Raw genomic sequence first — 228,451 nt, forward strand, 5'->3', positions numbered from 1 at the left:
GACGATCGCGGGGGCTGCGGGGGCCTCAGGTGCGGGCGCGTCCAGCGGAGCGGCGGCTTCCTGCACCGGCGCCGGATCGGCCGGGGTGTTGAGCTCGGGGTTGTCCAGCGTGACGGCCGGGGCGGGCTTCGGGGTGTTCACCACGTTGCGCGGGGTTGAGCTGGACAGGCCGGTGCCGCAGACGGGCCAGGCGCCACGGCCCTGGCGGGCCAGGACGCGCTCGGCGACGGCGATCTGCTGGTCCTTGCTGGCCATGTTCGCGGCCGGGGCGTACTCGCCACCGCCGTGGGCGCTCCAGGTGCCCGGCGAGAACTGCAGGCCGCCCTGGTAGCCGTTGCCGGTGTTGATGGCCCAGTTGCCGCCGGACTCGCAGCGCGCTACCTGGTCCCATTCGCCGTCGGTCGCCGCGCTCGCCTGAGCGGCGAGGGCGATGCTGCCACCGCCGAGAACAGCGCCGGTAAAGGCGATCTTCGCAACGCTGACGCTGGACGTGGTCGGTTTACGGTGGCGTCCACTCATAGAAAGCAGTCCTCTCGTCAACGCCTGCGAGGTCAGCTGTCGGGTTCGGGCTGGAGAGGTTGCCCGGCCTGCTAAGCAGGCTTCACCCCAAGGAGCCGAGGCTCCTGGTCCTGATTTCTTCGGTGGACCGGTTGGGTCCCCCGCCTCCATCCACGGTTTGTCGTCGGCCGCACTTGATGGATGGAGCTAGGCGTTTCAAGTGCGGGTGCCAAAGGGTCGCTCTGGCTTGAGAGACGACGGTATCGGGTCCGGTGGGTTCCGTCACTTCGGCGGATTTTGGGCGTTTCGGGCCAGGGCAAATTATGAGAGGACTTTAAAGCCGCTGGCTGTTTCGGCGTTTTCGCAGGTATTGACGCCGGTCAGCGGCACCACAGCCAGGTCGTTATCGATTCGTTATGTGAGGCATTTCACAATTAGCCGCCGGCGAAGGGGGGTAACACATCGACCGTCTGAGCTGTTGCGAGCGCGGTGTTCAGATCGCGCACGGCGACGCCATCGCGCAGAAACGAGCAGCGTGTCAGCACTTTTGCCACATCTGCCCCACGCGTACCAATGGAGTCCACCAGATCGCGGACGGTTACACCCTCAGGAAGCCGCAACGTTTCGGTCTCGATTCCGGTTGCGGCCTTCGCGGCGGCGAAATAGCGCACCGTCACCACCAATTCGGTCAACCTCAGCCGCCGATCGCACTCATCGGGCGGTCCGGCTGCACGAACCCCGGATCGTTGATGCCGTGCCCTGCCGGCTTGGCCCACATCGCCGCCCGCCAGGCGGCCTCCAGCGCATCGTCGTCGGCACCGCCCCGCAGCAACGCGCGCAGGTCCGTCTCCTGCTGGGAGAACAGACAGCTGCGGACCTGACCGTCGGCCGTGAGCCGCGTGCGGTCACACGTGCCGCAGAACGCGGCGGAGACCGACGCGATGACGCCGACGGTGCCGAGCACCGCGCCGTCGTCGTGGACCTGCCAGAGCTCGGCAGGTGCCGAACCCCGCGGCGCCGGGTCCGGGCGCAGAGTGAACTCGCCGCGCAGTGCCGCCAGAATCTGCTCGGCCTGCAGGACCGAACCGCGCTCCCAGTGGTGCCCGGCATCCAGCGGCATCTGCTCGATGATCCGCAGCTGGTATCCGTGCTCTAGACAGAAGCGCAACAGCGCGGGGGCGTCGTCCAGGCCCGTTTTCGGATCGAGCACCGCGTTGACCTTCACCGGGCTCAGCCCGGCGTCCTTCGCGGCAGCCAGGCCGTCGAGCACCTCGGGGAGGCGCCGGCGCCGGGTGATTGCCGCGAACCGGTCCGGGTCGAGGGTGTCCAGTGAGACGTTGACGCGATTGAGCCCGGCCTTCTTCAATGCGGCGGCGCGCTTGGCCAGTCCGATCCCGTTGGTCGTGACGGCGATCGCCGGACGCGGCTCCAGTGCGGCCGCCGCTGCGACCACGTCCTCCAGATGCGGAGACAGCAGCGGCTCGCCGCCGGTGAACCGCACGCCGGTGATGCCCAGACGGGTCACGGCCACCCGGATCAGCCGGGTGAGCTCTTCGAGAGTGAGTAGGTCGGCGCCGGGCAGCCAGTCCAGGCCTTCGGCCGGCATGCAGTAGGTACAGCGCAGGTTGCAGCGGTCGGTGAGCGACACCCGCAGGTCGGCGGCGACGCGGCCGTACGTATCGATCAGCGGCCCGGATTCCGGCGCTGAGCCGACGGGCCGTGCGACGGTGGGCAGACCGAGGGGTATGAGTGTCATTGCTGCCAGGCTGGTGCGGGGTGCGTCTGATCGACCGGCACGATCTGCTTGCCGAGCGGCAGCAGCGATACCGGGATCAGCTTGAGGTTGGCCAGGGCCAGCGGGATACCCACGATGGTCAGGGCCTGGGCGATGGCCGTGGCGATGTGGCCGAGCACCAGCCACCAACCGCACAGCACCAGCCAGATCACGTTGCCGACCAATGCACCCGGGCGCGGGCCGGGCTTGTCGACGACCGTCTGGCCGAACGGCCACAGCGCGTACACGCCGATGCGCGCCGCGGCGACGCCGAACGGGATGGTGACGATGAGAATGAAGCAGATCAGAGCGGCGAGGAAGTAACCGAGCGCCAGCCAGAAGCCGCCGAAAACCAGCCAAATGATGTTCAGGACCAGGCGCATGTCACCTCCTACAGGTAGAACCTTCAGTCTACTGAGTAATGGGGATGCTGCGATCTGAGGTGGCCGAGTAGAATCAACGTCAACGCGTCCTGCGTCGGTGGGGCGCTTTCGTTATGTAACCGCATGTTGAGAACGAGCAGGTGAGACCAGTGCCAAGCGGCCGGGTTAAGTGGTACGACACGGAGAAGGGCTTCGGCTTCCTCTCTCAGGAAGAGGGCGAGGACGTCTACGTCCGGTCTTCGGCGCTGCCCGACGGGGTCGAAGGTCTCAAGGCCGGTCAGCGTGTCGAGTTCGGCGTCGCCGCCGGGCGCCGCGGTCCGCAGGCGCTGAGCCTCAAGCTGATCGACCCGCCGCCGAGCCTGTCGCGCACGCGTCGCGAGGCGTCGGCTCCTGAGCACAAGCACACTCCCGACGAGCTGCACGGCATGGTGTCGGACATGATCACGCTCCTCGAGGATGCGGTGCAGTCCGAGCTGCGCCGGGGCCGCTACCCGGACAAGAAGACCGCCCGCAAGGTGTCCGAGGTGGTCAAGGCCGTCGCGCGCGAGCTCGACGCCTGATCCCTGCGCCGAACGTTGGCTTGTGTCCGCCGAATCGACCACTGATTTCTCGCACACAAGCCAACTTTGGGCGGGCAGACTGGGGACGTGTCCTACGTCAACCCAGGTACTGAATACACCCGCGACACCAACTACATCAGCACCCGGATAACGGCCGACGGCCGTGACGGTTACCCCGTCGAACCCGGCAGGTATCGGCTGATCGTCGCTCGGGCCTGCCCGTGGGCCAACCGCGCCATCATCGTTCGTCGGCTGCTGGGCCTGGAAGATGTGCTCTCCATTGGCTTTTGCGGTCCGACGCACGATCAGCGCAGCTGGACGTTCGACCTGGATCCCGGTGGTGTGGACCCGGTGCTGAAGATCCCGCGGCTGCAGGACGCGTACTTCAAGCGCGACCCGGACTACCCCAAGGGCATCACGGTGCCGGCGATCGTCGATGTGCCGACCGGCGCGGTGGCGACCAACGACTTCCCGCAGCTGACGCTGGACCTGTCGACCGAATGGACGGCGTATCACCGTCCCGGTGCGCCGCAGCTGTACCCGGAGCACTTACGCGCCGAGATCGACGAGGTGGCGCGTCGCGTCTATACCGAGGTCAACAACGGCGTCTACCGCTGTGGGTTCTCGGGCTCACAGGAGTCCTACGACGCCGCCTACGACCGGCTGTTCACCGCGCTGGATTGGCTGACCGAAAGGCTCAGTGGCCAACGGTATCTGGTGGGGGACACCATCACCGAGGCCGACGTACGGCTGTTCACCACGCTGGCCCGGTTCGATCCGGTCTATCACGGGCACTTCAAATGCAACCGGTCCAAGCTCACCGAGATGCCGGTGCTGTGGGCGTACGCCCGGGATTTGTTCCAGACGCCGGGCTTCGGCGACACCGTCGACTTCGTGCAGATCAAGCAGCACTACTACATCGTGCACGCGGACATCAATCCGACACGGATCGTGCCGAAAGGTCCCGAGCTGGCCGATTGGCTCACGCCGCACGGCCGGGAAGCGTTGGGCGGCAGGCCTTTCGGTGACGGCACGCCACCCGGCCCGGTCCGTGCGGGCGAACAGGTGCCGGTCTGTCACGGCGCCTGACCCCTACGCCGAGTGGCCACCTGTGACACGGAAATCGCGAAAACCCGTGCGACAAGTGGACATTCGGCGCTTACGGCCAGACGGTCCGCACCGACCATTCGGCGTGCGGCAGCGGGAACTCGTTACCGTCGGAATCCCTTGCCAGAGTGGGCAGCTGGACGGCGAGCCCGAGCAGCTTGCCGTGATGCGGGTCGACGGTCGGGATGGTCACGGCCAGCCGCTTGTCCGGCCGGAACTCGCTCACTGCCGAGCCGCCGTCCTCGTAGGCGAGCAGCAGCACCCACGGTGCGCGGGCGATGGCCTGCGGCACCGAGAGCTGAATGGGATGCCGCGCCGTCACGTGCAGCTCGCCTGTCGTCGCGGGGACGTCGCATGCCTTCAGGTGCACGTCGCAGTAGCGGTACGGCCCGACCCGGGCCAGCTGGCCGTCGGTGAAGGCGCTGATCTCGGGGAAGTCGGGGCCCTGGTGCCGCGTCATCCGCCAGACCAGGACACCGGTGGCCGTCGCAGACAGCACCGCGACGACTGCCAACAGTGCGAGAACTCGTTTCATATCCGTCCTTGGCGCGCCCCGGGCATTGCCGCGGGATCGGGCCGTGGTCCTTCCTGTTCGGCTAGTACGGGCCGGTTGCCGCCGAGGCCCGGGATCAATGAGCCTCCGTTGTAGCTCACCAGGGTCTGGGCCAGCCCAGGGATCAGCAGGGCGCTGATCGCGGTGAACCCGACCCAGAGGTCGGTATAGATCAGCACACCGATGGCGCCGCCGATCACCCAGGCCAACTGCAGAACGGACTCGGACCGGCCGAAGGCGGACGCCCGGGACTTTTCGGGCAGGTCGTGTTGCAGTGACGCGTCCAGAGATGCCTTGGAGATCGCCGTGGCCGCCGAGGTGATCAGTGCGGCCGCCGCGGCCACCATCAGATTGCCGGCCACCGCGGCGGCGATGGCGCATGCGGTGACGATGACGGTCGCGCGCACGACCACCTGCGCGGGATGCCCCAGCTTCAGCCGGGCGCTGGCGATATTGCCGGCGACGTTGCCGATGCCCGCGGCGGCGCCGATGAGCCCGAGAATCTTCAGCTGCTCCCACGCGCCCGCGTCGTGCGACTTGGCGACGAACGCCGGGTACAGGAAAAGGAATCCGACCAGCGCCTTGATGGTGCAGTTGCCCCACAATGACGTGATGATGTTGCGGCCCAACGGCTGCCGTGGAGACTGATCGTGATGCGGATGCCGGAGCTGCTCGGTCGGCGCGTGGTACGACAGCGTCGCCGGCACCTCGCCCTCGGTGACTTCGACCCATTTGGGGATGCGCATCGTCAGGACCGCACCCGCGACGGCCACGACGGCGACGACGTACAGCGCGCCCGGCAGGTGCATCAGACCGAAGGTGTACTCGAATGCGGCCGCGAGGCCACCGCCGAGCCCGGTGCCACCCAGCAACCCGAACATGGTGAGCCGGGAATTGACCCGGACCAGGTCGATGCTCGGCGGCAGCACACGTGGCGTCACCGCACTGCGCAGCACGCTGAACGACTTGGACAGCACCATCATGCCCAGCGCGCAGGGGTACAGCACCCAGGGCGGATAGCTACCGGTGGCGCCGTCGTAGTTTCCGATCAGCACCAGTGCCAACACCACGCGCAGCGCGAACGACACCGCCAGGGCGACCCGGCGGCCGTGCTGCACCCGGTCCAGCGCCGGCCCGATCAGCGGGGCGATCACCGCGAACGGCGCGATGGTGATGAGTAGGTACAGGGCCACCTTGCTCTTGGACTCGCCGGATGCCGCCGCGAAGAACAAGGTGTTGGCCAGCGCGATGCCCATGGCCGCGTCCAGCGCGTTGTTCGCGACGACCGGCCAGGTCAGCGCCGTCAGGCCGGACTTGTCTGCGCCGTCGGCCGTGGCGGCGCGATGCACCAGCCCGTACACCTTGGTGCCCATCTCGCGACTGCGCTGGGCGGCGGCGCGGGTGACGGTGATCTTCTCGCCGCCCGCGGGGCCGCCGCGTCGGTCGTCGTGGTCGCGGCGCCGGTCGTCACGGCCGTCGTCGTAACCGGGTTCGTAGCCGTGCCCGTTGTGGTGATCGTCCTCGAGCGGCGGCAGCCACCGATTCTCGCTGTGCGCAGATGAGCCCCGGGGCGGCGGACGGCGTCGCGAATGATCGGGATCGCTCGGGTAGTTGGCCATGCCGGGATGCTCTTCGTCATGGCGGCGCGGTGGGCGCGGCGGGTAGTAGCGGGGATCTCCCGACCACCCGGCGTCCCGCGGTCCACTCATGAGCACGATTGTTCCCCATGCTGCCGACAGCGGCGCGCAGGCAGGCGGTGTGGCCTTGTCCTGGGTGGTCAGGCAGTATTGATCGCGATGGACACGCCCAATGACACCGAATCGGCAGCCGTGACGCCGGACGAGTCGACGCCGACGGAGGCACCGGTCGAGGTGCCGGCCGCTGAAGCCGCCGCGGAAACCGCGGAGGCCGTCGAAGTTCCCGCTGAGGCAGTGGAATCCGCCGATGTGCCGGAGACCGTCGACGAGCCGCAGCCGCAGGCCGCCGCCGACGAATCCCCGTCCGCCGAGGTTCCGGCTGTGGAGACCGACGATGCGCCGGAGGCCGAAGCAGCCCCCGAGCCGGTTGCCGAAGAGGCCGACCTACCGGACCTGACCCCGATCCTGATGGGCGCGGTCGATCAGGCCCGCGCCGCGATCATCGAATTCAGTGGCGACGGCGTCGTCGGCGACTACCTCGGCGCCAGCTTCGACGACCCGGCCTCGGTGACCCATCGTTTCCTCGCCTCGATGCCCGGCTACCACGGCTGGCAGTGGGCAGTGGTGCTGGCGACCTACCCGGGCGCCGACCACACCACCGTCAGCGAAGTGGTCCTGGTGCCGGGTCCGGATGCGCTGCTGGCCCCGCAATGGGTGCCGTGGAATGAGCGCGTGCAGCCGGGCGACCTGAGCCCCGGTGATCTGCTGTCTCCGCTGCCCAACGATCCGCGTCTGGTGCCGGGTTACCTGGCGTCCGGTGATCCTGAGCTCGACGAGGTCGCCGCTGAGATCGGATTCGGCCGCAAGCAGGTCCTCAGCGACTGGGGCCGGACGGATGCCGCGCAGCGCTGGCAGGACGGCGACTTCGGACCGAACGCCGCCATGGCGCGCGCTACCCGCCGAACCTGCCGTGGCTGTGGCTTCTTCGTGCCGCTGTCGGGGTCGCTCGGCTTGGTGTTCGGTGTCTGCGCCAACGAGTTGTCTGCGGACGGACGCGTGGTGTCGGCAGAGTACGGCTGTGGCGCCCATTCGGACACGCCGCCGCCGGAGCCCATCGGCTCACCGGCGTTCGAGCCGTTCGACGACGGCGTGCTCGACCTCGGTACTTAGTTCGAGGAGCCCTCGGCCGCGGCCTTGATCCGGCCGAGCGAGGTCTTCATGCCCTCGACCAGTTCCACTTCGAAGTTGGGCACACCACCCATGAAGCGGTTGATCAGCGTGCTGGAGATCGGTTTCACGGCTTCCGCGTGCCGGCTGACGGTGACCTTGGTACCGGTGCCGGAGGGCTCGAGGTCGTAGGTCCACTCGGTGTTGTTGGTGTTGACCCGGAACGACAGCTTCTGCTGCGGGTCGAGTGCGGTGATGGTCGCGGTCGTCGGCCAGAACAGCGCACCCCGCCGGTTGACGTTGACGGTCTTGGTGCCGACCTTGACGGCGCCGATCGCCTTCATGGTCCGACACTGCGGGCTCCACTTGGGCATGTTGCCGAGGTCGGAGATCAAAGCCCAGACCTTGGCCGCCGGCGCGTTGATGGTGATGTCTGCCTGCAGCAGAGGTGTTTCTCCAGCCATCGGACTCTCCCTTACGTTGGGTCAGCGCAGGCCGCGTTGGGCACCACGTGCGCCCCGACGGGCTGCGCTGCGTTGCCACAGAAATATAGATGTGCCGAGTACGCCGACACCGAGGCCCGCGACGGTCACCGGACGCCAGTCGTGCAGGGCCGCGACGGTGAAGGCCAAGACCACCGCGACCAGCCAGCCCACAGCGATCACCACGATCACCGGAACCGGGTCGAGGAGTCGGTCGGGGAGCGCCGGCGGCTGTGGTGCCGCCGGGTGTTCGTGCGCGGGCGTGGCCATCTCCTCTAACGCTAGTCGATCGATCGGTACGCTATCTGCTCGTGACGGACGCCGATGACCGCTTGGCCAATGACCTGTCGCTGGCCGTCGTGCGGCTGGCGCGACAGTTGCGGTTCCGTCGTCCCGATTCCCCGGTGTCCCTGACGCAGTTGTCGGCACTGGCGACCCTCGCCAAGGAGGGCCCGATGACGCCGGGCGCGCTGGCCACCCGCGAGCGGGTGCGGCCGCCGTCGATGACGCGGGTCATCGCGTCGCTGGTCGAACTGGGGCTGGTGGCACGCAGTTCGCATCCCGACGACCGGCGCCAGGTGCTGGTCGTGGTGTCCCCGGCCGGTGAGGAGCTTTTCGAAGCTGAGCGCCGGGCCGGCATGGAATGGCTGCAGGGACGGCTGGAGAAGCTGACGCAGCAGGACCGCGCGACGCTGCTCGCCGCGGCGGACCTGATGTTCGCGATCATCGACGAAGCCCAGTGAGCGCGGCGCCCGACATCGACGCGCTGGACGACGTCATCGTTGTCGATGTCGACGACCCCGCTGATCCGCGGCTCGACGATTTTCGCGACCTCAACAGCGTGGACCGCCGCCCTGACCTGCCGTCGGGCAAGGGCCTGGTGATCGCCGAAGGCGTGTTGGTGGCGCAGCGCATGCTGGCATCGCGGTTCAGCCCGCGGGGCTTCCTCGGCACCGATCGCCGGCTCCGAGAACTGTCCGACGACCTGGCCGGTTGCGGCGTGCCGTACTACCGCGCCAGCGCCGAGGTGATGGCCGAGGTGGTCGGCTTCCACCTCAACCGCGGCGTGCTGGCCGCGGCGCCACGTCCGGTCGAATTGTCGGTGCCCGAGGTGCTGCGGGGCGCCCGGACCGTCGCGGTGCTCGAGGGCGTCAACGACCACGAGAACCTGGGCTCGATCTTCCGCAACGCCGCCGGTCTGGGGGTCGACGCGGTGGTGTTCGGCGCCGGATGCGCCGACCCGCTGTACCGGCGCGCGGTCCGGGTGTCGATGGGCCATGCTCTGCTGGTGCCCTACGCCCGCGCGGAGTCCTGGCCAGGCGATCTGAAGTTGATGCAGGACAATGGCTTTCACTTGATCGCCATGACGCCGGGGGAGGGGTCCGTGCCGCTGGCCGAGGCCCTCGCGCCACTGGCCGAGCAGAAGGTCGGGGTGCTGGTCGGGGCGGAAGGTCCCGGGTTGACCGAACACACCATGCGGGCCTGCGAGGTGCGGGCGCGGATTCCGATGTCGCGGGGCACCGACTCGCTGAACGTCGCCACCGCCGCAGCCATGGCGTTCTACGAACGCACCCGATCGGCGGTCTAGATTGGCTCAGATGACCTTGCCGTCGCGCACGCCGTGGGGCACCGGACTGACGGTGTCGGCGTTCGTGGCTGCGGTGACGGCCGCCGCCATCATCGTCTTGTCCCTCGGGCTGTTGCGGGTGCATCCGCTGCTCGCGGTGGGGCTGAACGCGGTGGCGGTCGGCGGCCTGGCCCCGACGGTATGGAGCTGGCGCGTGCGCCCGGTATGGCGGTGGTTTGTCTGGGGCGCCGGGTTGGGTGTGGCGCTGGGCTGGGTCGCGACACTGGCCATCGCGCTGAGCAGCTAGCTCCGCCCGCCGTTGATCCTGTAACCACGGCGTGAAAGTGCGAGTAGCACCGGCCGTCAGGGCAGAGTCAACCCGAGAAACGCAGGGTCAGCGCTGGCCGTTGGCCCGCACGCCCAGCAGGACGTCTTCCCAGGCCGGAATCTCGGGCTTCTTCTTGCGCGGACGCGCCGCGGGAGCGGCCGGCTCGGGAGTCTCGGGGGTTTCGGCCGCGGCGGCCGGTTCCGGCACCGGGATGGGCTCGGGCACCGGCGGGGCGACGGGCGCCTCGGGCACCGGGGGAGCGACGGGAGGCGGCGTCATGACGACCACCTGGGCCGGCACGGGTTCCGGCGTGGGCTCCGGTTCCGGCACGAAGACGGGCATCGGAATCTCGGCGACCGATTCCTCGAAGTGCAGCTGCGGGAGCGGTGCTACCGATCGCAGGGCCGGGCGGGTGTAGTTCGGGTCGATGAGCTCGGTCGCGGCATCGTCGAATGCGGTGGTGGTGCCGCCGTGGGCGCCCGGGCTGAACCGGAAGTGCGCGATGTTGTCGGAGCGTCCGGCCTTCCATCCGAACTGCACGGTCCACCGGCTGTCCTCGTTGCGCCAGGCGTCCCACTTGGTGGCCTCGGGATCGAGGCCGCGGGCGATCAGGGCGCCGGTCACCGTCTCCAGCAGGGTCAGCACCGACGGACCGTCGGGCAGGATCGGGTGCGATGCGCTGGCGAGCTCGGCGGCGCGGGACCGCTCCAGCAGCACGGGGTGGGCGAAGCGCATGACGCGCTCCGGGGTCACGCCGGCGGCCGCGGCGAGCTGTTCGACGGAGGCGCCGGCCCGGATGCGGGACTGGATGTCACGGGGGCGCAGGGTGTTGGGCACCTCGACCTCGACCTCGATCTGCGTCTGGTTGCTGGTGGCCCGGTCGCCGCGGACGGCGGCCTTCAGGCGATTATCGACGCGAACCACGAATTTCTCTGCGGTGTCGGCGGTTTCGCAGATGATGCGCTTGCCGTCGGCGTCGAGTCCGACGACCTTGAGTTCCCTCATTGGTGACCTCCTAGGACGCGGCTTAACGGCCCACCCTACTGCGTTATCGACTCGTAACCGTGCTGACACACCGAGGCGCGCAGCTCTTGCTGAGCTGCGCGCCTCGGTTGCTGATTCAGATCATGCGGAGAGCTGCGCTACAGCCGTTCCACGACCCAGTCGACGCACGCCGTCAGGGCGCTGATGTCGTCGGGGTCGACGGCCGGGAACATGGCGACGCGCAGCTGGTTGCGGCCCAGCTTGCGGTACGGCTCGGTGTCGACAATTCCGTTGGCGCGCAACACCTTTGCCACCGCGGCGGCGTCCACATCGTCGTTGAAGTCGATGGTGCCGACGACCTGCGACCGCAGCGCCGGGTCCGCGACGAACGGCGTGGTGAACGGACGCGACTCGGCCCACGAGTACAGCCGCTGCGACGAATCGGCGGTGCGCTTCACGGCCCAGTCCAGGCCACCGTTGCCATTGAGCCAGTCCAGTTGCTCGGCGAGCAGGATCAGGGTCGCGATCGCCGGGGTGTTGTAGGTCTGGTTCTTGAGGCTGTTCTCCACCGCGATGGGCAGCGACAGGAAGTCGGGCACCCAGCGGTCGGTGGCGGCGATCTGCTCGACGCGCGCCAGCGCGGCGGGGCTCATCACGGCGATCCACAGGCCGCCGTCAGAGGCGAAGTTCTTCTGCGGCGCGAAGTAGTAGGCGTCGGTGTCGGCGATGTTTACCGGCAGTCCGCCGGCGGCCGAGGTGGCGTCGATGGCGACGAGCGCGTCACCGGCGGGACGCTGGATCGGCACCGCGACACCGGTGGAGGTCTCGTTGTGGGCCCAGGCCACGACGTCGACGTCCGGGTCCGACTGCACCGCGGGCGCGCTGCCGGCGTCGGCCTTGATGACGATCGGGTCGCCGACGAACGGGTTCTTGGCGACGCACGATGCGAACTTGCTGCTGAACTCGCCATAGGTGAGGTGCAGCGAGCGCTTGTCGATCAGGCCGAACGCGGCGGCGTCCCAGAACGCGGTCGAGCCGCCGTTGCCGAGGATGACCTCGTAGCCGTCGGGGGTGGAGAACAGTTGCTTGACGCCGTCGCGCACGCGGCCGACCAGGTTCTTGATCGGGGCCTGACGATGCGAGGTGCCGAACAGGTCGCCGGCGGCGGCCAGGGCGGTCAGCTGCTCGGGGCGAACCTTGGACGGGCCGCAGCCGAAGCGTCCGTCGGCGGGCTTGATGTCGGCGGGGATGGTGAGCTCAGCCATGGGTGTCAGCGTAGTTGCAGGTCGCCGCCTCGTTGTCGTGGGGGATCCGGCTGCTTATCCGACGGCTCTGCCGAATCGCGTGACCGGGATCACAATGTAGGTAGAGATGTGTGACGACGGGCACTAGTTTCTAGGTGATACCTGCGGTACCGTTCGACACAAGGCAGCCGAATGTAAAGCTCACAATGAAGCCCTGGGAGGCTCAAAATGGCTCGTACCCGCATGATCCGTCGCTGGCGTCGGAACATGGATGTCCTGGACGACCAGGGCTACGTCGAGAAGCTCGCCACGCTGTCCGAGGGGTCGGTGCGGCGCAACTTCAACCCGTACACGGACATCTCCTGGGACTCGCCGGAATTCGCTGTGGTGCCGAACGACCCGCGCTGGATCCTCCCGGACACCGACCCGCTCGGTGGTCACCCGTGGTACCAGGCTCAGTCGCACGAGCGTCAGATCGAGATCGGCATGTGGCGCCAGGCCAACGTCGCCAAGGTCGGTCTGCACTTCGAGAACATCCTGATCCGCGGCCTGATGGAGTACGCCTTCTGGGTCCCGAACGGGTCGCCCGAATTCCGGTACTGCACCCACGAGGCCATCGAAGAGGGCAACCACACCCTGATGTTCCAGGAGATGGTCAACCACATGGGGGTTGACGTCCCGGGCATGCCGAAGCTGCTCAAGTGGATTCAGCCAGTGATCCCGCTGGCCGCCGGCCCGGCGCCCATCCCGTTCTTCTTCGGTGTGCTTGCCGGCGAGGAGCCCATCGACCACACCCAGAAGAACATCCTGCGTGAGGGCAGCGAGCTGCACCCGATCATGGAGCGGGTCATGGCCATCCACGTGGCCGAGGAGGCCCGGCACATCTCGTTCGCCCACGAGTACCTGCACAAGCGCGTCCCGGAGCTGAGCCGCTGGAAGAAGTTCTGGCTGTCGCTGTTCGTGCCGCTGACCATGCGCATCCTCTGCTCGGCGATCATCGTGCCGCCGCGCGTCTTCTGGAAGACCTTCGACATCCCGAAGTCGGTGCGCGACGAGCTGTTCTTCGACGCTCCGGAGTCGCGCATGTTCCTGCGCAATATGTTCTCCGACGTCCGCATGCTGGCGTACGACACCGGTCTGATGAACCCGCTCGCCAAGCTCGTGTGGAAGCTCTGCAAGATCGACGGTCCGCCGAGCCGGTACCGCAGCGAGCCGCAGCGCCAGCACGTCGTGGTCGCTGCCTGAGCATTTAGGTAACTCATGCCGCACGTCATTACCCAGTCGTGCTGTAGCGATGGTTCATGCGTTTTCGCATGCCCGGTGAACTGTATTCATCCGTCCCCGGACGAGCCGGGTTTCGCTACCGCCGAAATGTTGTTCATCGATCCCGCCGCCTGCGTGGACTGTGGTGCCTGCATCACGGCCTGCCCGGTCGGCGCGATCCAGCCCGACACGAAGCTGACGGAAGCGCAGCTGCCGTTCATCGAGCTCAACGCGTCCTTCTATCCGAAGTACGAGGGCAAGCTGCCGCCGACGTCGAAGCTGGCGCCGGTGCCTGATGCCCCTGCGGTGGACCAGCGGCCGCACGGTCCGCTGCGGGTCGCGATCGTCGGCTCCGGGCCGGCCGCTATGTATGCCGCCGACGAGTTGTTGACCCAGAGCGGGGTCCGGGTCAACGTCTTCGAGAAGCTGCCGACGCCCTATGGGCTGGTGCGTGCCGGGGTCGCCCCCGACCACCAGAACACCAAGGGCGTGACCCGGCTGTTCGACCGGATCACCGAGCGTCGCGGGCTCGACTTCTACCTCAACGTCGAGGTGGGTCGGGACGTCACGCACGCCGAGCTGCTGGAGCACCACCACGCGGTGCTGTACGCGGTGGGTGCGCCCAACGACAAGCGTCTCGACATCGAGGGCATGGAGCTGCCGGGAACAGGAACCGCCACCGAGGTGGTGGCCTGGTACAACGGGCACCCCGAGTTCTCGCATCTGCCGGTCGATCTGGGCCACGAGCGGGCGGTGATCATCGGTAACGGCAACGTCGCGTTCGACGTGGCCCGCATCCTGACCGCCGATCCGGATGCGCTGGCGCGCACCGACATTTCCGACCATGCCCTGGCCGCACTGCGCGACTCGAAGGTGCGTGAGGTGGTCATCGTGGCGCGGCGTGGCCCGATCCACTCCGCGTTCACCCTGCCCGAGCTGATCGGCCTGACGACGACCTGCGACGTGGTGCTCGACGCCGCGGACCACGAGCTGGTCCGCCGGGACCTGGAAGCAGCGACGGACGCGCTGACGCGGCACAAGCTCGAGATCCTCGCCAAGCTGGCCGACAGCTCCGCGCCGGCGACCCGCCCGCGGATTCGGTTGGCCTACCAGCTGACCCCGGCCCGGGTGCTCGGCTCGGACAAGGTCACCGGCATCGAGTTCACCGTGACCGGCACCGACGAGGTCCGTCAGCTCGACGCCGGCCTGGTGCTGACGTCAATCGGCTACCACGGCAAGGCAATTCGTGGCCTGCCGTTCGACGACGCCGCCGGCGTGGTGCCCAATGACGAGGGTCGCGTCATCGATCCGGCCACCGGTGAGCCAGTCCGCGGCAGCTATGTGGCGGGCTGGATCAAGCGCGGCCCGACGGGCTTCATCGGCACCAACAAGTCGTGCGCGGCGCACACCGTCGACCGCCTGGTCGCCGATTACAACGCCAGCCGTCTCGGTGAGCCCACTGCGAGAAACGGTGCGCTGCAACAACTCATCCGCAACCGGCGGCCAGAAGTGGTCGACATGGCGGGGTGGCGGGCCATCAATGCGGCCGAGATCGCCCGCGGCGGGGCAGACCGCCCACGGGACAAGTTCATCGACGTGTCCGACATGCTGGCCGCTGCCGCCAGCGCACCGAAGCCGACGCTGCGTCAGCGTCTGCTCGGCGCCTTCAGCTGATTTCGGCGTGATCCGTAGCGCTCGGCGTTACGGATCACGCCCGAATCGCTAGCCCTGCTGGGCTGCCATCGCCTCGGCGATTTCCTCAGGGCTCACGACGCGCACGGTCTGCGCCAGCGACCAGTGGTGCCCGAACGGGTCTTCCACCTGGCTGTAGCGGTCACCCCAGAACATGTCGGTCGGGGCCATCAGTTCGGTGGCGCCGGCGTCGATGGCGCGCTGGTATGCCGCGTCGACATCGGGGACCTGCAGGTGGATGGTCACCGGAGTCCCGCCGAAGGCCTTCGGGGTCTGCGACTTGCCGCCACACATCTCGGGGAAGTCGTCGTTGAGGTAGACGTTCGCGCCGTTGATGGTCAGCGCGGCGTGCATGAGCTTGCCGTCGGGGCCAGGCACCCGGCCCAGCTCGGTGGCGCCAAAAGCCTTGACGTAGAAGTCGATTGCGGCGGCACCGTCGCCGACGACGAGGTGCGGGGCGAGGAAGGTCTGGGACTCGGTCATCGTGTTCTCCTCAGAGCGGTACTGCGTGGATTGGGGTCAATCGTTATGACCATCCCCAACGCTACTTCTCATCGGTGACAAAAAATTGAGCCCGAAATGTCAGCTGTGCTTGATGCTGTCCCAGCCCGCCACGGAGTTCGCGCTGCGCGGCTGCGGGCCGACGTAGATGGCCGCCGGGCGGACCAGCTTGCCGAGCCGCTTCTGCTCCAGGATGTGGGCGCACCAGCCCGCGGTGCGGCCGCAGGTGAACATGGCGGGCATCATCGCGCTGGGCACCTGGGCGAAGTCCAGGATCACCGCGGCCCAGAACTCGACGTTGGTCTCGATGGCCCGGTCGGGGCGGCGCTCGCGCAGCTCGGCGAGGGCGGCCTGCTCGAGTGCGGCAGCCACTTCGTAGCGCGGGGCGTCCAGGCGCTTGGCGGTGGCGCGCAGCACGCGGGCGCGCGGGTCCTCGGCGCGGTACACGCGGTGCCCGAAGCCCATCAGTTTCTCTTTGCGGTCCAGGATGCCCTTGACGACGGCACGGGCGTCGCCGGTGCGCTCGGTCTCCTCGATCATCGGCAGCACCCGGGCCGGGGCGCCGCCGTGCAGCGGGCCGCTCATGGCGCCGATGGCGCCGGACAGCGACGCGGGCACGTCGGCTCCGGTGGACGCGATGACGCGCGCGGTGAAGGTGGACGCGTTCATGCCGTGCTCGGCGGCGCTCACCCAGTAGGCGTCGATGGCCTCGATGTGCCGCGGGTCCGGCTCACCCTGCCAGCGGGTCATGAAACGTGCTGTCACAGTGGAGCATTCGTCGACGACGTGCTGCGGTACGGCGGGCTTGTAGATTCCGCGGGCCGACTGCGCGACGAACGACAGCGCGGTCACCGAGGTCTGCGCCAACTGGTCGCGGGCAGTGTCGTCGTCGATGTCGAGCAGCGGCTGGAAACCCCACATCGGGGCCAGCGTCGGCAGCGCGGCCTGGACGTCGACGCGGACGTCGCCCGAGTGCACGTGCAGCGGGAAGGGTTCGGCGGCCGGCAGGCCCCGGCCGAACTCGCCGTCCACCAGCAGGGCCCAGACGTCACCGAAGGTGACGCGGTGGCTCACCAGATCTTCGATGTCGACGCCGCGGTAGCGCAGCGCGCCGCCGTCCTTGTCCGGTTCGGCGATCTCTGTCGTGAAAGCGACGACGCCTTCCAGCCCGGCGACGAAGTTCTCAGGGATCTGCGGCGTCGACACTGACGTGGTTCCGGTCATGCCGAAATTGTTCCACTAGTCGATGGGCGTGGGGCTACCGGCCGGTAACTAACGGTCAGACCACGGAGAAACCGGCAGGCAGAGCACCGCGTCCCGTGAGCGCCGTCAGTAGTGCTGCGGCCTGGCCGGTCAACGCGGCGATGTGTGCCGCCAGCACCGTTGCGGCCTCCAGTGCCTGCTCGGGCGGGGCGAAGTCGATTCCGGTGGCGCGCGCGATGTCCAGGCTGTGCACCGTCAATTCGAATACCCGGGTCGGCAGGTAGTTGCTCAGCTGGATGCCCAGACCGCCGATCACGGCGATCAGTGGATCGCCGGCGCCGTCGAGATCGGTGAACACCTGGTGCAGTAGTTCGGTGACCTTGGCCGAGGGGTCCGCGCCCAGAACGCGCCCGGCCTCGCGGCCGCGCTCGACGATGTCGGGGCTGCCCGCGGCATAGCCGCGCAGCAGCGCGTAGTAGTGCGCCGGCCCGGTCACATCCTCCCGCTCAGCCGGGATCCGCAGGTAGCTGCTGACGGTGATCAACGACCGTGAGGTGTGCCCGACCAACGACCTCAGATCCCAGTCGCCGAGACCGGGGCCGTCCCAGGAAGTTGCCGGGATCAATGCCACCAGGTCCGCGAAAGCTGTTGCCGCCGAGACGAACACCGAGTAGTCGGGTGGTGTGATGGACGCCATGTCCGCATTGTGTCACCGCATGGGCGTAGCGTCGCCGTCCATGACATCCGATCATGTGGAACAGTCGGCTGATCGTCTGGCGCGCATGCGGGCCGAGTACGGCTCGGCGGAGAAGGACGGCAGCGTCGACCTCGACGTCGATTGGCTGGACCGGGGCTGGCTGGCATTGTTCCGCGACTGGATGGCCGACGCGGTGCAGGCCGGGGTCTCCGAACCCAACGCCATGGTGCTCGGCACGGTCGATGGGCACGGGCATCCGGTCACCCGCTCGGTGCTGTGCAAATCCATCGAGGAGACGGGCATCTCCTTCTATACCAACTACGACTCCGACAAGGGTGACCAGCTGGCCGCCGTGCCCTACGCGTCGGCGACGTTCCCCTGGTACCTGCTGGGCCGTCAGATCCACATCCGCGGCGCGGTGACGAAGGTCGACGCCGAGCACACCGCCGAGTACTGGTCGAAGCGGCCGCGCGGTTCGCAGCTCGGGGCGTGGGCGTCGCGCCAGTCAAAATCGATTGCCTCGCGCACGGCGCTGCTGGAACAGTTGCGTGATGTGACCGAGCGATTCGCCGACGTACCCGAGGTGCCGGTGCCGCCGAACTGGGGCGGCTACCTGATCGCCCCGGAGGTGATCGAGTTCTGGCAGGGCCGGGAGAACCGGGTGCACAACAGGATTCGCGTCACCGGCGACCGTATCGAACGGCTCCAGCCCTGAAAGGTCTGATCGCCGACACCACCCCGCTGCGCAACCCGGACTATCGCCGGCTCTGGGGCTCCAGCGTCGTCACGGTGATCGGGGCCAACCTGACCATCTTCGCGGTGCCGGTGCAGCTGTACGCGCTGACGCAGAACTCGGCGTATGTCGGGCTGGCGGGTGTGTTCAGCGTCGTGCCGCTCATCGTGTTCGGCCTGTGGGGCGGAGCCTGGGCCGATGCGATGGACCGCCGGCTACTGCTGATCATCGCGTCGTGCGGGCTGGCTGTGGCGTCGGTCCTGCTGTGGGTGCAGGCCGCAGCCGGGTTCAACAACGTCTGGCTGGTGCTGTGCCTGCTGTCGGTGCAGCAGGCGTTCTACGCGATCAATTCGCCGACCCGCTCGGCCGCCATTCCGCGGATGCTGCCCGCCGATCAGCTGCCCGCCGCCAACTCGCTGAACATGACGGTGTTCCAGGCCGGTGCGATCATCGGCCCGCTGCTGGCCGGTGTGATGCTGCGGTGGGTGGACCTGTCGACGTTGTACTTCATCGACGCGCTCACCACGATCGCGCCGATCTGGGCCACCTTCCGGCTCTCGCCGATGCCGCCCGAGCATTCGGTCGACGACGACACCTCGCGCTGGGGCTTCGCGGCCGTGCTGGACGGCTTGCGGTACCTGTCGGGGAATCGCGTCGTGCTCATGTCGTTCGTCGTCGACCTCATCGCGATGATCCTGGGCATGCCGCGGGCGCTGTTCCCGCAGATGGCCCATGAGAACTTCGGCGGGCCGGTCGCAGGTGGGACGGCGATGGCCCTGTTGTCGGCGGCCATGGCGTTCGGCGCGGTGGCCGGCGGGGTGTTTTCCGGCTGGCTGCCGCGGGTACGCAGGCAGGGTTTGGCGGTCGTGGTGTCGATCGTGGTGTGGGGTGCGGCCATGGCCGGTTTCGGGCTGGCGGTCGGGCAGGCCACGGGCCGGCCCGACAGCTTCCTCTGGATCGCCCTGGTGCTGCTGGCCGTCGGCGGGGCCGCGGACATGGTCTCGGCGGTGTTCCGGAGCACGATCCTGCAAGAAGCGGCCTCTGACGAGCTGCGCGGCCGTTTGCAGGGTGTGTTCACCGTGGTGGTCGCGGGTGGCCCGCGGATCGCCGACGCGGTGCACGGTGCGGCGGCCGCGGTCGTGGGCACGACGGTGGCAGCGACGGGCGGCGGTGTCCTGGTGGTGGTCGGCGTCGTCGTATCGGTCCTGGTGGTACCCGCGTTCGTCCGGTATCGGGTGGCGCGCAGATGATGGTTGACAACGGGTATATGCGACCCCCACAAGGCACATAGTTCTCTTAACGACTACCGTCTAGTCCCGGACGTTTCTCCTGTCGACACCGCAAAAGGGGTTCTAGTGGCCGACACCTCCAGCACTGACGACGTCGCCAACCTTCGGTATCCCGGAGGCGAGGTCGACCTCAAGATCGTGCGCGCTACCGAGGGGTCTGACGGTATCGAGCTCGGCTCGCTGCTGGCCAAGACCGGTTACACCACCTACGACGGTGGCTTCGTCAATACCTCGGCGACCAAGAGCGCCATCACCTACATCGACGGTGACGCCGGCATCCTGCGCTACCGCGGGTACCCGATCGAGCAGCTCGCCGAAAAGTCGAACTTCATCGAGGTCAGCTACCTGCTGATCTACGGGGAACTGCCGACGGCCTCCGAGCTCGAGTCGTTCACCAACAAGATTCAGCGGCACACCCTGCTGCACGAGGACCTCAAGCGGTTCTTCGACGGCTTCCCGCGCAACGCGCACCCGATGCCGGTGCTGTCGTCGGCGGCCAACGCGCTGAGCGCCTACTACCAGGACTCGCTCGACCCGAAGGACCCCGAGCAGGTCGAGCTGTCGACCATCCGGCTGCTGGCCAAGCTGCCGACCATCGCGGCCTACGCGTACAAGAAGTCGGTCGGTCAGCCGTTCCTATACCCGGACAACTCGCTGAACCTGGTCGAGAACTTCCTGCGCATGACCTTCGGCCTGCCGGCCGAGCCCTACCAGGTCGACCCGGAGCTGGTCCGGGCCCTGGACATGCTGTTCATCCTGCATGCCGACCACGAGCAGAACTGTTCGACGTCGACGGTGCGGCTGGTCGGCTCGTCGCAGGCCAACTTGTTCACCTCGATCTCCGGTGGCATCAACGCGCTCTGGGGCCCGCTGCACGGCGGCGCCAACCAGGCGGTGCTGGAGATGCTCGAGAAGATCCGCACCGAGCACGGCGACGTCCGCGACTTCGTCAAGAAGGTGAAGAACCGCGAGGACGGCGTGAAGCTCATGGGCTTCGGTCACCGGGTCTACAAGAACTACGACCCGCGGGCGCGCATCGTCAAGGAGCAGGCCGACAAGATCCTCGGCAAGCTCGGCGGCGACGACGAGCTGCTGGACATCGCGAAGTCGCTGGAGGAGATCGCCCTCACCGACGACTTCTTCGTCGAGCGCAAGCTGTACCCGAACGTCGACTACTACACCGGCGTGATCTACCGGGCCATGGGCTTCCCGACCCGCATGTTCACCGTGCTGTTCGCCCTCGGCCGGCTGCCGGGCTGGATCGCGCACTGGCGTGAGATGAGTGCCGACCCGAGCACCAAGATCGGCCGCCCGCGCCAGATTTACACCGGCTACACCGAGCGGGACTACCCCGCCCACTAGAGCCTGACCACAGATACGGCCCCTCCCGCATTTCGCGCGAGGGGCCGTATCTGTCTTCCCGCGAGCGTGCGGGTCTGTACGGCAACACGCCGCGTTCCGCGTGCAGTCGGAGCACGCTTCGCGCGCGTCGAGCGGCCCCAAACCGCTCACTGTCGCCAATGTCACTCCGGGCCGATGTTGCCCAACCGATAGTTGTAGTTTCACAATGGTTGTGTGAATACAACTATCGACGCGCTCGACGGCCGGCGCAAGACGATCATCCTGATCTCCTGCTGCCTCAGTCTGCTGATCGTGTCGATGGACTCCACCATCGTCAACGTCGCCATTCCGTCGATCCGCGCCGACCTCGGCGCGAGCGCCACCCAGATGCAGTGGGTCGTCGACGTCTACACGCTGGTGCTGGCCTCGCTGCTGATGCTCTCGGGCGCCACCGGCGACCGCTTCGGCCGCCGGCGGGTGTTCCAGATCGGCCTGACGGTCTTCGCGTTCGGTTCGCTGTTGTGCAGCCTGGCGCCGACCGCCGACGCGCTGATCGGTGCTCGCCTGGTTCAGGGCATCGGTGGCTCGATGCTCAACCCTGTTGCGCTGTCGATCATTTCGCAGGTCTTCACCGGCAAGGTCGAGCGGGCGCGGGCGCTCGGTTTCTGGGGCGCGGTCGTCGGTATCTCGATGGCGCTGGGCCCGACGGTCGGCGGCCTGCTGATCCACGCCATCGGCTGGCGGTCGGTGTTCTGGATCAACCTGCCGATCTGTCTGGCTGCGATCGTGCTGACCGCTGTGTTCGTCCCGGAGAGCAAGTCGGGCACCATGCGCGACGTCGATCCGGTGGGGCAGGGGCTGGCGGTGCTGTTCCTGTTCGGCCTGGTCTTTACCCTCATCGAGGGGCCGGGTATGGGTTGGACCCAGCCCCGCACGCTGATCATCGCGGCGCTGGCGGCGGTCGCCCTCATCGCCTTCCTGCGCTACGAGCGGCGGCGCCACGACCCGTTCATCGATCTGCGCTTCTTCCGCAGCATCCCGTTCGCCGGGGCCACCGTCACCGCGGTGCTCGCGCTGACCGCCTGGGGTGCGTTCCTGTTCATGATGTCGTTCTACCTGCAGAACGAGCGGCACTACTCGGCCATGCACACCGGCATCATCTACCTGCCCATCGCCATTGGTGCCCTGGTGTTTTCACCGTTGTCGGGACGGATCGTCGGGCGCTACGGCGCACGCCCGTCGCTGATGGCCGCGGGCGTCTTGATGGCCTCGGCAGCGTTGATGTTGACGACGTTGACCGCGACGACGCCCATGTGGCGAGTGGTCGTCATTTTCGCGGTGTACGGCATAGGGTTCGCGATGATGAATGCGCCAGTGACCAACGCCGCGGTGAGCGGCATGCCGGTGGATCGCGCCGGTGCCGCGGCGGCTGTGACCTCCACCAGCCGGCAAGTGGGCGTGAGTATCGGTGTGGCACTGTGCGGTTCGATCGCCGGCTCGGCACTGGCCGGTAGCGGCGTCGACTTCGCGACGCAGGCCCGGCCGCTGTGGTGGATGTGCGTCGGGGTGGGTGTGGCGGTCACCGTGCTCGGCTTCATCTCGACCTCGCCGCGCGCGTTGCGCTCCGCCGAGCGACTGGCGCCGCTGATCGAGGGTTCCCGTGAGCCGGAGCCGGCCGGTGTCCACTGATCCATTGGCCGACGAGGTCTGGCAGGCCATGGCCGCCGTCGTGGTCGAGAACCGCGACAGCTGGAAACGCGCCGTGGTCGAGCAGACCGGATTGCCGTTCAGCCGCGCCCGGATTTTGCGCCGGCTGGAGGCCAAGTCGATGACGGCCAAGGAACTCGCCGCGGCGACCGGCATGGACGCACCCGCCACCACGGTTGCCATCAACGATCTCGAAGAACGCGGTTTGGTTGTGCGCCAACTGGATCCGGGCAATCGGCGGTGCAAACTGGTGTCGCTTACCGACGCCGGTGCGGCGGCGATGCGGGGCATCGACCAGATCGATGATCCAGCGCCGCCGGTGTTCAGCGCGCTGGACGCCGACGAGCTGGCCACGCTCCGCGATCTGTTGAGCCGCCTGCGCCGCCACTAGGGGTGCGGTTCCCGTCCACCCGCGATGGGTGCCCGACTACGGTGGTGTCCGTGGCAAACACCAAACCTGAGATCGAATTCCCGGACGGCCCGGCACCAGATTCGCTGGTGATCGAGGACCTCATCGTCGGCGACGGTGCCGAGGCGGTGCCCGGCGGCAACGTCACGGTGCACTACGTCGGCGTCGAGTACGACACCGGTGACGAGTTTGACAGCTCGTGGAACCGCGGCGAGACCATCGAGTTCCCCCTGCGCGGCCTGATCCAGGGCTGGCAGGACGGCATCCCCGGGATGCGCGTGGGCGGCCGGCGCAAGCTGACCATCCCGCCCGCACAGGCCTACGGCCCCGCCGGTGGTGGCCACCGGCTGTCCGGCAAGACGCTGATCTTCGTCATCGACCTCGTCGGCGCCCGCTGACCTGATCGACTTTCTGTCGGGCTTAGGGCCCGGCGGTTGTGGCGTGTCATGGCGGCAACCTGCCGTCTCCGCAGCCGTCGGGCCCGGGCACATTTACCGCACTTCTCAACGCGACTCGTACCTCGTCGCTTGATCGGCGTGCGGCCTAAGCTCGAACTTGTTTTTGAGGAGGGTTGCGTGCCGGACACTGCTGACGTCACCGAGCCGTCCAGCGTCGTCCGTCGGCTGGGGACTCGCCGCGGCGTGGTTGCGCTGGTGATCGTGGTGGCCGTCGTCGCGGCGGTCGGTTGGGCGGTATTCGGCACCTCAGATGAGCACCGGACCCCGAGTTCGATCGCGGCGTCCGCTGCGGCGCCGGCTCCGGCGCAGCCCGAGCTGACCTCGGCGCCCTTCGCCCTGACGCGCGACAGCAACACCATCACCCTGACGGGCAGCGTGGCCAGTACCCGGTCGAAGTCCGAACTGGCTGCCGCGGTGAAAGCGCAGTGGCTGAACGCGACCCTGAACGACAAGACGAATGTCGTGGACGGTGCCGGGACTCCCGACCTGTCGGCCATCGGCAACGTGCTCGCCACCGCCGATCAGATCCCGGATTTCGGATTGTCCATCGACGGCGCCACCATCACGTTGATGGGGACGGCGCCCAACCTCGACGTCGCCGGCGAAGTGCAGAGCGCCGCGGCCCTCGCGTTCCCCGGCGCGAAGCTGGCCAACAACATTCAGATTCCCGCACCGGGCGGGCCGGTGGCGCCACCCGTGCAGGCGCCCTCCTCGGCACCCGCTCCCGCGCCTGCGCCCGCCCCGGCCCCGACCGGCGGCTCCTGCGCGAAGGTGCAGGTGGACATCACCGAGATGCTGCGCACCCCGATCAGCTTCGTCACCGGCGGGTCGCAGATGACGTCGGAGTCCCGCAAGGTGCTGCAGCAGGTCGCGGACAAGATCAAGGGTTGCCCCAACGGCGCGGTGACCGTGGTCGGCTACACCGACAACGAAGGCAGCGACGCCGTCAACCTCAAACTGAGCGACACCCGCGCCAAAGCCGTTGCCGCCGCATTGGTTTCGAACGGAGTCCTGGCGTCGAAGGTGTCCGCCCGCGGCGCCGGGTCCGCCAACCCGATCGCCGACAACGGCAGCGCCGAAGGCCGGGCCAAGAACCGCCGGGTCGAGATCACCGTCGGCTGAACGACATTCGCCGTGCGGCGGTACCAGCCGTCGTCGCTCGTCAGTGTTCGCATGGCCGGCTAGAAAGGGCACCTCGCGGCGTTCTGCTGCTTGTCGTGCGCGGTGAAGTCGGTGAGTTCGCGCTTGCGCATGGCGTTGACGATGCGCTGCTGTTTGCGCGCGTGATACGCCAGCGGTGCGTACGTGACCCGTTCGGGCAGGGTTTTCAGGATCCTCCGATAGACCCGGAACGCGGCTTGGAGTTCGAGCTCCTCGGTGCGGCTCCACGAGACGTTGAGTATTTCCCGGATGTTCGCCGGGAGAGTCCCGATGAGAGTCAGCCGCAGGACTTCCGCCGGGATTGCGGCAGCGGTTTGTGCCAGCCGTTTGGTGGCCGGCCGCAGCGGTCGCGGTACCTGACGCGGAACTGTGAGCGGCGGATTCTTGCTGAGATTGTGCACGATGTTGTTCGCGACGTAGGTGTTCTCGAGGACCTCGTCGACCATCTTGTCGAAGTAGGGCCAGAATTCGGCACGGCTGCCGGGAATCTGGTTCTTGGGCACCTGGGTGATCCGAGCGAGCCGCAGCGTGTCCTGGTAGAGCTTGTCTTCCTCGGCTGCGGTGTACTTCCGACCCAGAATCAGCGGCGCGCTCCACACCGCGGCTGGGAATGCGGTGGCGATGACCCAGGCGTAGGCGCCCGGATGCAGTGCGCTGATGTGTTGACCATCCGGGGACGTCATCTGCAGCGGCTGGTGCATCGTGCGGAGCCAGTATCCGTGTTCGATGGCGGCTTTGCCGCCGAAAGTCCATTGCTGCACCGCATCGAATGATCGGACGGCGCGACCGAGGGGATCGGTGTCGTACACCGAGAATCTATCTACGACCGAGCCGATGACCGGGTGCATCGCCTGCAGTAGAAACGCCGCGCCATTGACCGGTAGGCCTGCCCATTGACCGATGACGGTGCCCATGTGGCCCAACGGGTCGACCAGATCCGGGACGGGTTGCACCCACTGCTCGGCCCGCGCGCCGGCCAAGTCGGCGTCGGCAAACAGGGGATCAGGTCCACTGCTACTTCCGAGTTCGGGTACTTCGGCCGTAGATTCCATCGCTGCCATTGCCTATAACCCTTCATTCTGTGGCAGATCGCGACGCGCGTGCGATCGCCAGCAAATTCTGATGCAGTGCGGCACCAGAAATCGAACTGAGGGTAGTGTGCACCTTGTCACCTTTCGAGTCAACAGACAGCGCGCCGACCTTGCCTTCATCGCCGACCGTCCGCCCGTATCGCGGGATCGCCGCATCGCAGCGCCGTGCTGAGCGGCGTGCGGCGTTTTTGGCGGCCGCCTATGAGTTGATGGTCGAGTCGGGGCCCGGCGCAGTGTCGAAACGCGCGGTCTGTGCGCGCGCGCAATTGAACGATCGGTATTTCTACGAGAGTTTCGCGAACAGTGACGCCTTGCTTCTCGAGCTCGTACGTGACCGCACTGAGAGCGGCATCGGCCAGGTCACGGCTGCGATGAGTGCGGCCGGGCCGGACGTCTCCACGCAACTGCGCGTCGCTGCCCGGGCCGCCGTGGATTTCGCCGTGACGGACCGGCTCAACGGCCCACTGCTGTTGGCCTCCTACTCACACGAAGTCCTGCAGCAGGCACGTCAATTGACCATTCACCGGCTGGCTGTCGTGACGACAAGCATGACCGCCGTGGCCAAAGGGCAGTCGGCGGACGATCTGTCCCATCCCGACCCCGCCCTGTACGTATTCGCCAGCGGCGCACTGGAACTCGTCGCAGCCTGGCTGCGAGGCGAGTTCCCTATTTCCAAAGAACAACTCGCCGAGCACGTCGCCTCCGCACTGGCCGCGGCAACGCGGTTGCAGTAGGGAATCTAGCGGTGCCCGGGCAGGCGAAGCAGGAGCCGCGTGCCGCCGAGGGGGCTGGTCTCCAATGTCGCGGTCCCGCCGTGCAATTCGGCCTGCTGGGCCACCAGGGCCAGGCCCAGCCCCGAGCCTGAATGCGACGCGGTGGAGCCTCGGCTGAACCGCCCGAACACCTTCAGCCGTTCGTCTTCGGGGATACCGCAGCCGTCGTCGTCGATGGCGATCTCGACCCCGGCCCGCGAACTGACCGCCGACAGCTGAACTTTCGACGCGCCGCCGTGCTTCACCGCGTTGGCGATCGCATTGTCCACCGAAAGCCGCAGTCCGGCTGGCAGTCCCACGATGATGATCGTCGGCGCGGGCACCAGCGACACCTCCAGATCGGGGTACACGCGCATGGCGTCGTGCGCGGCGCGGTCCAGCAGTTCGGTGATGTCCACGGGCACATGGTCATCGACGGTGGAGAGCTCGCCCTGCGCCAGCCGCTCCAGCGCCCACAGCGTGGTCTCGATGCGCGACTGGGTACGGACCACGTCGCTCAGCACTTCTTTGCGCTGCTCGTCCGGTAGATCGAGCATGGTCAGGATTTCGACGTTGGTGCGCATGGCCGTGAGCGGGGTACGCAACTCGTGCGCGGACACCGCGGCGAAGTCGCGGGCTGACGCCAGCGCGGCCTTGGTCCGGCCCTTCTCCTCCCACACGCGATCCACCAAACCCTTGACCGCGTCGGCGATGTCGACGGCTTCGGTGGCGCCGCGGACGTCGATGTCCGGCGCCTCGCCCTCAGGGTCGATGTCGCGGGTCTGCTGGGCCAGGCGTTTGAGCGGACGCACCGCGAACGCGGCCAGCGCCCATCCTGCCAGCGCGGCCGCGCCAATCGCGAACGCACACAAGGCGATTACCCGGCGGTGCAGGTTGTTGGTGTCGACGATCGTCGCGTCGTACGTGGCGCCGACCGCCACCAGCATCGGGTCCGGCATGTGAATCTGCACCGTCCGCACCCGATAGCGGATGCCCTTGACGTCGGTGTCGGCGTAGCCGACGGGTAGCTCGGGCAGCACGACGTTCGAGTTCGAGCTGACCTGGCCGTTCCGGCGTGCGGTGATGACGACGTTCTCGTCGTGCGGCGGCCGCGGAATCTCGTCCAGCCCGCGCGGCAGGAATGGGATCGCGAAACCGGCCGCCTCGTCGAGCCGCCGGTCCAGGCGCTCCTTGCGGTCGTTGGTGATGCCGATCCACACGATGGTGCCGACGATCCCGACCACGATGGCCGCGGCAATACCGGTGGCGAACGCGACGCGCGACTGCAGCGACGGGGTTCGGCGGAAGACCCGCGCCAGCACGTTCACGCCTCTACTGCCGTCTGTTCGTCGCGCGGGCGCTCATCACTGCTGCCTGAGTACGAACCCCACGCCGCGGACCGTGTGCAACAGTCGCGGCGCTCCGTTGGCCTCCAGCTTGCGGCGCAGGTAGCCGATGAACACGTCGACGACGTTGGTGTCGGCGGCGAAGTCGTATCCCCACACCAGCTCCAGCAGCTGGGCTCGGGACAGCACGGCGGTCTTGTGCTCGGCCAGCACGGCCAGCAGGTCGAACTCGCGCTTGGTCAGGTCGACGTCGGCGCCGTTGACGCGGGCCCGCCGGCCCGGGATGTCGACCTCGAGCGGCCCGACCGCGATGGTCTCGGACGAGAACGTCGCCGTTGCGCCCCGGCGGCGCAGCAGCGCCTTCACCCGCGCGACCAGCTCGGCCAGGACGAACGGCTTCACCAGGTAGTCGTCGGCGCCGGCTTCCAGCCCCGCGACCCGGTCGTCGACCGAGCTGCGGGCCGACAACACGCAGACCGGCACGTCGTTGTCCATGGCGCGCAGTGCGGTGACGACGCTGACGCCGTCCAGTACCGGCATGTTGATGTCGAGAATGATGGCGTCCGGCCGGAATTCGGTGGCGCTGCGCAAGGCCTCGGCACCGTCGACCGCGGTCGACACCTCGAATCCGGACAGCCGCAGTCCACGCTCCAATGAGGCCAGCACGTCCGGGTCGTCGTCGACTACGAGCAGACGGGGCGAGGCGCTTCCGCTATCCATGCGCCTCATCTTGCCCGATGGCCACCTCTTATTGACGGAGGCACGTCTGGCAGCCCCTATTCGGTGCTAGCATCCGGCGCTTATGGGGCCTGAGTCGCCGCGCGTCATCGTCCAACCCGATGACGGTGTGCAGCCGGTGCGGGAGTTCATCGCATCGGCGCAGAAATCGCTGCTGATCAAACAATTCACGTTCACCGAGCCGTCGCTCGTGGCGGCGGTGATCGAGCGGCACCAGGCGGGGGTCACGGTGCGCGTCATGCTGAACCCGGCCCGCTCCGGTGGGGACCGCGCCAATGACGAGACGTTCGAACAGTTCTCGGACGCCGGAGTGAACGTGCAGTGGTCCAATCCGTCGTTCTACGTGACGCACGAGAAGTCGATCGTGGTCGACGAGACGGCCGCGCTGGTGGCCACATTCAACTTGTGCGAGAAGTACTTCACGCTCACGCGTGACTACGGCTTCATCACCACCGATGCCGAGCATGTCGCGCAGATCGTCGAGGTGTTCGACGCCGACTGGTCCCACACCGATTGGGCGCCGTCGTCCTATCACGGGCTGTTGTGGAGCAACTCGAATTCGCGGTACCACATGGCGAAATTCATCGACACCGCCGAACATCACCTGCGCATCCAGCACCCCAAGTACGTCGACGCCGTCATCCTCGATCACATCGCGGCGGCGGTGGGCCGCGGCGTGAACGTCCATGTGCTGTGCGGCGGTAAGCACGGCATCAGTGAGTGGGACATCCTCGATACCTTCGCGTCGCTGCGGACCCTGCGCCGGTTCGGCGCCAAGGTGCGCAAGCAGAAGAACCTGCGGGTGCACGCCAAGCTGGTCATCGTCGACGACCGGGAGGCCCTGGTGGGGTCGATGAACATCGACCGCAGCGCCTTCGACCTGCGCCGTGAACTGGGTGTCATGGTCCATGACCCGGATGCGGTCGGGCAGCTTACCCAGGTGTTCGACGCCGACTGGGAGACCTCGCACCACTACGAGCCGCCGGATCCGCTCGACGCCTCGCAGCATCATGAGGACGACTTCCCGCACGACCCCGAGTTGGTCCATGAGTGAGCAGATCGACTCGACAGCACAACGGGTTTCGTTGTTCGAGTTGGTCCTGACGTTCAACCACATCGCGCTGGCGTCGTTCGGTGGCGGGCTGTCGGCCTGGTCCCGAGAGGTGCTGGTCGTGGAGAAGGGCTGGCTCAGGGATGCCGAGTTCCTTTCGGCCACAACGATGTGTCGCATCCTGCCCGGCGCCAATCAGGTCAACATGGCGGTGTTCGCCGGTACCAAGATGCGCGGCTTCCCGGGTGCCGCGGCCGCGGTATTCGGCTTGTGCGCCATGCCTTTGGTCATCGTGCTGGCGCTGTCGTTCGCCTACTTCCGGTTCAAGGAGGTGCCCGCCGTCAAGGGTGTCCTGCACGGCGCGTCGGCGGCCGCGGTGGCCCTGACCTTGACGATGGTGCTCAAGACCGGCCAGAAGTGCCTGACGGGCGTCGTGCCGGTCCTGTTGTTCGCCGGTGCCTTCGTGCTGAACGGCGTCTTGCGGTTTCCGTTGTTGGGGACGCTCGCGATTCTGGCTCCGCTCAGCCTGATCTGGGCGTGGCCGCGCGAGCGCGGCGGCGGGCCAGGGCCCCGTGAGCGTGCTGCAGCAGCATGAGGACCAGCGAGGAGCCGGAGGCGGATCGCGCATGAATTCTGCGGCCTTTTCCACATATTTCCAGCTGATCGGGCTGTTCGGCATGCTGTCGCTGCTGTCCATCGGCGGCGGCAACGTGGTGCTGCCGGAAATGCACATCAACGCCGTCAACGGCAGGCACTGGCTGACCAACAACCAGTTCGCCGACCTGTTCTCGATCTCCCAGACCGCGCCGGGGCCGAGCATCCTCATCGTGTCGATGGTCGGCTACGGCGCCGGCCTGAAAGTGGCCGGGATTCCCGGGGCGATCATCGGCGGCGTCATCGCGATGATCGCCATGGTGGTGCCCGCCGCGATGTTCGTCTACGTCATCACGTTGATCTGGCAGAAGGCCGAGCGCTCCAAACTCCGCCGCGCCGTCGAGAAGGGTTTCGCCCCGCTGACGGTCGGCCTGATCCTGGCGGCGTCGCTGGTCATGAGCCGTGCCGCCGACCATGACTGGCGGGCGTACACCGTCACGGCGGTGTGCACCGTGATCTTCATGCTCACCAAGCTCAACCCGCTGATCGTGGTGGCCGCGGCCGGCGTGGTGGGGTACCTGGGTTTCATCTGACCGGCGCCATCTGGGCTGGTCGCCCCGCCGCGCCGCGGGATTGTCGGTGGCACATGGGAGCATTGAAGTTGTTGTGTCAGATGTAGCCCCGCCCCTGCAGTCGGCTCCGGTGATCGCCCCGGTGCCGGGGCGGCAGCGTGCGTCGGCGGACCTGCTGCGCCTGTTGCCGTACCTCGGGCCGTATCGCGCTCGCTGGGCTGCCATGCTGCTCACCGCGTTCGCCGGGCTGGGTGTGACGGTGTCGATCCCGCTGGTGACCAAGGCGGTGATCGACGGCCCGGTGCGGCACCAGGACCAACAGGGTCTGTGGGTGCTCGGTTCCGCCGCGCTGGCGCTGGGGCTCGTCGAGGCGGTGCTGTGGTTCATCCGGCGCTGGCTCGGGGCCCGCGCGACCATGGGCGTCGAGGCCGACATCCGCAAGGAGCTCTACGCGCGGCTGCAGATTCTGCCGATGTCGTTCCATCGGCAGTGGCAGTCCGGGCAATTGCTGTCCCGCGTGATGAACGACCTTGGCACGATTCGCCAATTCCTCGGATTCGGCCTGCTGTTCTTGGTGCTCAACACGATTCAGATCATCGTGGTGACGGGCATCCTGCTGGCCATGTACTGGCCGCTGGGTGTGGTGGTGCTGGTGTCGGTGCTGCCGGTGACGGTGACGATCTTCAGGTTCGAGCGGCAGTTCAGCCGGCTGTCCCGGCAGGCACAGGACCAATCCGGCCATGTGGCAACGCATGTCGAGGAGTCGGCGCTGGGCCTGCGGGTGATCAAGTCGTTCGGCCGCGAGGACTACGTCTACGAGCGGTTCGACGAGCGGGCCACGGCCCTGTACGACGCCGAGGTCGGCAAGGTGGCGGTGTCGGCGCGGTTCTGGACGCTGCTCGAGGTCATCCCCAATCTCACGCTGATCGTGGTGCTGGGGTTCGGCGCGTACGCTGCCGGGCACGGCCTGGTGACCATGGGCACGCTGGTCGCGTTCATCACCATGATGCTGTCGCTGGTCTGGCCCATCTCGTCGCTGGGCTTTCTGCTGTCGATGATGCAGGAGTCGATGACCGCGGCCAATCGGGTCGCCGAGATCTTCGACGCGCCAGTGGATATCAGCGACGGACCGGTCGCCGCTGCGCCGCGCGGTGGGCACCTCGAATTGCGTGACGTCGGCTTCCGCTTCCCCGACGCGGCGCCCGACGACTGGGCGCTGCGCCACGTCTCGGTGACGGTGGAACCTGGCCAGACGCTGGCTCTCGTCGGCGCGACCGGATCAGGGAAATCAGTTCTGGCGGCGCTGTTCTCGCGGCTGTACGACGTCACCGAGGGCGCCATCCTGCTCGACGGCCGTGACATCCGCGAGCTGTCGCTGCCCGCCCTGCGTAGCGCCGTGGCCACGGCCTTCGAGGACCCGACGCTGTTCTCCATGTCCGTCGTCGAGAACCTCACCCTCGGCCGCGGTGCCGACGATCCCGCCACCGACGACGAGATTCACTCGGCCATCGACATCGCCGCCGCTCGCTTCGTCTACGACCTGCCGTTCGGCCTGGACACCCGCATCGGTGAGCAGGGCATGAGCCTGTCCGGCGGTCAGCGCCAACGTCTTTCGCTGGCCCGCGCCATCCTGGCCGCGCCGGCGTTGCTGGTGCTCGACGACACCCTCTCGGCCCTGGACATGCACACCGAAGCCGAGGTCACCGTCGCGCTGCGACGGGTGCTGACCTCGGTGACCGGCATCGTGGTGGCGCACCGGGCGTCGACCGTGCTGCTGGCCGACCGGGTGGCACTGCTGCAGAACGGCACCATCACCCGCATCGGCACCCACACCGAACTGTTGGCGCAGGCACCCGAGTACCGCTATCTGCTGTCGGCCGACGACGCGCTCGACGACGGCGCCGAATGCAGCTGCGACTGGGAGCAGGACGCCGAGCGCGAACGGCTCGAGCAGCTGTATCTCGAGCAGAGCGACGAAGCCGAAGAAGTGCGCAGGCGATGAGCACCGAGAGCTGGCGCGGCCAGACCGTCGAGGCGGCTCAGGACCTGCCCATCGACGAGAACGTGTCGCGGCGCCGCGAGGCCCGTGCCCTGCTGGGTTCGCTGCTGAAGCCGTACCGGGTTGCGGTCCTGCTCCTGGGTCTGGTCGTGGTGGTGGAAAACGCTGCGCGCCTGTCGGTTCCGCTGCTGGTGCAGCGCGGCATCGACCACGGCATCCCGCCGATCCTGCAGGGCGGCCCGGCCCGCGAACTGCTGCAGGTGGTGGCGGCCCTGTGCGTTGTGGTGGTGCTGCAGGCCAGTTTCCGGCTGTTCTTCCTGAATCGGTCGGGGCGCATCGGGCAGAAGGTGCTGCTGGAACTGCGCCGCCGGGTGTACCGGCAGTTCCAGCGCCTCGACGTGGCTTTCCATGACCGCTACACGTCGGGCCGCGTGGTGAGCCGGTCCACCAACGACATCGAAGCCATCCAGACCATGTTGTCGACGGGTTTCGACAGCCTCATCACTGCCGTGCTCACCTTGGGCGGCACCGCCGTGCTGCTGGTGACCCTGGACGTGCGGCTCGGACTGATGTGCCTGGGCGCCTTCCCGCTTCTGGTGTTGTTGGTCGCCTGGTTCCGCCGCGAGTCGTCCAGGACGTACCGCGTCGTCCGGGAACGGGCGGCGCTGGTGATCGTCCAGTTCGTCGAAACCATGACGGGCATCAAGGCCGTGCAGGCGTACCGGCGCGAGCCGCGAAACCAGGAGATCTTCGACGACGTCGTCGACGACTACCGCGTCATCAACGAACGCACCATGACTCTGCTCGCGGTGTTCATGCCCGGGGTCAAGCTGGTCGGCAACATCACCACCGGCCTGGTGCTGCTGTACGGCGGATACCTGGTGCTGCACGGCCGGATGACCATCGGCACGCTGACGGCCTTCCTGCTGTACCTGCGGATGTTCTTCGAACCGATGCAAGAGATTTCGCAGTTCTTCAACACATTCCAGTCCGCCGCCTCGGCGCTGGAGAAGCTGGCCGGGGTACTCGGTCAGCAGCCGGCGATCATGGATCCCGCCGACCCCGTCACCCTCACCGCGGTGAAGGGGGACATTGCTTTTCGTGGGGTCAGCTTCGGCTACACCACGGAGCGGCCGGTGCTGCCGGAATTGAATCTGACGGTGCCTGCTGGGCAGACCGTCGCCCTCGTCGGTGCCACCGGTGCGGGCAAGACGACGATCGCCAAACTCATCGCGCGCTTCTATGACCCGGTCACCGGCACGGTGACCCTCGACGACATCGATCTGCGCTCGATCGCCCAAGCCGAGCTGCGCCGGCATGTGGTGATGGTGACGCAGGAGAACTTCATGTTCGCCGGCAGCGTCGCCGACAACATCCGGTTCGGCCGCCCCGACGCCACCGACACGGAGATTCGTGCGGCGGCGGAAGCCGTTGGCGCCGAACGGTTCATCGACAACCTGCCCGACGGCTACAACACCGACGTCGCCAATCGGGGCGGAAGGCTGTCGGCGGGCCAACGCCAGTTGGTCGCGTTCGCCCGGGTGTTCCTCGCCGACCCCAAGGTGCTGATCCTGGACGAGGCGACGTCCTCGCTGGACATCCCCACCGAGCGCCTGGTGCAGCGCGCTCTCGCCACCGTGCTGGCCGGGCGCACCGCGCTGGTGATCGCCCACCGGCTCTCCACCGTGCAATCGGCGGACCGGGTGCTGGTCCTCGACGGCGGACGCATCGTGGAAGACGGTGCCCCCGACGATCTGGTCGCGCAGAACGGGCGGTACGCCGCGCTGCACCGCGCCTGGATCGACTCGCTGGCCTGACCGGTCAGGGGATCAGTCGCAACTGCCGCGCCTTCGACACCGCCTCGTGCCGGGTATGGGTGCCGAGTTTCGTTGCGGCATTGCGCAGGTAGCTCTTGACCGTCTCGGGCTTCAACGAGAGCCGCTGTGCCGCTTCGGTATTGGTGCAGCCCAGCGCGATCTGCGCCAGCACGTCAAGTTCCCGTGGACTCAGTGGACTGGCCGGCGCCGGTCCACCGGCCAGGGCCTCGGCCAGCCGGTCCGCGAGATGACCCAGGTGCGCCGGCGCGACGTGCTCGCCACCGGCCGCCAGCCGACGCAGCTCGGCGTGCACCTCACGGATGTGTTCGGCGTTGACCACGGTGTCGGTGGACGGGGCCTGTTGCAGCCGCAGCCGCCGGTCCACCTCGTCGCGGATGGCCAGTTCGTCCGCCAGCCGCTGGGCCGACGTCATCATCAGGTCGATGGCCCGTCCGCCGAACGGTGCGGCGGAGCGGTACGCGCCGTAGAGCACGGCCCGGGTCTGGCCGTCGACGACGACGGGCACCGACAGGATCGACCGGATGCCCTCGGACAGCACCGGCATGTCGTAGTCGTGGGTGATCGACGGCGCGCGCCGGTAGTCGGCCACCGCCAGCGGCTGGCCAGACACCATGCTGGCCCCGCCGAGACCGAGCGTCGACCGCACCACCAGGCCCCGCAACCGGCCGGTCCGGGTGCCGTAGAACTCGGTGAGCAGCAGCGCGTCGTCGTGCACCTCGCCGCCGAACATCACCGGCACCGCGCCCTCGGTCCCGATCCGTCGCAGCTCAGCGCGCACGGCATCGGTGTCGCGCGGACGCAGCAGAGTCGGGCCGGTGGTCACGGTCAGTACCCTCTTTCGGGGGTAGCGGGCGGGTACGTGTGACGTAGATCCTACGTTCATGGCGACAGACGCTGGAATCACGACCAACACCGAGCAATATCGCGCCGCGCGGGACCGTCTCGTGGCATCGATCGGTGACTACGCGCAGGCCGTCGACACCTTTACCTGGCCGCGGCTGACCGGCACGTTCAACTGGGCCACCGATTGGTTCGACGTCATCGCCCGCAGTCCGGAGCGCGCCGCTCAGGTGGCGCTGTGGATCACCGAAGAGAGCGGGGACGAGCAGCGGTACACCTTCGCCGAGATGGCCGACCGGTCCGACCAGGTGGCGACGTGGCTGCGATCGCTCGGCGTGGGCAAGGGCGACCGGGTCATCGTGATGCTGGGCAACCAGGTCGAGCTCTGGGAGTCGATGCTGGCGGTGGCGAAGCTCGGTGCGGTGGTGATGCCGACGACCGGCGCGCTGGGCCCGGCCGATCTGGCCGACCGGATCACTCGCGGCGGGGCGAGCTTCGTGGTGGCGGGCGTCGCGGACACCGACAAGTTCGCGTCGGTCGACGGGCAGTACACCGGGATCGTCGTCGGCGGCTCGGCGCCGGGCTGGCACCGCTACGCCGATGCGTATCAAGTGGTTTCGGCGGGTCCGTTCGCTGCCGTCACCGAGGTGGACGATCCACTGCTGGTGTATTTCACCTCGGGTACCACCAGCAAGCCCAAACTTGTTGAACACTCGCAGATTTCGTATCCGGTCGGCCATCTGTCGACGATGGCCTGGATCGGGGTGACACCGGGCGATGTGCACCTGGCGATCAGCTCGCCGGGCTGGGCCAAGCACGCCTGGAGTTGTGTGTTCGCGCCGTGGATCGCCGAGGCGACGATCTTCGTCTACAACTACGGCCGCTTCGACGCCGCCGCACTCATGGGGCAGTTGCGTCGCGCCGGCGTCAACACCTTCTGTGCGCCGCCGACGGTGTGGCGGATGCTGATCCAAGCCGATCTCGGCGCCAAACCCGAAGGGCTGCGGGAGATTCTGGGTGCCGGTGAGCCACTGAACCCCGATGTCATCGCGAAGGTGCAGGACGCCTGGGGCCTGACGATCCGCGACGGCTTCGGGCAGACCGAGACCACCCTGCTGGTGGGCAACACCCCGGGGCAACCCGTCAAGGCTGGGTCTATGGGGCGGCCGATGCCGGGTGTGCCGGTGCGGCTGGTCGACCCGGTGACCGGCGAGCCGGCCGACGAGGGCGAGCTCTGTCTGGAGCTGAGCGCCCACCCGCTGAACTTGATGACGGGCTATCTCGGTGACCCGCAACGGAATGCGGCCGTCATGGCGGGCGGTTACTACCACACCGGTGACGTGGCGTCCCGCGACAGCGACGGCTACATCACCTATATCGGCCGCACCGACGACGTGTTCAAGTCGTCGGATTACAAGGTGTCGCCGTTCGAACTGGAGAGCGTGCTCATCGAGCATCCGGCGGTGGTGGAGGCCGCGGTGGTGCCCCAGCCCGATGACACCAGGCTCGCCGTGCCGAAGGCCTATGTCTGTCTGGCCGCGGGCTGGAGTGATGACGCGGAAACCGCAAGGTCCATCATGGAATTCGCCCGCGACCACCTGGCGCCGTACCTCAAGGTCCGCCGGGTGGAGTTCGGCGATCTTCCCAAGACGATTTCCGGGAAGATCCGACGCGTGGACCTGCGCAAGCGCGAAGATCAAGCGCATGCGGCCGGCACTCCGATCGCATCGGAATACCGCTACGAGGACCTGGTGAACTGATGCTGAGCTACGACGCGGGGCCGACCGACACCCCGATACTGGAAGAGACCATCGGGGCCAACTTCGAGCGCACCGCTGCCGCCTATCCGGACACCCTGGCTTTGGTCGACCGTGGACAAGGCCTGCGGTACACCTACGCCGAGTTGAATGCCGAAGTCGATCTGATCGCCCGCGGCTTGCTGGCTCGCGGCATCGAGAAGGGTGACCGGGTCGGCATCTGGTCACCGAACTGTGCGCAGTGGATCGTGACCCAGCTCGCGACGGCCAAGATCGGCGCCATTCTCGTCAACGTGAATCCGGCGTACCGGGTGCACGAACTGGCATACGTGCTCAACCAATCCGGGATGCGCATGCTGATCTCGGCGACGTCGTTCAAGACGTCCGACTACGCGGCGATGATCGAGGAGGTGCGTCCGCAGGTGCCCAGCCTGAGTGACGTTGTCTACCTGGACAGCGCCGACTGGGATGAGTTGCGTTCCGGCAGCCGCGCTGTCGGCGCCGATGCCTTGGCGGCGCGGCATGCCACGCTGTCCAACACCGATCCGATCAACATCCAATACACCTCAGGGACAACGGGATTCCCCAAGGGGGCGACGCTGTCGCACCGCAACATCCTGAACAATGGCTACTTCACCACGGAGGGCATCAACCTGCAGGCGGGGGAGCGGTTGTGCGTTCCGGTGCCGTTCTACCACTGCTTCGGCATGGTGATGGGCGTGCTCGGCTGCATGAGTCATGGTGCAGCCGTAGTGATTCCGGCCCCCGGTTTCGATCCCGCTGCCACCCTCAATGCCGTCGAAGCCGAGCAGTGCACGGGCGTCTACGGGGTGCCGACGATGTTCATCGCGATGCAGAACCACCCGTCGTTCACCGGGCGGGACCTGTCGAGCCTGCGCACCGGCATCATGGCCGGCTCGGTGTGCCCCGTCGAGGTGATGAAGCACTGCGTCGCCGACATGCACATGGCCGAGGTGGCCATCGCCTACGGCATGACCGAGACCTCGCCGGTGTCCTGCCAGACGCTCATCGACGACGACCTGGACCGCCGCACCGCGACAATCGGCCGGGCGCATCCCCACATCGAGGTGAAGGTCGTCAACCCGGAAACCGGTGAGACGGTGGAGCGCGGTGAACCTGGGGAGTTCTGCACCCGCGGTTACTCGGTGATGCTCGGGTACTGGAACAACGACGAAAAGACCAGGGAAGCCATCGATTCCGAGGGCTGGATGCACACCGGCGATCTCGCGGTGATGCGGGCGGACGGCTACTGCGCCATCGTCGGCCGGATCAAGGACATGGTGATCCGTGGTGGCGAGAACGTGTATCCGCGCGAGATCGAGGAATTCCTGTACACCCACCCGGACATCGAGGACGCCCAGGTGATCGGCGTACCCGACGCCCGCTACGGCGAAGAGATCTGCGCGTGGCTGCGGATGCGCCCGGGGGCCGAGCCGCTCGACGCCGCGGCAATCCGGGAATTCACAGCAGATCGACTGGCACACTTCAAGATTCCACGCTACGTGCACATCGTCGACGAGTTCCCGATGACGATCACCGGCAAGGTCCGCAAGGTCGACATGCGCGCCGAGAGCGTTCGCATCTTCGGCCTCGAGCAGCCCTAGCCTCGCCTCCCCTCGCGAGCAGACACAAAACTGTCGTATTTTCGGCGAAATTGACAGTTTTGCGTCTGCTCGCGGGAATGGCGACTCCGACTGAAGTTGACGGGCCCGTGCACCGGGGTTACCTTGGGTTGGTCAGCACCTCGCTAGGCGAGGCTCCTGAACGAACAGAAGCCACTGATCCGACGACGTCGAGAGACGCCCAGGGTCAGGACAGGTCTCCCCGGATTAAGGGGTTACCCAAAGTGGCTATCCGCTCGCGGATTACGTCGTTCAGTGCCGAAGCTCTGACGAGAGGGGTGTAAGTGGCGCCGAGTTTTATCGGGTTCTTGATGCCGAGTTCGGATGCTGCGTCCTCCCCTGCGTGTTGTCATGGATATGCGTGACACAACTGCCCCGACCGGGGCCTGGCAGCGAGGAGGTGAGGGGCGAATGAAACCTGGCGATGGTCCGAGTTCCAGTCCGGAGCGAAAACCCAACGTGAACAACTTCATTCAAGCTCTCCCGCAGCCCTGCCGACTCGTCATCGGGATGGTCGTCTGACAGACGGCGCCTGATTGATGCGCTCTGTTGGCCGTCGGGACTGACCCCGACAGGAGCCCTGTCATGACCGTATTTCGTATCACCTCAGTCCGTCGTATCGCCCGGATGGTGCACACCCGCACGCACCTGACTCCGCAGGAACGGCACAACCTTCAGATGTCGCAGACGCCGCTCGCGGTGATCTCGGCTTCCCTTGGGGCACACTCCGACTTCTGACCGTTCGGCCGCACGGTCCGCCCACCGATTTGGTGGGCGGACCCCTGCTGTGCCGCCATTCTCCCCGAGAGGAATCTCGCCATGGCTCTCTTCGCTCGCACGCCGCGACCCGCCGGTGGAACGCCTGTGACCCAACATGATTCACCCAGCACCGCAGTGCTCGATACCGCACACGTCGGCGATATCGTCGGCGCGCTCGGTACCATCCGCACCGACGAGACCACGACGGGTCGCAGCCGCTGGCAGCGGCTGAAGATGCTGCTGGTGGTGATGGGGCCCGGCCTCATCGTCATGGTCGGCGACAACGACGCCGGCGGTGTCGCCACCTACGCGCAGGCCGGCCAGAACTACGGCATGGCACTGATGTGGACACTGGCACTGCTGATCCCGGTGCTGTACGTCAACCAGGAGATGGTGGTCCGGCTCGGTGCAGTCGCCGGCGTGGGACACGCGCGGCTGATCTTCGCCCGGTTCGGCAAGTTCTGGGGTGCGTTCAGTGTCGGTGACCTGTTCATCGTGAACGCGCTGACGATCGTCACCGAATTCGTCGGTGTGTCACTGTCGTTGAACTACTTCGGGCTGCCCAAGTCGATCTCGGTGCCGCTCGCGGCGGTGCTGCTGTTCGCCGTGGTGGCCGGTGGATCGTTCCGCCGGTGGGAGCGTTTCATTTTCGCGCTGATCGCCATCAACATCGTGATCTTCCCGTTGGCGTTCATCGTGCACCCGTCGGCCGCGGACACCGCGCGTGGATTGGTCCCGTCGTTCCCCGGCGGCCTGAACTCGACGCTGTTGCTGCTGATCGTCGCGATCGTCGGCACCACCGTCGCGCCGTGGCAGCTGTTCTTCCAGCAGTCCAACATCGTCGACAAGCGGTTGACCCCCAAATGGATTCGCTACGAGCGGGTCGACCTGTGGATCGGCATCGTCGTGGTGATGGTGGGCGCGGTCGCGATCATGGCTGCCGCCGCGTTCGGGCTCGGTGGCACCGGCGCAGCCGGGAACTTCACCGACGCGGGCGACGTGGCAACGCAATTGGGCCAGCACGTGTCTCACACCGCGGGCGCGCTGTTCGCCATCCTGCTGCTCGACGCCTCGCTCATCGGGGCCAACGCCGTTGGACTGGCCACCACCTACGCACTCGGCGACACCTTGGGCAAGCGGCACTCGCTGCACTGGAAGGTCAGTGAGGCGCCCGCCTTCTACCTGGGCTACGCCGCGCTGCTCGCGGTGGCGGCGGCGGTGTCGTTCAGCCCGGATCACGTACTGGGTCTGCTGACTCAGGGCGTCCAGGCACTGGCCGGGGTGCTGCTGCCGTCGGCGACGGTGTTCCTGGTGCTGCTGTGCAACGACAAGGCCGTGCTGGGTCCGTGGGTCAACACGATGCGGCAGAACATCATGGCCGGCGTGATCGTCTGGGCGTTGGTGCTGCTGTCCTTGGCGCTGACGGCCGCGACGTTCTTCCCGAATCTGACTGCCGGACAACTTGAGTGGGGCTTCGGTGCCGGTGCGGCCGTCGGCGTGCTCGGTGGGGTGGCCATCGCCGGTGCGGGGCTGCGGTCGCGGCGCACGCAACGGAAGCAGGCCGCCGCGGCGGTCGCCGCCGAACTGGGTGGCCTGGACCCCGAGCAGGTGGAAGATCTGGACGAGCAGCCCGACGATCGCAAAGTCCGGAAGGCGCTGCGGAACCAGGAGCGGGACAGCTTCCGCACGCCCGCCCTGGACACCCTGGATCGGCCGGCCTGGTCGCCGCTGCGGGTGGCCGGCATGGTGGCACTGCGCGGCTACCTGCTGGTGGCGGTGGTGCTCGTCGGGGTGAAGGTCGCCGAGGCGATCAGCGGTTGACGCTGTCGAGGTGGGCTCGGTATCTGGGGAGCTGTGCCCACCTCGTTGCCCGCAGGTCAGAGCGAATCGCGTGCGGGACAGTGCGAGGTGTCGCCCTCGTTGCAGGTACAGAATTCTGAGTGCTGGCGCTCCGTTCCCAGGGCAGCAACCCCACCTGCCGCGTCACGTGCAGCCGAGACAATCGAGACAGCGCCGGCCACTGCGGTCAACAGCAACTCGATCTGGTTTGCCGACCGCAGGAAAACAACCAATTGATGCACTGTAAACAGTCGATTTACCATGCTGACCGTCCGATGAATTGCGTTGCTGTGCGTATCAAGATTCGTCCCCGAAGACTGTCGCACAGGACCGACGCGAGCGTCAATTCGGCAAACGGTGTGCCTCAGCTGGAGACGGCTGGTGCGGGATGTCGTTTCGCAACCTGCAGCAGGCTGTGCGACGTAGGCTGAGTACCCGGCTCTGGAGTCGGCGTGGCGACGACGAAAGGTGTTGGCACAGTGAAGGTGACAGTAATGGGGGCCAGCGGCCTCATCGGAACCCTACTGGTTGACCTCTTGACTCGGGAGGGCGAGGACGTGGTCGCGGCGTCACGGCGTTCCGGTGCCGACGTCTGCAGCGGCGCGGGCCTCGCCAAGGCGCTCGCGGGCGCCGACGCCCTGGTCGACGTCACCAACTCGCCGTCCTTCGAGGACAGCGAAGTGATGGATTTCTTCGTCGCATCGACCACCAATCTGGTGGCCGCGGCCCGGGCGGCCGGGGTGGGCCACTACGTCGCACTGTCGATCGTGGGAGTCGACGAGTTGCCGGACAGTGGCTACATGCGCGCCAAGGTCGCCCAGGAGCGGATCATCGCGTCGTCGGGCCTGCCGTACACGATCGTGCGGGCCACGCAGTTCCGCGAGTTCGCGCAGGCGATCGTCGAGTCGATGGTCGTCGAGGCCGCAACGGATGAGGGCGACGAGCATGATGTGCGGGTGCCGGATGCGCTGATCCAGCCGATCGCGGCCGACGAAGTGGCGGCCTTCCTCGCTGAGGTCGCGATAGAGCCACCGCGCAACCACGTGGTCAACATCGGTGGGCCCGAGAAGATCCCGTTCTCGCGGCTGGCTCGGGAAGTACTGGCCATCCATCACGACGATCAGCGGGTGGTGGTCGATCCGCAGGCGAAGTACTTCGGTACGACGCTGAAGAAGGACAGCCTGGTCACCGGGGATGGGGCGATGATCGCCTCGATTCCTTTCTGATCGGCGTCACGCCAGCAGCGGCGCCAATTGGGTTGCGTAGTCCTGCAATACCGGAATCTGGCGGTGCAGTAGCTGATCCTGTTCGGCCCGGCCGGACATCGCCACCGCGGCCACCAAGGTCGCGGTGGTGGACCGGACGGGTACCGCGACGCAGGCGAAGTCGGGTCGCAGCTCACCGGTCTGGGCCGCGTACCCACGCTCGCGGACCTCGGTGAGTTGTTCGGCCAGAGCCGATTTCGAAGTGATGGTGCGGTCGGTCAACGTCGCCGGCGCGGGTCCGAGCAGCGCGTCGGCATCGCGCTTCTCGGCGAGCAACAGCTTGCCGACCGCACTGGCATGCAGGTTCCGGTTCAGCACCGACTCGTCCGCCGGTGGCGGGTACTCGCCGTCGGCGTCGGCGAGGCGCACCGAGGTGTTGGTGAAGTAGAACAGGTGTACCCCGAAGCGCACCGACAGCCGCAGCTCGGCCAGTGTCTCGCGGGCCTTCGTGCACACGGCGGGGGAGACGGCGGCGTCGATCAGCAGGCCCATTCGCGGGCCCAGGGCGAACCCCGACAGGTCCGGTAGGCGCACGATATAGCCGTCGGCGACAAGGATATTCAGCAGCCGATAGGTGGTGGCGGACGGCATGGACAGGTGCTCGGCGATGTCCTTGGCGGTGACGCCGGTGCCGGCCAACGCGACCGCCTCGAGCACCTGCAGCGCGCTCTGTACGGCCTTGGGCTGACGGCCCGACAGCGCGCCGTCGGCGGGGCTCATCGGCGCACCTCCCACGGGTTGTAGTCGGCGAACACGTCGCCGGCGATGGTCTCGTCGAACACCCCGACCCGTTCGGCCAGATCGGGCACCCGACGGCGGCGCACCAGGAATGCCGCCAGACCCGCTGCCAGCAGAACGGAGTAGACCGCGGTGGCGATCCACACCGGCGACGCCACCGTCAGAGCGGCCCAGACGATGATGGCGATCATGGTGGCGGCGGTGGCCAGTCCGACGATCAGCGGGACGGTGGTGAGCTCGCCGATCCGGCGCAGAAATGCCGGAGTGGCAAGGCACACCAGCAGATACGCCACGATGTAGCCGTGCGCCGACACCGCCAGCAGCCCGACGAGGACGTCGCGGCTGGAGTCCGCGGCGAAAAGGTAGCCGACCGGCACCGCGACGATCACCGGCACCGCGACGCTGAGTGCGACGTGCGGCGTGCGGTACCGCCGGTGGGCATGGCCCATCGTCTCCGGCAGGAGGCCCTCGCGTCCCATCGCGAACAGCGTCCGCGACAACGCGGTGGTGGAACCGATCACGCATGCGATCCAGGACGCGGTGATGCCGATCTCCATGGCGACGGACAGCGCTCCGGCCAGGGTGTCGGCCGAGTCCGGCAGGGAGAGCACGATGGGTGTCGACCCGGTTCGGGTCTGGATGCTGCCGGTGGCCTGCAGGACGGCGGCGAAGGTGTACAGCGCACCGAGCGCCAGCGGCGTCCAGCGGATGGCGCGGGTCACGGTCACGAACGGGCGCTGGGCCTCGCGAGCTACGGTACTGGCGCTCTCGAACCCGACGTACGAGGTGATGGCGAGCAGGATGGCGAAGCCCAGGGCTGAATGCGGCGCATCGGCAACCGTTTTCGATGATGCGGCGCTGCCGGTGACTGCTCCGCCGAAGGCGATCATCAGGACTACGCCGGCCACCACGATGGCGAACAATTCGACGGCCAGCGAGATCCGCGCGGACAGTCTGATGCCCCGCACCATGAGGATCAGCGCGGCGCCGCCGACCAGTACGGTCAGGCCGGCGATGACGGGCTTGCCGGCCGGTACCCCCACCCGGCCCAGTAGCACCGCCATGTAACTGGCCGCGCCGAGCGCGCTGGCCATCGCCGCCGCTGCGTAGCCGATGACCAGCGACCAGCCGGCCGCGATGCCGGGCACCGGGCCGAGGCCCTTGACGGTGTAGCTGTACAGCCCGCTGACCGCGACCATCCGGGTGGAGAACTGGGTGATGCAGTAGCCGACCGCGGTCATCATGAGGGCGGTGAGGATGAACACCGCGATCGTGAGGTGCCCGGCCGCCGGTAGGACCAGCGCCGGCAGGGTGACCATCACCGCCGACGGGGCCACCGCCGACACCGACTGCCCGAGAACCTGGGTGAATGTCAGCTGTGCGCGCTGAAGCCCGGCGACCGGCGAGCGGCTCCGGATGGTGCGGGTGGGGCCCATTTGTCGGAAGGTAGCCGATCGCCGCCGACGCCGACAGCGTTGTCGGGTAAACATCCAAAATCTTCAAATGAGAATCTGCGCCGGGTCCAGCCCCGGGGGCGCCTACTCGTCGCCCCCAAATCGGCCCGAGCTGCGATTATCAACCGGCCCGAATGAGAATGGCGAAGCCATTTCAAATGAGAATCCGAGTAGCCGAAATACCCATTCGGAATTAGTGGTGACGCGCACCACATCGAGGCGTAAACATGATTTCCATGACAGCCACGCTCAGCGCCGATCTGGACCCGCGGACCGCCGATTTCCTTTCCCGTCCGCGGCAGATGTACGTCGACGGTCAGTGGGTCGAGTCGGTCTCCGGCCGGCGGTTCGACACCGTCGACCCCGCGACCGAGCAGGTCATCACGACGGTCCCGCACAGCGGCCCCGAGGACGTCGAGCGCGCGGTGCGGGCGGCCCGGCGAGCGTTCGAGGACGGCCCCTGGCCGACGATGACGCCGGCCGAACGCCAGCGGATGATCTGGCGGATCGCCGAGGGCATCCCCGCCCGGGCCGACCAGTTCGCGGAGCTGGAGAGCATCGACAACGGCAAGTCCGTCGCCGTCGCCAAAGCCGTCGACGTGACCTGGGCTGCGGAAATCTTCTACTACTACGCGGGCTGGGCCACCAAGATCGAGGGCCGCACCGTCCCGGTGTCGGTCCCGTGGGCTCCGGGCGGCAAGTTCCACGCGTTCACGCTGCGCGAGCCCGTCGGCGTCTGCGCCCAGATCACCCCGTGGAACTTCCCGCTGGTCATGGCCGCGTTCAAAGTCGCACCGGCCCTGGCCTGCGGGAACACCGTCATACTCAAGCCTGCTGAGCAGACCCCGCTGACCGCGCTGCTGCTTGCGGAGGTGATCGCCGAGGCCGGGGTCCCGGCCGGGGTGTTCAACCTGCTGACCGGCTTCGGTGACGTCGGAGCCGCCCTGTCCGCCCACAACGGCGTCGACAAGGTCGCCTTCACCGGATCGACCGAGGTCGGCAAGAAGATCGTCAACGCCGCCTCCGGCAACCTCAAGAAGGTCTCGCTGGAACTGGGTGGCAAGAGCCCGCAAGTGGTCTTCGCCGACGCCGATCTCGAGGCCGCGATTCCGGGCGTGGCCGGCGGATTCCTGTTCAACCACGGCCAGACCTGCACCGCGGGCACCCGGCTGCTGGTCGAGGACACCATCTTCGACGAGTTCACCCAGGGTGTCGCCGAGCACGCCGCCGGTCTGCGGATCGGGCCCGGCCTGGACCCCGCCAACGACATCGGGCCGCTGGTCTCGCGTGAGCAGCTCACCAAGGTCACCGGCTATCTCGACGACGGCATCGCGCAGGGTGCGCGCGCCCTGGCCGGCGGTGGCCGCCATGGCGACACCGGCTTCTACGTGCAGCCCACGCTGCTGGTCGACGTGAACCGTGACTTCAACGTCTACCAGGAAGAGATCTTCGGGCCGGTCGCCGTGGCCGTGCCGTTCAACCGCGACCGCGGGGTGCGGGAGGCGGCCAACGACACGCCCTACGGCCTGGCGGCCAGCGTGTGGACCCGCGACGTGTCGACCGCGCACCGGGTGGCGCAGCAGATCAAGGCCGGCACCGTGTGGGTCAACTGCCACAACGCGTTCGATACCGCCCTGCCATTCGGGGGATACAAACAGTCGGGCTGGGGTCGTGAACTCGGCGAGGGCGCCATCGCCGAATACACCCAGACGAAAGCCATCAACATCGCGCTGTGAATTCGCCGCTCAAATGAGAATTCGCCGAACCGGCAATTCTCATTTGAACTCACCGAAGCCTTACCGCACCGCAACCAATTCACATTCAATTCCAGCGAAGGTGCTGTCATGACAACTGACGCAGTTCTCGATGCCGGTCGAAGGACCGGCGCTCAGCCGAACCGATTGACGGGCCGGCTCGGTCCCGTGGCGATCGTGTTCATGGTCGTCGCCGCGGCCGCGCCGCTGACCGTCGTCGCCGGTACCTTCCCGATCGGTATCTCCGCCGGCAACGGGGCGGCCTACCCGGCGTCGTACGTGGTGTGCACCGCGGTCCTGCTGCTGTTCGCGGTCGGCTTCACCGCCATGGCCCGGCACATCACGGGCGCCGGCGCGTTCTATACCTACATCGCGCACGGCTTCGGCCGGCATGCCGGCCTCGGCGCCGCGTTCCTGGCGCTGCTGTCCTACACCGCCGTTCAGGTCGGTGTGTACGGCTACATCGGCGCGTCCATCAACGAGCTCATCACCGCCCACGGCGGGCCGTCGGTGCCCTGGTACCTCTATGCCCTGGTGATGATGGCGGTCACCGGGTTCCTCGGCTACCGGCACATCGAACTGTCGGGCAAGGTGCTGGGCGTCCTGCTGGTGTGCGAGGTCGGCATCGTCCTGGTGATCAACGCCGCCGTCATCGGACATGGCGGCGCCCAAGGACTTTCGGCGGCGGTGCTGCACCCCGACAACTTCTTCTCCGGCGCCCCGGGCATCGCGCTGATCTTCGCGCTGGCCGGCTACATCGGTTTCGAGGCCACCGCCGTGTTCCGCGACGAGGCTCGCGATCCGGTGCGCACCATCCCGCGGGCGACGTACGCCGCACTGCTGCTGATCGGTGGCTTCTACGCGCTGAGCAGTTGGGCGCTGGTCAGCGCCTGGGGTGACTCCGGTGCGGTGGACGAGGCGACGAAGAACCCCGCGACCATGCTCACCGAGACCGCGACCCACTACGTCGGCACAGTGGCCGGTGACCTGGTCCAGATCTTCTTGATCACCAGCCTTTTCGCGGCGCTGCTGTCCTTCCACAATGTGCTGGCCCGCTACATCTTCTCCCTCGGCAACACCCGGGCACTGCCCGAGCGGTGCGGCCGGTCGCACCCGCGTCACGACTCCCCGCACATCGCCTCGTTCGCCCAGACGCTCTCGGCGCTCGTGCTGGTCGTGGCGTCGGTCCTCGCCGGGCTGGAGCCGGTGACGCAGGTGTTCACCTGGTTCGTCGGCGCCGCCTCGGTGGGCATCGTGGTGCTGATGACGCTGACGTCCGCGGCCGTCGTCGTCTTCTTCCGCCGGACCCGCCTCGATACCCGGCCGTGGCACACCGTCATCGCGCCGAGCCTCGGATTTGTCGGGCTCGCGGCGCTGTCGGTGATGACCGCGGTGAACCTGCCGCTGCTGGTCGGCGGCTCCGGCACGATGGCCGCCATCCTCGGCGTCCTGCTGGTCGGCGCCTTCGTCGGCGGCATCGTGGTCGCGCTGATGCGGCCACGCGCTGGAGCTCAAGAGAACGAAAACCCTGATATCGCAAAGGAGATCGCACGATGACCGCCACCCTGGACAAGCCTGGCGCCCAGTCCGACACCACCACCCCCGACCACCCGCTCACTCCGCTGAGCGCCGACGAAATCCGCGAGGTACGTCGCATCGTCGGCGCACATGGCCTGCTCGGCGAGAGTGTCCGCTTCGTCTACGCCGCGCTGGAGGAACCTCACAAGGACGTGGTGCTGGCGTTCCGGCCCGGTGATCCGATCGAGCGACGAGCCCGAATCATGTTGCTGGACCGGGCAATCGGCAAGGGCACCGACGCGATCGTGTCGATCACCGACAACGCGGTGGTCTACGAGCACACCGTCGACCCCGTCACCGAAGGGCAGGTGCCGATCCTCGACGAGGAATTCGGCGACATCGAGGCGATGCTGCTGGACTGCGACGAGTGGGTCGCCGCGATCCGCAAGCGCGATCTGAACCCCGAGAAGGTGCGCGCAGTTCCGTTGTCGGCCGGCGCATTCGGCCATGCGGACGAGGTGGGCAAGCGCGTCGTGCGGGTGCTCGGTTTCTACCAGTACGACGACGCCGACCTGCCCTGGGGACATCCCATCGACGGGCTGCTGGCCACCATCGACGTGACGGCCAAGCACGTCTTGTCGGTCAACGATCACGATGACCTGCCGGTGCCGAGCGAGCGCTCCGAGTGGGACGCCGAGCCGCACGTGACGCCCACCCGCACCGATCTCAAGCCCATCGAGATCACCCAGCCCGAAGGCCCCAGCTTCACCGTCGACGGCAACAAGATCACCTGGGCCGACTGGTCTTTCCGGTTCGGCTTCGACATCCGCGAAGGCCTGACCCTGCACCAGCTGTCGATCAAGGACGGCGATAACGAGCGACCCCTGATCTACCGGGCGTCGGTCGCCGAGATGGTGGTGCCGTACGCCCACCCGTCACCGTCCCGCTACTGGATCAACTACTTCGACCAGGGCGAGTACATGTTCGGCCGCTACACCAATTCCCTTGAACTGGGCTGTGATTGCCTCGGCGAGATCAAGTACTTCGACGTCACCATCGCCGACGAGAACTGCGAACCCCGGGTGATCAAGAACGCGATCTGCCTGCACGAGGAGGACTACGGCGTGCTGTGGAAGCACGTCGACATCTTCAACGGCATGGCCGAGGTCCGCCGGCAGCGCCGCCTGGTCATCTCCTTCTTCCTGACCATCGGCAACTACGACTACGGCTTCTTCTGGTACCTGTACCTCGACGGCACCGTGCAGTTGGAGGTCAAGGCGACCGGCGTCGTGTTCGCCTCCGCCTACCGCGCGCCGGACCCGTTCGCCTCGGAACTCGCTCCCGGCCTGGGCGCCCCGTTCCATCAGCACCTGTTCTCGGCGCGCCTGGACATGTCCGTCGACGGGCACGCCAACACCGTCGAGGAGGTCGACGCCGTCGCCGCCCCGATGGGCCCGGATAACCCGTGGGGCAACGGATTCGTGCAGCAGAAGACCAAGCTGACCCACGAGCTGGAGGCCATGCGCCTGGCCGACAACCTCAAGGCCCGGGTCTGGCACATCACCAATCCCAACAAGCAGAACCGGTTGGGCCAGAATGTCGGCTACGCGCTCTATCCCGAGGGGCAGCCCACCCTGCTGGCCGACCCGTCGAGCTCGGTCGCCAAGCGCGCGGCATTCACCACCAAGCACCTGTGGGTGACGAAATACGATCCGGCGGAACGGTATCCGGCGGGCCACATCGTCAACCAGCACCCGGGCGGGGACGGGCTGCCGCGGTTCGTCGCGCAGGACCGAAACATCGAGAACGACGATGTCGTGCTGTGGCACACCTTCGGGTTGACGCACTTCCCGCGGCCCGAGGACTGGCCGATGATGCCGGTCGACTACGCGGGGTTCACCCTCAAGCCGGTCAGCTTCTTCGACCGCAACCCGGCGCTGAATGTGCCTGCGGGAAAGAAGAAGTCGCACTGCTGCAACGGCTGAGCGGAAGATAGGCCGCCGGGCCTGGTCACCCCCGAAGACCAGGCCCGGCTTTCCGCTGTCCGGGCGGGCTCAGCGGTTGGACAGCCCGGACAACCGCCACGCCAGCTGATTGCGCACGGCGGGGATCCGGCCGACCAGCCCGATCGCCAGGTTCCGGATGGGACGGACCGGCGCGGGCAGGGTGGCCAGCCGGGTCAGTCGGTCGGTGAGTGCCACCACTTGCTGGGCCAACGGGCGCCTGGCCGCGCTGTAGTCGTCGAGCACCGCATCGCGCCCCGTCGCCAAAACCGTTGCCAGGGACTCGCTCAACGCGATGGCGTCCTGAATGCCCAGATTCATGCCCTGGCCACCGGCGGGGCTGTGTACGTGCGCGGCGTCCCCGGCGAGCAGCACCCGCCCGGCGCGGTAACTGTCGGCGACCCGGTGGTGGACCCGGAACCGCGATCCCCATTCGACGTCGGTCACCGTCACCCGGCCCGGCCCGAAAGCGCGGGTGTCGAGCAGTTCCTGGACGAAGGCGGCGGACGGCTCTTCGGGCGCCGCGTCGACGGGCGCGACGATCCGGTAGGTGCCGCCGGGCAGGGGCGCGACGACCGTGAGTCCGGTGGCCGCCCAGAAGAGGATCACCTCGTCCGCGGTGACGTCGCCGGCCAGACGGACGTCGGCCAGGGCGAACGACTGCCCGTACTGCCCGCCGCTGAACCCGATCCCGGCCTGCTCCCGGACGACGCTGTGCATGCCGTCGGCGCCGATGAGATACCGCGCGCGGATCGTCTCGCCGTCATCGAACTGCGCGGTGACGCCGTGGGCGTCCTGGGTGACGCCGGTCAGGGTCTTGGGCCGGATGACCTTGCCGCCGAGTTCGGCCAGGCGGTCCAGCAGCACCCGCTCGGTGGTGCACTGCGGCACCATCAGGCTGTACGGATAGCGCGTCGGCAGCGCCCTGAAGTCGACCGGGATCAGGGTCTTGTGGCCATCGCGGATCGTGAACCGCGGCGCCTGAATACCCAGCTCAACCAGGCGTTCAGACACTTTCAACTCCTCGAGCACCTCCAGCGTGCGGGCATTGACCACTGCCGCACGCGAGGTGTTGGCGCCCTCCGCCAGACGGTCGACGACGACGGTGTCGACGTCGCGGGCCTGTAGTGCGGCGGCGAGGGCCAGTCCGGTAGGGCCGGCTCCGACGATCAGCACATCGGTGTCAGTCATCTGCGTCTCCTTCGACGTATGCCAACAGTTGTTGGCATAACCATGGTGGCGCGCCGCGATGCCAAAGTCAACAGTTGTTGGCATACACTTGTTGGCATGCGTAGATCGTCGGAAGAGACCAAGGCGGTGATCCTGGCCGCGGCCCGGGAGCGGTTCGCGACGACCGGCTATCAGGCGGCGACCATCAGGGCCATTGCCGCGGACGCGCACATCGATCCGTCGATGGTGATGCGGTACTTCGGCAACAAGGATCAATTGTTCGCCGCCGCAGCCGAATTCGACCTGCGGTTCCCCGACCTGTCGGACGTCCCGCGGGCTGAACTCGGCGCCGCGCTGGTGGCGCATTTCCTGGACCGCTGGACCCAGGACGACGGGCTGATCGTGCTGCTGCGCTCGTCGACCACGAATGCCGAAGCGGCGCACCGAATGCAGGCCATTTTCGCCGAGCAATTGGGGCCCGCGATCGCGCGGCTGAATCCCACCGACCCGGCACGGTGTGCCGGGTTGATCGCCACGCAGGTGCTCGGCATGGCGATGTGCCGGTTCGTCCTGAAGCTGCCGCCCATCGTCGCGATGAGCGACGGCGACCTCGTCCACTGGCTCGCGCCGACGCTGCAGCGCTACCTCGACGAGGCCTGATCAGCTGCCGGGGACGCCGATCCGCCGATACCGTTGCAGCCGAACCCCTAGCCGCTGCGCGGCGGGCACGGTGTGCAACGCGTGCAGCTCGGCGGCGATGGCGGCAGACATCCGTTCGGTGAACCCGACCGGATCGTCGGCGGCGTCGGGATTCTCGGGCACGATCACGTCGACGATCCCGGCCTTCAGCAGATCCAGGGACCGAACACCTTGGGCGGCAGCAAGTTCCGGGGCATGGTCGACGTCGCGGTAGACGATGGCGCTGGCGCCTTCCGGCGGCAACGGCGCCAGCCAGCCGTGCTGGGCAGCGAGCACCCGGTCCGCCGGGACCATGGCCAGCGCCGGCCCGCCGCTGCCCTGACCCAGCAGCACCGACACCGTCGGGGTGTCGAGCGTGACGAGTTCGGCGAGGCACAGCGCGATCTCACCGGCCAGCCCGTCCTCCTCGGCCTGCTGCGACAGCGCGGGTCCGGCGGTGTCGATCACCAGCACCAGCGGCAGCTGCAAGCCGGCGGCGAGCGCCATGCCGCGGCGCGCCTCCCGTAGCGCGCGCGGCCCGACCAGGCCGCCGATCACCCGGCGCTGACCGACCACCACCGCGGGCTGCCCGCCGAAGCGGGCCAGCGCCAGCAGCGTCGTCCCCGATTCGCCGCGCCCGGTCCCGGACAGCAGCACCCGGTCCGTCGCTCCATGCGCCAGCAGATAGTCCACGCCGGGCCGATCCGCGCGCCGCGACGCCTCCACCGAATCCCACGCCGGGTTGTCCGTGATTTGTGCACGATTTTCCGCGCTCGCCGCGGATTTTCGTGCACAAATCACCGGGTCCGGCGGGTCGGTGACCACCGTCAGCACCCGATCCACGACGCCGCGCAGCTTGTCCAGCGGCACCACGCTGTCGATCACGCCATGCGCGAACAGGTGCTCGGCGGTCTGCACACCCTCGGGGAACGGCTCGCCGTACAGGTGCTCGTACACGCGCGGCCCCAGGAACCCGATCAGGGCGCCCGGTTCGGCGGCGGTCAGGTGCCCGAGCGACCCCCAGGACGCGAACACCCCGCCGGTGGTCGGGTGGCGGAGATACACCAGGTAGGGCAGGTGCGCTTTCTTGTGCAGCTCGACGGCCGCGGCGATCTTCACCATCTGCAGGAACGCGACGGTGCCCTCCTGCATGCGCGTCCCGCCCGACGACGGCGACGCGATCAGCGGCAAGCCGAGTGCGGTCGCGCGCTGCACGGACGCGGTGATCCGCTCGGCCGCGGCCACTCCGATCGAGCCGGCCAGGAAGTCGAATTCGCAGGCCAGCACGGCCACGCGTCGACCGGAGACGGTGCCCTCACCGGTCAGGACGGACTCGTCGAGCCCGGTGCGCAGCGTCGCATCGGCCAGCTCGGCGCGGTACGCGTCGGTGACGGCCACCGTTAGCGGCGGTCCGTCCCAGCTGCGGAACGATCCGTCGTCGAGGATGGCGTCGAAGAACTGCCGTGCTCCGGTCCGGCTCACTCGGTCAGGCTAATCGGCTACCGCCCGGCCCCGGTCCACGCCTCGTCGTTTCGGACCCGGCGCCTGGCCTCGGCGGCCTGGTCCTTGACCCACACGTCTTCGAACCGCTGCCCCTCGGGTTCGCGGCGGAGGCGATTCAGCAGCCGGCTCAGCCACTTCGGCGGGGTGGCGGGCTCGTACTGCGGCAGTCCGCTGGCCAGCGAGTACAGCGTCTTCAGCACCACGAACACCCCGAACATCCGGGCGGGGGAGTTGCTCACCGCGGCGGCGAAGATGCCGAAGATCAGCGCGAGATGCACCACCCCGACCCGCCCGAAGCTCCGGTTGGCGGTCTGCTCGAGCAGACCGAACGACCAGCGGCGCAGGTACGGCACATCGACGAGGAAATCGATCACGATGATGACGAGCATCTGCGCGCAGCCGATGCCCGCGCTGCGCCAGTCCAGGCCCACCAGCTCGGCGTTTCCGTTGTGCGTGAGGATCAGCAGGATCACCGCGATGAAGACGCCGTGCGCCGCACAGAAGACCGCGTTGATGAAGAAGAACCCTTTGATGAAGGAACCGGGCTTTCCCTGGGGACCTTTCGACTGCGGCGCTTCGTACCGGAAATGGCCGCGGCGTGGGTTCCACCGCTGCTGCAGTACACCGCGCGCGTAGATGAACAGCAGACCGACGACGGTCTCGAACCAGTAGACGATCAGCGTCGTCGCCGCTGACCAGTCCTGCGAGAACCAGCCCACCGCCGGGATCGCGTTGGCCGCGATCAGCGTCAACGTGTGAGCGATGCGATTCGCCCGGGGCTGGTCGGGCGGGGTAGGCGGCACGGGGCAATCGTTGCACCTGAACACGTGCGTTACTCCGCAACACGGCTCGTGCCTCGCCGCTTGATCGTCGTACCGCCTAGGCTGGCCGAATGATCGGAGTGACCCGGGACGGCAATGTCCTGACCCTGGAAATGCAGCGCCCCGAGCGGCGCAACGCGCTGAACGCCGCACTTGTCGACGGCGTGCGCGAAGAAATCGAGAAGGCCTCGCCGGCCGATACCCGCGCGATCGTGCTCACCGGGCAGGGCACCGTGTTCAGCGCGGGCGCCGATCTGTCCGACGCCGAGGGCGTGGCCAGGGAGCTGCCGGACAAGGCGCTGGCCCTGAACCTGGCCATCGACGCCAGCCCGATCCCGGTCATCGCGGCGCTCAACGGCCCGGCCATCGGTGCCGGCGTCATCCTGGCCATGATCTGCGATCTGCGCGTGGCCGTCCCCGGCACCTACTTCCAATTCCCCATCGCCAAATATGGTCTGGCACTGGATAACTGGAGCATCCGCCGGCTGACGTCGCTGGTCGGACACGGCCGGGCCCGCGCCATGCTGATCGCCGCCGAGCGCCTCGACTTCGACACCGCGGTGCAGACCGGCATGATCAACCGCGTCGGCTCGCTGACTGACGCGCAGGCCTGGGCTGCCGAGATCGCCGGCCACGCGCCGCTGTCCGTGGCGCACTCCAAGCGTGTGCTCAACGACGACGGTGCCTACGACACCGTCCGCGGCGAGCACACCCGCATGTTCAACAAGGCCTGGGCCAGCCCGGATGTGATCGAGGCTCAGGTGGCCCGGTTCGAGAAGCGGGCACCGAGGTTCCAGGGCGCCTGATGCTGCGACGGGCACTGCGGCTGATGTGGGGAACGGCGGCGCTGGTAGCCGGTGGCTGGGTGGTGCGGGCGCTCAACGGCACGCCCGCCGCACTCGGTGCCGGCCCCGTGGATATCAACGCGGTGGCGGCCACCTCGCCCAATTATCACGACGGGGTGTTCGTCAACCTCGAACCGGCGTCGGACACGGAGCTGAGCCGGGAACAGCAGTACGCGCTGGTCCGTGATCTCCTCACGGCCGGTGCGACCCAGAAGCCCCCGGTGCCCATCCCGCTGGTGGTGCCCGACCCCGGGCTTCCCGCCGGGGACCTCGCGGTCACCTGGTTCGGGCACTCGTCGGCGCTGATCGAGATCGACGGCTACCGCGTGCTGGCCGATCCCGTGTGGAGCCGACGGTGCTCGCCGTCGCGGACCGTCGGCCCGCAGCGGCTCCACGAGGTGCCCGCGCCGCTGGAGGCGCTGCCGGCGGTCGACGCGGTGATCATCAGCCACGATCACTACGACCACCTCGACATCGACACCGTCACGCAACTGGCCGGCATGCAGCGGGCCAAGTTCTTCGTGCCGCTGGGCATCGGCGCACACCTGCGCTGGTGGGGCATCCCGGCTGAGCGCATCGTCGAACTGGACTGGAATCAGAGCGCCAAGCTCGGCGAGCTGACGCTGGTGTGCACGCCGGCCAGGCACTTCTCGGGCCGCTTCCTGACCCGCAACACCACCCTGTGGGCGTCGTGGGCGTTGATCGGCCCGCAGCACCGGGCGTTCTTCGGCGGCGACACCGGCTACACCAAGAGCTTCGGCGACATCGGCGCCGACTACGGGCCATTCGACCTGACCCTCATGCCCATCGGTGCGTACCACCCGGGCTGGCCGGATATCCACATGAACCCGGAGTTCGCGGTGCGCGCGCATCGCGACGTCACCGACAGCGGCCTGCTGGTGCCGATTCACTGGGCGACGTTCCGGCTGGCCCCGCACCCGTGGTCCGAGCCGGTCGAACGCATGATCGTCGCGGCGCGCGACGAATCGGTCGATGTGGCCGTACCCATGCCGGGGCAGCGGTTGGAGCCGGCACGGCTGCCGGGGCTGGATGAGTGGTGGCGGCCGTCTCAATAGCGATTTGTGCACGATTTTCCGCGCCGGTCGCGGATTTTCGTGCACAAATCACGACTTCGTGGGGGAATGAAGCGTGACTGTCGACGATCCGGAACGCAGCGTCACGACGGATCTCACCGGCCTGTCGGACGCTGACGTCGCACAGCGAGTCGCCGCCGGCCAGACCAACGACGTCCCGACGCGGGCGGCCCGCAGTGTCTCGGAGATCATCCGCGCCAACGTCTTCACCCGGATCAACGCGATCCTCGGGACGCTGTTCCTGATCGTGCTGGCGACGGGCTCGGTGATCAACGGGCTGTTCGGGCTGCTGATCGTCGCCAACAGCGCCATCGGCATCATCCAGGAGTTGCGGGCCAAACAGACCCTGGACCGACTGGCCATCGTCGGTCAGGCAAAACCGTTGGTGCGCAGGCAGTCCGGCACGCAGGAACGGCCGGCGGGCGAGGTGGTGCTCGACGACGTCATCGAACTCGGCCCCGGCGATCAGATCGTGGTCGACGGAATCGTGCTGGAAGCGGCCAACCTCGAGGTCGACGAGTCGCTGCTCACCGGTGAGGCCGACGCCATCGACAAGAACCCGGGTGACACCGTCATGTCGGGCAGCTTCGTTGTCGCCGGTAGCGGTTCCTACCGCGCCACCAAAGTCGGCCGTGCGGCTTACGCGGCCCAATTGGCAAACGAGGCAAGCAAATTCACCCTGGTCAAGTCCGAGCTGCGTAGTGGTATCAACACCATCCTGCGGTTCATCACCTACCTGCTGTGGCCCGCCGGCGCGCTGATCATCTACACCCAGCTGTTCACTGTCACCGGCGTCGGCTGGCGGGAGTCGGTGCTGCGGACCGTCGGCGCCCTGGTGCCGATGGTGCCCGAAGGCCTGGTGCTGATGACGTCGCTGGCATTCGCCGTCGGCGTGGTCCGGCTGGGCCGGCGCCAGTGCCTGGTGCAGGAACTGCCGGCCATCGAGGGCCTGGCCCGCGTCGACGTGGTGTGCGCCGACAAGACCGGGACGCTGACCGAAAACGGTATGCGCGTCAGTGATCTCAGCACATTCACGACGGACGACGCCGCGTCCGTGCTGGCCCAGATGGCTGCCGACGACGTCCGGCCCAACGCCAGCATGGCCGCGATCGCCGAGGCGTACAAACTGCCGCCGGGTTGGGCCCAGACCGCAAACGCGCCGTTCAAATCCGCGACCAAGTGGAGCGGGGTGTCCTACGGCGAGCACGGCAACTGGGTGCTCGGTGCGCCCGACGTCCTGCTCGCTGCCGGTTCGCCGGAAGCCGAACAGGCCGAACAGATTGGCGCACAAGGCCTGCGGGTGCTGCTGCTCGGTGCCTCGGACCGCCCCGTCGACGCACCCGATGCACCCGGCGAAGTGACCCCTGTGGCGCTGGTGACCCTGGAGCAGCGCGTCCGCCCCGATGCCGGTGCGACGTTGGAGTACTTTGCGCAGCAACATGTCTCGGTCAAGGTGATCTCGGGCGACAACGCGGTGTCGGTGGGCGCGGTGGCCGGTTCGCTCGGGTTGCACGGTGAGACGCTCGATGCCCGTCACCTCCCGGACGAACCCGAGCAGCTGGCCGAAACCGTCAGCGAATACACCACTTTCGGCCGCGTCCGGCCGGATCAGAAACGCGCCATGGTGCATGCCCTGCAGTCCCGTGGCCACACCGTCGCGATGACCGGCGACGGCGTCAACGACGTGCTGGCCCTCAAGGACGCCGACATCGGCGTCGCGATGGGGTCGGGCAGTTCGGCGACCCGCGCGGTCGCGCAGATCGTCTTGCTGGACAACAAGTTCGCCACCCTGCCGTATGTGGTGGGGGAGGGCCGCCGGGTGATCGGCAACATCGAGCGGGTCTCGAACCTGTTCCTGACCAAGACGGTCTACTCGGTGCTGCTGGCGGTCCTCGTGGGTCTGGCAGGCCTGTCCGCCAGGTTCTTCGGTACCGAGCCGGTGCTGTACCCGTTCCAGCCCATCCACGTCACCATCGCGGCCTGGTTCACCATCGGTATTCCGGCTTTCGTGCTGTCGCTGGCGCCGAACAATGAACGGGCGCACCACGGTTTCGTGCGCCGGGTGATGACGGCCGCACTGCCGTCGGGCCTGGTGGTCGGGGCCGCGACGTTCGCCTCGTACCTGCTGGCCTATCACGGGAAGTACGCGGATGTGGTCGAGCAGAACCAGGCGTCCACCGCCGCGCTGATCACACTGCTGGTGTCCGCGGTGTGGGTGCTGGCGGTGGTGGCCCGGCCGTATCAGTGGTGGCGCGTGGCGCTGGTCGCCGCGTCGGCGTTGGCGTACGTGGTGATTTTTTCGATTCCCTGGGCGCAGCAACAGTTCATGCTCGATCCGTCGAACCTGACGCTGACCTCGGCCGCGGTCGGAATAGGCCTGGTGGGCGCGGGCGCGATCGAGGTGCTGTGGTGGCTGCAGGGCCGCTGGCTGGGCGAGCCGCGTCGGTTGTGGCGAACCGACGAGCAATGAACAATGAGCACGTTCACTGGACAATCCGGCAATAGATAGGGTGAAACCATGGGATTTCTGGACAAGGTGAAGGACCTGGCGGCACAGAACGCCGACAAGGTCGAGGCAGCCATCGAGAAGGTCGGCGACATCGTCGACGAGAAGACCGAGGGCAAGTTCAAGGGCGTCGTCGACAGCGCCCAGGAGGCCGCGAAGAAGGCCGTTGCGGGCGAGCAGCCGGCGCAGGCCGCTGCCGAGCCGCCTGCCGAGGGGACCCAACAGCAGTAGTCATGGCAAAGCTCGCAAGTTCTATCGAAGTACCGCTGTCTCCCGACAAGGCCTGGGAGGCAGCGTCAGACCTGTCCCGGTACGACGACTGGCTGTCCATTCACCGGATGTGGCGCAGCGCGTTGCCCGAGACGTTGGGGAAGGGCACCCAGATCTCGTCCGTCGTCGAGGTCAAGGGCATGCTCAACCGGGTCGACTGGACCATCGTGCATTACAACCCGCCAGGGTCACTGACCCTCAACGGTGTCGGCAAGGGTGGTGTCCGGGTCAAGTTGATGGCCAAGATCACGCCGGCCGGCGACGGGTCGAACGTGGCGTTCGACATCCACCTCGGTGGCCCGGCATTGTTCGGGCCCATCGGCATGGTGGTGGCGGCTGCGCTGCGGTCCGATATCCACCGGTCGCTGGACAAGTTCAAGGAGCTGTTCGCGCCGGTTTAAAACCCGCCAACGTGAAGAAGGTGGCGAGAATCTTCGAAGTTCTCGCCACCTTTTTCACGTTCGAGGCGCCGCGATGAGTTTTCGGCGGGGTGGTGGTCTGTACTGATGACCACCCCGTTACCCATCTAGGGAGAAGCATCATGACCACCCGTACTGCAACCCCGCTCGGCGCTCCGGTCTGGATCGACCTGGCCACCTCGGATGCGGCTGGCGCCCAGGCGTTTTACCGCACGGTGATGGGTTGGGAATACGAAAACCCGGGGCCTGATTACGGCGGCTACATCAACGCCCGGCGCGACGGCCGGTACGTCGGCGGCATGATGGCGAGCGACCCGGCGTGGAACGCTCCCGACGCCTGGACGGTGTACCTGCACACCGCAGACATCCAGGCCACCATCGACGCCGCGGTCGCGGCCGGCGCCACCAACTGCATCCCGGCCATGGAGGTGCCCGAGAAGGGCTGGATGGCCATGCTCACCGACCCGACGGGCGCCTTCTTCGGCCTGTGGCAGCCGACCGGGCATCAGGGCTTCGAGGTGTACGAGGAAGCCGGCGCCCCCGCGTGGTTCCAGCTGACCACGACCGACTTCGCCAAGGCCACCGAGTTCTACACGATGGTGTTCGGCTGGCAGCTGCAGGTCGAGGCCGACAGCCCCGAATTCCGTTACAGCAACGCCATCTTCGATGGCGTGCCGCTGATAGGCGTGATGGACGGCTCGGTCATTCCCGGCCTCGTTGGTTCCACGTGGAACTGTTTCCTCGGCAGCGACGACGTCGACAAGACCATCGAACTCATCACCGCCAATGGCGGCTCCGTGCTGCGCGCCGCCGAGGACACCCCGTACGGGCGACTGGCCGCCGTCACCGACCCGACGGGCGCCGCATTCAACTTGGCGTCGATCCAGGGCTGACCGCCCAACCTGAGCTTGTGGTCGAACATTCCGCGGATTTTCGACCACAAGCTCAGCTTCGGTGCCGAGCATCCCTACGTTGGCTGCTGCCCGATCTCGGACCCGCGTACCGACTCCTGGCATTGGTCGCACGCCAGTTGGGCGTGGAACTCGTTCGCGCACCGCGTGTGGGTGACGATCACCGCCGGGCCTTCCGGTGTGGCGAACCAGCGCTGCGCCCAGTCGAGTGCGGTGACGATGACGGGGAGCACCGCCCGGCCCTTCTCGGTCAGCCGGTACCGGCCGTCGCTGACCGTCAATACGTCGTTGCCAACCAGGATTTGGAGCCGGTCGGCCAGCGATCCCGGTGGGGCACCGAGCTGGTCGGCGAAATCGGTGAACCGGGTGGTCCCCACGAACGCGGCCACCATCACCGCGAACGACCACCGATTGCCCAGGATGCTCATGGTCTGCGGGAACAGCTCGGCCTGTCCGCCCCGGTTGCCGTGGGAGCGCCGCCGGGTCGCCGACACCGGCATGGAGCGGGGCCACGACCCGCTCGGACCCCATTGCGCGACAAGGCTTTTCTCATCGGCGAGGCTTCCGCAGGCGCGGCAGGTCAGCTCTGGGGAGAAGGTCCGCCCGCACAGTCCGTGCCGCAAGGCGGGCAGATCGTGCTCGGGCACCCACCGTCGTTCCCAGTCCCAGATCGACACCAGCACGGGCCACAAGGACCGGCCGCGTCCCGTCAGCCGATACTCATATCGGGGTGGATTCAACTGGTATTCACCACGATTCAGCAGTTCGGCGTCGGTCATCATGCTGAGCCGCCGCGTGAGCACCGCATGGGAGATCGGCAGCCGGTCGGCGAACTCCGCATAGCGGGTGGCGCCGAGTAAGGCCTGCTGTGCGATCAACAGGGTCCATTCGTCGCCGAGCAGGCCGAGCATTCGGCCCACGGCATTGACATCCGGGCCGGGCCCCATCATTCGCGCCAGCGCCGCAGTTCCGAGCCGGCAGCCCAGGTCGAATGGGTGCCACTCGATACCCGTTCCGGCAGTTGGAGTTTGCACACCGGCCCGTCGGCCACCCGGGCCGCGTCGAAGACCAGGCAATAGGATTCATCGGCGTTCATGTCGGTGGTGATGGTGACCAGATAGCCGTCGTCCTCGCCGGTGCTGCCGACGCGTGGTGCCATGGCCGTCTCGCTGCCGAACACCCCGTCTTCGAAGGCGTATCGCTGTTCCGATCCGGTGTGCAGGTCGTGTCGGACCAGGCCGTCGAACAGGAACCAGCCGGGTTTTCCGGTCGCGGCGTAGGTGTAGCGGTAGTCGCGGCCGGCGTTGGCGGAGTTGATCATCCCGAATTCGGTGATGCTGTCGGACAGCTGCTCTTCGCGAGTTTGCCCGGTGACGAGGTTGAATCGCCAGCGGTGCAGTCGGGTCTGCATTCCGTCCAGGGACAGACCGCGAAAGATGTGCTGCCACTTGGGATCCATACCGTTTTCGGCGCCGTCGCTCGGTGCGGGCTCACCTTGGAAGAACCCGTCGAGCACAATCTCGTCACCGTCCTCGTAGGCATTGGTGAAGTGCAGGACATAGGTGCTGTCCGCTTCGAACCAGCGCACGTCGTCGGCGGTGCCGCGGCGGGGCAGGACCGCGAACCGCGACGGCAGATCCCGGTGCAGGCGCGGGATGTGCGCGTTGTGTTTGAGCAGCTCGGCATCCCAGAACAACGGAAAGTCGTTGAGGATCACGTAGTTTTCGGTGAATGCCATATCGTGGGGCAGCCGCGGCCCGGGCAGTTCGACATCGACGTAGTGCACCAGCGCGTTGTTCTCGTCGACAACCCCGTAGTGCAGGTACGGGGCCTGCTTGCCGTAGTTGAAGAACAGCAATTCGCCGGTGCGGTCATCGGACTTCGGGTGCGCGGACACCCCGAGGTCGGTGGGGAAGCCCCCACGCCAGTCCTCTTTGCCCAGGTTGTCGCCCGTGTAGGGGTCGATGCGGTACAGGTCGCCACACTGATAGAAACTGGTCAGCGCCACGCCGCGGTGCACCGTCACGTCGGTGCTCGAGGCATCCTTCATGAATGTCCTTGCGCCCCAACCATGTTTGCGCTGGGCCAGTTCGACCGGTTCGGCGATTCCCGGCCACAGCGGGCCACCCGCCTCGATCTCGGCGAGCAAACCGTCGGTCCGGACGAACCGGTTGCGGTAGAAGGCTTTTCCATCCCGGAAGCCGACGATGTGCAGCATGCCGTCGCCGTCGAACGGATGGTAGAACTTGAACGCCGGGTGCAGCGGGTTCTCGGTGTTGCGCAGGTACACCCCGTCCAGGTCGGCGGGAATCTCGCCGTCGACGGCGGGCAGATCGTCGGCGTCCCACTCCGTGGTCTGCGGGCGCCACGCGCCGGTCCGGTACGGGTGGTCGTCATCCTCAGGCAGCGTGGACAGGTACTTGGCGACGACGTCGGTGTTCATGAGACCTCCTGGGCGGACCCGATGACAAAGCTGACCGTGGTGGCGGTGCTGCCGCCGAAGTTCAAGGTGCCGAAGGTTTTTGCACCTTCGACCTGGTAGGCGCCGGCAGTGCCGCTGACTTGTTTGGCGGCGTCGAGCAGCATCCGGACGCCGGAGGCGCCAACCGGGTGTCCTCCGCCGATCAGGCCGCCGCTGGGATTGACCGGCAGGCGTCCGCCGATCTCGATCTCGCCGTTCTCGATGGCTTTCCATGATTCGCCGGGGCCGGTCAGGCCCAGGTGGTCGATCGCCAGATACTCACTGGGCGTGAAGCAGTCGTGCACCTCGACACCGTCGAGGTCGTCGACGCTGACCCGCGCCCGTTCGAATGCGTCGAGCGCGGCCCGGCGTACGTGCGGCAGGACGTACGGGTCATCGGCGGAGTGGGTGAGCTTCTGCTGCAACCCCAGGCCGACGGTGCGATGTCCCCAGCCGTCGATGCGGGCGATGGGCCGGGTCGTGGGGTGGTTGCGCCGGTAGGCGTCGTTCACCAGGACGACCGCGGTACCGCCGTCGGTCATCTGGCTGCAGTCCAACCGGCGGATGCGGCCCTCGACAGGGGGATTGGACCGCGGATCGACGGACCAGGACCGGGTTTGGGCGTTCGGGTTGGCCCGGGCGTTGGCGTAGTTCAGGGCGGAGATGGCGTCGAGGTGGATGTCATCGAGGCCGTAACGCCGGTCGTACTCGTCGGCCACGAGGCTGAACATGTGCGGCCACATGAACTGTGCGTCGGCACCCTCGTGGCCGGTCCACGCCGCGGCGCCGAGATGCTGCGCGGCGGTGTCCCCGGGCACCGTTTTCTCCAGTTCGACGCCGAGGACGAGCGCGCTGTCATAGGCGCCGGAGCGCAGATCGGCGATTGCCGCGAGGGTCGCCACGCTGCCGGATGCGCACGCCGCCTCATGCCGAGTGGCCGGGGTTTCCCAGAACCCCTCGTCGACGGTGGCCGGCATCGCGCCCAGGTGACCTTGTGCGGCGAACATCTCGCCGAAGGCGTTCGCGACGTGCACAACACCGATATCCGCGGCCGAAACCTTGGCCGCGGCCAAGGTTTCGCGGACCACCTCAGCGGTCAGGTCGGCGAAGTCCAGACCCTCCCGGTGCAGGTTGCGGGCGAAATCACTCTGGTAGCCGCCGAGGATCCACACGTCCATTCCGGCGACGTTACTACAACTAAGAGAGTGACTGAAGAAAAGTGTCCCGATTCGGGGTGCTCGGTGCTCCTACCGATATGAACATCCACTGGCGGCACCAGCGCCCCGCAACGACGACGTACGAGATCGTCGACCAGCTCCACGATCGTCACGCCGTCGGCGTCACCGCGGACCGCGTCGCGGCGACGGTGGCCGGCTGGCTCGCCGAACTGGATGTGCAGAGCCCGTTGACCGAGGAACTCGCCCACGCGACGCTGCGCGGCGACTGGCCCGCCACGCACACCATCTGCGATCAGCTGTCCATCGACTTGATGATCGCGGCCTGACCGGTCAGCAGCGTGTCGATGAGTTCGCGGTACGGACCGACCAGGTACGCGGTATCTCCCGCACAGAGCTGGGTGTCGCGCCGCGGCCTCCGGTGGGTGGTCCCGGCCCGGGTGATGGCGATGACCCGGATTTGCGTGGGTACCTCCGCCATCCGCATGCCGTCGAGTGCGCTGCCCGCGTCGACGTGGACGCCGCCAACGGTGAACGACTGCTGTCCCACCGTGAACGTGCCCAGCACCTGCAATCCCATCGCGGCGCCGACGAACCACGGCGCCGCCAGCTCGACCGTCGACCGGACATTGGCGAAGCCGAACCGCTGGGCCACTGCAGCCCCGAGCGTGCGGTCGTAGATCCGCAGCACCAGCGGGACGTCGGGCCGGTCGATTTCCGGCAGCACCCGGGGACTGAGCATTTCGCGCAGCACGATGCCGGTCTCGATGTTGACCATGTCGTCCTGGGTCAGCACCGCGACGGCGCGGGCCCGGTCGAGTCGGGCCAGCTCCAGCGTCTGTCGCAGGGTGGCGTCACCGAAGATCACCGGGACGTCCAATTGTGCGGCCTGCGCGAGGAACCGGTTGGATTCGTCGCGTTCGATGACGGCGACGTCGTGGCCGGCTGCGATCAGGTCGCTGACCACCCGGATGCCGAACGATCCGAGGCCCACCACGACGATGTGGTTGCGCAGATGCTGCACCCGCCGCCGCCCGGCCGAATTGCCGAGACGACGGGACAGCAATGCGTCGGCGACGAACGCGACCAAGATCGCGGTGGTGGTGACACCGGCGAGCATGAGCCCAATGCCCCATAGTCGCAACCAGGTTGGCTGATGCATGAAACTGAAGTCGCCGTAGCCGACCGTCGCGATGGTCTCGGTGGAGAAGTACAGCGCATCGATCCAGCTCATGCCTGCGGGGTTGTGATAGGCGAAACGCAGCAGGATCGTCGACCCGAGCAGCAGGGATGCCGACGTGCCGAGGGCCCACCAGAAGATGGGGTTGATGTCGTCGCGGATGACGCGCAGCGTGTCGATCAGGCGGCGCGGCCACGGGCGGTGTGTTCGGCTGGTCAAGGGACGCGGCACCGTGATGCCGGCGTCCGCCAGTTCGTCGGCGGTGCCGATCATGGCCGTCCAGTCGCCAGTGTGCACCTCGAAATCCCTACCGGGACAAGGTGTCACCTCGCCGGGCGACTCCGAGTTCTCGCCGCGGATGACGGCGATGGGCGCCAGATCGCCGAACATCTCCCGCAGCGTGGCATCGCGCTGGGCCTCGGTGCCGGAGATGACGTAATCCACGCCGGCCACCGAGATGGTGTGGGTGGTGCGGGCCAGGCAGGCCTCCACGACCGACGGCGCAGCCAGGTCGGCGACGTCCAGGACCGCGCCGGGGCCGTTGTCCTGGGCCACCGCGGCGCGCAGCACGCTGTTGGCCAGGCGGGTCACGACCCGGACGGTGGGATTGAGTTCCCGTGCCAGCAGGGCGATTTCGAGGTTGACGGCGTCGTCGTCACCGACGCAGACGATGGCGGCGGCGCTGGTGACGATGGCGGCCTTCAGGCCGGCGGGTTCGTGGATCGTCACCACCGTCGCGCCCGCCGCCTGCAGCCCCTCGGCGATGCGGTTGGCCAACGCGTCGGCGCCGCAGACGATGACGTGCCCCGGCATGCGATCAGTGGCCTGTCGGCGTCAGCGCGAAGTCGGCGAAGTCGAAGCCGGGCACCACGACACAGCTGACGAGAGTCGGCTCGTCGACTGCGCTGTTTCCCCGTCGCTCCGCTCGCCCGGGCCGGGCCAGGGCGCGCTGCCAGTGCCCGGGCGGCACCAGCGCCTGCGGCTGTTCACCCGCAGCCACGTCGGCGCCGAGCAGCACGGTGTCCGCGGTGTCCCGGTCGGCCCCGACCTCCAGCAGCAGCGGGCTGCCGCGGTGGTACAGCCACAGCTCGGCGCTGTGCACGGTGTGCCAGGCCGACTGCTGGCCCGGCATGAGCAGGAACAGGATCGCGGTCCCGGCGCTGCGCGGTCCCGTGTACTGCGCGGGCAGCGCGGACTGCGGAACGGTCAGGTCGCTGCGCCAGGTCTCGCGGTACCAGCCGCCTTCCGGATGCGGCGACAGGTCGAGCTGTCGCGCCCAATCGGGGAGATCCGTCATGGCAGTTGAGGCTACGGCGCAATGGCGGTGTCGGCAGGTCGATACGCTCATGCCATGGAACGGTTGCGGCCCGCCTGGATCGTGGCGCTGTGCGCGGCGGTGCTCTTGGTCAGCGCCTGGTTGCCGTGGCTGTCGAGCCCGGCGGGGCATGCGAACGCCATCGGCGGCAAGGTCGGGCACATCGCTGTTCCGCCACCGGGTTTCGGGGTCGGGCAGCTGATGGTGCTGCTGTCGTCGTGCCTGCTGGTGGCGGCCGCGATGGCCGCGCGCAAGGTGTCGCCGCGCGCCGCTTCCGTTGTGGCCCTCGTGCTTTCGGCCGGGCTGACGGCGCTCGGCGTCTGGTACCACGTGCTGTACGTGCACGGCCCGGTGGTCGCGGCGTACGGGCTGTATGTGGGTTTGGTGGCAGCCGCACTGGCCATCGTGCTGTCGGTGCTGGCTTCGGTCGTCGCCTGGCGTGCGTGATGGGATTCGTCGAGCCGGTCGTGCTGACGGGACGGCAGTGGGTCTCGCTGGAGCCGCTGACCGAGGATCACGTGCCGGAGATCTCCGAGGCCGCCGCCGATGGGGACCCGGGCCGCTTGTGGTTCACCTCCGCGCCGTCCCCGGCGACGGCCGAGCAGTGGGTACAGGCCCGGTTGGCGGCGCAGCGCCCCGATACCGGGCTGACGTTCGTCGTGCGCTCGCTCGACGGCCGGCTCATCGGGTCGTCCAGCTACCTGAATGTGGACGGTCCCAACCGGCGCCTGGAGATCGGCGCGACCTGGTACGTGGAGTCGGTTCGCCGGACCGGGGTGAACACCGAAACCAAGCTGCTGCTGCTCGGGCACGCTTTTGAAGCGCTCGACTGTATAGCAGTGGAGTTCAGAACCCACTTCTTCAACTCGGCGAGTCGCGCGGCAATTGAGCGGCTCGGAGCCAAGCTCGACGGGGTGCTGCGCTCGCATCAGTTGCTCAGTGACGGCTCCCGACGTGACTCCGTGGTGTACTCGATCCTCGACATCGAATGGCCCGCAGTGCGCAACAACCTGCAATTCCGCCTGAATAGGTAACGCCGCCCACCCCGGTGATCAGCATCTCTTGAGCAAAACTTGACAGTTTGCCAAGCGATGTTTTTGAATTCGTGTCTAATCGTGACCGAATTGTGATTTGATCCAAGCATCGGTTCGTTCGCTTGATCGGGGGGACGGATGTACGCAATGAGCTTCAAGTCGTATGCGGGTGCCATGCTCGCGGCCGCTTTGATCGCCGGTGTGGGGGTGGTGTCGGCCCCGCTGAGCAACGCCGACTCGGCGGTGTACGTCGGTCCCACCGGCTACGGCCAACCCGTCTCCAGCCCCGGCCGAACCATGGGTGCGGTCCAGGCCTCGAACTCCGGTTGGCCGGGTCAGTGCACCTGGGGTGCGCTGCAGATGGCCTACCAGAACGTGGGCTACTACCCGGACATCCACGGCAACGCCAGGCTCTGGGCGGATTCCGCACGCTCGCGTGGCTGGACGGTCGTCGACGAGCCGCAAGCCCGCTCCATCGCGGTGTATCCCGCCGAACTGCCGGGCGTCAGCGAGTACGGCCATGTGGCGTGGGTGAATTCGGTGTCCGGCCGGTGGATCAACATCACCGAGATGAACAACGAGTCGCACGGTGGGCCGTTCGCCTGGTGGACCCGCGACACCCAGCACGTCCCCGGGATGAGTTACATCCTGATTCCCTGATCGCTCAGGGGCGTGCCTCGAAGACGAGATTGAACGGTGTCTCGGTGGCCCGCCGGAATTGGGTGAATCCGCTCTGGTCGACGATGACGTCGCGCAACCTGGCCTCGCCGGCCTGCGCGCCGAGTGCCGGACCGTTGCGGGCGAGCGACACCGGCACACAGATCTGCGATGACGCGCCGTACATCATGCGGCCGACGGGATTCATGTTGTCCTGCACGTGATCATTGGCGAATGGCTCGACGATCATCGCCATGCCGTCGCTCTTGAGCGCGGCCCGGGTGTGCTGCATTGCACCGACCGGATCGCCCATGTCGTGCAGGCAATCGAAGAATGCGATCAGGTCGAAATCCTTGTCCGCATATCCCGTCGCGTCGGCGACCTCGAACAGTGCGTTCGTCACGCCGGCTTCCTCGGCGTGTTCGGCGGCGACGTGTATCGACTCGGGGTGGTAGTCGTAGCCGATGAACGTGGAGTTCGGGTAGGTCTGCGCCATCAGGATGGTGCTGACCCCGTGGCCGCAGCCGACGTCGGCCACCTTGCCCCCGGACTCGAGGCGTGCGACCGCGCCGTCGAGGGCCGGCAGCCAGGAGCTGACGAGTTCGGCGTTGTAGCCGGCGCGGAAGAACCGCTCGGTGCCGGCGAACAGGCACGGATGGTGCTCACCCCACTCGAGGCCGCCGCCCGATTTGAAGTTTTCGGTGGTGCGGTCGAGGACGTGGAACACCGCCTCGACGATGTTGTAGGCGCCGGGGATGTCGACCGGTCCGTTCGGGTCGGCCAGGCAGGCGGCTTGTTCCGGGCTCATCGACCACGTGGCGCTGTCCGAATCGAATTGGACGTAGCCGCCGGCTGCCTGGTTGGACAGCCACTCGCGGACGTAGCGCTCCACCGTGCCGGTTTTCTCGGCCAGCTGGGTGGAGGTGAGCGGCCCGGCCGCCAGGGCTTTGTACAGCCCGAGGCGGTCGCCGATGAGGACCAGGCTGGCGCTCATCGCGGCGCCCATGTCGCCGATCGCCATGCCGAGAAATTCGTTGAGTTTGGCTTCGTCCACGGTCATGTCTGACCCTCCGATATTTGGTTGTCAGCTTGACTGTACGGCCGCGGAAATTACTGAACAATGCGTAGATTTCCGACCGTTGATTGGGTGTTGGGGCAGTTCGGTGCGCCAGCGGCGTCCGCTTCGGATTCGGGGCATCTGCGACCGATCCGCGGCATCGGATGTTATTGATCAGGGGTGACTCACCAAATGTGGATCGTCGTCGGCATCCTGGCCGGGGCGGTCGGGCTGTTCGTGTGGGGCCGTCCGCGCGCCGACATCGTCGGCGTGCTCGTGGTGGTCGCGTTGATGAGCAGTGGAGTGCTCACCCCGACCGAGGCGCTGGCCGGCTTCGGCTCTCCGGTGGTGATTCTGTTGGCCGGGATATTCATCGTCAGTGCGGGACTGGTCAACACCGGGATCACGCAGCGACTGGGGGAATTCGTCGTCAAGGTTGGTGGCCGCAGTGAAGCCCGGCTGGTCGCGTTGGTCATGGTGCTTGCCGCCGGCATCGGTTCGGTCATGAATTCGGCGGCGATCGTCTCGATGCTCATTCCCGTGGTCCTCACGGTCACGGCCGCAACGGGTTTGAACCGCAAACGCATGCTGATGCCGTTGTGCGTGGCCGTCATGATCAGCGGCATGATGACGTCGATCGCGTCATCGCCGAACATCATCATCGAGAGCATCCTCAGTCAGCGCGGCATTGCGCCGCCGCTCGGCTTCTTCGGCTTCACGCCGTTCGGTGTCGTCACGCTCGTCGTGAGCGTCGTCTTCATGCTCGTCGTCGGCCGTAACCTGTTGAGCCGCAAAAGGACCGGTGATGCGGATGCCCAGGAGACTTCCACCTTCGACGTCATCGAGTCGTATGGTTTGAAAGCCCGCTGGCACTTGCTGCATGTTTCGGCTGACTCGTCATTGGTCGGACAATCGGTTGCAGCGCAACGACAACCGCTGCGCGACCGTTACGGCCTGGACCTTCTCGGCTTCGAGAAACACGGCCGTGGCGCTGCGCGGTACCTGTCGGCGCGGCCTGAAACCGTTTTCGAGGCAGGCGATCTGGTCTTCACTCTGGTCGACGAACAGCAGACCGCCGCGCTGTCCGCCGACCTTCGATGTCAGGTAACCGGTCCCCGCGCCGAAGATGAGCGCCGGGAAGTGCTGCAGGACGTCGGCGTGGCCGAGGTGATGCTCGCGCCCGAGTCGAAGTCCATCGGCACCACACTCGGCGACCTGGACCTCGCTGCCGCACACAATGTGACGGTACTGGCGGTCCGGCATCGCGGTCAGTGCATCACCGAGGACCTGCCCAGCCGCACCCTGGACTTCGGCGACGCGATGTTGGTGGGCGGCAATTGGGACGACATCGAGCGGCTCAGCGATACTCGGCGCAATTTCATCCTGTTGAACCTGCCCGCCGAGTACCAACAGCGGTTGGTGGCGCCGGGCCGGGCGCGCGCCGCGGTGGCCATTCTCATCGCGATGGTGGCGTGCATGGCTTTCGGCTGGCTTCCCGGGGCCGACGCGGCCCTGCTCGGGGCGCTGGCCATGGTCGGTGCGCGCTGCGTTCGCGTCGACAGCATCTACCGGCTGATCAGCTGGAACGCCCTGGTCCTGATCGCCGGGATGTTGCCGTTGGCCACGGCGCTGGCCAAGACGGGGACGACGACGCTCATCGCGCATCACCTGGTCGAGACGCTCGGCGCGCTGGGTCCGACCGGCATGCTCGCGGTGGTGTTCCTGGTGACGGCGGTGGTGGCGCTGTTCATCTCGAATTCGGCGACCGCCGTGCTCATCGCGCCGGTCGCCATCGAGGCGGCCCAGGCGTTGCATGTGTCGCCGCAGGGCTTCGCGATGACCGTCGCCATCGCGTGCTCCGCGGCGTTCGTCACGCCCGTGTCGTCGCCCACCAACATGCTGGTCATGGAGCCTGGCGGCTATCGGTTCTCCGACTACGCGAAGGTCGGCGTGCCGCTGCTGGCGCTGACCATGGTGATCACGGTGGTGATGGCCCGGCTGATCTACCTACCGGGCTAGCGCACTACGCCGAGCGTGGGGGCTGACGAGGCGACACGCCGAACAGGTTCTCGTAAAGCCGCACGCTCGACGAGAGGAAGAGTGCCCCCGGCAGTGTGATGTTTCATGACATCCGCATAGCGTGTCTCAAGACATCGGCATAGCCCGATCGACCAGTTTCAGCTGGTGTCGAAGGCTCGTCTGGTCATCACCGCGGTCCTCATCGAAGGCCGGTCCCAGTCCCAAGTCGCCCGCGACTACGGGGTCTCCCAAAGCTGGATCTCACGACTGATCGCCCGCTACACCCGCGAAGGTGAAGCCGCGTTCGAGCCACGCTCCCGACGACCCCACCACAGCCCAACACGGCTACCGCAGACCACCATCGACCTGATCATCGAGCTGCGCCACACCCTGGCCGGCAAGGGCCTCGACGCCGGCCCCCACACCATCGCCTGGCATCTGCAACACCACCACAACCTGACCGTGTCCGTCGCCTCGATTAGCCGCCACTGCCGCGCCGCCGGACTGGTCGAACCCAACCCCAACAAACGCCCCAAGTCCTCCTACATCCGCTTCCAAGCCGAACAACCCAACCAATGCTGGCAAGCCGACTTCACCCACTGGCGCCTGGCAGGTGGCACCGACACCGAAATCCTGTGCTGGATCGACGACTGCTCACGCCTAGCCCTATCGGTCACCGCCCACCGCCGCGTCACCGGCGCCATCGTCCTGGCCGAATTCCGCAAAACCGTTGCCCAACACGGCATCCCATACTCCACCCTCACCGACAACGGCATGGTCTTCACCACCCGCCTCTCCGGCGGCAAAGGCGGACGCAACGGACTGGAAACCGAACTGCACGACCTGAACGTCAAACAGATCAACTCGACCCCCAACCACCCCACCACCTGCGGGAAAGTCGAACGCTTCCACCAAACCCTCAAAAAATGGCTGACCAACCAACCCCGCGCCGCCACCACCGCCGAGCTACAAACCCAACTCGACACCTTCTGCGACGAATACAACCATCGCCGACCCCACCGCAGCCTGCCCCACCGCGCCACCCCAGCGGTCATCTACACCAGCCGACCCAAAGCCCAACCCGGCCAACGCCTCGACACCCACGACCGCGTCCGCACCGACCGCGTCGACCAAGCGGGAGCAGTCACCCTGCGCGTCAACGGACGCCTGCACCACATCGGCATCGGCCGCCACCACTACCGAACCCGCGTCCTGATCCTGGCCCACGACCACCACATCACCGTCATCAACGCCGCCACCGGAGAAGTCCTGCGCGACTTCACCCTCGACCCCACCAGGGACTACCAACCCACCGGCGCACCCAAAGGCCCCAAAACGAAAAAATCCCGGACCTAAAGTAGGTCCGGGACTATTCGTATGTCCTGCGACATCACAGAGTGCCCCCGGCAGGATTCGAACCTGCGACACCGGCTTTAGGAGAGCCGTGCTCTATCCCCTGAGCTACGGGGGCGGGGACGCCTCATGTTAGTTGGCGAGCTGTCGACCGGGTATTCGGGCTCGCGGTGAGGCAGTGTTCGTGATGCAAGTGAGGCCGGTGAGCTGGATGTGCCCGGCCACGGGTGGATCGTGTCCCGTGCCGGTGCTCGTCGTGGGGGCTAGCGGATTTGTTGGCTCGACTTTCGAGGTGGGCCCGGCGGTGGTCGGCGACCACGGCTGCTCTTCTCGCGCCGGCACCGGGAAGTCGGCGCATGCCGGTGTCCCGATTCGCGGTGTAATTAGCGCCCCTACCATTCGGTTTACGCGACTGTCGAATAGCTCTCCGCGCCGCTGATTTCTGGCTCCCCAATCGAGGTAAATGTCAAATCGCAGCAATTGTGGTAATGACGTTCTCTGGTTGTCTACACTTCCGTCCAAATGTGTGAATTTGACATGAACGCGTGCGATCCCGTCGATGTGGCGCGCCAGTTGGACGAGAGCGGTGTCGCTCAGGTAGCAAACGCCGTCCAATGGGATTGGGTGATCGATTCCCGGGCGGAAATCGATCGTTGGCTGGCCGCGCACGGCGAGAAGGACCATTTCGTCCTATCGCCACAGGATGGGCACCTTGAGTCGATTCATGCGTTCATGGCCAGCGATTCGGTTCGCACATTTCTCGACAATGTCGTGCGCCAGCGCTTCCCGGACCGGGCGCACGAATTGGCCGGTACCGCGGTGCGCATCGTGGCCGGCCCGCACGCCGACGGTGACGCGTGGTGGTTCCACTACGACGCCAGCGTCGTGACCATGGTGGTCCCGCTGTTCATTCCCGAAGCGGAGCCGGGCCGCTCGGGCGAGCTGGTGGGCTACTTCAACAAGCGGCCGTTCCGGCGGTCTGTGGCGATCAACATCCTCGAGAAGATCGTCCACCAGAGCGCCACGTTCCGGCAGCGGATCTTGCAGAGCCTCGGCCGTGCCGGTGGCCCGACCGTCGTCGACATGAATGTCGGTGACGTGTACCTGTTCTGGGGCTATCGGAGCCTGCATGCCAACATGCCGATCGCCTCAGGTCAGCGGCGCGTCACGTTGCTCATTCACTATGGGCAACCGCACGCGCCCAGCGGCACCTTGGCCGCGGCCAAACGCCTGCACTGGGCGCTGCGCGGCCGCTCCGACGCCGCGGACCAGCCGGCCGCGGCGAGGGCGTACTAACGGCAGGTGTTGGCGCTGACCCAGCGGCCGTTCCAGCCGACGCATCCCTGCACGGGCGGTGGCGGCGGGGGCGGCGGCATGTCCTCGGGCAGCGGTGCGTAGTAGGCCGGCGGCGGCGCGTAGGGCGCGACGGCGCCGAAGTCGGTGCATCCGCTGACCGTGATGCGTCGTCCGGCGCCGAAGCAGACGTCCGCACTCGCGGTACCGGCGGGGGCGACGGCGATCAATCCGGGCACGGCAGCTGCTGCCAACGCGGCAGCGACGAGGCGCATCATTCGCCGAGCAGCGGACGGTCGGGCTGCGCCAGGCCGCAGCGCTCGCGGAAATCGGTCATGGGCTGACGGATCGCCCGAAGTTCGTTGTGCGCCTGCGGGTTTGCGTCGAAGAAGGTGCGCACGTCGTTCGCGACCTCATCGCGGGGCTTGCCCTGCAGGCTGCCGTAGAAGTCGTTGACGTCCGGGTGCGTGAACAGGTAGGCGGAGGCGGCAGCGGCGACGCCCGATGCCACGCCGGCCAGGTCCGCGGGGGTGCAGTTGGGGGCCGTCGGGGCGGCCATCGCCTGACCCGAAGTCGGCAGGGCGACAGCCATGACGGCCATGACGGCTCCTGCGGCAGCCACGACCGCCCGCTGGGCGCCCGATTTGGTGAAGACCATTGCCGTATTCCTTTCCACAGTGCCAGGTTCGGCGTCGATCGGCGCCGGATATAGCCGGACTGTAGCAGGCGGATTGACCCGGCCGACATTTTCTGGGAGACCCGGTGTGCTCGCCGGCCCGGTGGTCGATCTCGCCGCTGCCGCAGTTGCCGGCGGACGCGACAACTGCGTTGTGTTGTGCGGTTTCCTGTTTCAGGAAGTTTGCGGAGAATGCTTGGCAACGTCGCGGCGTGATTGGCGTGCTTGGTTGACTATGGGTGATCTAGGGGTTGTCGTTGTTGATGTACGTCATCTACACCCTCGATCATCCATTCGGTCCGATAGGCGTTACATCGCAGCCGTTTTCGCACGCGGTCAAGGTGTTCGACATGGTCGACCGCGGCAGCTGAGCGCCCATCCGACGACCGCGGTGCGGCCAACGGTCTATTATCTGCGTATGAATGCAGGTAAGCAGATGCCGGCGCCGCTCGCCGATGATCAGGTGCGCCTGGTGGTCGAGGTATTCCGGATGCTCGCCGACCCGACCCGCGTCCATCTGCTGTGGGCGTTGAGTGCATCCGAGCTGTCGGTCAATGAACTGGCCGAGCGGGTCGGCAAGCCCGCACCGTCGGTATCGCAGCATCTGGCGAAGCTGCGGATGGCGCGGTTGGTGCAGACCCGTCGTGCCGGGACGACGATCTTCTACAGCCTGGAGAACGAGCACGTCCGCCAGCTGGTGGTGGATGCCGTGCACAACGCCGAACATGCCGGTCCCGGTGTGCCGGCCCATCATCGCCAGGATGCCGGCCTGCGGAGCCTCGAAAGGGGCCGACGATGAGTGGACATCAACACCACCACCATCACGACCATGGCCATCCGCATGACCACGGCGTCCGGGGTGTGGTCAAGGGCATCTTCGCGCCGCATTCCCACGATGCGGCGGACAGCCTGGACAGTGCGCTCGAATCGAGTGCGGCCGGTATCCGGGCCGTGAAGATCAGCCTGCTGGTGCTGGGCCTCACCACGGTCGTGCAGATCGCCATCGTGGTGTTGTCGGGGTCGGTGGCGCTGGCCGCCGACGCGATCCACAACTTCTCCGATGCGCTGACTGCGGTGCCATTGTGGATCGCATTTGCGTTGGGCGCCAAGGCTGCAACCCGCCGCTACACGTATGGGTTCGGCCGGGTCGAGGACCTCGCGGGGTTGTTCGTGGTCGGCATGATCGCGCTGTCGGCGATCATCGCCGGCTATGAGGCGGTGCAGCGGTTGATCCACCCGCAGGTCATCGATCACGTCGGCTGGGTTGCGCTGGCCGGGTTGGTCGGATTCCTCGGCAACGAAACGGTGGCGGTCTACCGCATCCGCGTGGGGCGTCAGATCGGTTCGGCGGCGTTGGTCGCCGACGGCGTGCACGCGCGCACGGACGGATTCACTTCTCTAGCGGTGCTGCTCGGCGCCGGCGGGGTGGCCCTCGGGTATCCGCTCGCGGACCCGATCGTCGGGCTGATCATCACCGTGGCGATCCTGGCCGTCCTGCGCACCGCGGTGCGAGATGTGTTCCGCCGCTTGCTCGATGGCGTCGACCCGGAGCTCGTCGACACGGCCGAGCGGTCCCTGGCTGCCGAACCGGGCGTGCGGTCGGTGCACAGTGTGCGCATGCGTTGGATGGGGCACCGCTTGCATGCCGACGTGGAGCTCGACCTCGATCCTGACCTGAGCCTGGCGCAGGCCCACCGGATCGCTCATGACGCCGAGCATCATCTGGTCCACGCCGTCCCCAAGCTCACCACAGCGCTGATCCACGCGTATCCGGCGCGCTAGAGGCGGATCGCGCCGAGCTGTTGCAGCTGGGCGAGGGTGTCGACGACACCCCAGACCTCGGCGATCTGTCCGTCGCTGAACCGGATGATGAACATTTCTTCGTACACAACGGGTTTCCCGGTCGGCGCCAGGCCGCGATACTCGCCGAGATGTGTTCCGGTCACTGTCTGCCGCGAGGCGATCTTGTCATGGTCGACGACCATGTCGTCGACCATGACGTGAATGTCGGGGAAGGCGCGAAGGAGCAGGGTCCAGATGCGTTTCATGGTGTCCGGCCCGGAGCCTGCCGACAGCGGTGAATGAACGACGGCGTCGGGATGGAAGACGTCGTCGATCGTGCTCACGATGTCGTCGACGTCCCCGCTGTTGCAACTGCAGTGGAATCGTTCGAAGGTCGCGACGTTGGTGCTTGTGGGTGTTGCGGACACGAAGTTCTCCTCGTCTGCGGTTTACCTCGACCGTCGCAATGACCGTTGGACGACGGCGTAGCCTGCATCGGCCGTGATGCGCCCCTCTGCGACCGCACCGAGCAAGCCGACCAGTCCCCACGATAGGAACGTGGCGTCCGGTTCGTCCATCTGCTCGTCGGCGAGTATGTCGGCCACCATCTGGCGCGCTCCGCGGATCACGACCGCGCTGCTCTTGGGACCGAGCAAGGTCCGGTAGACCTCGGGGTGGCTTTCGGCGAGGTTGAAAAGTGTCCGCACCGAATCACAGTTTCGCTCGGCTATCGCGGCCCGCAGATACTCGGTGCCGCTGACCAGGAGCAGGTCGTCTTTGCTGCGGTAGTGGGCATAGAACGTAGACCGCCCCACGTCGGCGCGATCGAGGACGTCCTGCACGGTCACCCGGTCGTACCCGCGTTCGATCATCAGCTCGATCAAGGCGCGGTGCAGGGTGGTGCGGGTACGTCGAACCCGGCGATCGTTTTCGGACACTTCACCTCCAGGTGTACCGAACGGAACGGATCTCGCAGATTCGATCCTGGTGGTCCAACACTTTTCATCTGATCATGAACTCATGTTCCGAATCGAACAAGATGCCCATGGCCTACTCATCACCAACCCGCGTGGCTACCGCGTGTTCGCGACCGTGTTCTTCGGAGGTCGACGTCGCCATGATGCGGAGGTGGCTGCCGCGAGTGGCGCCGCGATGGGTCATTGTGTTCTTGATATTGCCTGCGGCACAGGCGAATTGGTGGCGGTACTTGCTGACCGAGTGGGGCCGGGCGGCACGGTCCTCGGCGTGGACGCCGCGCCGGAGATGGTCGAGTACGCTCGCGCGAACTCACGCGGATCGAACTGCCGGTTCGAGTACGGCATCGCGCAATCGCTTGACCTGCCGGACCGTTCTTTCGATGTGGTCACGTGTACTTTCGCCATGCACCACATTCCGGAGAGTGACCGGGATGCAGCCATTGCCGAGATGCACCGGGTGCTGCGTCCGGGCGGTTCCCTGCTGCTGGCCGACCTGGCAAGTGTGGGCATGCGTGGTGTCGTGACCCGTTTGCTCAGTCGGCATATGGATCCCGCTGAGATTGATATTCGCCGCTACCGGCAAGCGTTGGTGGAAAATGGTTTCCAACAAGTCGAGACGGCATTGGTGCGGCCTGCGACTCGTATCCTCACGGCCGTCAAGCCCGCATGAGAACTCAGTTCTCCGCGGCGAACTCCAACAGCTGCGCCGTGCCACTGCCGGTATCGGCAATGGGCGGGAACGAGTGACCGCTATCCGGGTCGAGCGCGATGGTGTGCGCGCCAGGCTCCGGCGATCGGGAGTCCCAGCAGGCGTCTAGCCTGCGTCGCCCGCACGGTCCGCTAGCCCCAGTCGCAGGTGCTCGCTGTGGTAGACGGCTTCGTCGAGCAGTTGCGCGACGTGGTTGTCGTAGAGGCTGTAGACGATGCTGCGTCCGCTGCGGGTGCCGCTCACCAGTCCGAGATTGCGCAGCAGGCGTAGCTGGTGGGAGACGAGGGACTGCTCGAGGCCGATCGCATCGGCGAGGTCCGTGACGGAGCGGGCACCTTGGCGTAGCTCGGTGAGAATCATCAGCCGGCTGGGGGTGGCCAGTGCCTGCAGTGTCGTTGCCACCTGAGCTGCGGCGTCGGCGTCGAGACGCCCGGTCGGGCGATCACGCCCCTCGACACCGTGTCCCATCGTTGTAGTGTACTTGCGCATACACATGAAGACGTGTTCATTTGTTCTGATAACGTTGGCCGCATGCGTTTGCGAGGTGCGTCATGGCGACGGTGACCCAGGTCGTCCCGCCGGTGACGGCCGGTACGGCGCTGAACCGGTCACGCCGCGGGTGGTTCGATCTATCCGAGATGCGCTGGGCTGCAGCAGCTTTGGTGTTGTTCCTGGCTGGTCTGGTGACGCAGCTGACCGGCGGGCCGACGTGGGCATGGTGGGCGATGTACTTGGCCTGCTACGTCACCGGTGGCTGGGAGCCGGCGCTGGCCGGTCTGCGGGCCCTCCGCGAGAAGACCCTCGATGTGGACTTGCTGATGGTCGTCGCCGCGATCGGCGCGGCATCCATCGGCCAGGTCACCGACGGTGCGTTGTTGATCGTCATCTTCGCGACCTCCGGGGCGCTGGAAGCGCTGGCGACCGCACGTACCGAGGATTCGGTCCGCGGTCTGCTGAACTTGGCCCCCGACACCGCGACCCGACTGTCGGACGACGGCGAGCAGGTGGTCAAGGCCGCTGAGCTCGCGGTCGGTGACGTGGTGTTGGTGCGGCCGGGGGAGCGGATCCCCGCCGACGCCACGGTGGTCGACGGCGCCAGCGAGGTTGACCAAGCGACGATCACCGGTGAGCCACTGCCCGTGGACAAGAGCGTCGGCGACGAAGTCTTCGCCGGCACGCTCAACGGCATTGGGGCGCTGCGGATCCAGGTGGACCGACGGGCTGCCGACTCGGTGGTGGCGCGCATCGCGGCACTGGTGGACGAGGCGTCGCGGACCAAAGCGCGCACGCAGCTGTTCATCGAGAAGGTCGAGCAGCGGTACTCGATCGGCATGGTCGTCGTCACCCTCGCGGTGTTCGTGGTGCCACTGCTCGCGGGAGACACTGTGCGCGAGGCCCTGCTGCGGGCCATGACCTTCATGATCGTGGCGTCTCCGTGCGCAGTGGTGCTGGCCACGATGCCGCCGCTGTTGGCGGCCATCGCGAATGCCGGACGTCACGGCGTGCTGGTCAAGTCGGCAGTGGTGATGGAACAGCTCGGCGCCACCACCCGCGTGGCCTTCGACAAGACCGGAACGCTGACCCGCGGCGCCCCTGAACTCGCGGAAATTCATTTGCTGACAGGCGATTTCACTGAAGCTCAGGTGCTGATGTTGGCGGCGGCGGCCGAACATCCCAGCGAGCACCCACTCGGCGCGGCCATCGTTCGTGCGGCGAAGGCACGTCGTCTGGCCTTCCCGCGTGTCGCCGATTTCGTCGCCGAACCGGGCCGGGGCGTGCGGGCCACTGTCGACGGACACGCGGTCACCGTGTCCGCGCCGTCGACCGCAAGCGCCGGCGCGGTGGCGCAGGTGGAACAACGCGGCTGCACCGCGGTGATCGTCGGGGTCGATGGCCGGCCTGTCGCTGTACTCGGACTGACCGACCAAGTGCGCCCGGACGCCGAGGCTGCAGTCGCCGGCATTGCCGACCTCACCGAGCAGCATCCGGTGCTGCTCACTGGCGATAATGCTGCTGCAGCAAGGCAATTGGCCGGTCAGGTCGGCATCGTCGAGGTGCGGGCCGGCCTGCTGCCGCACGACAAGGTGGCCGCCGTCCGCGAGTTGCAAGCCGACGGGACGCGCCTCGTCATGGTCGGTGACGGCATCAATGACGCGCCCGCGCTGGCCGCTGCGCATGCCGGTATCGCGATCGGTGGTGCGGGATCGGACCTGACGTTGCAGACCGCGGACGCGGTGGTTATCGGTGATGACCTGCGCGCCATTCCCGCGGTGATCGCACTGTCCCGACGAGCCCGGCGTGTGGTGATGGCCAACCTGGCCATTGCCGCGACATTCATTGCCGTGCTGGTGGTTTGGGACCTGTTCGGCACGTTACCCCTGCCGTTGGGGGTGGCGGGCCACGAGGGGTCGACGGTCATCGTCGGGCTCAACGGCCTGCGGATGCTGCGCAATGGCGCCTGGCGGACTGCGGCAGCGTCAGCTTCGAATCATTCTTCGTAGGGGACGAACTCGTCCTTGCTGACACCGCAGACGGGGCACACCCAGTTGTCGGGGATGTCCTCGAACGCGGTGCCGGGGGCGATCCCGCTGTCAGGGTCGCCGTCGGCGGGGTCGTAGATCATGCCGCAGCGCACGCATATCCACAGCTGGGCGGTTTGGGTCTCGGTCATGTTTTTCCGTTCGGAGAAGTGGTGCGGTCAGGGCTCGACGTGCGCCGGGGCGAGGCTGAAGCGGTTGGCCCGGTAGAAGGTGCCGAAGTCGTTGAACCGGACACCGTTGTCGCGCAGTACTTTCTGGCAATCGTGCTTGATCGCCTCGCGCAGGTAGAACGGGTCGCGGACCAGGAAGTGGTGGATGGCATGAGTCTCGCCGAAGTTGAAGCAGAGGGCGTGGAAGGGCTTGAGCCACCTGGCCGTCCATACCTGGGTCTGCTGCATGACGTTGTGCTTCTCGACGTCGCCGTAGTAGTGCATGTTGGAGCTGACGAAGTGCAGGCAGAACGTGCGCACCGCGTTCGGTGCCAGCAGCGTGACGGCGACGAAGTTCAAGGCCGTCACCCAGCTGCCGGAAATGCTGGTGCCGGTGACGAATTCGAACAGGTGCAAGCCGATGAACAGGTGCCACAGCGTGTAGTGGATGATCCCCAGCGGGAAGTAGACCGCGAGTGTCTTGGCGGCGAGTTGGCGCGCCTCCTCGGCGGAACGGGCCTCGTGGTTGATGTAGGCGGTGACGATGGCCCGCTGCCGGAGCGGCTTGCTGTAGATGCCGAGCATCGAGTCGAACAGGCTGAGCAGCCGGTGGCTGCCCCAGCCTTCGCCGTTGGTGATGCCGCGTTCCTCGAGGTCGGAATCGGTGCCCGAGACCTCGTGGTGGTGCAGGTGCAGCGTCCGCCGGATCCAGGGATTGATGGTGCTCGGCCGGAAGAACCAGACCCCGAACATCATCACGTTGTGCACCGCGCGGTTCTGCCGGAAATACATCGAGTGGATGAGGTCGTGCTCCAGTTCGTGCAGCAATGACAGCCAGAACGCGGTGATCAGGATGGTCGCGTACCAGGGCAGGATGCCGGCCGCGTAGAGCGCGGCATCGACGACTACGCCGGCGATAGACATCAGGAAGATCGCCATCCCGACCCCGTCCTGGTGAGCGGTGAGGAACGGATGGCGCTCGCGCCAGCCGTTGCCGATGCGGATGAGCTCGCCCCGGATCTCGGCGATCCGGTCGCGGTCTTCTTCGGCGAGGTTGCGCTCGCCGGGTAGGCGGGTCGCGATGCGTGCCATGATCTCTCCATTCGAGTTAGAGAACGAATGTTCCGTAAGATATGGTTGCCGGTATGTCGAGGTCAATAGCTAGAATTGGATTCGTGACCGGTGACACAGAGAACAGACGCTCTCTATCCGTCGAGGCGGACTCCGGCAAGGGGCGGGATCGGCATGGGCGCCGGACACAGCAGGAACGCCGCGAGCACACGCGCCGTGCGCTGATGACGGCGGCGCTGGATCTGACGGCCAGCGGGTCGAGCTTCGACGCGCTTAGCCTGCGGCAACTGGCCAGCAAGGCAGGTGTCGCGCCGTCGGCGTTCTATCGCTACTTCCAGTCGCTCGATGACCTCGGCCTTGCGGTGATTCATGAGACGTTTCGCACGCTGCGCGAGATCATGGGCGAGATGGCCAATCTCGACATCGATTCGTCCGGCGGCGCCATCCACGTCGGTGTGCAGGCACTTCGTGGTGTGGTCTCGCGCGACCATGCGCACCTGGCGTTCCTGGCTCGCCAACGCGCGGCCGGCCATTCGGTACTCCGGCGTGAGATCCGGTCGGAGATCCGCTTGTACGCCAGCCAGTTGGCCACCTACATGGCCCGGTTCGAGCCCATTCGGTCGTGGAGCGTCGGTGATGTGGAGATGCTGTCGAGCATGTTGATGGCCACCATTCTCGCTGGTATCGATTCGATGCTCGAGGTCATCGCGCGCGGGCTCGACGAAGAGACCACGGCGCGCGACCTGGACGCGGCCACCGCGATGCTCGAGCGCCAAATTCGGTACCTATACGTCGGTGGTACCGCTTGGCGCAGCAGTTGATGGATTGTGGAACTGAAACCCTTTGACTACCAACAGGAGTGACATGACATTCTCACTGCAGCTCAGCGATGACGTCATCGAGGTGCGCGACTGGGTGCACCAATTCGCCGCAGACGTCGTACGCCCTGCCGCCGCGGAATGGGACGAGCGGGAACAGACTCCGTGGCCGATCATCCAGGAGGCGGCGAAAATCGGGCTGTACTCACCGGAGCTGTTCGCCACCCAGGCCGCCGAGCCGAGCGGGCTCGGCATGCTCACCGTGTTCGAGGAATTGTTCTGGGGTGACGCCGGCATCGCGCTGTCGATCATGGGTACGGGTCTGGCCGCCGCGGCCTTGGCAGGTAACGGGACTCCTGAACAGATAGGTCGCTGGCTGCCGGAAATGTTCGGCACGGCCGCGGATCCGAAGGTCGCGGCCTTCTGTTCATCTGAGCCCGACGCCGGCTCGGACGTCGGGTCCATCCGGGCCCGGGCCCGGTATGACGAGGCCACCCGTGAGTGGGTGCTCAATGGAACCAAGACCTGGGCCACCAACGGTGGCATCGCCAACGTGCACATCGTGGTCGTGTCGGTGTACCCGGAGCTCGGGTCGCGCGGCCAGGCCAGCTTCGTCATCGGACCGGACACCAAGGGCTTGACCCAGGGGCAGAAGTTCAAGAAGCACGGCATCCGGGCGTCGCATACCGCCGAGGTGGTGCTCGACAACGTGCGGCTGCCGGAGGACGCGATCCTCGGCGGCCGGGAGAAGTTTGAGGCCCGGGTGGCTCGGGTGAAGTCGGGTGCGTCGGCGGGCGGCCAGGCCGCGATGAAGACGTTCGAGCGGACACGTCCGACGGTCGGCGCGATGGCAGTCGGGGTGGCCCGGGCCGCCTACGAATATGCCCTCGAATATGCCTGCCAGCGTGAGCAATTCGGCAAGAAGATCGGTGAATTCCAGGCCGTCGCTTTCAAGCTGGCGGACATGAAGGCCCGCATCGACGCCGCCCGGCTGTTGGTGTGGCGGGCCGGCTGGATGGCGCGCAACAATGTGCCGTTCGAAAATGCCGAGGGCTCGATGGCGAAGCTGGTGGCCAGCGAAACCGCCGTGTACGTGACCGACGAGGCGATTCAGATTCTCGGCGGCAACGGGTACACCCGTGACTATCCGGTCGAGCGGATGCACCGAGATGCCAAGATCTTCACCATCTTCGAGGGCACCAGTGAGATTCAGCGGTTGGTCATCTCGCGGGCAGTGACGGGTCTGACGATCCGCTGAACTACGACTCGTCGATGCGGTGCTGGTACTCGGCGCGGGCTTTCGGGTCGAAGTCGAGGAAGGTGCTGTATGCGCCCAACTGCGTGTTGATGGCATCGCGCAGCCGGCGCCCGATGAGGGGCTGCGTGCGCAGGATCGGTCCGATGACCTTGGGCACGAACACATCCGCAGTTGGCCGTGCGACGGCATCCACGATCGCCTGAGCGACATCTTCGGGCTGCGCTGTCGGGATGAACTTCAGGCCGGCGGTCCCGGCGATGAGCTCGGTGTTGGTGAATGACGGCATGACGCAGGTGAATTGCACGCCCGTATCGGCATATTCGACGCGGGCGGTCTCGGTGAGCGCGATGACGGCGGCCTTGGTGCCGCAGTAGGTGAGGCCACCGGGCACCGGCGTCTTGCCGGCCGACGAGGCGATGTTGATGATGTGGCCCGAGCCGCGTTCCACCATGGCCGGCAGCGCCAGGTGCATGCCGTTGATGCAACCCATGACGTTGATCTCGACGGCGCGGCGGTGCCTGTCGGCGGACTGATCGAGGAACCGCCCGATCGGCATGATCCCGGCGTTGTTGATCAGAACGTCGAGCGGGGCGTCGGCCGTCGCCTCTTTGTGGAACGCCGCGAAGGACTCGTAGTCGGACACATCCACTGGGAAAGACTCGGTGCCGGGGCCCACGATGTCGGCGGCAGCTGCTGCCGACTCATTGTCCAGGTCGCCGATCACGATGGTGGCTCCGCGCTGGTACAACGCCCTGGCGGTGGCCAGACCGATGCCGCGGCCCGCGCCGGTGATCGCGATCCGTCGTCCACGTAGGGAAGTGGCGCTCATGGGTGATTCCTCTCGTCGTTCCGGTTCAAATGTAGGTCCACATATATTTCCTGCGCAAGAGGTCTTGACTGTCATATATAACGTAACTTACATTTCAAATGTCGCGTAGACGGTACGGAATCTGACGAAGGTGGTGAAGCGAGTGGTTGGTTCAACGGCGTACGAGCAGGAGACCGCGGTGGTCGACACGCTGCGCACGGTGTTCGCCACCGGTCGCACGCGCGACCTGTCGTGGCGGATCGAGCAGCTGCGCGGCATCGAGCGACTGTGTGAGGAACGTGAGCAGCAGATCGTCGATGCCCTCGCCGCCGACTTGGGCCGCTCGGCGTTCGAGGGTTGGCTGGCCGACATCGCCTCCACCAAGGCCGAGGCGGCCTACGCGCGTAAGCACCTCAAGAAGTGGATGCGCCGACGTCCCGTCGGTCTGCCGCTGAGCCAACTACCGGCCAAGGGCTGGGTGCAGTACGACCCGCTCGGCGTGGTGCTGGTCATCGGCCCGTGGAACTACCCCTTCTATCTGAGCGTCAGCCCGCTGGTCGCCGCTGTCGCCGCCGGCAACTGCGCCGTCGTCAAGCCCTCCGAACTTGCCCCAGCGACCTCTGCGCTCCTCGCACGACTCCTGCCGCAATACCTCGACCCGGACGCGATCAAGGTCGTCGAAGGGGACGGCGCGACGACGCAGGCGCTACTGGCTCAGGGTTTCGATCACGCTCTGTTCACCGGCGGCACCGAGGTGGGTAGGAAGATCATGGCCGGCGCGGCGCCGACGCTGACCCCCGTCACGCTGGAGTTGGGCGGCAAGAGTCCGGTCATCGTGACTGCGGACGCCGACATCGACGTCGCCGCCCGGCGCATCGCCTGGGTGAAACTGCTCAACTCGGGGCAGACCTGCATCGCGCCGGACTACGTACTGGCCGAGCGAGCCATCGCGGGCGAACTCGTGGCCAAGATCGCCGAAAACGTCGAACGATTCCGGTCGGCCGAGCCGAACACCTCGCAGCGAATCGTCAACGACCGTCAGTTCGATCGGCTCGCCAGGTTGATCGGCACGACGACCGGCACCGTGGTGATGGGCGGCGGCTCCGATCGATCGACGCTGCGCATGGAACCTACCGTCATTCTCGATCCGGCGGCGGACGATCCGGTCATGGCCGACGAGATCTTCGGCCCGATCCTGCCGGTGATTCGCATCGGCTCAGTCGACGCGGCAGTGCGATACGTCAACGCCAAGCCGAAACCCTTGGCGCTGTATGTGTTCACCGAGTCGACGGCGCAGGCGCGGCACATCATCGACGCGGTTCCGTCCGGCGGCGCTGTCGTCAACCACATCGCGATGCATGTGTTGGTGCCGCAGTTGCCGTTCGGTGGCGTGGGGGCCAGCGGCATGGGTGCGTACCACGGCCGGTGGGGATTCGAAGCGATGAGTCACCACCGCGCCGTGCTGGCCAAGCGCAGCAGTCCGGACCCGCAGATGTTCTACCCGCCATATGGGCGTCTGGCGAAGAAGCTCATGCGAAAGGTGTTCTGATGCGCCGCCTTTCGAGCCTGGATGCCCAGTTCCTGGCAGCAGAAACCCGCACGTTCGGCTCGCATTACAGCGGGCTGGCCGTTTTCGAAACCGGTGACAGTACGACCATCACCGCCGCAACGATGCGGAGTCGGGTGGCGGCCTGTATCGATCAGCTTCCGCCATTGCATTGGAAGGTGATGGAAGTTCCGCTCGGGCTTGATCATCCGGTCTTCATCGAGGCGGAGGTCAACCTGGACGATCACATCTTCGAGTCGACGCTGCCGGAGCAGGCCGACGACGAAATGCTGGGCCGGGCGGTGGCCGACATCTTGTCGACGCGCCTGGATCGAGACAAGCCGTTGTGGCGGCTGGACGTCATCCACGGCCTTCCCGATCGCACTGCTGTGGTGATCACGCTGCACCACGCGGCTGCCGACGGGATCGCGGCCAGCGAAGTCCTGGCCGCGATCCTCGACAACGCGGTGTCGCCGGAACTCGAAACGCGACGCCGATCGGAAGCTGCGCCAAACCCGTTGGGGCTGGCCGTCCGTGGACTGGCAGCGCTCCCCGTTCGTGGCGTTCGGGCGCTGCTGGCCGCCCCTCAGACCTTGGCGCACCTGGATCAGGTGCCGGCCATCCGTGCGCTGCCAGGAGTACACACCCTGGCGCAGACGGTGCGCCGCGACGGAGCTGCGAAGCCTCTCAACGCACCGCGAACTCGGTTCAACGTGAAACTTTCCGGCGCTCGGACCGTGGCATACGGGACGGTGTCGTTCGGTGAGATCAAGGCGCTGAAAGCGCATTTCGGGATCACCGTCAACGATGTGGTGATCGCCTTGTGCGCCGGTGCGCTGCGGCGCCGACTCACCGAGACCGGCGACCTGCCGACGGGGCCGCTGGTCGCCTACATTCCGGTATCGAAGCGGTCGCCCGATACGCAGGATCGCTTCGGCAACGCGATCAGTTCCATCATCGCGCCGGTGCCGGTACACCTGCCGAAACCTGTTGACCGACTGCGTTTTGCGCACGAAACGATGACGGCGGCGAAACAGCGCACCAGCGACGCGCCGGACACCCTGCTCAGCGACGTGAACGATCCGATTCCGGTACCGATCTTCGGGATCGCCGCGCGTGGCCTGATGGAACTGACCTCATCGCGATTCGCCCGGCCGCCGATCAACATGGTCATCTCCAACGTGCCCGGCTCGCCGTCCGCGATGACGTGCGAGGGGGCTCCGCTGGTGGCGACCTACCCGGGCAGCCTCGTGTTCGACGGCTTCGCCCTCAACATCACCGTGGTCAGCTACCAGGACGGTCTCGACATCGGAATCGTCGGTGATGCAACCGCTTTGCCGGATGCATGGGACCTGTTGGCGGATTTCCGCAGCGAATTGGACGAACTGTCTGCCTTGGTCGATTCAGAAAGGAGTGCGCACTGATGTCTGCGACGGACGTCGAACTGGTGGTGCGGCGGCGGGAGACAGCTGCCGATGGCGTGGTGACCCTGGACCTCGTCGAACCCGATGGCAACGAACTGCCCGCGTGGGAGCCCGGCGCCCACATCGACCTGCTGCTCGACGAGGGGCTGGTGCGTCAGTACTCGCTCTGCGGTGATCCGCGCGAGACCGGCACCTGGCGGGTCGGCGTCCTGCTCGACCCGAACAGCCGGGGCGGATCCCAGCATGTCCACGCGCACCTGCAGGAAGGCTCCGCTGTCCGGGTTCGCGGACCCCGCAACAATTTTCCGCTCGTAGCGGCGCCGAGGTACCTGTTCATCGCGGGTGGCATCGGTATCACGCCGATGAAGGCCATGGCCGAAAGCGCGGAGCGCGCGGGCCTCGATTGGTCCATGCTCTACCTCGGCCGCTCGCGGTCCTCGATGGCCTTTCAACAGGAACTGCAGGACACCTACGGTGACCGCGTCACGGTGTGGGCCGACGACGAGCGCGGTGGATTTTTTGACCTGGCCTCTGTGCTGGCGGAGCCGTCGGATGGCACGGTGATCTACAGTTGCGGGCCGGAGCCGCTGCTCGCGGCAGTCGAAAAGCATTGTGCGCATTGGCCGGACGGCAGCCTGCATGTCGAGCGGTTCACCGCCAAAGCGCCGGCCGCCGAAACCCTCGAGCAGGCGCTGGACACCTACCAGGTGATCTGCCAGCGCTCGGCCATCACCGTCGAGGTGTCGGACGGCGTTCCGATGCTGGAGGCGTTGGAAGACGCCGGCGTTCCCATCATGTCGTCCTGCGGTGAAGGCGTCTGCGGCACCTGCCGGGCCACCGTCCTGGAAGGCACTCCCGATCACCGCGACTCACTGCTCACTGACGCCGAACGCGCGTCCGGAGACGTCATCCTGCCCTGTGTTTCCCACTCCCTATCCGGAAAGTTGGTGCTTGACCTATGACCGTTCAATCCGACATCGACCTGGCCACAGTCGATCTCACCGACCTGTCGTACTTCCAGGACGGGCCGCCGCATGAGTTGTTCGCGCGCATGCGTAAGGCGGCGGGTCCGCATTGGAACGCGCTCACCGACGCCGACGAACCCGGTTTCTGGTCGTTCACGAAATACGCCGACATCCAGGCGATCAGCAGCAACTCCGAACTGTTCTCCTCAGCCCGGGGTGGGGTCTTCTTCACCGCCTCCATGGGCGCCGCACCGATCGAGGCGCTGCGCGAAGTGATCCTCGGGATGGACCCGCCGCGGCACACGCAGCAGCGCATGGTGGTGCAGGCGGTCTTCACCCCACGGATGATCCGGCAGATGGAAGCCGAAGTCCGTGCCACGGTGGCCCGGCTGATCGATGACGTAATCGAAAGAGGTACCTGCGACTTCGTCGAGGAGATCGCTGTCGAGCTGCCTCTCATCGTCATCGCCGACATGCTCGGCGTCGTGCAGGAAGACCGCCGGCAGCTGTTCGAGTGGACCAACATGCTGTCGCGTGCGGCGGCGACCGGTGATTCTCAGATGGGCATGGGCGCCCTGATCCAGATCGGTGGTTACCTGACGGCGCTGACCGCCGCGCGCAAGGAGAACCCCGGCACGGATTTGTTGTCGCGGATGCTGACCGCCGAGGTGGACGGCGAGCGCCTGTCCGAAGCCGAAATCACCTTTTTCTTCGCGATTCTGATGTTCGCGGGCAACGACACCACGCGCAACACCGCCTCGGGCGGCCTTCGTGCGCTCATCGAGAATCCGGCGGAGCGGCAGAAGCTGCTCGACGACCCGGAACTGATCCCCGGCGCCGTCGAGGAGATGCTGCGCTGGGTGTCGCCCGTGGTGTACTTCACCCGCACCGTCACTGCCGACACCGTCGTCGGCGGGCACGCGCTGAAAGAGGGTGAGCGCGTGTGCCTGTGGTACCCGGCCGGCTCCCGCGATCCGGAGAAGAACGAGGACCCCGAGACGTTCAACGTCTCGCGCGGCAAGGTGCCGCACATGGCGTTCGGCGGCGGCGGAGCGCACTTCTGCCTCGGTAATCAGTTGGCACGTCTGGAATTGCGGGTGTTGTTCGAGGAGCTCCTGCGCCGCATCCCGGACATGGAGATCACCGGCCCGGTGAACCGGCTGGTGTCGACATTCTCCAACGAATTGACCTCGATGCCGGTCACTTTCACGCCCGGCAGCAGGGAAGGCTGACGATGTTCCCAGGGACGCACGCACTGATGACGCCCGACAAGGCGGCCGTCATCATGGCTGAATCGGGGCGCATCGTCAGCTACCGCGAACTCGATGACAGCTCGCGCCAACTCGCCGTCGCATTGGCTGATCTCGGCCTCGTCAAGGGTGACGTCATTGCGATGCTCAGCGACAACGCCGCCGAGTGCTTCACCATCTACTGGGCGGCCCTGCGGTCTGGGCTGTACCTGACCGCGGTGAACTTCCATCTCACGGCCGACGAGGTCGCCTACATCGTCGACGACTGCGAAGCCAAGGTGCTGATCGCCGCCGGTGGCCTGGGCGAGTTGGCCGAGCAGGTGCGGGTCCTGGTGCCCGGCGTCGAACACGCCTACAGCTTCGGTGGCGATCTGACCGGATTCGGCTCGTACGCCGACCTTTTGGCGTGCGCCGGTGATCGAACTCTCGCCGACCAGCCGCGCGGCAGCGACATGCTGTACTCGTCGGGCACCACCGGGCGCCCGAAGGGGATCAAACCGCCGCTGCTGCCGATTCAGGTAGGCGAGCCGGGAGACCCGATCACCGGACTGCTGGGCACTGCGTTCGGTGTGACCGCTGATGATGTCTATCTGTCTCCCGCGCCGATCTACCACGCCGCACCGCTGCGGTGGTGCGGCGCGATCCAAGCGCACGGCGGCACCGTCGTGGTGCTGGAGAGGTTCAAGGCCGACCGCGCGCTGGCCGCGATTCAGCAGTACCGGGCGACCGCCATCCAGGTGGTGCCGACGATGTTCGTGCGGATGCTGCAAATGTCGGACGAGGAGCGCACGTCGTACGACCTGTCGAGTCTGCGCTTGGCAATCCACGCTGCCGCACCGTGTCCCCCCGATGTCAAGGAGGCGATGATCGCTTGGTGGGGAACGATTCTCGTCGAGTACTACTCGTCGACCGAAGCGTGCGGGTTCACCGTCATCAACTCGCACGAGTGGCTGGACAAGCGCGGATCCGTCGGCCGCAGCATGCTGGGACCGGTCCACATCTGCAGTGATGATGGCGCTGAATTACCTTTTGGCGAACCAGGATTGGTGTACTTCGAGCGTGACGTTCGTCCGTTCGAATATCACAACGACCCGGCCAAGACCAAGGAGGCCGAGCACCCGGCGCACGCCAATTGGACCACCGTCGGTGATATCGGCTACGTCGACGCGGACGGTTATCTCTTTCTGACAGACCGGAAGTCGTTCATGATCATTTCCGGTGGGGTCAACATTTATCCGCAGGAAGTGGAGGACGCACTCGCATTGCACCCTGCGGTGTTCGATGTGGCTGTCATCGGGGTACCGGATCCGGCCATGGGTCAACAAGTCAAGGCGGTGGTCCAGCTGCGCGAGGGGGTGGAGCCCAGCGACGAATTGGCCGAGCTGCTCATCGCGCACTCCCGGAGCAAGGTGGCGGCGTTCAAGACGCCCAAGACCGTCGACTTCGTCGAGAGCCTGCCACGTACGCCGACGGGAAAGCTGGTCAAGCGGACGCTGGTGCAGCGATACGCAGCCGCTCCGGCCGGCTGATGCGATGAGGCGAATCGTGAGCGTCGACGATTACTTCGACGCGGCGATCGAACTGCTTGTGACGGAGGGGCCGGGCAGCATCAAGGTCGGCTCGCTGTGTTCTTCGTTGGGCGTGACGACTGGGTCGTTTTATGGTTACTTCCGGGGGCTGGAAGATTTCGTCGAAGCGCTGCTGGCTGCCCGTTTGTCGACGCAGAACCGGCGACTGGCCGAACTGACCGCCAGTCGCGTGTCGTCCGCGATGCGGATGGCGCACCTGCGGGAAGTCGCACGGGATGTTCCGCACCACGCCGAGGCCGCGTTGCGGACATGGGCGGCAGGCAATCGGGCCGTGGCACGGCTGCAGCAGCGCCTCGACGAGGAGCGGGTTGCCACTCTCGTCGAATTCCTTCGCCCCATCGTGGTCTCGCCCGAAGTGGCGGCGCGGCTCGGGGACTTCGGGATGGTCTTCCTGATCGGGTGGCAACATCGTCACGCCGGCGCCTGCGGCCCGGAGTTCGACGTCATGTTCGACCACTTCGAGGCAGTCATACGCCAATACGCATGGGCTGGGTAGCTGCACGTCGGCCGCAAATGTAAGGATCATTACATCGAACCGGCGCAGAGCCGGGGACTTGTTGAACTCGCGGGAGGAATTGCCGTGCGCCTCTTGGTTACACGTGAGCAGTATTTCGACGCAGCCATGACGTTGTTGGCCACCGACGGCGTCGGCAAGCTGAAGATCGCCACGTTGTGTGGGGCCCTCAATGTCACGACCGGATCGTTCTACGGGTACTTCGGCAGTCTCGACGGATTCGTCGCCGAATTCCTCGCCTATTGGGAAGAGACCCAGACTGAGCGGTTGGGGCAGTTGGCTGGGGTCCCAGGAGATCTCGCCGCGCGAGTCCACCTGTTGAAGCGCCTGACCGCAGGGCTTCCCCATTCCGCGGAAGCCGCGATACGTGGCTGGGCCCATACCGACGCTCAGGTCGCAGCCGCCCAGAAGCGGGTGGACGACCGTCGCATCGACATCGTCACCAACCTCCTCGCACCCGCCGTCGGGTCGCGCCGGGAAGCAGCGACCCTGGCGATAATGGGTGTGACACTGCTGATCGGGATCCAGCAGTGGCGTTCACCGGTGACCACAAGGGATTTCAACCGCATCTTCAACGAATATGAAAAGGTGCTGTTCGCTCGGATGACCGGCGACGAGAGCATCGCGTAGCGGCCCGGTCGGTCGGCTCGCCTTCAGGCCAGCAGATACATCACCGACAGCACCCCGAGCAGTACGAGGCAGAAGAACTCGAATAGGCCACGCAACGCCCACGGCGCCGCGCGAAGCTCCATGAAATAGAGGCCGACCAGGCGTGCCTTGAAGATGGCCACCACGAAGATCGCCAGGCTCGCTGCCACGTGCGCGCCGCCGCTCGCTGTCTGACTCCCGATCACCCATTGGGCCAGTGTCAGCGCAACGAGAACCGCCCAGGCCAGCGACGCCTTGCTCAGTACCAGAGTCGCCATGATCAGTGCACCAGGAAGACGAGCGGAAAGATGATGAGCCACAACAGGTCCACCATGTGCCAAAAACACCCGCCGCCCTCGAAGACCGCAACCTGAGTTCGCGTGGTCTCGGTTCTGCGCGCGAACCGCCACAGCACCAGCAGCACGATCAGTCCGACGATCACGTGGACGAGGTGTAACCCGGTCAGCGCGAAGTAGTAGAGGAAGAACTCGTTGGTGTTCGGCGTGATACCTGCCGCGACCTTTGTGCGGTACTCGATGACCTTTACGATCACGAAACAGGAACCCACCAGTGCGCCCGCCAAAGTGAGGCGGGCGGCCAGGTGTCGAAACTGCGTACTTCGCATCGCCCTGACCGCCAATACGATCAACATGGAGCTGCAGAGCAGCACCAGTGTGTTGGCCACTCCAAGGGTCCGGTTCAGGGCCAGTTGAGACTCCGCGAACAGCGCCCGGTTGTGGCTGCGGCTGTTCAGATACGCGCCGAACAACATCGTGAAAAGCAGCATGTCGCCGAAGATCAAGACCCAAACCCCTTGTTCGCCAGGCACATGTTTGGCCGGTGGGCAGGGGTCCGCGGTCGGTTCGACCGGCCGAGGGCGCGTCGAGAGGCTGCCGTCAGGCAACTTCGGCACCTTCGAGCTCTCGGTCTTCGGCCTCCAGTCGCTGCAATGCCGCGCGGGTCAACGGCACCATGGCAAAGAGGTAGACGAAGAACATGACGAAGACAAGCCAGAAGGTGATCAAACCCTGCCAAGCGAATGGCCCACGGGTCATGAACGAGATCATCGTCGTCGAGATGAACGTCGCACACGTGAAGAATCCCACCCAGGCGATCCACGAAGGGAACAGCGGCTTTTGCCGCTTGTCGGTCAGCATGGCGAAACCGATTGCGCCCCATTGGATAGTGAAGATCATGAATGGCGGGTCGAAGATGAACCAGCCGAGGTCATACAACATCTGAATGTTCTCGTTGGATCGGACACCCGGGCGAAAGGCCGCGGTCATCCAGCAGATCGCCGGCCCGAGCAAGGTGATCATGGCGACCGCGCCGCTGATCGCCTGCAGCTGCGGCAGAACGCTCATGGAGTCTTTCTGCATGCGCTCCATGAGCTTGCACATGGCGATGGTCCAGGTGAGATAGAAGGGAATCGACAAGAACATCAACACCATGCCGATGCGGATGTTGACACTGTTGTCCCGGAAGTAGGTGCCGATCTGGTCAGCGGAGAGGTGGGCCGCCGGTGGCGGAAAGAACCCGCCGAATACCGCGAAGCCGAGCAAGCTGACGATGCAGAGAAGCAGGATCGAGTAGTTGCACAGGTGCAGAACGCGATAACTGGTACGACGTGCTGGGTTCATGGTGGCACTCCTTGTTGAGGTGGCAGAGGTCAGCGCTGTGTGGTCAGGGCATCGTGTAGCCGCCGCTGACCGAGATCAGCTGCCCGGTCACCTGTCGTGCGGCGAAAGGTGACGAGAACCATGCCACCGCGCGGCCGACGTCCTCGGCCGTCGTCAAGCGGCGCATCGGGGTGTCTTTGAGCATGAACTCGATCTGCTTGGGGTTGAAAACGTCGTCCTGCCCGACCGCCCACAGACTCGAGGCGCCGATGGCCTCGGGTCCGTCGGGCATGACGAGCCCGGGGCAGACGACATTCGAGCGGATCCCGTGCCGCCCGTGTTCACGTGCGGTGGTACGGGCCAACGCCACCATGGCGGCCTTTGACGCGCCATAAACGCCTTGCCGAATCTGTCCGAAAGCGGCATCGCTGGCGATGAAGACGATCGAGCCGCAGCCGGCGTCCCGCATCGGACCGATCGCAGCCTGGGTGGCGGCCAGCGCGCTGAAGAAGTTGATCTCCATCGTGCGTTGCCATTTCACGCGGTCGGTGTCGGTGGCCACGAAGCCGGGGACACTCCACCCCGCATTGTTGACCAGGACGTCCACGCCACCCCAGGCATCGACGGCGCGGCCGACGGCCGACTCGGCGCTACCGGGCACGGTGAGATCGGCTATGACCACTTCGACCTCCGCGGCGCCGAGCGCGAGCGCCTCGGCGCGAACGCGCTCGGCCTGCGCCGCGTCGATGTCGTTCAGCACGATCCGGGCGCCCTCTGCGGCGAAGACATGCACGATGCCCCGACCGATGTTGGAGGCCCCGCCAGTGATGACGACGCGGGCGTTCGCCAGTCCCAGGTCCACGACGATCCTTTCCGACCACGGCGTTCGCTCCGCGGATTTAATTTAGAATAGAAATTCGGATTAGATTTGTCTACTAGCAAATCTGGTCGATCGCCTACGCGCGGCGCACGAGGTCGACCTTGACGCTCCAACACTTTTGAATCTAGATTCAATAGTGAGTTCAATGGACCAGAGGGAGCAAGTCGTGGCAGGAGTGCAGGACAGGGTCATCGTCGTGACGGGCGCGGGAGGCGGGCTGGGGCGTTCGTATGCCCGATTCCTCGCTGCGCACGGCGCACTGGTCGTCGTCAACGACCTTGGGGGAGCGCGGGACGGTTCTGGCGCCGGGACTTCGATGGCCGACTCGGTTGTCGACGAGATTCGCACTGCGGGTGGGCGGGCCGTCGCGAACTATTCGTCGGTGGCCGATCCGGACGGAGCGGCCGAGATCATCCACACCGCCTTGTCGGAGTTCGGTGCTGTTCACGGCGTCATCAGCAATGCCGGCATTCTGCGCGACGGTGCCTTCCACAAGATGACGCAGGACAACTGGGACGCCGTCGTGCAGGTCCATCTCTACGGCGGCTACCACGTCATCCGGGCTGCCTGGCCGCACCTGCGCGAACAGAATTACGGACGTGTGGTGGTGGCGACGTCGACCAGCGGTCTGTACGGCAACTTTGGTCAGGCGAACTACGGGGCGGCCAAAGCCGGACTGGTCGGACTGATCAACACCCTGGCAATCGAGGGTCGAAAGTACGGCATCACCGCGAATGCCGTTGCGCCGCTGGCGGCCACCCGGATGACCGCCGACATCGGGTCCGCAGAATTGCTCGACAAGCTCGACCCGGAGCTCGTTGCCCCGGCGGTCGGGTACTTGGCATCTGCGGAAAACACCGACACTGGTTCGGTTTTCGTCGTCGGCGGTGGGCTCGTGCAGCGAGTGGCGCAGTTTCAAAATGCCGGTGTCAGTTTCACCTCGGCGCCGGACCTCGCGACGATCACGGACCGGTGGTCGGAGATCAACGATATGTCCGGGGCGACCCTCGGCAGCAATCCGGTGTGAGCGGCGGCTCGGTGGCAGACATGACACTGACGGAGTCCTACTGGCCGGCCGATCACAGTGTGCCACTTGTCGATTTCACCGTGAGTGCGCTACTGGCTGATCGTGCTGCGCAGTACCCGGACCGCGAAGCGCTCGTAGCCGTGCGGCACGGTACCGAGAATCTGGCCCGGCTGACCTATCGCGAATTGTTCGATGAGGCGTGCCGGGTGGCCACGGGTCTGCGACGTATCGCGCAGCCCGGCGACTACGTGGCCCTGTGGGCGCCCAACGTCCTGGAATGGACAACCATCCAATACGGTGCCGCGTTGGCCGGCGTGGTGCTCGTCGCACTCAATCCGGTCCTGCCGGCCGCTGACCTCGAGTACGCGTTACGCCATTGCGGCGCAGTCGTATTGCTGCACGCCGACACCAGTCGCGGCTACGCCATGGCGGAAGTCGCAGAGGAGGTGTGCGGCAGAATTTCGGGGCTGCGCCGAATATCGTTGTCGGACAGCGCCGTCTGGCGACCCGATGACATCGACCATGACGTCATCGCACGTGCCCCGGTTGATCCGGACCGCCCCGTCATGCTGCAGTACACATCGGGCACCACAGGGCGGCCGAAGGGCGTTGTGCTCACTCATCACGCGCTGGTGAATGTGGCGAAGTTGACGATGGAGGCTGCTGGAATCGGCACGGCCGCCGTATGTGTGAACCCGTTGCCGTTGTTTCATACCGCCGGATGCGTGATCGCGACGCTCGGGCCGCTGTGGATGGGTGGCACCGCGGTCGTCTGCGAACGATTCGTCGCGCATGCGGTCCTGGACACACTGCGCGCCGAGGAAGCCTCGGTGCTGTTCTACGTGCCGACCATACTGAGCGCGCTGCTGGCTGCGCAGGAGGCCAGTCGGCAACGACCGCCACCATTGCGTGTGATCATGGGCGGTGCCGCGATGGTATCCCCGCACTTGATCGACAGCGCCACAGCAGTTTTCGGTGCCGGCGTGTTCAATCTCTACGGGCAGACCGAGCTGGCCCCCGTGCTGACAATGACCCGGCCGACCGACACCCGGGACGAGCGGCTGTCCACGGTCGGTCGGCCGTTGCCTCAGGTCGACTGCAAGATTGTCGATCCGGAGACCGGAGGCACCGCACCCGTCGGCCAGATCGGGGAGATCTGCGCTCGGGGCTATCAGCAGTTCGTCGAGTATCTGCACGACCCCGATGCCACCGCGCATGCGCTCGACCCGGACAACTTTGTCCGCACCGGCGACCTCGGCACCATGGATTCGCGCGGGTTCGTGTCTGTCACGGGCCGTCTGAAGGAATTGATCATTCGCGGCGGCGAGAACATCGCTCCGGCGGAGATCGAACATGCCGTCGCTGCCCACGACGACGTGAGTGAGGCCGTCGCGGTGGGCGTCCCCGACGAGCGGCTCGGCGAGATCGTCGCCGTGGTGTGTCGGTTGACCAACCCCGCTCACATCGGTCTCCGAACCGATCTGGTCGATCATGCGCGCGAACGCCTGCCCGCATACAAACTGCCGGCCCGCTGGTTCGTCGTCGACACCTACCCGACCACGGCGACCGGCAAGGTGCAACGCCACGCGCTGACAGCGGCGATCAGGCGCGGTGAACTCCACGAACTATGAGCGATACCAAGGCGATAGCGGCCCGGCGCGACGAACTGCTCGCGCGCTTTCCCGTATGGCGTGAGCGCACACTGGATGGCTGGCTCGATGACTGCGCTGCCCGGTATGCCTCGCGCCCGTTTGTGCTGTCCGATGATGATTGCCTGACCTATGAGCACGTCGCCGTCGAATCGCGGCGGTTGGCGGCGGGTCTGATGGCACTCGGAGTGCGACCGGGCGACCGAGTTGGCCTGGTCATGGCCAACTATCCGGAATTCGTGACGGTGAAATTTGCGATCGCCCGGGTCGGGGCCATCGCGGTGCCGTTCAACTACCTGTACCGCCGCGACGAATTGGCCTTCGTGCTTGGGGATTCCGGGTGCCGGGTGTTGGTCACCATGACCGGTTTCGGGGAACTGGACTACCAATCGATGTTGGACGACATCGTTCCCGGCTGGGATCACGACGATTTTGCGGGTCGCGCCGATTCGTCCGACTCGCTCGCCGCGCTGCGTCATGTCGTCGTCCTCGAAACCGACCGTCCGCGCCGAGCGGGCGTGCGGTCGGTGGCGGACCTCGCCGAGCTGGGCGCGGACACGGCGGATCGTGTGCTCTCCCAGAGCGATCCGCGCGCACCTGGCGACATCCTCTACACCTCGGGAACGACGGGGTCGCCCAAGGGTGTGGTCACCTCACACGACGGTGTGCTGCGTACGGCATTCGCATCTGCGCTGACACGTGCATATGAGGATGGCCGGCGAATCCTGTTCTCGTTGCCGTGTTATCACATGTTCGGTTACGTCGAGGGTCTGCTATCGGTGATGTTCGTGGGTGGAGCCGCGGTCTTGCAGCCGAGGTTCAGTGCCGAAGGCTACTTCCGAGGCATTCAGCATCACCGCGCCACCGATATTCTCTGTGTGCCGACGATGGCAGTGGCCATGGTGGAGAGTCCGGCTCGGTCGAGCTTCGATCTCTCCTCGCTGTCTGCGATCCTGTGCGGTTCGGCGCCTGCGCCGATCTGGTTGTGGCAGCAGATCGAACGTGATTTCGGTGTGAGTGAGATCGTCACCGGCTACGGGATGACCGAATGCGGCGGTGCCATGACTCTCACGTTGCCTGAGGACGCACTGTCGTTGACCTCGGAGACGGTCGGTCGTCCGAAACTGGCCGGCGCCGCCGGTGTCGCGGGCGCCGACGCGTTGGTCACCTACCGGGTGGTGGACCCCACCACCGGTGCCGATGTCGAGGCCGGCGTCGAAGGGGAACTGTTGTCGAGCGGGCCGTCCACCATGCTCGGATACTGGAACCGTGCCGCCGAAACGTCGGCAGCGCTCCGCCTGGGCTGGTTGTGGTCGGGTGACCTCGGCTGCCGGCGCGCAGATGGCTACCTGCAGGTCACCGGCCGAAGTAAAGACATGTACAAGAGCGGCGGAGAATTGGTGATGCCCAAGGAGATTGAAGATCTCCTCGCTGGTCACCCCGACATCAGCCAGGTCTTCGCGATCGGATTGACCGACGATCGCTGGGGCGAGATCGGTTGTGTAGTTGTGGTTCCGGTACCGGGCGGAGTCATCACCGAGCAGGAGATCGTGGCGATCTGTCGCGCCAACCTCGCCCGTTTCAAAGTGCCGAAACGCGTGGTGTTCTACCGTACGGACCAGCTGCCGACGACCCTGACCGGCAAGGTGCAGAAATTCCGCCTCGTGCAGGAGTTGCGTTCCGGCGGTGCCGCGTTCACTGACTAGGCGACGGCGAACACGGTGACACCCGCTTCGGCCCGACTGGACAGCAGGTGTTGTGTGACAAGCAGATCCAGATGAGCGGCGACCTCGAGCACAGCCGTCATCTGATGCACGACGTCGAGTTCGTCGAGTGTGCGTTGGTGCCGGGTCCAGCGCATCTGCGTCGCAACGTCGAATGCTGTGGACGGGCCTGCGGCCACGAATTCGGCGACGCGCTCCAGCCGTTCGCGGTGATGATCGAGCAGTTCTTGAGCGCGATCGCCGGTGCGCCGGTCCGCTGGGCCGTGCGCCGGCAGCATCCGGGACTGCGGCAATTGGAGGAACAATCGCAGCGAGGACAGGTAGGACCGCAGGGGCAATGCCTCGGGCGCTCGTTCGAAAGCTATCGAGGGTGTGATCCGGGGCAGCAGATGGTCGCCGGTGAACACCATCTGGTGGTCGACGTCATCGAAGACCATGTGTCCGCGGGTGTGGCCCGGAGTGAACCGTGCGACGACCGACGCACCGCCACAGTCGATCACATCACCATCCATCAACCACCGGTCCGGCGGCGTGAACGCGATACCGCGTTCGTACGGTTCCCACGCCAGCTCTTCGACGGCACGTGCGAGGTGGGGTGCTCCGCTGGTCCTGAGCATCCCGACCTGCGTCGGATGAACGCCGGGCAGCGCCGAGAAGGCTTCGATGCTGTGCCGCTCTTCGTATCCCAGCATCAATTCCGCGTCGTAGGTGCCGCTCCACCGCAGGGCGAGCGAATAGTGGTCCCAATGTTGGTGGGTCACCAGGATTTGTCTGACGTCGGACGGCCCGGCATCGATCCGGCGGAGAGCATCGATCAATACGGCTTCGGAATGCGCGTAATCCCAACCGGGGTCGATGAGGGTGACACCGTCGCCACCGAGAATGAGGTACGCGTTGACCGACGTGAGGTCGGGCAGCGGCAACGGCAGCGGCACCCGGACCACGTGATCGGCGATCAATTCGTGCGGGGACCCGACACCTGAGGTACTTAGGGCAGGCATCTCGGCGTCCTCCGGGTGGTTTCATGGGCAACAAATTTAATTTAACACAGATTTGAAAATGGTGTTAGGCTGCGCGTCACGATGGAACGACGCATTGAGAACCTCGATTGCGCACGCAGTGTGCTGTTCGTGCCGGGCGATCGTCCCGACCGATTCACCAAAGCCGCCGCATGCGGGGCCGATCTCGTCGTGCTCGACCTCGAGGACGCGGTGGCGCCGGACGCGAAGAGTACTGCTCGTGACGCGGTGGATCGATGGCTCGGTACCGGACGGCAGGCCGTCGTCCGGATCAACGGGACCGGCACCCCGTGGTTTGACGACGACGTCGCCATGGCGGCGGCGCACCAGTGCGCCGTCATGTTGCCGAAAACCTCCAGCGCCGAACATGTCTCGACGGTCGCGCGCCTGCTGCCCAGCCGAATCCCGCTGATTGCTCTCATCGAGACGGCGTTGGGCGTCCTGGCGGCCGGGGAGATCTGTGCAGCCAATCGGATCGCCGCCGTGGCTTTCGGGAGTATCGATCTCAGCGCGGAACTCGGCATTCGTCCCGGCGATCGACAGGCACTGCTTCATGCGCGCAGCTCTGTCGTACTCGCGGCCGCTGCCGCGCGGCGGCCCGCACCATGGGACGGGGTGACCACTGCCGTGCACGACGACGAGGCGGTCCGCGCCGACGCGGCCCACGCCGGGCAATTGGGGTTCGGAGGCAAGCTCTGCATCCACCCCCGGCAGGTGGCGATCGTCAACGCTGAGTTCCAGCCCTCGTCGGCGGAACAGGCCTGGGCGCACCGCGTCCTGGACGCTGCGGCGGTCGGCGGAGGAGCGGCATGCGTCGTCGATGGCTGCATGGTCGACAAGCCCGTGATCGACAGGGCTGTCCGGCTCTTGGCGCGGGTCCGCAACGACGAACCGCTGCCGTCGGGCGGCCAATTGGAAGGAAAACTGCATTGACCGGGACTGACTCCACATTGACCGCCAATGCCGATGCCGCGCAACGGTTGTACGAGGCATTGCGCGGGGGCGACCGAGACACGCTCGCAGTTCTGTTGCATCCGGGGTTTGTCGGCCACACCACAGCGGGCCTGCCGCTGGACCTCGGTGGCGAGCACTCGGGGCCTGACGAGATGCAACGGGACTTCTGGTGGCGGATCGGGCGTCACTACGTGGCAGAGGCGCATCCCGATGAGATGCGCCGCCTGGATGACGGACGACTGTTTGTGCGGGGCCGGTACCGCGGCCATGGCCGCGCGTCGGGTAACCGGCTGGAGGCCGAGTTCGTTCACGTCCTGACGTTCGCCGCAGATGGCACGATCGTGCGGTTGGATCAGCTCACCGACAGCGCTTCCTGGATTGCCGCGTTGGAAGCGGCCGCCGAGCCATCGGTGATCGACTACGCCGTACGCGACGGCGTCGCGACAATGTGCCTCAACCGGCCCGAGGCGCGCAACGCCATCGACATGCGGATGGGTGAGGAGACCCTTCGGGTCGCCCAGCAGATCGCCGAAGATTCCGCCGTGCGGGCCGTGCTCATCTGCGGCAACGGACCTGCGCTGACCGTCGGTGGCGATATCGACTATTTCGTGAGCACACCCCCCGATCGATTCGGTTCGTTGTTCGCGCGCATGACCAGCCCGTTTCACGAAGCGTTCCGGATACTGAGCCGAATCGACGCGCCGATCGTGACCGCCGCACACGGCGCCGTCGCCGGCGGCGGCCTCGGTTACGTATATGCCGCCGATCTCGTCGTCGCCGCCGAAGGCACGAAGTTCGTGACCGGATTTGCCGACCTCGGCCTTTCCGGCGACGGCGGTGGCACGTGGCATCTACCGCGTCTGATCGGTGCGCGGCGAGCTGCCGAGGTGTACCTGCGCAACACCCCGATCACCGCGGCCGACGCATTGCGCTGGGGGATGGTCAATGCGGTGGTTCCCGCAGACGAACTACGCTCGCGCGCAACACAACTAGCTTCAGAGCTGGCGTCTGGACCCACGCGTGCCTTTGGGCGCATGCGGGCGTTGCTGCGTGAGACCTGGAGCCGTGACCTGTCCGAGCAGCTACTGGCAGAGACTGAGTCGATGCGAGTGTTGGGCGGAAGCGCCGATGCCGGCGACGCCATCACCGCGTTCGTCGCGAAGCGAAAGCCGCGCTTCACCGGCCGATGAGTTACTTGGCGCGTTTGTGACGCGGCGATACGTCCTCGTCGGCGCCGGGTTCGGCGATCGCGTTGCGGACGAATGTCGTCGCGTTGCGGACGACCGAGTCCACGGACCCGCGGCGGGGTGTCCACCATTCGGCCGCCCAGTTGAGCGATCCGATGATCAGGAGCTGTGCGACGGTCAGATCGAGGTCGTCGCGCAGCTGGCCCTCTGCATGGGCCGCTCTGAGGAGCTTGCGCCATATGGCGGAGTAGGTGGCTTCCTCCGCCAGCTGCCGGGCCCGCAGGTGCTCGGGGACCTGGCCGCTGTTGCGGATCGACGCGGTGGCGTAGTCGGACAGCTCGAGTTCGTGGCGCAGGTGTGTCTCGACGGCAACGAGAATCCGGTCTAACGGCGCAGTTTCGGAGGGCAGCTCGTCGAGGACCGTCTGCAGGTGCCGTGCCATGTCGGCGATGCCGCTCCACATCACCTCTTCGATCAGATCTTCGCGCGAGGGGAAGTAGTAATAGATCGCCGGCGCCTGAAGTTCCGCGTGCTCGGCAACGTCGGTGAGGCGCGTGCCCGCATAACCCTTGGTACTCAGTACGTGCGCTGCGGCATCGAGGATGCGCCGACGGGTGCGCGCTGACTTGGAGTCCGCGTCACTGCCGTCTTCGGACGCCAGAGCTTGGGCCGATTTTCTAGCCATCGTTCAACTATATGGGGAACGGCGGGCAAACGTTCCTCAGGGCACGCGGACGGTTGCTCCTGCCGGTGTCCAACGCCTGCCGGTGCCCCGAAGCGTCATTGACCAACTCCCAAGTTTGAATCTATATTCAAAAGTGAGAGAGGTACGGAGGTGATGTGCGTGAAGGTTTTTCGGAGCATCGAGGAATTCGCGGCAGCGGAGGGTACGTCGTTGGGTCCCACCGATTGGCTGACGATCGATCAGGAGCGCGTGAACAAGTTCGCCGATGCGACAGGCGATCATCAGTGGATTCACGTCGATCCGGAGCGGGCCGCGCAGGGACCATTCGGCACCGCGATCGCCCATGGTCTACTGACCCTGTCGCTGACGCCGGTGCTGGTTCACGATCTCTACACCGTTGAAGGTGTGCAGATGGCGGTGAACTACGGCTACAACAAGGTGCGCTTCGTCTCGCCGGTGCCGGTCGGTTCGAAGATCCGGGCTGCTGCCGTGGTCGGACCGGTGACCGTCGTGCCCGGCGGTGTCCAGGGGCAGCTGACGACGACCATCGAGATCGAAGGCTCTGACAAACCGGCGTGTGTCCTCGAATCCATTGCGCGGTACTACGCGTGACGAAGCCGGTGTTGCTCGAGGTATCCGGCAAGGTGGCCACCGTCACCTTGAACCGGCCCGAGCAGCGGAACGCCATCACCGTCGCCCTCGGGGCTGCGTTGGAAGACGCGTTGCACGAGGCCGCTGCCCTCGCTGACGTTGTCGTGGTGCGCGGCGCCGGCGGGAACTTCTGCGCAGGAGGGGATTTCCATGAGTTGGGACGTCTGCGCGCGCTCGGCCGCGCTGCGATGGCCGAGCTCTTCGACAACTTCCGGCGTGCCTGCGCGATCATCGAAACGCTGCCCGTACCGGTGATCTGCGCGGTCGAAGGTTTCGCGACCGCCGGAGGCTTCGAACTCATCCAGGCAGCCGACATCGTGCTCCTGCACGAAAATGCCGTGCTTGCCGACATCCACGCGAAGTTCGGTCAGATTCCGGGTGGCGGTGGCACGCAGCGACTGCCGCGACTGGTCGGCCGGCAACGAGCGCTCGCCCACATTCTCACCGCCGACAGCCTGACGGCCGCCCAAGCACTCGACTGGGGACTGGCGTACCGCGTGTTCGCGAGTGACGAATTCGACTCGGCCGTAACAGCCTTTGCCGAGCGGCTGGCGACCAGGGACCGCACTGCGCTCGCGCGCAGCAAGGCCCTGATCTACCAGGGGTTGCGGCAACCCCTCGATGAGGGGTTGGCATTGGAGCGCGAGGCGGTGCTGGACCACGTCGCGGTGACCGGAACAGGGGTAGGGCGTGGCTGAGCAATTGGTGCTTCTCGACGTCGCGGACGACGGCGTCGCGCGGTTGCGGCTGAACCGGCCCGAGGCTGCCAACGGCATGAATGTGCCTTTCCTGCAGGCGCTGCACGCCGTGATCATGCAATGCCACGGCAATCCCGCCATCCGCGCCGTCGTCATCACCGGCGAAGGCAAGAACTTCTGCGCCGGCGGCGACGTTCGAACATTCGCTTCCAAGGGTGAGGCGCTGCCGGATTACCTGCGCGAGGCCACCGCATGGCTGCAGCTGGCCGTCGATGCACTGCTCCAGCTGCAGGTACCGGTAATCGCCGGAGTACACGGATTCGCCGCGGGCGGTGGCGGATTCGGGCTGGTCTGCGCATCGGATTTCGTCATCGCCACCGAGTCCGCGAAGTTCATGTCGGGTGCGGTCCGTGTCGGGATGGCGCCCGACGCCGGTGTATCGGTGACCCTCACTCAACTTGTCGGGCTCCGCAAGGCCATGGAGATCGTGCTCACCAATCCGACACTGTCAGCACAGCAGGCCCTCGACATCGGCCTGCTCACCAAGGTCGTGCCCGACGACCAGCTCGGTGATGAATTGACTTCCTTTGCGGCACAATTCACCGAGATGGCGCCCAAGGCTGTGGGGGCGACCAAGCGGCTGATGTGGGGCGGCGTGGGCGCCGGCGTGGTGCAGCGACTGGGCGAGGAGGCTCGCACCGTGGCCGAGCTGTCCGGCACAGCCGACTCACGTGAAGGGCTGGCTGCCGTCATCGAGCGGCGGCCGCCTCGGTTCACCGGGAAATGACATGGACGACGTTGTAACGACCGCTGATCACGGGCACACCCGGGTCATCACGCTGAATCGGCCCGACCGGCGGAATGCGATCGACATACCACTGCGCGTGGCGCTGGCAGATCGACTCGAAGATGCCATGGCCGACAACAATATTCGGGCTGTGGTGCTGACGGGTGCGGGCGCGAGCTTCTGTGCCGGCGGTGACATTTCGACCATGCGGCGGATGCCGGAGGCCGAGAGCCGGCCGCGTGCCGAAGCCGCGGCACGGGTGGTGCGGGCCATCTGGACCGGTGGCACGCCGGTCGTCGCCGCGGTGGAAGGTGCCGCGTTCGGCGCCGGTGTCTCGCTGGCGCTGGCCTGCGACCGAGTGGTCGCCGCCGAGGACGCGGTGTTCTCGACAGCCTTCACAGGTGTCGGCCTGGCCGGCGACATGGGCATATTCGCATCACTGCCTGCGCGGGTCGGTCCGGCAAAGGCGCGGCAGCTGATGCTGTTGCCGCAGAAGCTGTCTGGTGCGGAAGCCTTTGAGCTCGGCCTCGTCGATGCGCTCGTGCCGTCGGGTTCGACGCTGACATCGGCACTTGCTGACGCCGAGCGGATCTCGGCACTCGCGCCGCTTGCGGTCCGCGAGATCAAAGGGGCATTGACCCGTTGGCCCGGTGCGCCGCTGGCGATGCTCGACCACGAGGTCGACGTGGCAGTTCGCCTGTTCGACACCGAGGACTTCGACGAAGGCGTCGCCGCTTTCCATGACCGTCGTCCGCCCCGATTCCGGGGCTGCTGAGGAGAAGCCATGACCACCGCTGTCGACTATTCACGGCTCATCGAGCCGACTCGCGTGCACGGCTCGCTGTACACCGACCCCGCCATCTTCGCCGAAGAGCTGGAGCGCATCTGGTACGGCGGCTGGGTGTTCGTCGGCCACGAGAGCGAAATCGCGCAGCCGAATGACTACGTGCGCAAGCAGATCGGCCCGCAGGACATCATCATGACCCGGAGCCGTGCCGGCGACGTCCACCTGCTGGTGAACCGCTGCGCCCACCGCGGCAACCTGGTGTGCGACGACGCGAGCGGCAACTCGGGATCGTTCCGTTGCCCGTATCACGGCTGGACGTACCGCAATGACGGTGCGCTGGTCGGCTACCCGTTCAAGAAGGGCTACGGCGACGAGAAGCTGGACCTGGGCCTCGGACGCCTGCCGAAAGTCGACAGCTACCACGGCTTCGTGTTCGGCAGTTTCAACCCCGACGTACCGCCGCTGCTAGAGCACCTCGGCGCCGCTGCCGGTGAGATGGACCGGCTGGCGCGCCTGTCGCCTGCAGGCCAGGTGCGGCTCGACGCCGGCTGGCTCAAGCACAAGACCCGCGCCAACTGGAAGCTGCTGGCGGAGAACGAGACCGACGGCTACCACCCGCAGTTCGTGCACGGCTCGATCTTCTCGGTGACCGGCAGCACCATCGGCCCGCTCTACAGCGACAAGTCCACCGCCGTCACACGTGCGCTCGGAAACGGGCACAGCGAGAACGACCTCCGGCCGGAATTCCGCAAGTTCGCCGAACCGATGCGATGGTTCGGCACGACGGCCGAACGGGTCCCTGACTACGTGGCCAGGATGCGAGCAGTTCACGGCGACGCGGCCGAGCAGATCCTCATCGAGGGTGGCCCGCACGTGATGGTGTTCCCGAACCTCTTCATCGCCGAGATTCAGGTGTTCAACATCCAGCCGTTGTCCGCCGGTGAGTGCATCCAATACTCGACCGCCGTTCAGCTGGAGGGGGCGCCAGAGCTCAACAAGCGCATGCTCTCGCAGTCCATCGGATCGGTTGGACCGGCCGGAATGCTGCTCGCAGACGACACCGAGATGTACGAGCGCAACCAGGCCGGCGTCGCGCAACTGCTGCCCGAATGGCTCGACATCCGCCGGGGCACCGTCCGGGAGCGCCAGGACGAGAACGGCTTTCAGATCGGTGGCGCCACGGATGAGACGGCCATGCGCGCCTTCTGGGCGCACTACAAGACGCTGATGGAGCCATGATGACGACGTCGACCGGAGTAGACCTGCGCGAGCTCGAGCAGTTCATCTACCGCGAGGCCCGCTTTGCGGACGAGCACGAATACGACGCGTGGGAGGCCTTGTGGACCGACGACGCGCTGTATTGGGTGCCTGCCGCGGGATCGCTTGCCGACCCGGAGCACCACGTGTCGGTCATCTACGACAACCGCCGTCGGATCTCGACGCGGTTGCAGCAGTTGCGCACCGGCAAGCGGTACGCGCAAGCGCCGGCATCGAACCTGCGCCGGATCATCTCCAACATCGAAATCCTGGAGGCGGAGGGTGACGAGTCGACCGTCGGCGCGAACTTCGTGCTCTACGAATCGAAGTCACGCGGCATCGAGACCTGGGCCGGCCGGGTCACCTACGTGCTGCGACGTGTCGACGGCGAGCTGAAGTTGGCCCGGAAAACGGTGCTGCTGGTGAATTACGACGAGGCGTTGCCGACTCTGGGATTCCTGATCTGATGGATGCCGGCGACGTCGTCCACAACGAGTTCGCCCAGGTCGCGGTGCGAGTCGACCGCGTCGGGAACAGTCCCCGGCTGTCGTTGACCGACCTCAAGACCGGGCGCGTGCGTTTCCTCGACGCACTTGAACTCGAGACCATCGTGTGGCTGCCGGACGGGCACATGCAGAAATTGCTCGACCCGTCCGCAGACCGATGGAAAGAAGGATGATCGACCTCAGCGCACACATTCGTCCAGGCGACACGGTCGTCTGGGGGCAGGCTTGTGCGGAGCCCCTGACCCTCACCGAGGCGCTGACGGCGCAGCGTGAGTCCCTCGGCGGCATAACGGCTTTCCTGGGTATCCAATTTGCCGGCACTGCGAAGCCCGAGCACGCCGATCACATCCGGTTCGTCAGCTATTGCGGGACCGGAGCGAACCGCGCGTTGGCGCAGGTGGGCGTGCTCGACATCTATCCGGGCCACTACTCGACGCTGCCTTGGCTGGTGTCACACGGACCGCTGCGAGCGGACGTGGTGCTCGTGCAGGTATCGCCGCCCGACGTGGACGGCAATCACAGCCTGGGCCTGGCGCATGACTATCTCACCGCCGCAATCGATGTCGCGCGAGTGGTGATCGCCGAGGTGAACGACCAGGTTCCTTTCGTCGCCGGCTCGCGCTATCTGACCGCCGCTGACATCGATGTGCTGGTGGAGAGCTCGCGGCCGCCGGTGGAGGCGCCGGCGGGTCGTGTGGACGCGACCACGATACGGATCGCCGAGCTGGCCGCCGGTTTGGTCGAGGACGGCGCGACCTTGCAGCTGGGCATCGGCGCCGTCCCCGAATTGATGTTGGGCGAACTGAAAGACAGGCGCGACCTGAGGTTTCATTCGGGGCAGCTCAGTGACGGCGCTGCCGGTCTCATCGAGGTCGGGGCGGCCGGCGGTGGGGTCGCGGCGTTTCTCATCGGTACCCGCCGCCTGTTCGAGTTCGCGCATTGCAATCCGGCGATCGCGTTGCGCCCGGCGTCCTACACCCATGACCCCGATGTGCTTGCGGCACAGGAAAAATTCGTGGCCGTCAACTCAGCGGTCGAGGTCGATGTGACCGGTCAGGTCAATGCCGAGATCGCCGGCGGGACGTACGTCGGTGCGGTCGGCGGCGCGGCAGACTTTCTGCGTGCTGCGGCGCGGTCATCGGGCGGACTGCCCATCGTCGCGCTACCCGCGAGCCGGATCGTCGCGGCGTTGTCCGGGCCGGTGTCGACAGCGCGGGCGGACGCCGGAATCTTCGTCACCGAATACGGCATCGCGGATCTACGCGGGCAGCCATTGGCGCAGCGGTGCCGCCGCATGATCGAGATCGCACATCCCGAACACCGAGAAGCCTTGTTGGAAGGAACATCATGAGACGCGCGGCGATCGTGAACCCACTGCGTACCCCGGTCGGCACGTTCGGCGGAGCGCTGCGTTCTGTGCCCGCCGAGCGGTTGGCGTCCACGATCCTGAAAGCCGTTGTGGAGACGTCGGGTATCGATCCGGCGCGGATCGACGACGTGGCAATGGCCCAGTCGTACGCCAATTCCGAAGCGCCGTGCATCGGCCGGTGGGCAGCACTGGATGCCGGTCTGCCGGTGGAATTGCCCGGTTTTCAGACCGACCGCCGGTGTGGCGGCGGATTGCAGGCAGTCGTCACCGCCGCGATGATGGTGCAGACCGGAGCTGCCGACGTCGTCCTCGCCGGCGGCGTCGAGAGCATGAGCAACATCGAGTACTACACCCAATCGACACGGTGGGGTTCGCGGTCGGGCAACGCCACGCTCTACGACCGCTTGGATCGGGGACGGGAACGCTCGCAGCCGGACTGGCGGTTCGGAGCGATCAGCGGAATGATCGAAACCGCCGAGAACCTCGCGACCGAGTACAGCATCTCTCGATCTGCCGCCGACGAGTTCGCCGCGCTTAGTCACCAACGGGCCGCTGCCGCATGGGAATCCGGACGGTTCGACGACGAGGTGGTGCCGGTCGAGGTGCCGCAGCGGAAGGGTGATCCGATCGTCTTCGCGAAAGACGAAGGCATCCGCCCTGATGCCACCGGCGATTCGTTGGCGAGACTTCGCCCGATCACGCCCGGGGGCACCGTGACTGCCGGCAACTCCAGCCAGCAGAACGATGCTGCCGCAGCGTGTCTGGTGGTCGCCGAGGACCGGCTCGACGAGCTTGGTCTGGAGCCGCTCGCCTTCCTGCGTGGCTGGGCCGCGGCTGGCTGTGAACCGCGGGTGATGGGTATCGGACCGGTGCCGGCGGTGGCAAAACTCTTTGCCCGCACCGGGTTGTCGTTCGACGACATGGATCTGGTCGAGCTGAACGAGGCGTTCGCCGTTCAGGTGCTGGCAGTGATGAAGGGCTGGGGATTCGACGATCTCGGCCGGCTCAACGTCAACGGCTCCGGCATCTCACTCGGACACCCCATCGGCGCGACCGGCGTGCGGATCCTGACGACGCTGTCGCACGAACTGCGCCGCCGCGGAGGCAAATACGCCCTGGAGGCGATGTGCATCGGCGGCGGGCAGGGTATGGCGGCGATCGTCGAGGCGCCATGACCGGAATCGTCTCGTACGCCACGTATCTGCCGGCGCACCGGTTGCGGGGCAGACGGGTCGTCGCATCGTTCGATGAGGACAGCACGACGCTGGGTGTCGCCGCCGCGCAGGCCGCTCTCAGCAACCGGCCCGCCGGCGCCCTGTATTTCTCGTCCACCACGCCCGCGTACGCGGACAAGGCGAACGCCACTGCCATCCACGCCGCGCTCGGCCTGTCGCCTGGCGAGTTTGCGGTCGACATGGTGGGGTCGGCGCGCAGCGCCGTCGCGGCATTCCGGGCTGCGTCCGCGTCAGGCGGTATGGCGGTGCTGTCCGATGTCCGGGTCGGGCGTGCTGGCTCCTCCGACGAGAAGGACGGCGCCGACGCCGCGGCGGCCTTCCTGTTCGGCGACACTGACACGATCGCCGACATCATCGGATATGCCGGCGCGACAGCAGAATTCCTCGACCGCTGGCGCGTACCCGGCGGCAAGGGCGCGCAGTGGGAGGAACGCTTCGGTTTCGAGGAGTATCTGCCGCTGATCGAAACGGTGCGCTCCCAGATCGGGATCGACCACCCGGATCACGTGGTCGTGGTGTCACCGAACATCGCGGTCCGGAAATGGGCTGCGCGTACGTTCACGACGTCGCCCGTAGGCCACGCAGGCGCGGCTGATCTGGGCATCGCACTGGCGAACGTGCTGGACGTCGCGCAACCCGACGAGACGATCCTGGTGATCTCGGCGGCGGACGGGGCCGACGCCATCGCCCTGCGCGTCACCGCGCAGGTCCGGCGTCAGGCGGTCTCTGTGGCCGAGCAGCTTGCGGCCGGTGCCGACGTCGACTACCTGACGTACCTGACGTGGCGCGGACTGCTCGAGCAGGAGCCGCCGCGGCGACCGGAACCCGACCGGGTCGCAGCGCCGCCGTCTGCTCGCGAGCGCGACTGGAAGTTCGGTTTCACCGCAAGCTGCTGCACGGCTTGCTCGTTCGTTCATCTACCGCCGGTGCGGGTCTGCAAGAGGTGCGGCGTCGTCGATCAGATGACGCGGCGGCCGCTGCGTGCGGAGGCCGGGACCGTCGCGACCTTCACGGTGGACCGGCTTGCCTACTCGCTTGCGCCGCCCGTCGTCGGCGCAGTCGTCGACTTCGACGGCGGCGGCCGCTACACCCTCGAGCTCGCAGACGGTGGAGCCGACCGCATCGCTGTCGGCTCACGCGTTGGATTGACGTTCCGCTGTCTGCACAGCGCGGGCGGTGTCCACAACTACTTCTGGAAGGCGAAACTCCTGTGAGTAGCAACGGCATCCGCGACAAGGTCGCTGTGGTGGGCATGGGATGCACCCGATTCGGCGAACGGTTCGGTGCGTCTGCCGAAGACCTCATCATCGAGGCGATCGATGAGTGCTTCACGGCCAACCCGAAGCTGGATCGGGCCGGCGTCGGCGCGTACTGGCTGGGCACGCTGGCCACCGGCCAGAGTGGGCTCACTGTCAGCAAGGCGCTGGCCTTGGACTACACCCCGGTGACGCGGGTCGAAAACTATTGCGCCAGTGGATCCGACTCCTTCCGCAACGCCTGCTTCGCCGTCGCGTCCGGTGCATACGACATGGTGGTGGCCGTGGGGGTCGAGAAGCTGAAAGACTCGGGCTATTCGGGACTGCTGCGGGGTGATCCGCCGGGCGACGGTACCGCTTCGGAGCTTTCGCTCACCGCGCCGGCGGCCTTCTCGTTGCTCGACCCGGCCTACTGCGCCCGCTACGGTGTCGACCCCGCCGCGATGCGCGATGCGATGACGCACGTGGCCTGGAAGAACCACCGCAACGGGGCGCGAAACCCGAAGGCGCAGTTCCGTTCAGAGGTCTCCAAGGAGAAGATCGCGAACGCGCCCATCGTCGCCGGACGGCTGGGTGTGTTCGACTGCTCGGGAGTGTCCGACGGCGCGGCGTGCGCCGTCATCGTTCCCGCGGAACGCGCAGCCGAGTACACCGACCAGCCCATGTACGTGAAAGGTGTTGCGCTGGCGGCCGGGCCGGGCCGGGGAGCGGTGGACCCCGGTTACGACTTCACCACCTTCCCCGAAGTCGTCCGCTCGGCACGCGACGTGTATGCGCAGGCCGGGATCGAGAACCCGCGTGCGGACATCTCTTTCGCCGAGGTGCATGACTGCTTCACTCCGACGGAGTTGGTGCTGATGGAGGATCTGGGGTTCGTCGACCGGGGCGATGCCTGGCGGGCCAGCCTCGCTGGTGAGTTCGATGCCGACGGGCGGTTGCCGGTCAATGTCGACGGCGGCCTCAAGTCGTTCGGTCATCCGGTCGGCGCCAGCGGGCTGCGCATGCTCTATGAATGCTGGCTGCAATTCCGTGGTGAGGCCGGCGATAGGCAACTGGCCGAGCCTCGAATGGCATTGACGCACAATCTCGGTGGGCGGCCGGGAGCGTGCGTATCGCTCGTCGCGGTAGTGGGTAACGAACTGGGCTGACACTGTCGCCGCGGCGGCAGCGTTGACCCCCATAGGTCATTATTTTATTATATATTCAAAATTGCTACGAAGTAGCTCAACGGAATGTGGATCAAAATGACGCTCACCAGCTTGGTTGCTGACACCGCCGACCATGCGATGCTTCGCGACACCGTCGCCAAGATCGCCGAAAAATATGGCGCGGAGTACTTCCTGGAACGTTCGCGCGCCGGTGGGAAGGTCGATGAACTCTGGGCGGACCTCGGCGCGGCCGGATTACTCGGGGTGCACCTGCCCGAGGAATACGGCGGTGGCGGCGCAGGCATGTCCGAGCTGGCCATCGTCATCGAAGAACTGGCCGCACATGGCATTCCGCTGCTCTTGACGGTCATCTCGCCCGCCATCTGCGGTTCGATTCTGGCCGCTCATGGCTCGCCCGAGATGAAGCAGCGCTGGCTGCCCGGCATCGCCGACGGCTCGTTGAAGATGGCGTTTGCGCTGACCGAACCGGATTCCGGGTCCAACAGTCACCAGGTGAAGACCACCGCCCGCCAGGACGGCGACGGATGGGTGGTGTCCGGCGGCAAGTACTTCATCTCCGCCGCCGACGAAGCGCACGCACTGCTCGTGGTGGCGCGGGACGGATCCGCTGCGGACAGTGGGCGGAACCCGCTGTCGCTCTTCGTGGTACCCACCGATGTGCCGGGAGTCACACTCCAATTGCTGGAGACGACGGTGACCTCTCCGGACCATCAGTTCACGGTGTTCTTCGACGACGTTCGGGTCGGGCCCGAAGCGTTGATCGGTACCGCCGGCAACGGGCTCAGGCAGGTGTTCGCCGGGCTCAACCCGGAGCGGATTCTGGCGTCGGCGCTCAGCGGGGGCATCGGCCGCTACGCGGTCGAGAAAGCCGTCGCCTATGCGAAAGACCGCGCGGTCTGGTCGGTTCCGATCGGGGCGCACCAGGGCATCTCGCACCCCATCGCCGATTGCCACATCCAGGTCGAGCTCGCCCGCCTGGCCACCCAACGCGCCGCCCAGATTTTCGACGACGGCGGGAACGCTGCTGCGGCGGCGAACATCGCCAAGTACGCCGCGGCCGAAGCGTCGCTGAAGGCGCTCGACCAGGCCATCCAAACCCACGGCGGCAATGGACTTTCCAAGGAATACGGACTGGCCGAACTATGGTTCGTGGCCCGGCTCATGCGCACCGCACCGGTGAGTCGCGAGATGGTGCTGAACTTCGTCGCCCAAACGATGCTCGAGCTGCCGGCTTCGTACTGAGGACCACACCTGTGAATACCAAACCCGATGATTTCGCCGACAACTACAGCCAGGCGTGGTCTGCTCCGAACAGCGATCTGCTGCGATCGATGTTCGCGTCCGACGGCGTGTACATCGATGGTGGAATGCAGAAGGAATATCGCGGATTCGAGCACATCGCCTGGTTCTACGGACACATGCTGCGATTTGCGCCGGACTCACGGATCGTGTTCTCCAATCCCATTTTTGCTGGCGGAACGTTCGCTCTCGAGTGGGTCTGGTCGGGAACTGCCAACGGTCAGCTCGCGCTCGGAAGCGAGACATACGCGGCGACCGGACGTGCATTCGCTGTGCCTGGCGCGTGCATCGGGCGGCTGAACGGTGAAGCTGCCGTGTCATATCACCGCGACTACTACGACGTGCTGGATCTGCTGCAGCAGATCGGTCTGAAAACCCATGTTGGACAAGGAGAATCATGCCCAGAGTGAACGACCGCGAGAATCATGCGGGGCGAACGATGAACGAGAATCGTTGGGACGCACTCGTCATCGGCGCCGGCGCGGGCGGGCTGTTCGCCGCGGCGCGGCTCTCGCACCTGGGCTACCGGACGTTGGTCGTCGAGCGGCTCGAGGTCGTCGGCGGGCGGGCATCGACGCGCGACATCGACGGGTTCAAGGTCAACAACGGCGCCATCGTCATCGAAACCGGCGGCCTCACCGAGGAGACGTTCCACGAGGTCGGCGCGAAATTCGACGTCCGCGCCGCGGAACCGCCGATTCTCTACCGCATCGGCGACAAAGACGTCGACGTCACCGGTGGTGGCTGGGGATTCCTGCTGTCCAAGCTGACGCGCCAGGGCGCGAAGCTGGTGAGTGGAATCGGCGCGGCCCGAAACGACTCGGGGTTGCCGGAAGACGAGCTTTCGACGGCCGACTGGGTGGCCAAGTACACCAAGAACGAGTCGGTGCACGGCATCTTCCGCAACATGTGCGGATCGGTCTTCGCGGTGGGTTCCGAGGAACTGCCGGCGCGGGTGTTTCTGACGTACTTCACGCGCAAGAGCGCATTCAAGAAGTTCGGCTTCTGCCCTGAGGGCACCATCGGCATCTGGCAGGCGCTCGCCGAGGTGGTGGAGAAGAACGGGGGAGCGGTCTGGCTCTCGTCGGAGGTGCAGCAGCTGCATCTGACGGACGGGCGGATCACCGGAGCCACCGTCGTCCGAGGCGGTGAAACCGTCGATATCTCTTGTGGTTTCGCGGTGAGTGATGTCGGTCCGTTCGCGACGGTCGAACTGGTCGGCAGCCAGAATCTGCCCGCCGACTACGTCGCGAAGGTCGATGCGGCAAACCGGCCGTGCTCGATGATCACCGTCAACTTCGCCAGCCGGCGAAAGCTGTTGAAGGCGCCGGGCATGCTGAGCTTCGCGAAGACCCGGCGGCTGTGCTACGTCGCGAATTTCACCGAGACGTGTCCCGAGATGGCGCCGGAGGGCTGGCACCTCTATGCGGGGACATCGGTGCCCAAACCCGCAGTCGGCGACTTCGACGAGAACGCGGAAACCGAACTGCTACTGGATGATCTGCGCGCGGAGATCGACGGCTTCACCGATGCCCGCATCCTGTCGATCGCGGTCACCCGAGACGGCTGGCCGCCGCAGCGCGCCGTCGCGGGCTTCGATCTACCGCACGACACCCCGATCGCGAACTTGTGGAATGTCGGAGATGCGGTGAAGGAATACGCCAACGGCGGGACGACGGCGTGTGCCGAGACCGCCAAGATCGTCGTCGACAAGATTCGGGCCGTGCATTCGCCGATGGCCTGATGCTGTTCCGGCCCTTCGTCATCCGAGGTTGACGAAGGGCCGGTCCGTCGGCAGCGTGGCCAGTCCTCAGGCGGTCAGTCCACCGCGGGCGACGAGTTGCGCTGCGATGACGTTGCGCTGGATTTCGTTGGTGCCCTCGCCGACGATCATCAGCGGCGCGTCGCGGAAGTAACGCTCGACGTCGTATTCGGTCGAGTAGCCGTAACCTCCGTGAATGCGGACGGCGTTGAGCGCCACCTCCATGGCGACCTCGGACGCGTAGTACTTGGCCATGCCGGCTTCCATGTCGCATCGTTCGCCGGCGTCGAACCGCTGCGCCGCATGCAGCACCAGCTGGCGGGCGGCCGTCAGCTTGGTGGCCATGTCGGCCAGATAGCCGCCGACAGCCTGGTGCTTCCAGATCGGGACGCCGAAACTCTCGCGCTGCTGGGCGTAGGCCAGCGCATCGTCGAAAGCGGCCTGACCGACGCCGAGCGCGCGGGACGCGACCTGAATCCGGCCTGTCTCAAGACCTTTCATCATCTGTGCGAACCCGTTCCCCTCCACTCCGCCGAGGACGGTGTCCAGCGGCGCGCGGAAGTCGTCGAAGGCCAACTCGCAACTCTCGACGCCCTTGTACCCAAGCTTGGGTAGATCGCGGGACACGATCAGTCCCGGACCGTGTTCGACCAACAGGATGCTGATGCCGCGGTGCCGGGGCGTGGCCGCCGGGTCGGTCTTGCACAACAGCGCGATGAGCTGGGACCGGCGGGCATTGCTGATCCAGGTCTTGGCCCCGTTGATGACATAGCCGTGCTCGTCGCGACGGGCGACAGTGGTCATCGCCTGCAGGTCGGAGCCGCCGCCGGGTTCGGTCAGCGCCATGGTTGCCCGGATCTCTCCGGTGGCCATCCGCGGGAGGTAGCGGCTCTTCTGGTCGTCCGTGCCGAAGTTCAGGATCAACTTGGAGACAACGGTGTGGCCACCCATGGCTCCCGCCAGGCTCATCCAGCCACGTGCCAATTGCTCGGTCACCCCGACATAGCACTGGGTGGACACCGGCGCATCGCCGTACGGCTCCGGGATCGCCAGACCGAAGATACCCATTTGCTTCATCTGGTCGATGAGCTTTTCCGGGTACTCATTGGCGTGTTCGAGATCGCGTGCGACGGGCCGCACCTCACGGTCGACCCAGTCCCGCACAGTCGCGACGACCTGCCGCTCTTCGGCTGACAACTCCACAGCTGGACTCCTATCTGAGAATCAGCAGGCCGCGATATCGCGGCCGATGATCTCCTTCATGATCTCGGTCGTTCCGCCGTAGATCGTTTGAATGCGAGTGTCGAGATAGGCTCGGGCCACTGGATATTCAGTCATGTAGCCGTACCCACCGTGCAGCTGCAGGCAGCGGTCGATCACGCGCTTTTGCAGCTCGCTGACGTACCACTTGCCCTTGGCCGCATCGATCGCGCTGAGCGTTCCGGCGTTGTATGCCAACACCGAACGATCGACGTAGGACTCCGCGATATCGATCTCCGTCGACATCTCGGCGAGCTCAAACCTGATGTGTTGCTTGTCCGTGAGCGGCTTGCCGAAGGCCTGGCGCTGCCGGCAGTAGTCGACAGTGCTGCTGAAGATGGCACGGGTCGTGGCGATCGCTTTGGCGCTGACGCCGAGACGTTCCCGTGGGAGATGACTCATCAGGTACGGCAAGCCCATTCCCGCTTCGCCCAGCAGGTTCGTCGCGGGTACCTCGGCGTCCCGGAAGTACAGCTCAGCGGTGTCCTGAGCGGGCAGCCCGATCTTGTCGAGCTTGCGTCCGCGTTCGAACCCCGGGGTGTCGCGCTCCACGACGAACAGACTGAATCCGCGCGAGCCCGCCTCGGGATCGGTTCGGGCAGCAACGACCACCAGGTCGGACATGATGCCGCTGGAGATGAATGTCTTCTGCCCGTTGAGGATCCAGGTGTCCCCTTCACGCCGGGCAGTGGTGCGAATGCCGCGTAGATCGCTGCCGGCGCCGGGTTCGGTCATGGCCAGCGCGCCGATGATCTCGCCGGCCGCGAACCCGGGCAGCCAGCGCTGCTTCTGTTCGTCGTTGGTCAGGTCGAGCAGATAGTGCAGAACCAGGTCATCCTGCAAGCTGACGGTCAGACCGAACGACAAGGCGTTGATCCGGGAGACCTCCTCGCACACCACCATCCGGTAGCGGTAGTCGGATTCGCCGGCGCCGCCGTACTGCTCGTCGATCTGCAGGGCGTAGATTCCCGCCTTGGCGGCGCGAGCGAATACGGCGCGATCGATCCAGCGGTCCCGATCCCAATCATGTTGATGGGGAACGACTTCACGCGCGAGAAACTCGCGCACCGTCTCGCGATACGCCGTGTGGTCCGCGGTGTAGAGCGTGCGCTCCATGGCCTATAGCCGCTCGATGATGGTGACGTTGGCCTGCCCGCCGCCTTCGCACATGGTCTGCAGCCCGTACCGACCGCCGGTGCGTTCCAGCTCGTGCAGCATCGAGGTCATGAGGCGGGCGCCGGTACAGCCGATCGGGTGACCGAGGGCGATGGCGCCGCCGTTGGGATTGACCTTGGCGGGGTCGGCGTTCAGTTCGGTGAGCCAGGCGAGGACGACCGGTGCGAACGCCTCGTTGATCTCGACGACATCGATGTCGTCGATGGACAGTCCGGCACGCTTCAAGGCGTGCTGGGTGGCCGGGATCGGGGCGGTCAGCATCATCACGGGATCGGCCCCGCGCACAGACATGTGGTGGATGCGGGCCCGCGGGGTGAGCCCGAACCGGTCCACCGCACTCTCGGAGGCGACGAGCAATGCGGCTGCGCCGTCCGAGAGCTGGCTCGCCGCTGCGGCGGTCACGACGCCGCCGTCCACCAGAGGCTTCAGGCCGGCCATCTTTTCCAGTGACGTGTCGGCTCGCGGCCCTTCGTCGACGCTGATTCCGGCGAGTTCGGTGATCTCCCGGGCAAAGCGCCCCTCCGTGATGGCGGCGAGGGCACGCTGGTGGCTGGTCAATGCGAACCGCTCATTGTCCTCGCGGGTCAGCTTCCAGTGGGCGGCAATCAGTTCCGCGCCACGGAACTGCGAGATCTCCTGATCTCCGTAGCGTGCCCGCCAGCCCTCGCAGCCGGTCCACGGGTCGGTGGCGCCGAACGCTTCGCCGGCGGCGAACGCGCTCAAGATGGGGTACTGGCTCATCTTCTGCACGCCACCCGCGACGATGAGGTCGCACGTGCCGCTCATAACCGCTTGTGCGGCAAAGTGAACCGCCTGCTGAGCCGAGCCGCACTGACGGTCGATTGTCACGCCGGGGACGGATTCGGGCAGGCCGGCCGCGAGGGCCGCGGTGCGGGCGATGTCACCGGCCTGCGAACCGATGTTGTCGAGGCACCCGAGGATCACGTCATCGATTGCTTCCGGGTCGATGTCGTGACGGTTCACCACGGTCTTGATCACATGCGCGGCCAAGTCGGCGGGGTGTGTGCCGGACAGCCCGCCGCCGCGCTTGCCGACGGCAGTGCGGGTGGCGTCAACAATGTAAGCCTCAGTCATAAAATCGAATTTAACATAGATTCGAAAATGCGGTCAATCAAAGACCCTGACCCATCGAGACGGTCTTGTTCAGACGAGTTCGGGCACTCGCAGATGAGCAATTGCCAGTTCGAACTCGCAGATATCGACCAGGTTGCCGCCCAGTTGCCCGAGCTTCTCGGTGCGCACCTCGCTGGCCTGCTCACGGTTGCGGTCGAGGGCCGCGGCGCTGTCGAACGTCACCGATGACACGGCGAGTCCGGATGGTTTGTCGAGCATGAGGCTGGCGCTGCAGAATCCCTCGAGTTGCTGCACTGCCGGCAGGACCAACGTCCGGTAGAAGTCCGTGGCGAGGTCCGCCTGATGCGGCTCGACGGTGAACCACGCAACCCGCAGGCAGGCGCCCTGCGGCGAGCGGTGGTCGCGGTGCAGTGCCGTGACCTCCCACTCGTTGATCTCCTTGCGGGTGCCGTGCATCAGCTCCGCTGCTCGTTCCCCGAGCGGTCGGGCGGCGTGTGCCGTCAAGTGCATCACCGCCTCGGACTCCCATGCGCTGGTGGCGATGCACCGGCCGAGGCGCCGATCCACCATCAGGGACATTCCTGCCGCCCCTAGCTCCTCGAGAGCTGGCAGCACGGTGTCGCGCATGTACGCAACACCGGTATCGATCGACGCCGGCTCGGCCTGAAACGTGGTTGAGCGTGCGTACACCAAGCGCTCCTCGGTTACGGCAGCGCCTGGTGGCACTGCTGGTTCTCCTGACAGCGTCCCCTGTCGACCCGGATGGTGTACGGACTTTGCCGGAATCCACAGGTTGCGTTAAGGAGCGAGGACCGCGGCGCCGAACCAATGGCAAAGCAGCAGTGCGACTTCCACGTCGATGCGGTCTTCCTCAATTGGTTTGCCACGACGCTCGATGGCGCGGTGGACGCGGTACTTCACCGAGTTGACGTGCAGGTGCAGCTCGTCGGCGCTGGATTTGAAGCTGGAGCTGTTGCGCAGAAACCCTCGGAGGGTCTCCCGTAGCCGCTCGTCACCGTCGGTATCCGTGGCCAGCGGGCCGAGGACCCGGGCGACCCAGGAGCGGGCGTTGTCCAGGCCCACCCGGTCATCTGATCCGACGCCACGAACAGGGGACGCTCCCGAGCTCCCAGAGTGGCAGACAGGTCGGTGACAAACCGCTCCATGGCGTCCAGTTCGTCGCCGTCGACCTGCTCGGCGCACCAGACGATGAGCGCGAGATGGCTGCGGTGCAGGGGGTACTGGATGAGGTCGGTCGTCTCATCGACATCGAGATCGCCGCCGTCGAGCACCTCACGTACCCGTAAAGCCCGTATCTGGTTCCGATTGGCCAGCCATCGATCGCGCTCGGCTTGATAGGCGGTCACCACCTGGTGCGACACCCGGTCGATGTAGGTGAACGAGCTGGCGGCGATCTCTTCGAAGACCCGCCACCCCAGTTCGGTCTCGAGCTGCGCGGCCCGGACTTCGTCGAGGATCAGTTTGAGGACGCCTTGGTGTCCGAGTCGATAGGCCCGGACCAATTCGTCCATATCGGTGCCGCGCTGTGCCAACCGGCGCGCGTGCTCCAGCGCAGCCGTGGGCGGCTCGATGCGATCGATGGGTATCCCGTGGCGGATGGCGGGGAAGAATGCTTCGAGATTGCCTTGCACCGCGTCGTACAGCAGCGCTGTCAGCTCGCCCTCACCGGCCATTTCCGATCGCTCCTGGACCAGCAACTCCTGAAGGGAGCGGGCAATGGCCGGCAGCTTGTCGCTCAACCGGTCCACGATCATCGCGGCGGTCTCGGCGGAGAGCACCCCGGTGTCGTGACTGCGAGCCATCGCTCGACTCTATGGCTTTAGGGGCGGGCTCACGCCCGCATTTGCTACTGGCTGCCGGCGTAGGCCAGGGTGCGCGCGCGGGCCGGCGCTGCGACGTGCGGCAATGCGACCGAGTGGACGGCGGCAGCAGCGGCGCTGCGACGGGCGTTGAACCACCGGACGCCGGCGGCGGCGGCGACCAGCAGCAGCGGCCACAGGCCGATGCCGAAAATGACGATGCCGTCGAAGATGAACTTGGCTTCGAGCATGGTTCTACTCCTGAGATTGGTGAAATGTATTTGGTCCGTTGATATTTGGCGGTTTCTCAACGGGAAGCTGATACCAGAACGGTACGGCTCGCGCGCACCGCGACCCAGGTACCGCCGAGACAATCTTTTGTCGATGAGGCCCCGAATCGTTGTCTCTGAGGAACAAAGGAGCATCAATTTTCCGCGGGTGGCCCCCATTCCGGCCCGCCGAGCCGGCAATTGAAAGTGAAGGCAGCAACCGAACCGAAGGCGTCTGACGTGTCCGAACCCGACGAAACGCAACGCGGCGTCGCGACCGGCATCGTCGCGGAGCTCGAAGCCGAAGGCTTCTACGGTGCAGAGCCTGTCGGGCGCGGCGGGTTCGGCGTGGTCTACCGGTGTCGCCAGCCGTCGCTGGACCGGGTCGTCGCGATCAAGGTCCTCAACACTGACTCAGAGGACGTCGACCTGGAGAGCTTCGAGCGCGAGCAACGGGCGATGGGACGGGCATCAGGTCACCCGAATATCGTGCCGGTGCTGCACAGCGGGCTGACGTTCACCGGGCGGCCGTTCATCGTCATGCCGTACCGCGGCCGCAACACACTGTCGGCATGGATCCGGCAGCACGGGCCGCTGGCCGTCGGGGAGGCGCTGACGGTCGGGGTGCGGCTGGCAGGGGCCCTCGAAACCGCACACCGCGCACCGGACGGGGTGACTCAGCCGCGGGGCAAGCTGGCGTGTGTGCGGAATGGCCGGGTCGGTGGCTCCTCGGCCCGCGCGGCGCGCATCCGGGTGGTGGGCAGGTCGGCGACAGACTGATGTGGTGGGCCGAGTTTCGTTCCCCGGGCCGACTCCCGTTCGATGAGCACACCGCGGGCAATGCGGTCGAGTGCACTCTGGACGTGAATGCGCTCGGGTGCGCCGTGGAATTCGTCTGATTGCGTGAGGGTTTCGGTGATCCAGCTCGAGATCACATTGCGAGCCGCACTCACCTCGGCAGAGCCGGCCGGCGTCAGCGTGTATTCGTTTCCGGAGCGCATGGCAAATCCGGTGGCGACCAACCGGTCGAAGGTCGGTTCCAGGACCTGCCGTGGCACGCGACGGTCGTCCGCGATGTCGAGCAGGTCCGCGGCCCCGGTCGCCGCCGCATACCGGTAGATCAGCATCAGCACCCACAATTGTGCGGTGCCCAGTCGGCTGTTCGAGGTGCGCGCAACCGCTTCCAGGTCAATGCCGTTGCTGTGCTGCAACAGCCGGCCGACAGCGACTTCCAGGAGTTTCTCCGGCGGCTCGGTGGTCGGCATGCCGAAACCCTCGCCCATGTCGGTGCTTCCGCTGGCGGCAGCGTCGCGCAGCGGCACCTGCTTGAGGAAGAGCGCCAGGACGAAGCCGACGACCGCGACCGGCGCCGCCAACAGAAACACCTGACTCAGGGAATCGGCATAGGCGGTGATGATCGGTGCGGCGGTCTCGTGCGGAAGGCTGTGCAGCACTTTCGGATCGGGTGGTGCGCCAGCTGGGATGCGGGCACTCAGGAAGTTCGCGAACATCGAGCCGAAAATCGCGGCGCCGAAGGAACTTCCGATGGTGCGGAAGAAGGTGACGCCGGAGGTGGCGACGCCGAGATCGGCGAAGTCGACGGTGTTCTGTACCACCAGAATCAGCACCTGCATGCTCAGCCCGATGCCGGTGCCGAGGATCAGCAGGAACAGTGATTGGGTCAAAGTCGAGGTGTCGGCGTCCATCCGGGACAGCAGCAGGAATCCCAGTGCCATGATCGCGGTGCCGGCGATCGGGAAGATCCGGTACTTGCCGGTGCGGCCGACGATCGCGCCGCTGCCCAGTGAGGTGACGAGTAGACCGGCCACCATCGGGAGGGTGCGTAGTCCCGACGCGGTGGCTGAGACGCCGTCGACGAACTGCATGTAGGTCGGCAGGAACGTCAGCGCACCCAGCATCGCGAACCCGACGACGAACGAGAGCACACAGCACACCGTGAAGACGGGGTTGGCGAACAAGCGCATCGGCAGAATCGGCTCGGGCGCACGACGTTCCACCATGACGAAGCCGACGAGTGCCAACACCGAGGCAACGAACAACCCGATGATCGTCGCCGAACCCCACGCGTAGGTGGTGCCGCCCCAGCTGGTCGCCAACGTCAGGCCCGCGGCGCCGAGCCCGACCAGGACGATGCCGGCATAGTCGACGACGGCCCGGCCGGCACGGGCCATTTCCGGAATGGCCACCGCCGCGATGGCGATGACCACCATCGCCACCGGCACGTTGATCCAGAACGCCCACCGCCAGCCCAGGTGGTCGGTGAAGAGCCCGCCGAGCAACGGCCCGACGACGGTGGTGACGCCGAAGACCGCGCCCAAAGCGCCTTGATACTTGCCTCTTTCGCGCAGCGGGATGACCTCGCCGATCACGGCGACGGCCGTCACGGTGATGGCGCCACCGCCCAGGCCCTGCAGCGCCCGCGAGGCGACCAGCATCCCCATCGACTCCGAGAGTCCGCACAGGACCGACCCGGCCAGGAACAGCAGGATCGCGACCTGGAAGACCTTCTTCCGGCCGAAGATGTCGCCGAGCTTGCCGACCACCGCGGTCACGATCGTCGAGGCGAGCAGGTAACTCGTGACGACCCAGGACTGGTGGCCGGCGCCGCCCAGATCCGCGACGACCGTCGGCAGCGCGGTCGCGACGATGGTCTGGTCGAGCGCGGCCAGCAGCATGCCGAGGACGACAGCGAGGAAGACGAAGTTGCGTTGTCGGATGCTTGAGGGCACCTGGTCTGTCACGTCAGAACCGGCCTCAGGTCTGGGCCGGAGTACTCGCCAACGCTTCGGTGATGGCCTCGCAGAACGCCGGTAAATCGGCGGGCGAACGGCTGGTGATGAGATTGCCGTCGATACACACTGTTTGATCGACCACCGTGGCACCGGCGTTACGAAGGTCGGTACGGATGCTCGGATAGCTGGTCAGTCTGCGGCCGCGAACGACGTCTGCTTCGACCAGCGTCCACGGGCCGTGGCAGATCGCGGCGACGGGCTTGCCAGAGCGGACGAAGTCGCCGACGAACGCCACCGCGGTGCCGTCGAGCCGCAGCTTGTCGGGGTTCACCGTGCCGCCCGGCAGGATCAGTGCGTCGAACGCGTCGACCCGCACTTCCGATACTGTGCGGTCGACCGCAATGTTGCCTGCCGGTTCGAGGTCGTGATTGCGGGCCTGGATTTCGCCGGCGGTGACCGACAGCACTTCGACGCAACCACCGGCCTCCTCGACCGCGGCGCGCGGTTGCTCGAGTTCGGCTCTCTCGACACCGTCAGCGGCGAGGATGGCGATCCGTCGGCAGCGTAGTTCTTTGAGCACGTGGGTTGGCTACCCGTGTCGGCTACTCCGGAAACACGCGCGTCACCGGCGGTGGCTTGTCGACGATCGCGGGCAAGACGAAGGTCTCGAGATACCGCTTCGCCACCGTTGGATCACTGCTTCCAGGCACCACGTCCAAGAGCAGGCTCAGCGCTGTCGAGATGATGAACTGCGCCAGATCGTGTGGGTGCAGGCCGGCTCGGAACTGCGTTGTCGTGGTGTCGGCTAGCATCCCTTCGACCATCGACTGGACCGTCTGGGTCAGCGATCCGTCGTTGGCGATCAGCGCGACGACCGTGCCATCGGGAGTCTGGGCAGCGATGGTTCTGAGCAGTGGGTCGCGTACCAGTTGGGTCGCGACGATGACCAGGCTGTCGACCAACAGGTCGACCGGCGTCGCGTCGGCCGCCATCTGTTGCAGCATCGCCAGCATGTGCCGCTCGGTGGTGCGCTGCACCAAGGCGGCGATCAGCTCCTTGCGGTTGGCGAACTGCCGATAGACCGCGCTCCTTGAATAGCCGGCTTCGGCCGCGATGACCTCCATGGTGAAGGTGGCGCTGCCGCCCTCGACGAAGTACTGCTCCGCAGCGTCGAGCAGCACCTGTCGGGCCTGCTCGGTGTTGTTGCCGCCACCGACAGGCCGCCCTCGGGGCCTGCGCTGCGGTGCTGACACTCGATGGTCCTGCCGGGGTGGGCCAATGGGATCACCAGTATGCCGCAGCCCGCAGCGCTGACCAGCGGCCCGGATCATTAATGAAACATCAGAACAAATTTGTTCATTTTTCCTCGATGGGCCGGGACGCGGGCTAGCGTGCGGTTGATGACGAGGTTGTCCAGATCTGTGTGGGTACTGCTGGCATCGGGAGTTATGGCGCTCTGGTTACCGATCGCGCCGGCGTGGGCCGACGACGCTTCCGGCCCCCACCACGGCGGGAGTAATGCGTCATCACAGACCGCGTCGTCGCAAATCGGGAAGGCGAAGCCATCGACTGATGCGCACGCGCGCAAGTCTGCCGACCACCCTCCGCGCAATAAGAAGGCCACGGAATCCGGCAAGCCCGACAAGGCCAAATCCGAGAAGCGCGAGACGGCCGAACCCACGAACCCGGAGAAGGTGGCTCGGGCGCGCTCGGTTCGGCCGAAGCCGCCGGCCCCGCTCGCGAAGCTTCTGCACGACGTGCCGGCCACGCAGTCGCAGGCGCCGATGGTCGCCGCCGCGCAAGCAGCTTCAGCGACAACGTCGCAGCCGAGCGCCGTGGTCAAGACGGCTGCAGTTGCTGCCACCAGCACGACCACCGCCGCGGCACCCACCACGACCACCGTCGCCAAAACCGCACGGCCCAGCCTGATCAACGTCATCGGATCGTTCGTCTTCAACGTGATCGGCGGCGCCATGCTCGCGTTTGCCGGCCCGCCGGTACTGCCGCGCGGCAGCACGGTCACCGTCAAGGTGTCCAGCCTGACCATGCCGGACACCGGGCAGAAGGTCCAGGCGAACTGGTATTTCCCCGAGCACGCCGACACGACGACCCGGATGATCTATTTCCAGCACGGGTTCATGGCCGTCGCCCCGATGTACAGCTACACACTCGCCGCGCTGGCGCAGAGCACCAACAGCATTGTGGTGGCTCCAACACTGTCCTCCAATGCATTCGACCCGAATGCTCGATGGCTCGGAGGTTCGGCAGATCAGCAGGCCGTGGCAAACTTGTTCGCCGGTGACCGTTCGGCGCTGACCGAAAGTGCAAGTGCCGCAGCCGGACACCAGATGACGTTGCCGACGAAATTCGTTCTCGTCGGGCACTCGCTCGGCGGCGCGCTGGTTACCGCGGCCGCCGGCCGCATGGCGGACAACGGCGCCATCGAGAACCTGCAGGGCGTCGTGTTGATGGACTCCGTCGATCTGAACAACGTGGTGCCGACCACGCTGCAGAAGTTGACTGGCGCCAATTACCTTCCGATTTACGATATTTCATCCGAACCGTACGTGTGGAACAGGGACGGTCTGGTCGGGCAGGAGCTCGAAACGGCTCGACCCGGGCAGTTCAACGGGGTCATGCTCATCGGAGGTCGGCACATCGACGCGCTGCAGGGTGCCAATCCGGTGCTGCAGTTCGCCGAGTATGCGATCGCCGGTTTCTCGAAATCGTCGAACGTGGAAGCGGAGAAGATCCTCGCCGGCGGATGGATCAATGACATGTTCGCCGGCACCCACACCGGCATCTACGGATCGCCACAGCAGACGATCGAGATCGCCACCAAAGCCGGTCCCGCCACCGCGGTGGCTCTGCCGTTCGCGTCCACCCAGTCGGTGCAGGCGACGCCGTGGGACGGCGTCGCGCAACTGATCCTGAACGCCGTGATGCAGGTGGCTGTCTACGAGCCCCTGGGACAGACCAGTCCGGCTGCGGCCGTCAGCGCAGTTCTGCGATGACCTTCGCGAAGGCCTCTGAATGCTGCTGCTGAACAATGAAGTAACTCACCCCGTAGCGATCCCGGAGTTCGCGGATCCGGTCGGCCATGTCGGCGGTGCTGCCGCTGAGCACGCCGGGCGTCGTCATCAGTTCGGCATCGCTGAGCTCGGGCTGGAAGTGTCGGGTCATCGACAGATTCGGTATCCCGGACCCGTCGGTCGGCACCGCGGTGATGGCCAGGTTCAGCTCCAGCTCGTCGAACCGGGCACCGGCGGCGGTGCGCACGAACGAAATTCGCTCGGCAAGTGGATCGTGCTCGTCGGTGCGCGGTCCGCCGCCGGTCAGCCCGATGATCTGTGCCTGCTGCGCGGCGACGGTCAGCAGCTTGTCGCCGGCACCGGCGATCATCACCGGCACATCGGGCAGGTGCGTGCGTAGGTACGAGGTGACGTGCGCTGTGTACTCCACCCGCTTCCCGGCGCTGGGGAACGGCAGCTCGGCGGCGTCGAACTCTTCCTTGACGTAACCGGCGCCCAGACCCGTCTCGAAACGCCCTTCGGTCAGGTCGCGCATGGCCGCGATATCGCGAGCCAGCAGCGCCGGTTTGTAGAAGCACGCGTTGAAGACGAAGGTGCCCAGGTGCAGGGAGTTGGTCGCCGCGGCGGCCGTCGCCAGCACCGGAAACGGGGCCGGCGCGCCCAGATGGTCAGGCACCAGGAGGACGTCATACCCGAGGTCCTCACCGCGGCGCGCCGCGTCCTGGACCGCTGACGGACTGTCGGTATGTCGCAGGCCGACTCCGAACCGGAAATCTCTCGTCATGTGTTCGACCTTACGGACACGCAGGGCGCACCCGCCGGTGCAAACTGCAGGTGTGAACGCCAGACTGACCCTGACCGCGGTCTGCGTCGTGGTGTTCATGCTGCTGCTCGACATGACGATCGTCGCGGCGGCGCTGGCCGATATCCAGGCTTCTCTCGGCGCCCACCTGTCCGGGTTGCAGTGGGTGGTCGACGCCTATGCGCTGCCGATGGCCGGATTGCTGCTGACCGCGGCGACGGTGGGCGACCGGTTGGGGCGGCGGAGGTTGTATCTCGGCGGGCTGGTGGTGTTCATGTTCGCGTCCGCCGGGTGCGCGCTGGCCCGCAACATCGACGTGCTCAACGGACTTCGGGCGGTGCAGGGCTCGGCCGGCGCGGTGCTGCTCGGGGTCTCGCTGCCGATGATCGCGGCCGCGTTCCCCGATGTGCGGCATCGGGCGGGCGCGATCGCCGCGTACGGCGCGGCGATGGGGGCCGGCGGTGCCGTCGGGCCGCTGCTGGGCGGCGCGCTGGTCACCGCGTATGGGTGGCCGTCGATCTTCCTGATCAACCTGCCGGTCGGGGTGCTCGCGCTGTACATCGTCATCTTCGCCGTCCCGGAAACCGTCGTGGCACACTCCCGTCCGGTCGACGTCTGGGGCACGGCGGTGCTGACGGCGGCGTTGTTCGCCGGTGTGTACGTGCTGATCGAGGGCAACCGCTTCGGGTGGAGCAGCCCGATCATGTTGGGGCTGAGCGCATTCTGCGTGGCTGCGCTGGCGGCCTTCGCGTGGCACGAGTTACGCCAGGCCGAGCCGATGCTGGATGTGCGGCTGCTTTCCGTTCCCGGTTTCGCCGGTGTCTCTCTGGCCGCGTTCGCCGCCAGCGGGACGCTGATCGCGTCGACCAACTACCTCGCGCTGTACTTCATGAACACCTTGGGGTTCAGTCCGTTTGGCGCTGGATTGCGGGCGCTGCCGCTGACGCTGGCCATCGTGGTGGGCGCCCCATTGGCGATGCTCGCGGCGCGGCGGATACCGGTGGCGGCGACCGTACCCGCCGGCGTCGCATTGATTGCCGTGGGCATGTGGATGATGACCGCAGTAAACGCGAGTACGACGTGGACGCATTTCATCGCCGGGTGCGTCGTGGCGGGATTGGGACTCGGTGGACTGTCTGCGCTGACGTCTGACGCGGCGCTGCGTTTCGTGTCGGTCGCCAACGCCGGGATGGCGACGGGCACGGTCAGCACCGCGCGTCAGATCGGCATTCTGGCCGGCGTCGCCGGCCTCGGTGCACTGTTCAGCCGGCACGCGGGCGACCTTGCCGCGGCGCGGCTTTCCGCTGTGCCAGGGCTTGGCGCCGACGCTGCCGGGCAGCTGAGTGACGGGCTGGCCGCCGGCGCCGGGCTGCGGGCGCTCGAGGCGGTACCCGACCGGATGCGTCCGGCACTCGCGACGTTCGCGCGCGAGGCCAGTGCGGCCGGCATGGAGTCCGCTCTGACCGCCGCCGCGCTGGCTGCCACCGTCGCCACGGTGACCGTGGCGCTGCTCATCCGGATAGGGGCCCGGCAAACAATTCGCGCCGATACTGTGGATTAGCCAAAGTTGCTACGGCCGGGGCTGGATGCGGATACGTTCAAGCCTTATGGTCGGCGCTGCTGTTCTCTTCTCAGGGGGGCGGTACAGCGTCGTGATCTCCGATGACCCCGACGAGGTCGAAGCGGCCCAGCGATTGCGATATCAGACGTTCGCCGAGGAGCTGGGTGCCGCTCTCCCGCAAGCGATTCGAGGACCGCGCACCGGCGAGATGATCGACACCGACCGCTTCGACGCATACAGCGATCATCTGCTGGCCCGCGACGAAGAAACCGGGGCGATCGTCGGCTGCTATCGGTTGCTGCCCCCGGACGGCGCCCTGGCGGCCGGCGGCATCTTCACCGACACCAACTTCGAGATGAGTGCCGGCATCGACGCGTTGCGGCCGTCGCTGGTCGAGTTGGGCCGGGCCAGTGTGCATCCCGACCATCGCAGCGGCGCGGTGATGGCCATGCTGTGGGCCGGCATCCTGCGGTATCAGGAACTGACCGGCTATCGGTGGGCGATCGGCAGTCTGTCGGTGCGCATGGAGGATGGTGGTCCGCGCGGTGCGCTGGTGCGCGGCGTCCTGGACCGGGCCTTCCGGAAGCACCCGGCGCCCGAGGAATTCCGGGTCACACCACGAAATCCGGTACAGGTCAACGGAACTCCGCTGGCAGAGCTGCCCGATCCGGGCCGGGTGCGGATTCCGCCGATGGTCGCCGGCAGCCTGCGGATAGGCGGCTTGATTTGTGGGGAACCGTCTTACGACCCGGAATTCGACATGGCCGATTTCGTGGTGTTGATCAATCGGGACATGGTGCATCAGCTCTATCTCGCTCGGCTGACCCGTGTTTGAGGCCGACATGCTGGGGATCGGATTCGGGCCATCGAATCTGGCTCTGGCGGTGGCCCTTGCCGAGCGTGGCGTGCGCGGTCGATTCGTCGATGCCCAGCCGCGGTTCGGTTGGCACCGCGACATGTTGTTGCCCGGCACCCGGATGCAGATCCCGTTTCTCAAAGACCTGGCGACGCTGCGCAATCCGCAGAGTGCCTTCTCGTTCGTGAACTATCTCAGCGAGCGCGGCAGGCTGGTCGACTTCATCGGTCGCCATGACGTGTTTCCCAGCCGGCACGAGTTCCACGACTACCTGCAGTGGGCGGCCGACCAGTTCGCCGCCGACGTGCGCTACGGCCACCGCGTGGCCGGGGTGACGGCGAATGATGCCGGATTCGCGGTACGGCTGGACCCTGACGAGGTCATCTCGGCGCGAACCCTGGTGCTGGGCACGGGTCTGCATCCGGTACTGCCCGCCGGCACGCGGCCGAGCCTGCGCCAGTGGCACAGCCACCAACTGCTCAGCGCCTTGGCGGCCCTTGGCTCCGTGGCACGCGGTCGCTTCGCCGTGGTGGGGGCAGGGCAGAGCGCCGCGGAGGTGGTCGCCTATCTGCACCGCACCTATCCGCTCGCCGAGGTGCACGCCGTGTTCAGCCGGTACGGGTACAGCCTCGCCGACGACAGTGCGTTCGTGAACCGCATCTTCGATCCGTCGGCGGTCGACGAGTTCTATGGCGCGGACAGCGTCGAGCGGCAGCGGCTACTCGACTATCACCGGTCGGCGAATTACTCGGCCGTCGACGTCGACCTCATCGCGGACCTGTACGAGCGCGAGTACGGAGAACGCGTGAGCGGGGACCTTCGACTGTTCATCCACCGGACCTGCGCCGTCGTCGGCGCCGATGAGGACGAGGCGGAGGTGCGCCTCGGCGTGCGCAACCTCATCGACAACACGACCGAGACCGTGCGCTGCGACGCCGTGGTGTACGCGACCGGCTATGCGCCGATGGATGTGTCGGCGTTCCTGGGCGAGCTGGCGTCCTGCTACGAGTTCGACGAGCGGGGCCGCCCGATGGCCACCCGCGACTACAAGTTGGTGGCCAGGCCGGGTGCTCCCGGTGACATCTATCTCAACGGCGCGACGGTCGAACACAGCCACGGGCTCGGCGCGACGCTGCTGTCGAACGTGGCCGTCCGCAGCGGCGAGATCGCGGCCGCGATCAGCCCGTGACGGTCAGGTAGATCAGCACCACGTTCAGCACCGAAATCACCACGGCCACAGTCCATCCCAGTGTCGTGACGACGCGGTGGTTGATGCTCTCGCCCATCACGGCGCGGTTGCTGGTCAGCCGGATCAGCGGAATCAGCGCGAACGGGATGCCGAACGACAGCACCACCTGGGAGATGACCAATGCGCGCGTCGGGTCGAAGCCGACGGCCAGCACCACCAGCGCCGGAATGACCGTGACCGCCCGTCGGAGCAGCAGCGGGTACGACCGGTTGAGCAGGCCCTGCATGATCATCGCGCCGGCGTACGCGCCAACCGAGGAGGACGCCAGGCCCGAGGCCAGCAGGCCGATGGCGAAGCACAGTGCGACCGCCGGACCGAGGGCGTTGCCGACCGCGGCGTGTGCGCCCGCGATGGTGTCGGTGCCTTCGACGCCCTGCAGGTGCGTCGCCGCGACCAGCAGCATCGACAGGTTCACCGCACCCGCGACGACCATCGCCAAGCCGACATCGAAGCGGGTGACGCGCAGCATGTGGCGCAGGGGAGCGCCGGCTTCCGGCTTTCCGTGCCGGTCGCGGGCCAGGCCGGAGTGCAGGTAGACGACGTGCGGCATGACCGTCGCGCCCAGGATCGCGGTGGCCAGCAGGAGGCTCTCGGCTCCGGCGAAGTGCGGCACCATGCCGCCGATCACATCGCCCGCAGCGGGCGGATCGACGAAAAGGCTGGTGAGGAAGCCGATGGTGATGATCGCCAGCAGTCCGGCGATGATTCGCTCGAACGCGCGCTGACTGCCGCGGTTCTGCACCGACAGCAGGCACATGGAGACCACGCCGGTGATCACGCCGCCCACGAGCAGGGGCAGGTCGAACAGCAGTTGCAGCGCGATGGCGCCGCCCACGACCTCGGCGAGATCGGTTGCGACCGCGACCATTTCGGCCTGGACCCAGAATGCGATCCGGGTTGGGGTGCGGCAGTTCTCGGCGACCAGTTCCGGCAGTGAGCGGCCGGTCGTCAGGCCCAGCTTGGCTGACAGGTACTGCACCAGGCCGGCCATGACATTCGCGAGCAGGATGACCCACACCAACAGGAAGCCGAACTTCGCGCCCGCGCTGATGTTGGCCGCGACGTTGCCGGGATCCACATAGGCGATGGCGGCGACGAACGCCGGGCCCAGCAAGGACCACGTTGGGCGCGACGGTGCGCGGGTCTCGGTCAGCACTGCACTCACTCTCTATCCGGGTCTGCGAATAGAAAAGTTAGGTTAGCCGAAACCTTGCGATTGGGGAAATGTGTCGGGCGGCGGCGGGATGTCGCGGATCTGATGCCGGCTGGTGACGCCCAGCTTCGGAAATGACCGGTAGAGGTATCCGGACACGGTGCGAGTCGACAGCTGAAGGCGTGCCGCGATCTGCGGGTTCGTCAGGCCGCGGCCGGCGAGGTAGACGACCTGATGCTCCTGGGGACTCAACTGTCCGGTGGACGGTATCGCCGGCGCTGTCGTGGGAACGCCGGATGCGCGCAACTCCCGCGCGCAGATTTCCAGCCATGGTCTGGCCCCCAGCTTCTCGAAGGTCGCCAGTGCGGCGGAGATGTGCTGGCGGGCTTCTTTGCGTCGGCGGCTGCGCCGAAGCCAGCCTGAGTAACTGAGTCGCAACCGGGCGCGTTCGAAGGGCCACTGCTCACCGGCGGGGTCGGCGAGCGTCCGGGCCAGGGCGTCGCCGACATCTCCGACGTTGAGCAGAGCCGCGGCGTGGTTCAGCAGCTGGTCGAGGCGAGCGGAGCGCGGCTGCGGCAGGTGCGTCAGGGCTGCGGTGAATCTGCGCCTTGCGTCGTCGGCCATGCCCGTCCGCGCTGCCGCCTCGGCGAAGTCGACGAGAGCGCGGAAGGATACGTGCGGGTGCAGCGGCACGCCGGAGGCGGTGAACAGTTCGGCGAGGTGGCCATAGGCGCCGAGGTCGTTGCCCTCCACGATATTGATCAGCCCGAGCACGTGGTGTGCCTGCGCGGAGTGCAATCGGTTGTCTTGGAAGTCCAGCACATTGAGGGCCGCGGTCAGCTGGACCCGAGCCGCTGCGGTGTCGCCGCGCCGCGTTGCGACCGTCGCTCGAATCAGGTCCCCGGTTGCGGTCACCAGTGGTTGATCGCTGACAGCTCCGAGCGTGTGTAGTTGGCTGGTGATCCGCAGGGCCTCGTCCCAGCGCCCGGTGTCGACACACGACCAGGCCAGGACCGCGGTCGTCAGCGCGTGCCCGTTCGTCGAATCATGTTGTGTCATCAGGGATTGTGCGATCCGCAAAGTTCTGATGCTGAGCTCGGACTCGTCTGTCACGCCGGCCGCCAGCCCGATCAGGCTCAGGTCCAGAACTCCCAGACCCTCGATCGGTCGGCTGCTGAACGAGGCCATGTCGGCCTGCGTGCGCAGCGAGTCGGTCACCGCCCAGACCCACAGTCGCGAAGTCGACGAGCCGCCCGCGGTCACCGGCATCGAGTCATCAAGACGCTGTAGCGCCTTCGCTGTGTCCCGATACGCGGACGGATCACCGGACAGGAATGCCGCGGCGGCCGCCACGCGCAGCGGTTCCCAGGCCAGCGCGGGTTCCAGCCGGAGCGCTTCGTCGGCCGCGGTCAGGAGGGTCACGGCAGCAGCCCGCCCGTCATGCCACATCGTGGTCATCCCGTGTGCGGTCAGTGCGCGGATCCGGTCATGTGGATTGCCGGTGGCCGATGATGCGGCATGGGCGCGGTGCCAGGTCTGGCGTTGCGGCAACGCATTCAGCGCATCCGCCAGGAGTTGATGCGCGTCTTGCCGAGCGGTCAGCGGCGCCCCGTAATACGCGGCAGACCGGATGAGCGGATTGACGGGGTTGATGCGTGCTGATTCAACCCGCACGACGCCTGCGGTCTCTGCCGGTGCCAGGACCGCCGGGTCGGCCAATGCTCCCGGGGGCAGCCCGTGCAGATCTGCGGCGGACGCGGCCGCGACGACGACGAGCGCGGCACGCGTCGATGAGGGGAGATGGGCCAGGTGCTGTGCATAGATCGCGTGGACGCTGATCGGCAGCGGCAGTGGGTCCGGTGCGTAGCCCGCCGAGGGGGTTGCGCCGGCAGTCGTGCTGGAAAAGTGGATGATCGCAGCGGCGTTGCCCGCGGACTGTTTCAGGATCTGCTCGCGCAGTAGTCCACTCGGCGGTGTGGGTTGAGCCTCCAGCAGCTCGATCGACTGGTCGAGAGTCATTGGTGCGAGCGGAATTTCGACGGCCGACCGACCCGCCAGCCCCGTCGCGGCAACGGTGTCGGGCAGCGTCAGCGCGACGGTGATCGGGCGGCCCGCGCTGCGGCGGGCGGCGAACAGCAGGACGCTGCGGGACTGCTCGTCGAGCCAGTGGGCGTCGTCGACGGTGACCAGGACCGGCTGTCGCCGCGGTACCGCGTCCAAGAGTTCGAGCAGCGCCGTGGCCAGTCTGGCGGTGTGTATCTGATCGCCGAACAGTGGTGTGCTGAAAAGGGTTTCGATGATGTTGGCCCGGCCGTATGGGTTGGCTTCGGCGTCGTTCAACGCCCGCAGGAGTCGATGGAGGCCACCCAGCGGGGTGCCGGTCTCACCGGGCAGTCCGGCGATTCCGAGGACGCGATGGCCCAACGCATCAGCTTGGCGCTCGGCGGCGACGAGCAGGGATGTCTTTCCTGAGCCCAATGCCCCGGAGATGACGATGACCTGTCCGCGCGGCGGTGACGCGATGGCGTCCCGCAGCACCGTGAGTTCCGCGTCGCGCCCGATGAGCTGCGTCGACGCGGTGTTCACAAGAACCATGAGACATCCGATCGGTCAGCACGTCTAACGACAGATATTGATAAGTCCCATCTACGACGTAGATAATCTGCCGCGTGGAGCTACGGCAGGTCGAGCATTTTGTGGCGGTCGCCATCGAGCGGAGCTTTACCCGCGCCGCACGTCGGGTCCATGTCGTGCAGTCAGCCATCTCGACGTCGATTGCGAAGCTGGAGCGTGAGCTCGGTGTGCAGTTGTTCGATCGCTCCCGTCAGCAGATCGAGCTCACCGTCGCTGGCGAACGATTCCTCGCCCAGGCGCACGAACTGTTGCGCGTCGCGGGTTCGGCTGCAGAATCGGTGGCATCCAGTCGCGGCCAGCTGATGGGTAGCGTCGAGTTCGGGTCATTGATCTCGTACGGCCCCATGAATGTCGCCCAGGTGCTCGGCGAGTTTCACCGAGCGCACCCCTTTGTTCGGCTTCGGTTGCAACTCAATCAATCTGGCGCCTCGGCATATCTGTCGGCACTGGTCGACGGCTCCTTGGATCTGGCTCTGGTCTCGGTGCCCAACAGATTTCCTCCGCAACTCGAAATGCGGTTGATGTTCGAGGAACCGATGTTCTTCGTGTGCCGCGCTGATCACCCGATGGCGTCGGAGCGGACGGTCGGTCTGATCGACCTGGCAGCTGAGGACCTGATCGGGTTCCCGCCGGATTGGGGCTTTCGCTCCTTGATGGACAACGCTTTTCTGGCGGCGGGCGCCCAGTCGCGGCCCGTCCATGTGATTCCGGCCGGCTTCTCGGTTGTGGGTGAACTGGTTCGCCAAGGGCTGGGGACCACCTTCATGCCCGCGTCGGAATGCGCGGAATTCGACGATCTGCGAGCCATCGAATTGAGTCACACCGTCAGGTGGCAGGTCTATCTGGCGTCGCAGCCGATGGACCGTCTGACCCCGGCCACCGCGGCCCTGGCGGACATGCTGATTCAGGCCGCGGCTTCGAGCTAGTTCGCCCCGAGTGTCGGCTGGTGGTCGAGAATTCGCGAAATCCTCGACCACCAGCCAACATTCGATGTCCTACTTGGCGTGCTCGGCGCCGTGAGATGCCTTGGCGGGCTTGGCGTCGGTCTTGCTGGGCTTGGTGTGGGGTTTGGCGGGCTTGGCAGGCTTCGGGTCAGCCTTGGTGTCCGCACCCTTGGTGTCGCCGCCCTTGGTGGGGGTCTTTCCGGTGCCGGCGTCCGCGGGCTTGGCGGTACCCTCGCTGCCGGCGGTGTCCGCGGGCTTGGTCGTCCCTGTCTCGGCCGACGAATCAGGCTTTGTCGCACCAGTTTTCGTGGGCGTCTCCGTCGAACTCGTGGTGTCGGTCTTCGTCGTATCCGTCTTCGTCGTGGTCTGGTCAACAGGCTTGGTGGTTGCCGTGGTCTTTGACGGCGCAGCCGGCAGGGCCTTGACGACGGCCGCGGCCGGCAGTGCGACGGTCGTCGCGTCGGCGGCGGGCACCGAGTTGGCGGCGACAGGTGCGGTGGCTGCGACAGCCGTCGTAGCCGTCTTGATCGGCGGCGGCTTGAGCGCGTCGGCGACGAGTTTCTGCATGAGCTGCAGTGCGGCGACCGGGCCCGGCAAGTTGACGGTGAAGCCGAGCGGTCCACCGCCGATGTTGATGCCGAACGAGGTCAGCAGTCCGCCTGCGTACAGCGGCACGCCGGGCAGGCCCGTGTTGATCACGGTCGACAGGTCCGGGCCGTAGCCGCCGTTGAGGACCCCGTTGAGGACCGTCGCGGGAATCGAGATGAGCGAGGTGGCCACCTTGCCGAGGTCGCCGGTGCGCGTGGCGTCGATGACGTCCTGCACCGCGGCGCCCAGCGCGGCGGGCGCTTGGATCAGCGGGCCGAGCAGACCACCGACGATGACGAGGGCATTGGACGGTTGCAGCCCACCGAAGCCCTGGTTGAGCGTGTTGAGCACGTTGACGGCGTTCTGCAGCGGGTTGGCGGCGATGACTCCCAGCGGGCCGAGCTTGTCGATGGCTGTGACGAGACCTTGCAGCGGGTAGGCGATCGAGTTGATGGCGGGTGCGAGCAGATTGGTCAGCGGGATCAACGCATTCAAGCCGACCAGCAGCAGCTGATTGGTCGCATCTTCGACGTTGCCCTTCGCCAGGTCGTTGACGGCGGCGGCCAACAGCGGCGGTACCGCGGTGGTGAGGTTGGTCCCGATCTGGCCGAGGGTGCTGCCCAGCGCGTTCAGCAACGGCGGGGCGGACGCGAACGGAACAGCCGGTTGTGGAGTGGGATCGACCGTCACCGAACCGGGCGACGACACCAGTTTCAGGAGGTCCTGAAGGGCGGCGAGCTGGTTGTTGAGCGCTGCCGTCAGAATCGGCGTCGGCCCGTTGGTCTGCGCCGTGCTGACGATGGTCTGCAGGCTGGCGACGGTGTTCTTGAACGCTGCACCGAATGCGGCGAAGGGATCGACGGCGGCGGTCAGGCGTACGGCGGTGCGCTCGATCTGCGCTTCCATGTGGTGGATCTGGGTACTGACGGTCGGCGCCATGACCGGGGCAACGGCGATAGCCGCGGCCCCAGCCAGGGACACGCCGACGGAAGCGAACGGTCGAGCGGCGGTGTGCATAGCGGGCCCTTTCAAAGGCTCAGAATCGGACGCAGTGATTCTGGCTTTGAGAGGTAGGTCACCCGCTAGCGACGAATGACTCTATTTTCGACGGCGTCAGTTGGGGCGGTACAGGCCTTTTCCGGTGATGAGCGGCAGATCCAGCGTCGTCCGGATGCCCGGCTCGGCGGCGACGACTGCGGGAATGGCGTTCACGACGCGCGCCGCGGTAGCCACGAGTCCGGCGTGATTGTGGTCGCCCTTGCGGCTGCTGAGACACAGGTCAAGGGCGTACGACGGCTCGCCGGTCACCTCGACGCGGTACGAGCCGCCCTCCTGGGCCGGCTGCGGCCAGTCGGGGCACAGGTCGTCACGCAGGCGGGTGATGTGCTCCAGCACGACGGCCGGGCGGCCGTCTTTCATGCCGCGCACCTCGAACCGCATGGCCGCCGTGGTGCCCGCGGGGATGTGGCCCGACGCGATGTCGAAGTCCTCGGGTGCCGGCACCCGGGTGTGCTCCTCGGTCAGCTCGTCGAGCTCGATGCCGAGGCCCGCGGCCAGCTGGCGCACCACCGAACCCCAGGCCAGGCTGAGCACGCCGGGCTGCAGCAGCATCGGCAGCTCGTCGATGGGCTTGCCGAAGCCCATCACGTCGAACATCACCGTCGCGCTGTCGTAGGTGGCGTAGTCGACGATCTCCATGCACCGGACCTGCTCGATGCTCTGGCAGGTGCCCATGAGGGCAAGGGGGAGAAGGTCATTGGCGAATCCGGGGTCGATGCCATTAACAAATAGGCTCGAACAGCCCTCCTGCGTGGCGTCTTCGAGCGGCGCGATCAGTTCGGCGGGCAGCACCTGCCACGGGTACTGCAGGAACACTGCCGCACTGGCGACGACATTGACCCCGGCGGCCAGGATGCGCCGGTAATCTTCGAGCGCTTCGGGCAGCCGGTTGTCGGCCATGGCGGTGTAGACGACGCAGTCCGGCTTGCCGGCCAGGATGGCGTCGAGGTCGTTGGTGGCCTTGATTCCGGTCGAAACCTCAAGTCCGGCAAGCTCTCCGGCGTCCTTGCCGGCCTTGGCGGCCGAGGACACCCAGACGCCGGTCAGTTCGTAGGCGGGGTCATTGATGAGTTGAGTCAGGGCATGGCGGCCGACGTTGCCAGTGCCGACTGCGGCGACTTTGATTGGCATGTAAGGGTTCCTCACAGGTCCGGGATGGGTAGGTCGAGGTTGGGAAACGTGAGGCCGCCGTCGACCTCCAGCACCTTGCCGGTGACGTAGGCGCCGGCCGGTGACGCCAGGTACAGTGCCGCCGCGGCGATGTCCTCGGGGTCGCCGAGGCGGCGCATCGGGGTGGCCTTTTCCATGGGATCGCGCAACGCGTCGTTGGAGGCGACGATGTCCAGCGCCGAGGTCAGGATCGAACCGGGGGCGATGCCGTTGACCCGGATCTTCGGGCAGAGGTCCATCGCGGCGAGCTTCGTGTAGTGCGCCAATGCGGCCTTGGCGGTGCCGTACGCGGCGAAACCGCGGCCCGCCAACCGGCCGACGGCCGAGGTGATGTTGATGACGCTGCCACCGCCGGCGTGCTCCAGCATCAGCGGGACCGCCGCCTGGGTCAGCGCATGCGCGGTGGCCACGTTGAAGGTGAAGGCGTCTTTGAGATCCTGCGGCGAGGTGTACATGAGCGGAGCGGGCATGGTGCCGCCGACGTTGTTGACGACGACATCTAGTCTGCCGAAGGCGTCGACCGCAGCCGCGGCGAGCTTGGCCGTCTCGTCGGGGTGGGCGAGGTCCGCGGCGACGATGTGCGCCCGTCGGCCGGCCTGCTCGACCAGCTTCGCCACGTCCTGCAGCTGGGACTCGGTGCGCGAGGCAATCACCACGTCAGCACCGGCTTCGGCGAAGGCGACGGCGATGGCCGCGCCGAGGCCGCGGCCCGCGCCGGTCACCACGGCTACCTGGTTGTCGAGTCGGAATCTGTCCAGAATCACGTGTGCCTCATTCGCCTCGTCGTGGTCGTTGTTAGGCACGCTAGCAAGATTGAGGCGCTGCGGGAACAGATTTCTAGAACACGTTTCAATTAGCCCTTGCGGGCTTTGACACTGGCCTCCAGCTTGGCCAGCAGATCGGACACGTCCTCGGTCGCGTCCAGTTCGGTCGCCGCTTCCTCGGTGGTGAACGCCTCGCCGCCCGCGATCTTCGCTTCGATGAGCTCTTCCATCTGCTCGCGGTAGGTGTCGTGGAACTGCTCGGGGTGGAAGTCGTCGGTCATCGAGTCCACCACCTGACCGGCCATCTTGAGCTCGGCCGGCTTGATCTCGACTTCCTTGTCCAGCACGGGGAAGTCCGGGTCACGAACCTCATCGGGCCACAGCAGGGTGTGCACGATCATCACGTTGCGTTTGCCGAAGTCCTTGACCCGTAACGCGGCAAGCCGGGTCTTGTTGCGCAGCGAGAAGTGCACGATGGCGACCCGATCGGTCTGCGCCAGTGTCTGGGCGAGCAGCACGTACGACTTGGACGACTTCGAGTCGGGCTCCAGGAAGTAGCTCCGGTCGTACATCAGCGGATCGATCTGATCGGCGGGAACGAACTCCACCACCTCGATCTCGCGGCTGCGCTCCTCGGGCAGGGTCGCGATGTCGTCGTCGGTGATGATGACGGTCTGCCCGTCCTCGGATTCGAAAGACTTGGCGATATCCCGGAACTCGACGACCTCGCCGCAGACCTCGCACACCCGCTTGTATCTGATGCGGCCATTGTCCTTGGCGTGCACCTGATGAAACTTGATGTCGTGATCCTCGGTGGCGCTGTACACCTTCACCGGCACATTGACCAGTCCGAAGGCGACTGACCCCTTCCAGATGGACCGCATACCCAAGTATGGCCCATGATCGCGTCCGGGCTTGGATACTTGAGCAGTGGAGCAATTCGGACGGGTGCGGCTGACCAACCCGGACAAGGTGCTCTACCCGGCGACCGGTACCACCAAAGCCGACGTGTTCGACTACTACCTCGCCGTTGCCGATGCGATGTTGCCGCACATCGCCGGTCGCCCCGTGACCCGTAAACGGTGGCCCAATGGTGTTGCGCAGCAGCCGTTCTTCGAAAAGCATCTGGCGTCGTCGGCGCCGGAGTGGCTGGACCGCGGCGCCATCACCCATCGCAGCGGGACGACCGTCTACCCGGTCATCGACACCGTCGAGGGGCTGGCCTGGATCGCCCAGCAGGCGGCACTGGAAGTGCATGTGCCGCAATGGCGTTTCGTGGGCGACGCTCCAGGCCCGGCCACCCGCATCGTGTTCGACCTCGATCCCGGCGACGACGTCACGATGGCTCAGCTGTGCGAGGTGGCCCGCGCCGTCCGTGACCTCGTCGCCGGCATGGACCTGGAGGCCTATCCGCTGACCAGCGGCAGCAAGGGGCTGCACCTCTATGTGCCGCTGGCCTCGCCCGTCAGCTCTGGCGGCGCCTCGGCCGTCGCCAAACGTGTTGCCCAGCAGCTCGAATCGTCGATGGGCGGGCTGGTCACCGCGACCATGACCCGCAGCGTGCGGGCCGGCAAGGTGTTCCTGGACTGGAGCCAGAACTCGTCGGCCAAGACGACGGTGGCGCCGTATTCGTTGCGTGGCCGCGATGAGCCGACGGTGGCGGCGCCGCGGAGCTGGGACGAACTCGACGACACCGGGTTGCGCCAGCTGCGGTTCGACGAGGTGCTGACCCGGCTGGACCGCGACGGTGACCTGCTCGCGGGACTGGATGCCGGTGCGCCCGTGGCCGACCGGCTCACCACCTACCGCAGCATGCGCGACCCGGGCCGGACGCCCGAGCCGGTGCCTGCTGCCGAGCCGGCGTTGGGCGAGAACAACCGCTTTGTCATCCAGGAGCACCACGCCCGCCGGCTGCACTACGACTTCCGGCTGGAACGCGACGGCGTGCTGGTCAGTTGGGCTGTGCCGAAGAACCTCCCGGACACCTCGACCGTCAACCACCTGGCGGTGCACACCGAAGATCACCCGCTGGAGTACGCGACCTTCGAAGGCGACATCCCCAAGGGCGAGTACGGCGGCGGGCACGTCACGATCTGGGACGCGGGCACCTACGACACCGAAAAGTTCCGGGACTCAGGCGAACGCGGCGAGGTGATCGTCAACCTCCACGGCAGCCGGGTTTCCGGGCGGTATGTCCTGATCCAGACCGAGGGCAACAACTGGCTGGTCCGCCGGATGAAAGAGCAACGGCTGCAACCGATGCTGGCCACCCATGGCTCGGTGGGCCGACTGTCGCCGGATGACTGGGCCTTCGAAGGTAAGTGGGACGGCTACCGATTGCTGGTCGACGCCGACCACGGCCGGATCCGGCTCACCGCGCGCAGTGGGCGGGACATCACGGACGAGTTCCCGCAATTGCAGTCCCTGGCAGCCGATCTCGCCGAGCACCACGTGATTCTCGATGGTGAGGTGGTGGCGCTGCAGGACGGGGTGCCGAGTTTTCAGGTAATGCAGAACCGCGGCCCCGACACCCACATCGAGTTCTGGTGTTTCGACATCCTGGCCCTCGACGGGCGTGATCTGAGCCGGGCGAAGTACCGGGATCGGCGAAAGCTGTTGGAAACGCTGGCTTCCGATGGCGCATTGACGGTGCCGCCGCTGCTGCCCGCGGCGGATCCCTTGACGTATGCGGGTGACCGCGGTTTCGAAGGCGTGGTCGCCAAGAAATGGGATTCCGGCTACCGGCCCGGACGGTCGGAGGCCTGGGTCAAGGACAAGTTCTGGAGAACCCAGGAAGTGGTGATCGGTGGCTGGCGCGCCGGGGAAGGCGGCCGCACCAGTGGCATCGGGGCGCTGCTGGTGGGGGTGCCGGCTGAGGGTGGCTTGCGGTTCGCCGGGCGGGTCGGCACCGGGTTCACCGACAAGATGCTGGGCGACCTGCGGGCGCTGCTGCAGCCTCTCGAAACCAGTGAATCACCTTTTACCGCAGCACTTTCCACCCTGGATGCCAAAGGTGTGACGTACGTACGGCCCGAGCTGGTGGGGGAGGTGCGCTACAGCGAGCGCACCACCGACAGCCGGTTGCGCCAGCCCAGCTGGCGCGGGCTGCGACCCGACAAGACGCCGGATGAGGTCATCTGGGAATAGCGGCGACGGCTTCTTCCAGGCCCCGGGTCGCCAACTGGTCGGCCAGCTCGTTGTCGGCGACGCCGGCGTGCCCCTTCACCCAGAACCACTCGACCTCGTGCCGGGCGCACGCGGCCTGCAGTCGCTTCCAGAGGTCGACGTTCTTCACCGGCTGCTTGGCCGCCGTCAGCCAGCCGTTGCGTTCCCAACCGTGCACCCACTTGGTGATGCCGTTGCGGACATAGGTGCTGTCGGTGTGCAGGTGCACGACGACGGGCCGCGTCAACGCTTCGAGCGCCATGATCGGCGCCGTCAGTTCCATCCGGTTGTTGCTCGTCTCACCAGGCTCGCCGCCGCACATCTCGCGCACGTGGTGACGCAGGCGCAGCACCGCGCCCCAGCCGCCGGGACCGGGGTTGGGGCGGCAGCCGCCGTCGGTGTGGATGACCACGATGTCATCGGTGTCGGAGTCGCTCATGACTGGCGCGCCTCCTGGAGCAGTCGCACGGCCTTCGGTCCGACGCCGTGCATGGGGAGAAGCTCGCTGAGATCGGCGGGCAGGTCCGCGAGGGTGCGATAGCCGGCGTCGATCAGCGCGCCGGTCGCGGGCCGCCCGATCGAGATGCCGTCGAAGACGGGGCCGCGGTCGGTCATGGTGCGAGGTTAGCGTCCCGGACGTGCGGGGAGATCATCGCCGTGCGGACCGACATCCCGAATTCCTGGTGGCGGAGCGTGGTGATTCGTCGTCCCGGCTGCACCGCCGGTTTGATTGGTGCGGTGCGGTCGCCGAAGTACGCGGCGGTCGCGTCGATGTCCTGGGCGACGAAGGTCAGACCCCACAGCGTCGACGGCCCGTCGCCCGTCGTCTCGGGTGAGCCGACGACTTCGAGGATCACCTCACCCAGCCGGAAGAAGATCTGGCGCATCGGTCGTCCACCGAGTTGTCCGTCGCGCTCCCGGCGTGGATGGACGTCGACCGCCGCCAGCGACGCAACGGTCCGATTCAGGTCTGGCGACAGCAGCACGACGTGGTCGATCGAGATGGCGCCGTTCGCGTGCACGGCCGGCGTCGTTGCCGGGGCGTCCGACCGGGTGGTGGGAATGCCGTCGAGAGGGGCGCCGGACGGCAGCCCGCGCAGCGACCAGCCGACGATGCCCTTGCCGCGGTCACGCCCGACCAACCGGACCCGGACGCCGCCGATCCGGCATACACCGTCCGGGTCGACGGCGAAGCCGGCAGCGGTCCAGGAGTCCGCGGTGTCCGCGACCTCGAACTCGTCGACGGTAACGGTCATTGCGCGGCCTCGTCGACAGCCACCCGCAGCCGCGGCGGTTTCGTATCCGGCGCCACCCGCTGCCACACCGCGTCGACCATGGGTGCCAACAGTAGTTCGCCCATCTGCCGGGCCAGCACGGCCACGACCTGGGTGTTCTCGCGCCGGGTGGTCGAGGCGCGACCGGTCTTGCGGGCGGCCCGGACCTCGCGCTGGGTCAGGTCGACGATGACGTCGATCAGGTGACTGTCGGCGACGTTGGGCTGCAGCAGGGCCCGGCGCACGTAGTCGACCACCGTCGGATTGGCCCGCAGCATGTCCCGGACGGCATCGTCGCGCACTGCCGTCGAGGCGGATTCGGGGACTTCGGCGAGGGCATTGGCGAAGTAGTCGACCACCAGCTGGTCCACCGCATCCCGCAGGCCGGCCTTGGTCTTGAAATGGTGCTGCACCAGTCCCACCGCGACGCCGGCCTCAGCGGCGATGGCGCGCAAGGAGATTCGGTCCTCGCCGTGTTTGGCGTAGAGGTCCAGCGCGGTGTTGCGGATGCGCGCCTTGGCCGTCAGGTCGTCGATAGTTGCCCGCGGATCAACCATCAGACCTCCCGTCGACAACCAGATCAATGTACTGTACACATGAACAGAAGCCTATACAGTTGTATAGCGCACGGAACTTCTAGCGAGGTGGACCGATGTCAGAGCTTTTCCCGAAGTACCGGGCCAGCTGGGAGACCGATCAGCACCGCGAGCTGCGTCAGCACGCCGCGGCGTTCCTGGCCAAAGAGGCCACGCCCAATCAGGAACGGTGGGCCAAGAATCACCAGGTCGACCGCGAGTTCTGGAACAAGCTGGGCGACGCCGGCCTGTTGGGCCTGGACCTGCCCGAGGAGTACGGCGGCGCGGGCGGCGACTTCGGCTTCTCGGCCGTGGTGGCCGAAGAGTTTGCGCTGGCCCATGATTCGGCTTCGGGCTGGTCGGTGCACTCGCCGATCGTGGCCCACTACATCGACACGTACGGCAGCGCGGAACAGAAGGCCCGCTGGATGCCGAAGATCATCAGCGGCGAGACCGTGCTGGCCATCGCGATGACCGAGCCGGGCACCGGTTCGGACCTGCAGGCCGTCCGCACCACCGCGATCCGCGATGGCGACGATTACGTCATCAACGGGTCAAAGACCTTTATTTCCAATGGATCTCTGTGCGACATGGTGGTGATTGTCGCCAAGACCGATCCCGCTCAAGGGGCGGCGGGCGTCTCGCTCATCGTTGCCGAGGTCAACGACCTGCCGGGCTTCGAGCGGGGCCGGGTGCTGGAGAAGGTCGGCCAGCACGGCCAGGACACCCGCGAACTGTTCTTCACCGATATGCGGGTACCGGTCGCCAACTTACTCGGCGAGCAGGAGGGGCTGGGCTTCTACCAATTGATGTCGCAGCTGGCCCGCGAGCGCCTGGTCATCGGCTCCATCTGCGCCGGCATGGCCGAGGCCGCGGTGCTGGAGGCGATCAAGTACACCAAGGAGCGTGAGGCGTTCGGCAAGCCGCTGATCAAGTTCCAGCACAACCGATTCCAGCTCGCCGAGCTCAAGGCCGAGGTGCTGTCCATCAAGACCATGGTGGACTACTGCGTGCAGGCGTTGATCGACGGCGACAACGATCCGGCGATTGCCTCCATGGGCAAGCTGATCGCCGCCGACCGGGCAGTGGCGGTCGTTGACCGCTGCGTCCAGTTCTTCGGTGGCTACGGGTACATGATGGAGTACCCGATCGGCCGGGCCTACGCGGCGGCGCGGGTGAACAAAATCTACGGCGGCACAAGCGAAATCATGAAGGAGATCATCAGCCGCACGCTGTGATCTTTCTGCCCGCGAGCAGACGTGAACACCCCCAAAGCGCGATGGTTTTGGGGGTGTTCACGTCTGCTCACCGGTTGGTGAGCAGTTGGTCGCGGGATTTGGCGATACGTGGCAAGGTGAAGCCATGAGCGGCTCAGACGAGTACGGCGTCGACGACGACGATCAGCTGACCCAGGAGGACATGCTGATCGACCGCGGCGTCGATGACCTGCTGGATGAAGGCTACGAACCGCCGGACGCCTGGCGCGAGCCGCGCGATCACGAGACACTCGATGAACTCCTCGCCGAGGAGGAGCCGGACCCCGCAATGCAACTCGACGATGGTGACACGGTCGACGAGCAGTGGGGTGACGACGAGGTGGGTGACCAGCGGTCCGGCCGCCTCGTCTCGGGCGATCAGGACGGTGAACTCACCGGAGGCGATGTCGGCATCGATGGTGGTGCGGCCTCGGCCGAGGAGGCCGCCATGCACATCATCGACTTGTAACCACCGAGCGAAAACCCCCAAAACGTGCTGGTTTTGGGGGTTTCGCGTCCGCGTGGCGACTAGACCTTGGCGATGACGTTCTCCGCGAACATCTCGAGGTGCTTGATCTTCTCGTCGAGCGGCTGGGTGTCCTCGCCCATGATGTAGGGCACCCGGAAGCCGACGATGACGTCAGTGACGCCCTTGTCCTCGAGGCGCTTCACGCCGTCGACGGTGAAGCCGTCGATCGAGATGACGTGGATCTGGTACTCGTCGCAGAGCCCGATGCGCTCCTCGGATTCGCGGTACTGCGCCAGCTTCTTCAGCAGTGGGTCGAGCTCGGCCGGGTCGCCGCCGCCGTGCATCCAGCCGTCGTTGCGGGCGGCGCGCTTGAGTGCGGCGTCGGCGTGACCACCGACCAGGATCGGCACCGGCTTGGTCGGCGCGGGCGTCATCTTGGTCTTGGGGATGTCGTAGAACTCGCCGTGGTACTCGAAGTAGTCACCCGAGGTCAGGCCGCGGACGACGTCGATGCACTCGTCCATGCGCTTGCCGCGGCGGGCGAACGGCACGCCCATGACGTCGTAGTCCTCGGGCCACGGGCTGGTGCCGACCCCCAGGCCAAGGCGGTTGTCGAACATCGCGGCCAGGGACCCGGCCTGCTTGGCCACCAGGGCCGGCGGCCGGATGGGCAGCTTCAGCACGAAGATGTTGAAGTGCAGCTTGGTGGTGACCGCGGACAGGGCGCCGATCAGGGAGAACGACTCGATGAACGACTTACCGTCGAGGAATTCGCGGTTGCCGTCGGCGGTGTACGGGTAGGTCGAGTCGGACTCGAAGGGGTACGCGATGCTGTCCGGGATGGTCATCGCGTGGTAGCCGGCCTCGTCGGCTGCCTTGGCCAGCGGGATGTAGTAGGACGGATCGGTCATCGCTTCGGCGTAGGTGAACCTCATGACCCGATGTTAGAACGTGTTCTAGTTTTGTGGGCCGGGTACGGCCCATTAAGTGGCCGCTAGGTGAGCGGGAACGGCGGCAGACCGGCGCCGCTGATGGCGTAGCCGCCCTGCTGGCTGCGCTCGGTGACCCTTGCAGTCGCTGTGCGGTCGCCCACCGCCACGGTGACGGGGGTGCGGGGCAGCTCATCGAGTGTCTCGAAAACCGTTCCGCGCCAGTGGTACTGGCCGTCGATCGGATCCAGGTGGCCGGCCAGCCGGACCCGCACCTCGCGGCCGTCGATGGTGGCGGGCCCGTCGTAGAGGTCTTCGGCGTCGGCGATGTCCGCGCGCGCCGCGGGCGCGATGGGGCCGCCGGGCAGGAATCCGCTGCGTCGCCACAGCCGGCGCGCGATGGGGCCGAGGAGTCCAACTTCCTCCAGGAACGAGGCCAGTGGAGCGAAGCCCGCGATCTGCGTCTCGATCCGGTGCGGCGAGGTCCGCGCCATCCGGCGGGCGGCCCTCGCATCCAGGCCGACGCGGCGGTACTGCACCTTGTTGGTGAACAGGAACCGGAAGAACAGCCCGCCGATACCGTTGATGTTGCCGATCCAGAAGCGCTTCGGCCACGACATCTCGGGCGTGCGCTTGCGCAGCCCGTCGCGGGCGAACTGGATGTGCCGGGCCTCTTCGGTGACGTGAATCCGCATGAGCCGCTGCACCATTGGCTGCAGCTCGGGGTCGTCCATCATCTGGCGCTGCAGCGAATCGAAGATCTCCTCGCCGATCAGCGCCGCCACCCACAGCACCGAGCCCTGGAAGGCGAACGGCAGCATGTTGATGATCGTGCGCTGGTACCACTTCGGCCGCACCGGATCGGCGCCGACCTTCTCGATGGCCTTGCCGAACATCACCATGTGCCGGGTCTCGTCACCCAGCTCGGTCAGCTCGTAGTGGGTCGTGCTCGCAGTCGGGTCCTGGTGCATCATCTTGCGCAGCAGCGCCTGGTTCAGGATGTTCTCGAACCAGATGCCCGCCGAGAGGGTGTTCACCAGTTCCTGGCGGGACAGTTCGATCTGCTCGGCCCGGCTCATCGATTCCCAGATCGGCGTGCCGTACAGCGACACCACTTTCGGTGGCAGGAAGTACTTGTCCGGATCGATCGGCGCGTCCCAGTCGATGTCGACGATCGGCGCGTAAGACTTGCGCACAGAGCCTTTGAGCAGGCGCTCGGCGAACTCTGCGCGACTGGTCTGGCCCTTGACCGAAGCTGTCATCGTTGACATCCCTTCGAAAGTGTCCGGTGTCTCGAAGTTACGTCCGATACCGGAGGTAGTCAATACCTGCGGTACTGGATAAAAGTGAGGCCGCCGTAGGCCGCTAGCCTTCGCGGATGCGCACTATCCACGTCATCGGTATCGGTGCCGGCGACCCGGACTACGTCACCGCTCAGGCCGTCGCGGCGCTCAATGACACCCAGGTGTTCTTCGCGATGGACAAGGGTGACACCAAGGACGACCTCGTCGCGCTACGCCGGTTGATCTGTGAGCGGTTCATCGAAAGCCCCGACTACCGGTTCGTGGCGCTGCCCGATCCCAAGCGGGCGAAGGCCGTAGATGGTCGGGCCTACCACGACGCGGTGAATGAATGGCATGCCGCGCGGGCCCGGCTGTGGGCCGAGGCCATCGAAACCGAACTCGGGCCCGACGGCGTCGGAGCCTTCCTGGCCTGGGGCGATCCGTCGCTCTACGACAGCACCCTGCGCATCCTGGACCGGGTCGCCGAACACGTCGAGTTCGAGTTCGACGTCATCCCTGGCATCACCGCCATCCAGGCACTCACCGCCCGACATCGCATCCCGCTCAACGACATTGGCGAGCCGGTGCTGATCACGACGGGCCGTCAGCTGCGTGAGCACGGGCTGGCCGGCGCCGCGGTGGTGATGCTCGACGGCGAGTGCTCGTTCCTGGAATGCCCACCGCAGACCCGCATTTGGTGGGGCGCCTATCTCGGGACCCCGGACGAGATACTGATCGCCGGCACCGTCGCCGAGGTTCGGGAACGGATCGCCCAGGAGCGGGCCGAGGCCCGGGTCCGGCACGGCTGGATCATGGACATCTATCTGCTGCGGGCAGAATCGACGCTATGAAATCGTTGTTGCTGCGGGCCGCCGTGACCGGCCTGGCGTTGTGGGTGGTCACCAAGATGGTGTCGGGGATCGCCTTCGTCTTCCCGGTGGGCAGCAGCCAACTGGAGCGGGTCGGCATCATCCTGGTCGTCGCGTTCGTCTTCGGGTTGGTCAACGCCATCATCAAGCCGATCGTGCAGCTGTTCGCGATCCCGCTGTACATCCTCACGCTCGGCCTGGTCCACATCGTGATCAACGCGTGGATGCTGTGGATCACCTCGTGGATCACCGAGAACACCACGCACTGGGGCCTGTCGATCGACCAGTTCTGGTTCACCGCGATCTGGGCGGCGATCCTGCTGTCGGTCGTCGGCTGGGCGCTGGGTCTGGTGCAGCGCGCCGTCGAACGTTAGGTCAGCGACGCCCGGATCGCCTGTAACTCGGTGGCGCCGAAGGCCGGTGGCTCGATGATGTCGGCTGCCGGACGTCCGGTGCGGACCGTTTTGGCCAGGTCGCCGATGGTTGCGGTCAGCCGCTCGGCGTCGTCGGGGGTGATCGGAGCTTCGGACCGTTCGGTGGCCCAACCCGCGGCTAGCGTCCGGTAGGCCAGTTGCTCGGTGGCCACGATCGCCGGCCAAAGTCGTTCTGCCGCAATCCGGTCCCGGGTCGACCCGCCGATGGCGGTGTCGTAGACCGGGAGCATGGCCATCGCGCGCAGCTGCAGATCACGACGGTCATTGCGGGCCTGGTCGGTGGTGACCGCGCCCGCGGCGAGATGGCTGACCACGACGGCGACGGCATCCAGCGTCGCGGCGATCGACTCGGCGGGGCGCGCTGCCGGATGTCCACGCCGCGTCAGCCACAGCACCAGAAGTGCTACCGCACAGCCGATCACGGTGTCGATGCCGCGGGCGAGCAGGAAGTCGAGCACGTTCGTGATGCGGTGACCACCCGACGCGATGGTGAGTGCCGCCGGCGTGATGAGGATGACCGCGACCGTGTAGTTGCGCACCACGAACATCTCGATCACGAACTGCAGCGTGCCGACGATCAGGGCGAGCCAGGGGCCACCGGGCGCGGCGACCAAGATGCCACCGGCCAGCAACAGGCCGAGCCAGGTGCCCAGGGTGCGTTCGATGCCGCGTTGCACTGTGCGCCGCCAATCGAAACCCTGGTGCAGCATCAGCACCGCCGCCGCCATGGCCCAGTAGGCGTGGTCCATGTTCAGGCCGACGGTCACGGTGCCGGCGATCGCCACGGCGACCGCGGTGCGCAGTGCGGCGGTCAGTGGGGGAGCTCCCGGCGTCACGGCCCGACGCAGCAGGGTGCCGACGGACGGCCGTCCCAGCGGGATCAGGCCCTCGAAACTGCCGCCGATGTCGTCGGGCACCGCGCCCAGCTGTCGTGCCGACGCAGCGCCGTCGACCGACATGGGTTGGCCGCGGTCGGCGGCGGCCATGGCTTCAGCGAACAGCACGTGTAGCCGGCGGTTCGTCATCCGCAGGCGGTAGAGGGCGTCATCCGGTTTGGGCCGCACCGGTTGGAACGTGACCAGGGTGATCCACGCTTCGTGCAGGAGTTGGGCGGCACGGTGCCTGGCGTCAGGCGACGAGGTTTCGATGTAGGTGGCCACCGCTTCGGCCGCACTGGCCACCGCGGCGCGCTCCGGCCCGCGCGGGCGGACCAGGACGCCCGCCATGTGAACCACCCAGGAGAACGCACCGCCGGCCAGCACCAGCGCACCCAGTCGCCACGGGCTCAGGTGCTCGGCCGCGATCCCGACCGCCGCTGCGCAGGCCAGCACCGGCATGTAGGCGCCCGGTGGTCCGACGGAGAGAGCCTGGCAGATCAGCACGGCGATCATCGCGATCACCGACACCACCAGCACGGCGGACCATGGGGTCGCGGCGGCCCAGTCGCCGAGTGCCACGACCACCGCGAAGGCGACGGCGATGGCGCCGAGGTACATCGCGCGGTTGAGATACGGGCGCCCACTGCCGTAGAGCGAGGTGAATCCGCCGATGGTGGCGACCAACCCGGCGGACACGTCTCCGGCGGCCCACCCGGCGAGAATCGGCACCATCATGCAGACCGCGGCCCGTAGCGCGAACGGCCAGCGGCGCGGTACCGCGTTCATGACCAGCATGCGTCGGAGCGGATTGGTGGCCGGGGCGGGCGCCGAGCGGTCTGCCATGTGTACAGCATGCGGTACCTCCAGTCGCTAGCCTGAACCCATGCCGGAACTTCCCGAGGTCGAGGCGCTCGCTGATCACCTGCGTCGTCATGCGGTCGGTCTGCCGATCGGCCGCGTCGACGTCTCCGCCTTCTCTGTGCTCAAGACCTTCGATCCGCCGCCGACGGCGCTGTACGGCAACGAGGTCACCGGGGCCAACCGCTGGGGCAAGTACCTGGGCCTGCAGGTCGGCGACCTGCACCTGATCACGCACCTGTCCCGGGCGGGGTGGTTGCGTTGGTCGGAGAAGCTGGCTCCCGCGCCGCTCAAACCAGGCAAGGGCCCGATCGCTTTACGGGTACATCTCGGAAAGCCGGGTGAGGCACCGGGTTTCGACCTGACCGAGGCGGGGACCCAGAAGCGGTTGGCCGTCTGGCTGGTGAACGATCCACTGGCGGTCCCGCAGATCGCCACGCTGGGACCGGACGCGTTGTCACTCGGGCCGACGGAATTGGGTGCGGTCCTGGCCGGCAACACCGGCCGGATCAAGAACGTCATCACCGACCAGCGGACGATTGCCGGGATCGGCAACGCCTACAGCGACGAAATCCTGCACGTGGCCAAGCTGTCCCCGTTCGCGACCGCGGGCAAGCTGACCGACGAACAGTTGGGCACGCTGCACGACGCGATGATCTCGGTGCTCACCGATGCGGTGACCCGATCGGTCGGGCAGGGCGCGGCAACCCTCAAGGGGGAGAAGCGGTCCGGGCTTCGGGTGCACGCCCGCACCGGGCTGCCGTGCCCGGTGTGCGGCGACACGGTCCGTGAGGTGTCCTTTGCGGACAAATCTTTTCAGTACTGCGCGACGTGCCAGACGGGCGGCAAGGTGCTGGCCGACCGGCGAATGTCCAAGCTGCTCAAGTGATTCAGCTGCAGTAGTTCGTGGTCGCAGCTGTCAGTGCCTGCTGATACAGCGAGTCCAGGTGCCGCTGTTCGGTCACCTGCGCGCGAGCCGCGTCCAGTGCGACGGCACAGCCCGGGCCGTGCAGAACGCCCTGTTGTGCGGCCATCTCGGAGACCATCGTGTGGTTGAAACCGTCTATCGCCGTACGTGATTGGGATAGATCGGGCGCCGCGACGGGAGCGGTGGCCGGATCGAACTTCCACTGACTGAATCGCAGGTACTCGATGCCCTCAGTGGCGTGAATCTGGTCGGTGAACACCTGCCGCACGAACACGGGGTCGGCACCCGACGCTGTGGCCTGGGCGCCGACGGCGGACAGCACCTGATCGACCCGCGCGGGATCCTCGATCGAGCCGCCGTTGATCCACTTGACGGCGGCGACCGGATCGGCGGTCTGCAGCCGCTGGGCTGCGGTGTCGACCAGGCGGAACAATGGATCGGCGTCGGCGTGGGCGAGGGGAGAGGACACCGGACCCCACGCGATGCCCAACCCGATGACCAACAGGGCGGCGAGCTTCATACGTCGATCCTGCACCCTGCGACCTTTCTTGACACGTGTCGAGTTCGCTACGCTGCAGTCATGACTCGGCAGAAAATCCTCATCACCGGCGCGAGCTCGGGCCTGGGCGCCGGTATGGCCCGGCAGTTCGCCGCCAAGGGCCGCGACCTCGCGCTGTGTGCCCGCCGGCTGGACAACCTCGAAGAACTCAAGGCCGAACTGACGGCGCAGTACCCCGGTGTCACGGTCGCCATCGCGTCGCTCGACGTCAACGACCACGACCAGGTGCCCAAGGTGTTCCAGGAGCTGTCCGACGAACTTGGCGGCATCGACTGCGTCATCGTCAACGCCGGCATTGGCAAGGGCTACCCGCTGGGCGGCGGGAAACTGTGGGCCAACAAGGCGACCATCGAGACGAATCTGGTTGCGGCACTGGTGCAGATCGAAACGGCGCTGGAGATCTTCAAGGCGGCAGGCCGGGGTCACCTGGTCCTGGTGTCGTCGGTGCTCGGCAACGTCGGGGTGCCCGGATACAAGGCCGCATATGCCGCCAGCAAGGCCGGTGTCACCTCGCTGGGCGAATCGCTGCGTGCCGAGTACCCGTCCGGCCCCATCAAGGTCACGGTGCTGGAGCCCGGCTACATCGAGTCCGAGATGACCGCCAAGTCCAAGTCCACCATGCTCATGGTCGACAACGAGACCGGCGTGAAGGCCATGGTCGACGCCATCGAGAACGAGAAGGGCCGCGCCGTCGTCCCCGGTTGGCCGTGGTGGCCGCTGGTCGAGGTGATGAAGCTCGTCCCACCGCGCTTCACCAAGTACTTCGCCTAGTGATTTGTGCACGATTTTCCACGCGGACCGCGGATTTTCGTGCACAAATCACTACGAAACGCGGCCGCGCTCCGCTCGGTAACGCCGCACGAGGGCGTCGGTCGAGCTGTCGGACTGAGCGGCAGGCGCGGCGTCGGACGTGATGACGGGCAGCAGGGCCTTGGCCTGGGTCTTGCCCAGCTCGACGCCCCACTGGTCGAACGAGTCGATGCCCCAGATGACGCCCTCGGTGAAGACCTGGTGCTCGTACAGCGCGATCAACTGGCCGACCACCGACGGCGTCAGCTTGGTCGCCAAAATCGAAGTGGTGGGCCGGTTTCCGGGCATCACCTTGTGCGGCACGACGTCGGCCGGGGTGCCCTCTGCCGCGATCTCCTCGGCAGTCTTGCCGAAGGCCAACACCTGTGTCTGGGCGAAGAAGTTGCTCATCAGCAGGTCGTGCATGCTGCCGGTGCCGTCGGCGGTGGGCAGGTCGTCGGTCGGCTCACTGAACCCGATGAAGTCGGCGGGCACCAGCCGGGTGCCCTGGTGCAGCAGTTGGTAGAAGGCGTGCTGGCCGTTGGTGCCCGGTTCGCCCCAGAAGATTTCGCCGGTGTCGGTGGTGACCGGGGTGCCGTCGGCGCGCACCGACTTGCCGTTGGACTCCATGGTCAGCTGCTGCAGGTAAGCGGCGAAGCGGGCCAGGTCGTTGGAGTAGGGGAGCACCGCACGCGCTTGTGCGCCGAAGAAATCCGAGTACCAGAGGCCGATGAGGCCAAGCAGTGCAGGCGCATTGGCTTCCAGCGGTGCGGTGCGGAAGTGCTCGTCGACCAGATGGAAGCCGGCCAGGAACTCGCCGAACCGCTCCTTGCCGATGACGGCCATGACCGACAGCCCGATGGCGCTGTCCACCGAGTAGCGGCCGCCGACCCAATCCCAGAAGCCGAACATGTTGGCGGTGTCGATGCCGAACTCCGACACCAGCTTTGCGTTGGTGGAGACGGCGACGAAGTGCTTGGCGACGGCGTCGTCACCGAGTGCGGCGACCAGCCAGCGGCGGGCCGCAGTCGCGTTGGTCAGGGTCTCCAAGGTGGAGAACGTCTTGGAGGCGACGATGAAAAGCGTTGTGGCAGGGTCGAGTCCGTCGAGCTTGGCAACCAGGTCCGCCGGGTCGACATTCGACACGAACCGGGCCGAGATGCCGGCGTCGGCGTAGTGGCGCAGGGCCTGGTCGACCATCACGGGGCCCAGATCCGAGCCGCCGATACCGATGTTCACGACCGTCGTGATCCGCTGCCCGGTGGCGCCGGTCCACTCACCGCTGCGCAGCCGGTCGGTGAACGTGCCCATCTCGTCGAGGACGGAGTGCACGTCGGCGACCACATCCTGACCGTCGACCACCAACGACGCTCCCCGCGGCAGCCGCAATGCGGTGTGCAGCACCGCGCGGTCCTCGGAGGTGTTGATGTGCTGACCGGCGAACATGGCGTCGCGGCGCTGTTCCAGCCCGGCCGCGCGGGCCAGGTCGAGCAGCAGCGCAAGGGTCTCGCGGGTCACCCGGTGCTTGCTGTAGTCGATGTACAGATCACCGACGGTGAGCGTCAGTTCCCGGCCACGGTCTGGGTCGTCGGCAAACAACTCGCGCAGCGTGGTCGTCTCGACCGCGGCATGGTGTGCGCTGAGTGCTTTCCAGGCCGCGGTGGTCGAGATGTCGGCAGCGGGAGTGTGATCAGCCATGCCTCAAACCCTAGTGTGACGCAGGAAACGCCGCCCGGTATGGGGCTAGTGGCCGAGGCGGCCGCGGCCCAGGCGCAGGAGCAGCATCGCGAGGTCTTTGCCCTCGGGGCCCAGCTCGCTGTAGCGCTCGATGACCTTCATCTCGCGGCTGTGCACCAGTCGGGTGCCGCCGGAGGCCATCCGGGCCTTGCCGATGAGCTTGGAGACCTCGGTGCGACGGGCGACGGCCGCCAGGATGGTGGCGTCCAGCTCGTCGATCTCGAGGCGGAGCTCGTCGATGTTGGGGAGTTCGGTTTCGGTTGACATGTTGTCCTCGCTGTTGGTGGATTCTGGTGTCATCCGAATTCAGGCCTCACACAACAAACGAGCCCCGGATCCGGATGCGGACCACGGGGCTGAAGGGAAGCAGCTAAACCCCGGGTACCGGCGTCCGGTACCCGTAGAAAAATCGCTGCTGCGCATTGAGCACGTTTCGAGTGTGCCATCCCGGCCGGTGCCAGCGCAAAGTTGTCGGTCTGCAGCGGTAAGTTTGAGCTGATATGACGAGCGCAGCCCCCGACACTGATCAGCTTCTAGACGGCCTCAACCCACAGCAGCGCGCAGCGGTGCTGCATGAAGGTTCGCCCCTGTTGATCGTGGCCGGAGCCGGCTCGGGCAAGACCGCGGTGCTGACGCGGCGCATCGCCTACCTGCTGGGCAACCGCGACGTCGGCGTCGGCCAGGTGCTGGCCATCACCTTCACCAACAAGGCCGCCGCCGAGATGCGTGAGCGCGTCGTCCAGCTGATCGGCCCGCGGGCCAAGTCGATGTGGGTGTCGACGTTCCACTCCACCTGCGTCCGCATCCTGCGCAACCAGGCCTCGCTGCTGCCGGGGCTGAACTCCAACTTCTCCATCTACGATGCCGACGACTCGCGCCGACTGCTGATGATGGTCGGCAAGGACCTCAACCTCGACGTCAAGCGATACTCGCCGCGCATGCTGGCCACCGCGATCTCGAACCTGAAGAACGAACTGATCGACCCGCTGCAGGCCGCCTCCGAGGCGTCCGAGGCCGACGAGGACCTGCCGCGCATCGTGGCCGAGGTGTACGGCGAGTATCAGCGCCGGCTGCGGGCCGCCAACGCCATGGACTTCGACGACCTGATCGGCGAGACAGTCGCTGTGCTGCAAAGCTTTCCGCAGATCGCGCAGTACTACCGTCGGCGTTTCCGGCACATCCTGGTCGACGAGTACCAGGACACCAACCACGCCCAGTACGTACTGGTGCGGGAGCTGGTCGGGCACCACGCGCCGGAAGGCTCCGATGACGTCCCGCCCGCCGAACTGTGCGTCGTGGGTGACGCCGACCAGTCCATCTATGCGTTCCGCGGCGCGACGATCCGCAACATCGAGGACTTCGAGCGCGACTTCCCGAACGCGAAAACCATTCTGCTCGAACAGAACTACCGATCCACCCAGAACATCCTGTCGGCGGCCAACGGCGTCATCAGCCGCAATGCCGGACGCAGGGACAAGAAGCTGTGGACCGACGCCGGTGAGGGCGAGCTGATCGTCGGCTACGTCGCCGACAACGAGCACGACGAGGCTCGGTTCATCGCCGAGGAGATCGACACGCTGACCACCAAGGGCAGCGGTATCGACACCAAGTTCACCTACGGCGACGTCGCGGTGTTCTACCGCACCAACAACTCGTCGCGGGCGGTGGAAGACATCTTCATCCGGGCCGGCATTCCGTACAAAGTCGTTGGCGGCATGCGCTTTTACGAGCGCAAGGAGATTCGCGACATCGTCGCGTACCTGCGGGTGCTGGACAACCCGGGCGACGCCGTGAGCATGCGGCGCATCCTCAACACCCCGCGCCGGGGCATCGGCGACCGCGCGGAAGCCTGCGTGGCGGTGTACGCCGAGAACACCGGCGCCAGCTTCAACGACGCCCTGCAGGCCGCGGCCGAGGGCCGGGTGCCGATGCTGAACTCCCGCTCGGAGAAAGCGATCGCCAGTTTCGTCGAGCTCATGGACAGCTTGCGCGGCGGGCTCGACGGTGAGTTGGGCGACCTGGTGGAGACAGTGCTGGACCGCACCGGCTACCGCCGCGAACTGGAGGCCTCCAGCGACCCGCAGGATCAGGCGCGGCTGGACAACCTGAACGAATTGGTCAGCGTCGCACACGAATTCAGCACCGACCTGGCCAATGCGCAGGCCTTGCAGGAAGAGGAACTGGACGAGGACGTGCCCGACACCGGAGCGCTGGCCGCGTTCCTGGAGCGGGTCTCCCTGGTGGCCGACGCCGACGAAATCCCCGAAGACGGCGACGGCGTCGTCACGATGATGACGCTGCACACCGCCAAAGGTCTCGAATTCCCCGTCGTCTTCGTGACCGGTTGGGAAGACGGCATGTTCCCGCACATGCGTGCGCTCGGTGATCCGACCGAGCTGTCCGAGGAACGCCGGCTGGCCTACGTCGGCATCACCCGGGCGCGGCAGCGGCTGTACCTCAGCCGCGCGAAGGTGCGGTCCTCGTGGGGGCAGCCGATGCTGAACCCGGAATCACGCTTCCTGCAAGAGATTCCACAAGAGCTGATCGACTGGCGGCGGGTCGAGCCGCCACCATCGTTGTCGGCACCGAGCCGCTACGGGTCCGGCGGCTCGAGCGGTTTGGGCGGTGGACGTCCGTCGCCGATGCGGCCGGCGCCGAACCGCAACAAGCCGCTGGTGGTGCTGTCCCCGGGCGACCGCGTCACGCACGACAAGTACGGTCTGGGTCGCGTCGAAGAGGTCAGCGGCGTCGGCGAATCGGCCATGTCGCTCATCGATTTCGGTAGTTCCGGCCGGGTCAAGTTGATGCACAACCACGCGCCCGTACAGAAGCTTTAGCATCGCCGCGCGCGGAAATCAGACGGTGCGATCTCGCTGATTTTTAGCCGGATTCGACTCGGTGCGTCAGATTTTGGTGCACCAGCGCCCGGTGACGGGCAGCATCGCGAGCACCATGCTCGCGATGGGCAGCACCGGGATGCCGTAGACGATCGGCGGCAGTTTCGCCCCGGCGACGAACAAACTGGCGAAGATCACCAGCGTCACCAGGGCACCGACGACCACCACCACCCGGCCCGTGCGGCGCCGTAGCAGGACAGCGATCTGCCCGCCGATGGTGGCGCCGCAGCCGACCGCGGCGAGGAAGCCGATGGCGACACAGAACAGCGGATCGGTGCGCCACCACCCGGCGATCAGCGAGGTGGCGATGACCGCCGTCGCCCAGCCACTCAAGATGCAGGCCGTGGCGGTGGCGCAGGCGGCGAACGGGCCGGGCGGCGGTTTCGGTGCCGGTGTCGGAGCGTCCTCGACAGCTGGAATCGGGGCCGAGGCCGCGATGATCGTGGTCGCCGGAGCGTCCTCAGCGGCGATCAGGCCCGTCGCGGGCTCGATGATGCTGGTCTGCGGAGCGTCGGCGACAGGGATGGCGCCGGTTGGGGTGCGGCGGATGATGCTGGTGGCCGGTGCGTCAGCAGCGGGGAACGGGCCCGTCGGCACCCGACGGATCAGGCCGGTTCTGGGTTCGTCGTCAGACTGGCGCCCGAACGTCTGGGTGGGGTCGGACAACGGCCCATCGGCGGAGTTGTCGTCCGTCACGAATCAGCCGACGTAGCTACCCGGGCTCAGGCCACGCTGCGCCAGCCACGGCACGGGGTCGATGCGCTGGCTACCGCCCATGAGCACCTCGAAATGGCAGTGCGGGCCGGTCGAGTTGCCGCGGTTGCCGATGGTGGCGATCTGGTCGCCGGCGAAAACGCGCTGGCCAACCGACACCACCCAGGTGTTGACGTGGCCGTAGAGGGTCACGGTGCCGTCCGAGTGGCGGACCTTGACCCACGCGCCGTAACCGGCGGTCGGACCCGCGGCGACGACGACGCCGTCGGACACGGCGACGATCGGGGTGCCGATCGGGCCGGCGATGTCGATGCCGCCGTGCAGGGCGCCCCAGCGGTAGCCGAAGCCTGAGGTGAACACGCCCTTGGTCGGCATCACGAACAGCGGGCGGGCCAGCCGGGCTTCGCGCTCGGCGCGCTCCTGCGCGAACGCGGCGCCATTGGCCAGTTCCTGGGCGTGTACGGCTCCGGACGAGGCGGCGGGTGCCACGTTGACGATCTGGATGCCATCGCTCGAGCCGGCGGGACCCGACGCCAGGACCTGATCGGCGGCCAGCTTGGTGCTGGTCGGCTGATCGGCGCTGGTCATCATGGAGTAACCGGCGGCGGCGGTGGCGCCGACGGCCATGGCGGCGGCGACCAGGCGGCCCTTCACGCCGTTGACGGGCTCAGGCTTGCGGTGGGTGCCGCGGCTCGCGCGCAGATCGATGACGTCGGTGTCGTCGAGACCATTGCTGGTATCGGTGTGGCTGTCGCGGTAGGCGCTCGCGGAGAGGCGCTGGGCGCCCTCGGGCTGCCGGAATTCGGCCGGGACAGTCAGGATCAGGGGGGTCTGGTCGTCGGTGTCGTCCAGGTCGTCGAGCTCGGGGGCGGCGTTGACGCGGGAATCGCGGTCGAAAGCGCTCTCGGAGAGGTCCAGATCGTGCAGATCGCCGAACTCGTTGAACGGGATGATGTCGGTCACTTCGGCGGGGCTCATAGCGCGGGATAGCTTGATCGTGGTGCGGTCAGCGTTCTCGGTGATGCCGGCGTTCGTCGCCTCTCCGAGGGGAGTTCCAGACGAATCGTGCTCAGCCAACCGAAAATTCCTTTGCTCCGTGACCGTACCGTTACCGAGACCGCCCATGACGGTACTGAAAATCAGAACCGATTGGCAACCTATCGGCGCCATTGGCCGGGAACTGTGATTTGCCTCACTCGTGGCTGTCGGGTGAGATGTACCACATGGGTGGTAGGCGGTGCAGGCTACTCATTGGTACGTGGCTAAAGTGCCGATCGAGCCAGTGCGGCCCAATGCTGAAGTGAATTCAACCGTCAACGCAGACAGAACGGGATTTCTCAGAGCTCATGGATCTCTTCGAGTACCAGGCGAAAGAGCTGTTCGCCAAGCACAACGTTCCTACTACACCGGGCCGGGTCACCGAGTCCGCCGATGACGCCAAGGCGATTGCCGAAGAAATCGGCAAGCCCGTCATGATCAAGGCGCAGGTCAAGGTCGGCGGCCGCGGCAAGGCCGGTGGCGTGAAGTACGCCGCCACCCCGGAGGACGCCCTCACCCACGCGCAGAACATCCTCGGCCTGGACATCAAGGGCCACATCGTCAAGAAGCTTCTCGTTGCCGAGGCCAGCGACATCGCGGAGGAGTACTACATCTCCTTCCTGCTCGATCGCGCCAACCGCACCTACCTGGCCATGTGCTCGGTCGAGGGCGGCGTCGAGATCGAAGTAACCGCCGAGGAGAACCCCGACGCCCTGGCCAAGGTGCCCGTCGACGCGGTCAAGGGTGTCGACTTGGCGCTGGCTCGTGAGATCGCCGAGAAGGGCAAGCTGCCCGCCGAGGTGCTGGACGCCGCGGCCGTGACCATCCAGAAGCTGTGGGAGGTCTTCGTTGGTGAGGACGCCACCCTGGTCGAGGTCAACCCGCTGGTGCGCACCCCGGACGACCAGATCCTCGCCCTCGACGGCAAGGTCACCCTGGACGAGAACGCCAACTTCCGTCAGCCCGGCCACGAAGAGTTCGAGGACAAGGACGCCACCGATCCGCTCGAGCTCAAGGCCAAGGAGCACGACCTCAACTACGTCAAGCTCGACGGCGCGGTCGGCATCATCGGTAACGGTGCCGGTCTGGTCATGTCGACGCTGGACGTCGTCGCGTACGCCGGCGAGAACCACGGCGGCGTGAAGCCCGCCAACTTCCTGGACATCGGTGGTGGCGCCTCGGCTGAGGTGATGGCCGCCGGTCTGGACGTCATCCTGAACGACAGCCAGGTCAAGAGCGTCTTCGTGAACGTCTTCGGTGGCATCACCGCGTGTGACGCGGTCGCCAACGGCATCGTCGGCGCGCTGAAGACCTTGGGCGACGAGGCCAACAAGCCGCTGGTCGTTCGTCTCGACGGCAACAACGTCGAAGAGGGCCGTCGCATCCTGGCCGAGGCCAACCACCCGCTGGTGATCCAGGCCGAGACCATGGATTCCGGTGCCGACAAAGCCGCCGAGCTGGCGAACAAGTAAGGGAGCCAACTACTTATGTCTATCTTCCTGAACAAGGATTCCAAGGTCATCGTCCAGGGCATCACCGGCGGTGAGGGCACCAAGCACACCAAGCTGATGCTGAAGGCCGGAACCCAGGTCGTCGGTGGCGTGAACGCGCGCAAGGCCGGCACCAAGGTCTCGCACGTGGACAAGGACGGCAACGACATCGAGCTGCCCGTGTTCGCCACGGTGGCCGAGGCCATGAAGGAGACCGGCGCCGACGTGTCGATCGCCTTTGTGCCGCCGGCCTTCTCGAAGGACGCCATCATCGAGGCCATCGACGCCGAGATCCCGCTGCTCGTCGTCATCACCGAGGGCATCCCGGTGCAGGACAGCGCGTACGCGTGGGCCTACAACGTCGAGAAGGGTCAGAAGACCCGCATCATCGGCCCGAACTGCCCCGGCATCATCACTCCCGGTGAGGCGCTGGTCGGCATCACGCCGAACAACATCACCGGCAAGGGCCCGATCGGTCTGGTCTCCAAGTCGGGCACCCTGACCTACCAGATGATGTACGAGCTGCGCGATTTCGGTTTCTCGACCGCTATCGGCATCGGCGGCGACCCGGTCATCGGCACCACCCACATCGACGCCATCGAGGCGTTCGAGAAGGACCCGGAGACCAAGGTCATCGTGATGATCGGCGAGATCGGTGGCGACGCCGAAGAGCGTGCCGCCGACTACATCAAGGCCAACGTCACCAAGCCGGTCGTCGGCTACGTCGCGGGCTTCACCGCTCCGGAGGGCAAGACCATGGGCCACGCCGGCGCCATCGTCTCGGGCTCGTCGGGCACCGCCGCCGCCAAGCAGGAGGCCCTCGAGGCCGCCGGCGTGAAGGTCGGCAAGACCCCGTCGGCCACCGCTGCGCTGGCTCGCGAGATCCTGCAGTCGCTGTAGTTCAGTAGTTTCGGCAATGCCCCGCACCTGGTGGTGCGGGGCATTGTTGTTTGTGGCGGCGAATGCGCCGTCAGGCGCGACCGCCCAGGTGCCGGGACAGGAAGCGCTCGACGGCGTGGTTCATGTCGATCTGGTTGTCGGGGTTGAGGAATCCGTGTCCTTCGTCGGCCTTGATCATGTATTCGACCTTGACTCCGCGGGTGCGCAATGCCTCGACGAGGTTGTCGGATTCTGCTTGCACGACGCGAGAGTCGTTGGCGCCCTGGACAACCAACAGTGGTGTGCGGATCTGATCCACCTTGGTGATGGGGGAGCGGGCCAGCATGTCCGCCTCCTGCGCAGGGTCATTGGGGTCGCCCACGTACGTGTGCCAGTTGGTTGCAAGAAAGGGCCGGGCCACGTTGGGCAGGGTGCGCATGAAGTTTGCGAGACTTGAGATCCCGACGTAGTCGATGGCCGCCGCAAACACGTCCGGGGTGAACGTCACGCCCACCAGCGCGGCGTAGCCACCGTACGAGCCGCCGTAGATCGCCACCTTGTCCGGATCGGCGTAGCCCTGCTTGACGGCCCAGTCCACGGCATCGATCAGGTCGTCGTGCATCTTGCCCGCGAATTCCCCGATCGCAGCTTTGGTGAAGGCCTTGCCATAGCCCGTCGAGCCGCGAAAGTTGACCTGCAGCACCGCATATCCGCGATTGGCCAGCAGCTGCACATCGGGTTGGAAGCCCCAGCAGTCGCGCGCCCACGGACCGCCGTGGACCAGCAGGACCAACGGCAGGTCAAGAGGCTTGATCCCGACCGGCAGCGTCAGATACGCATGCAGGTTCAGCCCGTCGCGCGACGTGATGGTCACGGGTGTCATCGGGGCCAGCGCATCGGGGTCCAGACGCGCGTAAGGCCGGAACAGCAGCCGGCTTTCGCCAGTCGAGTGGTCGTAGAGATAGGTGGCCCACGGATCACGGTCATGGGTGAAGCTGACCACCCACCGCTCCCCACTGTCGTCGGAAGACACGCTGGCGAGGTCGCCGTCCGAGAGTTTGACCAGATTCTCCAGCACCGCAGCGAAATTCGGGTCCAACGGGTGGATGACCTGGCGTTCGCCGTAGTAGCGGACGCCGATCAGATCACCGGTCCGCTGGCTGAGGATGAACGGCGACGGGAGGACCATCTGGTTGCCCAGATCGAATGTCGGGTGGCTGTCGATCTCGGTCTCAGTGCCGTCGGCGACGTCTACCACGACCAGTCGAGACCGGTCGCTGTTCTCATAAGAGGGGAGCCAGATGCCCTTGCCGTCCGGTGTGACGGTGACCGGGAAGATGCCGACCGGGAAGTCGCTGCCGTCATAGACTTTGACCGGACGAAGGGTGCTCGTTGCCGGGTCCCAATGCGAGATCTCGACGTCGCCTTCCACGGTCAGCGTATTGGTGAACAGGTCGCCGCTTGGCCCGCTGAGCCAGTTGACGACGTTGCCGGGATTCTCCGCGCGAAGCGTGAGTTCGCCTGTGGCAATGTTGAGTTCGTAGACATCGAACAGTTCGGGATTGCGATTGTTGATCTGGACGATGGCCTTGCCCGGCAACCTCTTGGGCAGTTCGAAACTCGCTCGCGTCCCGGGAAACGGGGTCAGGTCCACCGCGGGCGTGTCCGGGTTCTCCAGGTCGATGCGGTACACATGCCAGTTCTCGTCACCGCCGGCGTCCTGCATGTAGAGCATCCATCGTGGATCGTCGGTCCACCGGTAGATGTACACACTGCGCGTTTCGTCGGCCGTGACGCACCGTGCGGTCGCGTCGTCGTCGACGTCCTGCACCCAGACGTTCAGACGGTTCCTCCACGGTGCCAGGTACGCGATCCTGGTTCCGTCGGGCGAGATCGTCGCCGCCGTGCGCTCGGGTGCGTCGAAAAGGTCTTCGACCGAGATGAGTTCGGGTAGCGCCATGGGAATTCCTTTCTTGGACAAGCTTGTTCGCCGGGCCGGCGTCGCCGGCTCGTGAGGAGTATGGGATTTTCAGTGTTTGACTGGGCCGCCCAGCCTGCCGTTGGTGGCTTCGCGGATCGCCCGGTCCATGAGCGTGAGCGCCTCGTCCTGGCTGACGCTCTTGCCGTCGACCACGATTGCCCTACTGACGTCTTCGTCGACGACTCGGAAGGCGCCCGTGACTGCCGCCGCGCACAGGCGGACGGTGAGATCGTCGTCGGGTAAGCCCAATCGGTCGGCGATGACCGGGATGAGTCCCCGCTCCATGCGGTCGTGGACCATCAGGTAGGCAGTGCGCAGGGCGGGGTCGGATGCTGTCATGGTCGCCAGCCGGATCGCGCTGAGCTCGTCCTCGATGTCCTGCGGTGACAGCGGATGCGCAATGGCATCTGCCGCAAGGTGTTCCGACAACGACAGTTCGTGCGGCCAGCGCCGGGCGCTCGCCAGGAACCGGTCGGCTGACTTGGCGAGCAGGGGTTCGACGCAACTCTCCTTGCTGCGGAAATAGCGCCAGATGGTGCGGGTGGAGAGCCCGGCGGTCGCTGCGATGTCGTCACCGCTGGTTCCGGCGACGCCCCGTTCCCAGAACAGGGCACAGGCAATGCGCGACACCGCAAGCCGCGCCTGGTCCTGCTTGTCGCTCATTGCCCACCTTCCTGTCACTTAGTGACAGCCCAACTGTGTCACTAAGTGACAGGTTCGTCAAGGCGTCGGGTCGTGTTCGCGCAGAAGAGCGCAGATCGCAGTTCCGGCTTACGCGCGCTCTCTCGGCACGCTCGCGGCGTCAGTGTTGGCGGCGCTCGCGGTGGTGCAGGTAGTTCCGAAGCAGCGGGTCACTGAGGTCGTACCAGGTGGCGCGGCGATCGCCGGACTCCGCTTTTGCGGCGTGGACCCAACCGCCGGCCGTGAGGCGGCCCAGCGCCGCTGATGCCGACTGATTCGAAATGCCCACGGCAGCAGCAAGATCGGTCACCGTCCGGGGACCGTCGGCGCGGGCGAGTTCGACGACGAGGCGTTGTTCTCCGGCCGGCAGCTGCCACAGTAATTGTTGATAGTGCGGCGTCAGCTGTTCGAGTACCGCGTCGGCGGCGGGAGCGACACTCTCTAGTGCGGCTCGGTCGACGGTCTCGGCGATGATCTGCCAGGCGCGCGGAGCCCAGCCGATGATCTGGGCGACGTCGTTGATGCGTTTGAGCCCGTCGGAAGTCTCGGCGTACGAAGCCAATTCGCGGTCACGGGCGTGCTGCGCGAGGAGTTCGGCGATATCAGCTTCGGCGAGGTCAGGTAGTTCCTCGATGATGAATGATCCGTACCACGGGTGGGTGCGGGACGAGACGGCCGGAAACAGCGCCGGGGCTGTGGCGAAAACCAATACGGCGGTGGAGGTTTCGACCCAGGCGCGGAAGCTGCCCTGGCCCGCTTCGCCGATGGCGTCGAAGATCCGGTCAGCGTTCTCGATCGCGACGAGCACCATGCGACCCGAGGCCAGGTCGAGGATTTCCCGTTCCAGTTCCAGTGCGTCGCCGCGGAGATCGCGAGCCCGCTCGTGGATCTCCTGGCCCTGCGTACGCAGCAGCTCGACGAGCAGATCCGGGTAGCTGCCGATGGCCAGTGCGTCCTCTGGAAGTGCCAGCAGCAGTGTGGCTTTGGCGGCCTTGCGCTGTTTCAGTGCCCGATGGATCGCTACCTGAAGCGTGTGGGTTTTGCCCGCGCCGCGCGGTGCGATGAGCAAGGTGTGCGGGCGGGAGCCGTCCTGCGCAGAGCTGACGATGCGGTCCGTCAGCCGTTTGAGCAGCGGGCCGCGGCCCACTGTGCGGGCGTCGAGGTCCGCGGGGTCGACGGTGCCGGGGGAGAAGGCAGGGTGGGTCATGGCCTACCGCCTCATGGCGCGCCACGCCGATTGCACCAGACCGGAGGCGAAGCAGTCGTCGTCGCCGACGCGGCGCAGGTAGTGGTCCTGCTCGAGGCGTTCGATGAAGGACACCAACTGGTCGCGGTCGCTGATGGGTGAGCCCTCGGTCTTCAGGAACTGCAGTGTTGCGTCGACGCTCAAAGGTGTTGGGGCATGGGCGTAGATGTCGAGCAGGCCGGCGATGGCGGCGGCGTCGTCGCCGTAGTAGTTGCGCAGTCGGTCACGGTAGTGCCGCAGGTCCCACGGGTCGTGCGGGTCAGTGATGGCGGCGGCGAGCAGTTCCGCGATGCGGTCCGGCTTGACGGAACCTTCTCGTGCCGCGCCAGCGACCAGATGCTGGATGTAGTACGGCACGTTCTCTGCCGCCGCCGCAACGGATTCCGCGACCTGGTGCCGGTCGGTGGTCGGGACATTCGCGCCGAGCAGTAGGCACTCGGCGAGGTAGGTGGCGTGATCGTGGCGGATCGGCCCGACGGTGACCTTGCGGATGTCGTTGACCGAGCTGAGCGCGTCTTCCGAAACATGGTGGAAGCCAATGGAACCGGAGAGGACGGTTGCCAGTCGGCCGGAGTTGTCCTGCCGGAACCGGCGCAGCAGATGTAGGAATGCGTCTCCGCCGCCGGGCTTTTCGCGTTCGAGGTTCCGCGCCAGGACGGTGACCTCGTCGATGAACAACACCAACGGGCCGTTCTTGGTGCGTGCGACGGCGCGCTGCAACAGGTCGTCGAGTGCGGCGTCGGCGCGGACCCGCTCGAACTTGAACGGTCCGGTGCCGACTGCCACCTTCCAGCGGTCGACCTCCTGGCGCAGGGCGTTGTCGACGCGGCCGAGTTCGGCGGCGAGGGCCGTGACGAACTCGGCGTAGGTCTGCCGCTCGGCGCTGACCGAGACGACGGTCAGGCCTTGCAGTCGCGCGGTGTGGGCGACGAGGCGGGACAGTGATGTCTTGCCGTGTCGGCGGTCGCCGACGAGGGCAGCGCCGCCGTCGGGCAGGCTGGCCAGGATTTCCTGCTGTTCGCGGACGCGGCCCACCACGTTCTCGGGAGGGACGACGCCGCCGACCACGAGGGACATGGGTCTGATCGGCCAGTTCATCTGGCAATTGTACGTCGAATTAGATGTACGTCTAGATAGTTGTACGTTCGAATTGTCGTGGGTTAGAAGGTCGAGCTGCCGGTCGGCGAAATGACGAAACCGTGGTGTTGGCTGGTCACGCATGCAATGTAGTGGTCGTCACCGACAGCGCATCCCGTCGTGCCAATCGTGATCGACTTCGATCTGGCCATTTCGCAACAGTGCGTCGCTCCGCGGGTACCTCCTGACGCAAATGTGCAGCTACCCGCATTGTGGCGTCTGTATCGCAATCGGTTAGCCTATCGAATTAACAGTTGCCTGGAGGTTTGTAATGGGTGTCGATCCGCGTACGCCGGTGATCGTGGGTGTCGGTCAGTTCACCGAGCGACTGGATGACCCCGACTACCGCGGGATGTCGTCGGTTGACCTCGCCACCGCGGCCGCGCAGGCGGCGCTGCAGGACGCTGGCGCAGACGTCACGGCAGTCGCCGCGGCCATCGACACCATCGCCGGCACCCGCCAGTTCGAGATCTCCGGGCGGACGCCCGCGCCGCTCGGCAAGTCCAACAACTACCCGCGCTCGGTTGCGCAGCGCATCGGCGCTGACCCGGCCCGCGCGGTGTTGGAAGTCATCGGCGGGCAGAGCCCGCAGCATCTGATCACCGAGTTCGCGGGCGAGATCGTGGCCGGCCGCGCTGACGTCGTGATGGTCATGGGGTCGGAGAACACTTCGAGCCTCAGGTATTTCGACGGTCGCGACGACAAGCCCGATCACTCGGAGACCATCGACGGTCAGCTCGAAGACCGTGGTTACGGTTACGACGGCATCTTCGACGACTACACCGTTCGCCATGGGCTGATCGGTGCACCGGTGCAATACGGCCTGTTGGACAACGCGCGGCGTGCGCGGCTCGGTTTGTCCGTGCAGGACTACCGAGAGGCCATGGGGGAGCTGTTCGCTCCGATGTCGAAAGTCGCTGCCAAGAACCCATATTCGTCGGCGCCGGTGGAGCGCACCGTCGACGAGCTGGTCACCGTCACCGACAAGAACCGGATGATCTGTGACCCGTATCCGCGGCTGATGGTGGCCCGCGACCAGGTCAACATGGGCGCAGCGGCGCTGCTCATGTCGGTGGAGTCGGCACGCAAACTTGGTGTGCCCGAATCCAAGTGGGTGTACTTGCGCGGGCATGCGGACATGAAGGAGCAGAAGCTGCTCGGCCGTCCCGACGTCGGTGCCAGCCCGGCATCGGTGCTGGCTGTGGAGGAAGCGTTGCGGGTAGCCGGAATTGGGCTCGACGACGTTTCGGCGTTCGACCTGTACAGCTGCTTCCCGTTCCCGGTGTTCAACATCTGTGACGGTGTCGACCTGGCCGTTGACGACCCGCGGGGTCTGACGCTGACCGGCGGCCTGCCGTACTTCGGCGGCCCGGGAAACAACTACTCATTGCACGGCATCGCTGAGGCCGTCACCCGAATGCGGGAAACTCCAGGCGAATTCGCGCTGGTCGGTGCGAACGGCGGCATCGCAAGCAAGTTCTCGGTCGGCATCTATTCGACCGATCCGGCCGACTGGGTGGCGGACGACAGTGCCGAATTGTGTGCCGAGGTTGCGTCGTGGCCGACGATTGCGGTCATCGAGCATGCGAACGGCCCGGCGACCATCGAGACCTACACCGTCCGATACGACTGGACTCCCAACACCGGCATCATCATTGGGCGCCTCGACGGCGACGGGAGTCGGTTCTTGGCGACGACGACCGATGCTGACCTGATGGCCTTGCTGTGCGACGGCGAACCGCTGGGAGCGAAGATCGTCGTGACCTCAACCGACGAGGGCAATCGGGCTGTACTGGCTTGATCTTGGTCGCCGAGATCGACGAAATGGTTGTTCTGCAGCAGGTTTCGCGACCATTTGGTCAATCTCGACGTATCAAAACAGCGTGATTCTGTCGGGCGCCAGGATGAATCCGTGGTCGCCTACACGGCAAGCCGTCATCCCCTTGGTGTCAACGGCGCAGATCGCATCGCCCTTGCTAGCCGTCAGCTTGTGCATCGGCGGCAGCATCGGCGGCGGATTTTTCTTGTCCTGCTGGAAATCGGGATCGCCGGTGATGGGCTTGATCGTGCTGGCCGATGATCGGCCGGCTCTTACTGACCAGTCGCCAGTTCCTTCGGAAGGTAGCTCTCCTCGACAACTGACCTGCTCGTACTGGTTGTCCGGGTATGCATTGCTGGCACATATCAATCCGTTTGGGGCGGTGAACATGAACCCTTGTGACCGAGGTCTGTTCACCTGGTCGTACCGGGCTGTGTCGGCCACGGCGTAGCTGCTGAGATTGGGAAAGATATTGCGAGATTTATCGGCTTCGGCAGGCCGCGTAGTCGGTGCACATGCGACCGTTGCGACGAGAATCATCGCCGCGATGTGGATTCCGTCTCGCGTTGATTGTCGTGCTAGGTCCATCAGATTCTTCTAGAACAATGTCAGCTTGCCAACAAGCCACCCCATAAACGTCAGTCTATGGCGGCCAACGCTCGCGCCCTGAAGGAAATTTGGCACAAAACTGCGGCGGTCAAGGACCCTTGACCGCCGCAGATCGAAGTGTGGCTAAAGCGCCGACGCCAAGTGCCGGCACAACCTCAGATCCCGAAGTCGCTCAGCTTCTTGGCCAGCTTCTCGACGTACGCAGACACGGTCGCGTCGTCGCTGTCCGGCAACCCGAACAGCACCTCGGTGACGCCGAGCTTCTTCCAGCGCGCCAGCTTGTCGGCGTCCGGCTTGAAGTCCAGCGCGACGATCGTCGGTGCGCCCGAACGTCCGGCCGCGGCCCAGGTGTCCTGCAGCAGCTTCACGGGCTCATCGATGTCGAAATCGCGGGGCGTGGTGATCCAGCCGTCGGCCGACTTGGCGATCCATTTGAAGTTCTTCTCGGTACCGGCCGCTCCGACGAGGATCGGGATGTGCGACTGCACGGGCTTGGGCCACGCCCACGACGGACCGAACTTCACGAATTCACCGTCGTATTCGGCTTCTTCCTGGGTCCACAGCGCGCGCATCGCCTCCAGGTACTCGCGGAGCATGGTGCGCCGCCGGGCCGGCGGGACGTTGTGGTCTTGGAGTTCGTCTGTGTTCCAACCGAATCCGACGCCGACCGACACGCGGCCGCCTGACAGATGATCCAGCGTCGCAATCGATTTCGCGAGCGTGATCGGGTCGTGCTCGACCGGCAGCGCCACCGCGGTCGACAGTCGCACCCGCGACGTGACCGATGCGGCGGACCCGAGCGCGACCCACGGATCCAGCGTCCGCATGTAGCGGTCGTCGGGCAGGGTCTCGTCACCGGTGGTGGGGTGAGCGGCCTGGCGCTTGATCGGAATGTGCGTGTGTTCGGGCACATAGAAGGTGGTGAAGTCGTGATCGTCGGCCAGTTTGGCGGCGGCGGCGGGCTTGATGCCGCGGTCGCTGGTGAAAAGTACGAGCCCGTAGTCCATACGGTGAATTAGAACGTGTTTCAGTATGGGGCGCAAGGGTGGGTGGCCAGAAAGCCGAACAAGGCGGATTACCTGGTGTTTTGACGGAGATGGCAGCCTCGAGACGCCCGTGAACCGATCGGGAGATAACTTCATCGCGAACGTTACCCACGACGTTGGGCACAGCACTTGCTGACATGGGCGCATGACGACTGAACGCATCGCCGACCACGTCAAGTTCGCCTACTGGGTGCCCAACGTCAGCGGCGGTCTGGTGACCAGTGACATCGAACAGCGCACCGACTGGAACTACGAATACAACAAGAAGCTCGCACAAACCGCGGAGAACAACGGCTTCGAGTACGCCCTCAGCCAGGTTCGGTACGAGGCCAGCTATGGCGCCGAATACCAGCACGAGTCAACGAGTTTCAGCCTTGCCCTCCTGCTGGCGACGGAACGGCTGAAAGTCATTGCGGCCGTTCATCCGGGCCTGTGGCAGCCGGCTGTGCTGGCCAAGCTCGGCGCCACCGCGGATCACCTGTCCAACGGGCGCTTCGCCGTCAACGTCGTCTCCGGTTGGTTCAAGGACGAATTCACGCACCTGGGCGAGCCGTGGCTGGAACACGACGAGCGCTACCGCCGCAGTGCTGAATTCCTCCAGGTGCTGCGCAAGATCTGGACCGAGGACGACGTCGACTTCCGGGGCGACTTCTACCGCATCCACGACTTCACGCTGAAGCCCAAGCCGCTCAACACGGCCGACCGTCCCAACCCGGAGCTGTTCCAGGGCGGCAACTCGAGCGCCGCACGACGCAACGGCGGCTACTACGCCGACTGGTACTTCTCCAACGGCAAGGACTTCGACGGTGTGACCGAACAACTCGTCGACGTTCGCGACCACGCCCGCCAGGTTGCCCGGGAAGTCCGCTTCGGGCTGAACGGCTTCATCATCGCCCGTGATACGGAGAAGGAGGCGAAAGAAGTCCTCCGGGAGATCGTCGCGAAGGCGAACCGGCCTGCCGTCGAGGGGTTCCGTCAGGCCGTGCAGCAGGCCGGCAACTCCACCGGCGACAAGAAGGGCATGTGGGCGGACTCGAGCTTCGATGACCTGGTGCAGTACAACGACGGTTTTCGTACCAAGTTGATCGGAACTCCGGAACAGATCGCCGAACGGATTGCTGCCTACCGCAAACGCGGCGTCGATCTGATCCTCGGTGGCTTCCTGCATTTCCAGGAGGAAATCGAGTACTTCGGGGCCAAGGTGCTGCCGTTGGTACGGGAAATCGAGGAGGCGGAACAGGACGCGGCGCAGGGTCCGGTTCGCGTCCCGGCCTGACGTGTCGGCAAGTTTGCTCAGCACCGTCGCGGCCGGTCAGGCCGGTGGTCAGCGCGCTCAACTCATGCAGGGCACCCTTAATGAAGTGCGCTAGCGTGGTTGGTCGAGTCGACAGGTACAGGAGAGGTCATGACGTACCAGCCCGGTAACCCCGGCTATCCGCCCGCCCAGCAGCCCAACCAGTTCGGAGGGCCGACCCAGCAGTTCAACCGCCTGCCCGAGCAGATCCCGGCTGCGCCTGCCGCGCCGGCCGGCCCGAGCAAACTGCCGGAGTACCTGACCACCGCGGTGGCGGCGCTCGGCCTGCTCATCTTCGGGTTCAACTTCGCGCCCCAGTTGGGTGCCGGAGGCCTCGACGCGGGCACCGGCAGCATCCTGACCCAGGCTCCGATCGTGGTCGCTGTCTTGGCCGCGCTGCTCGCCGGCGTCAGCCTGCTGCCGAAGCAGAAGAGCTTCAAGTCGTGGGTCGCCATCCTGTCGGTGCTGGCGTTGCTGCTGGTCATCAACGAGATCGTGCAGGCGCCCAAGGGCATCGAGGTCGAGTGGGGCCTCTACACCGTGCTGGTGCTGTCCGTGCTGCAGGCCGGTAGCGCCGTGGCCGCGCTGCTGCTCGACGCCGGCGTCATCCAGCCGCCCGCGCCGCGCCCGCAGCCCGATCCGTACAACTACGGCGGACCGGCACAGGGCTACAACCCGCAGGCCCAGTACTACGGCCAGCAGCCCCAGCAGCAATACGGCCAGCAGACCGGCCAGCACTTCGGTCAGCAGGGCGGATACCAGCAGCAGCCGCAGAACGGTCCCATCGGCGGCTACACCGGTCAGCAGGGTGCGCCGCAGCACGGTGCCGACTCGGGTCCGCCGACCCCTCCGACGGGTTTCCCCGCGTTCGGTCAGCCGCAGTCGTCTGGCGGTCAGTCTCAGGCCCCGCAGCAGTCGTCGGCCCCGCAGCCGTCGGCGTCTGAGGCGGTCGCCGGATCGTCGTCGTACGGCTCGTCGCCGAGCGTTCCGGGTGCTTCCGAGCCGACAACGACTTTCCAGCAGCCCCCGGCTCCGCAGTAATCGGGTCCGGCGTCGTCATAATCGCTAGGGCACTCGCAACCGGCGGGTGAGACCTGCGCGAGGAGTGACCCAGCTAGTGGATAACCGACCAGTCGGTACGCGCCAAGCGCGTGACCTGCTTCGGGTTGCGTTCGGCCCGTCGGGCATCGCCCTGGCGATCATCGCTGCGCTGACGCTGATCCAGCTGGTCATCGCCAATAGCGATCTGACCGGCGCGTTCGGCGCGATGGCCAGCATGTGGCTGGGCGTGCACGGCGTGCCGGTCTCGATCGCCGGCGCCGAACTCGGCGTGATGCCGCTGGCCCCGCTGCTGGCGATGGTGTGGGGCACCGCCCGCACCACGGCGGCGGCGACGCGGCCGGGTGCGTCGTGGTTCGTCGTCCGGTGGATCGTCGCGTCGGCCCTCGGCGGACCTTTGCTGATCGCGGCAATCGCGATCGCGGTGATCCACGATGCGTCGTCGGTGCTCACCGAGCTGCAGACCCCCAACGCCCTCCAAGCGTTCGGCTGCGTGCTGGCTGTGCACGCGGTCGGAGCGGCCATCGGCGTCGGCTCGCGGCTGCAGGGACGACTCCTGACCGACGCCCACCTGCCCTACTGGCTCCCCGAAGCGCTGCGCGCGGCGCTCGCCGGGGTGCTGGCGCTGCTCGGCTTGTCTGGGCTGGTCGCGGTCGGTTCGATGGTCGTGCACTGGTCGACGATGCACGACCTGTTCGGGATCACCGACTCGGTGTTCGGCCAGCTCAGCCTGACCGTGCTGTCTGCGCTGTACATCCCGAACGTCATGGTCGGATCCGCGGCGGTGGCCGTCGGCTCGAGTGTGCACATCGGGTTGGCGACGTTCAGTTCGTTCACGGTGCTCGGCGGCGACGTCCCCGCGGTGCCGGTGCTGGCCGCGGTGCCGTCACCTCCGTTGGGTCCGGTGTGGGTGGCGCTGCTGATCATCGCGGCGGCCTCGGCGGTGGCGGTGGGGCAGCAGTGCGCGCGGCGCCCGGCCCCGTGGCCGATTGCGTTCGCGAAGTTGGCGGTGGCGTCGCTGCTGGCTGCGGTGATGATGGTCATGCTCGCGATCGCCGGCAGTGGTCGCCTTGGCAACTTCGGTGAGCTCGGGGTGGACCAGACGACGTTCGGGCCGGGGGTGTTCCTGTGGTTCGTGTCGATCGGCGGTCTCACGGTGGCGATGGCCGGCGGCCTGACGCGTCGCCCGGAGCGGCCGGTGCCCGTCGCGCCGGTGGCAGAAGCGCATGACAACGAACCGGCCGACGCTGAGATCGTCGAGGACGACGAACCCGTGACGGAGGTGCTGTTCGGCGACGTCCCGGCCGCTGCCGTGGATGTTGACGACGATTCGCATTTCGCGGGCGGCCCGGCGTTCGAGTCCGCCCCAGAGTCGGCACCTGAGCCGGCGCCCGAACCCGATCCTGAGCCGATGGCCAAACCCGCCGAACCCCGTCGGCCGGCCCGTCCCGAACCGGACATGACCCCAGCGCCGGCCGAGGCGTATCAGTCCGGCACCACCGATCGCATCGGCGAACACATCGCCTTCGACCCTGACGAGGACCCTGAGGCGCATTTCGTCGTCGACGACGACGGCCACTAGGCTGCTCCCGTGCAGCAACCGCTCCGTGTGCCCCCGACTGCGCCGGCGCGGCTCGTCGTCCTGGCCTCGGGGACCGGTTCGCTGCTCGAATCGGTGCTGGCAGCAGCGGTTGATGACTACCCGGCGCGCGTCGTGGCGGTCGGAACGGACCGGGATTGCCAAGCGCTGGAGATCGGCGCGGCGGCCGGTGCGGCGACATTCACCGCCCGGTTGCGCGACCACGCCGACCGGGCCGCCTGGGACATCGCGCTGACCGAAGCGGTCGCCGCCCATGAGCCGGATCTGGTGGTGTCGGCGGGCTTCATGAAAATCCTCGGACCGACGTTTCTGGCGCGCTTCCAAGGCCGGGTGCTGAACACTCACCCGGCGCTGCTGCCGTCGTTCCCCGGGGCGCATGCGGTGCCCGACGCCCTCGCGTACGGAGTGCGCGTCACCGGCAGCACGGTGCACCTGGTGGATGCCGGTACCGATACCGGGCCGATCCTGGCGCAGGAGCCGGTGGCGGTACTCGATGGCGACGACGAATCGTCGCTGCATGAACGGATCAAGGTCGTCGAGCGACGACTGCTGGTAGATGTGATCGCCGCGGTGGCCCTCCGCGGCGTGACGTGGAGTGGACGAAAGGCGGCCATAGGATGACGCGACGACCGATTCGGCGCGCGCTGATCAGCGTGTACGACAAGACCGGCCTGGCGGAGCTGGCCCGCGGGCTGCACGCGGCCGGAGTGACCCTGGTGTCGACCGGGTCGACTGCGAAAACCATTGCTGCCGAGGGTATCCCGGTCACGCCCGTGGAAGAGGTCACGGGATTCCCCGAGGTGCTCGACGGCCGGGTCAAGACGCTGCACCCGCGCGTGCACGCCGGTCTGCTGGCCGACACCCGCAAGGCCGAGCACCTCGCCGCGCTGGACGAGCTCGGCGTCGAGGCGTTCGAACTCGTTGTGGTGAACCTGTATCCGTTCACGCAGACCGTCGCGTCGGGTGCCTCCGAGGACGAGTGCGTCGAGCAGATCGACATCGGCGGCCCGTCGATGGTCCGCGCCGCGGCGAAGAACCACCCGAGCGTCGCCGTCGTCGTCGACCCCCTGGGTTACGACGGCGTGCTGGCTGCCGTCAACGCCGGTGGCTTCACGCTCGAAGAGCGGAAGAAGTTGGCGTCGTTGGCTTTCCGGCACACCGCCGAGTACGACGTGGCCGTGGCTTCCTGGATGGGATCGGTGCTCGTGCCGGGCGATGACGAGGCGTCTGCCGCGGGCATGCCGGCCTGGCTCGGTTCGACCTGGCGTCGCTCCGATGTGCTGCGCTACGGCGAGAACCCGCACCAGAAGGCCGCGCTCTACAGCGACGACGCCGGCTGGCCGGGGCTCGCGCAGGCTGAGCAGCTGCACGGAAAAGAGATGTCCTACAACAATTTCACCGACGCCGACGCGGCGTGGCGGGCGGCGTTCGACCACGAGGACATCTGCGTGGCGATCATCAAGCACGCCAACCCGTGTGGCATTGCGGTGTCGTCGATCTCGGTCGCCGATGCGCACCGCAAGGCGCATGAGTGCGATCCCCTGAGCGCGTTCGGCGGCGTCATCGCGGCCAACACGGCGGTGACCGAGGAGATGGCCGAGACCGTCGCCGACATCTTCACCGAGGTGATCGTCGCCCCCGCCTTCGAGCCGGGTGCCGTCGAAATCCTGAGCCGTAAGAAGAACATTCGCATCCTGGTGGCTTCCGAGCCGCAGCCCGGCGGCACGGAGTTCCGTCAGGTCAGCGGTGGTCTGCTGGTGCAGCAGCGCGACGCGCTGGACGCGGCGGGCGATGACTCTGCCAACTGGACCCTGGCGACCGGCACCCCGGCCGACCCAGAGACGTTGGCCGACCTGGTGTTTGCCTGGCGCGCTTGCCGTGCCGTGAAGTCGAACGCCATCGTGGTCGCCGCCAACGGCGCTACTGTCGGTGTCGGCATGGGCCAGGTGAACCGGGTCGACGCGGCGCGGCTCGCGGTCGAGCGGGGCGGTGACAGGGTGCGCGGTGCTGTTGCGGCGTCGGACGCCTTCTTCCCGTTCCCCGACGGCCTGGAGACCTTGACCAACGCCGGCGTGAAAGCCATTGTGCACCCGGGTGGTTCGGTCCGCGATGACGAAGTCACCGCTGCCGCTGCCGCCGCCGGGATCACGCTGTACCTGACCGGCGCTCGGCACTTCGCCCACTAGGTCTTGCCGGCTGAGTGGCCAGTTATGACGCGCAAATTGCGAAGATGCGTGTCGTATCTGGCCACTCGGCGTTTTGGGCGGCGAGTGGCCACTTAATACACGCGATCACCCAAAATCCGTGCAATGACTGGCCATTCGGCGCCGGCGGCGCGTAGCGCCTGGCAAGTTCTGACGACGAATGTTCGGGGCCGGTTTCGCAAGATGTCGGAACTGACCCGGATGATCATCCAACCTGCCTCGAGCAGTCTGGCCAACCGCTCGATATCTTTGGCGCGTTGCTCGGGGTCGTCCCAATGCTGGACGCCGTCGTACTCGATGCCGACCTTGAACTCCCGGTAGCCCATATCGATGCGGCCGACGAACTCCCCGAATTCGTCGTGGACCTCGATCTGGGTTTCCGGCTTCGGCAGTCCGGCGTCGATGAGCGCCAGTCGAGTCCTCGACTCTTGTGGCGATTCGGCTCCGTCGTCCATCAGCTCGAGAACCTCGCGCAATTGAACCAGGCCGCGGACTCCGCGATGCCGCGGAATCAGGTAATCGATCTCCTTGGCGGTGACTCCGGTTTGGTTGGCCAGTGCGTCGACACGAACCAGAGCACGCTCCCGTCCCCTGCGACGACCGAGATCGAACCCGGTGCGCGCGGGCGTGGTCGCGGAGATGCCGCGCACTTCTTCGACTTCGTCTGGGAGTAGAACATCGCGGTGAATGATGATGCCCGACACGGGTTTTCCGTTCGTCCGGAACAATTCCGCGGGTGATCTGGGGTCGACCCACAATGTGCCATACAGCGCGGCGGCGGAGAGTCCGCCTGTGGTCGCGAGACGGTCGGACCACAGCCAAGCGGCCTCGGCTCGCATTTCCGCCGTCAGCGTGACGTCGGCCGGGAGGTAGACGTCACGGTAGATGCGGTGATGGCGGTTGAGTTCTCGCCGAGATACGTGGCCGGAAGCCAACGCCTCGGTGCCCAGGAATGGTGCGGTCATGCACCGAAGGTGCGACTCGGGTCCGACGCAACGGCGCGCCGGTGTGGCTTTTCGTGCCGGGCTGTGGATGAATCGCGGTCTGTGGATATCGCTCAGGGGCCAGTTATCGCACGTAAATCACGAAAATGCGTGTCATAACTGGCCACTCGGCGGTTGAAGCGACTAGGAAGCGACCTCGTCGTGTTTTTGAGTGGTGGCGTATTCGAAGAACGCGACGATCTCGGAGACGGCCTTGCGGGCGTCCGGGTTGACGTCGAAGCTCAGCTGGAACATGTGCATTGCCGCGTCCCACACCTGAACCCAGGCCTGGGCACCGGCCGCGCGCAGTGCGTCGGCGAGCGCGAAGGAGTCGTTGCGCAGCATTTCGTTGGTGCCGATCTGCAGCAGCGTCGGGCCGAGGCCGTGGAGGTCGGCTTCGGTGGGCATCTGGGGCACGGGGTGGGTGCCGTTCTTCGTGGCGAAGACCGTGTAGATGTACTTCACCGCCATGAACGGGAACAGCACGTCGCGCGATTCGAGCATGGCGTTGTACTTCAGGTTCATGTCCGACGACGTCAGCGCCGACAGCAAGACCTGAGCCGCGGGCACCGGCAGACCGCTGTCGCGTGCGGCGATCGCGGTGTCGGCGGCGATCAGGCCACCCGCCGAGTCGCCGGCGAACACGATCTTCGTGGAGTCCACCCCGGAAGCCAGCACCAGGCGGTAGGCGTCGAGTCCGTCGCTCACGGCCTCTTCGATCGTGGCCTGCGGGGCCAGCCGGTAGCCGACGTTCAAAACCCGGGCGCCCGTCTCTGCGGAGAGCTTGCTGGCCCAGCGCCGGTGCGAGTTCAGCCCGAGGGTGATGAGCGCGGAACCGTGGAAGTACACGATCACCCGATCGGAATCCCGTGCGCCGGGTGCGACGATCCATTCGGCCGGGCAATCGGGCAGTGCGATCGACGTCACCTCGGTGCCCGGCAGCGGGCGGAAGACGCGGAATGCCGGGTCGATGATGTCGTAGCGACCCCGCTGCACGAGCTCGGGACGGAACCGGTTGACGACCATGCCCACCAGCGTGAGCAGGGCAATTACCGGTCGGACGAACACCGCGGTCAGCCCGCCGAGCAGTCGGCTCTGCCACGCGGCGGGGCCGAACTCGAGGTCGGTGGGGCGGTTAGTCCAGTCGAGCGAGTTCACGATACCGAGGGTACTGGGTAAAGCTCCGGAGCCCAAGGTGCTGCCGGTCACGGAGCACCGTCGTAGCGTGGAGGTCGTGACGTCACCTAACGAACCCGATCTGCCGAAGACCGTCGGCGCGTTGAAAGCAACGGGCCACCGGGAACGGGGCATCAAGACCGAAATCCGCGAGAACCTGCTGGCCGCGCTGGCTGACGGCCAGGATGTGTGGCCCGGCATCTTCGGCTTCGAGGACACCGTGCTGCCGCAGCTGGAGCGCGCGCTGATCGCCGGGCACGACGTCGTGCTGCTCGGCGAGCGCGGCCAGGGCAAGACCCGCCTGCTGCGCGGTCTGGTCGGGCTGCTGGACGAATGGACCCCGGTCATCGCGGGCTCGGAGCTAGGTGAGCACCCGTATTCGCCGATCACGCCGGAGTCGATCCGCCGGGCCGCGGATTCGGGCGATGATCTACCCATCACCTGGAAGCACCGCAGCGAGCGCTACACCGAGAAGCTGGCGACGCCGGACACCAGCGTCGCCGACCTCGTCGGCGACATCGACCCCATCAAGGTGGCCGAGGGACGCAGCCTGGGCGACCCGGAGACCATCGCCTACGGCCTCATCCCGCGGGCGCACCGCGGCATCGTCGCGATCAACGAGCTGCCCGACCTCGCCGAGCGCATCCAGGTTGCGATGCTCAACGTGATGGAGGAGCGCGACATCCAGGTCCGCGGCTACACCCTGCGGCTGCCGCTCGACGTGCTCGTGGTGGCCAGCGCCAACCCCGAGGACTACACCAACCGTGGCCGCATCATCACGCCGCTGAAGGACCGCTTCGGCGCCGAGATTCGCACGCACTACCCGCTGGAGCTCGACGCCGAGGTCGGCGTCATCAAGCAGGAGGCCCACCTGGCCGCCGAGGTTCCGGGGTACCTGCTCCAGATTCTGGGCCGCTTCGCGCGGTACCTGCGCGAGTCGCAGTCGATCGATCAGCGCTCCGGCGTCTCGGCCCGCTTCGCCATCGCCGCGGCCGAAACCGTCGGCGCCGCGGCTCAGCACCGTTCGGCGATTCTGGGCGAACAGGACCCGGTGGCCCGGGTCGTCGACCTGCAGACCATCATCGGCGTGCTGCGCGGCAAGCTGGAATTCGAATCCGGTGAGGAAGGGCGCGAGCAGGCGGTGCTGGAGCACCTGCTGCGTCGCGCCACCGCCGACACCGCACAGCGACTGCTCGGCGGCATCGATGTCGGTTCGTTGGTCACTGCGGTGGAAGGGGATTCACCGGTGACGACGGGGGAGCGGGTGTCGGCCAAGGACGTACTGGCTGCACTGCCCGACCTGCCGGTGATCGAGGCGATCGCTGAGCGGCTCGACGCCCAATCCGATGGCGAGCGGGCGGCGGCCGTCGAGCTGGCGCTGGAAGCGCTGTATCTGGCCAAGCGCATCGACAAGACTTCTGACGACGGCGAAACGGTTTATGGCTGAACACCTCTCGCGGTATTCGCGCTACACCGGCGGCCCGGATCCGCTGGCGCCCCCCGTCGACCTGAGGGAGGCGCTGGAGCAGATCGGCCAGGACGTCATGGAGGGCGCGTCGCCCCGGCGTGCGCTGTCCGAACTCCTGCGTCGGGGTACCCAGAACATGCGCGGTGCCGACCGGCTGGCCGCCGAGGCCAACCGGCGTCGTCGGGAGTTGCTGTCGCGCAACAACCTGGACGGCACCCTGCAGGAGATCAAGAAGCTGCTCGATGAGGCCGTGCTCGCCGAGCGCAAGGAACTGGCCAGGGCGCTCGACGACGACGCGCGGTTCGGCGAACTGCAGTTGGAGTCGTTGTCGCCGTCGCCGGCGAAAGCCGTACAGGAGCTCTCCGAATACGACTGGCGTTCGGCGGAGGCCCGGCAGAAGTACGAGCAGATCAAGGATCTGCTCGGCCGGGAGATGCTGGACCAACGATTCGCCGGCATGAAGGACGCGCTGGAGAACGCCACCGACGAGGACCGTCAGGCCGTCAACGACATGCTCGACGACCTGAACAACCTCTTGGAGAAGCACGCCAAAGGCGAAGACACCCAACAGGATTTCCAGGATTTCATGGCCAAGCACGGCCAGTTCTTCCCGGAGAATCCGCAGAACGTCGACGAGCTGCTGGACTCCTTGGCTCAGCGGGCCGCGGCCGCGCAGCGCTTCCGCAACAGTCTGTCGCCCGACCAGCGCGCCGAGCTGGATGCGTTGGCACAGCAGGCATTCGGGTCACCGTCGCTGATGAACGCACTCGACCGACTCGACGGCAACCTGCAGGCCGCCCGCCCCGGCGAGGACTGGACCGGGGAGCGGAGTTTCACGGGAAACAACCCGCTGGGCATGGGGGAGGCCGCCCAGGCGATGGCGGATATCGCCGAGTTGGAGCAACTGGCGGAACAGCTTTCGCAGAGTTACGCCGGTGCCCAGATGGACGACGTCGATCTGGACATGCTCGCCCGGCAGCTGGGCGACGAGGCCGCCGTCGACGCGCGTGCGTTGGCGGAATTGGAGCGCACCCTGATGAATCAGGGCTTCCTCGATCGCGGTTCCGACGGGCAGTGGCGGTTGTCGCCGAAGGCCATGCGCCAGCTCGGTCAGGCGGCGCTGCGTGATGTGGCGCAACAACTTTCCGGCCGACACGGCGAGCGGGACACTCGTCGGGCCGGTGCGGCCGGTGAGCTGACCGGGGCCACCCGGCCGTGGCAGTTCGGTGACACCGAGCCGTGGAACGTCACGCGCACACTGACCAACACGGTGCTGCGGCAGGCCGGCACGGACCCCGATGGGCCGTTGCGGATCAGCGTTGATGATGTGGAGATCTCAGAAACCGAGACCCGCACCCAGGCTGTGGTGGCGCTGTTGGTGGACACTTCGTTCTCGATGGTGATGGAGAACCGGTGGCTGCCGATGAAGCGCACCGCCCTGGCGCTCAATCATCTGGTGAGTACCCGGTTCCGGTCAGATGCCTTACAGATCATTGCTTTTGGCCGGCATGCCCGCACGGTGTCCGCGGCCGAGTTGACCGGGCTGGAAGGCGTCTACGAACAGGGCACCAACCTGCACCACGCGCTGCTGCTCGCTGCCCGGCACCTGCGTCGTCATCCCAATGCGCAACCGGTCATCCTGGTGGTCACCGACGGTGAGCCGACGGCCCACCTGGAGCAGTACCGCACGGGCACCGAGACGTTCTTCGACTACCCGCCGCATCCGCGCACCATCGCCTTCACGGTGCGCAGCTTCGACGAGGTAGCCCGAATGGGCGCGCAGATCACCATCTTCCGGTTGGGGAGCGACCCAGGACTGGCCCGGTTCATCGACCAGGTGGCGCGCCGCGTCGAAGGTCGCGTCGTGGTGCCGGAACTGGACGGGTTGGGTGCGGCGGTGGTCGGTGACTACCTGCGGTCAAGGCGTCGTCGCCGCTGATTTCCTGCGTGCGCGCGTCGTTGCGCGGCCATACCGGGGGCGGAGTTCATTTTGGGGTCGCTCGCCACTGACGAGCGGCGCCAAAGTGCACGCGAAAAGCGGCGTGTTGCCGTACAAACACGCACGCTCGCGGTTAGGCGGACTCGAGTGGCTTGCGCTTCTTCGACTTGATGCCGACGCGGCCCCACAGAGAGAAGCCGCGGATGGTGACGCGCGGGGCGCCGGGGGTGCCCTGCTGTCCGAGGTGGTCGAACGCGCCCATCACACCGACACCGTGCACGTCGACGTTGACCTCCGGCGGCAGCAGGATGGTCTGCCCGCCGAAGATCGAGTAGGAGTGGATCTCGACGTCCGGTGACGTGAAATCGGCGTACCGCAGATCGATGACGCCGCCGCCGAACAACGAGAACGACGTCAGCCGCTGCGGCACATTCCAGCGGCCCCGGCGCTCGAATCCGCTCATGATCGCCAATAACAGCGTCGAGGGTGCGGGGTGGCACTCGCCGCCCGCTTCCCACGGCGCGGTGGTGATGTAGGGCAGGTCAGAACTCAGCTTCGACAGTTCGGCGTACGTCTGCGCGGAATAGGCGCGGTTCAGCCGGTCCTCGTACTCGGACATCGGCAGCCGTCCCTGCGCGGCCGCGTCGCTGAGGAGGTGAGCGACCTGTATCCGGTCGGTATCGACGACGCGCATCTGTGCGCGCGAACCTGGGGTGCTCATCAAGTCGAGCCTACGACGATCACAGGGACTTGCAAGGCTGATGTTGCAAACTGTGGCCGCATCGATGTCGGATCCGTTACGGGATGTGGATCACTTATTCCAGTTCGGCTGCCGCTTCTGGAGGAACGCCATCATGCCTTCCCGCGCCTCGTCGGAGACGAACAGCTCCGCCGACTGCTTGGCCAGCTTCTGCGCGTCGCGGTCGAAGTCAGCCAGGATCGACGCCGTGGTCAGCGCCTTCGATGCGGCCAGGCCCTGCGGTGAACCCTTGGTGATCTCGTCCGTGAGCTTCGCGACCGCGGCCGGTACATCGTCGGTCGCGACCGTCACCAGGCCGATCCGTTCGGCCTCCTCGGCGCCGAACTTCTCGCCCGTGACGAAATAGCGACCGGCCGCGCGGGCCGTCATCTTCGGCAGCAGCGTCAGCGAGATGATCGACGGAGCCACCCCGATCCGGGCCTCGGTGAGCGCGAAGGTGCTGGCGGTGCCGGCGACCACCAGGTCGCAGGCACCGATCAACCCCATGCCGCCGGCCCGGACGTGACCGTCGATCGCGGCGATCACCGGAACGGGCAGCTCGAGGATCGACCGCAGTAACTGCGCCGCCTCCAGGGCCCGGGCAGCGGCGAGGTCGCCGGGGCTGCGCCCGGCCGCTTCACTCAGGTCGGCCCCGGCACAGAAGGTGCCGCCGGTGTGGCCCAGCACCACCACCCGGACGCCGGGCTCGGCAGCGGCATCGGTGAGGCCCTGCCGCAACTGGTCCACCAGCGCGGTCGACATCGCATTGCGGTTGTGCGGTGAGTCCAGCGTCAGCCGGGCGACACCACTTTCGACGGAGTAATGGACCAGTGCGGTCATGAGGTCCCTCTTTAGTACGAGCGGGGCAGACCGAGTGAGGTCTGCGCCACGAAGTTAAGCACCATCTCGCGGCTGACCGGAGCGATCCGTCCCAGTCGCGACGCCGTGACGGCGGCAGCGATGCCGTACTCCTTGGTCAGGCCGTTGCCGCCGAGCGACTGGACGGCCTGATCGACCGCGCGCACCGAGGCCTCGCCCGCGGCGTACTTGGCCATGTTCGCGGCCTCGGCGGCGCCGAAGTCGTCGCCGGCGTCGTACAGCGTGGCGGCCTTCTGCATCATCAGCTTGGCCAGCTCGAGCTCGATGTGAATCTGGGCCAGCGGGTGCGAGATGCCTTGATGGGCACCGACCGGGACCTTCCAGACCTGCCGGGTCTTGACGTACTCGGTGGCGATCCGGATGGCGAGGCGACCGGTGCCGACGGCCATGGCCGCACCGATGATCCGCTCCGGGTTCAGACCGGCGAACAGCTGCGCGATGGCGGCGTCCTCGGAGCCGACGAGGGCATCGGCGGGCAGCCGCACCTCGTCCAGGAACACCTGGAACTGGCTCTCGGGGCTGATGATCTCCATCTCGATCTTGGTCCAGCTCAGCCCGGGCGCATCGGTGGGCACCACGAACAGTGCCGGCTTCAGGTTGCCGGTCTTGTGGTCCTCGGTGCGCCCGACGACCAGCACGGCGTCGGCCTGGTCGATGCCGGAGATGAAGACCTTCTGCCCGGACAGGATCCAGTCGCCGCCGTCGCGACGGGCGGTCGTGGTGATGCGGTGGCTGTTGGAGCCGGCGTCGGGTTCGGTGATCGCGAACGCCATGGTGAACGAGCCGTCGGCGAGGCCCGGAACCCAACGCTTCTTCTGTGCCTCGGTGCCGTACTTGGAGATGATGGTGCCGTTGATGGCCGACGAGACCACCATCATCAGCAGCGGACAGCCGTTCGCGGCCATCTCTTCCATGACCAGGCTCAGCTCGTACATGCCGGCACCGCCGCCGCCGTACTCCTCGGGCATGTTGACGCCCAGGAGGCCGAGTTTGCCTGCCTCAGCCCACAATTCATCGGTGTGCTGGCCGGCGCGGGCCTTCTCCAGGAAGTAGTCCTGGCCGAACTTGGAGGCCATGCCGACGACGGCCTCGCGCAGCGCCTGGCGCTCTTCGGATTCGATGAAAGACACGGTCATTCTCCTTCGGGGGTTTCTACGCGGGCCAGCACGGCGCCGACATCGACCTGTTGGCCGGGTTGCACGTTGAGTTCGGTGAGCACACCGGAATCCGGTGCGGCGATGGTGTGTTCCATCTTCATGGCTTCCAGCCAGATCAGGGGCTGGCCGGCCGTGACCGCGTCGCCGACGGCCGCGCCGACCCGGACCACGAGACCGGGCATCGGGGCCAGGAGCGAACCTTGGGCCACCGCCGCGTCCGGGTCGGGGAACCGCGGCTGGGCCACGAGATGCACCGCGCCGGCGGGGGAGTCGACGAACACGTCCGCGCCGTATCGAGCGACGTCGAACGAGCGTTCAACTCCACCCCGCGACAACACGACCCGAGTCGGGTCGGTGGTCACCACGGTGACGTCGTCGCGGTCCGGCAGGTCGACGCCGTCGCGCGTGAACCGGTACCGCACCTGGTGCTCGGCGCCGGCTGCGTCAGCGTACGAACGACTCTGGTAGCCCGACGTGAGGTTCCGCCAGCCGCTCGGTGCGGCGCCGAAAATGGTTGCCGTGCTGCGGTTGTATGCCGCATCGGCCAGCGTCGCCGCGACCGCGGCCAACGTGACATCGGTGTCCGCCGGTGCCGCCAGTTCGGCCAGACCGTGCGTGTCGAAGAACGCGGTGTCGGTGTCACCGGTCAGGAAAGCGGGGTGCCGCAACACGTTCACGAGCAGATCGCGGTTGGTGCGCAGGCCGTGGATACGAGCCCGCGACAGCGCATCGGCGAGGATCGCCGCGGCCCGGTCACGAGTCGGCGCGAACGAGATCACCTTGGCCAGCATCGGGTCGTAGAACACCGACACGACCGAACCGTCGACGATGCCGGAGTCGAGGCGCGTTCCGGCTCGGCCCAACAGGCTGAATTCGGTTCGGACACCCGGTACCTCGAATCGGTGCACCGTGCCGGCCTGGGGCTGCCAGTCCTTCGCCGGGTCCTCGGCGTAGAGCCGGGCCTCGATCGAATGTCCTTGCGTGGCGGGCGGTTCCGCGGCGAGCGCGCCGCCATCGGCCACCTCCAGCTGCAGCTCGACCAGATCGAGTCCGGTGGTCTCCTCGGTGACCGGGTGCTCGACCTGCAGCCGGGTGTTCATCTCCAGGAAGAAGAATTCACCGTTCGCATCGGACATGAACTCGACGGTGCCGGCGCCGGTGTACCCGATCGCGGTGGCCGCCAACCGAGCTGCCTCGAAAAGCTTTTCGCGCATCCCGGGGGTCCGCTCGACGAGCGGGGACGGTGCTTCCTCGATGACCTTCTGGTGCCGGCGCTGGATGGAGCACTCGCGTTCGCCGACGGCCCACACCGTGCCGTGGGCGTCGGCCATCACCTGCACCTCGATGTGGTGCCCGCTGGCCAGGTAGCGCTCGCAGAACACCGTCGGATCGCCGAACGCGGACTGGGCCTCGCGCTGCGCTGCCGCGACTTCGGCCGGCAGCGCGGACAATTCGCGAACTACCCGCATGCCGCGGCCGCCGCCACCGGCGGATGCCTTGATGAGCACCGGCAGTTGGTCGGCGGTGACGGTGTCGGGGTCCAGCTCGGTCAGGACCGGAACCCCGGCCGCCGACATCAGCTTCTTGGCCTCGATCTTGGAGCCCATGGCCTGCACGGCCGCCACCGGCGGGCCGATCCAGGTCAGCCCGGCATCCTGCACCGCGGCCGCGAAATCGGGGTTCTCGGAAAGGAATCCGTAACCGGGATGGATCGCGTCGGCGCCAGATGCCTTGGCCGCGGCGATCAGCTGCACGGCATCGAGGTAACCGGTGCGACCCTCCAGGCGCACCCGGTCGTCAGCTTCGGCGACGTGCGGCGCGGCAGCGTCGGGATCGGTGTACACCGCGACGGTGCCGATGCCGAGTCGACGGCAGGTGGCGAACACCCGGCGGGCGATCTCGCCGCGGTTGGCAACCAGTACTTTCGTGATCATCTGATACTCACATCCGGAAGACGCCGAAGTTCGACGTCCCCTCGATCGGGGCATTGGCAATGGCGGACAAGCACATTCCCAGCACGGTGCGGGTGTCACGGGGGTCGATGATGCCGTCGTCGTAGAGCCGGCCGGACAGGAACGCCGGCAGCGACTCAGCGTCGATCTGCGCTTCGACGGCGGCCCGCAGCGCCGCATCGGCGGCTTCGTCGACCTGGCCGCCCCGGGCTTCGGTGGCCGCCCGGCTGACGATCGAGAGCACGCCCGCCAGCTGCGCACCGCCCATCACGGCGGACTTCGCACTGGGCCAGGCGAACAGGAACCGGGGGTCGTAGGCCCGGCCGCACATGCCGTAGTGACCTGCGCCGTACGAGGCGCCGATGAGCAGCGAGATGTGCGGCACTTTCGAGTTGGAGACGGCATTGATCATCATCGAGCCGTGCTTGATCATCCCGCCTTCCTCGTACGCCTTGCCGACCATGTAGCCGGTCGTGTTGTGCAGGAACAACAATGGCGTGTCGGAGCGGTTGGCCAGCTGGATGAACTGCGTGGCCTTCTGGGACTCCTCGCTGAACAACACGCCGCGCGCGTTGGCCAGGATGCCCACCGGGTAGCCCCACAGGTTCGCCCAACCGGTCACCAACGAGGAGCCGTACAGCGGCTTGAACTCGTCGAAGTCCGAGCCGTCGACGATGCGGGCGATGACGTCGCGCGGATCGAACGGGATCCGCAGATCGGCGCCGACGATGCCGAGCAGTTCGTCTTCGGGGTACAGCGGCGCCACCACCGGTGCCGGCGTCGGGCCCTGCTTGCGCCAGTTCAACCGGGCCACGATACGGCGGCCGATGCGGATGGCGTCGAGTTCGTCCTGCGCGAAGTAGTCACCGAGACCCGATGTCCGGGAGTGCATTTCGGCGCCGCCGAGGGATTCGTCGTCGGACTCCTCGCCGGTGGCCATCTTGACCAGCGGCGGCCCGGCCAGGAACACCTTCGAGCGCTCCTTGATCATCACCACGTGGTCGGACATGCCGGGGATGTAGGCGCCGCCGGCGGTCGAGTTGCCGAACACCAGCGCGATGGTCGGGATGCCTTCAGCCGATAGCCGGGTCAGGTCCCGGAACATCGCGCCACCGGGGATGAAGATTTCCTTCTGCGTCGGCAGATCGGCGCCGCCCGATTCGACCATCGAGATCACCGGCAGCCGGTTCTCGCGGGCAATCTGGTTGGCGCGCAGGATCTTCTTGAGCGTCCACGGGTTGCTGGTGCCGCCCTTGACGGTCGGATCGTTGGCGACGATCAGACACTCGACGCCTTCGACGACACCGATGCCGGTGACCAGGCTGGCACCGACGACGAAGTCGCTGCCCCAGGCGGCCAGAGGGCTCAGCTCCAGGAACGGCGAGTCCTGATCGACGAGCTGCTCGATGCGCTCGCGCGCGGTCAGCTTGCCGCGGGCATGGTGGCGGTCAACGTATTTCGCGCCCCCGCCGGCGACGGCCTTGGCGTGCTCGGCATCGAGCTCGGTGAGCTTGGCCGACATGGTGGCGGCGGCTTCGGTGTAGCCGGCCGACGCCGTATCGAGCCTGGACTTGAGTGCGGTCATGACTGGAATCCCAACGTCTTGGCGGCCAGCGAGGTGAGAATCTCGGTGGTGCCGCCGCCGATGCCGATGATGCGCATGTCGCGGTACTGCCGCTCGATTTCCGACTCGGCCATGTACCCCATGCCGCCGAACAACTGCACGCCGGCGTTGGCCACCCACTCGCCGGCCTCGACGGCGGTGTTCTTGGCGAAGCAGACCTCGGCGATCAGGTTCGTCTCACCCGCCAACTCCCGCTCCACCAGGTGGTGCGTGTAGACCCGGGCCACATCGATGCGACGGGCCATGTCGGACAGGGTGTTCTGCACCGACTGCCGCGAGATCAGCGGCCGGCCGAACGTCTCCCGGTCCCGGCACCACTGCACGGTCAGGTCCAGGCAGCGCTGCGCGCTCGCATATGCCTGGGCGGCAAGGCCGACCCGCTCGGAGACGAAGGCGCCGGCGATCTGCAGGAAGCCGGAGTTCTCCGGCCCCACCAAATTGGCGGCCGGGACGCGGACGTCGACATAGGACAGCTCAGCGGTGTCCGACGAGCGCCAGCCCATCTTCTCGAGCTTGCGGCTGACGGTGAAACCGGGCGTGTTCTTGTCCACCACGATCAGTGAAACCCCGCCTGCGCCAGGGCCACCCGTGCGCACCGCGGTCACCACATAGTCGGCCCGCACACCCGAGGTGATGTAGGTCTTGGCACCATTGATGATGAAGTCGTCACCGTCGCGCTCGGCGCGCGTCGTCAGGTGTCCGACATCCGAGCCACCGCCGGGTTCGGTGATGGCCAGCGAGCCGATCATCTTGCCCTGCAACGTCGGTCGCACGTAGGTGTCGATCAGTCGCTGGTCGCCGGAGGCGATCATGTGCGGCGTGGAGATCCCGCAGGTGAACAGCGATGCGAAGACGCCGCCGGGCACGCCGGCGTAATGCAGTTCCTCGCAGACGATCACCGCGTCGGCGCCGTCGCCACCGCCACCGCCGACGGATTCGGGCGCCTGGGCGCCCAGCAGGCCGGCGGCACCGGCTGCCTCATGCAGCGAGCGGGGCAGCTCGCCGCTGCGCTCCCACTCGTCGACGTGGGGCAGGATCTCGCGTTCCGCGAACGCGCGCACGGTCTTTCGCAGCGCATCGCGTTCGGGCGTGGTCCAGATGCTCACGAAATCAATTCCTCCGGTATGTCGAGATGACGGGTTCGTAGCCATTCCCCGAGGCCCTTGGCTTGGGGGTCGAATCGGGCCTGGTACGCAACGCCTTCGCCGAGGATGCCCTCGATGACGAAGTTGATGGCGCGCATGTTCGGCAGCAGGTGCCGGGTCACGGCCAGATCGGCGGTCTCGGGCAGCAGCTCGCGCAGCTTATCGACGGTCAATGTGTTTGCCAGCCAACGCCATTGGTCATCGGTGCGGACCCAGACGCCGACGTTGGCCGAGCCGCCCTTGTCGCCGCTGCGGGCCCCGGCGATGGTACCAAGCGGCGCCCGGCGGGTCGGCCCGGCCGGCAGCGGTTCGGGCAGCGCCGGGTCGGCGACCGGACCCAGCGCCTGGGTCTGCGCCGACGGTGCGATGTCGACCCGCGAGCCGTCGGCCAGTACTGCCGCATGAGGCACCAAGGCCGCGTCGACGTAGCCGGGCTTGAACAGGCCGTACACCTGGCCGTCGCCGGGAGGCGCCGTCGTTGTGAATCCCGGATAGCTGGCCAGAGCGAGTTCGACTGCAGCCGCGGAGAATTGACGTCCGACCTTGGCCGGATCGGGGTCGCGCACCACACAGTGCAGCAGCGCGCTGGCGCGCTCCTCGGTGTCGGCGTCGGGATGATCGGTCCGGGCCAGCGTCCATTGCAGCTCGGTCGGCCGCACCGCGATGCTGGCTTCCAGCTGGCGCTGCAGCAGATCGGCCTTCGCCTCGATGTCCAGGCCCGTGAGGATGAAGGACGCCGCATTGCGGAAGCCGCCGATGCTGTTGAGCGACACCTTCAACGTGGGCGGCGGTGCTTCGCCCCGCACGCCGGAGATGCGCACGCGGTCCTCGCCGTCGGCGGCCAGCTCCAGCGAGTCGATCCGCAGGGTGGCGTCGGGATTGGCGTAGCGCGCCCCGGTGATCTCGTACAGCAGCTGCGCGGTGACGGTGTCGACACTGACGCGGCCGCCGGTGCCGGGGTGCTTGGTGATCACCGACGAGCCGTCGGCGGAGATCTCCGCCAGCGGGAACCCGGGGTGGATGAGGTCCGGAATCTCGGTGAAGAAGCTGAAGTTGCCGCCCGTGGCCTGGGTGCCGCACTCGATGACATGGCCCGCGGCGATCGCGCCCGCGAGCGCGTCGTAGTCGGTGCGGGTCCAGCCGAAGTGCGCGGCGGCCGGTCCGACGATCACCGAGGCATCGGTGACCCGCCCGGTGACGACGACGTCGGCGCCGGAGTTCAGACAATCCACGATGCCCCAGGCGCCGAGGTAGGCATTCGCCGACAGCGGGGTGCCGAAGCCCAGCTCGGCGGCGCGGCCGACGAGGTCGTCGCCTTCGACGTGCGCGACGTTCACCGACAAGCCGAGGCGCTCGGCCAGCGCGCGCACCGCCGCGGCCAAGCCGGCCGGATTGAGGCCGCCGGCGTTGGCGACGATCTTCACGCCCTGGTCCAGGGCCAGACCCAGCGACTGCTCCAGTTGGCGCAGGAAGGTCTTGGCGTATCCGAGGTCGGCGTTCTTGGCCCGGTCGCGAGCGAGGATCAACATGGTCAACTCGGCGAGATAGTCGCCGGTGAGGTAGTCCAGCTCACCCCCGGCGAGCATCTCGTGCATCGCCGCCAGCCGGTCTCCATAGAACCCCGAGCAGTTACCGATCCGGACTGCTGGTGATGTCACACACACTCCCGTCGTTCAACCAACCGGTAGGGAGGTTAGTCGGTACTGACGGTACCGAGTCAAGGGGGCTGGGGGTTGCGTGTTGCCCGGTTGGGGCGACGTTTTGGAGCCTACGCAGGTCGGCGGCTATCCTGAGGTGCAATCGCCGCTGGCCTTGTTCGTTTGTTCGTGGCGCGGCTGACCGCAAGCAATTCCGTTTAGCAAGAGAGGTGCACATCATGGCTGTGCCCAAGCGCAGGATGTCGCGCTCGAACACCCGTAGCCGTCGCGCGCAGTGGAAGGCCGAGGCCACCGGCCTGGTCAGCGTGAACGTCGCAGGTCAGGCGCACAAGGTGCCGCGTCGTCTGCTCAAGGCCGCGCGTCTGGGTCTGGTCGACCTCGACCGCCGCGTCTGAACCATCTCGACTTTCGGTCGTAACGGTTTTTCTCGCGCCCTCGTGGCGCGTCTTCTCAGTCCGCTCTCAGATGGTGGGGTGAGACTGTGCCTGTGCGAATCCTTGTAGTCGACGATGACCGCGCTGTGCGTGAATCGCTGCGTCGGTCGCTGACTTTCAACGGGTACTCGGTCGAACTGGCCCAAGACGGTGTCGAGGCGCTGGAGTTGATCTCCAGCGACCGGCCCGACGCCGTGGTGCTCGACGACATGATGCCCCGATTGGACGGCCGTGGCGTCTGCCGTCAGCTGCGCAGCAATGGTGATGATCTGCCCGTGCTGATGCTGACGGCTCGTGACTCGATCGACGAGCGGGTGGCCGGCCTCGACGCCGGTGCAGACGATTACCTGCCGAAGCCGTTCGCGCTTGAGGAACTCCTGGCACGGATGCGGGCGCTGCTCCGCCGGACCGGACCCGATGACCGGACCGAGTCGGCGGCGCTGACCTTCTCCGATCTGAGCCTCGACCCGGTGACGCGCGAAGTCACCCGGGGTTCCCGGTCGATCAGCCTGACCCGTACCGAGTTCTCGCTGCTCGAGATGCTCATCCACAACCCCCGCCGGGTGCTCAGCCGCAGCCGGATCCTCGAAGAGGTGTGGGGCTTCGATTTTCCGACGTCGGGCAATGCCCTCGAGGTGTACGTCGGGTACCTGCGCCGCAAGACCGAGGCCGAGGGAGAACCGCGCCTGATCCACACCGTGCGCGGCGTGGGTTACGTGCTGCGTGAGACCCCACCCTGATGCTCGGCAAGGTTCGCGCAACGGTGGACCGGAAGATGCGGGAAGTGCCGCAGATGCCGGTGACGACTCCCGATGGCGCGGTGCAGCACGACGCCAGTTCGGTGTCACTGAAATGGCGCGTCATGCTGCTCGCGATGTCGATGGTGGCGATGGTCGTCGTCCTGATGTCGGTCGCGGTGTACGTCGTGGTGTCCAAGGCGCTGTACGGCGACATCGACAACCAGCTGCACAGCCGCGCGCAACTGCTCATCGAGAGCGGCTCCCTGGCCGTCGACCCCGGCAAGGCCATCGAGGGCACCGCCTATTCGGACGTCAACGCGATGTACGTGATCCCGGGACAGTCCATCTATACCGCGAACCAGCAGGGGCAGACCCTGCCGCTCGGCACGCCGGAGAAGGACGTCATCGCCGGCAAGCTGCTGATGTCGTTGCGTACCACCAACTATCAGCGCGTGCTGGCGGTGCACCTGCAGTCGGGTAACTCGCTGCTGATCTCCAAGAATCTCTCGCCCACCGCCGAGGTGCTCAAGCGTCTCGGCACCATTTTGCTCATCGTGGGTGGAATTGGCATGGCTGTCGCCGCCATCGCCGGTGGCACGGTGGCGCGTACCGGGCTCAGACCCGTGGCCCGATTGACCGAGGCCACCGAACGCGTGGCCCGCACCGATGACCTGCGTCCCATACCGGTGTACGGCAACGACGAATTGGCCAGGCTGACAGAGGCTTTCAACATGATGTTGCGGGCGCTCGCCGAGTCGAGAGACCGGCAGGCCCGCTTGGTGTCGGATGCCGGTCATGAGTTGCGCACGCCGCTGACCTCGCTGCGGACCAATGTCGAACTGCTGATGGCGGCCATGGCGCCCGGAGCGCCGCCGTTTCCAGAGGAGGAGATGACGGGTCTGCAATCCGACGTCATCGCCCAGATCGAGGAGCTGTCCACCCTGGTCGGCGACCTGGTGGACCTGACCCGCGACGACGCCGGAGTGGCGATCCACGAGCCGGTCGAGATGGCCGAGGTCGTCGACCGCAGCCTGGAACGAGTTCGCCGCCGCCGCAACGACATTGACTTCGACGTCGACATCGCGGGCTGGCAGGTGTACGGCGACGGGGCAGGGTTGTCCCGGGCGGTGCTGAACCTGCTCGACAACGCCGCGAAGTGGAGCCCGGCCGGCTCGGTGGTGCGGGTCCGGTTGGGACGCATCAGCCCGACGCACGCGGAGCTGGTGGTGTCCGACTGGGGGCCGGGCATTCCGCCGCCGGAGCGGGCGCTGGTGTTCGAGCGTTTCTATCGGTCGACCACAGCGCGGGCCATGCCCGGTTCCGGTCTGGGGCTGGCGATCGTCAAGCAGGTGGTGCTGAAACACGGTGGCGCACTTCGGATCGAGGACACGGTGCCCGGTGGCACGCCGCCCGGCACGTCGATCCATCTGGTGTTGCCGGGGCGTCCCTCCGGGTTGACCGCAACACACCACCCCTCCGGGCTGGACGTAACGGGCGTGACCACGGAAAATGAACCTGCCCGGACGGGGGAGGAAGTCTAGGGTGCGGCCAGTGGTGTCTCAGTGGATTCTCAGCCCGAATGGGCACCGTTCGGTCATGTCGTTCGTTGTCCCGGCAACGGATCTGAAATACAGGAAGAGTGTCGACCAGTAATGACGAATCACCCGAGGTACTCGCAGCAGCCCGAGTCCGGTCGGCGTTCTGATTCTTATCAGTCCGCGCCCGGCTACGGCGCATCGCAGCAGCAGGGGTCGTCATACGACTGGCGCTACGCCACGCATCAGCAACAGCAGACCACCGGGCAGTACCCCACGGGGAGCTACCCCACCGGCCAGTACCCGACGGGCCAGCACCAGACCGGGCAACATCAGACCGGCCAGCACCAGACCGGCTCGTACTCCAACGGGCAGTACTCGACGCAGCAGTACGGTTCGCAGCCGTACGACCCGTACCGGACGGGACAGCACAATGGCCGGCCGTCCATCACGCCGCGTCCGCAGGGCCAGAACCGTTCCCGCACAGGACCTTTGATCGCCGGTATGGCGGCCGTGGCACTGGTGTCGGCTGGTATCGGTGGCGGCATCGTGATGCTGGCTCAGCCCGACAACTCGAATAGTTCGACGTCGCTGGGCGGTTCGGCTCGCGGCCAGCACGCGGGGAACGCGCCGATCGGTTCGGTCGAGCAGGTCGCCGCCAAGGTGGTGCCCAGCGTCGTGAAGCTCGAGACCGACATGGGCCGGTCGTCCGAAGAGGGCTCGGGCATCATCCTGTCCGCGGACGGGCTGATCCTGACCAACAACCACGTGGTGGCCGGCGCCAAGGATGCCCCGCCCCCAGGGGCTCCGCCGGTCCAGACCAAGGTCACGTTCAACACCGGTAACACCGCGACGTTCCAGATCGTCGGCACGGATCCGAGCAGCGACATCGCGGTCGTGCGGGCCAAGGGTGTTTCGGGTCTGACGCCCATCGCGTTGGGTTCGTCGTCCAATCTGGTGGTGGGGCAGCAGGTGGTGGCCGTCGGCTCGCCGCTGGGTCTGCAGGGCACCGTGACCGAGGGCATCATCAGCTCGCTGAACCGTCCCGTCGCCGCGGGTGGCGATGCCAAGAACCAGAACACCGTGCTCGACGCCATCCAGACGGACGCCGCGATCAACCCCGGCAACTCCGGTGGTGCGCTGGTCAACATGAGCGGTGAGCTGGTCGGCATCAACTCGGCGATCGCGACGCTGGGCGGGGATTCCGGCCAGTCGCAGAGCGGTTCGATCGGGCTGGGCTTCGCCATTCCGGTGGACCAGGCCAAGCGCATCGCCGACGAGCTGATCAAGAACGGCATCGCCAGCCATGCCTCGCTCGGCGTGCAGGTCGGCAACGACAAGGCCATCGACGGCGCCCGGATCGTCGACGTCACCAGCGGTGGTGCGGCCCAGTCGGCGGGCTTGCCCAGCGGTGTGGTGGTGACCAAGGTGGACGACCGGGTGATCAGCAGTGCCGATGCACTGGTAGCTGCGGTGCGCTCGAAGGCCCCCGGTGACAAGGTCACGTTGACCTACCTGGACAACGCGGGCAAACCACAGACAGTTCAGGTCACGCTCGGGAAGGCGCAGCAGTGATGGGCACGGGGAGCATGTCAGAGGCGGGATATACGGTGACAGGCATGGAACAGGCAGGGGAATTGGCCGGGCGCGCGCTTGTCGTGGTCGTGGATGACCGGACGGCGCACGGCGAAGAGGACCACAGCGGCCCGTTGGTCACCGAACTGCTCGGTGAGGCCGGCTTCCTGGTCGACGGGGTGGTCGTGGTCCCGGCCGACGAGATCGAAATTCGCAATGCCCTCAACACCGCGGTGATCGGTGGCGTCGACCTGGTCATCTCCGTCGGCGGCACCGGAGTCAGCCCCCGCGATGTCACTCCGGAAGCCACTCGCACCATGCTCGATCGTGAGCTGCTCGGTATCGCCGAGGCGCTGCGGTCGTCGGGCTTGGCCGCGGGCATTTCGGACGCGGGGCTCTCGCGTGGCCTGGCCGGAGTCTCAGGAAGCACGCTGGTGGTCAACATCGCGGGCTCACGCGCATCGGTGCGCGACGGCATGGCGACGCTGGGACCGTTGGCGGCGTACATCATCGCGCAGCTGTCGAGCCTCGACATCTGAATAGCTGAGCTCCGCTTGGGGCTATCGGTCGAACGGAGTCGCTATGAGTTCGTCCAACATGAACAATCGGATTTGGCAAAAATGTGAGCTTGATCACACTGTGGGAGGGCTGTGATGAGTGATACACGGCCCTCTCGCGACCTAGTTAACAAGGTGTTCGGTGACGTTCTACCGGATGTAACCCGCGATGAATGTAACGAGCAGTCCCCGTCTTCGGATGGTGACCGAGATCGCTGGCTACGGGACAACGTCCCACCGCACCACCGCTGAGCACGTAGTTCTCACAACGGCTGGTCGCTGATTAGGTTAACTCCTGATTACGCCGGTCAATGGCCTCATTGAGACCATGTTTCCGCCCTGTTTCGGGCCCGCGGGGCGCCGTGGTCGGCCCTATCTCGCAGGTGGTTCCCAGCAAACTTTTCCAGCTCGGGAATATATGCGCGGTCTTTACGTCGTTCGCATTGCCGGACGGTGCGCGCGCCGATATCTTCCTCGTGTCAACGATGAGCAAAAGGTAAGAGCAACGTGTGAGATTCACATGGAGGTCTTGCGACGGTCGCGCGGTCAGCTTGCTGGCACCGCCTACTGAGCTAGGGAGAATATGAAGGCATTCAGTCGGGTGCTGGTAGCACTGGTAGCGGCGCTGGCGTCGCTGTTCCTCGGAGCAGGTACGTCCCATGCGGGTCTGGACAATGAGCTGAGCCTGGTCGACGGTCAGGATCGGACGTTGACGGTGCAGCAGTGGGACGCGTTCCTCAACGGCGTGTTTCCTCTGGACCGCAACCGCCTGACCCGTGAGTGGTTCCACTCGGGCCGGGCAAAGTACAACTGCGCAGGGAAGGGCTGCGACCAGTTCGGCGGTACGTTGGAGCTGGGTTACCAGATCGGCTTCCCGTGGTCGCTGGGTGTGGGTATCAACTTCAGCTACACCACGCCGAACATCCTGCTGGATGACTTCAACCCGGCGACGCTGGCCGGTACGGGTGGTGGCGGCATCATCACGCCGAACCTGTTCCCGGGTGTGTCGATCTCCGCTGACCTGGGCAACGGTCCGGGTATCCAGGAAGTGGCCACGTTCTCGGTGGACGTGTCCGGCCCGGCTGGTGCCGTCGCCGTCTCGAACGCCCACGGCACGGTGACCGGTGCGGCCGGTGGTGTGCTGCTGCGTCCCTTCGCCCGGCTGATCGCCAAGACCGGTGACTCGGTGACGACTTACGGCGAACCCTGGAACATGAATTAGCCCTGAAAAGGGTATGAATAGGAGCGCGCAGCCCGTCTGCTGAGCGCCAACGACGTACTTTGGGGCGGCGTTGACAGACCGAATCGGTCAGTCAACGCCGCCCCGTCGTTTTGCCGGGAGCATGACAGTGAAGAACAAGGCCCGGGAGTGGAAAGTTGACGGCGTTCGGTCGTGTTTTGGTGACGGTGTTGGTCGGGGTGTCGTCGTTGTTCCTGGCGGCGGGTACGTCCCATGCGGGTCTGGATGATGAGCTGAGTTTGGTCGACGGTCAGGATCGGACGTTGACGGTGCAGCAGTGGGACACGTTCCTCAATGGGGTGTTTCCTCTGGACCGCAACCGGCTGACGCGGGAGTGGTTCCACTCGGGCCGGGCAAAGTACAACTGCGCGGGCAATGGCTGCGACGAGTTCGGTGGCACGTTGGAGCTGGGTTACCAGGTCGGCTTCCCATGGTCGCTGGGTGTGGGTATCAACTTCAGCTATCAGACGCCGAACATCCTGCTGGACGACGTGACTCCGGCGACGTTCACCGGTCAGGGTTTCGGCGGCATCATCACGCCGAACCTGTTCCCCGGTGTGTCGATCTCCGCTGACCTGGGCAACGGTCCGGGCATCCAGGAAGTCGCGACGTTCTCGGTGGACGTGTCCGGCCCGGCCGGTTCGGTGGCGGTGTCGAACGCGCATGGCACGGTGACCGGTGCGGCCGGCGGGGTGATGTTGCGTCCCTTCGCGCGGCTCATTGCCAAGACCGGTGACTCGGTGACCACCTACGGCGAACCCTGGAACATGAACTGATCCAGTCGGTTCCAGCCGACATACGACACGGCGCCCGGCCAACCGGCCGGGGCCTGGTCGTACTTGCGGGGTATTCGCGCCAGATGCGCTACTTCTTGTCGAGCAGGTCGCGGATCTGCGTCAGCAGTTCGACTTCCTGCTTGATTGCATCCTCCTTGGCGGCGCGGAACCTGCTGTACGGCAGCACGACCACGAAGTAGATGACGGCGGCGACGAGGACGAAGTTGATCGTCGCGCTCAAGACCGCGTTCAGGTCCATGTAGTTGTCGCCGAGCAGGTGGATGCGCAGGACGCCGTATGAGTGGTCGCCCCCGGCGCCGATGCTGGAGATCAGCGGCTGGATCACCTGGTCGGTGAATGACTTCACCAGCGTGGTGAACGCGGCGCCGATGACCACCGCGACCGCCAGATCGACGATGTTCCCCTGTGCGAGGAACTCTTTGAAGCCCTTAAGCATGACTGCCCTCCCTGTGATACGACCTGTACCCACGAACGGTAAGGCGGGCCTGGTCTTCGCGCAGGAAGCAGCGGCCTGATGGTCGCAACAGATGCGGTCCGGTGACGAAATCGAAATCGGCCGCCAGGGAAATTTCGCGGGTCAGTGCAGGGTGACGGTGATCGCCCGGTGCAGAGCCGCCCCGGCGACGGCGTTGGCACTGTGTCGCGGCAGGGCGACGAGCACGACGCGTTCGTCGCCGCTCGTCGGTGACTTGAGGCGTTCGGACACCAGCACCACCCGGGCGTCGGTGGCGATGACCTCGGCCGACGACTGATTTACTGCCGCGCCGGTGTTCTCCGGTCCTGCCAGGACGTCCACGACGTCGCCTGAGCGCAGCAGGTCCGGGAGCGCGGCGTCGGCCAGATGCAGTGGCACCATCCGGGCGTCGGGTCCGGCGGCAGCGGCCGTGAGCCGGGAACCGAGCAACCGCACGTCGGTGATGACCTCACCGCGTCGCGCGGGAGCGGCCAGAGTCGCGCCGACCGCGGCGCTTGATTCGCGCAGTGCGCCGTCGGGAATGCTTGGCGCAGAACGAGATTCGACGACGACGTCGTCAGCCGTCAATGCCGAGCCGGGGGACAGGTCATGCTTGGCGACGACGACGGCGACCTGTCCGTCCCGGGGGTCGGGGCGAAATTCGATGACGGCCGCGAGGACCACGAGGAAGCCTGCGGCGACTCGGCGCGCGGCGGCGGTCCTGGCCCAATCGGGCCGCAGTTTCTGCGTCAGTCGGCCGATCAACGGCGCGTCAAGTGAATCCCCCATGCCGTAACGGTAGGGATTCTGCTCAGGAAACACAGGCCGGAAGGCGTCCGGCCTGTGGATAACTCAGCTGGACGCGGCGGCGGCCGGCGCGGCCGACGGCGTGCTGCTCGACGAAGACGAAGACGACGAGTCCGACGAACTGGAGCTCGACTCGCTCTTGGCCGGTGCGGCCGCGGTGCTGGAGCTCTTCGAATCGCGGCTGTCGGTGCGGTAAAAGCCGCTGCCCTTGAAGACCACGCCGACGGAACCGAACAGCTTGCGCAGTCGGCCCTGGCACTTCGGGCATTCGGTCAGCGCGTCGTCGCTGAATGCCTGCACGGCGTCGAACCGGTTGTCGCACTCGGTACACGCGTAGGAATAGGTCGGCACGGAAACCTCCGAGGTCGTCAAACTTGTTGGCACTCTACCGGGCTAAGTGCCAAAACAGCTATTCGGTCCCGGGCATTCCCAGGCCGGCGCGACTCGCGGGCCGGTGCCGGCGGCAATTGCTTCCGGGAGAACGGCAGGACACATAGCATTGTGTGCATGACTGGCAACATCACCAAGGGCAGCGGCTGCGACAACCCGGACTGCACCTGCGAGGACTGTAACTGCGGGTCGGGATGTACCTGCGGCAAGGACTGACGTCCTCCCGTACTTCCTAGATACCCAGCCTGACCAGCCCTGACCTCGGCGTCAGGGCGTGGGTCATCGGCACGTCGTGCGGTTCGGCGGGCAGCTCCGGCAGCAGGTCGTCGTCGTACACCACCGCCACGAGTAGCGCGTCCGGCGCGGCCAGCGACAGCGAGCGGTCGTAGAAACCCGCACCGCGGCCCAGCCGGACACCGGCACGGTCGACGGCCAGCGCGGGGATCAGAATCACACCCGCCTGCCCGATCGCGTCGGGCGGCAGATGCGGGGTAGCCGGTTCGAGCAGCCCGAATTGTGCCTCCGTCAGGTGCCCGGGCCGATACCAGCCCCAGCTCAGTGGCGTGTCAGGACGGGTCACCGGTAACAGCACCCGGGCTCCCGCCTCGATCAGGGCGTCCAGCATCGTGGGCGAACCCGGCTCGGTGCCGATCGGCACGTAGGCACACACAATGCTCCCGGGGTCCACCACTTCCGGCACTCGCAGTGTCAGGGCTTCGGCATCCGCCTGCCGCTGCTCGGGGGTCAGGGCGCGGCGTCGACGCAGGATGGCGCTGCGCAGGTCACGCTTGCCGGCCTCGGGACTCACGATTACCACGGTGTCATATTTGCTCCCGCGGTGTTGTACACCTGTCCAGGTAATGGCAACTTTGACGTTGCCGCCGACCTCACCAATGCGCACCTTGGTGGGGCGGATCGATGTAATGCCGTTATCGTGTGAACAATGACGACACAGACTTCAGTGCCGATGCCGCGCACCGCGGTGGTCCCGGCGGCTGGTCTGGGCACGCGTTTTCTGCCTGCCACCAAGACCGTGCCCAAGGAGTTGCTGCCGGTCGTCGACACCCCTGGCATCGAGCTGGTTGCTGCCGAGGCCGCGGAGGCCGGTGGCGAGCGACTGGTGATCGTGACCTCGGAGGGCAAGGACGGCGTCGTTGCGCACTTCGTCGAGGACCTCATCCTCGAAGGAACGCTGGAAGCGCGCGGCAAGCACGTGATGCTCGAGAAGGTGCGGCGGGCGCCCGCGTTGATCAAGGTGGAGTCGGTCGTTCAGGCCGAGCCGCTCGGCCTGGGACACGCCGTCAGTTGCGTCGAGCCGGTGCTGCTGCCCGACGAGGACGCCATCGCGGTCTTGCTGCCCGACGATCTGGTGCTGCCGACCGGCGTGCTGGTGACCATGGCGAAGGTGCGCGCCAAGCGTGGCGGTTCCGTGCTGTGCGCCATCGAGGTGCCGAAGGACGAGATCAGTGCCTACGGCGTTTTCGACGTCGAGACGGTGCCCGACGCGGCCAACCCGAATGTGTTGCGCGTCAAAGGCATGGTGGAGAAGCCCAAGGTCGAGGACGCCCCGTCGCTGTACGCGGCCGCCGGCCGATACATCTTGGACCGCGCCATCTTCGACGCCCTGCGGCGCGTGCAGAAGGGTGTCGGCGGTGAGATCCAGCTGACCGATGCCATCGCGCTGCTCATCGAGGACGGCCACCCCGTGCATGTGGTGGTGCACCGCGGGTCCCGACACGACCTGGGAAATCCCGGCGGCTACCTTAAAGCTGCGGTTGACTTTGCGTTGGAACGCGACGACTACGGCCCGGAATTGCGGCGGTGGTTGGTCGAGCGATTGGGTCTTGCCGAGCGCTGAGCGCCTGACACCGGCGGTACGGTTGGCCCGAACATGCGCGAGCATGTGGTCAGCCACGGTGTATGAGGTATCCAGAAAGGCGAGCTGTGCGTTCGGTTGAGGAACAGCAGGCCCGGGTTGCGGCTGCGGCGGTCGCGCCGCGGCCGGTGCGGGTGGCGATTGCCGAAGCACAGGGCCTGATGTGCGCCGAAGAGGTTGTCACCGAACGCCCGCTGCCCGGGTTCGATCAAGCCGCCATCGATGGCTATGCCGTGCGCAGTGTCGACGTGATGGGTGCGGACTCCGGCGGCGACAGCGATGTCACTCTGCCCGTGGTCTCGACCATCGCTGCTGGTGAACGCACCCCCACCCGCCTGCAGCCGCGTCAGGCCGCACGAGTGCAGACCGGTGCGCCGATGCCGACCCTCGCCGATGCGGTGCTGCCGCTGCGTTGGACCGACGGCGGCACAGCGCGGGTCCGGGTCCTGCGCGGTGTGCGGTCCGGCGCCTATGTGCGTCGTACCGGGGATGACGTGCAGCCCGGTGACGTCGCGGTGCGTGCCGGCACCATCATCGGGCCGGCGCAGGTCGGCCTGCTGGCGGCGGTGGGCCGCGAACGCGTGCTGGTCCACCCGAGGCCGCGGCTGACGATCATCTCCGTCGGCGGTGAGCTGGTAGACATCTCCCGGACACCCGGCAACGGCCAGGTCTACGACGTCAACTCCTACGCGCTGGCCGCCGCCGGCCGGGACGCCGGCGCCGAGGTGAACCGGGTCGGCATCGTGGACGGCGATCCCAAGATCCTGCGCGACGTGGTCGAAGGACAGTTGAGCCGGTCGGAACTCGTGGTGATCGCGGGGGCCGTCGGTGGTGCGGCTGCCGAGGGCGTGCGTTCGGTCCTCGCTGAGCTGGGGGAGATGGAGGTCGCCCGGATCGCGATGCATCCTGGGTCGGTGCAGGGCTTCGGAACGCTCGGACGTGACGGGGTCCCGGTCTTCCTGCTGCCGGCGAACCCGGTGAGCGCCCTAGTGGTCTTCGAGGTGATGGTGCGGCCGTTGATCCGGATGTCGCTGGGCAAGCGGCAGCCGATGCGGCGCGTGGTGCCGGCCCGCACTTTGTCTCCCATCTCATCGGTGGTGGGGCGCAAGGGATTTCTGCGTGGCCAGTTGATGCGTGATCAGGACACCGGCGAATATCTGGTGCAGGCGCTGGGCGGCGCGCCGGGCGCGTCGCATCTGCTGGCGACCCTCGCCGAGGCGAACTGCTTGGTGGTCGTGCCCACCGAGGCTGAACAGATCCGTACCGGCGAGTCCGTTGACGTGGCCTTTTTGGCGCAGCGCGGCTGAGCCGTGAACCTGTTGCGATCGAATGCTGTGCATCCGGGCTGGCCGCTGTCGGTGGGCCCGATCCGCGTGCATGCCGGAGTGATCCGGTTACGTCCGGTGCGGTTGCGCGACGGCGCGGTGTGGAGCCGGATGCGGCTGACCGACCGTGCGCACCTGGAGCCCTGGGAACCGGTCGGTGAGGTGGATTGGACTGCGCGCCATGCTGTTTCGTCATGGCCGGCGCTGTGCTCGGGGTTGCGGTCGGAGGCCCGGCGCGGGCGAATGCTGCCGTACGTCATCGAGTTGGACGGTGAGTTCTGCGGTCAGTTGACCATCGGCAACGTGACGCACGGAGCGCTGCGGTCGGCCTGGATCGGTTATTGGGTGGCACGCCAGTTCACCGGCGGCGGGATCGCGACGGCCGCGCTGGCGCTGGGTGTCGATCACGCCTTCGGTCCGGTCGGGCTGCACCGGATCGAGGCGACGGTGCGTCCGGAAAACGGTCCGAGCCGGTCGGTGCTGGCGCGGGTGGGCTTCCGGGAGGAGGGCCTGCTGCAGCGCTACCTGGAAGTCGACGGGGCGTGGCGGGACCATCTGCTGGTGGCCATGACGGTGGAGGAGATGTCCCAGTCGGCGTCATCGGCGCTGGTCAGGGATGGTCGAGCCGCCTGGGTCTGAGTGATTTGTGCACGGTTTTGCGCGGTAGGCGCGGCAAATCGTGCACAAATCGAAAAACGGCTGTGTTGCAGATGTGACATCTGTGACTGATGTGCTTGTAAGTAGCGAATTACAGGTGTGTAATTGACCCTGGCGCGTCGGCTTCGGATGCGCTGGTCACCGACCTAATCTGATGGGGAAAGGAGCCGGCGACATGCCAAGCATCCCCCAATCCCTCCTGTGGATATCCCTCGTCGTGTTGTGGCTTTTCGTGCTGGTGCCGATGTTGATCAGCAAGCGCGAGAACGTCCGCCGGACGAGCGATGTCGCGTTGGCGACCCGTGTGCTCAACACGAACGGCAACAGCCGGCTGCGACGCCGCAGTGGGCCTGCCACGGGGCACCACAGCGATCCGCATTGGAAGCAGGGTGAGGACCTCACCGCGTTCGAAGAGGACTTCGCTCGCAGCGATGCGACCACCGACTCGATCCCGGTCGCCGACCCGGAAGCCGATTCACCGCGTTCGGTGGTGCTGGCCGATCAGGTCGTCGTCGAGGAATCGGCGTACCTCGACGTCGAGGTCGTCGAGATGGACTCCGGTGCGCTGCCGATCGGCGCCTCAGGGCGCATGAAAGCGGTTCCCGAGCCTGAAACCCGCGAGCAGCCAACACTTTTCGACGACGTCGCGACGCCGACCATGGCGATCCGGACCGTTTCCGAGGCCGACTTCGAGCCGGAGGAGGCGCACACCGACGCGATGGCGGCGGCGGACGTCGACGAGGCCGAGGCCGAGGCCGAGCCGACCACCGACGTCCACGAAGCCGTCGCGGCTGACGAGGCTGTCGCGGAACAGGCCGAGGAAGAGGCCGAGGACGGCACCGAACACGACTACGAGTACGTCGACGACACCTCGGGTGTCGAGGCGGTGTCGGAGGACGAGCCGAAGCTGGCCGACTCGATGTCGCACGCGCGCCGCAACCGCTACGAGTCGAAGGCCGCCGTCGCGGCCGCCGAGCGCAAGTACCGGTTCCGCAGCCGGATGCTGTCCGGCATGGCGCTGGCGATCCTGTTCACCGGCATCGCCGCCTACGCGCTGTCGCCCGGCATGTGGTGGGTGTGCGGCACGGTCAGCACCATCTCCGTGCTGTACCTGGCGTACCTGCGCCGTCAGACGCGGATCGAAGAGCAGCTGCGGCGCCGTCGTGCCCAGCGGATGATGCGGTCCCGGCACGGCGTGGAGAACACGCAAGACGAGGAATTCGACGTCGTCCCGTCCCGGCTGCGCCGCCCCGGCGCCGCCGTCCTGGACATCGACGACGAGGACCCGATCTTCGAACACCTGGAATATGCCCGGATGGGCAGGGAGTATGACCTGCCCCGGGCGGCCGGGCAGTAAGTCGGTTTTTATGTGACGGACCGGTGCTGGTAGCCTTTGCATCCGGTAAGGGGCTATAGCGCAGTTGGTAGCGCGTCTCGTTCGCATCGAGAAGGTCAGGGGTTCGATTCCCCTTAGCTCCACAGAGATTGAAATGGGGCCGGTGAATACCGGCCCCATTTCTGTTCTCCGGGCCTGCCGTGATCGGAGACGTCGTTGGGTCGGACGCTTAGGTCTGCTCCGCCGAAGCCGACTGCATGGTCGGCAGCTGCTTCAGGGCGTTGAGTGCGATGTACAGCTCCGCGGAGTCCAGCTTCCGTTCGAAGGAACGCCCGGATAGCTTCTCGATTCGCCGCAACCGATAGCGGACGGTGTTCGGGTGGCAGTGGAGCCGTTCGGCTGCCTGACTTGCCGAGCCGTCGACCTCGAAGTAAACCGCCATGGTCGTGATCAAGAGCTCGCGGTCAGTGTCGGTGAGCTCGAGGATGGGTCCGAGGATCTTCCTGCTGATCGCGGCAGCAGTGGTTGGGGCGCTGACCACCAACATCGGCAAGGGGCTGTCGTCGAACACCGTCACTGCGGCTGCACCCGCCGTCCCGGCAGCGAGCGCGTTCCGGGCCAGATGTAACGCGTGCGGAGTTTGATCGAGACGGCTGAAGGACGGGCTGACGCCGACCCGGCTGGTAGCGAGGGACCGCAGCACGTCAACGAGTTCGGCCATTCCAGCTGTGCTCCGCATGGAGACGATTCCGAGGTGCAGGTCGGGCGTCAGGCGCCACGCTGATCCAATGTCGCGAGCCCGCAGAACGGGTTCGACATTCGGTAAGGCGTGTTGAGCGAGCCCCGGAGCGTCGGCCGCAACCACGGCGAAGGTTCCTTGATAGGGCAGTGCCAACAGATTTGCGGCGTCGTGGACAGTTTTGGCATCGCCCATCCCGCCTTGCAACACTGCTTCGACAAGTGCCGAACGTTCCTGGTCGCGGCGCAGCATCAACAGCGCCACGGTCTCGTTGAAAGCGTTCATCATTGCGCTGGTGAAGGTGTCATGGAAGGTCCAGATCTCACCCGCTATGGACACCAGGTCGGCATCGGAAACTGATTCGGTCTCAGCCGCAGCGGCGACGATCATCTGCCACATGCACTCGAATGAATTCCGAAATGCATTCTGCACCAACGCAAGTGGAACCCTTTGGTCGGCGCGCCGCCGACCCGTACGGCGCGGCGCTTCGAGATCGAGCATCGGTTCATGCGCCAGGTGGCGAAACATGAACTCCAGATTGGCTCGGCAGGATTCGTACAGATCGTCCTCGGGAACAAGGTCGCCGCTTCGGTATACCTCGATGTTCTGCTGAATCCGGTCAACCAGCACGTGCGCCAGCTCCGAAACGCGGGGCAGCAGACTTGCCGCGATCATGCGCCCTGGGTCAGTCGTTTTGGCGGACACTCGTTCAGGGTATTGGAACTACCGGCGCCCTTTGTTCCGGCGGACAATTACGCGCCGCTCGCGTGGTTGCCGTCGCCATCGACTTCGGCGTCCGGACGTCTCAGGATGGATGTGGGAACAGCGTCGCGGGTGTTTCGGATCCCCGACCGATGTCCCTGATGCGAGCGAACTGACAACGATTGAGGTGGAGTGCCGTGGCAACTGATCATGACGAACTGAGCAAGTCTCCGACACCCGATCCGGCTGAGGATAACGCCTTCTTTCCCTCGGCGTATTCATTGAGTCAATACACTTCGGACAGAACCGATTTCGGTGGCGTCAAGCATGCCGGCGCCTATACCGGCGGGCGGTGGAAAGTCCTGATGATCGCCACCGACGAGCGATATCTGCTGATGGACAACGGCACCATGTTCTCCACCGGGAACCATCCTGTCGAGATGCTGCTGCCGCTGCACCATCTGATGGCGGCCGGCTTCGACGTCGACGTCGCGACCATCACCGGAAACCCGGTCAAGCTGGAGCTGTGGGCGATGCCGGGCAAGGACGACGCCGTCCAGCAGACCTATGCCGCGCTCAAGCCCCAGCTCAAGGAACCGTTGAATCTTCGCGAGGTGATCGCGGACAAGCTGGGCCCCGACTCCGACTACCTGGCGGTGTTCATCCCGGGTGGCCACGGCGTCGAGGTCGGCATCCCGTTCAGCCCCGAGGTCGGTCAGGTCCTCGACTGGGCACTGGCCAACGACAAGTTCATTATCACGCTGTGTCATGGTCCCGCGAGCCTGCTCGCGGCCGCGATCGGCAAGGAGGACTCGCCGTTCAAGGGCTACAGCATCTGCGTCTTCCCCGACGCGCTGGACAAGGGCCCCAACAAGGACATCGGCTACCTGCCCGGCGGGCTGCGGCTGTTCATCGCCGAGGCGCTGGAGGACCAGGGCCTGGAGGTGGTCAATGACCAGATGACCGGGCAGGTCCATCAGGACCGCCGGCTGCTCACCGGGGACAGCCCGCTGGCCTCGAACAACCTGGGTCTGCTCGCCGCCGATGCGTTGGTCGAGGCGGTTTCGGCATAGGGGTGACGGTTGGCTGCGGCCAGTCGGGAGAGGTCACGTCGGTGCGTGCTCGCGGAGTACCGCCAACCTTTCGCGGTACTCCGCTTCGGTGATGTCTCCGTGTGCGTATCGCACGGCGAGTACCTCTCGTGCATCGGGTTGGGCGGGTCCGGCATACCGGCTCCGTTGATCGCCACCGGCGACGCGGATCAGTGCGACGATGCCGCCGAGCACCAGTGCCCAGAACAAGAACATCCCGATTGCCATGCCGGCGTAACCCCATCCGCCCATGTCGTGCCCGTACCAGAACATCATGATGCGCTGCTCCTTCCGCTGCTGTGGACCATCGTCTCGCCGCGGACCGGCTCGGCGCTGGTGCCAAAGGGACAGCGGTGATGGGACTTTCGGCACCCGGCACCCGGCACCCGGCCTGCACGCATGGTCAGTTCATCGTGAGGGCCAGGACGACTCCGAAAATCACTGCAGCCGGGGTCATCCCGGCGAGAAACCGAAGTCCGAACCGAGGACCACCGGCAGTGAACGCCAGCACCGTTTTGACGATCAGGTTGGAGCCGAGCGCGGCTGCCACTGCGACGAGTGCGGTATCGACCGTGATGTCGCCCTTGGCGGCAAGGCTCGCGGCGGCGACCGCCCCGGCGTGCGCATCGGCCAGGCCGGCGGCGAACGCGGCGAGCACAGTGCCCCCGGCGCCGAGCACATCAGCACCCCACCGGCCGACGAGCAGCGCAAGGGTCAGGACGGCGGCGAGGATCAGCGCCGGCCGCAGCGCGAAAGGTCGGGTTGTGGGGGCTGCGCCGGCGTCGTGGTCGGGGGCCGGCTTGTCCTCGGTGAGCCGCCCCGCTCCGCGGTAGACGCCGGCGGCGATCGCGACCAGCACGACAGCACCCGCGACGACGGGCGGCCATAGGCGCTTGAGCACTTCGGCATCGACCACGGCGATCACGATGAGCAGCTGGAAAAAAGTGGCCAAGCTGGCCAGCAGAGCGCTGGCCAGGGGCGCCCGCAAACTCGGTGTCGTGCGGCTGAGCCGCCCCATGGACGCCGTCGTTGCGCTCGCTGAGACGAATCCGCCGGCGATGCCCGTGATGAGCAGGCCGCGTTCCGGGCCGAGCGCCCGAACACCGATGTAGCCCACCCATCCGATGCCGGTGAGCAGCACCACGAGGAGCCAGACCTTCTCCGGATTGAGGACGCCGTACGGTCCGAGACCGCGATCCGGTAGCAGCGGCAGGATCACGAACGCGACGACGAGAAACTTGATGGCATCTTCCAGTTCGACCTCGGTCATGATGTCGCGGGCGAAACGATGGATGCGGGTTTTTGACACGAGCAGCCCTGCTACGACGACTGCGAGGGCCACGGCCAGCGCGGGGCGGGAATAGGCAAGCGCGCCAAGGAGGTACGCGACAAGTGCGGCTGTCGCCGTGGTGGTTCCTGGGTCGTCGCCGCTGGTGCGAAAGTAGGCGAGGGCGACGAGCGCACCGACGCCGAGAAATACCGCGACGACGGCCCATTGGCCGAAACCCGCTGCGACTGCACCGGCCAGCGACAGCAGCGCGAACGAGCGTGATCCTGCGGGAAGTTTGCGCGTGTGACTACGCTCGCGCTCCAGGCCCAGCAGCAGCCCGATGGCGAGCGCTACCAGAAAGGGTTCGATCTGCTGCCAGCTCACGTAGGCCCCTGCGGCTATCGCGCCGACGGGAACTGCGGTGTGCGCTTCTCGCGTAGCGCCGTATACCCCTCGACGACATCCGGTCCGAGGAACGTCAGCATCTCGTAGGCCGCCGATTGGTCGAAGATGGGGCCGGCATTGCGGAGCCAGTTGTTGAGTGCGCGTTTGGTGAGCCGGATCGCCTGCTGGGCGCCGGTCGCGAGCACGTCGGCCACCCGGAGTGCTTCGTCCAGAACCTCTTCGCGGGGTAGGGCTTTGGCGACCATGCCGATGCGCTCGGCCTCGATGCCGTCGATCATCTCGCCCGTCATGAGGTAGTACTTCGCCTTCGCGGTTCCGGCCAGCAATGGCCAGATGATCGCGGCATGGTCGCCCGCCGCGACACCGAGCTTGACGTGCCCGTCGCCGATCTTGGCATCTTCGGCGATGATCGCCACGTCGGCCAGCAGCGCGGCCACGGCGCCGGCGCCGACCGCGACGCCATTGATCGCGGACACGATCGGCTTGTCGCAGTTGATCATGTTGTAGACCAGGTCGCTCATCTCGTCGAGCATGTGCGAGACCCGGCCGTAGTCGCCGGCCATGCGTTCGACCATGGCCAGATCCCCACCGGCACTGAATGCCTTTCCCGCGCCGGTGATCACGGCCACCCGGGTTTCCGGATCGGCCGCGACGTCCTTCCAGATGTTGGCGAGTTCAGCGTGCATGCCCTCGTCGGCGGCGTTGTACTTCTCCGGCCGGTTGAGGGTGATCAGCAGGACGCCGTTGTCCCGGCGCGTCAGGGACAGCTGCTGGTAGTCGGTGAGTGCCATCTCGCGAAGCCTTTCTGCTGCATGCGGGTGCATGCAACCGATGGCAACTCACGTTACGGTCTCCGGACCGCCGTCGTGGTCAGCCCGCGCGGACGACGGCCTCGGGCGGCTGCGCTGCCCGCGACCAGGCCAACGGATTCAGGCTGCGATACGGATCGCCGGCCCGGACTTCCTGTAGGTCGGCCAGGATCTGTTCCAGCGCTTGCTGAGTTGTGGACTTGACGGTCTCCACCCACCGGGCATGGTTGGTTCGGCTGGTCGGCGCGGTGGTGGAAATCGGTTCGCCGAATTCCAGATACATGCGCTGCGGGCGGGGGATCAGCGTCGGCCCGATGCCGCGCACCAGGGGCATCGCCATGTCGGCGCGGCCGCCGAACCGCTCGCCGATGGACTGGCTGAGCCGGCCCAGCGGGCTGTCGCGTTCGACGAGGGGTTCGTAGACGTCGTCACTGCCGACCAGGCCGACGGGCACGATCGGGTATCCGCTTTCGATGGCCACGCGGGCGAAGCCGTTTCGGCCGTCCCATTTCAGCTGGTACTCCTCGCCCTTGAACTTGGGCATCTCGCGTCCGCCGCCGGGGAAGACCAGCACGGTCTCGTTGTGCCGCATCAGTTCTCGCGCGGTGTCGGGGTGGCCGACCACGCCGCCATAGGCGGCGACCAGATCGCCGCCGAAGCCCTTGGCCTGTGCCAGGCCCCGCTCGGCCAGGGGGCGTACTTGCACTCCGAGCTCGCGGCGGGTGAAGTACGGCATCAGCAGTATCTCGGCGAAGCCGAACGCGGTGTGATTGCCGACCAACAGGAAGCGGCCGTCTCGGGGCAGTCGGTCCAGCCCGGTGACGTATGGCCGGTACAGGTCCATCAGTGGGTCGAGGGCATCGCCGGTGGCATCCAACACGTTTCGCAGTGTGCGGACGCGTTGTGGCGGATCCATGATGGCGGCGATCTCGTCGTCGGTGACGGTCGGCCGGCCCTGTGGCGGTCCGAATCCCATCGTTGCTCCCATCGGTGCGGTGGTGTTGACACCACGGTACCGACAGTTTTGCTAGCTCAGCTAATATTTTCCTGTGAAGTTCGCAACCCTGTCGCGCGCCTTCCAGAGCACCGCGAGTCCCGCCGGGAGCAGCAACGCCGCGATCACCAGCGGGATGCGTTCGATCCCGGCTGCCGTCGTGAAGTGTTGGTGCTGAAGGACTTCCAGCACCGTGCCCGACACCGCGACACCGATGCCCACGATCGTCACCAGCGCGGTGAGGGTGACGCCCGCTGCCTCTCCGGCGCGCTCGGGTGCGACGACCGTCTGCGTGGCCACCGTGGTGAAGGCGTACACCAGGCCCATGGTGAATCCGCAGACCGTCAACGCCGCGAGGTACGGCACCCAGCGCTGCGAAACAGCCAGCCCGGCAAGCGATACCGCCGCCGCGGTGCACCCGGTGCCCTGCAGCGCCCGAAACCCAATGACGGCAACGGCGGTGGGTGCCAGGGCGCAGCCCACCGAGGCGATGCCGAACAGGGCGATGCCACCGAGCAGCGCGCGGCGACGACCGAAGATGTCACCGATGCGGCCGGCCGGCACCATGAAGGCGCCGACGGTGAGCATGTAGACGCTGACCACCCATTGCAGATCGGTTGTGGTGGAGCCCAAATCGGCTGCCGTGCGGGGCAGCGCCAGATTCATGGCGAAGTAGTCGAGCTGTACGCAGAACAGCGCAGTCGAGACCGCCGTGAGGATCCACCGCGAGCGCACGGGACCAACACTGGGGGTCACGAGTCGACGATACGGCCCTCAGTGGTTGAGCTCGGGCCTATTCGGGAACCCGCGCAACGCGGCTCGTTCCTTCGGTGTCGTCGCACCCCAGATGCCGTAGGGCTCACCGGCTTCCATGGCGTGGCCGAGGCAGTCACGCAGGACGGGGCAATGGTGGCAGATCTGCTTGGCGTGCTCTTCGTGCGCGATTCGCCGCGCGCCGCGGTCGTCGTCACCGGTGTAGAACACCTCGGCCGGCAATCCGCGGCACCGGGCATGCAGCTGCCAGTCCCAGGCTGCGGTGGTGACCGCGCCCCGCGTGTGGCACGCGGGGCGCGGCCGAGGCCGGATGGTGCGTGAAGGAGAGCCGAATGTTCCGCCCGGGTATGGGGAAACCTGCGGCAAGGTCATCGGCCGTACTTGCGATTGAACTTCTCGACGCGGCCGGCGGTGTCCAGGATCTGGCGCTTGCCGGTCCATACCGGGTGCGAGTCCGAGGTGACGTCGACGACGATCAGGGGGTAGGTGTGAACTCCGTCGGCGGTCTGCCATTGGATGGTTCGCGAACTGGTGGCGGTGGATCGGGTCAGGAACGTGCGTCCGGTGGTGGCGTCCTGGAAGACGACGGGGTGGTAGTCGGGGTGAATGCCGGCTTTCATGAGGACCTCCAGCGACTAAGTGAAAATCGTTTTCAATAAGGCGTGGCCGACGATACCTGAACCGCGCAGGCTTGTCGAAAATCGTTTTCAGTAAAGGGTGGCGTCAACGGCACCACGCGGCGTGCCGTCCGCCGGTAACGTTTCCGACGTGCCGGAATCGACGACGGATGAACTGGCCTCGCTGGGTTTCTTCTCCAAGTGCCGTCAAGAGGACCTTGACCGGCTCGCGCCCTTGCTGCGTCCGTTGACGGCCGAACCTGGCGAGGTGCTGATGACGCAGGGTGAACCTGCGCAGTCGTTCATCCTGATCAGCGCCGGCAGCGTCCGGGTGACGCACACCGCCCCCGATGGCGAACTCAGCGTCCACAACCTCGGCCCGGGCCTGATCGTCGGTGAGATCGCGCTGCTGCGAGGCGGCACCCGCAACGCCACCGTGCTGGTCACCGAACCGCTGACCGGATGGATCGGCGGGCACGACGCCCTGACCGCCATGCTCGACGTCCCCTGTATGGCAGAGCGGCTGGTGCGTACGGCGCGCCAGCGGCTCGCGGAGTTCATCACGCCACTGCCGGTGCGGCTGCGCGACGGCAGTCGGATGTTCTTGCGGCCCGTGCTGCCCGGCGACAACCCGCGAGTGCGTCAGGGACCCGTCGAGTTCTCGACCGAGACCATGTACCGCCGGTTCCAGACTGCCTATGAACCCAGTCCCGCGCTGATGGCCTACCTGTTCGAGGTCGACTACGTGGACCACTTCGTGTGGGTGCTGACCGACGGGACGGAGGGGCCCGACGGCCCGATGGTCGCCGATGCGAGATTCGTTCGGCTGCACGAGAATCCGACTGTCGCCGAGGTGGCCTTCATGGTGGGTGACGACTACCAGGGGAAGGGTATCGGAACCTTCCTGATGGATGCGCTGGTGCCCGCGGCCCGTGGCGCGGGCATCGAGCGGTTTGCGGCGCGAGTGCTGTCCGACAACTTTCCGATGCGCAAGATTCTGGAGCACTACGGTGCGACCTGGGAACGCGACGACCGGAACATGATCGTCACCGAGTTCGACGTGCCGCCACCTAAGCAATTGTCGTTGTCGCACAAGCAGTATCGCGACATCTACACGCTGGCGCAGCACGTGATCAAAGCGGTCGGCTGATGGCCGACTCGCTGTACTCCGGGCGTCCGCTGCTGAACAAGGACACCTCGGTGTGTATCTCGCTGGCCGCCCGGCCCAGCAACATCGGCACGCGCTTCCACAACTACCTCTACAACGAGCTCGGTCTGGATTTCGTCTACAAGGCCTTCACCACGACGGACATTGCCGCGGCGATCGGTGGCGTCCGAGCCCTGGGCATCCGCGGCTGCTCGGTGTCCATGCCGTTCAAAGAGGACGTCATTGCACTAGTCGATGATCTGGAAGAGTCTGCGCGCGTGATCAATTCGGTGAACACGATCGTCAACGACGCGGGCCGGCTGACGGCCTGCAACACCGACTATCTGGCGATCGCGCGGCTCATCGACGAGCGCGGCCTGAACCCTGCGGAGACGCTGCTCATCCGCGGTAGCGGCGGCATGGCCAGCGCTGTGGCAGCGGCGTTCCGGGACAAGGGATTCGAGGTGGGCACCATCGCGGCCCGCAACCAGGAGACCGGCGGCCGGTTGGCCGACCGGTTGGGGTATCGCTACGCGGCAGACGCGTCAGGTGGCGCGGACATCGTCGTCAACGTCACCCCGATCGGGATGGCGGGTGGGGCCGAAGCCGACGATCTGTCGTTCGAACCGGACGTTATTGCCAAGGCACACACCGTGTTCGACGTGGTCGCCCTGGCATCGGAGACCCCGCTTGTGCGCGCGGCGCGGGCGGCCGGGATTCCGGTGATCACCGGCGCCGAGGTCATCGCACTGCAGGCCGCCGAACAGTTCGAGCGCTACACCGGGGTGCGGCCGACCGCCGAGCAGGTCGCCGCGGCCTCGGTGTTCTCCCGCGCGTGAACTGCGCCTGACTCAGGGCACAGTGATCTTCAGTGACTTGTCGATCGACGACGTCGCATCCATCAGCGGCGCGATCGTCTCCTTGGTGCCGCTGGCGTTGATCTGCAGCACGATCACGCCGTCCTTGGTCGGGATGGCCGCCGTCTTCTGGGCCATCAGCCGATCCTTGCCGTCCTGGTTGTACATGCCGCCGACCTGACACGCCTTGAAGCCGGCGAGCTTGGCGTCGCAGTTGGTGCCGGCGTCCTGCCAGTTGTGCAGGTTCTGCAACTCGCCGGGCGCGTACTCCAGCACCTCGTCGGCATTGCCGCCGGGCAGCTTCGAGATCAGCACGATGATCGTCGGTGGGTCGGCCTTCATGGCCGGGTCATCGAATTTGCTTGCGCTCCACGCCCATTTCGGCGTCAGCGCGCCCGCGTCCACCCAGCCCGGTGGGAGCGGCATGGTGAGCGTCGGCGCACCGGGATCACCGGGGTGCAGCTGCTGCTCGGTGATGTTCTTCTCGCGCAGGTAGTCCCGGATGGTCTTCTTCGGCGCTGCCGGAGCCGCCGGCGCGCCGGGCGCCGACGAGGTCGGTGCGGCCGCGGCGCTGGTGCTCGAGGCGCTGCTGGACGTCGACGACGGTGCCGGTTTCGAGCCCGAGTCGCATGCACTCGCGCCCAGCGCGCTCACCGTCACGGCCAGCGCAACGCCGGCCACCTTCATCGACACCATTTCCGTCTCCTGTCGTCGGATGCAGACTACGGGGCGGACGCGGCGGGCGGCGCGAGCTTTCGTCGCTGTGCCGTGTCCGCAAAAGATGCGTCGGCGTGGCACCGGGTATCTGCCGCGGTCGGCGGGTTTGCCGTGCTATCAACAGCAAATGCGCGCATTCGCGTTGTCGGCAGCGGTTCTGCTGTGCGCCGCGTGCGGGTCGACCACCGAACCCGCGCGGCCGACCACCACTGCGGCCGCGAAGCCCGCCGATCCGGCCGCCATCGGTCGGATGCGCCGGCAACTGCCCAAGGAGCTGCAGGGCTACGAGTTCGGGGCGTTGCCCGCGCCCGCCGCGCCGACGACGTTCTGGGGCATGCCGTCCGGTTCGGTTGCGGACCCGGCGGACTGTGGCGCGTTGGTGGCGGCACCGGCTGACGGGGTGCGCGGCTGGTCGGCGTCAGGGGCGGGCGGCATCGTGTACGTGACCGCGGCGCCGGGCGACGCCCCGGCGACAGAGCTTGCCGGCGACTGCCAGTCCTGGACGTTGAGCACCGGCCGTGCGCGCGCGGCCGTCGACCGCACCGACGCACCCCGGATCGCCGACGCCCGGACACTGGGCATGACGGCGCACATCACCACCAGTGTCGAGAACGGCGCGCAAACCCATTCGCAGGCAACGACTCTGATCGCCTACGCCGATACGCTGGCGGTTTCGGTCACCATGGTGACCGATCCGGGGGCTGTCGCGCCCGCGCTGCCCGCGGATCTCCCGGCGACGTTGTTGGACGCGGCCGTGCGGTCGGTGCGGGGCATCCCGGCCAGCGACGCGTCAGCCCGGTAGATTCGCCACAATGCGCAGAACGGTGCTCGCGGTGGCCTCCGCCGGTCTGGTGGCGGCATGCACGTCCCACGCCCAGGTGGTCGCCGACCCCGATATCACCAAGATCCTTGATCTGAAGGGCACTTTCGGGCCCGAATACCAGGTCAAGACGGTTGCGCCGACGGGCATCGACCCGCGCGCGTTCGCCCCGCAGACACTGCCCCCTGGCCTGAAATTCGAGCCACCGGACTGCGCCAAGTTCGCCTCCGGCATGGCCGTCTCACCCGGCGCCAAGGGCAACATGACTGCCGTCACCGCAGAAGGCCAGGGCAACCGGTTCGTCATCCTGGCGGTGGAGACGTCCGAACCGATCGCTCCGGCTGACCCGGGTGACGCCTGCAAGAAGGTCGCCTTCTCCGGTGCGGGGCTGCGGGGTCTGGTCGAAGAGGTACAGGCACCGGCCATCGACGGGGTCAATACCGTCGGCACCCATCGCATTCTCGAGACGGTGGCCAATGGCAAGCCCGCCACCGGCCAGCTCTACAACTACGTCGCCGGTTTCGGCAGGTTCCTGGTGATCGTCACCGCCAACTCGCTTGTCGTGCCGGACCAGCCCGTCGTGCCGGTGAACACGCAGCAGGCGACTGAGCTGCTGACCAAATCGGTCTCGACGGTCAGGGGTCAGTAACTAGCGCACGTCGCGCGGCCGGAACTGGATGCTGATCCGTGGTCCGGTGGGGCGGGCGGTCTTGGGTACCGCGTGCTCCCAGGTGCGCTGGCAGGCGCCGCCCATGACCAGCAGGTCGCCGTGGCCCTGCGGTAGCCGGACGCTGGTGCGCCTGCCGTCCGCGGCGGCAGTACGCGGGCGCAACGCGAAAACCCTTGTCGCCCCGAGGCTCAGCACCGCGACCATGGTGTCCTGGGTGCTGCTGCGGCCGATGGTGTCGCCATGCCATGCCACGCTGTCGGCGCCGTCGCGGTACAGGCACAGGCCCACGGTGGTGAACGGCTCGCCGAGTTCGTGGGCGTAGGCGTCGTTGAGCCGCACCCGCAGCCGCGCCAGCCCGGGATGCGGCGCCCGTTCCCGGGCCAGGTCGTGGAAGCTGACGAGACGCGGTACGTCCAGCACCTTGTCGTACATCTGGCGCTGCTCGGCGCGCCACGGAATTGCGGTCAGCAGTTCGTCGAACAGGGTGTCGGCACCCGTGAGCCAGCCGGCGCGGACGTCGACCCAGGCGCCGTCGTCGAGCCACCGCCGTTCGGCATGGTCGAACAGCGAACCCTGAACCGCCAAGGACACCCCGCGATCTTATCGCACAGGCGTTCGATGCGCCGGGGGGATCACCGCCAGGACGGCAGCACGATCTCCATGTTCCAGGTGGACGGCGAGATCGGCAGCCCGGTCAGGATCGGGTACATCCAGGCGAAGTTGGTGATCACCAGCGCCACGTAGAAGCAGACGACCAGCAGCCCGAGTGTTCGTCGTTCCGGTTCTGTCGATCGTGGATAGAGGATGTCGCCGAGGATCAGCGTGATGAGGATGATCAGGAACGGCGCCATGGGCGTCGCGTAGAAGAAGTACATCTGCCGGTCGATATCGGCGAACCACGGCAGGTATCCCGCGGCGTAGCCGGTGAGCGCGGCGGCGTACCGCCAGTCGCGTCTGACGAACGTCCGCCACACGGCCCAGGCCAGCACCGGCACCGCGATGAACCACATGGCCGGCGTCCCCGCCAGCATCACGGCCTTGACGCACGACTGCGCGCCGCAGCCCGGCACGTTGTTGTTGTCGATGGCGTAGAGCACGGGCCGTAGCGACATCGGCCATGTCCACGGCTTCGACTCCCATGGGTGGTGATTGCCGGCGGCGTTGGTCAGCCCGGAATGGAAGCGGTAGACGTCGTGCGTGTAGTACCAGAGCGAGCGCACCGTGGCCAGTGGGCCTTCGCCGATGTTCCGGCCCTCCATGTGCCGGTCGATCGCGGTCTCGGACGCGAACCACGGCGCGTAGGACGCCAGGTAGACGCCGACCGGGATGAGCGTCAGCGCCCACATCCCGGGCAGGACATCGCGCCGCAGCGCGCCCAGCCAGGGGCGCTGCACGCGGTAGGCGCGCCGGGCCGCGATGTCGAAGGCGACGGTCATCAGGCCGAAGAACACCATGTAGTAGAGGCCCGACCACTTGACCGCGAGCGCGAGCCCTAACAGGGCCCCGGCCCCGAACCGCCACCACCGCACGCCCAGCCGCGGACCCCATACGGTCTCGGCGATGCGGCCTTCGGTCATCGCGACGTGCATGCGCGCGCGCACCTGGTCGCGGTCCACGAGGAGCGCGCCGAACGCCGCCACAATGAACACCGTCTGATAGACGTCGAGCAGGGCCGTGCGGGCCGAGACGAAGCTGACGCCGTCGGCGATGATCAGCAGCCCGGCAATGCCGCCCAACAGAGTCGAGCGCGTCATGCGCCGCACGATCCGCGCCACCAGCAGCACCAGGATGACGCCGCATACCGCGCCCGAGAACCGCCAGCCGACGCCGTTGTAGCCGAAGATCCACTCGCCGATGGCCATCAGCTGTTTGGCGACCGGGGGATGCACCACCAGGCCGTAGCCGGGGTTGTCCTCGACGCCGTTGTTGTGCAGCACCTGCCAGGCCTGCGGCGCGTAGTGCTTCTCGTCGAAGATCGGGGTACCCGCGTCGGTGGGTGAGCCCAGGTTCAGGAACCGGGTGATCATGGCCAGCGCGGTGATCACCGCGGTCATGGTCCAGCCGCGCAGCCGGTCGGTGGGGCCGAAATCGGCAGCGGGCGTCAGCGGCGCCGGACTGATCACGGGGACCTCGCGCTCGGCCTCGGATGCGTCGAGAGCGGGGGCGGTCACGTCAGCGATCGTAGGCTGTCCCGGTGACATCAGTTTCTGGTCCACTAGCGGACGCCGGTCGGCTGCTGCTCGCGGCCACTCCGTTGGGCCAGCCCGGCGACGCTTCGGCCCGCCTGATCGAGGCGCTGGGCAGTGCCGACGTGATCGCCGCCGAGGACACCCGACGGGTGCGCGCGCTGGCGGCGTCGCTGGATGTCCGTCCTGCTGGACGCATCGTCAGCTTCTTCGACCAGAACGAGGCGTCCCGGGTGGCGGGGCTGGTCGAGGCGGTCGCCGCGGGCGAGACCGTGCTGGTCGTCAGTGATGCCGGGATGCCGCTGATCAGCGATCCGGGCTACCGCTTGGTGGCGGCGTGCGCCGAGGCCGGTCTGCCGGTCAGCTGCCTGCCTGGTCCGTCCGCGGTGACGACGGCGCTGGCGGTGTCCGGGCTGGCGTCGGACCGGTTCTGCTTCGAGGGCTTCGCACCGCGCAAGGGCCGGGCGGCATGGCTGGCCGGGTTCGCGGCGGAGCGACGGACGTGTGTGTTCTTCGAGTCACCGCGCCGCCTGGCCGAGACCTTGGCCGAGGCAGTGACTGCACTGGGGCCGGATCGGCGCGCTGTGGTGTGCCGCGAGCTGACCAAGACCCACGAGGAGATCAAGCGCGGGACGCTGGGGGAGCTGGCCGAGTGGGCCGCCGACGGCGTGCTCGGTGAGATCACCGTGGTGCTGGCGGGGGCGACGCCGGTGGCGGACATCGACGCGTTGGTTGCGCTGGTGCAGGAATTGGTCGACGACGGAGCGCGCGTCAAAGACGCCTGCGCCCAGGTGATCGCCGAGCACCCCGGTGCGCCGTCACGCCGCGAGCTTTACGACGCCGTCCTCAAGTCCCGCGACTGACAGTTCTTCCGCGAGCAGACGCAAAACTGTCGTTTTCCCGCGAAATTCGACAGTTTTACGTCTGCTCGCGGATGGTCAGGGGCCGACGATGGCGGCGGCCTTGTGGAGGCACTCTTCCCACTCGCGGTCGGGGTCGGAGTCGGCGGTGATGCCGCCGCCGACGCCGAGGATCGCCGCGCCGTCGGCGTCGAATTCCACCGTGCGGATCGCGACGTTCAGTTCGGTGCCGGCCAGGGGTGACGCCAAACCGACGGTCCCGCAATAGATTCCGCGATCGTAGGGTTCCCATTCGGCGAGGAGTTCGCGGGCGCGGCATTTCGGGGTGCCGGTGACGGAGGCGGGCGGGAAGGTGGCGTCCAGTACCGCCGACATCGGCGTCGCGGCCGGAACCTGTGCGGTCACCGTGGACACCAGGTGCCAGACGCCCGGGGCGGGTTTGACCGCGAGCAGTTCGGGAACCCGGACCGACCCGGTGGTGGCGACGCGGCTCAGATCATTGCGGACCAGGTCGACGATCATGATGTTCTCGGCGACGTCCTTGACCGACGACGCCAGCTCCGACGGCGAATGGTAAAGGGGGAGCGTGCCTTTGATGGGGCTTGAGGTGACGACCTCGCCGCGGCGGCTCAGGAACAGCTCCGGCGACAGCGACGCCACCGCACCCCACTCGCCCGCGACGAATGCGGCCCGGGCGGGCGCGGTCCGGGCGACGGCATCGACGAAAAAGTCAACGGGTGCACCGGTTATCCGTCCGGTGAAGCGGGTGCAGACGCAGGCCTGGTACACCTCGCCGGCGGCGATCGCCTCCAGGCAGGCCAGCACGCCGGCGCGGTGACTGGCGCGGTCCGGCGGACACCAGTCGATCGAGTACGGCGCGGGCGCCGCCGGTTCCAGGTCGGCGAGCCAATCGGGAAGCGCTGCCCCGGAAAGGCTTTCGTACCACCAGTGCCCGGCCGCGTCTTGCCGGAGCACGCAGTCCGACCAGCCGCCCGCGGCCATCGGGATGCGGCCGACACCGTCCGGGTACGACAGGTAGCCGAACCAGCCGCCGCCGATCACCTCGCCGGAACCCGCTGGTGCATCGAAGACTTCGGTGGCGGTCGCCGGCTCGATGGAGACGCTCGGCGCGATGACGGCCGTCGCGCCGAACCAGTCACCCAGCAGCGCGGCCGGCGGAGGCAGGCTGCGCCGAGCGGCGGCGTCGGCGACAGCCTTCAAGACCCCCGGGGCGGCGCCCAGGTCGGCCAACCGCTCGACTCGCACGCCCCACAGCTTGTCAGACGGTGCGGCGGATCTCCCGCTCGACCAGCACTCCACCGAGCTTGTCGGGATTGCGCATGGCGTAGAAGTGGCTGATCTGGCCGTCCTCGATCTCGATCAGGATGATGCCCTCGAGCTTCTCGCCGAGGTACAGCACCAACGCCGGGGCGTTGTTGTAGGTCGCGAGGTCGATGCGGGCCTCGGCGTAACCTCCGGCACTGCGGATGAGCCCCAGCACCAGGCGCCCCACCCTGTCGGGTCCGTACACCGGCCGACGGGCGGCACTGACCTTGCCGTCGCTGTCGGCGGTCCAGGTGACATTCGGAGCCAGCAGCGTCATCAGGCCGTCCAGGTCGCCGGTCGCGGCCGCCGTCAGGAACTGGGTGGTCACTTCCGCGGACTTTTCGGTATCGGGCGTGAACCGCTTGCGCCGCGCCTGCACATGCTCGCGGGCCCGGTGCGCCACCTGCCGCACCGCCGCGGTGGATTTGCCTACGGCCCCGGCGATTTCGTCGTAGTCGAACCCGAATACCTCGCGCAGCACGAACACCGCCCGCTCGTCGGGGCCCAGGGTCTCCAGGACCACCAGCATGGCCATCGAAACCGATTCGGCGAGAACGACATCTGACGAGGCATCGCGCTCGTCGAGCAGCAGTGGCTCGGGCAGCCATGGGCCGACGTACTCCTCCCGGCGCCGCGCGCCGGCCCGCAATGCGTTCAACGCCTGCCGGGTGACCAACTGGGCCAGATAGGACTTGGTGTCCCGTACCGTCTCGAGATCGACGTCGGCCCACCGCAGATAACTGTCCTGCAGTACGTCGTCGGCTTCCGTTGCGGAGCCAAGGATTTCGTAGGCGATGGTGAAGAGCAGCGGCCGCAGGTGGGTGAACCGCTCGGCGTGTTCACCCCCTGCCGCCCCGGCAGCACTGGTCATGCGGTGACAGCCTCTGCCAGACGCTCGGCCCGCTTGCCACCCTTCATCACGAACACCGCGCTCGGCTTGTTTGCCGCGCGCCGGATGCCCCACAGCGTGCCCTTGCAGATGGCTTCCTTCAGCTTGGCGCCGACCCGTCCACCGATGTAGTAGTTCGTCGACGAATCGTCCTTGCGGGCGATCTGGATGGTCGCTGCGTGGCGGCCCAGGCTGGTGCACGATCCGGCGAACACCGGGTCCAGTGGCGCCGGCTCGGTGCCGGCGATGCGGCTCAGCACGGTGCCCACCGCGGTCACGGTGAGCGGGCTCGAGGCCTGGCAGCTCATCCGCAGCGGCTGTCCCGACGGCGCGGCAGCGTCACCGGTGGCCACGATCCGTGGATCGTCGATGCTGGTCAGGGTTTCGTCCGTCAGCAGCCGGCCCAGTTCGTCGGTGCGCAGCCCGCTGGCGGCGGCCAGCTCCGGGGTGCCGAAGCCGGCGGTCCACACCGTCACGGCGCTGCTGATGAAGCGTCCGTCGGCCAACGTCACCCGGTTGGCGGTGATGGAGCTGACGTCACCCTCGATGACCGTCACACCCAGCTTGGCGAGGGCCTTGGCCACCGAGCGGCGTGCCGGTGCGCTCATCGAAGGTGCCAGCTTGCTGCCGACCAGCACGACGTTGCGGCCGGCCTCGGCGAATTCGGAAGCGGCCTCGATGCCGGTCAGACCGGCGCCGACGACCACCATCTGCGCGGACAGCGGCACGTCCTGCAGCCGGGCTGCCAGCCGCTCGGCCTGCTCGAATTCGGCCAGCGGATAGGCGAATTCGGTGGCGCCGGGCACCGACGCCGGCACGGCTCCGGTACTGCCGACGGCATAGATCAGGTAGTCGTAGTCCAGGGTGTCCCCGGACGCCAGCTCGACGGTGCGGGTTGCGGCGTCGATCCGCGTGGCGGTGTCCACCACCAGGCGCACGTCGTCGGCGAGCAGCGTGTCGTAGCCGACGGTGGCGTCGTAGTTCCCGGCCACGTGCTGGTGCAGGCGGATGCGCTCGACGAACTTGGGCCGCGGGTTCACCAGGGTGACTGCCACGTCATCACGCATCCGAACGTGATTGGCCGCCAGCGCACCGGCGTAGCCGCCGCCGATGACGACGACGCGGTTGGGCTTCTGGTTTCCGGTCATCACTGCATCTCCTTCGGGTTGGTTATGCCCTCAAGACACCAGCGGCGCCGGGAATGTGACAAACCTACCCGCAGATGTGGCCCAGATCACTCGGTACCGGCATCGATCGCGGTCAACGCCCAGGTCAGACGACTCCGAGCGCCGACATCGCGTCGGCGACCCGGATGAAGCCGGCGATGTTGGCCCCGGCCGCGTAGTTGCCCGGCTGTCCGTACTCGTCGGCGGTGCTCAGGCAGCGGTCGTGGATGCGGCCCATGATCTCGGCCAGGCGCTGCTCGGTCTCCTCGAACGTCCATGAATCCCGCGACGCGTTCTGCTGCATCTCCAGTGCGCTGGTGGCGACGCCGCCGGCATTGGCGGCCTTGCCGGGTGCGAACGCGACCTTCGCCTCGGTGAACAGCTTCACCGCCTCCGGGGTGCACGGCATGTTGGCGCCTTCGGCGACGATCTGGCAGCCGGACTCGATCAGCGCCTTCGCGTCGTCACCGTCCAATTCGTTCTGTGTGGCGCAGGGCAGCGCGATGTCGCACGGCAACTGCCAGATCGAGTTGTCTTCGACGAATTGTGCGCCGCCACCACGCATTTCGACGTACTCGGAAATCCGGCCGCGGCGCACTTCCTTGAGCTCCTTGAGGAGCTCGAGGTCGAGACCCTTCTCGTCCACGATGTAGCCGCTGGAGTCCGAACAGCCGATGACGGTGCCGCCGAGCGCGTGCACTTTCTCGATGGCGTAGATCGCGACGTTGCCCGACCCCGACACCACCACCTGCTTGCCGTCGAACGATTGCCCTGAGCTGCGCAGGATTTCGTCGGCGAAAAACACCGTGCCGTAGCCGGTGGCTTCGGTGCGGACCTGCGAACCACCCCACGTCAGGCCCTTGCCGGTGAGGACGCCGGACTCGTAGCGGTTGGTGATGCGCTTGTACTGACCGAACAGGTAGCCGATCTCGCGGCCGCCGACGCCGATGTCGCCGGCGGGGACGTCGGTGTACTCACCGATGTGCCGGTACAGCTCGGTCATGAACGACTGGCAGAACCGCATCACCTCGTTCTTGGAGCGGCCCTTGGGGTCGAAGTCCGACCCGCCCTTGCCACCGCCGATAGGCAGACCGGTCAGCGAATTCTTGAAAATCTGTTCGAAGCCAAGGAATTTCACGATGCCCAGGTACACCGACGGGTGGAACCGCAGGCCGCCCTTGAACGGGCCGAGCGCGGAGTTGAACTCGACGCGGAAGCCGCGGTTGATCTGCTCGGCACCGGCGTCGTCGATCCACGGCACGCGGAAGATGATCTGCCGTTCCGGCTCGAACAACCGGCGGATGATGGCGGTGTCGGAGTACTCGGGGTGCTTGTCGACGACCGGGCCCAGGCTGGTCAGAACCTCGTAGACGGCCTGGTGGAATTCGATCTCGCCCGCGTTGCGGCGGGTGACTTCCTCGTAGACGTCGTGCAGCCGCTCGTGTAAGCCGTTCTGCGCCATATCTTCTCGCTACTCCTTGGTCTCCGCTTGGTAGCGGGGAAAAACGCCTTCGGGTGTCGGCAGCACCGTTCCCGGTGCCAGTCGGGTACCGACGGCGCGGAAGTCCCGCGCCGAGACGTCCTGCCCAAGAAGATCGAGCAGCTTCCCCCCTGATGCCGGCATCACCGGCTGCACCAGCAGCGCGGCGATCCGGACCGCCTCCAGCGTCGTGTATAGCACCGTGCCGAAGCGGGCCTGGTCCGACTCAGCGGGAGACTTGCGCAGCACCCACGGCTCTTCGGCCGAGAAGTAGCGGTTGGCCGCGCCCAGCATCAGCCAGATCGCCTCGAGTGCCAGGTGCATGGCCGGCACGTCGTAGTGGCCGCGCACGGTGTCCAGCAGAGCATCGGCCTGCTTGAGCAACTCGAGGTCGGCGGCGGTGAATTCGCCTGGCTCCGGGACGATTCCGCCGAGGTTCTTGTTGACCATCGACAGCGAGCGCTGCGCCAGGTTGCCCAGCTCGTTGGCCAGGTCGGCGTTGATCCGGCCGATGATGGCTTCCTCGCTGTAGCTGCCGTCCTGGCCGAAGGACACCTCGCGCAGGAAGAAGTAGCGCACCTGGTCCAGTCCGAAGGCGTCGATGAGTGCGATGGGGTCCACCACGTTGCCCACCGACTTGCTCATCTTCTCGCCCTTGACGTTGATGAAGCCGTGCGCGAAAACCCGTTCCGGGAGGGCGATTCCGGCCGACATCAGGAATGCCGGCCAGTACACACTGTGGAACCGGATGATGTCCTTGCCGATCATGTGCAGGTTCGCGGGCCAGTACCTCTCGAAGGCCTCGCCCGCGGTGTCCGGAAAGCCAACGCCCGTCAGGTAATTCGTCAGCGCGTCCACCCACACGTACATGACGTGCTCGGGGTGGTCGGGGACCGGGACGCCCCAGTCGAACGTGGTCCGCGAGATCGACAGGTCCTTGAGTCCGCCCGAGACGAAGCTGACGATCTCGTTGCGGCGCACATCGGGGCCGATGAACTCGGGGTGCTCCTCGTAGTGCGCCAGCAGCCGGTCGGTGTAGGCCGACAGCTTGAAGAAGTAGGTCTGCTCCTCGGTCCAGGTGACCGGCGTGCCGGTCTCGATGGCGAAGCGGCCGCCGTCCCGGACCTCGGTCTCATCCTCGGCGAAGAAGCGCTCGTCGCGGATGGAGTACCAACCCGCGTAGGTGCCGAGGTAGATGTCCCCGGCCTCGTTCATCCGTCGCCAGATCTCCTTGGACGCCTCGTAGTGGTCGGCGTCGGAGGTGCGGATGAACCGGTCGAAGGAGATGTTGAGCTTCTCCTGCAGGGCCTGGAACACGTCGGAGTTGCGATTGGCCAGCTCGGCTGCCGAGATGCCCTCGGCCGCGGCGGCCTCGGCCATCTTCTGGCCGTGCACGTCGGTGCCGGTCAGGTAGCGGACGTCGAAGCCGTCGAGCCGCTTGAACCGGGCGATCGCGTCGGTGGCGATGTACTCGTAGGCGTGCCCGATGTGCGGCGCGCCATTCGGGTAGGCGATGGCGGTCGTGATGTAGAAGGGCCCCTGGGCGCCGGGGGAATTCTGGCTGCTCATGTTGCCCCCACCTTAAGGTGTCGCTGTGAGCGCCAAACGTGAGAAGCCGCCCGCCCCGGAACCGCTGCCTGGACTGGTCGACGCCCACACCCACCTGGACGCCTGTGGTGCGACCGATGCCGAGAGCATCCGCGTGATCCTGGACCGGGCCGAGGCCGTCGGCGTCGAGAAGGTGGTCACCATCGCCGACGACCTCGAGGCCGCCGAGTGGGCGGTCGGCGCGGCTCATGCCGATCCGCGCGTGTACGCCGCCGTCGCGCTGCATCCGACTCGCGCCAACGCCCTCGACGACGAGGCCAAACGCACCCTGGAGACCCTGGCCACCGACCCGCGCGTGGTCGCGGTGGGGGAGACCGGCATCGACATGTACTGGCCGGGCAAGCTCGACGGCTGCGCCGACGAGGCGACGCAGCGCGAGGCCTTCGCCTGGCACATCGACCTGGCCAAACGCGTCGGCAAGCCGCTGATGATCCACAACCGGGACGGCGATGCCGAGGTCCTCGACATGCTCAGGTCCGAGGGCGCGCCGGAGACCGTCATCTTCCACTGCTTCTCGTCGGACGCGGAGATGGCGCGCATCTGCGCCGATCACGGCTGGCTCATGAGCCTCTCTGGCACCGTCAGTTTCCGAAACGCCCACGCGCTGCGCGAGGCGGCCGCGATCATCCCGGCTGAGCTACTGCTGGTCGAAACAGACGCGCCGTTCCTGACGCCACATCCGTTCCGCGGGGCGCCCAATGAGTC

General features: G+C 66.6%; 220 protein-coding genes, 2 tRNA genes, 2 pseudogenes and 2 riboswitches (1 of these 226 cut by a window edge). Of the genes and pseudogenes, 118 read left to right on the top strand and 106 right to left on the bottom strand.

The annotated features are described in order from the left end of the window. The 4 genes from TL10_RS00005 to TL10_RS00020 form a co-directional block, all read right to left on the bottom strand. The coding region (locus TL10_RS00005; RefSeq protein ID WP_043983884.1) for a transglycosylase family protein at positions 1–519 on the bottom strand (519 nt) is incomplete at its 3' end. A 6-nt stretch (positions 520–525) separates the two neighbouring features. Then, positions 526–698, bottom strand: a riboswitch (cyclic di-AMP (ydaO/yuaA leader). Positions 699–932: 234 nt separating this feature from the next. Further along, a complete protein-coding gene (locus tag TL10_RS00010; protein ID WP_043983886.1) occupies positions 933–1,190 on the bottom strand; it encodes a MoaD/ThiS family protein in 258 nt (85 codons plus the stop codon). A 2-nt stretch (positions 1,191–1,192) separates the two neighbouring features. Continuing rightward, the gene (moaA, locus tag TL10_RS00015; RefSeq protein WP_043390532.1) at positions 1,193–2,254 is read right to left on the bottom strand and encodes a GTP 3',8-cyclase MoaA; all 1,062 of its coding nucleotides are present in this window, start codon (positions 2,252–2,254) and stop codon (positions 1,193–1,195) included. Next, complete coding sequence (locus TL10_RS00020; protein WP_043390534.1) at positions 2,251–2,655, bottom strand: YccF domain-containing protein; 405 nt, start codon at positions 2,653–2,655, stop codon at positions 2,251–2,253. The genes moaA and TL10_RS00020 overlap by 4 nt, the downstream gene beginning before the upstream one ends. Before the next feature lie 149 nt (positions 2,656–2,804). Here TL10_RS00020 and TL10_RS00025 point away from each other — a divergent pair, with 149 nt between their 5' ends. Continuing rightward, positions 2,805–3,215, top strand: coding sequence for a cold-shock protein (locus TL10_RS00025; protein ID WP_043390536.1), 411 nt, complete (start codon positions 2,805–2,807; stop codon positions 3,213–3,215). An 87-nt stretch (positions 3,216–3,302) separates the two neighbouring features. Continuing rightward, positions 3,303–4,304 (top strand): glutathione S-transferase family protein, encoded by a 1,002-nt coding sequence (locus tag TL10_RS00030; RefSeq protein WP_043984110.1) that lies wholly within the window; start codon positions 3,303–3,305, stop codon positions 4,302–4,304. A gap of 70 nt (positions 4,305–4,374) precedes the next feature. Here TL10_RS00030 and TL10_RS00035 read toward each other — a convergent pair whose 3' ends face one another. After that, positions 4,375–4,857 (bottom strand): DUF2771 domain-containing protein, encoded by a 483-nt coding sequence (locus TL10_RS00035; RefSeq protein ID WP_043390538.1) that lies wholly within the window; start codon positions 4,855–4,857, stop codon positions 4,375–4,377. Beyond that, complete coding sequence (locus TL10_RS00040; protein WP_082067782.1) at positions 4,854–6,584, bottom strand: MFS transporter; 1,731 nt, start codon at positions 6,582–6,584, stop codon at positions 4,854–4,856. Before TL10_RS00040 ends, TL10_RS00035 begins: the two co-directional genes overlap by 4 nt. Positions 6,585–6,980: 396 nt before the next feature. On the opposite strand from TL10_RS00040, the gene TL10_RS00045 reads away from it, so the two are divergent. After that, positions 6,981–7,682 carry a DUF3027 domain-containing protein gene (locus TL10_RS00045; RefSeq protein WP_082067791.1) on the top strand — a complete coding sequence of 234 codons (702 nt, stop codon included), beginning with the start codon at positions 6,981–6,983 and terminating at the stop codon, positions 7,680–7,682. Here TL10_RS00045 and TL10_RS00050 read toward each other — a convergent pair. Beyond that, positions 7,679–8,143 (bottom strand): SRPBCC family protein, encoded by a 465-nt coding sequence (locus TL10_RS00050; protein WP_043390543.1) that lies wholly within the window; start codon positions 8,141–8,143, stop codon positions 7,679–7,681. The two genes, TL10_RS00045 and TL10_RS00050, sit on opposite strands and share 4 nt — an antisense overlap. 21 nt (positions 8,144–8,164) lie before the next feature. Beyond that, on the bottom strand, positions 8,165–8,431 hold the full coding sequence (locus TL10_RS00055; protein ID WP_043983892.1) for a DUF2530 domain-containing protein: 267 nt from the start codon (positions 8,429–8,431) through the stop codon (positions 8,165–8,167). A gap of 41 nt (positions 8,432–8,472) precedes the next feature. On the opposite strand from TL10_RS00055, the gene TL10_RS00060 reads away from it, so the two are divergent. The 3 genes from TL10_RS00060 to TL10_RS00070 are packed head-to-tail and all read left to right on the top strand — an operon-like array spanning position 8,473 to position 10,035. Further along, entirely contained in the window at positions 8,473–8,904 is a 432-nt protein-coding gene (locus tag TL10_RS00060) for an Rv0880 family HTH-type transcriptional regulator (protein ID WP_043390548.1), read from the top strand. Continuing rightward, positions 8,901–9,749, top strand: a complete 849-nt coding sequence (locus TL10_RS00065; protein WP_043983893.1) for a TrmH family RNA methyltransferase — start codon at positions 8,901–8,903, stop codon at positions 9,747–9,749. Before TL10_RS00060 ends, TL10_RS00065 begins: the two co-directional genes overlap by 4 nt. A 10-nt stretch (positions 9,750–9,759) precedes the next feature. Continuing rightward, positions 9,760–10,035, top strand: a complete 276-nt coding sequence (locus tag TL10_RS00070) for a DUF2537 domain-containing protein (protein WP_043390551.1) — start codon at positions 9,760–9,762, stop codon at positions 10,033–10,035. Between the two features lie 87 nt (positions 10,036–10,122). Here the strand turns inward: TL10_RS00070 and sepH are convergent, their stop codons facing one another. Together sepH and serC are read right to left on the bottom strand one after the other, a co-directional pair. Next, complete coding sequence (gene sepH, locus TL10_RS00075) at positions 10,123–11,061, bottom strand: septation protein SepH (RefSeq protein ID WP_043983895.1); 939 nt, start codon at positions 11,059–11,061, stop codon at positions 10,123–10,125. 137 nt (positions 11,062–11,198) lie between these two features. Next, on the bottom strand, positions 11,199–12,305 hold the full coding sequence (serC, locus tag TL10_RS00080) for a phosphoserine transaminase (RefSeq protein WP_043390555.1): 1,107 nt from the start codon (positions 12,303–12,305) through the stop codon (positions 11,199–11,201). Positions 12,306–12,512: 207 nt separating this feature from the next. On the opposite strand from serC, the gene TL10_RS00085 reads away from it, so the two are divergent. Next, complete coding sequence (locus TL10_RS00085; RefSeq protein ID WP_043390557.1) at positions 12,513–13,529, top strand: AurF N-oxygenase family protein; 1,017 nt, start codon at positions 12,513–12,515, stop codon at positions 13,527–13,529. Between the two features lie 15 nt (positions 13,530–13,544). Further along, positions 13,545–15,221, top strand: a complete 1,677-nt coding sequence (locus TL10_RS00090) for an FAD-dependent oxidoreductase (RefSeq protein WP_043983897.1) — start codon at positions 13,545–13,547, stop codon at positions 15,219–15,221. 48 nt (positions 15,222–15,269) lie between these two features. Here the strand turns inward: TL10_RS00090 and TL10_RS00095 are convergent, their stop codons facing one another. The 3 genes from TL10_RS00095 to TL10_RS00105 form a co-directional block, all read right to left on the bottom strand. Then, entirely contained in the window at positions 15,270–15,722 is a 453-nt protein-coding gene (locus TL10_RS00095) for a VOC family protein (RefSeq protein ID WP_043390933.1), read from the bottom strand. A gap of 99 nt (positions 15,723–15,821) precedes the next feature. Further along, positions 15,822–16,964 (bottom strand): citrate synthase 2, encoded by a 1,143-nt coding sequence (locus tag TL10_RS00100; protein ID WP_043983898.1) that lies wholly within the window; start codon positions 16,962–16,964, stop codon positions 15,822–15,824. Between the two features lie 55 nt (positions 16,965–17,019). Further along, a complete protein-coding gene (locus tag TL10_RS00105; protein ID WP_043983899.1) occupies positions 17,020–17,640 on the bottom strand; it encodes a maleylpyruvate isomerase N-terminal domain-containing protein in 621 nt (206 codons plus the stop codon). 40 nt (positions 17,641–17,680) lie between these two features. Here TL10_RS00105 and pdxH point away from each other — a divergent pair, with 40 nt between their 5' ends. The 7 genes from pdxH to arfA all read left to right on the top strand — a co-directional run bounded on the left by pdxH (position 17,681) and on the right by arfA (position 24,699). After that, positions 17,681–18,355, top strand: a complete 675-nt coding sequence (gene pdxH / locus TL10_RS00110) for a pyridoxamine 5'-phosphate oxidase (protein WP_043984114.1) — start codon at positions 17,681–17,683, stop codon at positions 18,353–18,355. After that, positions 18,352–19,623, top strand: coding sequence for an MFS transporter (locus TL10_RS00115; RefSeq protein WP_043983900.1), 1,272 nt, complete (start codon positions 18,352–18,354; stop codon positions 19,621–19,623). Before pdxH ends, TL10_RS00115 begins: the two co-directional genes overlap by 4 nt. A gap of 105 nt (positions 19,624–19,728) precedes the next feature. Next, on the top strand, positions 19,729–21,024 hold the full coding sequence (locus TL10_RS00120; RefSeq protein WP_043390565.1) for a citrate synthase: 1,296 nt from the start codon (positions 19,729–19,731) through the stop codon (positions 21,022–21,024). Between the two features lie 213 nt (positions 21,025–21,237). Then, a complete protein-coding gene (locus TL10_RS00125; RefSeq protein ID WP_043983902.1) occupies positions 21,238–22,692 on the top strand; it encodes an MFS transporter in 1,455 nt (484 codons plus the stop codon). Beyond that, positions 22,682–23,101 (top strand): MarR family winged helix-turn-helix transcriptional regulator, encoded by a 420-nt coding sequence (locus tag TL10_RS00130; RefSeq protein ID WP_043390937.1) that lies wholly within the window; start codon positions 22,682–22,684, stop codon positions 23,099–23,101. The genes TL10_RS00125 and TL10_RS00130 overlap by 11 nt, the downstream gene beginning before the upstream one ends. Positions 23,102–23,151: 50 nt before the next feature. Further along, the gene (locus TL10_RS00135) at positions 23,152–23,517 is read left to right on the top strand and encodes an FKBP-type peptidyl-prolyl cis-trans isomerase (protein WP_043390939.1); all 366 of its coding nucleotides are present in this window, start codon (positions 23,152–23,154) and stop codon (positions 23,515–23,517) included. Positions 23,518–23,694: 177 nt separating this feature from the next. Then, on the top strand, positions 23,695–24,699 hold the full coding sequence (gene arfA, locus TL10_RS31105; protein ID WP_052506254.1) for a channel-forming protein ArfA/OmpATb: 1,005 nt from the start codon (positions 23,695–23,697) through the stop codon (positions 24,697–24,699). A gap of 59 nt (positions 24,700–24,758) precedes the next feature. Here the strand turns inward: arfA and TL10_RS00145 are convergent, their stop codons facing one another. Further along, on the bottom strand, positions 24,759–25,799 hold the full coding sequence (locus TL10_RS00145; RefSeq protein WP_234711332.1) for an oxygenase MpaB family protein: 1,041 nt from the start codon (positions 25,797–25,799) through the stop codon (positions 24,759–24,761). Between the two features lie 140 nt (positions 25,800–25,939). Between TL10_RS00145 and TL10_RS29370 the strand changes: the two genes are divergently transcribed. Beyond that, on the top strand, positions 25,940–26,563 hold the full coding sequence (locus TL10_RS29370; protein WP_131630652.1) for a TetR/AcrR family transcriptional regulator: 624 nt from the start codon (positions 25,940–25,942) through the stop codon (positions 26,561–26,563). Positions 26,564–26,568: 5 nt separating this feature from the next. On the opposite strand, the gene TL10_RS00155 is transcribed toward TL10_RS29370, so the two are convergent. Continuing rightward, positions 26,569–27,909: a sensor histidine kinase gene (locus TL10_RS00155; RefSeq protein WP_043983905.1), complete on the bottom strand. Its 1,341-nt coding sequence runs from the start codon at positions 27,907–27,909 to the stop codon at positions 26,569–26,571. Positions 27,910–27,945: 36 nt separating this feature from the next. Further along, complete coding sequence (locus TL10_RS00160; protein WP_043390574.1) at positions 27,946–28,647, bottom strand: response regulator transcription factor; 702 nt, start codon at positions 28,645–28,647, stop codon at positions 27,946–27,948. 82 nt (positions 28,648–28,729) lie between these two features. Between TL10_RS00160 and TL10_RS00165 the strand changes: the two genes are divergently transcribed. The 5 genes from TL10_RS00165 (at position 28,730) to TL10_RS00185 (ending at position 34,698) form a co-directional block, all read left to right on the top strand. Further along, positions 28,730–29,719 (top strand): phospholipase D-like domain-containing protein, encoded by a 990-nt coding sequence (locus tag TL10_RS00165; protein WP_043983906.1) that lies wholly within the window; start codon positions 28,730–28,732, stop codon positions 29,717–29,719. Continuing rightward, positions 29,712–30,311: a chromate transporter gene (locus tag TL10_RS00170; RefSeq protein WP_043983908.1), complete on the top strand. Its 600-nt coding sequence runs from the start codon at positions 29,712–29,714 to the stop codon at positions 30,309–30,311. The genes TL10_RS00165 and TL10_RS00170 overlap by 8 nt, the downstream gene beginning before the upstream one ends. Positions 30,312–30,342: 31 nt before the next feature. Next, the gene (locus TL10_RS00175; RefSeq protein ID WP_043983909.1) at positions 30,343–30,903 is read left to right on the top strand and encodes a chromate transporter; all 561 of its coding nucleotides are present in this window, start codon (positions 30,343–30,345) and stop codon (positions 30,901–30,903) included. Positions 30,904–30,976: 73 nt separating this feature from the next. Beyond that, positions 30,977–32,884 (top strand): ABC transporter ATP-binding protein, encoded by a 1,908-nt coding sequence (locus tag TL10_RS00180; RefSeq protein ID WP_192830152.1) that lies wholly within the window; start codon positions 30,977–30,979, stop codon positions 32,882–32,884. Continuing rightward, positions 32,881–34,698: an ABC transporter ATP-binding protein gene (locus TL10_RS00185; protein WP_043983910.1), complete on the top strand. Its 1,818-nt coding sequence runs from the start codon at positions 32,881–32,883 to the stop codon at positions 34,696–34,698. Before TL10_RS00180 ends, TL10_RS00185 begins: the two co-directional genes overlap by 4 nt. Positions 34,699–34,702: 4 nt before the next feature. Here the strand turns inward: TL10_RS00185 and TL10_RS00190 are convergent, their stop codons facing one another. Beyond that, positions 34,703–35,542, bottom strand: coding sequence for a LuxR C-terminal-related transcriptional regulator (locus TL10_RS00190; RefSeq protein ID WP_043983912.1), 840 nt, complete (start codon positions 35,540–35,542; stop codon positions 34,703–34,705). Positions 35,543–35,600: 58 nt separating this feature from the next. On the opposite strand from TL10_RS00190, the gene TL10_RS00195 reads away from it, so the two are divergent. The 5 genes from TL10_RS00195 to TL10_RS00220 all read left to right on the top strand — a co-directional run bounded on the left by TL10_RS00195 (position 35,601) and on the right by TL10_RS00220 (position 42,783). Further along, positions 35,601–37,319 carry an AMP-binding protein gene (locus tag TL10_RS00195; protein ID WP_423136048.1) on the top strand — a complete coding sequence of 573 codons (1,719 nt, stop codon included), beginning with the start codon at positions 35,601–35,603 and terminating at the stop codon, positions 37,317–37,319. Beyond that, positions 37,319–38,941, top strand: coding sequence for an AMP-binding protein (locus TL10_RS00200; RefSeq protein WP_043983913.1), 1,623 nt, complete (start codon positions 37,319–37,321; stop codon positions 38,939–38,941). The genes TL10_RS00195 and TL10_RS00200 overlap by 1 nt, the downstream gene beginning before the upstream one ends. Before the next feature lie 132 nt (positions 38,942–39,073). Next, positions 39,074–39,244: riboswitch (M-box (ykoK) riboswitch) on the top strand. Positions 39,245–39,544: 300 nt separating this feature from the next. Beyond that, positions 39,545–39,697, top strand: a complete 153-nt coding sequence (locus TL10_RS31110; RefSeq protein ID WP_157850335.1) for a hypothetical protein — start codon at positions 39,545–39,547, stop codon at positions 39,695–39,697. A gap of 81 nt (positions 39,698–39,778) precedes the next feature. After that, the gene (locus TL10_RS00210) at positions 39,779–41,539 is read left to right on the top strand and encodes an NRAMP family divalent metal transporter (RefSeq protein WP_234711333.1); all 1,761 of its coding nucleotides are present in this window, start codon (positions 39,779–39,781) and stop codon (positions 41,537–41,539) included. Positions 41,540–42,036: 497 nt separating this feature from the next. Further along, on the top strand, positions 42,037–42,783 hold the full coding sequence (locus TL10_RS00220) for an SDR family oxidoreductase (protein WP_043983919.1): 747 nt from the start codon (positions 42,037–42,039) through the stop codon (positions 42,781–42,783). A gap of 6 nt (positions 42,784–42,789) precedes the next feature. Here the strand turns inward: TL10_RS00220 and TL10_RS00225 are convergent, their stop codons facing one another. Then, a complete protein-coding gene (locus tag TL10_RS00225; protein WP_043983921.1) occupies positions 42,790–43,542 on the bottom strand; it encodes an IclR family transcriptional regulator in 753 nt (250 codons plus the stop codon). Further along, entirely contained in the window at positions 43,539–44,996 is a 1,458-nt protein-coding gene (locus TL10_RS00230; protein ID WP_043390594.1) for an APC family permease, read from the bottom strand. Before TL10_RS00230 ends, TL10_RS00225 begins: the two co-directional genes overlap by 4 nt. 254 nt (positions 44,997–45,250) lie before the next feature. On the opposite strand from TL10_RS00230, the gene TL10_RS00235 reads away from it, so the two are divergent. The 3 genes from TL10_RS00235 (at position 45,251) to TL10_RS00245 (ending at position 50,271) form a co-directional block, all read left to right on the top strand. After that, the gene (locus TL10_RS00235; protein ID WP_043983923.1) at positions 45,251–46,750 is read left to right on the top strand and encodes an aldehyde dehydrogenase family protein; all 1,500 of its coding nucleotides are present in this window, start codon (positions 45,251–45,253) and stop codon (positions 46,748–46,750) included. Between the two features lie 108 nt (positions 46,751–46,858). Next, the gene (locus TL10_RS00240; protein WP_043983924.1) at positions 46,859–48,325 is read left to right on the top strand and encodes an APC family permease; all 1,467 of its coding nucleotides are present in this window, start codon (positions 46,859–46,861) and stop codon (positions 48,323–48,325) included. Next, on the top strand, positions 48,322–50,271 hold the full coding sequence (locus TL10_RS00245) for a primary-amine oxidase (RefSeq protein ID WP_043983925.1): 1,950 nt from the start codon (positions 48,322–48,324) through the stop codon (positions 50,269–50,271). Before TL10_RS00240 ends, TL10_RS00245 begins: the two co-directional genes overlap by 4 nt. Before the next feature lie 69 nt (positions 50,272–50,340). Here TL10_RS00245 and TL10_RS00250 read toward each other — a convergent pair whose 3' ends face one another. Then, a complete protein-coding gene (locus tag TL10_RS00250; RefSeq protein WP_043983926.1) occupies positions 50,341–51,480 on the bottom strand; it encodes an FAD-dependent monooxygenase in 1,140 nt (379 codons plus the stop codon). A gap of 96 nt (positions 51,481–51,576) precedes the next feature. Here TL10_RS00250 and TL10_RS00255 point away from each other — a divergent pair, with 96 nt between their 5' ends. Further along, positions 51,577–52,119 (top strand): TetR/AcrR family transcriptional regulator, encoded by a 543-nt coding sequence (locus TL10_RS00255; protein WP_043983928.1) that lies wholly within the window; start codon positions 51,577–51,579, stop codon positions 52,117–52,119. Here the strand turns inward: TL10_RS00255 and TL10_RS00260 are convergent, their stop codons facing one another. After that, on the bottom strand, positions 52,120–53,619 hold the full coding sequence (locus TL10_RS00260) for a carboxyl transferase domain-containing protein (protein ID WP_043983929.1): 1,500 nt from the start codon (positions 53,617–53,619) through the stop codon (positions 52,120–52,122). It lies immediately after the preceding gene. 17 nt (positions 53,620–53,636) lie between these two features. Continuing rightward, positions 53,637–54,443 (bottom strand): DUF6498-containing protein, encoded by an 807-nt coding sequence (locus TL10_RS00265; protein WP_192830153.1) that lies wholly within the window; start codon positions 54,441–54,443, stop codon positions 53,637–53,639. Between the two features lie 89 nt (positions 54,444–54,532). Between TL10_RS00265 and TL10_RS00270 the strand changes: the two genes are divergently transcribed. The 6 genes from TL10_RS00270 to TL10_RS00295 all read left to right on the top strand — a co-directional run bounded on the left by TL10_RS00270 (position 54,533) and on the right by TL10_RS00295 (position 60,488). Then, on the top strand, positions 54,533–55,267 hold the full coding sequence (locus TL10_RS00270) for an enoyl-CoA hydratase (protein ID WP_043390606.1): 735 nt from the start codon (positions 54,533–54,535) through the stop codon (positions 55,265–55,267). After that, a complete protein-coding gene (locus TL10_RS00275; RefSeq protein ID WP_043390609.1) occupies positions 55,267–56,382 on the top strand; it encodes an MBL fold metallo-hydrolase in 1,116 nt (371 codons plus the stop codon). Before TL10_RS00270 ends, TL10_RS00275 begins: the two co-directional genes overlap by 1 nt. A gap of 73 nt (positions 56,383–56,455) precedes the next feature. After that, positions 56,456–58,870, top strand: coding sequence for a cation-translocating P-type ATPase (locus tag TL10_RS00280; protein WP_043983932.1), 2,415 nt, complete (start codon positions 56,456–56,458; stop codon positions 58,868–58,870). Between the two features lie 48 nt (positions 58,871–58,918). Then, the gene (locus TL10_RS00285) at positions 58,919–59,137 is read left to right on the top strand and encodes an antitoxin (protein ID WP_043390613.1); all 219 of its coding nucleotides are present in this window, start codon (positions 58,919–58,921) and stop codon (positions 59,135–59,137) included. Between the two features lie 2 nt (positions 59,138–59,139). Further along, the gene (locus TL10_RS00290) at positions 59,140–59,577 is read left to right on the top strand and encodes a type II toxin-antitoxin system Rv0910 family toxin (protein ID WP_043390615.1); all 438 of its coding nucleotides are present in this window, start codon (positions 59,140–59,142) and stop codon (positions 59,575–59,577) included. 140 nt (positions 59,578–59,717) lie between these two features. Beyond that, entirely contained in the window at positions 59,718–60,488 is a 771-nt protein-coding gene (locus TL10_RS00295) for a VOC family protein (RefSeq protein WP_043983934.1), read from the top strand. Positions 60,489–60,562: 74 nt separating this feature from the next. On the opposite strand, the gene TL10_RS00300 is transcribed toward TL10_RS00295, so the two are convergent. From TL10_RS00300 to TL10_RS00310, 3 genes are read right to left on the bottom strand one after another with little or no spacing between them, the layout of a single operon-like run. Next, positions 60,563–61,417, bottom strand: coding sequence for a winged helix-turn-helix transcriptional regulator (locus TL10_RS00300; RefSeq protein ID WP_043983935.1), 855 nt, complete (start codon positions 61,415–61,417; stop codon positions 60,563–60,565). A 35-nt stretch (positions 61,418–61,452) separates the two neighbouring features. Beyond that, a complete protein-coding gene (locus TL10_RS00305) occupies positions 61,453–62,949 on the bottom strand; it encodes a carotenoid oxygenase family protein (RefSeq protein ID WP_043983936.1) in 1,497 nt (498 codons plus the stop codon). Continuing rightward, positions 62,946–64,145, bottom strand: coding sequence for an acetyl-CoA acetyltransferase (locus tag TL10_RS00310; protein WP_043983937.1), 1,200 nt, complete (start codon positions 64,143–64,145; stop codon positions 62,946–62,948). Before TL10_RS00310 ends, TL10_RS00305 begins: the two co-directional genes overlap by 4 nt. 77 nt (positions 64,146–64,222) lie before the next feature. Between TL10_RS00310 and TL10_RS00315 the strand changes: the two genes are divergently transcribed. Next, entirely contained in the window at positions 64,223–64,471 is a 249-nt protein-coding gene (locus TL10_RS00315; RefSeq protein ID WP_043390624.1) for an Rv2628 protein family, read from the top strand. Here TL10_RS00315 and TL10_RS00320 read toward each other — a convergent pair. Both TL10_RS00320 and TL10_RS00325 read right to left on the bottom strand, forming a co-directional pair. Continuing rightward, positions 64,438–66,135, bottom strand: a complete 1,698-nt coding sequence (locus TL10_RS00320; protein WP_043390626.1) for an NAD-binding protein — start codon at positions 66,133–66,135, stop codon at positions 64,438–64,440. The two genes, TL10_RS00315 and TL10_RS00320, sit on opposite strands and share 34 nt — an antisense overlap. Before the next feature lie 4 nt (positions 66,136–66,139). Beyond that, positions 66,140–66,619 (bottom strand): cupin domain-containing protein, encoded by a 480-nt coding sequence (locus TL10_RS00325; RefSeq protein ID WP_043390628.1) that lies wholly within the window; start codon positions 66,617–66,619, stop codon positions 66,140–66,142. A gap of 54 nt (positions 66,620–66,673) precedes the next feature. On the opposite strand from TL10_RS00325, the gene TL10_RS00330 reads away from it, so the two are divergent. The 3 genes from TL10_RS00330 to TL10_RS00340 all read left to right on the top strand — a co-directional run bounded on the left by TL10_RS00330 (position 66,674) and on the right by TL10_RS00340 (position 68,331). Next, a complete protein-coding gene (locus tag TL10_RS00330; RefSeq protein ID WP_043983939.1) occupies positions 66,674–67,084 on the top strand; it encodes a hypothetical protein in 411 nt (136 codons plus the stop codon). Beyond that, the gene (locus TL10_RS00335) at positions 67,081–67,671 is read left to right on the top strand and encodes a GNAT family N-acetyltransferase (RefSeq protein ID WP_110788916.1); all 591 of its coding nucleotides are present in this window, start codon (positions 67,081–67,083) and stop codon (positions 67,669–67,671) included. The genes TL10_RS00330 and TL10_RS00335 overlap by 4 nt, the downstream gene beginning before the upstream one ends. A gap of 147 nt (positions 67,672–67,818) precedes the next feature. Then, a complete protein-coding gene (locus TL10_RS00340; protein ID WP_051954474.1) occupies positions 67,819–68,331 on the top strand; it encodes a CHAP domain-containing protein in 513 nt (170 codons plus the stop codon). Between the two features lie 4 nt (positions 68,332–68,335). Here the strand turns inward: TL10_RS00340 and TL10_RS00345 are convergent, their stop codons facing one another. After that, a complete protein-coding gene (locus TL10_RS00345) occupies positions 68,336–69,388 on the bottom strand; it encodes a class I SAM-dependent methyltransferase (protein WP_043983941.1) in 1,053 nt (350 codons plus the stop codon). Positions 69,389–69,565: 177 nt separating this feature from the next. Between TL10_RS00345 and TL10_RS00350 the strand changes: the two genes are divergently transcribed. Further along, entirely contained in the window at positions 69,566–71,404 is a 1,839-nt protein-coding gene (locus TL10_RS00350) for an SLC13 family permease (RefSeq protein WP_131630653.1), read from the top strand. Positions 71,405–71,569: 165 nt separating this feature from the next. Beyond that, on the top strand, positions 71,570–72,760 hold the full coding sequence (locus TL10_RS00355) for an IS481 family transposase (RefSeq protein WP_043983944.1): 1,191 nt from the start codon (positions 71,570–71,572) through the stop codon (positions 72,758–72,760). A 42-nt stretch (positions 72,761–72,802) separates the two neighbouring features. Here the strand turns inward: TL10_RS00355 and TL10_RS00360 are convergent. Continuing rightward, positions 72,803–72,875, bottom strand: a tRNA-Arg gene (locus TL10_RS00360). 404 nt (positions 72,876–73,279) lie between these two features. Here TL10_RS00360 and TL10_RS29375 point away from each other — a divergent pair. Continuing rightward, complete coding sequence (locus tag TL10_RS29375) at positions 73,280–74,053, top strand: hypothetical protein (protein ID WP_131630654.1); 774 nt, start codon at positions 73,280–73,282, stop codon at positions 74,051–74,053. Here the strand turns inward: TL10_RS29375 and TL10_RS00370 are convergent. Together TL10_RS00370 and TL10_RS00375 are read right to left on the bottom strand one after the other, a co-directional pair. Next, the gene (locus TL10_RS00370; RefSeq protein WP_043983946.1) at positions 74,050–74,328 is read right to left on the bottom strand and encodes a hypothetical protein; all 279 of its coding nucleotides are present in this window, start codon (positions 74,326–74,328) and stop codon (positions 74,050–74,052) included. The two genes, TL10_RS29375 and TL10_RS00370, sit on opposite strands and share 4 nt — an antisense overlap. Further along, on the bottom strand, positions 74,325–74,708 hold the full coding sequence (locus TL10_RS00375) for a heme-binding protein (RefSeq protein ID WP_043390640.1): 384 nt from the start codon (positions 74,706–74,708) through the stop codon (positions 74,325–74,327). Before TL10_RS00375 ends, TL10_RS00370 begins: the two co-directional genes overlap by 4 nt. Positions 74,709–75,144: 436 nt before the next feature. Between TL10_RS00375 and TL10_RS00380 the strand changes: the two genes are divergently transcribed. Then, the gene (locus tag TL10_RS00380; RefSeq protein WP_043390641.1) at positions 75,145–75,525 is read left to right on the top strand and encodes an ArsR/SmtB family transcription factor; all 381 of its coding nucleotides are present in this window, start codon (positions 75,145–75,147) and stop codon (positions 75,523–75,525) included. After that, positions 75,522–76,508: a cation diffusion facilitator family transporter gene (locus tag TL10_RS00385; protein ID WP_043390643.1), complete on the top strand. Its 987-nt coding sequence runs from the start codon at positions 75,522–75,524 to the stop codon at positions 76,506–76,508. The genes TL10_RS00380 and TL10_RS00385 overlap by 4 nt, the downstream gene beginning before the upstream one ends. Here the strand turns inward: TL10_RS00385 and TL10_RS00390 are convergent. Both TL10_RS00390 and TL10_RS29380 read right to left on the bottom strand, forming a co-directional pair. Further along, the gene (locus TL10_RS00390; protein WP_043983949.1) at positions 76,505–76,936 is read right to left on the bottom strand and encodes an ester cyclase; all 432 of its coding nucleotides are present in this window, start codon (positions 76,934–76,936) and stop codon (positions 76,505–76,507) included. The two genes, TL10_RS00385 and TL10_RS00390, sit on opposite strands and share 4 nt — an antisense overlap. A gap of 21 nt (positions 76,937–76,957) precedes the next feature. Next, positions 76,958–77,446, bottom strand: a complete 489-nt coding sequence (locus TL10_RS29380) for a TetR/AcrR family transcriptional regulator (RefSeq protein ID WP_192830155.1) — start codon at positions 77,444–77,446, stop codon at positions 76,958–76,960. Between the two features lie 82 nt (positions 77,447–77,528). Between TL10_RS29380 and TL10_RS00400 the strand changes: the two genes are divergently transcribed. Then, the gene (locus tag TL10_RS00400) at positions 77,529–78,155 is read left to right on the top strand and encodes a class I SAM-dependent methyltransferase (protein ID WP_043983950.1); all 627 of its coding nucleotides are present in this window, start codon (positions 77,529–77,531) and stop codon (positions 78,153–78,155) included. 144 nt (positions 78,156–78,299) lie between these two features. Here TL10_RS00400 and TL10_RS00405 read toward each other — a convergent pair whose 3' ends face one another. Next, a complete protein-coding gene (locus TL10_RS00405; protein ID WP_043390651.1) occupies positions 78,300–78,662 on the bottom strand; it encodes an ArsR/SmtB family transcription factor in 363 nt (120 codons plus the stop codon). An 83-nt stretch (positions 78,663–78,745) separates the two neighbouring features. On the opposite strand from TL10_RS00405, the gene TL10_RS00410 reads away from it, so the two are divergent. Next, positions 78,746–80,695: a heavy metal translocating P-type ATPase gene (locus TL10_RS00410; protein WP_043983951.1), complete on the top strand. Its 1,950-nt coding sequence runs from the start codon at positions 78,746–78,748 to the stop codon at positions 80,693–80,695. Here TL10_RS00410 and rd read toward each other — a convergent pair. Then, on the bottom strand, positions 80,683–80,865 hold the full coding sequence (gene rd, locus TL10_RS00415) for a rubredoxin (RefSeq protein WP_043390653.1): 183 nt from the start codon (positions 80,863–80,865) through the stop codon (positions 80,683–80,685). The two genes, TL10_RS00410 and rd, sit on opposite strands and share 13 nt — an antisense overlap. A 27-nt stretch (positions 80,866–80,892) precedes the next feature. Next, on the bottom strand, positions 80,893–81,975 hold the full coding sequence (locus TL10_RS00420) for a fatty acid desaturase (RefSeq protein ID WP_043983953.1): 1,083 nt from the start codon (positions 81,973–81,975) through the stop codon (positions 80,893–80,895). 83 nt (positions 81,976–82,058) lie between these two features. On the opposite strand from TL10_RS00420, the gene TL10_RS00425 reads away from it, so the two are divergent. Together TL10_RS00425 and TL10_RS00430 are read left to right on the top strand one after the other, a co-directional pair. Then, positions 82,059–82,775 carry a TetR family transcriptional regulator gene (locus TL10_RS00425; protein ID WP_071286653.1) on the top strand — a complete coding sequence of 239 codons (717 nt, stop codon included), beginning with the start codon at positions 82,059–82,061 and terminating at the stop codon, positions 82,773–82,775. A 43-nt stretch (positions 82,776–82,818) separates the two neighbouring features. Then, complete coding sequence (locus TL10_RS00430; RefSeq protein WP_043390659.1) at positions 82,819–84,030, top strand: acyl-CoA dehydrogenase family protein; 1,212 nt, start codon at positions 82,819–82,821, stop codon at positions 84,028–84,030. Position 84,031: 1 nt separating this feature from the next. Here TL10_RS00430 and TL10_RS00435 read toward each other — a convergent pair whose 3' ends face one another. Continuing rightward, entirely contained in the window at positions 84,032–84,859 is an 828-nt protein-coding gene (locus TL10_RS00435; protein ID WP_043983955.1) for an SDR family oxidoreductase, read from the bottom strand. Positions 84,860–85,001: 142 nt separating this feature from the next. Here TL10_RS00435 and TL10_RS00440 point away from each other — a divergent pair, with 142 nt between their 5' ends. From TL10_RS00440 to TL10_RS00470, 7 genes are all read left to right on the top strand, one after another. After that, complete coding sequence (locus TL10_RS00440) at positions 85,002–86,387, top strand: aldehyde dehydrogenase family protein (protein ID WP_043983956.1); 1,386 nt, start codon at positions 85,002–85,004, stop codon at positions 86,385–86,387. Then, on the top strand, positions 86,387–87,808 hold the full coding sequence (locus tag TL10_RS00445; RefSeq protein ID WP_043983958.1) for a wax ester/triacylglycerol synthase family O-acyltransferase: 1,422 nt from the start codon (positions 86,387–86,389) through the stop codon (positions 87,806–87,808). The genes TL10_RS00440 and TL10_RS00445 overlap by 1 nt, the downstream gene beginning before the upstream one ends. Next, positions 87,808–88,770 (top strand): PDR/VanB family oxidoreductase, encoded by a 963-nt coding sequence (locus TL10_RS00450; protein ID WP_043983959.1) that lies wholly within the window; start codon positions 87,808–87,810, stop codon positions 88,768–88,770. The genes TL10_RS00445 and TL10_RS00450 overlap by 1 nt, the downstream gene beginning before the upstream one ends. Next, positions 88,767–90,005 carry a cytochrome P450 gene (locus TL10_RS00455; RefSeq protein WP_043983961.1) on the top strand — a complete coding sequence of 413 codons (1,239 nt, stop codon included), beginning with the start codon at positions 88,767–88,769 and terminating at the stop codon, positions 90,003–90,005. The genes TL10_RS00450 and TL10_RS00455 overlap by 4 nt, the downstream gene beginning before the upstream one ends. A 2-nt stretch (positions 90,006–90,007) precedes the next feature. After that, the gene (locus tag TL10_RS00460; RefSeq protein ID WP_043983962.1) at positions 90,008–91,552 is read left to right on the top strand and encodes an acyl-CoA synthetase; all 1,545 of its coding nucleotides are present in this window, start codon (positions 90,008–90,010) and stop codon (positions 91,550–91,552) included. A 16-nt stretch (positions 91,553–91,568) separates the two neighbouring features. After that, positions 91,569–92,108, top strand: a complete 540-nt coding sequence (locus tag TL10_RS00465; RefSeq protein WP_157850336.1) for a TetR/AcrR family transcriptional regulator — start codon at positions 91,569–91,571, stop codon at positions 92,106–92,108. Positions 92,109–92,192: 84 nt separating this feature from the next. Next, positions 92,193–92,756: a TetR/AcrR family transcriptional regulator gene (locus tag TL10_RS00470; RefSeq protein WP_052506257.1), complete on the top strand. Its 564-nt coding sequence runs from the start codon at positions 92,193–92,195 to the stop codon at positions 92,754–92,756. A 23-nt stretch (positions 92,757–92,779) separates the two neighbouring features. On the opposite strand, the gene TL10_RS00475 is transcribed toward TL10_RS00470, so the two are convergent. From TL10_RS00475 to TL10_RS00490, 4 genes are read right to left on the bottom strand one after another with little or no spacing between them, the layout of a single operon-like run. Further along, a complete protein-coding gene (locus tag TL10_RS00475) occupies positions 92,780–93,052 on the bottom strand; it encodes a cytochrome C oxidase subunit IV family protein (RefSeq protein WP_043390675.1) in 273 nt (90 codons plus the stop codon). Between the two features lie 2 nt (positions 93,053–93,054). Then, positions 93,055–93,687 carry a cytochrome c oxidase subunit 3 family protein gene (locus tag TL10_RS00480; RefSeq protein WP_338048585.1) on the bottom strand — a complete coding sequence of 211 codons (633 nt, stop codon included), beginning with the start codon at positions 93,685–93,687 and terminating at the stop codon, positions 93,055–93,057. Next, the gene (locus TL10_RS00485; protein ID WP_043983967.1) at positions 93,671–94,414 is read right to left on the bottom strand and encodes a hypothetical protein; all 744 of its coding nucleotides are present in this window, start codon (positions 94,412–94,414) and stop codon (positions 93,671–93,673) included. Before TL10_RS00485 ends, TL10_RS00480 begins: the two co-directional genes overlap by 17 nt. A 43-nt stretch (positions 94,415–94,457) precedes the next feature. Continuing rightward, positions 94,458–95,255, bottom strand: a complete 798-nt coding sequence (locus tag TL10_RS00490; RefSeq protein ID WP_043983968.1) for an SDR family NAD(P)-dependent oxidoreductase — start codon at positions 95,253–95,255, stop codon at positions 94,458–94,460. A gap of 184 nt (positions 95,256–95,439) precedes the next feature. Between TL10_RS00490 and TL10_RS00495 the strand changes: the two genes are divergently transcribed. Genes TL10_RS00495 through TL10_RS00505 form a run of 3 tightly spaced genes read left to right on the top strand, consistent with a single transcriptional unit; the run spans position 95,440 to position 99,655 of the window. Continuing rightward, complete coding sequence (locus tag TL10_RS00495) at positions 95,440–96,300, top strand: SDR family oxidoreductase (RefSeq protein ID WP_043984129.1); 861 nt, start codon at positions 95,440–95,442, stop codon at positions 96,298–96,300. A 20-nt stretch (positions 96,301–96,320) separates the two neighbouring features. Further along, on the top strand, positions 96,321–97,931 hold the full coding sequence (locus TL10_RS00500; protein WP_043984130.1) for a class I adenylate-forming enzyme family protein: 1,611 nt from the start codon (positions 96,321–96,323) through the stop codon (positions 97,929–97,931). Beyond that, on the top strand, positions 97,928–99,655 hold the full coding sequence (locus tag TL10_RS00505) for a class I adenylate-forming enzyme family protein (protein WP_043983969.1): 1,728 nt from the start codon (positions 97,928–97,930) through the stop codon (positions 99,653–99,655). Before TL10_RS00500 ends, TL10_RS00505 begins: the two co-directional genes overlap by 4 nt. On the opposite strand, the gene TL10_RS00510 is transcribed toward TL10_RS00505, so the two are convergent. Then, positions 99,652–100,674 (bottom strand): MBL fold metallo-hydrolase, encoded by a 1,023-nt coding sequence (locus TL10_RS00510; RefSeq protein ID WP_043983971.1) that lies wholly within the window; start codon positions 100,672–100,674, stop codon positions 99,652–99,654. The two genes, TL10_RS00505 and TL10_RS00510, sit on opposite strands and share 4 nt — an antisense overlap. An 81-nt stretch (positions 100,675–100,755) precedes the next feature. On the opposite strand from TL10_RS00510, the gene TL10_RS00515 reads away from it, so the two are divergent. Together TL10_RS00515 and TL10_RS00520 are read left to right on the top strand one after the other, a co-directional pair. Continuing rightward, the gene (locus tag TL10_RS00515) at positions 100,756–101,625 is read left to right on the top strand and encodes an HpcH/HpaI aldolase/citrate lyase family protein (protein ID WP_043983972.1); all 870 of its coding nucleotides are present in this window, start codon (positions 100,756–100,758) and stop codon (positions 101,623–101,625) included. After that, entirely contained in the window at positions 101,622–102,836 is a 1,215-nt protein-coding gene (locus TL10_RS00520; RefSeq protein WP_192830159.1) for an enoyl-CoA hydratase-related protein, read from the top strand. The genes TL10_RS00515 and TL10_RS00520 overlap by 4 nt, the downstream gene beginning before the upstream one ends. Before the next feature lies 1 nt (position 102,837). Here TL10_RS00520 and TL10_RS00525 read toward each other — a convergent pair whose 3' ends face one another. Then, entirely contained in the window at positions 102,838–103,518 is a 681-nt protein-coding gene (locus TL10_RS00525; protein WP_043983974.1) for a TetR/AcrR family transcriptional regulator, read from the bottom strand. A 153-nt stretch (positions 103,519–103,671) separates the two neighbouring features. On the opposite strand from TL10_RS00525, the gene TL10_RS00530 reads away from it, so the two are divergent. From TL10_RS00530 to TL10_RS00595, 14 genes are all read left to right on the top strand, one after another. After that, positions 103,672–104,130 carry a MaoC family dehydratase gene (locus TL10_RS00530; RefSeq protein ID WP_413784705.1) on the top strand — a complete coding sequence of 153 codons (459 nt, stop codon included), beginning with the start codon at positions 103,672–103,674 and terminating at the stop codon, positions 104,128–104,130. Then, positions 104,127–104,867 carry an enoyl-CoA hydratase/isomerase family protein gene (locus TL10_RS00535; RefSeq protein WP_043983975.1) on the top strand — a complete coding sequence of 247 codons (741 nt, stop codon included), beginning with the start codon at positions 104,127–104,129 and terminating at the stop codon, positions 104,865–104,867. The genes TL10_RS00530 and TL10_RS00535 overlap by 4 nt, the downstream gene beginning before the upstream one ends. Continuing rightward, the gene (locus tag TL10_RS00540; protein ID WP_043390690.1) at positions 104,860–105,654 is read left to right on the top strand and encodes an enoyl-CoA hydratase/isomerase family protein; all 795 of its coding nucleotides are present in this window, start codon (positions 104,860–104,862) and stop codon (positions 105,652–105,654) included. The genes TL10_RS00535 and TL10_RS00540 overlap by 8 nt, the downstream gene beginning before the upstream one ends. A 1-nt stretch (position 105,655) precedes the next feature. Next, positions 105,656–106,429 (top strand): enoyl-CoA hydratase/isomerase family protein, encoded by a 774-nt coding sequence (locus tag TL10_RS00545; protein WP_043983977.1) that lies wholly within the window; start codon positions 105,656–105,658, stop codon positions 106,427–106,429. A gap of 9 nt (positions 106,430–106,438) precedes the next feature. Then, positions 106,439–107,680, top strand: a complete 1,242-nt coding sequence (locus TL10_RS00550; RefSeq protein ID WP_043983978.1) for an aromatic ring-hydroxylating oxygenase subunit alpha — start codon at positions 106,439–106,441, stop codon at positions 107,678–107,680. Then, positions 107,680–108,165, top strand: a complete 486-nt coding sequence (locus tag TL10_RS00555; protein ID WP_110788917.1) for an aromatic-ring-hydroxylating dioxygenase subunit beta — start codon at positions 107,680–107,682, stop codon at positions 108,163–108,165. The genes TL10_RS00550 and TL10_RS00555 overlap by 1 nt, the downstream gene beginning before the upstream one ends. Continuing rightward, a complete protein-coding gene (locus tag TL10_RS00560) occupies positions 108,165–108,377 on the top strand; it encodes a hypothetical protein (RefSeq protein WP_043983981.1) in 213 nt (70 codons plus the stop codon). Before TL10_RS00555 ends, TL10_RS00560 begins: the two co-directional genes overlap by 1 nt. Beyond that, positions 108,374–109,555 carry an acetyl-CoA hydrolase/transferase family protein gene (locus tag TL10_RS00565; RefSeq protein ID WP_043983982.1) on the top strand — a complete coding sequence of 394 codons (1,182 nt, stop codon included), beginning with the start codon at positions 108,374–108,376 and terminating at the stop codon, positions 109,553–109,555. The genes TL10_RS00560 and TL10_RS00565 overlap by 4 nt, the downstream gene beginning before the upstream one ends. Further along, positions 109,552–110,748 carry an acetyl-CoA C-acetyltransferase gene (locus TL10_RS00570; protein WP_043983983.1) on the top strand — a complete coding sequence of 399 codons (1,197 nt, stop codon included), beginning with the start codon at positions 109,552–109,554 and terminating at the stop codon, positions 110,746–110,748. Before TL10_RS00565 ends, TL10_RS00570 begins: the two co-directional genes overlap by 4 nt. Then, complete coding sequence (locus tag TL10_RS00575; protein ID WP_043983984.1) at positions 110,745–112,022, top strand: OB-fold domain-containing protein; 1,278 nt, start codon at positions 110,745–110,747, stop codon at positions 112,020–112,022. Before TL10_RS00570 ends, TL10_RS00575 begins: the two co-directional genes overlap by 4 nt. Beyond that, the gene (locus TL10_RS00580) at positions 112,019–113,212 is read left to right on the top strand and encodes an acetyl-CoA acetyltransferase (RefSeq protein WP_043983985.1); all 1,194 of its coding nucleotides are present in this window, start codon (positions 112,019–112,021) and stop codon (positions 113,210–113,212) included. Before TL10_RS00575 ends, TL10_RS00580 begins: the two co-directional genes overlap by 4 nt. Positions 113,213–113,308: 96 nt before the next feature. Next, positions 113,309–114,475 carry an acyl-CoA dehydrogenase family protein gene (locus TL10_RS00585; RefSeq protein ID WP_043984134.1) on the top strand — a complete coding sequence of 389 codons (1,167 nt, stop codon included), beginning with the start codon at positions 113,309–113,311 and terminating at the stop codon, positions 114,473–114,475. An 11-nt stretch (positions 114,476–114,486) separates the two neighbouring features. Next, positions 114,487–114,942, top strand: coding sequence for a nuclear transport factor 2 family protein (locus TL10_RS00590; protein WP_052506258.1), 456 nt, complete (start codon positions 114,487–114,489; stop codon positions 114,940–114,942). Between the two features lie 29 nt (positions 114,943–114,971). Next, a complete protein-coding gene (locus TL10_RS00595) occupies positions 114,972–116,276 on the top strand; it encodes a phytoene desaturase family protein (protein WP_043984137.1) in 1,305 nt (434 codons plus the stop codon). A 66-nt stretch (positions 116,277–116,342) separates the two neighbouring features. Here the strand turns inward: TL10_RS00595 and TL10_RS00600 are convergent, their stop codons facing one another. The 6 genes and pseudogenes from TL10_RS00600 to TL10_RS00625 all read right to left on the bottom strand — a co-directional run bounded on the left by TL10_RS00600 (position 116,343) and on the right by TL10_RS00625 (position 121,896). After that, positions 116,343–117,497, bottom strand: coding sequence for an acyl-CoA dehydrogenase family protein (locus TL10_RS00600; RefSeq protein ID WP_043983986.1), 1,155 nt, complete (start codon positions 117,495–117,497; stop codon positions 116,343–116,345). A 21-nt stretch (positions 117,498–117,518) separates the two neighbouring features. Continuing rightward, entirely contained in the window at positions 117,519–118,670 is a 1,152-nt protein-coding gene (locus TL10_RS00605) for an acyl-CoA dehydrogenase family protein (RefSeq protein WP_043390715.1), read from the bottom strand. A gap of 3 nt (positions 118,671–118,673) precedes the next feature. Further along, a complete protein-coding gene (locus TL10_RS00610; protein WP_043983988.1) occupies positions 118,674–119,825 on the bottom strand; it encodes an acetyl-CoA C-acetyltransferase in 1,152 nt (383 codons plus the stop codon). A gap of 69 nt (positions 119,826–119,894) precedes the next feature. Then, complete coding sequence (locus TL10_RS00615; RefSeq protein WP_043390719.1) at positions 119,895–120,515, bottom strand: hypothetical protein; 621 nt, start codon at positions 120,513–120,515, stop codon at positions 119,895–119,897. A 108-nt stretch (positions 120,516–120,623) separates the two neighbouring features. After that, positions 120,624–121,648 (bottom strand): annotated as a pseudogene (locus TL10_RS00620) (RsbRD N-terminal domain-containing protein). Positions 121,649–121,692: 44 nt separating this feature from the next. Further along, entirely contained in the window at positions 121,693–121,896 is a 204-nt protein-coding gene (locus TL10_RS00625; protein ID WP_043390723.1) for a hypothetical protein, read from the bottom strand. A gap of 258 nt (positions 121,897–122,154) precedes the next feature. On the opposite strand from TL10_RS00625, the pseudogene TL10_RS00630 reads away from it, so the two are divergent. After that, a pseudogene (locus TL10_RS00630) lies at positions 122,155–122,574 on the top strand (protein kinase domain-containing protein); the annotation flags it as partial. A 17-nt stretch (positions 122,575–122,591) separates the two neighbouring features. Here the strand turns inward: TL10_RS00630 and TL10_RS00635 are convergent. The 3 genes from TL10_RS00635 to TL10_RS00645 all read right to left on the bottom strand — a co-directional run bounded on the left by TL10_RS00635 (position 122,592) and on the right by TL10_RS00645 (position 125,920). Next, on the bottom strand, positions 122,592–124,610 hold the full coding sequence (locus TL10_RS00635; RefSeq protein ID WP_231575471.1) for an MDR family MFS transporter: 2,019 nt from the start codon (positions 124,608–124,610) through the stop codon (positions 122,592–122,594). A gap of 79 nt (positions 124,611–124,689) precedes the next feature. Continuing rightward, the gene (locus TL10_RS00640; RefSeq protein WP_043390726.1) at positions 124,690–125,247 is read right to left on the bottom strand and encodes a type 1 glutamine amidotransferase domain-containing protein; all 558 of its coding nucleotides are present in this window, start codon (positions 125,245–125,247) and stop codon (positions 124,690–124,692) included. A gap of 22 nt (positions 125,248–125,269) precedes the next feature. Further along, a complete protein-coding gene (locus tag TL10_RS00645) occupies positions 125,270–125,920 on the bottom strand; it encodes a TetR/AcrR family transcriptional regulator (RefSeq protein ID WP_043390728.1) in 651 nt (216 codons plus the stop codon). Positions 125,921–126,067: 147 nt separating this feature from the next. On the opposite strand from TL10_RS00645, the gene TL10_RS00650 reads away from it, so the two are divergent. Then, on the top strand, positions 126,068–127,681 hold the full coding sequence (locus tag TL10_RS00650) for an alpha/beta fold hydrolase (protein WP_131630655.1): 1,614 nt from the start codon (positions 126,068–126,070) through the stop codon (positions 127,679–127,681). Here TL10_RS00650 and TL10_RS00655 read toward each other — a convergent pair. Continuing rightward, entirely contained in the window at positions 127,662–128,483 is an 822-nt protein-coding gene (locus tag TL10_RS00655) for an LLM class F420-dependent oxidoreductase (protein WP_043390730.1), read from the bottom strand. The two genes, TL10_RS00650 and TL10_RS00655, sit on opposite strands and share 20 nt — an antisense overlap. Positions 128,484–128,547: 64 nt before the next feature. Between TL10_RS00655 and TL10_RS00660 the strand changes: the two genes are divergently transcribed. Genes TL10_RS00660 through TL10_RS00670 form a run of 3 tightly spaced genes read left to right on the top strand, consistent with a single transcriptional unit; the run spans position 128,548 to position 132,107 of the window. Beyond that, positions 128,548–130,062 carry an MFS transporter gene (locus TL10_RS00660; RefSeq protein WP_082067795.1) on the top strand — a complete coding sequence of 505 codons (1,515 nt, stop codon included), beginning with the start codon at positions 128,548–128,550 and terminating at the stop codon, positions 130,060–130,062. Positions 130,063–130,108: 46 nt separating this feature from the next. Next, positions 130,109–130,897, top strand: a complete 789-nt coding sequence (locus TL10_RS00665; RefSeq protein WP_052506260.1) for a GNAT family N-acetyltransferase — start codon at positions 130,109–130,111, stop codon at positions 130,895–130,897. Positions 130,898–130,904: 7 nt separating this feature from the next. Further along, positions 130,905–132,107 (top strand): lysine N(6)-hydroxylase/L-ornithine N(5)-oxygenase family protein, encoded by a 1,203-nt coding sequence (locus TL10_RS00670; protein ID WP_043984146.1) that lies wholly within the window; start codon positions 130,905–130,907, stop codon positions 132,105–132,107. Here the strand turns inward: TL10_RS00670 and TL10_RS00675 are convergent. Further along, positions 132,097–133,323, bottom strand: a complete 1,227-nt coding sequence (locus tag TL10_RS00675; RefSeq protein ID WP_043983991.1) for an Nramp family divalent metal transporter — start codon at positions 133,321–133,323, stop codon at positions 132,097–132,099. The two genes, TL10_RS00670 and TL10_RS00675, sit on opposite strands and share 11 nt — an antisense overlap. 42 nt (positions 133,324–133,365) lie before the next feature. Next, the gene (locus tag TL10_RS00680; RefSeq protein WP_082067786.1) at positions 133,366–135,915 is read right to left on the bottom strand and encodes an AAA family ATPase; all 2,550 of its coding nucleotides are present in this window, start codon (positions 135,913–135,915) and stop codon (positions 133,366–133,368) included. 74 nt (positions 135,916–135,989) lie between these two features. Between TL10_RS00680 and TL10_RS00685 the strand changes: the two genes are divergently transcribed. Continuing rightward, positions 135,990–136,880 carry a LysR family transcriptional regulator gene (locus TL10_RS00685; RefSeq protein ID WP_043983993.1) on the top strand — a complete coding sequence of 297 codons (891 nt, stop codon included), beginning with the start codon at positions 135,990–135,992 and terminating at the stop codon, positions 136,878–136,880. Between the two features lie 69 nt (positions 136,881–136,949). On the opposite strand, the gene TL10_RS00690 is transcribed toward TL10_RS00685, so the two are convergent. From TL10_RS00690 to ku, 4 genes are all read right to left on the bottom strand, one after another. Next, complete coding sequence (locus tag TL10_RS00690; RefSeq protein ID WP_043983994.1) at positions 136,950–138,503, bottom strand: hypothetical protein; 1,554 nt, start codon at positions 138,501–138,503, stop codon at positions 136,950–136,952. A gap of 96 nt (positions 138,504–138,599) precedes the next feature. Further along, positions 138,600–139,676: an NAD(P)H-dependent amine dehydrogenase family protein gene (locus TL10_RS00695; RefSeq protein WP_043983995.1), complete on the bottom strand. Its 1,077-nt coding sequence runs from the start codon at positions 139,674–139,676 to the stop codon at positions 138,600–138,602. Between the two features lie 11 nt (positions 139,677–139,687). Continuing rightward, positions 139,688–140,479, bottom strand: a complete 792-nt coding sequence (locus TL10_RS00700) for an SDR family oxidoreductase (protein ID WP_043984148.1) — start codon at positions 140,477–140,479, stop codon at positions 139,688–139,690. Positions 140,480–140,568: 89 nt separating this feature from the next. Continuing rightward, the gene (gene ku / locus TL10_RS00705; protein ID WP_043983996.1) at positions 140,569–141,363 is read right to left on the bottom strand and encodes a non-homologous end joining protein Ku; all 795 of its coding nucleotides are present in this window, start codon (positions 141,361–141,363) and stop codon (positions 140,569–140,571) included. Positions 141,364–141,409: 46 nt separating this feature from the next. Between ku and TL10_RS00710 the strand changes: the two genes are divergently transcribed. Then, complete coding sequence (locus tag TL10_RS00710; protein ID WP_043983997.1) at positions 141,410–143,626, top strand: ATP-dependent DNA ligase; 2,217 nt, start codon at positions 141,410–141,412, stop codon at positions 143,624–143,626. On the opposite strand, the gene rnhA is transcribed toward TL10_RS00710, so the two are convergent. Genes rnhA through TL10_RS00730 form a run of 4 tightly spaced genes read right to left on the bottom strand, consistent with a single transcriptional unit; the run spans position 143,613 to position 145,475 of the window. Continuing rightward, positions 143,613–144,083 (bottom strand): ribonuclease HI, encoded by a 471-nt coding sequence (gene rnhA / locus TL10_RS00715; RefSeq protein WP_043983999.1) that lies wholly within the window; start codon positions 144,081–144,083, stop codon positions 143,613–143,615. The two genes, TL10_RS00710 and rnhA, sit on opposite strands and share 14 nt — an antisense overlap. Continuing rightward, a complete protein-coding gene (locus tag TL10_RS00720; RefSeq protein ID WP_043984000.1) occupies positions 144,080–144,259 on the bottom strand; it encodes a hypothetical protein in 180 nt (59 codons plus the stop codon). Before TL10_RS00720 ends, rnhA begins: the two co-directional genes overlap by 4 nt. Continuing rightward, the gene (locus tag TL10_RS00725) at positions 144,256–144,900 is read right to left on the bottom strand and encodes a glyoxalase/bleomycin resistance/dioxygenase family protein (RefSeq protein ID WP_043984002.1); all 645 of its coding nucleotides are present in this window, start codon (positions 144,898–144,900) and stop codon (positions 144,256–144,258) included. Before TL10_RS00725 ends, TL10_RS00720 begins: the two co-directional genes overlap by 4 nt. Next, complete coding sequence (locus tag TL10_RS00730; protein WP_043984004.1) at positions 144,897–145,475, bottom strand: TetR/AcrR family transcriptional regulator; 579 nt, start codon at positions 145,473–145,475, stop codon at positions 144,897–144,899. The genes TL10_RS00725 and TL10_RS00730 overlap by 4 nt, the downstream gene beginning before the upstream one ends. Before the next feature lie 95 nt (positions 145,476–145,570). On the opposite strand from TL10_RS00730, the gene TL10_RS00735 reads away from it, so the two are divergent. Both TL10_RS00735 and TL10_RS00740 read left to right on the top strand, forming a co-directional pair. Continuing rightward, positions 145,571–146,731 (top strand): acyl-CoA dehydrogenase family protein, encoded by a 1,161-nt coding sequence (locus TL10_RS00735; protein WP_043984006.1) that lies wholly within the window; start codon positions 145,571–145,573, stop codon positions 146,729–146,731. Between the two features lie 124 nt (positions 146,732–146,855). Continuing rightward, the gene (locus TL10_RS00740) at positions 146,856–147,218 is read left to right on the top strand and encodes a DUF5709 domain-containing protein (protein ID WP_043390753.1); all 363 of its coding nucleotides are present in this window, start codon (positions 146,856–146,858) and stop codon (positions 147,216–147,218) included. A 59-nt stretch (positions 147,219–147,277) separates the two neighbouring features. Here TL10_RS00740 and TL10_RS00745 read toward each other — a convergent pair whose 3' ends face one another. Continuing rightward, entirely contained in the window at positions 147,278–148,153 is an 876-nt protein-coding gene (locus TL10_RS00745; protein ID WP_043390755.1) for an LLM class flavin-dependent oxidoreductase, read from the bottom strand. 59 nt (positions 148,154–148,212) lie between these two features. Further along, on the bottom strand, positions 148,213–149,409 hold the full coding sequence (locus TL10_RS00750) for a diiron oxygenase (protein ID WP_043984008.1): 1,197 nt from the start codon (positions 149,407–149,409) through the stop codon (positions 148,213–148,215). Positions 149,410–149,525: 116 nt separating this feature from the next. Here TL10_RS00750 and cobF point away from each other — a divergent pair, with 116 nt between their 5' ends. Continuing rightward, positions 149,526–150,281 (top strand): precorrin-6A synthase (deacetylating), encoded by a 756-nt coding sequence (gene cobF, locus TL10_RS00755; protein WP_043984009.1) that lies wholly within the window; start codon positions 149,526–149,528, stop codon positions 150,279–150,281. Beyond that, entirely contained in the window at positions 150,278–150,673 is a 396-nt protein-coding gene (locus tag TL10_RS00760) for a phage holin family protein (RefSeq protein WP_043984011.1), read from the top strand. The genes cobF and TL10_RS00760 overlap by 4 nt, the downstream gene beginning before the upstream one ends. Here TL10_RS00760 and TL10_RS00765 read toward each other — a convergent pair. After that, a complete protein-coding gene (locus tag TL10_RS00765) occupies positions 150,670–152,454 on the bottom strand; it encodes an FUSC family protein (RefSeq protein WP_043984013.1) in 1,785 nt (594 codons plus the stop codon). The genes TL10_RS00760 and TL10_RS00765 overlap by 4 nt on opposite strands. A 40-nt stretch (positions 152,455–152,494) precedes the next feature. Between TL10_RS00765 and TL10_RS00770 the strand changes: the two genes are divergently transcribed. Then, positions 152,495–153,358 carry an Fpg/Nei family DNA glycosylase gene (locus tag TL10_RS00770; protein WP_043984016.1) on the top strand — a complete coding sequence of 288 codons (864 nt, stop codon included), beginning with the start codon at positions 152,495–152,497 and terminating at the stop codon, positions 153,356–153,358. A gap of 1 nt (position 153,359) precedes the next feature. Here TL10_RS00770 and TL10_RS00775 read toward each other — a convergent pair whose 3' ends face one another. After that, complete coding sequence (locus tag TL10_RS00775; RefSeq protein WP_043984017.1) at positions 153,360–153,917, bottom strand: chorismate mutase; 558 nt, start codon at positions 153,915–153,917, stop codon at positions 153,360–153,362. Between the two features lie 60 nt (positions 153,918–153,977). On the opposite strand from TL10_RS00775, the gene TL10_RS00780 reads away from it, so the two are divergent. Continuing rightward, positions 153,978–154,727, top strand: a complete 750-nt coding sequence (locus TL10_RS00780) for an SDR family oxidoreductase (RefSeq protein ID WP_043390764.1) — start codon at positions 153,978–153,980, stop codon at positions 154,725–154,727. A gap of 51 nt (positions 154,728–154,778) precedes the next feature. On the opposite strand, the gene pgi is transcribed toward TL10_RS00780, so the two are convergent. Together pgi and TL10_RS00790 are read right to left on the bottom strand one after the other, a co-directional pair. After that, positions 154,779–156,443: a glucose-6-phosphate isomerase gene (gene pgi, locus TL10_RS00785; protein WP_043984020.1), complete on the bottom strand. Its 1,665-nt coding sequence runs from the start codon at positions 156,441–156,443 to the stop codon at positions 154,779–154,781. Positions 156,444–156,488: 45 nt separating this feature from the next. Next, positions 156,489–156,782 carry a chorismate mutase gene (locus TL10_RS00790; RefSeq protein WP_043390768.1) on the bottom strand — a complete coding sequence of 98 codons (294 nt, stop codon included), beginning with the start codon at positions 156,780–156,782 and terminating at the stop codon, positions 156,489–156,491. A gap of 200 nt (positions 156,783–156,982) precedes the next feature. Here TL10_RS00790 and pcrA point away from each other — a divergent pair, with 200 nt between their 5' ends. Continuing rightward, positions 156,983–159,319, top strand: a complete 2,337-nt coding sequence (gene pcrA / locus TL10_RS00795; RefSeq protein WP_043390770.1) for a DNA helicase PcrA — start codon at positions 156,983–156,985, stop codon at positions 159,317–159,319. Between the two features lie 66 nt (positions 159,320–159,385). Here the strand turns inward: pcrA and TL10_RS00800 are convergent, their stop codons facing one another. Further along, positions 159,386–160,075: a hypothetical protein gene (locus TL10_RS00800; protein WP_423136049.1), complete on the bottom strand. Its 690-nt coding sequence runs from the start codon at positions 160,073–160,075 to the stop codon at positions 159,386–159,388. Positions 160,076–160,078: 3 nt separating this feature from the next. Then, positions 160,079–161,170 carry a M23 family metallopeptidase gene (locus TL10_RS00805; RefSeq protein WP_043984151.1) on the bottom strand — a complete coding sequence of 364 codons (1,092 nt, stop codon included), beginning with the start codon at positions 161,168–161,170 and terminating at the stop codon, positions 160,079–160,081. A gap of 269 nt (positions 161,171–161,439) precedes the next feature. On the opposite strand from TL10_RS00805, the gene sucC reads away from it, so the two are divergent. After that, on the top strand, positions 161,440–162,603 hold the full coding sequence (sucC, locus tag TL10_RS00810) for an ADP-forming succinate--CoA ligase subunit beta (protein WP_043390772.1): 1,164 nt from the start codon (positions 161,440–161,442) through the stop codon (positions 162,601–162,603). Positions 162,604–162,618: 15 nt separating this feature from the next. After that, entirely contained in the window at positions 162,619–163,521 is a 903-nt protein-coding gene (gene sucD, locus TL10_RS00815) for a succinate--CoA ligase subunit alpha (protein WP_020099021.1), read from the top strand. A gap of 70 nt (positions 163,522–163,591) precedes the next feature. Here the strand turns inward: sucD and TL10_RS00820 are convergent, their stop codons facing one another. The 4 genes from TL10_RS00820 to TL10_RS00835 form a co-directional block, all read right to left on the bottom strand. Next, on the bottom strand, positions 163,592–165,460 hold the full coding sequence (locus TL10_RS00820) for a S9 family peptidase (protein ID WP_043984027.1): 1,869 nt from the start codon (positions 165,458–165,460) through the stop codon (positions 163,592–163,594). Between the two features lie 69 nt (positions 165,461–165,529). Then, complete coding sequence (locus TL10_RS00825; protein ID WP_081936506.1) at positions 165,530–166,144, bottom strand: TetR/AcrR family transcriptional regulator; 615 nt, start codon at positions 166,142–166,144, stop codon at positions 165,530–165,532. Between the two features lie 139 nt (positions 166,145–166,283). Then, the gene (locus tag TL10_RS00830; protein ID WP_043390776.1) at positions 166,284–167,369 is read right to left on the bottom strand and encodes a MarR family transcriptional regulator; all 1,086 of its coding nucleotides are present in this window, start codon (positions 167,367–167,369) and stop codon (positions 166,284–166,286) included. A gap of 3 nt (positions 167,370–167,372) precedes the next feature. Beyond that, a complete protein-coding gene (locus TL10_RS00835; RefSeq protein ID WP_043390986.1) occupies positions 167,373–168,485 on the bottom strand; it encodes an ATP-binding protein in 1,113 nt (370 codons plus the stop codon). A 331-nt stretch (positions 168,486–168,816) separates the two neighbouring features. Here TL10_RS00835 and TL10_RS00840 point away from each other — a divergent pair, with 331 nt between their 5' ends. After that, positions 168,817–170,346 carry an acetyl-CoA acetyltransferase gene (locus TL10_RS00840; RefSeq protein WP_043390778.1) on the top strand — a complete coding sequence of 510 codons (1,530 nt, stop codon included), beginning with the start codon at positions 168,817–168,819 and terminating at the stop codon, positions 170,344–170,346. A 72-nt stretch (positions 170,347–170,418) separates the two neighbouring features. On the opposite strand, the gene TL10_RS30850 is transcribed toward TL10_RS00840, so the two are convergent. Together TL10_RS30850 and TL10_RS00850 are read right to left on the bottom strand one after the other, a co-directional pair. Further along, on the bottom strand, positions 170,419–170,952 hold the full coding sequence (locus TL10_RS30850) for a hypothetical protein (RefSeq protein WP_131630656.1): 534 nt from the start codon (positions 170,950–170,952) through the stop codon (positions 170,419–170,421). Positions 170,953–171,128: 176 nt separating this feature from the next. Then, positions 171,129–171,980 (bottom strand): LLM class F420-dependent oxidoreductase, encoded by an 852-nt coding sequence (locus tag TL10_RS00850; RefSeq protein ID WP_043390780.1) that lies wholly within the window; start codon positions 171,978–171,980, stop codon positions 171,129–171,131. A gap of 184 nt (positions 171,981–172,164) precedes the next feature. On the opposite strand from TL10_RS00850, the gene sfnG reads away from it, so the two are divergent. The 5 genes from sfnG to purH all read left to right on the top strand — a co-directional run bounded on the left by sfnG (position 172,165) and on the right by purH (position 178,158). Continuing rightward, positions 172,165–173,295, top strand: coding sequence for a dimethylsulfone monooxygenase SfnG (gene sfnG / locus TL10_RS00855; RefSeq protein ID WP_043390781.1), 1,131 nt, complete (start codon positions 172,165–172,167; stop codon positions 173,293–173,295). 129 nt (positions 173,296–173,424) lie between these two features. Continuing rightward, positions 173,425–174,354: a DUF5336 domain-containing protein gene (locus tag TL10_RS00860; protein ID WP_043984028.1), complete on the top strand. Its 930-nt coding sequence runs from the start codon at positions 173,425–173,427 to the stop codon at positions 174,352–174,354. A gap of 76 nt (positions 174,355–174,430) precedes the next feature. Continuing rightward, on the top strand, positions 174,431–175,954 hold the full coding sequence (locus TL10_RS00865; RefSeq protein ID WP_043390783.1) for a cell division protein PerM: 1,524 nt from the start codon (positions 174,431–174,433) through the stop codon (positions 175,952–175,954). A 9-nt stretch (positions 175,955–175,963) separates the two neighbouring features. After that, positions 175,964–176,593 carry a phosphoribosylglycinamide formyltransferase gene (gene purN, locus TL10_RS00870; RefSeq protein WP_043390785.1) on the top strand — a complete coding sequence of 210 codons (630 nt, stop codon included), beginning with the start codon at positions 175,964–175,966 and terminating at the stop codon, positions 176,591–176,593. Further along, positions 176,590–178,158 (top strand): bifunctional phosphoribosylaminoimidazolecarboxamide formyltransferase/IMP cyclohydrolase, encoded by a 1,569-nt coding sequence (gene purH, locus TL10_RS00875; protein WP_043390787.1) that lies wholly within the window; start codon positions 176,590–176,592, stop codon positions 178,156–178,158. The genes purN and purH overlap by 4 nt, the downstream gene beginning before the upstream one ends. 92 nt (positions 178,159–178,250) lie before the next feature. On the opposite strand, the gene TL10_RS00880 is transcribed toward purH, so the two are convergent. Next, positions 178,251–179,141 carry a type IV toxin-antitoxin system AbiEi family antitoxin gene (locus TL10_RS00880; protein WP_043390789.1) on the bottom strand — a complete coding sequence of 297 codons (891 nt, stop codon included), beginning with the start codon at positions 179,139–179,141 and terminating at the stop codon, positions 178,251–178,253. A 162-nt stretch (positions 179,142–179,303) separates the two neighbouring features. Beyond that, on the bottom strand, positions 179,304–180,317 hold the full coding sequence (locus tag TL10_RS00885; protein WP_043984154.1) for an alpha/beta hydrolase: 1,014 nt from the start codon (positions 180,315–180,317) through the stop codon (positions 179,304–179,306). A 76-nt stretch (positions 180,318–180,393) separates the two neighbouring features. Here TL10_RS00885 and TL10_RS00890 point away from each other — a divergent pair, with 76 nt between their 5' ends. Both TL10_RS00890 and TL10_RS00895 read left to right on the top strand, forming a co-directional pair. Continuing rightward, positions 180,394–181,782, top strand: coding sequence for a sigma 54-interacting transcriptional regulator (locus TL10_RS00890; protein WP_043984156.1), 1,389 nt, complete (start codon positions 180,394–180,396; stop codon positions 181,780–181,782). Beyond that, positions 181,775–183,742, top strand: coding sequence for a VWA domain-containing protein (locus TL10_RS00895; protein WP_043984029.1), 1,968 nt, complete (start codon positions 181,775–181,777; stop codon positions 183,740–183,742). Before TL10_RS00890 ends, TL10_RS00895 begins: the two co-directional genes overlap by 8 nt. 133 nt (positions 183,743–183,875) lie before the next feature. On the opposite strand, the gene TL10_RS00900 is transcribed toward TL10_RS00895, so the two are convergent. From TL10_RS00900 to TL10_RS00930, 7 genes are all read right to left on the bottom strand, one after another. Next, positions 183,876–184,463: a DUF1707 SHOCT-like domain-containing protein gene (locus TL10_RS00900; protein WP_043390795.1), complete on the bottom strand. Its 588-nt coding sequence runs from the start codon at positions 184,461–184,463 to the stop codon at positions 183,876–183,878. A 90-nt stretch (positions 184,464–184,553) separates the two neighbouring features. After that, positions 184,554–185,321 carry an enoyl-CoA hydratase family protein gene (locus TL10_RS00905; RefSeq protein ID WP_043984030.1) on the bottom strand — a complete coding sequence of 256 codons (768 nt, stop codon included), beginning with the start codon at positions 185,319–185,321 and terminating at the stop codon, positions 184,554–184,556. 11 nt (positions 185,322–185,332) lie between these two features. Continuing rightward, positions 185,333–186,496, bottom strand: a complete 1,164-nt coding sequence (locus tag TL10_RS00910) for an acyl-CoA dehydrogenase family protein (protein WP_043390799.1) — start codon at positions 186,494–186,496, stop codon at positions 185,333–185,335. Next, positions 186,493–188,451 (bottom strand): acetyl/propionyl/methylcrotonyl-CoA carboxylase subunit alpha, encoded by a 1,959-nt coding sequence (locus TL10_RS00915; protein WP_043984031.1) that lies wholly within the window; start codon positions 188,449–188,451, stop codon positions 186,493–186,495. Before TL10_RS00915 ends, TL10_RS00910 begins: the two co-directional genes overlap by 4 nt. 7 nt (positions 188,452–188,458) lie before the next feature. Then, complete coding sequence (locus TL10_RS00920) at positions 188,459–190,054, bottom strand: acyl-CoA carboxylase subunit beta (RefSeq protein WP_043390804.1); 1,596 nt, start codon at positions 190,052–190,054, stop codon at positions 188,459–188,461. Then, positions 190,051–191,199, bottom strand: a complete 1,149-nt coding sequence (locus TL10_RS00925) for an acyl-CoA dehydrogenase family protein (protein ID WP_043984032.1) — start codon at positions 191,197–191,199, stop codon at positions 190,051–190,053. Before TL10_RS00925 ends, TL10_RS00920 begins: the two co-directional genes overlap by 4 nt. Further along, a complete protein-coding gene (locus tag TL10_RS00930) occupies positions 191,196–192,896 on the bottom strand; it encodes an acyclic terpene utilization AtuA family protein (RefSeq protein ID WP_082067787.1) in 1,701 nt (566 codons plus the stop codon). The genes TL10_RS00925 and TL10_RS00930 overlap by 4 nt, the downstream gene beginning before the upstream one ends. Before the next feature lie 218 nt (positions 192,897–193,114). Here TL10_RS00930 and rpmF point away from each other — a divergent pair, with 218 nt between their 5' ends. The 7 genes from rpmF (at position 193,115) to mspA (TL10_RS00965) (ending at position 199,753) form a co-directional block, all read left to right on the top strand. Then, positions 193,115–193,291: a 50S ribosomal protein L32 gene (gene rpmF / locus TL10_RS00935; RefSeq protein ID WP_043401019.1), complete on the top strand. Its 177-nt coding sequence runs from the start codon at positions 193,115–193,117 to the stop codon at positions 193,289–193,291. A gap of 92 nt (positions 193,292–193,383) precedes the next feature. Continuing rightward, complete coding sequence (locus TL10_RS00940; protein ID WP_043401013.1) at positions 193,384–194,070, top strand: response regulator transcription factor; 687 nt, start codon at positions 193,384–193,386, stop codon at positions 194,068–194,070. A gap of 53 nt (positions 194,071–194,123) precedes the next feature. Continuing rightward, a complete protein-coding gene (locus tag TL10_RS00945) occupies positions 194,124–195,611 on the top strand; it encodes a sensor histidine kinase (protein ID WP_043984157.1) in 1,488 nt (495 codons plus the stop codon). 111 nt (positions 195,612–195,722) lie between these two features. Continuing rightward, on the top strand, positions 195,723–197,180 hold the full coding sequence (locus TL10_RS00950; protein ID WP_043984035.1) for a S1C family serine protease: 1,458 nt from the start codon (positions 195,723–195,725) through the stop codon (positions 197,178–197,180). Continuing rightward, the gene (locus TL10_RS00955) at positions 197,180–197,719 is read left to right on the top strand and encodes a MogA/MoaB family molybdenum cofactor biosynthesis protein (protein WP_081936828.1); all 540 of its coding nucleotides are present in this window, start codon (positions 197,180–197,182) and stop codon (positions 197,717–197,719) included. Before TL10_RS00950 ends, TL10_RS00955 begins: the two co-directional genes overlap by 1 nt. A 601-nt stretch (positions 197,720–198,320) precedes the next feature. Then, entirely contained in the window at positions 198,321–198,959 is a 639-nt protein-coding gene (mspA, locus tag TL10_RS00960) for a porin MspA (protein WP_043984036.1), read from the top strand. A 155-nt stretch (positions 198,960–199,114) separates the two neighbouring features. Further along, positions 199,115–199,753, top strand: a complete 639-nt coding sequence (gene mspA / locus TL10_RS00965; RefSeq protein ID WP_043984038.1) for a porin MspA — start codon at positions 199,115–199,117, stop codon at positions 199,751–199,753. 88 nt (positions 199,754–199,841) lie between these two features. Here the strand turns inward: mspA (TL10_RS00965) and mscL are convergent, their stop codons facing one another. From mscL to TL10_RS00985, 4 genes are all read right to left on the bottom strand, one after another. Then, complete coding sequence (mscL, locus tag TL10_RS00970) at positions 199,842–200,210, bottom strand: large-conductance mechanosensitive channel protein MscL (RefSeq protein ID WP_043398854.1); 369 nt, start codon at positions 200,208–200,210, stop codon at positions 199,842–199,844. Positions 200,211–200,351: 141 nt separating this feature from the next. Further along, complete coding sequence (locus TL10_RS00975) at positions 200,352–201,017, bottom strand: SAF domain-containing protein (protein ID WP_043984041.1); 666 nt, start codon at positions 201,015–201,017, stop codon at positions 200,352–200,354. Positions 201,018–201,080: 63 nt separating this feature from the next. After that, positions 201,081–201,386, bottom strand: a complete 306-nt coding sequence (locus TL10_RS00980) for an FmdB family zinc ribbon protein (protein ID WP_043398861.1) — start codon at positions 201,384–201,386, stop codon at positions 201,081–201,083. 271 nt (positions 201,387–201,657) lie between these two features. Then, on the bottom strand, positions 201,658–202,236 hold the full coding sequence (locus TL10_RS00985) for a 5-formyltetrahydrofolate cyclo-ligase (RefSeq protein WP_043984158.1): 579 nt from the start codon (positions 202,234–202,236) through the stop codon (positions 201,658–201,660). Between the two features lie 132 nt (positions 202,237–202,368). On the opposite strand from TL10_RS00985, the gene TL10_RS00990 reads away from it, so the two are divergent. The 5 genes from TL10_RS00990 to TL10_RS01010 all read left to right on the top strand — a co-directional run bounded on the left by TL10_RS00990 (position 202,369) and on the right by TL10_RS01010 (position 206,762). Beyond that, the gene (locus tag TL10_RS00990) at positions 202,369–203,283 is read left to right on the top strand and encodes a UTP--glucose-1-phosphate uridylyltransferase (RefSeq protein WP_043398864.1); all 915 of its coding nucleotides are present in this window, start codon (positions 202,369–202,371) and stop codon (positions 203,281–203,283) included. An 86-nt stretch (positions 203,284–203,369) separates the two neighbouring features. Next, positions 203,370–204,608 carry a molybdotransferase-like divisome protein Glp gene (glp, locus tag TL10_RS00995; RefSeq protein ID WP_043984043.1) on the top strand — a complete coding sequence of 413 codons (1,239 nt, stop codon included), beginning with the start codon at positions 203,370–203,372 and terminating at the stop codon, positions 204,606–204,608. A 3-nt stretch (positions 204,609–204,611) separates the two neighbouring features. Next, positions 204,612–205,265, top strand: a complete 654-nt coding sequence (locus TL10_RS01000) for a GNAT family N-acetyltransferase (RefSeq protein WP_043984044.1) — start codon at positions 204,612–204,614, stop codon at positions 205,263–205,265. A gap of 193 nt (positions 205,266–205,458) precedes the next feature. Continuing rightward, positions 205,459–206,640: a divisome protein SepX/GlpR gene (sepX, locus tag TL10_RS01005; RefSeq protein WP_043984046.1), complete on the top strand. Its 1,182-nt coding sequence runs from the start codon at positions 205,459–205,461 to the stop codon at positions 206,638–206,640. Between the two features lie 49 nt (positions 206,641–206,689). Next, a tRNA-Ala gene (locus TL10_RS01010) sits at positions 206,690–206,762 on the top strand. A gap of 86 nt (positions 206,763–206,848) precedes the next feature. Here TL10_RS01010 and TL10_RS01015 read toward each other — a convergent pair. Continuing rightward, a complete protein-coding gene (locus tag TL10_RS01015; protein WP_131630657.1) occupies positions 206,849–208,063 on the bottom strand; it encodes a PucR family transcriptional regulator in 1,215 nt (404 codons plus the stop codon). A gap of 194 nt (positions 208,064–208,257) precedes the next feature. On the opposite strand from TL10_RS01015, the gene hchA reads away from it, so the two are divergent. Next, positions 208,258–209,133: a glyoxalase III HchA gene (hchA, locus tag TL10_RS01020; protein WP_043398875.1), complete on the top strand. Its 876-nt coding sequence runs from the start codon at positions 208,258–208,260 to the stop codon at positions 209,131–209,133. Positions 209,134–209,166: 33 nt separating this feature from the next. Here the strand turns inward: hchA and TL10_RS01025 are convergent, their stop codons facing one another. The 7 genes from TL10_RS01025 to TL10_RS01055 form a co-directional block, all read right to left on the bottom strand. Further along, complete coding sequence (locus TL10_RS01025) at positions 209,167–209,427, bottom strand: SHOCT domain-containing protein (RefSeq protein ID WP_043398877.1); 261 nt, start codon at positions 209,425–209,427, stop codon at positions 209,167–209,169. A gap of 127 nt (positions 209,428–209,554) precedes the next feature. Beyond that, positions 209,555–210,805 (bottom strand): MgtC/SapB family protein, encoded by a 1,251-nt coding sequence (locus tag TL10_RS01030; protein WP_043398879.1) that lies wholly within the window; start codon positions 210,803–210,805, stop codon positions 209,555–209,557. 14 nt (positions 210,806–210,819) lie between these two features. Next, positions 210,820–211,617, bottom strand: coding sequence for an enoyl-CoA hydratase/isomerase family protein (locus TL10_RS01035; protein ID WP_043984047.1), 798 nt, complete (start codon positions 211,615–211,617; stop codon positions 210,820–210,822). A 79-nt stretch (positions 211,618–211,696) separates the two neighbouring features. Beyond that, complete coding sequence (locus TL10_RS01040; RefSeq protein WP_043984048.1) at positions 211,697–212,611, bottom strand: lysophospholipid acyltransferase family protein; 915 nt, start codon at positions 212,609–212,611, stop codon at positions 211,697–211,699. A 60-nt stretch (positions 212,612–212,671) separates the two neighbouring features. Continuing rightward, on the bottom strand, positions 212,672–213,385 hold the full coding sequence (locus tag TL10_RS01045; protein ID WP_082067788.1) for an MFS transporter: 714 nt from the start codon (positions 213,383–213,385) through the stop codon (positions 212,672–212,674). Between the two features lie 18 nt (positions 213,386–213,403). Beyond that, positions 213,404–213,775 carry a WhiB family transcriptional regulator gene (locus TL10_RS01050; protein ID WP_234711335.1) on the bottom strand — a complete coding sequence of 124 codons (372 nt, stop codon included), beginning with the start codon at positions 213,773–213,775 and terminating at the stop codon, positions 213,404–213,406. Beyond that, complete coding sequence (locus TL10_RS01055) at positions 213,772–214,023, bottom strand: type B 50S ribosomal protein L31 (protein ID WP_043984051.1); 252 nt, start codon at positions 214,021–214,023, stop codon at positions 213,772–213,774. The genes TL10_RS01050 and TL10_RS01055 overlap by 4 nt, the downstream gene beginning before the upstream one ends. 148 nt (positions 214,024–214,171) lie before the next feature. On the opposite strand from TL10_RS01055, the gene TL10_RS01060 reads away from it, so the two are divergent. Further along, entirely contained in the window at positions 214,172–215,170 is a 999-nt protein-coding gene (locus tag TL10_RS01060; RefSeq protein ID WP_234711336.1) for an acetyltransferase Pat, read from the top strand. Further along, a complete protein-coding gene (locus TL10_RS01065) occupies positions 215,170–216,006 on the top strand; it encodes a shikimate 5-dehydrogenase (protein ID WP_043984053.1) in 837 nt (278 codons plus the stop codon). The genes TL10_RS01060 and TL10_RS01065 overlap by 1 nt, the downstream gene beginning before the upstream one ends. A gap of 12 nt (positions 216,007–216,018) precedes the next feature. Here TL10_RS01065 and TL10_RS01070 read toward each other — a convergent pair whose 3' ends face one another. Further along, positions 216,019–216,720 carry an LpqN/LpqT family lipoprotein gene (locus tag TL10_RS01070; protein WP_043398886.1) on the bottom strand — a complete coding sequence of 234 codons (702 nt, stop codon included), beginning with the start codon at positions 216,718–216,720 and terminating at the stop codon, positions 216,019–216,021. Positions 216,721–216,868: 148 nt separating this feature from the next. On the opposite strand from TL10_RS01070, the gene TL10_RS01075 reads away from it, so the two are divergent. Beyond that, positions 216,869–217,543: a DUF5642 family protein gene (locus TL10_RS01075; RefSeq protein WP_043984055.1), complete on the top strand. Its 675-nt coding sequence runs from the start codon at positions 216,869–216,871 to the stop codon at positions 217,541–217,543. Positions 217,544–217,553: 10 nt separating this feature from the next. Further along, complete coding sequence (locus tag TL10_RS01080; protein WP_043984057.1) at positions 217,554–218,210, top strand: DUF5642 family protein; 657 nt, start codon at positions 217,554–217,556, stop codon at positions 218,208–218,210. Here TL10_RS01080 and TL10_RS01085 read toward each other — a convergent pair whose 3' ends face one another. Beyond that, the gene (locus tag TL10_RS01085; RefSeq protein ID WP_043398896.1) at positions 218,211–218,822 is read right to left on the bottom strand and encodes an alpha-ketoglutarate-dependent dioxygenase AlkB; all 612 of its coding nucleotides are present in this window, start codon (positions 218,820–218,822) and stop codon (positions 218,211–218,213) included. A 41-nt stretch (positions 218,823–218,863) separates the two neighbouring features. Further along, on the bottom strand, positions 218,864–220,402 hold the full coding sequence (locus TL10_RS01090) for a dolichyl-phosphate-mannose--protein mannosyltransferase (protein WP_043398900.1): 1,539 nt from the start codon (positions 220,400–220,402) through the stop codon (positions 218,864–218,866). A 23-nt stretch (positions 220,403–220,425) separates the two neighbouring features. Here TL10_RS01090 and rsmI point away from each other — a divergent pair, with 23 nt between their 5' ends. Next, entirely contained in the window at positions 220,426–221,280 is an 855-nt protein-coding gene (gene rsmI / locus TL10_RS01095; RefSeq protein WP_043984059.1) for a 16S rRNA (cytidine(1402)-2'-O)-methyltransferase, read from the top strand. 75 nt (positions 221,281–221,355) lie between these two features. On the opposite strand, the gene TL10_RS01100 is transcribed toward rsmI, so the two are convergent. The 5 genes from TL10_RS01100 to metG all read right to left on the bottom strand — a co-directional run bounded on the left by TL10_RS01100 (position 221,356) and on the right by metG (position 227,707). Then, positions 221,356–222,543 (bottom strand): aminodeoxychorismate synthase component I, encoded by a 1,188-nt coding sequence (locus TL10_RS01100; protein ID WP_043984060.1) that lies wholly within the window; start codon positions 222,541–222,543, stop codon positions 221,356–221,358. A 13-nt stretch (positions 222,544–222,556) separates the two neighbouring features. Continuing rightward, positions 222,557–223,474, bottom strand: a complete 918-nt coding sequence (locus tag TL10_RS01105; protein WP_043984062.1) for an RNA polymerase sigma-70 factor — start codon at positions 223,472–223,474, stop codon at positions 222,557–222,559. Then, the gene (locus tag TL10_RS01110; protein ID WP_043984063.1) at positions 223,471–224,640 is read right to left on the bottom strand and encodes an NAD(P)/FAD-dependent oxidoreductase; all 1,170 of its coding nucleotides are present in this window, start codon (positions 224,638–224,640) and stop codon (positions 223,471–223,473) included. The genes TL10_RS01105 and TL10_RS01110 overlap by 4 nt, the downstream gene beginning before the upstream one ends. 124 nt (positions 224,641–224,764) lie before the next feature. Further along, positions 224,765–226,120: an NADP-specific glutamate dehydrogenase gene (gene gdhA, locus TL10_RS01115; protein WP_043984064.1), complete on the bottom strand. Its 1,356-nt coding sequence runs from the start codon at positions 226,118–226,120 to the stop codon at positions 224,765–224,767. A 9-nt stretch (positions 226,121–226,129) separates the two neighbouring features. Continuing rightward, the gene (metG, locus tag TL10_RS01120; protein WP_043398918.1) at positions 226,130–227,707 is read right to left on the bottom strand and encodes a methionine--tRNA ligase; all 1,578 of its coding nucleotides are present in this window, start codon (positions 227,705–227,707) and stop codon (positions 226,130–226,132) included. A 25-nt stretch (positions 227,708–227,732) separates the two neighbouring features. Between metG and TL10_RS01125 the strand changes: the two genes are divergently transcribed. Beyond that, positions 227,733–228,451, top strand: partial view of a TatD family hydrolase gene (locus TL10_RS01125; RefSeq protein ID WP_043984065.1) — the 5' portion only. It continues 115 nt past the right edge of the window; only the first 719 of its 834 coding nucleotides appear in the window; it begins with the start codon at positions 227,733–227,735; its stop codon lies off the right edge, out of view.

This window comes from Mycolicibacterium llatzerense (assembly GCF_000878195.1).
Taxonomy (GTDB): domain Bacteria; phylum Actinomycetota; class Actinomycetes; order Mycobacteriales; family Mycobacteriaceae; genus Mycobacterium; species Mycobacterium llatzerense.

Bases quoted from the DNA above. Each gene is read 5' to 3' on its own strand.
- TL10_RS00170 (WP_043983908.1), top strand. From the start codon at position 29,712: ATGAGTGAGCAGATCGACTCGACAGCACAACGGGTTTCGTTGTTCGAG.
- TL10_RS00200 (WP_043983913.1), top strand. From the start codon at position 37,319: ATGCTGAGCTACGACGCGGGGCCGACCGACACCCCGATACTGGAAGAG.
- TL10_RS00585 (WP_043984134.1), top strand. From the start codon at position 113,309: ATGACGCTCACCAGCTTGGTTGCTGACACCGCCGACCATGCGATGCTT.
- TL10_RS00560 (WP_043983981.1), top strand. From the start codon at position 108,165: ATGGATGCCGGCGACGTCGTCCACAACGAGTTCGCCCAGGTCGCGGTG.
- TL10_RS00765 (WP_043984013.1), bottom strand. From the start codon at position 152,454: ATGGCAGACCGCTCGGCGCCCGCCCCGGCCACCAATCCGCTCCGACGC.
- TL10_RS00300 (WP_043983935.1), bottom strand. From the start codon at position 61,417: ATGCTCGGCCTGCTCGGCGACGAATGGACCCTGTTGATCGCACAGCAG.
- mscL (WP_043398854.1), bottom strand. From the start codon at position 200,210: ATGCTTAAGGGCTTCAAAGAGTTCCTCGCACAGGGGAACATCGTCGAT.
- TL10_RS00405 (WP_043390651.1), bottom strand. From the start codon at position 78,662: ATGGGACACGGTGTCGAGGGGCGTGATCGCCCGACCGGGCGTCTCGAC.
- TL10_RS00165 (WP_043983906.1), top strand. From the start codon at position 28,730: ATGGGGCCTGAGTCGCCGCGCGTCATCGTCCAACCCGATGACGGTGTG.
- TL10_RS00050 (WP_043390543.1), bottom strand. From the start codon at position 8,143: ATGGCTGGAGAAACACCTCTGCTGCAGGCAGACATCACCATCAACGCG.
- TL10_RS00375 (WP_043390640.1), bottom strand. From the start codon at position 74,708: ATGGTCTTCACCAAATCGGGCGCCCAGCGGGCGGTCGTGGCTGCCGCA.
- TL10_RS00275 (WP_043390609.1), top strand. From the start codon at position 55,267: ATGCTGCGACGGGCACTGCGGCTGATGTGGGGAACGGCGGCGCTGGTA.
- TL10_RS00780 (WP_043390764.1), top strand. From the start codon at position 153,978: ATGACTCGGCAGAAAATCCTCATCACCGGCGCGAGCTCGGGCCTGGGC.
- rnhA (WP_043983999.1), bottom strand. From the start codon at position 144,083: ATGAGCGACTCCGACACCGATGACATCGTGGTCATCCACACCGACGGC.
- TL10_RS00090 (WP_043983897.1), top strand. From the start codon at position 13,545: ATGCCGCACGTCATTACCCAGTCGTGCTGTAGCGATGGTTCATGCGTT.
- TL10_RS01040 (WP_043984048.1), bottom strand. From the start codon at position 212,611: ATGGGATTCGGACCGCCACAGGGCCGGCCGACCGTCACCGACGACGAG.
- pdxH (WP_043984114.1), top strand. From the start codon at position 17,681: ATGACATCCGATCATGTGGAACAGTCGGCTGATCGTCTGGCGCGCATG.
- TL10_RS00505 (WP_043983969.1), top strand. From the start codon at position 97,928: ATGAGCGATACCAAGGCGATAGCGGCCCGGCGCGACGAACTGCTCGCG.
- TL10_RS00380 (WP_043390641.1), top strand. From the start codon at position 75,145: ATGAATGCAGGTAAGCAGATGCCGGCGCCGCTCGCCGATGATCAGGTG.
- TL10_RS00475 (WP_043390675.1), bottom strand. From the start codon at position 93,052: ATGGCGACTCTGGTACTGAGCAAGGCGTCGCTGGCCTGGGCGGTTCTC.
- TL10_RS00900 (WP_043390795.1), bottom strand. From the start codon at position 184,463: ATGAGCACCCCAGGTTCGCGCGCACAGATGCGCGTCGTCGATACCGAC.
- TL10_RS00095 (WP_043390933.1), bottom strand. From the start codon at position 15,722: ATGACCGAGTCCCAGACCTTCCTCGCCCCGCACCTCGTCGTCGGCGAC.
- TL10_RS00945 (WP_043984157.1), top strand. From the start codon at position 194,124: ATGCCGGTGACGACTCCCGATGGCGCGGTGCAGCACGACGCCAGTTCG.
- TL10_RS00545 (WP_043983977.1), top strand. From the start codon at position 105,656: ATGGACGACGTTGTAACGACCGCTGATCACGGGCACACCCGGGTCATC.
- TL10_RS00145 (WP_234711332.1), bottom strand. From the start codon at position 25,799: ATGGCAGCGATGGAATCTACGGCCGAAGTACCCGAACTCGGAAGTAGC.
- TL10_RS00730 (WP_043984004.1), bottom strand. From the start codon at position 145,475: ATGGTTGATCCGCGGGCAACTATCGACGACCTGACGGCCAAGGCGCGC.
- TL10_RS00550 (WP_043983978.1), top strand. From the start codon at position 106,439: ATGACCACCGCTGTCGACTATTCACGGCTCATCGAGCCGACTCGCGTG.
- TL10_RS00450 (WP_043983959.1), top strand. From the start codon at position 87,808: ATGTCTGCGACGGACGTCGAACTGGTGGTGCGGCGGCGGGAGACAGCT.
- TL10_RS00160 (WP_043390574.1), bottom strand. From the start codon at position 28,647: ATGGATAGCGGAAGCGCCTCGCCCCGTCTGCTCGTAGTCGACGACGAC.
- TL10_RS01025 (WP_043398877.1), bottom strand. From the start codon at position 209,427: ATGATGTTCTGGTACGGGCACGACATGGGCGGATGGGGTTACGCCGGC.
- TL10_RS00240 (WP_043983924.1), top strand. From the start codon at position 46,859: ATGACAACTGACGCAGTTCTCGATGCCGGTCGAAGGACCGGCGCTCAG.
- pcrA (WP_043390770.1), top strand. From the start codon at position 156,983: ATGACGAGCGCAGCCCCCGACACTGATCAGCTTCTAGACGGCCTCAAC.
- rd (WP_043390653.1), bottom strand. From the start codon at position 80,865: ATGACCGAGACCCAAACCGCCCAGCTGTGGATATGCGTGCGCTGCGGC.
- rpmF (WP_043401019.1), top strand. From the start codon at position 193,115: ATGGCTGTGCCCAAGCGCAGGATGTCGCGCTCGAACACCCGTAGCCGT.
- TL10_RS00770 (WP_043984016.1), top strand. From the start codon at position 152,495: ATGCCGGAACTTCCCGAGGTCGAGGCGCTCGCTGATCACCTGCGTCGT.
- TL10_RS00740 (WP_043390753.1), top strand. From the start codon at position 146,856: ATGAGCGGCTCAGACGAGTACGGCGTCGACGACGACGATCAGCTGACC.
- TL10_RS00315 (WP_043390624.1), top strand. From the start codon at position 64,223: ATGAACATCCACTGGCGGCACCAGCGCCCCGCAACGACGACGTACGAG.
- TL10_RS30850 (WP_131630656.1), bottom strand. From the start codon at position 170,952: ATGGACCTAGCACGACAATCAACGCGAGACGGAATCCACATCGCGGCG.
- TL10_RS00840 (WP_043390778.1), top strand. From the start codon at position 168,817: ATGGGTGTCGATCCGCGTACGCCGGTGATCGTGGGTGTCGGTCAGTTC.
- TL10_RS01075 (WP_043984055.1), top strand. From the start codon at position 216,869: ATGCGCGCATTCGCGTTGTCGGCAGCGGTTCTGCTGTGCGCCGCGTGC.
- TL10_RS00955 (WP_081936828.1), top strand. From the start codon at position 197,180: ATGGGCACGGGGAGCATGTCAGAGGCGGGATATACGGTGACAGGCATG.
- TL10_RS00635 (WP_231575471.1), bottom strand. From the start codon at position 124,610: ATGCTGCTGGCCGCGCTCGACCAGACCATCGTCGCGACCGCGCTGCCG.
- TL10_RS00680 (WP_082067786.1), bottom strand. From the start codon at position 135,915: ATGGTTCTTGTGAACACCGCGTCGACGCAGCTCATCGGGCGCGACGCG.
- mspA (WP_043984036.1), top strand. From the start codon at position 198,321: ATGAAGGCATTCAGTCGGGTGCTGGTAGCACTGGTAGCGGCGCTGGCG.
- TL10_RS00595 (WP_043984137.1), top strand. From the start codon at position 114,972: ATGAACGAGAATCGTTGGGACGCACTCGTCATCGGCGCCGGCGCGGGC.
- cobF (WP_043984009.1), top strand. From the start codon at position 149,526: ATGCGCACTATCCACGTCATCGGTATCGGTGCCGGCGACCCGGACTAC.
- sucD (WP_020099021.1), top strand. From the start codon at position 162,619: ATGTCTATCTTCCTGAACAAGGATTCCAAGGTCATCGTCCAGGGCATC.
- TL10_RS00695 (WP_043983995.1), bottom strand. From the start codon at position 139,676: ATGCCAATCAAAGTCGCCGCAGTCGGCACTGGCAACGTCGGCCGCCAT.
- TL10_RS01110 (WP_043984063.1), bottom strand. From the start codon at position 224,640: ATGACCGGAAACCAGAAGCCCAACCGCGTCGTCGTCATCGGCGGCGGC.
- TL10_RS00345 (WP_043983941.1), bottom strand. From the start codon at position 69,388: ATGACCGTGGACGAAGCCAAACTCAACGAATTTCTCGGCATGGCGATC.
- TL10_RS00100 (WP_043983898.1), bottom strand. From the start codon at position 16,964: ATGACCGGAACCACGTCAGTGTCGACGCCGCAGATCCCTGAGAACTTC.
- TL10_RS01050 (WP_234711335.1), bottom strand. From the start codon at position 213,775: ATGACCTTGCCGCAGGTTTCCCCATACCCGGGCGGAACATTCGGCTCT.
- TL10_RS00055 (WP_043983892.1), bottom strand. From the start codon at position 8,431: ATGGCCACGCCCGCGCACGAACACCCGGCGGCACCACAGCCGCCGGCG.
- TL10_RS00910 (WP_043390799.1), bottom strand. From the start codon at position 186,496: ATGACCGTGTCTTTCATCGAATCCGAAGAGCGCCAGGCGCTGCGCGAG.
- TL10_RS00040 (WP_082067782.1), bottom strand. From the start codon at position 6,584: ATGAGTGGACCGCGGGACGCCGGGTGGTCGGGAGATCCCCGCTACTAC.
- TL10_RS00435 (WP_043983955.1), bottom strand. From the start codon at position 84,859: ATGAGCGCCACTTCCCTACGTGGACGACGGATCGCGATCACCGGCGCG.
- TL10_RS00920 (WP_043390804.1), bottom strand. From the start codon at position 190,054: ATGACCGCACTCAAGTCCAGGCTCGATACGGCGTCGGCCGGCTACACC.
- TL10_RS00915 (WP_043984031.1), bottom strand. From the start codon at position 188,451: ATGATCACGAAAGTACTGGTTGCCAACCGCGGCGAGATCGCCCGCCGG.
- TL10_RS00570 (WP_043983983.1), top strand. From the start codon at position 109,552: ATGAGACGCGCGGCGATCGTGAACCCACTGCGTACCCCGGTCGGCACG.
- TL10_RS00950 (WP_043984035.1), top strand. From the start codon at position 195,723: ATGACGAATCACCCGAGGTACTCGCAGCAGCCCGAGTCCGGTCGGCGT.
- TL10_RS00555 (WP_110788917.1), top strand. From the start codon at position 107,680: ATGACGACGTCGACCGGAGTAGACCTGCGCGAGCTCGAGCAGTTCATC.
- TL10_RS00085 (WP_043390557.1), top strand. From the start codon at position 12,513: ATGGCTCGTACCCGCATGATCCGTCGCTGGCGTCGGAACATGGATGTC.
- sfnG (WP_043390781.1), top strand. From the start codon at position 172,165: ATGACGACTGAACGCATCGCCGACCACGTCAAGTTCGCCTACTGGGTG.
- sepX (WP_043984046.1), top strand. From the start codon at position 205,459: ATGCCAAGCATCCCCCAATCCCTCCTGTGGATATCCCTCGTCGTGTTG.
- TL10_RS00455 (WP_043983961.1), top strand. From the start codon at position 88,767: ATGACCGTTCAATCCGACATCGACCTGGCCACAGTCGATCTCACCGAC.
- TL10_RS29375 (WP_131630654.1), top strand. From the start codon at position 73,280: ATGTGTGAATTTGACATGAACGCGTGCGATCCCGTCGATGTGGCGCGC.
- TL10_RS00225 (WP_043983921.1), bottom strand. From the start codon at position 43,542: ATGAGCCCCGCCGACGGCGCGCTGTCGGGCCGTCAGCCCAAGGCCGTA.
- TL10_RS00210 (WP_234711333.1), top strand. From the start codon at position 39,779: ATGGCTCTCTTCGCTCGCACGCCGCGACCCGCCGGTGGAACGCCTGTG.
- TL10_RS00720 (WP_043984000.1), bottom strand. From the start codon at position 144,259: ATGACCGACCGCGGCCCCGTCTTCGACGGCATCTCGATCGGGCGGCCC.
- TL10_RS00420 (WP_043983953.1), bottom strand. From the start codon at position 81,975: ATGGCACGCATCGCGACCCGCCTACCCGGCGAGCGCAACCTCGCCGAA.
- TL10_RS00185 (WP_043983910.1), top strand. From the start codon at position 32,881: ATGAGCACCGAGAGCTGGCGCGGCCAGACCGTCGAGGCGGCTCAGGAC.
- TL10_RS00735 (WP_043984006.1), top strand. From the start codon at position 145,571: ATGTCAGAGCTTTTCCCGAAGTACCGGGCCAGCTGGGAGACCGATCAG.
- TL10_RS00305 (WP_043983936.1), bottom strand. From the start codon at position 62,949: ATGAACACCGACGTCGTCGCCAAGTACCTGTCCACGCTGCCTGAGGAT.
- TL10_RS00830 (WP_043390776.1), bottom strand. From the start codon at position 167,369: ATGACCCACCCTGCCTTCTCCCCCGGCACCGTCGACCCCGCGGACCTC.
- TL10_RS00430 (WP_043390659.1), top strand. From the start codon at position 82,819: ATGACATTCTCACTGCAGCTCAGCGATGACGTCATCGAGGTGCGCGAC.
- TL10_RS00905 (WP_043984030.1), bottom strand. From the start codon at position 185,321: ATGACCGCACTGGTCCATTACTCCGTCGAAAGTGGTGTCGCCCGGCTG.
- TL10_RS01105 (WP_043984062.1), bottom strand. From the start codon at position 223,474: ATGACCAGTGCTGCCGGGGCGGCAGGGGGTGAACACGCCGAGCGGTTC.
- TL10_RS00745 (WP_043390755.1), bottom strand. From the start codon at position 148,153: ATGAGGTTCACCTACGCCGAAGCGATGACCGATCCGTCCTACTACATC.
- TL10_RS00655 (WP_043390730.1), bottom strand. From the start codon at position 128,483: ATGACGAGAGATTTCCGGTTCGGAGTCGGCCTGCGACATACCGACAGT.
- TL10_RS00515 (WP_043983972.1), top strand. From the start codon at position 100,756: ATGGAACGACGCATTGAGAACCTCGATTGCGCACGCAGTGTGCTGTTC.
- TL10_RS00485 (WP_043983967.1), bottom strand. From the start codon at position 94,414: ATGAACCCAGCACGTCGTACCAGTTATCGCGTTCTGCACCTGTGCAAC.
- ku (WP_043983996.1), bottom strand. From the start codon at position 141,363: ATGCGGTCCATCTGGAAGGGGTCAGTCGCCTTCGGACTGGTCAATGTG.
- pgi (WP_043984020.1), bottom strand. From the start codon at position 156,443: ATGGCTGATCACACTCCCGCTGCCGACATCTCGACCACCGCGGCCTGG.
- TL10_RS00325 (WP_043390628.1), bottom strand. From the start codon at position 66,619: ATGACGGATCTCCCCGATTGGGCGCGACAGCTCGACCTGTCGCCGCAT.
- TL10_RS00670 (WP_043984146.1), top strand. From the start codon at position 130,905: ATGCTGGGGATCGGATTCGGGCCATCGAATCTGGCTCTGGCGGTGGCC.
- purH (WP_043390787.1), top strand. From the start codon at position 176,590: ATGACGCGACGACCGATTCGGCGCGCGCTGATCAGCGTGTACGACAAG.
- TL10_RS00285 (WP_043390613.1), top strand. From the start codon at position 58,919: ATGGGATTTCTGGACAAGGTGAAGGACCTGGCGGCACAGAACGCCGAC.
- TL10_RS00410 (WP_043983951.1), top strand. From the start codon at position 78,746: ATGGCGACGGTGACCCAGGTCGTCCCGCCGGTGACGGCCGGTACGGCG.
- serC (WP_043390555.1), bottom strand. From the start codon at position 12,305: ATGGCTGAGCTCACCATCCCCGCCGACATCAAGCCCGCCGACGGACGC.
- sepH (WP_043983895.1), bottom strand. From the start codon at position 11,061: ATGAGGGAACTCAAGGTCGTCGGACTCGACGCCGACGGCAAGCGCATC.
- TL10_RS00990 (WP_043398864.1), top strand. From the start codon at position 202,369: ATGACGACACAGACTTCAGTGCCGATGCCGCGCACCGCGGTGGTCCCG.
- TL10_RS01065 (WP_043984053.1), top strand. From the start codon at position 215,170: ATGGCCGACTCGCTGTACTCCGGGCGTCCGCTGCTGAACAAGGACACC.
- TL10_RS00975 (WP_043984041.1), bottom strand. From the start codon at position 201,017: ATGGGGGATTCACTTGACGCGCCGTTGATCGGCCGACTGACGCAGAAA.
- TL10_RS00820 (WP_043984027.1), bottom strand. From the start codon at position 165,460: ATGGCGCTACCCGAACTCATCTCGGTCGAAGACCTTTTCGACGCACCC.
- TL10_RS00835 (WP_043390986.1), bottom strand. From the start codon at position 168,485: ATGTCCCTCGTGGTCGGCGGCGTCGTCCCTCCCGAGAACGTGGTGGGC.
- TL10_RS00270 (WP_043390606.1), top strand. From the start codon at position 54,533: ATGATCGGAGTGACCCGGGACGGCAATGTCCTGACCCTGGAAATGCAG.
- TL10_RS00175 (WP_043983909.1), top strand. From the start codon at position 30,343: ATGAATTCTGCGGCCTTTTCCACATATTTCCAGCTGATCGGGCTGTTC.
- TL10_RS00725 (WP_043984002.1), bottom strand. From the start codon at position 144,900: ATGACCGTTACCGTCGACGAGTTCGAGGTCGCGGACACCGCGGACTCC.
- TL10_RS00340 (WP_051954474.1), top strand. From the start codon at position 67,819: ATGAGCTTCAAGTCGTATGCGGGTGCCATGCTCGCGGCCGCTTTGATC.
- TL10_RS00880 (WP_043390789.1), bottom strand. From the start codon at position 179,141: ATGACCGCACCATTCCTGGGCACCGAGGCGTTGGCTTCCGGCCACGTA.
- metG (WP_043398918.1), bottom strand. From the start codon at position 227,707: ATGAGCAGCCAGAATTCCCCCGGCGCCCAGGGGCCCTTCTACATCACG.
- moaA (WP_043390532.1), bottom strand. From the start codon at position 2,254: ATGACACTCATACCCCTCGGTCTGCCCACCGTCGCACGGCCCGTCGGC.
- TL10_RS00400 (WP_043983950.1), top strand. From the start codon at position 77,529: ATGTTCCGAATCGAACAAGATGCCCATGGCCTACTCATCACCAACCCG.
- TL10_RS00320 (WP_043390626.1), bottom strand. From the start codon at position 66,135: ATGCCGGGGCACGTCATCGTCTGCGGCGCCGACGCGTTGGCCAACCGC.
- TL10_RS00460 (WP_043983962.1), top strand. From the start codon at position 90,008: ATGTTCCCAGGGACGCACGCACTGATGACGCCCGACAAGGCGGCCGTC.
- TL10_RS00250 (WP_043983926.1), bottom strand. From the start codon at position 51,480: ATGACTGACACCGATGTGCTGATCGTCGGAGCCGGCCCTACCGGACTG.
- TL10_RS00235 (WP_043983923.1), top strand. From the start codon at position 45,251: ATGACAGCCACGCTCAGCGCCGATCTGGACCCGCGGACCGCCGATTTC.
- TL10_RS00445 (WP_043983958.1), top strand. From the start codon at position 86,387: ATGCGCCGCCTTTCGAGCCTGGATGCCCAGTTCCTGGCAGCAGAAACC.
- TL10_RS01070 (WP_043398886.1), bottom strand. From the start codon at position 216,720: ATGGTGTCGATGAAGGTGGCCGGCGTTGCGCTGGCCGTGACGGTGAGC.
- TL10_RS00690 (WP_043983994.1), bottom strand. From the start codon at position 138,503: ATGCACACCGCCGCTCGACCGTTCGCTTCCGTCGGCGTGTCCCTGGCT.
- TL10_RS00330 (WP_043983939.1), top strand. From the start codon at position 66,674: ATGGAACGGTTGCGGCCCGCCTGGATCGTGGCGCTGTGCGCGGCGGTG.
- TL10_RS00310 (WP_043983937.1), bottom strand. From the start codon at position 64,145: ATGGACGTGTGGATCCTCGGCGGCTACCAGAGTGATTTCGCCCGCAAC.
- TL10_RS00105 (WP_043983899.1), bottom strand. From the start codon at position 17,640: ATGGCGTCCATCACACCACCCGACTACTCGGTGTTCGTCTCGGCGGCA.
- TL10_RS00790 (WP_043390768.1), bottom strand. From the start codon at position 156,782: ATGACACCAGAATCCACCAACAGCGAGGACAACATGTCAACCGAAACC.
- TL10_RS01080 (WP_043984057.1), top strand. From the start codon at position 217,554: ATGCGCAGAACGGTGCTCGCGGTGGCCTCCGCCGGTCTGGTGGCGGCA.
- sucC (WP_043390772.1), top strand. From the start codon at position 161,440: ATGGATCTCTTCGAGTACCAGGCGAAAGAGCTGTTCGCCAAGCACAAC.
- TL10_RS00370 (WP_043983946.1), bottom strand. From the start codon at position 74,328: ATGATGCGCCTCGTCGCTGCCGCGTTGGCAGCAGCTGCCGTGCCCGGA.
- TL10_RS00750 (WP_043984008.1), bottom strand. From the start codon at position 149,409: ATGACAGCTTCGGTCAAGGGCCAGACCAGTCGCGCAGAGTTCGCCGAG.
- TL10_RS00625 (WP_043390723.1), bottom strand. From the start codon at position 121,896: ATGCTCGAAGCCAAGTTCATCTTCGACGGCATCGTCATTTTCGGCATC.
- TL10_RS01055 (WP_043984051.1), bottom strand. From the start codon at position 214,023: ATGAAAGCCGGCATTCACCCCGACTACCACCCCGTCGTCTTCCAGGAC.
- TL10_RS00665 (WP_052506260.1), top strand. From the start codon at position 130,109: ATGGTCGGCGCTGCTGTTCTCTTCTCAGGGGGGCGGTACAGCGTCGTG.
- TL10_RS00650 (WP_131630655.1), top strand. From the start codon at position 126,068: ATGACGAGGTTGTCCAGATCTGTGTGGGTACTGCTGGCATCGGGAGTT.
- TL10_RS00850 (WP_043390780.1), bottom strand. From the start codon at position 171,980: ATGGACTACGGGCTCGTACTTTTCACCAGCGACCGCGGCATCAAGCCC.
- TL10_RS00510 (WP_043983971.1), bottom strand. From the start codon at position 100,674: ATGCCTGCCCTAAGTACCTCAGGTGTCGGGTCCCCGCACGAATTGATC.
- TL10_RS00245 (WP_043983925.1), top strand. From the start codon at position 48,322: ATGACCGCCACCCTGGACAAGCCTGGCGCCCAGTCCGACACCACCACC.
- TL10_RS00035 (WP_043390538.1), bottom strand. From the start codon at position 4,857: ATGAAACGAGTTCTCGCACTGTTGGCAGTCGTCGCGGTGCTGTCTGCG.
- TL10_RS00525 (WP_043983974.1), bottom strand. From the start codon at position 103,518: ATGGCTAGAAAATCGGCCCAAGCTCTGGCGTCCGAAGACGGCAGTGAC.
- TL10_RS00530 (WP_413784705.1), top strand. From the start codon at position 103,672: ATGTGCGTGAAGGTTTTTCGGAGCATCGAGGAATTCGCGGCAGCGGAG.
- gdhA (WP_043984064.1), bottom strand. From the start codon at position 226,120: ATGGCGCAGAACGGCTTACACGAGCGGCTGCACGACGTCTACGAGGAA.
- TL10_RS00610 (WP_043983988.1), bottom strand. From the start codon at position 119,825: ATGACTGAGGCTTACATTGTTGACGCCACCCGCACTGCCGTCGGCAAG.
- TL10_RS00295 (WP_043983934.1), top strand. From the start codon at position 59,718: ATGACCACCCGTACTGCAACCCCGCTCGGCGCTCCGGTCTGGATCGAC.
- TL10_RS00290 (WP_043390615.1), top strand. From the start codon at position 59,140: ATGGCAAAGCTCGCAAGTTCTATCGAAGTACCGCTGTCTCCCGACAAG.
- TL10_RS00565 (WP_043983982.1), top strand. From the start codon at position 108,374: ATGATCGACCTCAGCGCACACATTCGTCCAGGCGACACGGTCGTCTGG.
- TL10_RS00575 (WP_043983984.1), top strand. From the start codon at position 110,745: ATGACCGGAATCGTCTCGTACGCCACGTATCTGCCGGCGCACCGGTTG.
- TL10_RS00895 (WP_043984029.1), top strand. From the start codon at position 181,775: ATGGCTGAACACCTCTCGCGGTATTCGCGCTACACCGGCGGCCCGGAT.
- TL10_RS01035 (WP_043984047.1), bottom strand. From the start codon at position 211,617: ATGGCACTCACCGACTACCAGCAGCTGTCCCTGACGCGCCGGGACAAC.
- TL10_RS00760 (WP_043984011.1), top strand. From the start codon at position 150,278: ATGAAATCGTTGTTGCTGCGGGCCGCCGTGACCGGCCTGGCGTTGTGG.
- TL10_RS00500 (WP_043984130.1), top strand. From the start codon at position 96,321: ATGACACTGACGGAGTCCTACTGGCCGGCCGATCACAGTGTGCCACTT.
- TL10_RS00605 (WP_043390715.1), bottom strand. From the start codon at position 118,670: ATGGAGCGCACGCTCTACACCGCGGACCACACGGCGTATCGCGAGACG.
- TL10_RS00860 (WP_043984028.1), top strand. From the start codon at position 173,425: ATGACGTACCAGCCCGGTAACCCCGGCTATCCGCCCGCCCAGCAGCCC.
- TL10_RS00070 (WP_043390551.1), top strand. From the start codon at position 9,760: ATGACCTTGCCGTCGCGCACGCCGTGGGGCACCGGACTGACGGTGTCG.
- TL10_RS00775 (WP_043984017.1), bottom strand. From the start codon at position 153,917: ATGAAGCTCGCCGCCCTGTTGGTCATCGGGTTGGGCATCGCGTGGGGT.
- TL10_RS00230 (WP_043390594.1), bottom strand. From the start codon at position 44,996: ATGGGCCCCACCCGCACCATCCGGAGCCGCTCGCCGGTCGCCGGGCTT.
- TL10_RS00825 (WP_081936506.1), bottom strand. From the start codon at position 166,144: ATGAGCGACAAGCAGGACCAGGCGCGGCTTGCGGTGTCGCGCATTGCC.
- TL10_RS00385 (WP_043390643.1), top strand. From the start codon at position 75,522: ATGAGTGGACATCAACACCACCACCATCACGACCATGGCCATCCGCAT.
- TL10_RS31110 (WP_157850335.1), top strand. From the start codon at position 39,545: ATGACCGTATTTCGTATCACCTCAGTCCGTCGTATCGCCCGGATGGTG.
- TL10_RS00195 (WP_423136048.1), top strand. From the start codon at position 35,601: ATGGCGACAGACGCTGGAATCACGACCAACACCGAGCAATATCGCGCC.
- TL10_RS00045 (WP_082067791.1), top strand. From the start codon at position 6,981: ATGGGCGCGGTCGATCAGGCCCGCGCCGCGATCATCGAATTCAGTGGC.
- TL10_RS00020 (WP_043390534.1), bottom strand. From the start codon at position 2,655: ATGCGCCTGGTCCTGAACATCATTTGGCTGGTTTTCGGCGGCTTCTGG.
- TL10_RS00255 (WP_043983928.1), top strand. From the start codon at position 51,577: ATGCGTAGATCGTCGGAAGAGACCAAGGCGGTGATCCTGGCCGCGGCC.